A 230223-nucleotide genomic window follows, 5' to 3' on the forward strand; every position below is an offset into this window, starting at 1 on the left:
AGCGCGCGAAACCCATGCGGCCGCAATCGATTGTTTTCCGGCCGATGCCAGGCACAATCCGCCCACGGCCGCATGGGTTTCGCGCGCTGGATAGCAGTGTTCTAGCTTAAGAACTCTCGCGCTCCACCCATCCTACGCCCCCGCGTTGCGCATGAAGCGCCAGAGCTCCGGCGCTTCCGAATAGGCCACGTTGAAGCGTATCCAGGGCGTGTCGGCTTCGTCCGCCTCGAAATAGGAGCCGGGCGCCAGCCAGATGCCGTCCTTCAGCGCCAGCTCGGCCAGGCCGTTGGCGCCGCGTTCGCGCCATTGCCCGCCCACCTTGGCCCACAGGAACAGGCCGCCCTGCGGCCGCCCGTAGATCTCGAAGCCGTGCTGCGCCATCAGCCGGCCCACGCCGGCGTGGGCCTCGGCCAGCCGTTCGCGGGTGCGGGCGATGTGGGCCCGGTAGCGCCCTTCCCGGATGACCTGGTGCACGATGCGCTCCATGATCTCCGGCGAGGTCAGGCCCACCGCCATCTTGGTGCGCGCGATATCGCGGACGAGGTCGCGGTGCGCGACCACGTAGCCCACCCGCACCGACGGGCTGATGACCTTGGAATAGCCGCCCAGGTAGACCACGCGCCGCGCGCCGTCCAGCGCGGCCAGCATCGGCGTCACGCCGGGCGCCAGTTCGCGCGAGATGTCGTCCTCGATCACCCACAGCCCATGGCGCTCGGCCGCCTGCAGGATGCGGAACGCGTTGGCCATGCCGATGCTGGCGCCCGACGGATTCTGCAAGGCGGTATTGACGAACAGGGCACGAGGCCGGTGCCGGGCCACCGCGGCGTCCAGCGCGCCGCAATCCAGCCCGTCCACCGTGCGCGGCACGGCCACCGCCCGCAAGCCCGCCAACCGCAGCATCTGCAACAGGTTGGCGTAGGCCGGCTGTTCCACCACCACGGTGTCGCCCGGCCGCAGCAGCGTGCGGATCACCATGTCCAGTCCGTGGGTCACGCCCTGGGTCAGCAGCACCTGCGAGGCCTCGACCTCCATGCCCTGCGCGCCCAGGCTGGCCGCGATGGTCTCGCGCAGCGGCGCATAGCCGTAGGGATGCCCGTAGTTCGCGATGCGCATGGCCGGCACCCGCCCCATGTGGCGCAGGGCCATGTGCAGCCCTTCTTCGTTCAGCCATTCGCCCGGCAGCCAGCCGCAGCCGGATTTGATGGGAATGGAATGGTCCGCGAAGATGTCCGACAGCAGCCACCCGGCATTCAGGCGCGGCGGCTCCCAGGACAGCGGCTGGCGCGGGCGGGCCGGCGCGTCCGGCGTGGCGACGCGGTAGCCCGCGCCCGGCCGGGCCGCCAGCCAGCCCTGCGACACGAGCCGGCTGTAGGCGCTGGCCACGGTAAAGGTGCTGACGCCGTACTGGCGCGCGAACTCGCGCACCGAGGGCAGCGGCATGCCCGGGCGCAGCGTCTGCGCCTCGATGGCCTGGAGGATGGCGGCGACCAGTTGTTCGACCAGGGTCGGCCCCTGGCCCCGGGCGCGGTCGGGCTGGAAATCGATCACGGACATATCTGTACAGTTGTGCTGTTTACAACTATACAGTTAGCGGCATTTGCGTGGATCGTATATTTGCATTCCCTCCCGGACGCACCAGAATCGTCTGCATGCCGCTGGCTGCGCGATCGTCGCGCAGGCCCGGCGCCCGTCCCGACCCTGGAGCCGCCATGAACGCCCCCGCCTTGCCCGACCTGTCCCATCTCTGGATGCCTTTCACTGCCAACAAGCAGTTCAAGGCCCATCCGCGCATGCTGGCCACGGCCAAAGGCATGTACTACACCTCGGCCGACGGCCGCCAGGTGCTGGACGGCACCGCCGGCCTGTGGTGCGTCAACGCCGGCCACGGCCGCGAGGAAATCGTCGCCGCGATAGCCAACCAGGCGGGGACCATGGATTACGCGCCGGGCTTCCAACTGGGCCATCCGCTGGCCTTCGAAGCCGCCACGGCCGTGGCCGGCCTGATGCCGCAGGGGCTGGACCGCGTCTTCTTCACGAACTCGGGCTCCGAGTCCGTCGACACCTCGCTGAAGATCGCCCTGGCCTATCACCGCGCCCGCGGCGAGGGCCAGCGCACCCGCCTGATCGGCCGCGAGCGCGGCTACCACGGCGTGGGCTTCGGCGGCATCTCGGTCGGCGGCATCTCGGCCAACCGCAAGACCTTCTCCGGCGCGCTGCTGCCCGCCGTGGACCACCTGCCGCACACGCACAACCTGGAGCAGAACGCCTACTCCAAGGGCCAGCCCGCCTGGGGCGCCCAACTGGCCGACGAACTGGAGCGCATCATCGCCCTGCACGATGCCTCCACCATCGCCGCCGTGATCGTCGAGCCCATGGCCGGCTCGACCGGCGTGCTGATCCCGCCCAAGGGCTACCTGGAAAAGCTGCGCGAAATCACCTCCAAACACGGCATCCTGCTGATCTTCGACGAAGTCATCACCGCCTACGGCCGCCTGGGCGCCGCCACGGCCTCGGAATTCTTCGGCGTGACGCCGGACATCATCGCCATGGCCAAGGGCGTCAGCAACGCGGCCGTGCCCGCCGGCGCGGTCGCCGTCAAGCGCGAAGTGCACGACGCCATCGTCAACGGCCCCGCCGGCGGCATCGAATTCTTCCACGGCTACACCTATTCGGCGCACCCGCTCGCGGCCGCCGCCATCCTGGCCACCCTGGACATCTACCGCCGCGAAGACCTCTTCGGCCGCGCCCGCAAGCTGTCCGGCGCCTTCCAGGAAGCCGCCCACTCCCTGAAGGGCGCGCCCCACGTCATCGACGTGCGCAACCTGGGCCTGGTCAGCGGCATCGAGCTGGCCACGCGCGCCGGCGCGCCCGGCGCCCGCGCCGCGGAAGTCTTCCACAAGTGCTTCGACAGCGGCCTGATGGTGCGCTACACCGGCGACATCATCGCCGTCTCGCCCCCGCTGATCATCGACGAGGCCCAGATCGGACAGATTTTCGAACAGATCGGCAAGGTCCTGAAGGAAGTAGCATGAAGACGATCCCCCATTTCATCAACGGCCAGCGTTACGACGGCAGCGGCAACCGCTACGCGGAGGGCTTCAACCCCGCCACCGGCGAAGTCGCCTCCTCGATCCCGCTGGCGTCCAACGAGGACGTGGCGCTGGCCGTGGCCGCCGCCAAGGCCGCCTTTCCGGCCTGGTCCGAAACCCCCGCGCTCAAGCGCGCCCGCGTCCTGTTCAACTTCAAGGCGCTGCTGGACAAGCACCAGGACGAACTGGCCGAACTGATCACGCGCGAACACGGCAAGGTCTTCTCCGACGCCAAGGGCGAAGTCACCCGCGGCATCGAGATCGTCGAATTCGCCTGCGGCATCCCGCAGTTGCTCAAGGGTCAGTACTCCGACCAGATCGGCGGCGGCATCGACAACTGGAGCATGCGCCAGGCCCTGGGCGTCGTGGCAGGCATCACGCCGTTCAACTTCCCCATGATGGTGCCGTGCTGGATGTTCCCCGTGGCGATCGCCTGCGGCAACACCTTCGTGCTCAAGCCCTCCGAACGCGACCCGTCGGCTTCGCTGCGCCTGGCCGAACTGCTGACCGAGGCCGGCCTGCCCCCCGGCGTCTTCAACGTCGTGCACGGCGACAAGCAGGCCGTGGACGCGCTGATCGCGCACCCGGACGTCGAAGCCCTGTCCTTCGTGGGCTCGACGCCCATCGCCGAATACATCTACGCGGAAGGCACCCGCCGCGGCAAGCGCGTGCAGGCGCTGGGCGGCGCCAAGAACCACCTGGTCGTCATGCCCGACGCGGACCTCGAACAAGTCACCGACGCGCTGATGGGCGCGGCCTACGGTTCCGCGGGCGAGCGCTGCATGGCCATCTCGGTGGCCGTGGCGGTGGGCGGCGTGGCCGACAAGCTGATCGAGCGGCTGACCCCGCGCGTAAAGTCGCTGATCGTCAAGGACGGCATGCAGGCGGACGCCGAAATGGGCCCGCTGGTGACCGCGCAGCATCGCAACAAGGTCATGGGCTACATCGAGGACGGCATCGCCGCCGGGGCCGACCTGGTGGTGGACGGGCGCGGCCTGACGGTGTCCGGCAACGAGCGCGGCTTCTTCCTGGGCGGCACCTTGTTCGACAACGTCAAGCCGTCCATGAACATCTACCGCGAAGAAATCTTCGGCCCGGTGCTGTGCATCGTGCGCGTGCCGGACTTCGCCACGGCGGTGGACCTGATCAACGCCCACGAATTCGGCAACGGCGTGGCCTGCTTCACCTCCGACGGCGGCGTGGCGCGCGCCTTCGCCCGCCAGATCAAGGTGGGCATGGTCGGCATCAACGTGCCGATCCCCGTGCCCATGGCCTGGCATTCCTTCGGCGGCTGGAAGCGTTCGCTGTTCGGCGACCACCACGCCTACGGCGAAGAAGGCATCCGCTTCTATTCGCGCTACAAGAGCGTGATGCAGCGCTGGCCGGACAGCATCGCCAAGGGCGCGGAATTCACGATGCCAGTCGCTAAGTGAGGGTCCCCCCCCGAAGCGCTGCGCGCTTCCCCCCCAGGGGGGCGTCGCTGCGGACCGGCGGAGCCGGATCCGCGCGACCCGGCTGGGGGGAGGTCTTGCCGGGTTGGAGCGGTGTGCCTGCTTGTGAATGGCGGGTAGTGTGATGGGCGCGGGATGATTCCCGCGCCCTTTTACATTGGAACGACTGGGGAGGAATCCGATGCGCATCGGGATAGGCGGGTTTCAGCACGAGACCAATACGTTCGCGCCGTCGCGCGCCACGTGGGAGGACTTCGCCGAGAAAGGCGGGGGCTGGCCCAGGCTGGTCAGCGGACCGGCGATGTTCCAGGCGGTCGCGGGCGCCAACATTCCGGTGGCGGGCTTCATCGAGGCCATGGGACGGCACACGCTGCTGCCCACCACCTGGGCCGCGGCCAGCCCCTCGGGCCCGGTCACCCGGGACGCCTTCGAACGCATCAGCGCCATGATCCTGCAAGGCCTGGCCCAGGCCGCGCCGCTGGACGGCGTCTACCTGGACCTGCACGGCGCCATGGTGACCGAGCACCTGGACGACGGCGAAGGCGAATTGCTCAGGCGCGTGCGCGAACAGGTGGGCCCGGACGTGCCGGTCGTGGCCAGCCTGGACCTGCATGCCAACGTCACACGCGCCATGGTGCGCCACGCCGACGCGCTGGTCTGCTATCGGACCTATCCCCACATCGACATGGCCGAAACCGGGCAGCGCGCCGCGGAACTGCTGCAACGGCGGCTGGCGGGCATGCCGCGGCCCTGCGTGGCGCTGCGCTCCCTGCCCTATCTGATCTCCCTGTGCTGGCAGTCCACCGACATCGAACCCTCGCGCAGTCTGTACCGGCTGGTCGGCGACATCGAAGCGCGCGGCGGCGCCAGCCTGTCCTTCGCCACGGGTTTTCCCGCGGCGGACTTCCCCGAATGCGCGCCCACGGTGTGGGCCTACGGCGCCACCCAGGCCGAGGCCGACGCCGCGGCCGACGAAATGACGCGCGCCGTGATCGATGCGGAACGCGACTTCGGCGGCCGGCTCTACACGCCGGACGAAGCCGTGCAGGAAGCCCTGCGGCTGGCGCGGAACGCCAGCAAGCCCGTAGTCATCGCCGATGCGCAGGACAACCCCGGCGCGGGCGGCAGTTCGGACACCACCGGCTTGCTGCGCGCCCTGATCCGGCACGATGCGCGCGATGCCGCCATCGGCCTGATCGTCGATCCGGCGGCCGCGCTGGCCGCCCACCGCGCGGGCGCGGGCAAGAAAGTTCGAATTGCATTGGGTGGACATTCGGGTATTCCCGACGACGAACCGCTGGACACCGAATTCATTGTCGAGAAAACTTCGGATGGGCGTTTCGATACGCACGGCGCGTTCTACCGCGGATTCCACATGGACCTGGGCCCCAGCGCCTGCCTGCGCATCGGCGGAGTGCGCATCATCGTCGCCTCCAACAAGGTGCAGATGGCCGACCAGGAAATGTTCCGTTTCGCAGGCGTGGAACCGCGCCGCGCGGCGATCCTGGCGGTCAAGAGTTCCGCGCACTTCCGCGCGGATTTTTCCCCCATCGCGCAGACGATCCTGGTGTGCGCGGCCCCCGGTTCCATGCTGATGGATGCGGCAAAACAACCATGGACACGGTTGCGCCCGGGCATCAGAATGGCGCCTTGCGGACCGGTCTTTCCCGGCCGGTCGGCTACTGCCTGAACCTCGCGCGCCGCGACTCGCGGCGGGTTAACGACGCAGCGGCGCATCGCGCCGCTCACTACGCACCAAGGGGAAGATTCATGCTGAAGTTCGTCCGAGCCGCCGCGTTGGCCGGCGCCACCCTCATGATGGCCCACGGCGCCTACGCCGAGACCGTCATCAAGACGGTGATGCACTCGCCTCTGCGCCTGACCGATCCGCACGCCACCACCGCGTACATCACGACGTGGCACGGCTACATGATCTACGACACCCTTCTGGCCACCGACGCCGACAACAAGATCCAGCCGCAGATGCTCGAAAAATGGGAAGTCTCGCCCGACGGCAAGACCTACACCATGACGCTGCGCGACGGCCAGAAATGGCATGACGGCAAGCCCGTTACCTCGGAAGACTGCGTGGCCTCGATCAAGCGCTGGGCCGCCGGCGACGGCATGGGCCGCACGCTGCTGAAGTTCACCGACAAAATCGAAGTCATCGACGACAAGAACTTCCGCATCGTCATGAAAGAGCCCACCGACCTGGCGCTGCGCGCCCTGTCCAAGCCCACCGGCACCGCGCCGTTCATGATGCCCAAGCGCATCGCGGACCTGGCCATCGGCCAGCCCATCACCGACATGACCGGTTCGGGCCCGTTCAAGGTCACCGAGTTCAAGCCGGGCGTGAAGACGGTCTACGTCAAGAACGCCGACTACGTGCCGCGCAAGGAGCCCGCGAGCGGCCTGGCCGGCGGCAAGGTCGTCAATGTGGACAAGGTCGAATGGGACGTCATGCCCGACGCCCTGACCACCGCCAATGCGCTGCTGGGCGGCGAGATCGACTTCGTCGAACAGTTCCCGTACGACCTGCTGCCGATGATCGAAGGCAACAAGGACCTGAAGGAAGAGTCGCTCAGCCCGGTCGGCTACTTCACGATGTACCGCTTCAACTTCAAGTACCCGCCCTTCAACAACAAGAAGATCCGCCAGGCCGCGATGTACGCGATCGGCCAGGAGGACGTAATGAAGGCGCTGGTCGGCAATCCCAAGTACTGGAAGACGTGCGCGTCGCTGTGGGGCTGCGGCACGCCGCTGGAAACCGACATCGGCAAGGACGTGGTCGTCCCGTCCAACATCGACAAGGCGAAGGCCCTCCTGAAGGAAGCGGGCTACGACAACACGCCCATCCTGGTCATGCACGCGACCGACGTGGGCACGCTGTCGGCGCAGCCGGTCGTGATGGCGCAGGCGCTGCGCAAGGCCGGATTCAACGTCAACCTGGCGGCGATGGACTGGCAGAGCGTGGCCACGCGCCGCGCCTCGAAGGCCGCGCCCGCGGAAGGCGGCTGGAACATCCACAACACCAACTGGTACGCCACGGACGTGATGGATCCGGTCCGCTCCGCGCCGGCCGCCGCCAACGGCGACAACGCCTGGTTCGGCTGGCCCGACTTCCCGCAGATCGAGGAACTGCGCACGAAGATGGCGCTGACCTCCGACCCCGCGGAACAGAAGAAGATCGCCGAGGAAGTGCAGCGCATCGGCATCGACGAGGGCCTGTACGTGCCGCTGGGCCAGATGTCGGTGCCCACGGTCTACTCGACCAAGCTCTCGGGCCTGGTGCACGCGCCGGTCTTCGCGTTCTGGAACGTCAAGAAAGCCCCTTGACGGGCACAAGCAGTTAGGGGGAATTACATGCTGGCATTTGTCTCACGCCGGCTCCTCGCGACCATCCCCGTTCTGGTGATGGTCGCGGTGGTGGTCTTCGCGATATTGCGTTTCAGCCCGGGGGATCCGGCCATCATCATGGCGGGCGACGGCGCCACGCCCGAACGTATCGAACAGATACGGCAGACGATGGGCCTGGACCAGCCGGTCATCAAACAGTTCTTCATCTGGGGCGGCAAGCTCCTGCAAGGCGACCTGGGCACCTCGCTGATGTCCGGCGTGCCCGTCACGAAACTGATCGGCCAGCGGCTGGAGCCTTCGTTGGGCCTGGCCGTCCTGACCCTGGTCTTCACCCTGCTCGTCGCCATCCCGCTGGGCATTCTCGCGGCATGGCGCCAGGGCAGGCTGCTGGACCGCGCGGTGATGGGCTTTTCGGTGCTGGGCTTCTCGGTGCCCGTGTTCGTCACGGGCTACCTGCTCATCTGGCTATTCGCCATCAAGCTGGGCTGGTTCAACGTGCAGGGCTACGCGCCGCTGGCCAACGGCTTCTGGCCGTTCCTGCACCGGCTCATCCTGCCGTCCCTGGCCCTGTCCACGGTCTATGTCGCGCTGATCGCGCGCATCACGCGCACCAGCGTGATCGAAGTCATGGGGGAAGACTTCATCCGCACCGCCCGCTCCAAGGGCCTGGGCGAAACCGGCGTCCTGCTGGGACACGCCCTGCGCAACGCCGCCGTGCCCATCGCCACCGTCGTGGGCCTGGGCATCGCGCTGCTGATCAGCGGCGTCGTCGTGACCGAATCGGTCTTCAACATCCCCGGCCTGGGCCGGCTGGTGGTGGAAGCCGTGCTGGCCCGCGACTATCCGGTCATCCAGGGCCTGACGCTGTTCTTCGCGTTCGTCTACGTGTTCATCAATCTGGTTGTCGATTGCGCCTACACGGTGTTCGACCCGCGGATCAGATACTAGGGGCCGACCCATGCAAACGCCAACCGACGCCGCCGACCTCCCCGGAGGCGGCAACCCCCAAGTCACGGCCTGGCGGCAAATCCGCCAGGGGCTCAAGAGCTGGCCGGTCATGCTGGCGCTGGCGGTGCTGGCGGCGATCGTCGTCGTCGCGCTGTTCGCGCCCCTGCTGGGCACCGTCGATCCCACCTTCATCGATCCCGGCGCCCGCCTGAAGCAGCCCTTCACCGACTACCTGTTCGGCACGGATGCCTTCGGCCGCGACGTCTGGTCGCGCGTGGCCTACGGCGCCCGCGTGTCGCTCATCGCGGGGCTGGGCGCGGCGGTCGTCAGCGTCGCCATCGGGCTGGTCGTCGGCGTGATCGCGGGCTGGTTCCGCTCGCTGGACGGCCTGATCATGCGCACCATGGACGCCATCATGGCGATCCCCGGCATCCTGCTGGCGATCGCCCTGGTGTCCGTCACCGGCGCCAGCCTCACGACCGTGCTGGTGGCCATCACCATCCCGGAAATCCCGCGCGTGGTCCGGCTGGTGCGCGGCCAGATCCTGACCGTGCGCGGCGAGCCCTACGTCGAAGCGGCGCTGGCCCTGGGCACGCCGCTGCCGCTGCTGCTGTGGCGCCACATGGTGCCCAGCACGATCGCGCCGCTGACCGTGCAGGGCACCTATGTCTTCGCGTCCGCCATGCTGACCGAAGCCATCCTCAGCTTCCTGGGCGCGGGCATTCCTCCCGAGATCGCCTCCTGGGGCAACATCATGTCCGAAGGCCGCATGTATTTCCGCATGCTGCCCGGGCTGATTCTCTTTCCCGGCCTGTTCCTGTCGCTGACCGTGCTCAGCGTGAACATCCTGGGAGACGCCCTGCGCGACGCGCTGGACCCCAAAATGGTGCGCAGGATCTGATGCCGATGACTTACTCTCCCACTCCTCCCGCGGGCGACACCTCGTCCGCCATCCTGGCCATCCGCAACCTGTCGGTGGAAGTGGCCGGCCCGGGCAACCGCGTCGTGCGCAACCTCAGCCTGGACGTGCATGCCGGCGAAACGGTATGCGTCGTCGGGGAATCCGGCTCGGGCAAGTCCGTCACGTCCCTGGCCGTCATGGGCCTGCTGCCGCCGGGCGTGCTGGCCGTCAGCGCCGGCTCGATCCGCGTGGAAGGCGAAGACGTGGTCACCGCCACGCAGCGCCGCCTGCGCGAAATGCGGGCCACCCGCATGGCGATGGTGTTCCAGGAGCCCATGACCGCGCTGAATCCCGTGCACACGGTGGGCAAGCAGGTCGACGAAGTGCTGCGCCTGCACCGCAAGAAGATGTCGGCCGCGGAGCGCCGCGCCAAGGTGCTGGACATGTTCCGGTCCGTGCACCTGCCGGACGTCGAGCGCATCTTCGACTCCTATCCGCACCAGCTCTCGGGCGGTCAGCGCCAGCGCATCGTCATCGCGATGGCCCTGATCCTCGAACCCAAGCTGCTCATCGCCGACGAGCCCACCACCGCGCTGGACGTCACCACGCAGAAGCAGATCCTGGCGCTCATCAAGGAACTCCAGGTCAAGCACCGGACCGCGGTGCTGTTCATCACCCACGACTTCGGCGTCGTGGCCGAGATCTCCGACCGCATCGTCGTGATGAACCGCGGCGACCTGGTCGAAAGCGGCACCCGCAACGAGATCCTGGCCGAGCCCAAGCAGTCCTACACCCGGCGCCTGGTGTCTTCGGTGCCCAGCCTGGTGCCGTCGCGCCGCGAGGCGCCCGCCGGCATGCCGGTGCTGCACGTCAAGGGACTGGGCCGCACCTACGCCGGCAAGGGCTCGCTGCTGTCGCGCCAGGCCGCGCACAACATCATCGCGGCCGCCGACGTGAACCTGACCCTGCGCCGCGGCGAGATCCTGGGCATCGTGGGCGAATCCGGCTCGGGCAAGTCCACCGTGGCGCGCTGCATCGTGCGCCTGATCGAACCCACCGCTGGCCACATGATGATGGGCGGCGAAGACCTCAGCACCCTGTCCGGCTCGGCGCTGCGTCCCGTGCGCCGCCGGATCCAGATCGTGTTCCAGGACCCCTACCGCTCGCTGAACCCGCGCCGCACCGTGGGCGAATCCATTATCGAGGGCCTGCTCAACTTCGGCGTGCCGCGCGAAAAGGCCTTGAAACGCGCCGGCGAAACCCTGGCCGTGGTGGGCCTGAGCCCGGACGCGATGCGCCGCTACCCGCACCAGTTCTCCGGCGGCCAGCGCCAGCGCATCTGCATCGCGCGCGCGCTGGTCATGGATCCGGAGATCCTGGTGGCCGACGAGGCCGTGTCGGCGCTGGACGTATCGGTGCAGGCGCAGGTGCTGGAACTGCTGGAACAGGTGCGCCAGCGCACCGGCGTGGGCGTGCTGTTCATCACGCACGACCTGCGCGTGGCCGCGCAGATCTGCGACACCATCATGGTCATGCAGCGCGGCAAGGTGGTCGAAACGGGCTCCGCCGAAACCGTGCTGACCGAGCCGCGCCACGAGTACACCCGCGCCCTGATCGACGCGGCGCCCGGACGGGACTGGGATTTCCGCAACTTCCGGCCCCTCTCGGCCGGCCTGGCGTCCGCCCCCGCGCAATGACGCAACGACCTGCATACAGGAACCGAAATGCCGCAACCGCATGAACTGTCCGCCGTCGAGCTGCTTCAGGCATACCGCGACAAGACCCTGTCGCCCGTCGAAGCCACCCGCTCCGTGCTGGAGCACATCGCGCGCTGGGAACCGCAGTTGAAGGCCACCTATGCGCTGGACCCGGAAGGCGCGCTGGCGATGGCCCGCGCCTCCGAGGCCCGCTGGATGAAGGGCGAACCCCTGTCGGCCGGGGGTCACACGCTGGACGGCGTGCCGTCCACCATCAAGGAAAACATCGCCACTCGCGGCGTGCCCGTGCCGCTGGGCACGGCGGCGACCGACCTGACGCCCGCCGCCGCGGACGCGCCGCCCGCCGCCCGCATGCGCGAGGCGGGCGCCGTGCTGCTGGGCAAGACCACCATGCCCGACTACGGCATGCTGTCGTCCGGCCTGTCCAGCTTCCACGAATTGACGCGCAACCCCTGGGACCTGTCCAAGAACCCGGGCGGCTCCAGCGCCGGCGCGGGCGCCGCGGCCGCGGCGGGCTACGGCCCCCTGCACATCGGCACCGACATCGGCGGTTCGGTGCGGCTGCCGGCGGCGTGGTGCGGCATCGCCACCCTCAAGCCCAGCCTGGGCCGCATTCCCATCGACCCGCCGTTCATGGGCCGCTGCGCCGGCCCCATGACCCGCACGGTCGCCGACGCCGCGCTCATGATGGGCGTGCTGTCGCAGCCCGATGCGCGCGACCACATGAGCCTGCCCTTCCAGGACTTCGACTGGCTGGACCTGGAGCGCGACGTGCGCGGCCTGCGCATCGGCCTGTTGCTGGACGCGGGCTGCGGCCTGCCCGTGGATCCCGAGATCCTCGAAGCGGTGGAAGCCGCGGCGCGCGCCTTCGAGGCCGCGGGCGCCATCGTGACGCCCATGCAGCCCTGGATGACCCCGGACATGCTGGACGGCGTGGACCGCTTCTGGCGCACCCGCTCGGCGCTGGACCTGGCCGCCCTGCCCGAAGCGCGCCGCGCCAAGATCCTGCCCTTCATCCGGGCCTGGGCGGAAAGCGGCGGCGGCCAATCCGGCGAGGCCGTGTTCCGCAGCTACTACGAAACCGTGAACGTGCGCGCCAGGACGGTCGCGGCCTGCGCGCCGTACGACTACGTGCTGTCGCCGGTCGCCCCGGTGGTCGCCTACAACGCGGAATGGCCGTCGCCCACCAACGAGCTTGCGACCACGATGCACCACATCGGCTTCACCCTGCCTTTCAACATGAGCGAGCAGCCCGCCGCCTCCGTCAACTGCGGCTACACGAAGGCGGGCCTGCCCATCGGCCTGCAGATCGCCGGCCCGCGCTTCGACGACCTGGGCGTGCTGCGGATCGCGCGCGCCTGGGAACGGATGCGCCCCGCGCAACACCCCTGGCCCCAGCCTCCCAAGGCGGCCTGACCCTTCCACGGCAAACCCACAGGAACCCCCATGCGCTGGCTTCTGGCAATGATCAAGCACGAGACGAACACGTTTTCGCCCGTGCCGACCCCGCTCGAACGTTTCTTCCGCGGCAATCCCGAAATCCTGGCCGGCGATCGCGCCATCAAGGCCTACGAGAACACCGACAGCGGCCTGGGCGGCTACATCGAGGTGGCGCGCCGCGAGGGCGCCGAGATGGTCGTGCCCGTGGCGGCGGAGTCCTGGCCCAGCGGCCCGGCCAGCGCCGAAACGCATGAGCGGCTGTGCGGGCTGGTCCTGGACGAGGTCAAGCGCGGCGGCTTCGACGCCATCCTGCTGGACCTGCACGGCGCCATGGTGGCGCAGGGCGTGGACGACGCCGAAGGCGACCTGCTGCGCCGCCTGCGCGAGATCGACCCCGCGACACCCGTGGCGGTCACGCTGGACATGCACGCCAACATCTACGACGACATCGTCAAGAACGCCACCGTCATCAGCGGCTTCCACACCTATCCGCACGTGGACATCCGCGAATCGGGCGTGCGCGCCGCGAACGTGATCGTGCGCACCCTGAAGGGCGAGATCAAGCCCGTCATGGCCTGGGCCAACAAGCCCATGCTGCCCCACATCATGTGCCAGGGCACCCATGCCGCGCCCAACAAGCCCCTGCAGGAACGCTGCAAGGAACTGGAAGCCGGCGGCGTGCTGGCCGCCTCGGTCTTCGTGGGCTTTCCCCACGCCGACATCCGCGAAGCCGGCCTGAGCGCCGTCGTCTGTACGGACGGCAAGCTGGCCGAAGCCGAACAGTACCGCGACGAACTGCTGGACCGCGCCTGGACGGGCCGCGCCGACTGGGTGTTCCACCCGCAGCCGCTGGCGCCCACCATCGCGCGCGCCAAGGCCATCGAGCAAGGCCCCGTCGTGCTGCTGGACCACTACGACAACACGGGATCGGGCGGCACCATGGACACCACCGCCGTCCTGGCCGAAGTGCTGCGCCAGGAACTGGACAATGTCGTCTTCTATGCGATCTGCGACCCGCAGGCCGCGCAGGAAGCGGCCACCGCCGGCGTGGGCCGGACCGTCACGCTCAAGCTGGGCGGCAAGATGGCCATGCCCGCCATCAAAGAGCCGAGCGAGCCGCTGGAAGTCACCGGCCGCGTCAAGCTGGCGTTCGACGGCGTCTACCTGAACCGCGGCCCCATGTACCGCGGCGTGCGCAACGACACCGGGCTGACCGTCGTGATCGACACGGGCCGCGTCGAAATCGTGGTGGTGTCGCGCCACCAGGAACCCTTCGACGTCAATTGCCTGCTGTCGGCCGGCATTGACCCGCTGCAAAAACGCTATGTGGTACTGAAGAGCCGGGTGCATTGGCGCGCGGGCTTCTCCGGCATGGCGACGGAAGTCATCGAATGCACGGGCGTGGGAGTCACCACCTCCGATTACGGCCAGCTCGAATTCAAGAACGTTCGCCGCCCGGTCTATCCGCTGGATCCGCTGTAGGCACGCGCCCTTCTCCGGGAAAAAGCCGGCGCAAATGCGTCGGCTTTCATTTTGACATTTTCTGTAACTGCACGCACGGCCGGGGGGCCTGCCGCCTCGGTATACTCGCCGCGGGCCTTACAGGCCGATGAATGCGCGTATCCCGATGACGGCCGCCCCCAGGGCGTCCCGCGGCAGAAGCCGCCGCGGCCACCGGATATGACTCGATAATCAACGACACGAACAAAACGATGAAAAAGAGCGTAGCGATCACCCTCGGCGTGGTCATAGTGGGAGCAGGAAGCTGGGTAGGCGCCACGTGGTACACCGGCAAGCGCATCGAGGAAAGCGCGCAGCGCCACCTGGCCGAGGCCAACGAGAAACTGGCCAAGATCACGCCGCTGTTCGGCCTGCGCATCGACCAGCTCAAATACGAGCGGAGCCTGTTCTCGACCCAGGCGCGCTACGGCCTGTCCTTCGTCAAGAGCGACAACACCCCCGACGGCATGCCCGCGGGCATGGTCGAATTCGACGCCTCCATCGAGCACGGCCCCTTCCCCAAGAGCGCCCTGGCGCGCGGCGCGATCGCGCCCAAGCTGGCCTTCGTCCACACCGAGATCGCCAAGACGGACAACGTCAAGGAACTGTTCGAACTGACCAAGGACGTGGCCCCGCTATCTGGCGACGCCGTCGTCAGCTACAGCGGCTTCGCCACTTCCACCACCAGGATCGCCCCGGTGAAGGTCGCGCATGAGGGCAATGCGGTCGACTTCAGCGGCATGACGGTCAACGGCACGTTCGACCGCGGCCTGCAGGCCGTCACGGCGCACGCCCTGATGGAGACGCTGTCGGTGGACGGCGCGAAGTCGAACGACCCCATCAAGATGACGATGTCCGGCCTGACGATGGACGTCAACAGCCGGATGGGCAAGTTCGGCCTGTCCATCGGCGACTCGAACATCAAGATCAAGCGCATCGACGTCACCAAGCCGGACGCCGACGTCAAGGTCTCGCTGGACAACCTGGGCTACGGCGTCAAGCTGGGCGAAGACGACAAGACCATCAACGCCGAAGCCACCTACCAGACCGGCGACATCACCCTGAACGACGTGGCGCTGGGCAACGGCCAGGCCGTCGTCAAGCTGGCGAAGCTGGACGGCAGCGCCGTCAAGCAACTGTCCGACACCTACAACCAGATCGTGCGCCAGTACATGATGGGCGCCAGCGACGAAGGCCTGAAGGACGAACAGTTCGACGCGCTGCTGGACAACGCCGGCAAGCTGCTCAACGGCAATCCGTCGTTCAGCATCGATCCGATCAGTTGGAAGACCGCCAAGGGCGAAAGCAAGCTGACCTTCGCGCTGGACCTGGCCAATCCGCCCAACGTGAAGGATCTGACGCCCCAGGAAATCGCGGTCAAGGCCATCAAGCAGATCGACGCCACCCTGGTCATCTCCAAGCCCATGGTCCGCGACCTGATGGTGCAGTACGCCATGAAGAAGGAAGGCGTGGACGCCGAGAAGGCCGGCACCGAAGCCGACGAACAGATGCGCTCGCTGTCCGGCATGGCCGAAATGCTCAATGTCGGCAAGAACGATGGCGACAACATCGTCGGCAAGTTCCACTTCGCCGACGGCATGGGCGACCTGAACGGCACGAAGATCCCGGCCGAAGAACTGTTCGCCGGCCTGCTGGGCGCGACCGGCCTGGACAGCATGGACGGCATGGATGGCGAGGACGAACCCGAAGGCATGGACCCGGACCAGGAAGAGCCTGCCGCGACCGCGGCTTCCGCCGACCTGATGCAGGACTTCGACCTCGACACCGTCAACGCCATGCTGACGGACATGTCGTACGCCCCTCGCAAGGAAGACGGCGAAGCGGGCCCCGTGCTGATCCTGGAACCCGCCAACACGGGCGCCAGCGACCTGCGCGTCGAGCTTCTGTGCAACGACTTCACCGAAAAGTGCCATGACCTCGTGCTGACGGCCACCTACAGCGGCAAGAAGCCGATGTCGCTCAAGGCCATCAACGCCTGGAACCAGGAATACCGCTGGACGCGCGCCTACCTGGACGACAAGAACCAGGCCGTGCTGCAGATGGACATGAATTCGGAAGGCGGTATCGGCAAGGAAAACCTGCAGATCCTGCTGAACACGTTCTTCAGCATCGCGGAAGACTTCTCCGCCGCCAGCAAGGCCGCGCCGGCGAAGTAACTCCCGGCAAGGCGCAAGGCAAAAAAATCCCCCGATCTTCGCGACGGGGGATTTTTTTTGGCTGGGCCCGGCTTGCGCCGGGCCCGATGTCCAGCGCTCAGGCGTACGCTTCGACCGGCAGGCAGGCGCACACGAGATTGCGGTCGCCGTAGGCGTTGTCCACGCGCGCGACGGGCGGCCAGTACTTCGCGTCGCGCAGGGACTCGACCGGATAGGCGGCCTGCTGGCGCGGATAGTCGTGCAACCATTCTTCGGCCAGCAGCATCTGCGCCGTGTGCGGCGCGTTCTTGAGGACGTTGTCCTCGCGATCGCGCTCGCCGCGCTCGATCTGGGCGATTTCCTCGCGGATCGAGATCATCGCGTCGATGAAACGGTCCAGTTCGGCGACGCCTTCCGATTCGGTCGGCTCGACCATCAGCGTGCCGGCCACCGGGAAGCTCATGGTGGGCGCGTGGAAACCGTAGTCCATCAGGCGCTTGGCGATGTCCTCGGCGCTGATGCCGCTGGTTTCCTTCAGCGGACGCACGTCCAGGATGCACTCGTGCGCCACGCGGCCGTGGCGGCCCGCGTACAGCACCGGATAGTGGCCGCGCAGGCGCGTCGCGATGTAGTTGGCGTTCAGGATGGCCACTTCGGTGGCGCGGCGCAGGCCGTCGGCGCCCATCAGCGCGATGTACACGTACGGGATCGGCAGGATGCCGGCCGAACCGAACGGCGCGGCCGACACGGGGCCGACCTTGGCGTCGCCGGGCAGCTTGCCCTGCTCGTTCACCACGCCCGGCAGGTACGGCGCCAGGTGCGCGCGCACCGCCACGGGGCCCACGCCGGGGCCGCCGCCGCCGTGCGGGATGCAGAAGGTCTTGTGCAGGTTCAGGTGGGACACGTCGGAGCCGAACTTGCCCGGCTGCGCCACGCCGACCATGGCGTTCATGTTGGCGCCGTCCAGGTAGACCTGGCCGCCGGCCTGGTGCACCAGATCGCAGATCTCGGTCACGGCTTCCTCGAACACGCCGTGCGTGGAGGGATACGTGATCATCAGGGCGGCCAGCTTGTCGCCCACCTGCTCGATCTTGGCGCGCAGGTCGGCCAGGTCCACGTTGCCGTTGGCGTCGGAGGCCACCACCACCACGTCCATGCCGGCCAGTTGGGCCGAGGCGGGGTTGGTGCCGTGCGCCGACGACGGGATCAGGCAGATGTTGCGCTGGTGCTGGCCGTTGGCCTGGTGGTAGCCGCGGATCGCCAGCAGGCCGGCGTACTCGCCCTGCGCGCCCGAGTTGGGCTGCAGGCTGATGTTGTCGTAGCCGGTGATTTCGCACAGCGCGGCCGACAGGCGGCCGATCAGCTCGTCGTAGCCCTGGCTTTGCGAGGCGGGCGCGAACGGGTGGATCAACGCGAATTCGGGCCAGGTGATGGGGATCATCTCGGCGGTCGCGTTCAGCTTCATGGTGCACGAACCCAGCGGGATCATCGTGCGGTCCAGCGCCAGGTCCTTGTCGGCCAGCTTGCGCAGGTAGCGCAGCATGTCGGTCTCGGACTGCACGCTGGAGAACACCGGATGCGTCAGGATCGCGCTTTCGCGCGCCACGCCGGCGGGGATACCGCCAGCGGCGGCCGCGTCCAGCGCGTCGAGGTCGAGTTCGACGTCATCGCGTTCCAGGCCGGCGGCGAAGACGTTGACCAGGGCCTGCAGGTCTGCGGCGGTCACGGTCTCGTCCAGCGAGACCGCCAGGCGGGCGCCGTCGACGCGGCGCAGATTGATGCGGGCGCAGTCGGCCGCCGTCAGGATGGCCGGCGTGGCCGCGCCGGTTTCCAGCAGCAGCGTGTCGAAGAAGGTGTCGTTGACGACCTTCACGCCCAGCTTGATCAACTCGGCGCGCAGGATGGCGGTGCCGCGCTGCACGCGCTGGGCGATGCGGCGGATGCCCGCCGGGCCGTGCCAGACGGCGTACATGCCGGCCATCACGGCCAGCAGCACCTGCGCGGTGCAGATGTTGGAAGTGGCTTTCTCGCGGCGGATGTGCTGTTCGCGCGTCTGCAGCGCCAGGCGCATCGCCGGGTTGCCTTGCGCGTCCTTGGACACGCCCACCAGGCGGCCCGCCATGTTGCGCTTGAAGGCGTCCTTGCAGGCCATGAAGCCGGCATGCGGGCCGCCGAAGCCGAACGGCACGCCGAAGCGCTGGGCCGAACCGATGGCGATGTCCGCGCCCCACTCGCCCGGGGCGGCCAGGAGGGCCAGCGCCAGCAGGTCGGTGGCGACGGCCACGATCGCGCCTTGCGCGTGCGCGGCTTCGGCCAGCTTGCGGTAGTCGGACACGGAGCCGGTGCTGTGCGGGTACTGGAGCAACACGCCGAAGCACTCGGGCAGGCCTTCGGCCTCGTCGCCCACCGCGATCTCGATGTCCAGGCCTTCGGCGCGCGTGCGCACGACTTCGAGGGTCTGGGGGTGCACGTGGCGCGAGACGAAGAACACCGGGCTCTTCGACTTGGCGCTGCGGCGCGCCAGCGTCATGGCTTCGGCCGCGGCGGTGCCTTCGTCCAGCAGCGAGGCGTTGGAGATGTCCAGCCCGGTCAGGTCGGCGACCATGGTCTGGTAATTCAGCAGGGCCTCCAGGCGGCCCTGCGAGATCTCGGGCTGGTACGGCGTGTAGGCCGTGTACCAGGCGGGATTCTCGAGGATGTTGCGCAACACCACGTTGGGCGTGTGCGTGCCGTAGTACCCCTGGCCGATGTAGCTGCGGTAGACCTGGTTGCGGCCCGCGATCTGCTTCAGTTCGTCCAGCACGTCGGTTTCGCTGCGCGATTGCGGCAGCGCCAGCGGGGCCTGGCTGCGGATCTTGGGCGGCACGACTTCCTCGATCAGGGCGTCCAGGCTGGCGCTGCCGATGACGGCGAGCATGGCGGCCTGGGCGGCGTCGGAGGGGCCGATGTGGCGGGGGATGAAGTCGGTATGGGTGTCTAGGGCGCGCGACATGGGGAGATCTCGGGGTGGCGGTGCCGTCGGAGGACGGTCGGTATTGCATCTGGCGGGGCGGGCGCCGGGCCGCTATGGCCGCGCGCCCTCCCCGACCGGCTTAGCCGTTGGCGACGGCTTCGTAGCCGGCGGCGTCCAGCAGCTTGTCGGCGTCGGCCGCGTTGACCGGCTTGATCTTGAAGATCCAGGCGGTGAAGGCCGATTCGTTGATCAGGTTGGGATTGTTTTCCAGCTCTTCGTTGAAAGCGACGATCTCGCCGGCGACCGGCGCGTAGATGTCGGAGGCAGCCTTGACCGACTCGACCACGCCGGCGGTCTCGCCGGCGTTCAGCTTGGCGCCGACCTTCACGTCGCCGACGAAAACCAGGTCGCCCAACTGGTCCTGGGCGGTATCGGTGATGCCGACGACGAACACGTCGCCTTCGGCTTTGACCCATTCATGGGACTCGGTGTACTTGCGATCGGTGGGCAGACTCATGGGAACTCCTGAGGGAATGCGGGTAGATGAATGGTGTTGCGCGCCTCGCGCGGGCGGCCCTGCCGCCCCATAGGGGCCGGCGCCCGCGCGAAGCTTCGAGTTTACGAGTGTTCGACTTCTTTGCCGTTGCGGACGAACGGCAATTTGCATACCAGGGCGGGCACCCATTTGCCGCGGATATCGACCTCGGCCGTGTCGCCCGGACGCACGCCTTGCGGCAGGCGGGCAAAGCCGATGGACACGCCGAGCGTGGGCGACATGGTGCCGCTGGTGAGTTCACCCATGCCTTCCTTGGTGCGCACGGCCATGTGCGCGCGCATGACGCCGCGCTCCTGCAGCTTCAGGCCGAGGAAGGCGGCCGGCGTGGCGAACTGCTCCAGCGCTTCGCGGCCGATGAAGCGGCGCTCGGCGTCCTTCAGGGATACGGTCCAGGTCAGGCCGGCCTGGCCGGGCTGGACCAGTTCGTCCATGTCCTGGCCGTAGAGGTTCATGCCGGCTTCCAGGCGCAGCGTGTCGCGCGCGCCCAGACCGCAGGGACGCACGCCCTGGGCGGCCAGGTCGCGCCACAGTTGCACGGCCTCGGTGGCGGGCAGCACGATTTCGAAGCCGTCCTCGCCGGTGTAGCCGGTGCGGGCCACCAGGGTATCGTCGCCGACGACGGCGGCCACGAAGGGGGTCAACGATTCAGTGGCGGCCTGCCATGCCGGGCGCGCGGCCCAGACCTTGGCGCGGGCATTGGGGCCCTGCACGGCCACCATGGACAGGTCGCGGCGGGGCGCGATGACGACGTCGAAACCGCCGGCCTGCTTCACGCGCAGCATCCAGGCGATGTCCTTGTCGGCGGTGCCGGCATTGACGACCACGCGCCATTCGTCGGCGGCGAAGAAGTAGATGATCAGGTCGTCGATCACGCCGCCCTGCGGATTCAGCATGCAGCTATAGAGCGCCTTGCCGGGCACGGTCAGCTTGGCCACGTCGTTGGCGACCAGGCGCTGCAGGAACGCGAACGCGTCCGGGCCCGTCACGTCGACGTTCAGCATGTGCGACACGTCGAACATGCCCGCGTCCTGGCGCACGGCGTGGTGCTCCTCCAGTTGCGAGCCGTAGGCCAGGGGCATGTCCCAGCCGCCGAAGTCGACCATACGGGCGCCAGAGGCGATGTGTTCTTCGGCCAGCGGGGTGCGTTTGAGGGGTGCGGACATGCGCGGGAACTCCGGGACGGCATTGTTGCCAGGGTTACGGAATGCCGGTGGTACCAGGCGGGCTGCGCCTGCACAACGGCTGAATCTTCCGCCCCTCTGTCCTTTTGCCTGAGAGTTGCCCCGCTAAGCGGGTTTGCACCTTCGGCGCCTGGGCTGCTCGCTATGTCCCTTGTTCCAGGGGCGGCGCCAGGTCTCTCCAGAGTACTGTTTTGCCGCGTCCGCGCGGTGAAAAACCGGGACAGGGCAAGCATGGGCGGTATGGGTTACCTGAGCGATTCCGGGCGAATTGCGCCTTCGGCGGCGGCCGGGCATACAGGCCGCTCTCTCCCGCAACATGCGTGACAGCGCCGAAAGCATACATCGAAAAGAGGCCCCGGAAAAGGACCGGTGTCCGACACAAAAGGACCGGTGTCTGACACCCATGGCGGACGGCCTTCAGCCTGGACCGGCATTTCAGGGGTGTCAGACACCCCTTACGCGCCCCCTTACGCGCCGGCGGCCCGCCCTACCCCAGCGCGGTGTCCAGCAGCATCATCAGCACGAAGCCCAGCATCAGCCCGCAAGTGGCGTAGACCTCGTGCCCCTTGCGGTGCGACTCCGGGATGATCTCGTGGCTGATCACGAACAGCATCGCCCCCGCGGCGAAACCCAGCCCCCACGGCAGCAGCGGTTCCGACCAGCCGACCACGGCCGCGCCCAGCACGGCGCCCAGCGGCTCGACCAGCCCGGACAGCATCCCCAGCGCCACCGCGAACGCGCGCTGGTAGCCCGCGGCCAGCAGCGCCACCGCCACGACCAGCCCCTCGGGGATGTCCTGGATCGCGATGCCAGTGGCCAGCGCGGTGCCGCGCACGGGATCGTTGCCCGCGTAGCCCACGCCGATGGCCAGGCCTTCCGGCAGGTTGTGCAGGGTGATGGCGAACACGAACAGCCAGGTGCGGCGCAGGCGGTGCGCCTCGATCCCTTCCCGGCCCTTGATGAAATGCTCATGCGGCAGCGTGCGGTCCATGATCAGCAGGACGGCCGCCCCCAGCAGCACGGCGGCGCCCACCGTCAGGCCCGCCCCCCACGGCCCGTAGCCCAGCTCGCGGCCCGCGGCGATGCCCGGGGCCACCAGCGAAAAGGCGCTGGCCGCCAGCATGACGCCGGCGCCGAAGCCGAACATGCTGTCCTGCATTTTCTGGGGAATGGTGCGCGCGAAAAGGATGGGCACCGTCCCCAGCGCGGTCGCGCCCGCGGCGACCAGCCCGCCCAGCAGGGCGTCCGCGACGTGCGGCGCGCGCACGTCCAGGTACGCCCATAGCTGGTGCAGCCCCAGGCAGGACACCAGCACGGCCAGCGTCCAGACGCTGATGCTGGTGGCCGCCGGCCGCACGCGATGACGGCTGAAGGTATTCATATACCGCTGCCCTCCTTGCCAGGGACGCGCTCAGCGCTTCGCCGCGGCGTAGCGGCGCGCCACTTCCGGCCAATTCACGACATTGTAGAAGGCGGCGATGTATTCCGGTCGGCGATTCTGGTACTTCAGGTAATAGGCATGTTCCCAGACGTCCAACCCCAGGATCGGCGTATTGCCCAGCATCAGCGGGCTGTCCTGGTTGGCGCTGCTTTCCACCGTCAGCTTGCCGGCCGGCGTCACCGAGAGCCAGGCCCAGCCGCTGCCGAAACGGGTCAGCGCGGCCTTGGTGAAGGCGTCCTTGAAGGCGGCCAGGCCGCCCAGGTCGGACTCGATGGCCGCCGCCAGGGCGCCGTCGGGTTCGCCGCCGCCCTCGGGGGACATGACCGACCAGAACAGGCTGTGGTTGGCGTGGCCGCCGCCGTGGTTGCGCACGGCGCCGCGCACGGCCTCGGGCAACTGGTCCAGGCGGGACACCAGGGCCTCGACGGGCTCGTCGGTGGCGATGCCCGCCCCCTCCAGCGCCGCGTTCAGGCTGTTGACGTAGGTCTGGTGGTGCTTGCTGTAGTGGATCTCCATCGTCATCGCGTCGATGTGAGGCTCCAGGGCGTCGTAGGCGTACGGCAGGGTCGGAAGGGTATAGGCCATGCATGTCTCCGTCGGATCCGCCCTCGGATGAGGGCCGGCATCAATATCGAAAACATAAATGATATTTATTTTTATTTAATACCACAATGGCAATGCTGCAATTCCTTTCACACGGGGCGCCCGCCGCTATCGGCCCCGCCGGCCTACAGCGCCTTGCCGCAAGCCACGCCCGAGGCCCAGGCCCACTGGAAGTTGTAGCCGCCCAGCCATCCGGTGACGTCCACGGCCTCGCCGATGAAGTAAAGGCCCGGAGCGGTCTTCGCCTGCATGGATTTCTGGTCCAGGCCGCGCGTGTCCACGCCGCCGCGCATCACTTCGGCCTTTTTGTAGCCGGCCGTGCCGCTGGGCACCAGCGTCCACTGGTGGATGTCCTGCGCCAGTCCGCGCAGGGTCTTGTCCGGCGCGTCGGCCAGGCGCAATGCCGCCAGCCCGGGCTTGCCCTTCTGCTCCGCCAGGTGCAGCCAGCGGTCGGCCAGCCGCTTGGGCCAGAGGCCGCTCAGCACCGTGTGCAGTTGCTGCCGGTTGCCGGACTTCGACGCCAGCAGTTCCTCGGCCAGGTCGCGGCCCGGCGCCAGGTCCACCACGATGGGTTCGCCCGGCTTCCAGAAGCTGGATATTTGCAAGATGGCCGGCCCCGACAGGCCGCGATGCGTGAACAGCAGGTCTTCGAGGAATTCGCCGCGGGCCTTGCCCTGCCCCGTGTGCAGGCCGACCTCCAGCGCCACGCCGGACAGTTCCGACAAGGCCTGCCACTGCGCGGGGTCGAAGGTCAGGGGCACCAGCGCGGGCCGGGGCTCCACGATCTTCAGGCCGAACTGCCGCGCGATCTTCAGGCCGAAATCGGTGGCGCCCAGTTGCGGGATCGCCATGCCGCCGGTGGCCACCACCAGTTTGGCCGCGCGGATCGGGCCCTGGCCGGTGCGCAGTTCGAAGCCGGCCTCGCCGTGGGCCACCTCGGCCACCTGGCAACCCATGCGCCACTGCACGCCGCCCGCGTCGCATTCCGTGCGCAGCATGTCGATGATGGCCTCGCTGGAATCGTCGCAGAACAACTGGCCCCGGTGCTTCTCGTGCCAGCCGATGCGGTGGCGCCTCACCAGCGCCAGGAAATCCTGCGGCGTGTAGCCCGACAGCGCCGATCGGCAGAAATGCGGATTGTCGGAGAGGAAGTTGGCGGGCCCGGCCCCGATGTTGGTGAAGTTGCAGCGGCCTCCGCCGGAAATGCGGATCTTCTCCGCCAGGCGGGTGGCGTGGTCGACCAGCGCCACGCGCAGGCCGCGCTGGCCGGCAACCGCGGCGCACATCATGCCAGCGGCGCCGGCGCCGAGGACGGCAACATCGAACATCGGGACTCCGGAGCGCGTCAGTCTTCGATCAGGCAGTCGACGTAGTAGCGCTTTTCGCCGTCCGGCCCCACTTCGTCGGCCAGGCCGTGGATGTAGGTCTCGAAGCCCGGGAAGCGCTCGTTGAACTCGCGCGCGAACTGCAGGTACTGGACGATGGTGCGGTTGAAGCGCTCGCCCGGAATCAGCAGCGGGATGCCCGGCGGGTACGGGGTCAGCAGCACGCCGGTGACGCGGCCTTCCAGCTTGTCGATGTCGACGCGCTCGACCTCGCGGTGCGCCATGCGGGCGAACGCGTCCGACGGCTTCAGGGCCGGGACCATGTCGCTCAGGTACATCTCGGTGGTCAGGCGGGCCACGTCGCGCTCGCGGTAGGCTTCGTGGATCTGCTGGCACAGGTCGCGCAGGCCCATGCGCTCGTAGCGGCGATGGTCGCGGCAGAATTCCGGCAGGATGCGCCACAGCGGCTGGTTGCGGTCGTAGTCGTCCTTGAATTGCTGCAAGGCGGTCAGGAGCGTGTTCCAGCGGCCCTTGGTGATGCCGATGGTGAACAGGATGAAGAAGGAATACAGGCCCGTCTTCTCGACCACCACGCCGTGCTCGGTCAGGTACTTGGAGACCAGCGCGGCGGGAATGCCGGTTTCGCCGAAGCTGCCCGACATGTCCAGCCCCGGGGTGATGACCGTGGCCTTGATCGGGTCCAGCATGTTGAAGCCTTCGGCCATTTCGCCGAAGCCGTGCCAGTGGTCGTTGGATTCCAGGATCCATTCATCGCGGTTGCCGATGCCTTCGGACACCAGGCGGTTCGGGCCCCAGACCTTGAACCACCAGTCGTTCTTGCCGAATTCCGACTCCACCTTGCGCATGGCGCGGCGGAAGTCCAGGGCTTCGCGGATGCTTTCCTCGACCAGCGCGGTGCCGCCCGGCGGCTCCATCATGGCGGCGGCCACGTCGCAGGACGCGATGATCGCGTACTGGGGCGAGGTGGACGTGTGCATCAGGTAGGCTTCGTTGAAGACGTTGCGGTCCAGCTTGCGGGTCTCGGATTCCTGCACGATGATCTGCGAGGCCTGCGAGATGCCGGCCAGCAGCTTGTGCGTGGAGTGCGTGGCGAACACCATGGCGTCCTGGCTGCGCGGGCGGTCCTGGCCGATGGCGTGCATGTCCTGGTAGAACTCGTGGAACGACGCGTGCGGCAGCCAGGCTTCGTCGAAGTGCAGCGTATCGACGTAGCTGCCGAGCTGCTTCTTGATCATTTCGACGTTGTAGATGACGCCGTCGTACGTGCTCTGCGTCAGCGTCAGGATGCGCGGGTTCTTGTTCACCGCTTCGCGCGCGAAGGGGTTGGCCTCGATCTTCTTGCGGATGTTGTCCGGGTGGAATTCTTCCAGCGGGATCGGGCCGATGATGCCCAGGTGGTTGCGCGTGGGGCGCAGGAATACCGGGATCGCGCCCGTCATCGTGATGGCGTGCAGGATGGACTTGTGGCAGTTGCGGTCCACCACGACCACGTCGCCGGCCGCGACGTTGGCGTGCCACACCACCTTGTTCGAGGTGGAGGTGCCGTTCGTCACGAAGAAGCAGTGGTCGGCGTGGAAGATGCGCGCCGCGTTCAGTTCGGATTCGGCCACGGGGCCGGTATGGTCCAGCAACTGGCCCAGTTCGTCGACGGCGTTGCAGACGTCGGCGCGCAGCATGTTCTCGCCGAAGAACTGGTGGAACATCCGGCCCACGGGGCTCTTCAGGAACGCCACGCCGCCCGAATGCCCGGGGCAGTGCCACGAGTACGAACCGTCCTGCGCGTACTTGACCAGTTCGCGGAAGAACGGCGGCGGCAGGCTGTCGACGTAGCTGCGGGCTTCGCGGATGATGTGGCGCGCCACGAATTCGGGCGTGTCCTCGAACATGTGGATGAAGCCGTGCAGTTCGCGCAGGATGTCGTTCGGGATATGTTCCGAAGTGCGCGTCTCGCCATACAGATAGATGGGGATGTCGGCGTTGCGGAAGCGCAGTTCGCCGATGAAGGCGCGCAGGTTCTTGATCGCGCCGGCCACGTCCTCGGGCGAGTCCACGTCGAACTCTTCATCGTCGATCGACAGGATGAAGGCGCTTGCGCGGCTTTGCTGCTGGGCAAATGAACTCAGGTCGCCATAACTGGTCACCCCGATCACCTCGACGCCCTCGGCCTCGATCGCGGCAGAAAGGGCTCGGATGCCCAAACCGGACGCGTTCTCGGAACGGTAGTCCTCGTCGATGATGAAAATGGGGAAGCGGAATTTCATGCGGGCGCTCCTGGGGGCAAGGCGGAATCGGACGCGTATCGCGGCGCGAGTGTACAGCTAGTAAAAATCCGCCTGATGACAGACGGCGCGAGCACCCGCCGGGGAGGCGGGAATGGCCGAATTGTAGGGCTGTTTTTCTTACAGTCCTACGGGAAATCCCCAGAAGGGATGCGCGAGCGTTGTCAGCGCGCCAAAAGCGCGGAATTCCGGGCCGGAAACGGGCGCCGGTCCTAGCGGATGGTCCGGGCCTCGCCCGCCTGCAGGGCCGCCATGAACTGCTCGAAATAAGGCGGAATGGCCTCGGCGGCCCCATAGCGGATCCGGCGTTCGACCTTGGCGATCGCGCCGAAGCAGACCTCGGTTCCCGGTTGGCCGCAGACCAGCACCACCGGATCCTCGTCGTCGCACACTTCGTACAGGCCGCCATGCGCGCGGCGTCCGACCTCGTAGAGGTAGGCGGCGGCGCCGACGGTCTGCATGGGGGTCAGAGGCAGGGTCCCGAGGTGGGCGGCCTCCAGCGCTTCATCCAGCGCATGGACGCTGGACGGCGAGTAGTCCAGCACGGCGCCGGTCTGGCCGGCCACGTGGACAAAGTCCTGCGCGGCATCCGCCACGCGCGCCACGAACTCTTCCTGGACTTCGTCGCGCTTGGCGTCCTGGTTTATCTTGAGGAAACCGAACATCAGTGGCTCCTTTGTGAAAACCGCAAGCGGCATTGGAACCTCCATTATAGGCAAGCCGCCCCTATATACTGCCCAAACCGCCCTCGAACGTTCCCTATTCCCAACACTTGCCTCCCATGCCCTCCCCCCTGGTCCGACGCCTCGTCCCCGCTGACGCCGCGGCCCTGCGCCAGCTACGCCTGGACGCGCTGGTCGAAACCCCCGAGTCGTTCGGATCGAGTTACGAAGAGGAACATACCCTGACATTGGAGGACATCCGCGGCTGGATCGCGCCGGCCGACGATGGGGCGATGTTCGGCGTCTTCCAGGACGAGGCGCTGGCAGGCATGGTCGGCGTGGCCCGGCAGCGCAAGCTGAAGATGCGGCACAAGGCGCACGTCTGGAGCATGTACGTCGCGCCCGCCCAGCGCGGCCGGGGCCTGGCCAAGCTGCTGATGCGGGCGGCCATCGACCATGCCGGGGCCATGCGCGGCATCCGCCACGTGCAGTTGAGCGTGACCTCGAACAATGCCGCGGCCGCCGCCCTGTACCTCAGCCTGGGCTTCGCCGAATACGGACGCGAGCGCGAAGCGCTGTGCGTGAACGGCTGCTTCCACGACGAAACGCTGATGGCGCTGGCGCTGTCGGGCAAATAGCCGGGCCGCTCACGCCGCGCCGGCCCGCCGCCGCGCGCCGTACACGCACACCTGGTTGCGGCCGCCGTCCTTGGCCCGGTAGAGCGCCTGGTCGGCCGCCTTGATCACCGCTTCCGGCCCGCGCAGTGCGTCGCTGCGTTCGGCGACGCCCATGCTGACGGTCACCCGCAGCGGGCGCGCGTTGCGCCCGTCGCGCCCGCCGCGCCGGCGCATGCCGAGCTGATCGGCCTTGGGACGCGCCGGCTTGTCGCGCAGGCGCATCTGGTAGGCCTCGATGGAACGCCTGACGCTTTCGAGGTGCGGCTTGCATTCCGCCGCGGTCTTGCCCGGAAACACCAGCGTGAACTCTTCGCCGCCGAAGCGGTAGGCATGCCCGCCGCCCGGCACCCGCCGCAACTGGGCCGCCACCATGCGCAGGACCTGGTCGCCGACGTCGTGGCCGTGGGTGTCGTTGAACGCCTTGAAGTGGTCCACGTCCGCCATCGCCAATGCATAGACGCGCCCGCCCATGCGCTGCAGCCGCTCGTTCAGGGCGCGCCTGCCGGGCAGGCCGGTCAGCTCGTCGAGGAACGCCATGTGGAAGCCTTCGTGCGCCAGCGAGACGCACAGCGCCGTCAGCGCGGCGGCGGACATCAGCGCCAGTTCGACGGGATGCTGCGCCCCGCGCGGCAGGGCCCAGGCCAGGCACACGAAGCCCAGCCATTGCCCGGCCTGCTGCGGACGGCCATAGCGCAGAAGCAGCAGCGTCAGCGCCAGGCCGGTGGCCAGCAGCGCGATCAGCCCTTCGATCGGCACGTTCAGGTGGGCGAGCTTGCCTTGCACGGACAGCACGCCGAGCGCATCGGCCACGCCGTCCTTGCCCGCCAGCGCGATCGCCGCCGCGCCCAGCGCCATCATGCCCACGCGCGCCGCCGTGTCCCGCAGCATGCTGGAACGCTCGGACCACAGGGCATTGATCGCGTAGGCCAGCGACCACCATGCCATGGCGGGGCCCAGCGCCCAGGGCGCATCCCGCGCCAGCGCCGGCCAGGACGCCGTGGCGGCCAGCACGCAGAGCGTCAGCGCCAGCGTCTGCGAACGCTGGTACATGAAGCAGGTCGCCGCGCAGATCAAGGCCATGGCCCAGGGCATGAACGGCACGATCAGCGTCAGCGCCGGCGGCCACTCCCGCCACAGCAGCAGCCCCCCCGCCGCGGCCACCGGCAGCGCGGGATAGAACAACAGGGGCAGCCAGGGGATATGGGGGTAACGCACGGATGGGGCTTTGCTCACGCTTGCGGAAATGACGGCGCCAAATCGGCAAACACATCTAGAGTCCTTTACGGACGCGGCGGAGGGTTCTTTAGCAATCCGGGGTCCACACCGGGGCCCGCTCCCGTGCTATGTTTTCCGGCCGCCCCCGACGGAAGAAAACTCCCATGCGTATCCTGGTCAATATCGATGTGCCCGATCTGGAACATGCCATCGACTTCTATCGCCGCGCCTTCGGGTTGAGGCTGCGGCGCCGTCTGGGCCCCCAGGCCGCCGAAATGCGCGGCGCGCAGGCGCCCATCTATCTGCTGGAAAAGGCGGCCGGCACGCCCGCCGCCGGCGCGACGCGGCAACCGCGCGACTACGCCAGGCACTGGACGCCGGTCCATCTGGACGTGGTGGTCGAAGACGCGGACCGCGCGGTCGAGCAAGCGGTGACGGCGGCCGCGCGGCTGGAAGACCCGGCCGTCTCGCATGAATGGGGCCGCATCGCGCACCTGAGCGATCCCTACGGGCACGGCATCTGCATCCTGCAGTTCCTGGGGCGGGGCTACGACGCGCTGGCGGCGCTGGACGTCCGGTACGAACCCGTCGGCGAGGCGGACTTCGAAGCGTTGCTGGCGCTGCGCATCGAGGCCATGCGCGAAAGCCTGGAACGGCTGGGCCGTTTCGATCCGGAGCGGGCGCGCTCGCGCCTGCGCGGCACGTTCCGGCCGGAATGCACCTGGTCCATCGAGGTGGACGGGCAGCGCCTGGGCTTCTACGCGCTGCGCCCGGACGGCGACGGCCTGCGCCTGGACCACCTGTACCTGCGGCCGGGCGCGCAAGGGGAAGGCCTGGGCGGCCAGGTGTTGCGGCGGATCCTGGACGAGGCCGACCGCCTCGGGCTGCCGGTGCGCGTGGGCGCGCTGCGCGGCAGCGACTCGAACCGCTTCTATCGGCGGCATGGATTCGTCCAGACCGCCGAAAGCGAATGGGATATCGATTACCTGCGGCCGGCGCGCGCGCCGGCCCGCTGAGGCCTCAGGTGCGCGGCAAGGTCACGCCGCGCTGGCCCTGGTACTTGCCGCCGCGGTCGCGATAGGACGTTTCGCAGACCTCGTCGCTTTCCAGGAACAGCATCTGCGCGCAGCCTTCGCCGGCGTAGATCTTGGCCGGCAGCGGCGTGGTGTTCGAGAATTCCAGCGTCACGTGGCCTTCCCATTCGGGTTCCAGCGGCGTGACGTTGACGATGATGCCGCAGCGCGCGTAGGTGCTCTTGCCCAGGCAGACCGTCAGCACGCTGCGCGGAATGCGGAAGTATTCGACCGTGCGGGCCAGCGCGAACGAGTTCGGCGGGATGATGCAGACATCGCCCTTGAAATCCACGAAGGAGCCTTCGTCGAAATTCTTGGGATCGACGATGGTGGAATTGATGTTCGTGAAGATCTTGAATTCATCGGCGCAGCGCACGTCGTAGCCGTAGCTGCTGGTGCCATAGCTGACGATGCGCCCGCCATTGGCCGTGCGGACCTGCCCCGGTTCGAAGGGTTCGATCATGCCGGCTTCGGCCTGGCGGCGGATCCAGCGGTCGCTCTTGATGCTCATGGTGGGAATGGTGCAAGGGAATGGAGTGGACCCCATTTTATCCCGAGAGCGGGAGCCCCGCCGGCGGGCCGGGCGGGACAGGGCCGCCCGGCCGCGCCTCAATTCCCCCAGAAAGTGCGGTAGACCAGCGCGACGCCATTGACCGCCCCGCCCTTCAGGTCCACCGACAGGCCGCGCGCCAGGCGGTAGCTGGCCCGGCCGACGGTGTCGGTGCCGGAGAGCGCCTGCTCGACGCTGAGCGTGATGCCGTTGGCGAAGGTCTTGCTGGCCACCAGGAATTGCGTGGCAAGCTGGCTGTCGCTGTCCCGGTTTACGTCCCCCGCCACCGTGCGGTCCGGCAGGATGCTGCCCGAGCTGCCGATGTTGCCCGTCTTGATGCTGACGTCGTCCAGTCCGAACTGCTTGTAGAACGGCTGCCCGCCCCCCAGCAGCGCGGTGCCCACCGACATCAGCAGCGCGGCGTCGCCGCCGCTTTCGTCCGGACCGCGGCCCAGCAGCAGCCAGGACAGTTTTTCCACGTCGCTGACGTCCGGGTAGGACACCAGGTCGATGCGGGGCCGCTGCGCGGTGCCGACCACCTTGACGCCCGCCTCGACCTGTTCGCCCGTGCGCAGCGCCTCGATGTCCAGCAGCGGGTTGTCCAGGCGGCCCTGGAAGGTCAGCGTGCCGCGGCTCAGCCGCAGCTTCTGGCCGTAGGCCTCGATGCCTCCGCCGCGGGTGCGCAACGCGCCCACGCCGGTCAGGCGCCCGTCTTGCAGCAGGATCTGGATGGAGCCCAGCAGGCCGGCGTCCAGCCCCATGCCGGTGATGTAGAAGCGCGGCCCCATGTCGAACTTCAGGTTCATGCCGACCTGCAGCGGCGTGGAGACCGCTCCGGGGTCGTCCCCCGGCCGGCGCACCTTGACGTCGTCGTCCAGCGAAGGCACGCCCTGCAGGATCTCCAGGCTGAACCAGCCCGCGTCCGCCTTCAGGTCGCCCACGATGTCGATGCGCGGCATGGCCGCCTTCACGTCGATGACGCCGGACACCATGGCGTAGCGGTCCGAACGCTGCAGGGCCGGGAAGCGGTACAGGGTCAGCCGGATGTCGCCGCCGCCGTCGATGAAATTCCACTGCCCCTTGGCCTCGGTGTAGCCGCCCTTGGCCTCGGGGTTGGTGGTGATCCACTCCTTGGTGCGCCATTCGGCCGGCATCACCCGCAGCGAAGCCGGGAAACGCAGGCTCTCCAGCACCACCCGGTCGCCGTCCAGCCGGGCGGACAACGTGCCGTCGATCAGCCGCACGCCGTCGTCGATGCGCACCACGCGCAGCTTGTCGCCGCGGATGTTGCCGCTGGCCGACCATTTGCCCGCCAGGGTGCCCTGGGCTTCCAGATTGGCCTTGACCGTGCCGCCGACCTCCATCGAGTCGCCCACGAACAGGCCGACCCAGGCCAGGTCGGCGATGTCGGCGTCCAGCTTGGCGCGCAGCGGCTGCCGCGGGTCCAGCGCCATGCCGCCCTTGGCGTCCACCGCCAGCACGGCGGTGCCGGTGCCGTTGATCACGCCCATCTTGTCGGTCGCCAGATTGACCTTGGCATCCAGGCGGCTGGCATTGGCGGAAGTCGGCGTGGCGGTCACGTCCAGCACCAGCGCCTTCAGGCCGAGCGGAATGGGAGGATCGCCCGGTATCAGCAGGTCGCCTTCGCGGCGCGCGATGCGCGCCTTGCCGCCCAGCCGGCCATCGAACTTCAGATCCCACAGCACGTCCAGCGCGATGCGGCGCTGGCCCTCCGGAACCGTCGCGTTCACGCGGCTGGGCCGCTTGCCCAGCTTGGCCGCGGCCTCGGGATCGACCGCGCCGATCAGTTGGCGCGCCATGGCGGCGGTGATCACCAGATTGTCAGCCTGCCCGGCGGTTTCCCAGCGCTTGCCGCCGCCCCGCGACCCCTGGTGCGCCAGGATCACGCGTTCCTTGCCGGGCAGGGTCAGGCTCAGCGCCGTCTGCCCCACCTGCCACTGCCATTGCGGCTCCATGGCGGACGGCAGGTAGGCCAGCGCGACCGGCCGATCCGCCGCGACGGTGAAGCCGGCGGTCTCGGCCGTCAGCCGCGAGAACGTGCCGCGCCACCCCGGCAGGGCGGCGTCGGGCGTGCCGGCCGGCCCCTTGCCCCAGGCGCCGGCAAACGCGATGTTGGCCTTGGCGGGCGCCTCCCCCAGCACACCCGGGCGCGGCTTGGCCGGCGTGTAGCCGGCCGCCAGCTCGCCGCGGTGCGCGGCGAGGGTGCCCGTCAGTTTGCCCTTGAGTTCCGCGCCGCCCGGGATGCCGGGCCAGAATGCATCCAACTGGGGCGCCTTGGCGTCCAGCGACAGCGCGCCGTCCCGGGCGTCCAGCTCGCCCGTGGCCTGGATTTGGTTGCGGCCCAGCTTCAGGTCCACGTCCAGGCCGTGGATGCGCAGCCCGGCCAGCGGATCGGCATCGGGAGAGGCCGGCTCGTCACCGGCCGCCGCGATGTCCACCTGGGCCTTGAGCGCGCCGCTCAAGGGCTGCCTGTTCCAGCGCGTGCCCTCTTCGAAACGCAGGTCCACCGCGGCGTGGCGCAATTGGCTCAGGTTTTCGATGTCGGCCCGCACATCGCCGCGCACGGTCAGCACCGCGGGCGGAATGTCCTTGCCCAGCCAGGGCGAGAGATCCAGGCGCTGGGCGCTTATCGTGCCCGCGATGCGCTCGCGGCCCGCCGCCTGGGCGGTATCCGATTGCAGGTCGAGCTGCGCGGCCAGGGTCGATTGGTCGGGCAATTGCGCCCGCGCCCGGGCGCTGCGCAGCACCAGCGCCGTGCGCGGCGCCAGGTCGGCGGCCACGTCCAGCAGCAGGCCGGAACCTTCGCCGTCCAGCTTGGCCTGGATACCATCCAGGGAGCCGGCGGCATCCGCGCGCAGCACCACCTGGCAAGCGGGCCGGGGCGCCTCGGACGGCAAGGCGGACGCGGCGTCCGCAGCTTTGGCGTCCGCGGCCTTGGGGTCGCGCTTGCCGGCGCCGGCCTTGGGATCCGGTTTCCTGCCGGCGCCCTGCGCTTGCTCGAACACGCTGCTCAGCTTGTCGGCCTCGCACAGCGGGGAATCGGAGCCGGCGCCGCGCGCGATCACGTCCAGGCGCGCAGCGAACGGCCAGGGGTCGGCCATGCCTTGCAGTTCGGCCTGGCCGGAAATGTCCGCCTGCCCCGCCTCGTGGCCCACGCGCAGGCTGGCGATGCGCAACTGCGCTCCCTGCCTGCCCGCGGCGAACGTGGCCTCCAGATTGCCCAGGGTCACAGGCAGGGGCTGGCCGTCCTGCTCCAGCAGGAAATCGCCCAGCGCCACCCGGTCCACGGCGATGTCCACCGGCAGCGCGGGCAGCGAGAACGGCTCGCCGTCGTCTTCCTCGGGCGTCGTGCCGGGCGATGAGGCCAGAGCGACGCGCACCGTGCCCGCCGACACTTCGCGCACGTGCAGCAGGCGGTCGCCCAGCGCGCGCCAGTGCACGTTCAGGCGCAGATCGGAGATGTCGATGCGGGTGCCGCCCACGTCCAGATCCAGCTTGCCGACCGAGACGCCGCGCAACAGCGAACCCTTCACGTCCAGCGCCTGGCCGTTCAATTGCTGGGCGGCGGTGGTCAGCAGCAGCCGCGTGCCGTTCTGCGAGCCGGCCAGCCAGAACAGGAACCCGCCCGCCAGCACCGCCAGCATGGCCAGGCCCGGCAACCACCACACCAGCACCTGGCGCAGGAATTTGCGCAAGCCCTTCAAAACGCGATCCCCAAGGAGAAATGCAGGCGCAGGTCGCGGTCGCGCTGGCCGTAGGCGACGTCCAGGAACAGGGGGCCGGCCGGCGTGCGCACGCGCGCGCCGACACCGTAGCCCACCGCCATCGACATGTCGCCGAACGATTCCGCGGCGTCGCCCGCGTCCACGAACACGCCCATGCCCCAGCGCTCATTGAAATAATGGTCGTATTCGATGCTGCCGACCAGCAGCGTGGGCGCGCCCACCACGGCGTCATCGCGCTGCACGCCGATGCTCTGGTACTTGTAGCCCCGGATCGAACGCGCGCCGCCCGTGCGGAAACCGAAATCGTCCGGCACCCGCACCTTGCTGTTGGACCACACCCGGCCGACCTCGCCGCGCACGGTCAGGACGTCCAGCTTGCCGATGGGCCACCATTTCTGGGCCCGCAGCCGGGCGCGGGTGTAGGGTTCGCCCGTGTCCAGCGTCACGCCCACGCCGCCGCCCACCGCAATCAGGTTGCCTTCGCGCGGATCGTATTTGTTGTCCACGTCGCGGCGCAGCCATTCGGCCGTGGCGGTCAGGGTCGGCAAGATGTATTGGTCGCCGCCATCGATCTTCACGTGATCCTGCGCCAGCAGCATGCCCCAGCGCGTTTCGTATTCGACCCGGCTGTCGCCCGCGCCCTTGCGCTCTTGCAGGCGGGTCGCGCCCAGGGCGTAACGCGTCACGTCCAGCCCCTGGATGTCGGAATGGTCGTACAGGAGGCCGAAGGAGTCCTTGTAGCCGCGCTCATTCGGCGGCAACAGGAAGTCCGCGTAGACGCGCTGCTGCAGCCGGTCCACGCTGAAGCCCGTCTCCATGGTGAGCGGCTGGCCGAACACCACGTTCTGCCGGTACAGCGATTCCACGCGCAGGCCGGCCTCGTCGTCCACGCCTATCGACCCCGTGAACCGCTTGGGCGGCGCTTCCACCACCCGCACCTGCACCGGCAAGGTCACCTCGCCGTTCGAATCGTAGGCGGGCGGCGGCGCGGGCATGGCGCCGGACACGGAGGGATCTCCCGCCGGCGTGGCGGCGGCCAGGTCGGTCGAGCCCGGCGCGCGCGCCCGGTCGGCGTTGGGCGCGGGGGCCGGCTGCGCCTTGCCCGGCTGTTCCAGCGACACGAACGCGCCGCGGAAGAAAGCCGTGGATTGCAGATCCTGCTGCCAGGTGTCCAGCTTGTTCTGGTCATACGCGGCGCCCGGCGAATAGCGCACGTAGCGCTCGACCAGCTTCTCCGGCACCCGCTTCAGGCCGTCGGTGGTGAGTTCGCCCATGCGGACCTGGGGGCCGCTGTCTATCGTGACGCGCAAGGCGGCCGACGCCGTATCGGCCTCGATCTCGGCCTGCGACGCGGTCATGCGTGCCAGCATGAAGTCGCGCGAGGACACCTCGTCCAGCAGGGTCGATTTGGCCTTGTTCCAGTCGCTGTTGATGAAGGGCTGGCCCGCCTTCAGCAGCCAGTCTTCCCGCAGCTTGCGCACGCGATCGGCGAACTCGGGCCGGGTGATCCGGCCCGTGAAGGCCAGGTCCACCGAGCCGACGGTCGTGCGCTTGCCGGAGACGATGCCGATGTCCCAGGTTTCGCCGCCGATGTCGGTGCCGGCCTCGAGCGTCACCGTCGGCGAGAAATAGCCCTGGGTGGCCAGCGCCGCCAGCGTCGCGTCGCGCGCGCGCCGGCGCAGGCGGTTGATTTCGCCGCCGTCCTGGTCCTCGGCCAGCCGCGCGATCGCGTCAACCGCCTCGGTGATCGCCTGCAGCGCGGCCGGCGGCACGCCGCCCGGGTCCACGATGATTTCCGGGCGCTTGGCCAGCGCCTCGCCCGCCATCACACAACATCCTGCCAAGAAGGCACGGGCTGCCCACCGCATGCTTCAGGTCGGCTGCTGCACGACGATGGACGGAAACTTGCCCGCCATGTCGCGGGGAAGCGCGGCGACGCCGGCGGCCAGCTTCCTGGCGATGCCGCGATACAGCGCCGCGGCCTCGCTGCCCGCGTCCGACACCACGGTCGGCGTGCCGGCGTCGGTCTGTTCGCGGATCGCCAGGGTCAGCGGCAGGCTGCCCAGCCACGGCGTGTGGTATTGCTCGGCCATGCGCTGGCCGCCGCCCTCGCCGAAAATGTGTTCCGCGTGCCCGCACTGCGAGCAGATGTGGATGGCCATGTTCTCGACCACGCCCAGGATCGGCACGTCGACCTTCTGGAACATGCGCAAGCCCTTGCGCGCGTCCAGCAGGGCCACGTCCTGCGGCGTGGTGACGATGACGGCGCCCACGACGGGCACCTTCTGCGCCAGGGTCAGGGCCACGTCGCCCGTGCCCGGGGGCATGTCGACGATCAGGTAATCGAGATCGCGCCAGTTGGTCTGGCGCAGCAGTTGTTCCAGGGCCTGCGTCACCATCGGGCCGCGCCAGATGGCGGGCGAATCGGCGTCGATCAGGAAGCCGATGGAATTGGCCTGCAGGCCGTGGCCCGTCAGCGGCTCCATGCTCTTGTTGTCCAGGCTCTCGGGGCGGCCCGAGATGCCCAGCATGGTCGGCACGCTGGGGCCGTAGATGTCGGCGTCCAGCAGGCCGACCTTGGCGCCTTCGGCCGCCAGGGCCAGGGCCAGGTTCACCGCCGTGGTGCTCTTGCCCACGCCGCCCTTGCCGGAGGCGACCGCAATAATGTTGCGCACGTTGGGCAGGGGCTTCAGCCCCTTCTGCACCGCGTGGGCGGCCACCTTCCAGGTCACGGAGACCTGCGCGCCGGGCACCCCGGCGTCCGCGAGCGCCGCTTCGGCGATCTGGCGCACCTGATCCTTGACGGCGTCGGCGGGATAGCCCAGTTCCAGCGCCACCGCGACGCGGCCGCCGCCCAACTGGATGTCACGATCTTTTACAGAAACACCCAAATCCAGGCCGGTATTCGGGTCTTGCGCGGCGCGCAGCGCGGCGCGGATGTTTTCTATCGTTATACTCATATCACTGTGGTTCCGTAGGCAGCGCGGCTTCTGCGGGCCGCCATCCCCTAAAGGATAGCGGATACCGGGAACCTTTCGCTGCGTTTTGCATCCGATCTTCATGACCAACACACTTATCCGCTTCTTTCGTGCCGTCCTATTCGCCGCCCTGGCCTTGATCGGCATGGCGATGGCGCTGGTGTTCATGCTTTCCACGGCGATCGCCGTGGCGATCCTGTACGTGGTCGCCAAGGTGCGCGGCAGACCTTTCGGCGTCCGCGCCTATTGGAGCCAGCGCCAGGGCGCCCGCACCGGACCGTTCCAGTCCGCCGCCGCCCCCTTCGCCACGCAACCGCGCGGCGACGTGATCGACGTCGAAGCCCGCGAAATCCGCTGACGGCGGCTTTCCCGATGCCCGCGGCGCAAGCGGGCGTCGGCTTCATGCGTCCGCAAGGCGGCCTCGCCGCCCGATCCCGCCGCTTCCCCTCGCCCTGAATCCCGCCTGATCCGCCCGCCGCGACGGGCGGGCCGAGCCGTGGACGGGCCATTCCCGGCGCCCCCGCCAGGCAAGTCTTCGCCGTTGCCCTAAAATGGCCGGCCAACTCCTTTTCCCTCAACCTCTATCGACAACCATGTCTCGCACCCTTTTTGTCACCACTGCGCTGCCCTACGCCAACGGATCTTTCCACATCGGCCACATCATGGAGTACATCCAGGCCGATATCTGGGTTCGTTCGATGCGAATGGCGGGCCACACGGTGCACTTCGTGGGTGCGGATGACGCGCACGGCGCGCCCATCATGCTGAAGGCGGAAAAGGAAGGCATCACGCCGCAGGCGCTGGTGGCCCGCTACGCCGCGGAACGCCCGCAGTACCTGAACGGTTTCCACATCCGCTTCGACCACTGGCACTCCACCGATTCCGCCGAGAACGTCGCGCTGTCGCACGATATCTACCGCGCGCTGAAGGCCCAGGGCCTGATCGAGACCCGCTCCATCGAGCAGTTCTACGACCCGGTCAAGGGCATGTTCCTGGCCGACCGCTACATCAAGGGCGAATGCCCCAAGTGCCACGCCAAGGACCAGTACGGCGATTCCTGCGAGGTCTGCGGCGCGGTCTACGCGCCCACCGACCTGATCAACCCGTACTCGGCGCTGACCGGCGCCACGCCCGTGCTGAAGTCGTCGGACCACTTCTTCTTCAAGCTGTCCGATCCGCGCTGCGTGGAATTCCTGCAGCAATGGACCACCGGCTCGAACGCCGCCGGCACCAAGCACCTGCAGCCCGAAATGCTGGCCAAGACGCGCGAATGGCTGGGCGCGGACGATGGCGAAGCCAAGCTGGGCGACTGGGACATTTCCCGCGACGCCCCCTATTTCGGCATCGAGATCCCGGATGCGCCGGGCAAGTACTTCTACGTGTGGCTGGACGCGCCGGTGGGCTACCTGGCCTCGCTGAAGTCGTACTGCGCGCTCAAGGGCCTGGATTTCGACGCCCTGCTCGACCCCGCCGGCAGCACCGAACAGGTCCACTTCATCGGCAAGGACATCGTGTACTTCCACGCGCTGTTCTGGCCCGCGATGCTGAAGTTCGCCGGCCGCAAGACGCCGGACGCGGTGAACGTGCACGGTTTCATCACGGTCAGCGGCGAAAAGATGTCCAAGAGCCGCGGCACCGGCATTTCGCCGCTGCGCTACCTGGAACTCGGCATGAACGCCGAGTGGATGCGCTACTACATCGCAGCCAAGCTGAACGCGCGGGTCGAAGACATCGATTTCAATCCCGACGACTTCATCGCCCGGGTCAACAGCGACCTGGTCGGCAAGTACGTCAACATCGCCAGCCGCGCCGCCAGCTTCATCACCAAGCACTTCGACGGCGTGCTGGCCTACGCCGGCGACACCGCCGCGCTGGCCGCGGAATACGCCGAACAGGCGGAATCCATCCGCGCCGCGTTCGAGGCCCGCGAATACAACCGCGCCATCCGCGAGATCATGGCCTACGCCGACCGCATCAACCAGGCGTTCGACACCGCGCAGCCCTGGGTCCTGGCCAAGGGCATCGCCACGGCGGACGACGAACAAAAGACCAGGCTGCAGGACATCTGCTCGCGCTCGCTGGCGGGCTTCAAGGCCCTGTCGGTCATGCTGGCGCCGGTGCTGCCGGCCCTGGCCGAACGCGTGGCGCTGGAACTCTTCGGCGCGCAGGCTCCGTTCACCTGGGCCGACGCCTCGGCGCTGCCGCAGCGCGTGGCGCCGTTCAAGCACCTGATGCAGCGCGTCGAACCGCAGATGCTGGAAGACCTGTTCGAACCGCCCGCCGCCCCGGCGGTGGTGCCCGGCGGCGAACCGCTGACCGACACCATCTCCATCGACGACTTCGCCCGCGTCGACCTGCGCATCGCGCAGATCGTCAACTGCGAACACGTGGAAGGCTCGACCAAGCTGCTGCGCCTGACGCTGGACGTGGGCGAAGGCCGCCACCGCAACGTGTTCTCCGGCATCAAGTCGGCCTACCAGCCCGAAGACCTGATCGGCAAGCTGACCGTCATGGTGGCCAACCTGGCCCCGCGCAAGATGAAGTTCGGCGTATCCGAAGGCATGGTGCTGGCCGCCAGCCATGCGGACGAGTCGGTCGACGCGGGTATCTACGTGCTGGAACCGTTCCCCGGCGCCAAGCCGGGTATGCGGGTGCGGTAATCACTTCCGGGTGTCTGACACCCGGGGAGACGGTCTCAAGCCTGCGGGACTATCTCGTACGGGTGTCAGACACAGGGAGGTGTGGGGCTCGGCCGCCAGTGTCTGACACCCGTACGAGATGTCCTTCCGGGCTGGAGCAGGCCTTCCCGGGTGTCAGACACCCAAAGCGACAGACGGCTCCAACGCCGGATCCAGCGAAACCCGTTCATCGAACACGAAGCACTTGCCCTCGTAGCCCGGGCCGCCGGTTTCCTCGAAGTACTTGAGGATGCCGCCGTCGAGCTGGTAGACGTTCGGGATGCCGGCCTCGTTCATGTAGATGGCCGCCTTTTCGCAGCGGATGCCGCCGGTGCAGAAGCTGACCACGGTCTTGCCTTCGAGTTCGGCGCGGTGCGCCTGCACCGCGGCGGGAAACTGCGTGAAGCGCTCGATGCGCCAGTCGATCGCGTTCGTGAAGGTGCCTTCATCCACTTCGAAGGCGTTGCGGGTGTCCAGCATGACCACCGGGCGCCCCGCGTCGTCCACGCCCTGTTCCAGCCAGCGTGCCAGCGTATGCGCGTCCACGCCGGGCGCCCGCCCCGCCTCGGGGCGGATGGCCGGGTGGTCCATGCGGATGATCTCGCGCTTGACCTTCACCAGCAGCTTGCGGAACGGCACGGCGCCGCTGCGGCTGAACTTCACTTCGAGGTCCGCGAAGCGCGCATCGGCGCGCAGGGCCCCCAGAAAACCGTCGATGCCCTCCGCCGACCCCGCCAGGAACAAGTTGATGCCCTCTTCGGCCAGCAGGATCGTGCCCTTGAGCGCGGCCTGGGCCGCCTCGTCCAGCAGCCGCAGGCGCAGCTCCGGCAGGCAATCCAGGGAAACGAATTTGTAGGCGGCGATATTGACGACGGAAGTCATGGAAAAGCGGCGGAAGACGGACGGCGAAACCCGTAATAGTAATCGCTGGCCGGCCGCCGCCCCCGTCCCGGCTTGACCGCGCTCAACGGGGGACGATTTCCTGTTCGACCACGGCGTCCAGCACCCAGCGCACGGACGAGGCGTCGGCGGGCGGATTCGGGTCCTGCACCTCGACGACGCGCAGCCGGTAGCGGATGCCCGGCTGGAAATGGAAACCGGTTATTTCCCCGTGCCAGAACTGCCAGGGCTGCGAGGCGCTGTCCCTCACCTGATAACACATGGCGCGGCCCGCGCCCGCGCTGCACGGCACCCGTTCCGAGTTCACGTACACCAGCTTGGTCGGCCCCGGCTGGCCGCCGGCGATGGGATCGGTGCGGCGGCCGAAGTCCAGCGTGTCGCCCGAGGCCAGAATCCAGGTCATGCGCTGCGGGTTGTTGGTGCTGTCCACCGAACTGGCCGTGATGCGCGTCATGCCCGCCAGGAAATCCTGTTCCAGCGCCATGCTGTCGGGCGCGCAGGCCATCATCGTCGACACGGGATGGTCGCGCACGATCAGCAGGCCGTTGGCGACCGTGTAGGACGCGCTGTACTGGTTGCACCCCGCGAAACCCGCGATGCGCGGCGCGCCCTGGTCATGGATGAAGCTGACCGTGAGGGGACGCGAATGCGTGGACGGATGCGGCACCGGGCGCAGCGCGCCGCCCGGTTTCGTCCAGCGCGCCAGGTCCCAACTAGTCTGGGCCAGGATGTCCGACGCCGAGGCGGGCTGGAAACGGGGATCCTGTCCGTCGGCGGCGCGCCTGGGCGGCGACGAGCAGGCGGCAAGGCCGACGGCCAGCAGGCAGGGCGCCAGCCAGCGCAGGGAAGCGGAAATGGGCATGGGAATCTCCCGAAAGCAGGCGAAAACGCGTATCGGCCGCCGCGCGCCTACGGCGTCGGGGGATCCTGGCGCCGCGCGAATTCCAGCACGTCGCCGCCGCGCAGGTTGAAGGTCAGGTGCCGCGGCGCGCCGCCGCTGTCCAGCGTGAACGTGTCGATCGCGGCCAGGCCGCGCAGGTAGTCGGCCTCCAGGCGCGCGCGTTCGGGCGGCACGCAGGCCATGCGCGTGGCGGCGGGCGCGTCGATGTAGAGCTTGCCGCCCTCGAGCTTGTACGTCCCCATGTAGCGGTTGCAGCCCGAAAATCCGTTGACGCGGTACTGCTTGCCCTGCGCCAGGAAGGTCAGGCGCACGGGCTCGCCGTTGTCGCCATGGGGAATGTCGCGCAGCGACCCGCCAGGCTGTGTCCAGCGCACCAGTTCCCAACTGGTCTGCGCCAGCGAATCCGCGCTGCTGGCGGCATTGGCCGCGGCCGCGCCTTGCGGCCGCGCGCCGCCGGTCGAGCCTGCGCACCCCGCCAGTGCCGCGGCCAGAAGGCCCAGGCAAAGCAGCCGGCAAGGCGTGGACGTCAGGATAGGCATGAACGGGGCTCCAGAGAATTACATACCCCAACTGTAACCGCCCTTGGGGCATGGCGACTGTGTTCTCCGCCCAACAGCCGTATCCAAAAGCAGCACAGCGGCCATGCCGCCCACTCCGAAGGCATGGCCTGCTGCATCGTAAGCCGCATGGCGGCGGCGGAGGGCGGCGCGCAGAATCGATACGGGTCCACCTCCGGCCGGACCTGGCAGCTCCAGGAAATGGGGAGTCGGCCGCAAGTACCGCAGGCGCAGGTGTCAGGCTCCCCGCAGGACCAAAAAAAACTATTCCTGGAGACATGGCGATGGGCTTCTTGAGAACCTTGTTGGCACTATCGGTGGTGCTGGATCACCTGGGCGGCGGCAATGCGGACCACCTGGTCGGCGGCAGGCTGGCGGTGCAACTGTTCTATGTCATTTCGGGCTTCCTGATTTCCTATGTGCTGACGGCCACCGACCACTACCAGGGCGCGGTGGGCAAGTTCTACGCGAACCGCTTCCTGCGCCTGTTCCCGATCTACCTGGCGGTGGCCGCCATGACGCTCCTCGCCCACGCGGTGAGCGGCGGCGCATTCTTCCGCTTCTACGAAGCGCTGCCCTTCAGCGCCGAACTCTTCCTGATCCTTTCCAATATTTTCATCATGGGCCAGGACTGGCTGATGTTCTTCGGCATCGAACACGCTTCGCTGGCATTCACCGGCAGCTTCGCCCACAGCGAGGTGCCGCTGTACCACGGCCTGCTGGTGCCCCAGGCCTGGACCCTGGGCGTCGAAATGAGTTTCTACCTGGTGGCGCCTTTCGTGCTGGGATCGCCGCGCCGGCTGCTGGCCCTGCTGGCGGCGTCGCTCGCCCTGCGCGGAGTGCTGATCGCGACCGGCATCGGTCTGAGCGATCCCTGGACCTATCGCTTCTTTCCGACGGAACTGGCGCTGTTCCTGATCGGCTCGCTGTCGCACCAGGTCCTGCTGCCGCGCTACAGGACATGGACCCAGAAGGCGAAGCGCCTGCCCGAACTGGGCACGGCGCTGCTGGTCGCGTACTGTATCGCGCACTTCTCGGTCGGCATCAACCCCACGGTGCGCGACGGCCTGGCGGTGCTGCTCTTCGCCGCGCTGCTGCCGCTGGCCTTCCTGTTCCAGTCCCGCCATCGGCTGGACAAGGCGATCGGGGAATTGAGCTACCCGATCTACATCTGCCACTCGCTGGTGATCATGTTCTTCAGTTGGCTGCTCGACGAGGTCAACGTGCACCAGCCCATGCTGTTCTCGGCCTTGGTCATCACGGGCTGTATCGGTTTCTCGGCGCTGCTCAACGGGCTGATCGCGGACCCGGTGGAGCGCCTGCGCAGCCGCCTGCGCACGGACGCCCGCGGCGCGGACGACGGCGCGCAGGCGCCGGCGGCCGGCGGCCGGCAGCGGCCTGCGGCGGCGGCCCAGCCGCTCGGGTCTATTCGCCGCGTGCCTTGATGTAGGCGGCCAGCACCTGCTCGATCTGCCGCTTTTCCTGCGAACTCAAACGGGCATAGGTGGCGTAGGAGACGGTTTCGAAGGGCCAGGCGGCCGGCACGGGAATCCCGCCCGCGCCGCAGGCGGAATCCGCGCTCAGCATCGGCCCCTCGCCGGTGCTGAGCCACATGGGATTGACGCACAGCGCGCGGGTCAGCTTGATGAGCGCGCCGCTGGACGGTTGCCGGCGCTGCCCGCTCTCGTAATTGCCGATAGCGCTTTGGGACAGGTTGCTCGCGACCGCCAAGTCCTTTTGAGTCCATCCCTGAAGCATTCTTGCGTTGCGCAGACGATGGCTAAACGTGTCCAATCGATCAACCTGAGACATTATTAATATGGATTTATGTTTTTTATTAAAGCATCCCGATACTGACGCCAAATAAACGGATTGCGCACCAATTCCCGGGCTAATCCGCAAATCGCGCTATCGGGCCGCCGCGCGCCGTTGCCGGCCGCGCGGATGCCGGGGCGCGCCCCTGATGCGCCCCATAAAATCCATATCTATCATTGACTTGGAAGATTCCAGCTACGTCAAAGCGCAGCCGTGGCCGCATGCGCCGGCCGGCGCGGGAAATGAAAACCGGCGCAAGTTTAGGGCTTTCTTGTATCTGAAATAGAAAATAATGTATCGGCGATACTTAATACGTTGTCGTCCCCAATTTCAAAACAAACACTATTTCAAGCATTTCCCCTCCATTTGATCTTGCACGTAAGTTACCATCGGAAACTAGAGAAACGTATCTTCACAAAAAAACACGCCCGTGTTTAAATGAAACACGGACGTGACTTCCCTGCGGCATCGACGCGCGGATCCGCCGAAAGCCGGCCGCAATGACCTGGACCTGGGCACCAGGCCGGCCGCGCGCCCCTTCGACCAACCCCGCCGGACGGCTGCGTCCTGGAAGCACCCATGAACAACACGCTGGATGTCATTTTTCTTGGCTACGACGACGCCAGACATGCCAGACTCGCCGAGGCCCTGTCTCATCTGGGCTTCAACGTCCGCCGTTGCAATGACCTGGCCAAGGTCTACGAGCGGTATTTCCGCCGCCCCTGCCCCCTGATCGTGCTGGAAGCGCCGCTGCCGGACATCCACAATGCCGCGGTGCGGCTGCGCGCGGCGGACCGCGGCCTGGGCATCGTCGCCATCTCCCCGTTTCCCGATGCCGAAAGCCGCATCCGCACCCTGCTCTGCGGGGCCGACGCCTGTCTGCCCCCGGACGTCACGGGGCTGGAACTGGCCGCGGCGCTGCAGGCCCTGGTGCGCCGGGCCGCCATCCAGGAAAGCGCGGACGTCTTTCCCGAGGCGCATGCGCCCATGGAGGCCGCCCAGGAAACCTGGCGCCTGGCAAACAAGGGATGGACGCTGGTCAGCCCGGACGGCCGCACGCTCGGCCTGACCACGGGCGAACGCGACTTCCTGTCGCGGCTGGTGGATTCTCCCGACCGCAAGGTCAGCCGCGACGCATTCCACGCCGACGGGGCCGACGAAACGGACAGCGGCATCACGCGGCGCCGCTTCGTGGACGTGATGATCAGCCGCCTGCGCCGCAAGGCGGCCGCCCACCACATGGCCTTGCCGATCCGCGCCGTGCACGGCTGGGGCTATATGTTCGCCGCGGACATCGCGTTCGACCTGGAGTTTCGGGCGGTGGGGGAAGAAAGCCGGATGGAAGCGCTGGACGACTGGCGCCGGGAGATGGCGGACGCGTCTTCGTGACGGGGCCGGTCCGGCGGCGCGCCGCGGCCGGACGAAAAAAACGCGGCGCTGCCCCGAAAGGTAAGACGCCGCGCTAAAACAACACGTGAACCTGGAGTCATCAGCCGGCACTGATGCCTTCTACCTGGCCCACGCGATTCCAACATTCGTGCCTCATACTGCTCACGCACGGCCAAGCCGTGAACCCGTGCGGGGTCTCTAGTCCCTGCACAGACTGCAGCGTGATCAACGCCAGACGATGAACCCGCCCCGACAGACCGGCGAGCGCACCGCCCTTATCAGCGGCGATCCTTGCGGATAGCCGCGTGATGCAGGAAGTTTAGGACCTCGGGCAGCTTTCCAGTAATTCTTTGTTGATAGTCTTCTATACATATCCGGTATGGGACACCCTGGGTATGCGCACATCTTAAAATGCCGCCAAAGGACCCGCTCCCATGCCGATCATGCCCGTTCCCTTCATGCGCCGCGTCCGGAAACTGCTGGCGCTGTTTCCGCCCAACTGGTGCCTGGCCATCCTGGTGGCGCTGGACGGCTATGCCTTCATGCACCCGGTGCTGCGCGAAGTGCGCGCGCGGGAGTATTCGTTCTGGCTCGCCATCGACAACTGGCACGAGGTCATGCGGGTGGTCGGCCTGCTGGAGATCCCGCGCCTGGTGCTGGGAATGGGGCTGCAGGTCATCGCGCTGGGCCTGATCCTCAAGGCCCGCATCGCCTGGGCGTTTTCGCTGGTGCTGCTGATCGGCATCGGCACGTTCGCCATACTGGACGACCACGGCCGGGCCGGCCTGGGCATCTACACGCTGGTCCTCGTCATCGCGCTGATCGCCTACTGGCGGCGCTTCGACCGGGCCAGCGTCACCGCGGGCTCGCTGTTCGCCGTGGTGAGCATGCTGTCTCTGGTGATCTACGCGGTCTTCGGCACGCTCTACCTGGGCAGCGAATTCAACCCGCCGATCCGGGATGCCGGGACGGCCTTCTATTTCTCGATCGTATCCATGTCCACGGTGGGATACGGCGACATCACGCCCCACACGGGCACCGCGCGGCTGTTCACCGCGTCGATTATCATCCTGGGCATCACCATATTCGCCACCTCCATCAGCGCGATCGCCGGACCGGTGATCGGCGGCAATCTGAAACGGCTGGTCAAAGGCAAGTTTTCCACCGCCATGCGCAAGAACCACATCATCATCGCGGGCGCGACGCCCCTGGCGCTGAGCGTCTACGATGGCCTGCGCCGCCGCGGCGACGAGGTCACCGTCATCGTGCCCGCCGGCACGGCGCAGGAGTACCCGGCGGCCGCCGACCTGATCGAGGGCGACGCGTCCAGCGTGGAAGTGCTGCGCAACGCGGGCGTGGCCCGCGCGCGCTACGTGCTGGCGCTGCGCGACGACGACGCCGAGAACGCGTTCATCGTGCTGGCCGCGAAGGAAGCGACGGGCGACACCGGCGCCAAGACGGTGGCGCTGGTCAACACCAGCAAGCACCTCGAGAAAATCCGCCGCGTGCAGCCGGACCTGGTGTTCTCGGTGCAGTTGCTGGGCGCGGAATTGCTGGCGCGCGCCATCAGCGGCGAACCCATGGACAGCCAGACCATCACCGACCTGTTCTTCACCAAGGCCGCTCCGGGCGGCAAGGCGGCTTGAGCCCCTACCCCGCTTGGCCGGCGGCGCCCGCCTGCGCGTCCTCGGCGTACCAGCGCGCGAACTCGGCCGACGGCATGGGCCGCGCAAAGAAGTATCCCTGGATGAAGGCGACCCCGCGCGCCTTCAGGTAGTCGAACTGGCGCTGGGTCTCCACGCCCTCGGCCACCACCGCCAGCCCCAGGCGGCTGGACAGAGTGATGATCACGTCCAGCACCGGCGCCTCTTCGCCCGCCGATTCGATGGCCTGCACGAAACCCTTGTCGATTTTCAGGTAATCCACCGGAAACTCCTGCAAGTACGAAAGCGAGCAGTGCCCCGTGCCGAAGTCGTCGATGGCCACCCGCAAGCCCTTGGCGCGCAGGGCGTCGATATTGCGCCGGGCCTGCCCGTTGTCGGAGATCAGGCTGCGTTCCGTGATTTCGAGCACGATCAGCGGGCGGCGCGCCGCGACGCTCGCGACGAACGCCTGGATGTCGGGCACCAGCCCGGCGCTGGACAGGTGCTCGGGCGCGATGTTCACGCCGATGCGGAAGTCCGGCGGCGTGGCCCAGGTCCGCACGTCGCGCTCGATCAGCGTCAACAGGTGCCGGGTCAGCGCAACGATCATGCCTTCCGCCTCGGCCGCCGCGATGAAGATGTCCGGACGCACCGGGCCCACGCCGGGCCGCTCCCAGCGCATCAGCGCCTCGACGCCTTCGCACCGGCCCGTGGCCTGCCCGTACAACGGCTGGTAATGCACCTGGAACTCGTCGGCCCGCATGGCGCGGCGCAATTGCTCCTTGAACGACTGCCGGCTGGATTGCAGGCGATACGCGCCCAGCGCCAGGCCCGCCCCGATCAACAGCGCCGCCGGAAGATACGTCAACATGGACCGCGACCACGCCTGCACGAGCGCCTCGGGCGGCACCATCACGTCGATGGCGAGCGCCGCTCCGCCCGGCCCGCTGGCGGTTTCCCGGTACAGCGGCATGGCGGGCGCCGCCGAACGCCCCCAGGAGTCGCTGCGGATCGGCGCGCCCTTGCCCACGATGAGTTCGAGCTGCAGGTCGCCCATGGTGGCGACGGCATTCAGAAGATCCTGGACATAGCGGCCGTCCACCTCGACGATGCCGCTATACCCGTCCGGACGGGATTTGCCCACCAGGACGGCCGGGCGGTCGGGAGCCAGGGGCGTGCCGGTCACCGTGAGCGGCCAGACGTCCGGCGATATGCGGACGGGCCATCGGCTGAAATCGTCGACCGAGGCATCCACCCCGCCCAGCGCCGACGAGCAATAGACGCGGCCGTCGCGGGCCAGGACCAGGGACCGGAAATACGGATTGAGCGCGCCCCAGCGCTGCAGGTCGGGCAGCAGTTCGGCGCACGGCCCGGACGCCAGCCCCGCTACCCGCTCCACCATGTCCCAGGACTGGGAGAGAATGCTCTCGGCCTGGACGCGCACGATGCGCGCCGCCATTCCGGCTTCCTGCCGCTGGACGCTGTTCGCATGCAGCCAGGTCCATACCACGCAGACGAGGACGGGAAGCGCCAGGGCCAGCGCCACGGGAAGATAGCGCCAGGACGGCCCGCCGACCGTCATTCCCGAAGTAGGCGCATCGCCTCGTCGCATAGCTCGTCCATGGCTGCCGCAGGGCCCAGCCTGGATAGGACACTATGGCGTCCGCAACGTCAAGAAGCCTGGCCCGCGCCTGGAGGAACCGGCGCGGCGGGCGGGCGCAACAATTCGCAGATCAGCGCCACGTGCGCCTGGCGGCGCTCCGGAAGATCGATGCGTTCGCCCGGACCGAACAGCGCCGACATGACGAGCGTATGGACGATGGGCGACAGCAGCAGCCAGGGGTGGTCCCGCGCCACGCAATCGCCGCAAAGGCCGCGCGCCCGCGCGCGTTCCAGCAGCCGGGCCATGTCGGCCTGGTGCGCGTCCGCGGTGTCGCTGCGCCAGCGCGCCGCCAGGTGCGGCACCCGGCCGCTTTCGGCCAGCAGCAGGCGCAGGGTGCTGACCATGGCGGGGTTGCCCAGGCTGACGTAGAGATGATTGACGATGCGCTCGGCCAGATGGCGTGGCGTCGCGGCGCCGTCCACCACGGCGTCGACGTCCAGCCGCGATGGGCTCAGGTGCCGCGCCAGCAGGGCTTCGAAGACGGCCTCCTTGCTGTCGAAATGCGCGTATAGCCCCCCCTTGGACAGCCCCGCGCGCAGCGCGATGTCATCCATCCTGGCGCCGGCGTAGCCGGCCTGCGAGAATTCCTGCAGCGCGGCGTCGAGAATCTGCCCGACCCGCACGGCCTGCGGAAGACGACGGCGCTGCGTGTTCATCCTGCTGCTCCCTCCATGCATACAATGCATTAAAAACCGACCGGTCAGTCGCTAACTTGATCCAGGTCAAGGAATGCGCAGGCGCGGTTAGGCACAATACGGACATGACCTTGGTGTCGGGTGGTCCGTCCCGAAGGCGGCGCCACAAGCCTGCCTACCCGGGGCGGCCCCCGGCGCCCTCGCGCTGGAGAAACCTCGCATGACACGTCGCCCGTTTCCGGCCTCGATCGCCGCGCGTCTCGCGCCCGCCGCCCTGCTGGTGCTGCTGGCCGGCGGCTGCGTCTCGCTGGCGCCCGACTACCACCGCCCCGCCCTGCCCGTGCCCGCCACCTACGCGGCCGGCGATTCCGGCGCCGCGGCGGCCACGGCGGCGGCCGACATCGGCTGGCAAACCTACTTCCCCGACCCCGTGCTTCAAGGGCTGATCGCCACCGCCCTGGACAACAACCGCGACCTGCGCAACGCGCTGCTGCGCGTCGAAGAGGCGCGCGCGCTGTACGGCATCCAGCGCGCGGACCAGTTCCCCACCATCGGCGCGCAGGCCGACGGGTCCCGCTCCCGCGTGCCAGGCGACCTGAACCTCACCGGGCAACCGCAGGTGACCAGCCAATACCAGGTGGGACTTGGAATGGCCAGTTGGGAACTCGATTTCTGGGGCCGGGTGCGCAACCTGAAGGATGCCGCGCTGCAGAACTACCTGGCGTCCGACGCGGCCGCCCGGGCCGCCACGCTGAGTCTCGTCGCCGAAGTGGCGGACAGCTACCTCTCGCTGCGCGAACTGGACGAACGCCTGGCGCTGACCCGCGAAACCATCGCCTCGCGCGAAGAGTCGCTGCGCATCTTCCGCCGCCGCTACGAAGTGGGCGCCATCTCGAAGCTGGACCTCACCCAGGTCGAAACGCTGTGGCAGCAGGCCAAGGCGCTGGGCGCCGACCTGGAACAGGCCCGCGCCGAACAGGCCCATGCGCTGGAACTGCTGCTGGGCGCGCCGCTGGACCTGCCCGGGATGCCTCCCCGCCTGGACGACGGCACGGTCATGCTCGATCTGCCGCCCGGACTGCCGTCGGAGCTTCTGGTCAACCGCCCCGACATCGTCGCCGCCGAACACCGCCTGCGGGCCTCGAACGCCAATATCGGCGCGGCCCGCGCCGCCTTCCTGCCCAGCATCACCCTGACCGGCGCGTTCGGCACCGCCAGCGCCGAACTGGACGGCCTGTTCGCGGGCGGCAGCCGCGCCTGGAATTTCGCGCCCAGCATCAGCCTGCCGCTCTTCGACGCCGGCCGCCGCAGCGCTACCGTGGACCTGGCCGAAGCGCGGCGCGACCAGGCCGTGGCCAGTTACGAACAGACCATACAGACGGCGTTCAAGGACGTGTCCGACGCCCTGTCCGCCCGCCGCTGGCTGGCGGAGCAAGTGGACGTGCTGCGCGCCACCGTGGCGGCGCAAAGCGAACGCGCCCGCCTGGCGCAACTGCGCTATGACCACGGCGCGTCGCCGTACCTGGAAGTGCTGGACGCCCAGCGCGACCTGCTCGCGGCCCAGCAGAAGCTCGCGCAGACGCGCCGCGCCCTGCTGTCCAGCCGGGTCAGGCTGTACGCCGCGCTGGGCGGCGGCACGCAAGCCCCCGCCCCGGCCCAGGCCGCCGCGGTCCCGCAAGACGCCAGCCCCCGATAACTGAGAACCAAGGATCCTTCCGATGCGCCTGCCCACCCGAAAACTGGTCCCCGTCCTGGTTGTCCTGGCCGTCGCCGCTGCCGGTTATTACGGCTGGCGGATGCTTTCCGACAGCGGCCCGGGCGCCGGCTTCGTCAGCGGCAACGGCCGCATCGAAGCCACCGAGATCGACGTGGCGGCCAAGCTGGCGGGCCGCGTGCAGGAAGTGCTGGCCTCCGAAGGCGATTTCGTCACCGCGGGCCAGCCGCTGGCGCGCATGCAGATCGACACGCTGCAGGCCCAGCGCGAAGAGGCCCGCGCCCAGCACCAGCAGGCCGTCAACGCCGCGGCCAGCGCCCGCGCGCAGGTCGTCCAGCGCGAAAGCGACAAGCTGGCGGCCGAGGCCGTGGTGGTGCAGCGGGAAAGCGAACTGGACGCCGCCCGGCGCCGCCTCGCGCGCTCCGAGGCCCTGTCCAAGGAAGGCGCGTCCTCGATCCAGGAACTGGACGACGACCGCGCCCGCATGCGCAGCGCGCAGGCCGCCGTGCATGCCTCCCGCGCGCAGGTGAACGCGGCCCAGGCGGCCATCGACGCCGCGCGCGCCGCGCAGGTCGGCGCGGAATCCGCCGTCACGGCGGCGCAGGCCACCATCGCGCGCATCGAGGCCGACATCGCCGACAGCGAATTGCGCGCCCCGCGCGACGGCCGGGTGCAGTATCGGGTGGCGCAGCCGGGCGAAGTCCTGGGCGCCGGCGGCAAGGTGCTGAACATGGTGGACCTGGCCGACGTCTACATGACGTTCTTCCTGCCCGAGCAGGCGGCGGGCCGCGTGGCCATGGGCCAGGACGTGCGCATCATCCTGGACGCCGCGCCCCAGTACGTCATCCCCGCCAAGGTGTCCTTCGTGGCGAGCACCGCGCAGTTCACCCCCAAGACCGTGGAAACCGCCAGCGAACGGCAGAAGCTGATGTTCCGGGTCAAGGCCCAGATCAGCCCCGAACTGCTGCAGCGGCATCTTCAGCAGGTCAAGACCGGCCTGCCGGGCGTGGCCTGGCTCAAGCTGGACGCCGACGCCCAATGGCCCGCCAACCTTGAAGCCAAGGTGCCCTGATGGCGCCCGAGCAGACCGCCCCCGTCGTCACGCTGTCCGGCGTCAGCCTGCGCTACGGCAAGACGGTCGCGCTGGACGGCATCACGCTCGACATCCCCGCTGGCCGCATGGTGGGGCTGATCGGCCCCGACGGCGTGGGCAAGTCCAGCCTGCTGGCGCTGGCGGCCGGCGCCCGCAAGATACAGGAAGGCAAGGTCGAGGTGCTGGGCGGCGACATGGCCGGCAGCCGCCACCGCGATGCCGTGTGCCCGCGCATCGCCTACATGCCGCAGGGCCTGGGCAAGAACCTGTATCCCACCCTGTCGGTCGAAGAGAACCTGCAATTCTTCGGACGCCTGTTCGGCCACGACGAGGCCGAGCGCCGCCGCCGCATCGACAGCCTGACCCGCAGCACGGGCATGTCGGCCTTCCTGTCGCGGCCCGCCGGCAAGCTGTCCGGCGGCATGAAGCAGAAGCTGGGGCTGTGCTGCGCGCTGATCCACGACCCCGACCTGCTGATCCTGGACGAACCCACCACCGGCGTGGATCCGCTGGCGCGCGCGCAGTTCTGGGACCTGATCAACCAGATCCGCCGCGAACGCAGCGGCATGAGCGTCATCGTCGCCACGGCCTATATGGACGAAGCGCAGCGCTTCGACTGGCTGATCGCCATGGACGAAGGCCGGGTGCTGGCCACCGGCACGCCCGCCGAACTGGAACGGCGCACCGGCGCGGATTCCCTGGAGGCCGCCTTCATCGCGCTGCTGCCCGAGGCGAAGCGGCGCGGCCACAAACCCGTGGAAATCGTGCCGCTGGCGGTCGGCGACGACGCCGAGGTCGCCATCGAAGCGCGCGACCTCACCATGAAGTTCGGCGATTTCGTCGCGGTGGACCACGTCAATTTCCGCATCCGGAAAGGCGAAATATTCGGGTTCCTGGGCTCCAACGGCTGCGGCAAGTCCACCACCATGAAAATGCTGACGGGCCTCTTGCCCGCCAGCGAGGGGCAGGCCTGGCTGTTCGGCGCGGAAGTCGATCCCAGGAACATCGATACCCGCCGCCGGGTGGGCTATATGTCGCAGGCGTTTTCGCTGTACGGCGAACTGACGGTCAGGCAGAACCTGGTGCTGCACGCTCGCCTGTTCCACGTGCCCGAGGCCGATATCCCGGCCCGCGTGGACGAGATGGTGGCGCGCTTCGACCTGGGCGAGGTGCTGGACGCCCTGCCGGAGAACCTGCCGATGGGGGTGCGCCAGCGCCTGTCGCTGGCGGTGGCCATGGTGCACCGGCCCGAACTGCTGATCCTGGACGAACCCACCTCGGGCGTGGACCCCGTCGCGCGCGATGGATTCTGGCGCCTGCTCATCGCGCTGGCGCGGCAGGACCAGGTCACCATCTTCATCTCCACGCATTTCATGAACGAGGCGCAGCGCTGCGACCGCATGTCGCTGATGCACGCCGGCAAGGTGCTGGTCAGCGCCTCGCCCGACGAGATCACCCGGATGCGCGGCGCGAAGACGCTGGAAGAGGCCTTCATCGCCTATCTGATCGATGCCGGCGCGGGCACCCAGGCGGAAGCGGCCACGCCCGAAGACACCGCCGCGCCCGAATCCGCCCCCGAGCCCGAGCGCCGCGGATTCAGCCTGCAGCGCATGCTGAGCTATATGTGGCGCGAATCGCTGGAACTGCGCCGCGACCCCGTGCGCGCGACGCTGGCCCTGGCCGGGTCGCTCCTGCTGATGTTCGTGATGGGGTTCGGCATCAGCCTGGACGTGGAGGACCTGCGCTATGCGGTCATGGACCGCGACCAGACCGGGCTGAGCCAGAACTACAGCCTGAACCTGGCCGGCTCGCGCTACTTCATCGAACATCCGCCCATCTCGGATTACGCCGACATGGACGCGCGCATGCGCAGCGGCGAGCTGTCGCTGGCCATCGAGATTCCGCAAGGATTCGCCCGCGACGTGCAGCGCGGCGCCAGCGCGCAGATCGGCGTCTGGATCGACGGCGCGATGCCGCAGCGAGCCGAAACCATCCGCGGCTACGTCATGGGCATGCACCAGGGCTGGCTGATGCAGCAGGCGCGCGAGCGGCTGGGCGCCAGCGCCGCGCTGCCCGTGGACATCGAAACGCGCTTCCGCTACAACCCGGACGTGCGCAGCCTGCCCGCCATGGTGCCCGCCGTGATTCCCCTGCTGCTGCTGATGATGCCCGCGATGCTGACCGCGCTGGCGGTGGTGCGCGAAAAGGAACTGGGCTCCATCATCAACCTCTACGTCACCCCGGTGACGCGGCTGGAATTCCTGCTGGGCAAGCAGGCGCCCTACGTGGCGCTGGCCATGCTGAACTTCCTGTTGATGACCTTGCTGGCCGTGACGCTGTTCGGCGTCCCCATCACCGGGAGCTTTCCCACACTGTTGCTGGCCGCGCTGATCTACAACGTGGTCGCCACCGCCATCGGCCTGCTGGCTTCCACCTTCACCCGCAGCCAGATCGCGGCGCTGTTCTTCACCATGATCGGAACGCTGGTGCCCGCGGTGCAGTTCGCGGGGCTGCTCAACCCCGTCTCTTCGCTGGAAGGCGCCGGCCGGCTGATCGGCCAGGTCTACCCCGCCACGCACATGCTCACCATCAGCCGCGGCGTATTCAGCAAGGCCCTGGACTTCTCGAACCTGCAAAGCTCGTTCTGGCCCTTGCTGGCGGCGATTCCCATCGTCCTCGGCGCCTCGGCGCTCCTGCTGAAGAAACAGGAGACCTGACATGAGGCACCTGGCCAATATCTACCGCCTGGGCGTGAAGGAGCTGTGGAGCCTGGCGCGCGACCCGATGATGCTGATCCTGATCTTCGTGTCGTTCACGCTGATGATCTATACGGCGGCCACCGCGGTGCCCGAGACCCTGCACAACGCCCCCATCGCCGTGGTGGACGAAGACGTCTCGCCCCTGTCCGGGCGCATCGTCTCGGCCTTCTATCCTCCGCACTTCACGCCGCCGGATCTGATCACGTCGGCCGAGGCCGACGCCGGCATGGACGCGGGGCGCTACACCTTCTCGGTCGGCATCCCGCCCAATTTCCAGCGCGACGTGCTGGCGGGCAGGCCGGCGGAGATCCAGTTGAACGTGGACGCGACGCGGATGAGCCAGGCGTTCACCGGCAGCAGCTACATCCAGCAGATCATCACCGACGAGGTCAACGAATTCGTCAAGCGCTACCGAGCGCCCACCGAGCTGCCGGTCGAACTGGCCGTGCGCATGCGCTTCAACCCCAACCTGACGCAGGCCTGGTTCGGCGCGCTGATGGAGATCATCAACAACGTCACGATGCTGTCCATCATCCTGACGGGCGCCGCGCTGATCCGCGAACGCGAGCACGGCACGATCGAGCACCTGCTGGTGATGCCGGTGACGCCGACCGAGATCATGGTCGCCAAGGTCTGGTCGATGGGGCTGGTGGTCCTGGCGTCCGCCGGGCTATCGTTGACTTTCGTGGTGCGCGGCCTGCTGCAAGTCCCGATCGAAGGATCGGTGGCGCTGTTCCTGGCCGGCGCGGCGCTGCACCTGTTCGCGACGACGTCCATGGGCATTTTCATGGCCACCCTCGCGCGCAGCATGCCCCAGTTCGGCATGCTGCTGGTGCTTGTGCTGCTGCCGCTGCAGATGCTGTCGGGCGGCACCACCCCGCGTGAAAGCATGCCGCAGTTCGTGCAGGACATCATGCTGGCCGCCCCCACCACCCATTTCGTGGAACTCGGCCAGGCCATTCTCTACCGCGGCGCGGGCATCGGCGTCGTATGGCAGCCGTTCCTGGCGCTGGCGCTGATCGGCGCGGTCCTGTTCGCGTTCTCGCTGGCGCGCTTTCGCAAGACCCTCAGCCAGATGGCGTGAGGCCGTGTATTCGTTGCCCCTTACCAATCTTTTAAAAGGACGGATGATGAAGAAAACAACTGCCTCCACGCCCCTGGGCCTCGCCGGCGCCAACGCCGCCTATTGCCAGCGCATGGCCGAACTTGCGCAGGAAAGCCAGCAACGCTGGGCCGAGTTGGGCCGCCGCCTGGCCGACGAGAACGCCGCGCGGTACCTGTCCACGCTGGCGCCGCTGAAACAGTCCGGAAACTGGCAGGACATCGCCCCCGCGCTGGGCGAAGCCACCCGCAAGCAGTGGCAAAGCCAGCTCGAAGCCAGCCAGGCCATCACCCACGCGCTGCTGGAAGAACAGGCCGCGCTGGCCGCGGGCATCAGCGAAGCCATGACCGGCTGGCTGAAGCAGGCCGCCGCCGGCGGCGGCGGCCTGGATGCCACTCCCATGGCGCAGATCTGGACGACCCTGTCCAACCAGATGGCGTCCGCCTGCTCCGCGATGCGCGAGGCCAGCCAGTCCGGCACCCGCCGCGAGGGCTGAGCCCATGGGTCCGCCGCGGATCAAGCCCGCGGCGGACCCAGTTCCTCCAGCAGCGCAGAGCTGTTCCTCACCGCCCTGGCGGCGCCCCCTCGGCCGCTCCAGCCAAACCGCCGGAGCAGACGGCGCAGCCTGTCCTTCTGCGCTGCTTTTTTTGTAACGCGGCGGCGACCGCGCTAGCTGGAATGCTGCCGGCTTCCCTATGAAGCATGCGGAAAATGCGGATTCCCTCCCAAAACTGATCCGCTTTTTTATTCGCTCTCTGAATCTGTACTGATAACAGCGGAAGTCCTACCGTCATGGCGTAGGACAAACATCCGTCAGGAATACCGCCATGGATAGCGACGCGCTATTGCTAGCCCGAATACAGTTCGGCTTCACCATCTCGTTTCACATCATCTTCCCCGCCATCACCATCGGACTGGCCAGCTATCTCGCGGTGCTGGAAGGCCTGTGGCTGCGCACGCGGGACACCGTCTACCGCGATCTCTACCATTTCTGGACCAAGATCTTCGCCGTCAACTTCGGCATGGGCGTCGTGTCCGGCCTGGTGATGGCCTACCAGTTCGGCACCAACTGGAGCTTCTTCTCCGATTTCGCGGGCAGCGTGACCGGCCCCTTGCTGGCCTACGAAGTGTTGACCGCCTTTTTCCTGGAAGCCGGCTTCCTGGGCGTAATGCTGTTCGGCTGGTCGCGCGTGGGGCCCGGCCTGCATTTCTTCTCGACCGTGATGGTGGCGCTGGGCACGCTGGTGTCGGCCACCTGGATCCTGGCCTCCAATAGCTGGATGCAGACGCCCGCCGGCTACGAAATCCTGGACGGGCGCGTGGTGCCCACCGACTGGCTTGCCGTCATCTTCAACCCCTCGTTCCCCTACCGCCTGGCGCACATGGGCATCGCGGCCTTCCTGGCCACCGCCCTCATGGTGGGCGCGTCCGGGGCCTGGCACCTGCTGCGCGGCGACCGCAGCCCCGCCGTGAAGAAGATGTTCGCGATGGCGATGGGCATGCTGCTGCTGGTGGCGCCGCTGCAAGCCGTGGTGGGCGACTTCCATGGCCTGAACACGCTCAAGCACCAGCCTGCCAAGATCGCGGCCATCGAGGGCCATTGGGAAAACGAACCCGGCGCCGGCGTGCCGCTGACGCTGTTCGGCATCCCCGACATGGCGCGCGAGGAAACGCGCTACGCGCTGAACGTGCCGCGCCTGGGCAGCCTGATCCTCACGCATAGCTGGGACGGCCAGTTCCCCGGCCTCAAGTCGTATCCGCCCGAAGACCGGCCCAACGCGGCGGCCGTGTTCTGGTCGTTCCGCGTCATGGCCGGGCTGGGCATGCTGATGATCGCGCTGGCCGCCTGGGCGCTGTGGGCGCGCTGGCGCGGCCGCCTGTTCGAGTCGCGCCGGCTGCACCGCTACGCGCTATGGATGGGGCCGTCCGGGCTGATCGCCATCCTGGCCGGCTGGTACGTCACGGAGATCGGCCGCCAGCCCTGGGTGGTGTACGGTGTGATGCGCACCGCCGACGCGGCCACGCCGCACGGGCTGGGCGAACTGACCTTGACCCTGGCGCTGTTCGTGGCGGTGTACCTGCTGGTGTTCGGCGCCGGCGTGTCGTACATGCTGCGGCTGATCCGCATGGGCCCGAGCCCCGCCCCCGGCCACTCGCCGCTGTCGGGCGGCCCCGGAGAACCGCGCCAGCCGTCCCGGCCGCTGTCGGCCGCCTCCACCCTGGCGGGCCTCGAGCCCGCGCAACGCAAGCATTCGGGAGTCTGACGCCATGGGCATCGACCTTGCACTGGCATGGGCCGTCATCATCCTCTTCGGCGTGATGATGTACGTAATCATGGATGGCTTCGATCTGGGCATCGGCATCCTCTTCCCGCTGATCTCCGACCCCGACGAGCGCGACGTCATGGTCAACACGATAGCCCCCGTGTGGGACGGCAACGAGACCTGGCTGGTGCTGGGCGGGGCCGGCCTGATGGCGGCGTTTCCGCTGGCCTACTCGGTGATCCTGAGCGCGCTGCACCTGCCGCTCGTCTTCATGCTGCTGGGCCTGATCTTCCGCGGCGTGGCCTTCGAATTCCGCTTCAAGGCGGACGAGCGCCACCGGCCCCTGTGGGACCGCGCCTTCGTGCTGGGCTCCGTGTGCGCCACCTTCTTCCAGGGCGTCACGCTGGGCGCGTACATCGAAGGCATCCCGGTCGTGGACCGCGCCTACCACGGCGGCCCCTGGGACTGGGTCAGCCCCTTCGCCCTGTTTACCGGCGCCGGGCTGGTGGCGGCCTACGCCCTGCTGGGCTGCACCTGGCTCATCATGAAGACCGAAGGACGCCTGCACCGCCACATGTGCGCCATCGCCCGCCCGCTCACGCTGGCGCTGCTGGCGGTGATCGCGGCGCTCAGCATCTGGACCCCGCTTGCGCAGCCGCAGATCGCGCAGCGCTGGTTCAGCCTGCCGAACATGTTCTGGTTCCTGCCCGTTCCCCTGCTGGTGGCGGCCGCCGGATTCGAGCTGGTCCGGCGCGTGCGGGGCATGCCCGGCGCCGGCCCCTTCGTGCTGTCGCTGGCGCTGGTGTTCCTGGGCTACAGCGGCCTGGGAATCAGCATCTGGCCCGCCATCATTCCGCCCGACGTGTCCATCTGGACGGCGTCCGCGCCGCCGCAAAGCCAGGGCTTCGCGCTGGTGGGCGCGCTGGCGATCATTCCGGTCATTCTCATGTACACCGCATGGTCTTACTACGTGTTCCGTGGCAAGGTACGCACCGGAGAGGAGTTTCACTGATGGACGGCCCGCATTCCCCGCTGCCCTCGTGGCGCGGCCGCCTGCTCTGGCTGGCGATAATCTGGGCATGCAGCGTCGCGGCGCTGGGCGCGGCCGCCTATGCGCTGCGCCTGGTCATGAAAACCATCGGCATGTCGACCTGAACCCGCCCACGCGTACGGACCCGCCATGAAGCGCTATGAACGGCTGACAGAAGAAATCACCGCCTCGATCCGGTCGGGACTGCTGCGGGCGGGCGACCGCCTGCCTTCGGTACGGCAGACCAGCGCCAGCCGCGGCGTAAGCCCGTCGACGGTGTTCAAGGCCTATTACCTGCTGGAGGCCCGCGGGCTGATCCGCGCCCGCGACCGTTCCGGCTACTACGTGCTGCGCGCGCCGCAAGCCGAGCTGCCCGAACCGGACGGCCTGTCCAGCGCCAGCGCCGGCCGCCATCCGGTGGACGTCAGCGACAATGTGCTGCAGGTGCTCAACGCCACCTTGCGGCGCGACATGCTGCCGTTCGGCTCCGCGTTCCCCAGTCCCTCGCTGCTGCCCTACGGCCGGCTGGCGAAGTTCATGGCGGCCACGGTCCAGCGCCTGGACCCCTGGGGCTCCATCGACGACCTGAGCCCGGGCGACGCCGCGCTGCGCCGGGCCATCGCGCTGCGCTACCTGGCCGACGGCCTGTCCGTGCCGGTCGACGACATCATCATCACCAACGGCGCGCTGGACGCGCTGAACCTCAGCCTGGCGGCCGTGACCCAGCCCGGCGACGCGGTGATCGTGGAATCCCCCACTTTCTACGCCGCGCTGCAATCGCTGGAGCGCAACCACCTGCACGCCATCGAAGTGGCCACGCACCCGCGCGAAGGCATCGACCTGCAGGCGCTGGAGGAAGCCATCCTGCGGCATCGGCCGCGCGCTTGCTGGCTCATGACCACCTTCCAGAATCCCCTGGGCAGCCTGATGCCGGACGACAAAAAGGAAGCGCTCGTGCGCCTCCTGGCGCGGCACGGCGTGGCGCTGATCGAGGACGACGTCTACGGCGAACTGTATTTCGGCGAGAACCGGCCGCGGCCCGCCAAGGCCTTCGACCGCGACGGCATCGTGATGCACTGTTCGTCGTTCTCCAAGACCCTGGCGCCGGGCTATCGCGTGGGCTGGGTGGCCGCGGGCCGCTACACGCGCCAGATCATGCGCAACAAGCTCACCACCAGCCTGGCCACCGCCGCGCCCACGCAGGCCGCCATCGCCGCCTACCTGGAGAAAGGCGGCTTCGACCGCCACCTGCGGCAATTCCGCCAGGCGCTGGCCTTGCAGCAAGGCGAACTGCTGCAGGCCGTCGCCCGCTACTTTCCGAAGGGCACGCGGGCCACGCGGCCGGCGGGCGGCTATTTCGTGTGGGTGGAACTGCCGGCGCACATCGACACCCTGAAAGTGCACCGCGCCGCGCTGGGGCACGGCATCAGCATCGCGCCAGGTCCGCTCTTCTCGTCCTCGGGCGCGTTCGGCAACTTCCTGCGGCTGAACGGCGGACATCCCTGGAACCCGGAAATGGAACAAGGCATGGCGACGCTGGGCAAGCTGCTGGCCTAGCCATTCGTTGTCTTGGTCGGCGGTTCACGCTATAAATGAGTGTTATTCTTATTAATACCTCATCGCCGCGCTGCCATCCATGGATTCCCCCGCGTACAAGAACGTCCACCAGCTTTACGCGGAACACCACGACTGGCTGCTGGGCTGGCTGAACCGGCGCGTCAACAACCGCGCCGACGCCGCCGACCTGACGCAGGACACGTTCTGCCGCGTCCTCACCTCCCCCAGCGCCGCCCCCATCTCCGAGCCGCGGGCGTACCTGTTGACGCTGGCGCGCCGGCTCACCATCGACCTGTGGCGCGCGCGCGACGTCGAGGCGCGCTATCTGCAAGCGCTGTCGCTGGAGCAGGAGCCGGTCGCCGCGTCGCCTGAAACGCTGATCATGCTGAAGCAGGCGGTCATGGAGATCGACAGCCTGCTGGACGGCTTGCCCGTGCCGGTCAAGCACGCCTTTCTGCTGAACCGGCTGGACGGCATGACCCATCCAGCCATTGCGCAAAACCTCGGCCTGTCGCTGGCGACCGTGGAACGGCACATCAAGCGCGCCTTTCTGCACTGCATCGCATCGCGCCGCGCGGCGGACGCCGCATGAGCGCCGCCAGCGACGCGCTGACGGAACGCGCGGTCGACTGGATCGTGCTGCTGACGTCCGGCCAAGCCTCCGACCAGGACCGCCAGCGCTTTGAGCACTGGCTGGCCAGCCATCCTGACCACGCGCTCGCCTGGGCCGAGGTCGACGGCCTGATGCAACAGCCGCTATCGCGCCTGCGCAGCGCTGCCGGTGCCGCACCAGGCGCGGCGCACGCCGCCCGCGCCGCCCTGTTGCGAAGCAGCAAACTCGACCGCCGCCGCCTGCTGAAGCTGGCCATGGCGATGTCCGGCGTCACCATCGGCGGACTGATCGCCGACCGCTACATCCCGCTTGCCGGACTGTCCGCGACCTACTCCACCCGCACGGGCGAACGCCAGACCTATGCGCTGGAAGACGGCTCCATGCTGACCTTGAACGCGCGCTCGGCCGCCGACGTGCGCTATGACGGCGCCCGCCGCACCGTCGTGCTGCGCCAGGGCGGACTGTATGCCGAGGCCCGGCCCGACAGCCGGCCTTTCGTGGTGCGCACCCGATACGGCGCCGTCGTCGGCGGCGAATCGCATCTGGCCGTGGACCAGTTCGACACCTACGCCGTGGCCAGCGCCATCGAGGGCGCCCTGACCCTGCAACCGCAACGCGGCCGGCCGCTGGCCCTGCCGCAAGCCGGCACGGCCGCGTTCGATTTCGACCGCGCATGGCAACGGGACGACACCGCCCATGCCAGTTGGCGCGACGGCATCCTCAACGTGCGCGACGCCCGGCTGGCCGAAGTGGTGGAGCAACTGCGCGCCTACCAGCCCGGCGTGATCCGCGTATCGCCGCAAGCCGGCGCGCTGCGCGTGTTCGGCGTATTCCCGTTGGACGATCCTGCCCGAGCCTTGCTGGCCCTGGGCGAAACGCTGCCGATCCAGGTCAGGCGCTATGGCCCCTGGCTGACGCTGGTGGATGCGGCATAAGGACGCGGCAAAAAAAATGCGCGGGCGATGAGGGGATTCAAGGACGGTCGCCGTCATGACTAATGACGCAACCGAAATCCCTTTTTGCCGGACCCCTTGAATCATGACTTTCCTCTTGAACCGTGGCGCGGCGCTCGTCGCCGGCGCCCTCGGCGCCTGCGCGCTGACGCAGCCCGCGATCGCACAGGATGCAGCCGCAGTCCCCGCCCAGCAGGCCGCCCAGTCCTACGACCTGCCCGCCGCGCCTTTGGCCGACACCCTGAGCCGGATCTCGCGGCACAGCGGCCGCACCATCTCGGCCAGCGCGGAACTCGTGTCGGGCAAGCAAGCCGCGCCGGTACGCGGCGCGCTCAGCGCCGAAGCCGCGGCGCGGCAGGCCCTGACGGGCACGGGACTGGAGCTGGTCGTAACGCCCGGCGGCGTGCTCAGCGTGCGGCCGCAGCCCGCCGCCGGCGCGGTGACCTCGCTGGAACCCGTGCTGGTGACGGCCAGCAACGCCATTCCCCCCAGCGAAGGCACCGGTTCCTATACCGTGCCGGAATCCAGCTCGGCCACGCGCATGCGCCTGTCGCTGCGGGAAACGCCCCAGTCGGTCAGCGTCATCACCCGGCAGCAGATGGACGACCAGGGCATCACCACCGTCGCCGGCGCGCTGGAGCAGACACCGGGGATCGCAGTCTCGCGCGCCAACTCGGAAGGCTACAGTTTCTATTCGCGCGGGTTCCAACTGCAGAATTTCCAGTTCGACGGCCTGCCCAGCCTGTCGAGCGACGGCGGCAACGTGCGCGACAACTACAGCATCACCAGTTCGGTCATCTATGACCGGGTGGAAATCCTGAAAGGCGCGACGGGCCTGGTCAATGGGGCCGGATACCCCTCGGGCGTCATCAACCTGATCCGCAAGCGCCCCACCCGCGAATTCCAGGGCAGCATCACCGCCGGGGCGGGCTCGTGGGACCAGTATCGCGGCGAACTCGATCTGGGCGGCTCGCTGGCCGAGAACGGCAGAATACGCGGAAGAATGGTGGCGGCGGTCAACGACGCCAACAGCTTCATCGACTACACCAAAACGCGCGAAGACGTGCTCTATGGAATTGTCGAGGCCGACATCACCGCCCGCACAACGGCATCGTTCGGCATCGAATACCAGAAGAACAAAAACCACGCCTCGTCCAACATCCATCTACCGGCGTTCTACACCGACGGCACGCAAGCCAGCTTCCCGCGTTCGACCAATCCCGCCGATAAATGGACCTGGCGCACGCAGGAAACCACGCGCTATTTCGCGGACGTCACGCACGACTTCGGCAATGACTGGCGATTGAAACTGGCGGCCGGCCACCGCGGCTATCTGTCGCGCGAACTCATCGCGGGCATGGGCAGCTCATTCATCGACGTGGGCACGCACGGCATCAGCCACAGCCTGGGCCAGGCCAGCCTGTTCGACACGGATTCGCGCGAGAACAGCATCGACGTGCAGGTGTCGGGCATGTTCTCGCTGCTGGGCCGCAAGCACGATCTGGTCTTCGGCTACAACGCCGCCCGCACACATTCGACCTCGTCACGGGATGATGGCCTGACCGACCTGCGGATACCCGACGCCTTCAACTGGGACAACAATGCGTTCAAGCCCTCGGTCTACACGCATGTGCTGGATTTCGACGTCGAGGTGTCCCAGAAAATCCTGTATGGCGCCACGGTGTTGCGCCCCACCGACCGCTTCGCGGTCATTCTGGGCGGCCGGCTCACCGATTACGGCTGGACGCAGAAATCCGTCTTCAGCGGCGGATCGCGCGCCAGCTACGACACCGACGTGGACAACAAATTCATTCCCTATGCGGGCGTCACGTTTGACGTGGACGCCAACCATACGGTCTACGCCAGCTATACCGACGTATTCAAGCCCCAGGCCTTCAATTTCGACGCCAGCAACCGCCAACTGGATCCGCTGACGGGTAAAAGCTACGAGATCGGCGGCAAGGGCGAATACCTGGACGGCAAGCTGAACACCAGCATCGCTTTTTTCCAGCTCAAGCAGAACAATGTGGCCGAGCTGGATCCCAGCGGGGCAACACTGCCCAACGGCAGCGTGGCTTACGTGGCGGTGCCCGGCGTGACCACGCGGGGGATCGAACTGGAGATTTCGGGCGAACTGCTGCCCAATTGGCAGCTCCACGCCGGCTATACCTACAGCCGGTCGCGAAACCGCGCCGACGAACGGGTCAGCACCACCCAGCCCGAGCAGATGTTCAAACTGGCCACCACGTACCGCCTGCCCGGCGATTGGCATCGCTTGACGGTGGGCGGAAATATGCTCTGGCAAAGCGGCACCTACTTCGCGCAAAGCGTCAACGGCGCAAACCGCCGGTTCAGCCAGGACGGCTACGGCGTGCTGGGCCTGATGGCCGCCTATGACTTCAACAAGGACCTGCGGCTGACTGTGAACCTGAACAACGTGCTGGACAAGACCTACTACGCCGGCATGGGCAATTACAACTCCGTCTACTATGGGGCGCCGCGCAATGTGCTGGCGCAGTTGCGGTACAAGTTCTAGCAGGCGGCGGCCGGTATCGCGCCCCGGTCAGCGGCGCTGCCTGGCCGCGTCCGCCTCGCGGCGCAGCGAAGCGGCGTCGCCCCGCAAGGGCAGCACCAGCCTGCCCTGCCGGTCGATGGCGCCCCAGTCGCCGCCCACCACCATGGTGTGTTCGCCATCGGCGGTAGGTTGCATCCCGCATCGGGAACAGACCACGGCGATACCGTCGATAAAGGGTTCCGCCCACTGGTAGGGCGTCGCGAGCGCCACGTTGAGCTGCTTGTCGTAGTAGGCCATCGTGCCGTCGGCCAGCCTGCCCCGGGCCAGGCCGGCCTCGAATTCGTCCGGGCCGTTGTCATAGGTGAGCACGGACGCGGACGCGCCGTCGGCGCGCACCCAATGCCAGCCGCCGTCTGTCGCCACGGCAGACAGGCCGTCCTCGTAGAACGCCATTTTGCGCAGCACATCGGGATTGAACGCCAGCCCGCCGGCCTCGCGCCTGGCGCAATGCGGCGCGCGCTCCAGCATCCCGCCCGCGCCTTTCTGGTTGTAGAAGCAAGGCAGATCGAAACCCGCCGGGCCGGTCACGGCAAGCAACAGCGCGGAGAAAAGTGTCGTCAGCGGCATGAGGACGATCCTAGCATGCGCTATTCGCGGTCCCGCCTGGCAAATGGCAAGCAGCCCCGCCGGGCCGCTTTTTTTTCCTCAGTTCGCGGTGGCGCCCGAGTCCTTGACGGCCTTGGCCCAGGCCGCGATCTCGCTCTGGATGAAGGCGCCGAACGCGGCGGTGTTCAGGCTGGAGGCCTGCGCGCCCTCTTCCATCAGCCGCTGCTTGACGGCCGGCGCCGCCAGCGCGCCGCTCAGGGCCTCGTTCAACCTGGCCACGACGGCCTCCGGCGTGCCCGCGGGCGCGACGATGCCGTGCCAAGACACCGCCTGGAAGCCCGGCAGGCCCGATTCCGCCATGGTGGGGATCTCGGGCATCGCGGGCGAGCGCTGCGGCGACGTCACCGCCAGCGCGCGCAGCGTGCCGGCCTTCACGTGCGGCAGCACGCCGGGAATCGTGGTGAACATGAAGTCGATCTGGCCGCCGATGAGGTCCGTGATGGCGGGGCTGCCGCCCTTGTACGGCACATGCGTGAATTCCAGTTTGGCGGCGCTCTTGAACATCTCGCCGGCCAGGTGGCCGGGCGTGCCCGCGCCCGCCGAACCCATGTTGGTCCGGTCGCCCTGCGATCGGATGTACGCGACCAGTTCCTGCACGTTGGCCGCCTGCACCGGCTTGCCCACCACCAGCACGTTGGGAACCGTGGCCAGCAGCGTGACGGGGGTGAAGTCCTTCACCGCGTCGTACGAAATGCGCGAGTACAAGGACGGGTTGATGCCGTGCGTGCTGGCGGTGGCCAGCAGCAGCGTGTAGCCGTCGGGCGCGGAAGTGGCCACCTGCTTGGCCGCGATAGTGCCGTTGGCGCCGCCCTTGTTGTCGATCACGATGGTCTGCCCGAGCGTCTTGGCGGCCTCGGCCGCCACCGTGCGCGCCAGGATGTCCGACGTGCCGCCGGCCGAGTGCGGCACGACCAGCGTAATGGGCTTCGCGGGAAAGGACTGCGCCTGGGCCGCCGGCAGCGCCGGCAGCAGACAGGCGGCCAGCGCGGCGCGCGCCAGCATGGGGGTACGGAACATTCAAGTCTCCTGGTTTGTTATCGGGCGCGGCGCCGCCTCGAGGCGGCGTCCGGCCGGTCAATCCGAGCCCAATTGCAGCTTGTTGGGCTGGCGTTTCTCTATCGACCACTTCAATAGCGCGGCGGACCGGTAGATGCCGTGGGCGAACTTTCCGTAGGGCAAGGTCAGGAACAGCGCCATGACCACGCCCAGGTGGATCGCCAGCAGCAGCGCCATCGCGCCGCCGTCGCGGCCGGCCAGCAGGGCCAGGCCCGTGGCACTGGTCAGGAACAGCAGCACGATGAAACCGCGGTCCATCGGCTTCTGCGCGGCGTCGCCCTGCAGCGGATGGCGCCTGAGGTTCAGCCACAGCAGGCCGGCCGGCCCGATCAGCAGCCCGATGCCACCCGCGGTGCCCAGCAGGACCGGCGCGCTCAGGAACGGATACGGCGCCTCCAGCCCCAGCAGGTAGTGGTACAGCGTCGCCACGCTGGTGGCCGCGAAACACAGCATGAAGCCGTAGAACGTGAAGTGGTGGAAGCGCCGGCGCCAGAGCGTGAACGCGTCGTCCGCGTTGTTGCAGCCCTTGCCGTGGCCGCCGTCCAGGTAGCGCAGGCGCAGGGCGTCGTGCGCGGCTTCGGCGACCGCCGCGCCGGACGCCGCCCCCGGGCTGACGTTGCGCCAGAAGCGCGTCACGCCGACGCCCAGGGCCAGCACGGCGAAACCGAACACCGCCCCGAACATCAGCGCCAGCGTGTTGTGCGGGAACACCGCGTAGAAATTGCCCGCCATCGGCGCATGGAACAGCCCGCCGGCCATCAGCACCGCCAGGACCAGGAACAGCGCCAGGCCCGCGGCCGTGGCCAGGGACAGGGCCAGGCCGTTGCGCTTGTACAGCGTGCCCAGGGCGGCCGGCCAGGCGTAGTCGGTGTAGGTCTGCACGCGGACGCGGGCCATGGCCTGCGGCACGTTCACCGCGAACTCGTGCGGCGGCGCGTACTGACAGGCGTGCAGACAGGCGCCGCAGTTGTGGCACAGGTTGGCCAGGTAGTTGATGTCGGCCTTGCCGAATTCCAGCCGGCGGGTCATGGCGGGAAACACCGCGCAGAATCCTTCGCAGTACCGGCAGGCATTGCAGATCTGCATGACGCGCGCGACTTCCGCTTCGCCGTCCGTCAGCGCGGCGGACTGCGGCTTGGCGTTCCTGCCGTGCCAGTGAATGGTCTGCTCGGCCATGGCCGGCGCCGATTCCGAAAACGACTGCGCCTCGCGGGCCAGGGCTTCAAGCTGCTTCATGGAGTGCTCCGGCGGAGTGCTGGCGGCGCGCGGCGGCGGCTGCGCGGGTTCCGGCGATGCGGCCGAAGGCCGTGCCGATGGACATGCCCACGCCGGCGGTGTAGCCCTTGCCCAGCACGTTGCCCGCCATCATTTCGCCGGCGACGAACAGGTTGTCGCTCGGCATATCGTTGAAACGGACCGCGGCGGTGTCGTCCACCTTCAGGCCCAGATAGGTGAACGTGATGCCGGGACGCAAGGCGTAGCCGTAGAAGGGCGCGGTGTCTATCGGGCGAGCCCAGTGCGTCTTGGCCGGCGTCACGCCTTCGGTGTGGCAGTCGTCCAGCGCGGTGTGGTCGAACGTGCCGACCCGACAGGACGCGTTGTAACCGCCGATGGTGCGTTCGAAGGCGGCGGGGTCCAGGCCCAGCTTCTGCGCCAGTTCGGGCAGCGTGTCGGCCTGCACGCCCGGGAACACCGGCGGCATGAACCGGCCGACCGCCTTGGCGTCGATGATGGAATAGGCGATCTGGCCCGGCTGCATGGCGGTCAGGCGCCCCCAGATGGCGTAGCGCTTGGGCCAGAAATCCTCGCCCTCGTCGTAGAAGCGCTCGGCGTCCCGGTTGACCACCACGCCCAGCGACACGCAGTCGATGCGCGTGCAGATGCCGCCGTCGTAGAGCGGAGCGCGGGCGTCGATGGCCACGCAATGGGACTGGGAGGGATCGCCGATGCCGTCCGCGCCGGCGTCCAGCATGAACTTCAGCAGGACGCCCATGTTGTACCGGGTGCCCCGGATCAGGAAATTGTCGGCCGGCCATTCGCCGCGCTCGTTCTGGCCCCAGGCCTCGCGCAGCCATTCGCGGTTGGATTCGAAGCCGCCAGCGGCCAGCACACAGGCCCGCGCCTCGATGCGTTCGCCGCCGATGCGCGCCGCCACGAAGCGGCTGCCGTCCAGTTCCAGCGAGTCGACCGGGGCGTTGTAGCGGACCCGCACGCCCAGGGCTTCGGCGCTGCGGTAGTAGGCGTTCACCAGCGCCTTGCCCCCACCCATGAAAAAGGCGTTGGTGCGGGCCACGTGCAGCGCGCCGGACAGCGGCGGCTGGAAGTTCACGCCATGGCGGCGCATCCAGTCGCGGCAGGTGGAGGATTCGCGGATGACCAGGCGCGCCAGGTGCTCGTTGGTCAGCCCGCCCGTCACCTTCAGCAGGTCCTGCCAGTATTCCTCTTCGGGGTAGGCGTCGACCAGCACGTCCTGCGGCGCATCGTGCATGCAGCGCAGATTGCGCGTGTGCTGCGAATTGCCGCCGCGCCATTCGCGCGGCGCCGCTTCCAGCAGCAGCACGCTGGCGCCCGCTTCGCGCGCCATCAGGGCCGCGCACAGCGCCGCGTTGCCCCCTCCTATCACCAAGACGTCGACCATGCCATTGTTCCCAATTCAAGGAACGGACTGTATCGGGCGGGGCGACGTCCCGATATCAGCCAGGCGTCAACAGGTCTTCATGAATCGTGAAGGGCCACGACCGCCCACTTGCCCTCGCGCACCAGCGTGCGCGAGACGTCGGCCAGCACCAGGCGGGCCGCCAGCGCGGCGGGCGACAGTTCGTCCTCGGACAGGCTGGCCAGCAGATTGGGACGGAACAGGTGCGCGTCGTCGATGCGCGCCATGTGCAACTGGCCGGGCGCGATGCGCGCCATGGCCGAACTGGGCTGGATGGTGGCGACCTGGCCCGATTGCACCACGTCCATCAGCACCGGCAGGCCGTCCACCTCCACCGCCACCACGGGCGTCCGGCCCGACTGCAGGAAAGCGTTGTTCACCAGCGCGCGCAGCCCGTGCCGCCCGCTGGGCAGCACCAGGGGCAGATGCGCGATGGCGTCGATCCGCGTCGTGTCTCCGGCCGGCAGGCCCGGCATGTCCGGGCGGGCCAGCAGGAACAAGGGCTCGTCCAGCAGCGCCATGACGCTCCAGCGGCGCGCGGATTCCGCCTGGAATACGATCGCCAGGTCCAGTTGGCGGCCGTTGAGCATGTCGCTCAGGTGGCCGGACAGCGCCTCCACCAGGTGCAGGCGGATGTCCGGATAGCGCTCGTTCATGGCGCGCACGAACGGCGCGCCCAGGATCGCGGCCGTGGTGGACGGCAGGCCCACGCTGACGTGCCCGGCCAGGCGCGCCTGCTGCGCGGCCTGGACGGCGTCGTCGGCGTGGCGCAGCGCCAACTGCGCCTGCCGGAAGAAAGCCAGGCCCGCGTCGGTCGGCACCACGCCGCTGGCGCTGCGCTGCAGGAGCCGCGTCGAAAGCTCGCCCTCCAGCCGGCTGATCTGCTGGCTGAGCGCGGACGTCACCATGCCGATGGACTGCGCCGCGCGCCCGATGCTGCCGGCCTCGACGACGCGGACGAAATAGCGGAGCTGGCGGAGTTCCATGAGGGGCCCTGGCTTTCCTGAAGGAATGACAAGGCCGATTGTAGAGGCTCAGTAGCGCGCGTCCTTCGGCTTCTTGCCCTGCGGCCAGTCCTTGTCCTTGCCGGCGAAGTCCGGGCGCGGCATGTGGGTGAAGTACTCGGCCACGTCCACCGCGTCCTGGTCCGACAGCACGCCGCCCTCGCCCCAACTGCCATGCGTATTCACGCCCATCGGCATGCTGTTGCGGATGAAGGCCGCGGCCTTGTAGGTGCGCGCCAGGCCCGCGCCGATATTGAAGGACTCGTCGCCCCACAAGGGCGGAAACGCGATATCGCCCGAGCGGTCCTTCTTGCCTTCGCCATTGGCGCCGTGGCAGGACGCGCATTGCGCGGCATACAGGCTCTTGCCGCGCACCGGATCGGGCACCAGCTTGGCGTCGATGGGCCAGGCGTTCTCGATCTGTACGCGGGCGCCGTGCGGCACGTCCTGGGCCAGCCACTTCATATAGGCGATCATCGCCTTCATCTCGGCCGAATCCTTCTCCAGCGGCTTGCCGTTCATCGAACGCATGAAGCAGCCATTGATGCGGTCTTCCAGCGTCACCACGCGGTTGGCGCGCGGATTGAACTGCGGGAACGAGTTGACCGTGTTGATGTACGGCGCGCCCATGGGCTTCTTGCCGCCCTGCACGTGACAGCTATTGCAATTCATGCTGGCGCCCGTGTTCTGCGGCAGCAGGCGGCGCGTCTCGGTCAGCAGGCGCTTGCCGTAGTCGATCTGGGCGGCGTTGGGCTCCTTGGCGATCAGGGTGTCCGACGGAATCGTGTAGTCGGGCAGGCGCTTGCCATCCTTGTCCAGCACCTGAAACGTCTTGCCGGCCGCCGGCGCGTCCTGCGCCGCCAACACGGCCGCGCCGGCGCCGAGGGATGCCGCCACGGCCAGCACTGCCGCAATCTTGAATCTTTTATTCATGCTTGCCTCCCGCCACGATGTTCGGCTTCTTGCCTGCCAGGAATCCGCGGATATGCGCGACGTCCTCGCCGCCGATGGGCGGCGCCTGGTTGGTCCAGGCCGTCCTGATGAAATTGATGACGTCGGTGATGTCCCGGTCGCTCAGGTGCCTGAAGCCCGGCATCGCGAACGCCATGGCATCCGTGTCGTTGGACGGCATCCTGCCGCCTTCCAGCGTGATCTGGATGATGGATTGGGGGTTCTTGGCAAACACCGCCGAATTGCCGGCCAGCGCCGGGAAAATGCGCGGCATGCCCTGCCCGTCGGCGCGATGGCACACGACGCACTGCTCCACGTAGATGACGGCGCCGCGCGAGTCGTAGCGGCCGTCGCGCAAGGCGGCGGTGGTGCTGTCGGCCTTGGGCGGGAAGGCGGCGAGCTTGCCGCCCGCGGCGGGCAACTGCTTCAGGTAGGCGGCGATGCTGGCGATGTCGCCATCCGTGAAGTGGCGGGTGCTGTGCTCGACCACGTCGGCCATTGCGCCGAACGCCGCCACCTTGTCGGTGCGGCCCGTCTTCAAGAACATCTCGATGTCTTGCGCGCTCCAGGATTGCAGGCCCTGGGCTTCGCCGCGCAGGCTCTTGGCCCGCCAGCCGTCAATGACAGCGCCGGACAGGAAGGCGTCGCCGTCGGCCAGGGACAGCGCCCGCTCCTGGTAGGCCAGGCCGCGCGGCGTATGGCAGGCGCCGCAGTGGCCGGGGCCCTCGACCAGGTACGCGCCGCGCACCAGCTTTTCGTCGGCGCCTGCGGAGGCCGCGAACTCGCGCTTGCCCGCGAACAGCAACTGCCACCACGCCATGGGCCAGCGCATGTTCAGCGGCCACGGAATGGTGGAGTCCGCGCTGGGCTGGCTCACCGGCTCGACCTGCGACATGAAGTAGGCGTACAGCGCCTGGATGTCCGCGTCCGGCATGATGGCGTAAGAGGGATACGGCATGGCCGGATACAGCGCCGCGCCGTCCTTGCGGATGCCGTACTGGACCGCGTTCTTGAAATCCGCGTAGCTGTAGCCGCCGATGCCCGTCTGCTTGTCGGGCGTGATGTTCGACGAATAAATGGTGCCGACCGGCGTCTGCATCGCCAAGCCGCCCGCGAAGGACTTGCCATTGGGCACGCTGTGACAGGCCACGCAGTCGCCCGTGCGCGCGATATAGGCGCCGGCTTCGGCCAGCCGCCTGTCGTTGACGTCGACGGACGCCGCCGCGTCGACCTTGCGGTTTGCGGTCAGTAGCTGCGCGCCGCCGATCGCCAGGCCCGCCGCCGCCAGCAGGCCGGCTGCCGCCTTGATCCCGAACCTCTTCATTACTGCCCTCCGTAGCACGCTGGGCAGCGTGCACGTCGGGGAGTTCGTACAGCCGGTCCAGCTTATGGAGGAAGCTTACGCCTTTAGGTAATAAGTTAATTACCACAAGGTATATAACTTGCGGGCTTGTTTGATTTCCCGCAAGCCTGGGGCCGGTCCGCAACGGACGGGCCGCGGCCGCGCGGCCCGTTCGCACCTTAGGCGGGTATCGTCAGGCCCTTCGCCACGGCCGGCCGGGCGACGAACGCGTCCAGCACGCGGGCGACGTTCTTGAACTGCGAAAACTCCACCAGTTCACCCGCGCCATAGAAGCCCACCAGGTTGCGCACCCAGGGCAGGATGGCGATGTCGGCGATGGTGTATTGGTCGCCCATCACCCAGTCGCGCCCCGCCAGCCGCTGGTCCAGCACGCCCAGCAGGCGCTTGGACTCGGCCGCGTAGCGGTCGCGCGGACGCTTGTCCTCGTAGTCCTTGCCGGCGAATTTGTGGAAAAAGCCCAGTTGGCCGAACATCGGGCCGATGCCCCCCATCTGGAACATCACCCATTGCAGCGTCTCGTAGCGCCCGGCCGTGTCCGCCGGGATGAATTGCCCGGACTTGCCGGCCAGGTAGATCAGGATGGCGCCGGACTCGAACAGGCCCAGCGGCTTGCCGTCGGGTCCGTTGGGATCCAGGATGGCCGGGATCTTGTTGTTCGGGCTGAGCGACAGGAATTCCGGCGAGAACTGGTCCTTGGAATCGAAGCTGACGCGATGGGCCTCATAGGGCAGGCCCGTCTCTTCCAGCATGATGGACACCTTCACGCCGTTGGGCGTGGGCAGCGAATATAGCTGGATGCGGTCGGGATGCCGGGCGGGCCATTTCTTGGTGACGGCAAAGGAACTGAGGTCGGCCATGCGGGATTTCTCCAGAGGGAGCGGAGGGAAAAATGCTGCGGCTAATCCTAGCGCAAAACCCCGCCCGCAGGCGACCGGAAACCGGTGCTCCCCGGCGCAAGGCCGTGGCGCCTCGCACCACCCTATAATTCCTCCATACGCTACAAGCTACGCGCCTGCCGAAGGGGCAGACGCAGGAGATCGCCATGACACTCGCACTGACCCGCCTGCTTTCCGTGCTCGCCGCGGCGCTGTTCCTTGCGGGCTGCGCGCCGGGACAAGGCGGACCTCCCCATCCCGGCGCCGTGAATCCCTACAGCACCGACGGCTTCCACGACGCCGGACCGAACTACCCGGATACGGGGCGCTAGCCCGGCTGCGCCAGCAAACGCTGGATTTCCGCTTCGGTCTCGGCGTAATTGCCCTCGCCGAAATGGCGGTAGACGATCCTGCCCTGCTTGTCGATCAGGTAGACCGCCGGCCAGTATTGGTTGCGGTAGGCGTCCCAGGTTGCGTAGCGGTTGTCCTGCGCCACGGGATAGGCGATGCCGAAACGCTCCAGCGCCTTCTGGACGTTGGGCGTCGAACGCTCGAACGGAAACTCCGGCGTATGCACGCCCACGACGGTCAGGCCCTGGTCCTTGTACTTTTGGTGCCAGGCCGCGACATATGGCAGCGTGCGGATGCAGTTGATGCAGGTGTAGGTCCAGAAATCCACCAGCACGACCTTGCCGCGCTGCGACGCCAGGGTCAGCGGCGGGCTGTTGAGCCAGTTTTCGATGCCGGCGAATTCCGGCGCGGGAACGGGGTCGGCGGCGGCCTGCGCGGAACCGGCCGCGGCCGCGGAGACGGCAAACAAGGCGCCCAGCGCGATCTTCTTGAGTGAGGCAAACATGGTCGAACTCCTTGGGGTCGGTGACGTAAGTCAATTGAACAGGTTGCTGATCCAGGCGTAGGCCAGGATGTCGTACTGGAAATGGATGGCGGCCGCGGTCAGGATGAGCAGTACGCCGAAACCCTGCTGCAGGCGGTGCGTATAGCGGGACAGCCCTCGCACCCGGGCCGCGATGGCCTGCCCGCCGTAGGCGATCGCCAGCATGGGAATGCCGGCGCCGATGGCGAACACCAGCAGCAGGGTGCTGGACTGGGCCAGGTCCTGCGCCTTGGCGGCCAGCACCAGGATCGACGCCAGGACCGGGCCGGCACAGGGCGTCCACACGGCGCCCAGCGACAGGCCCAGCAGCAGGCCGCCGGCGTTCCCGCTGCCGGAGCCGCCGGCGCTGGACGCCAGCCGCTGCAACGGTCCGCCAAAGCGGCCGATTAGGCGGTCATACGGTTGCGGCCAGATGCGCGCCAGGCCGAACAACGCCAGCAGCGCGATCGAAGCGGAGCGCACCGCGTCATGCACCGACGCATTCAGGTTGGACAGCAGGCTCAGCGCGATGCCCAGGCCGGCGAATGCCAGCACGAAGCCGGACACGACGAACAAGGGACGCATCCGGCCGGGGCGCTCCAGCGAGGTGCCGAGCAGCACGGGCAGCAAGGGCAGCACGCATGGCGACGCGATGGTCAGCATGCCGGCCAGCAGGGCGATGGGGGTGTCGATCAGGTCCATGGGGTGTCCTCGGGAAAGAGGCCCCATTGCACCCTGGGCAGGTATCCGGCTTGTGCCGGATCGGCGCCGTTTTTCGTGCTTATGTATCCGCCGCCGCCGCGTATACAGTACGACACACATGCCGGAGCCTGCCGCGCTATAAACCGGCCATCCCCTCTGCCCGGAGACCTCCGATGAAACGCATTCTTGCCGTGCTGCTGCTGATGTTCGGCGGCTTCAGCGCGGAAGCCGCCAAGCCGTTCCAGTGCCAGCTCATCGCCAACACGCGTCCGCGCCGAGACCCCCAGCCGCCAGTATCATGAACGGCACGCCCCCCTACCCCAGAAAGGCATCCGCAGATGGATCACGTTGATCACGTCATGATCGTCGACGACGACCGGGAAATACGCGAACTGGCCGGCAACTTCCTGAAGAAGAACGGCATGACCGTCACGCTGGCGGCCGACGGCCGGCAGATGCGATCCCTGCTGGAAAGCCTGGCCGTAGACCTGATCGTGCTGGACATCATGATGCCCGGCGACGACGGCCTGGTGCTATGCCGCGAATTGCGCGGCGGCAAGCACCGCCGCATCCCCATCCTGCTGCTGACGGCGCGCAGCGACGACATGGACCGCGTCATCGGCCTGGAAATGGGCGCCGACGACTATCTGGTCAAGCCCTTCGTGGCGCGCGAACTGCTGGCCCGCATCAAGGCGATCCTGCGCCGCGCGCGCATGCTGCCGCCCAACTTCCAGGTGACTGAACCCGGCCGCGAGATCGCCTTCGGCGAGTGGCGCCTGGACACCACCGCGCGCCATTTGCTCGACGCCGACGGCACCGTCGTGTCGCTCAGCGGCGCCGAGTACCGGCTGCTGCGCGTCTTCCTGGACCATCCCCAACGCGTGCTGAACCGCGACCAACTGCTGAGCCTGACGCAGGGCCGCGACGCCGATTTCTTCGGCCGCTCGATCGACCTGCTGGTCAGCCGCCTGCGCCAGCGGCTGCGGGAAGACGCCCGCGAGCCCCTGTACATCAAGACCGTGCGCAGCGAAGGCTACGTATTCTCGGCCGCCGTCGACGTCTCGGAATCCGATCGGTGACTGCCTCCGCCCCTCGCCGCCACGCCTGGCCCCGCACGCTGGTCGCCCGGCTGTTCCTGATCTTCCTGGCGGGCCTGTTGCTGGCCTACGGCCTGTCGTTCGCCTCGCTGTTCTATGAACGCTACAGCGCCACCAAGAGCATGATGCTGGGCGACCTGGAACGAGACGTCGCCATCGCCATGGACATCCTGGACCGCCTGCCCGCGGACGAACGCCCCGCCTGGCTGGCGCGCCTGTCCAGCGGCAGCCGCGAGTACCGGCTGGGCAACGGCGAAGCCGACCAGCCGCTGCGGCTGGATGCCGCCCGCGGCGTTGCGCAATCCATCCAGGCCGCGCTGGGCAGCCGTCCGGTCGCCATACGCGCCATGGCCGGCGACCCTCGCCATATCCAGGCGCGGGCCGTGCTGTCCGATGGCCAGCCCGCGGTGCTGGACATCCACCTGTCGGCGATGCGTCCCGCGCCGTGGCTGGTCGTCGTGCTGGCGGTGCAGTTGATTCTGCTGGTCGGATGCGCCTGGCTTGCCGTCCGCCTGGCCGTGCGCCCGCTGACGCGGCTGGCCCGCGCCGCCGAAGAGCTGGACCCGAACGCCAAGAGCCCGCTGCTCAGCGAGCGCGGGCCCGCCGAAGTGGCGCGCGCCGCCGCCGCGTTCAACGCCATGCAGGAGCGCATTGCCGCTCACGTCGCGGAACGGATGCAGATGCTGGGCGCCATCTCCCACGACCTGCAAACGCCGCTCACCCGCATGAAGCTGCGCACGGAATTCATGGAAGAATCCGCCGACCGGGACAAGTTCGCGCAGGACTTGAACGAGGTGGAGCGGCTGGTGCGCGAGGGCATCGATTACGCGCGCAGCGCCCACGGCAACGTCGAAACGCCCGTTCGCGTGGAACTCCACGCGTTTCTGGAGAGCCTGGTCTACGACTACCAGGACACGGGCAAGGCAGTCACGCTGTCGGGCGCCGCCGCGGGGCCGCTCTTGACGCGCCCGCATGCGCTGCGCCGGGTTCTGGGCAACCTGGTCGACAACGCCCTGAAATTCGCGGGCGCGGCCGAGATACGCGTCGATGTTCAAGAAGGCGCGCCGCTATCGGTCTTCGTGCTGGACCGGGGGCCCGGTATCCCGGAGCATGAACTGGACGCCGTGCTGCAACCCTTCTACCGCCTGGAAAGCTCGCGCAACCGGGACACCGGCGGCACCGGCCTGGGCCTGGCGATCGCGCAGCAGCTTGCGGTGGTCGTCGGCGCCAAGCTGATCCTGAGCAACCGCGACGGCGGCGGCCTGTCCGCGGAACTTCGCCTCGCCCGCTAGCGCCGGGCCTTTCCGTGCGGCATCAGGCGCCCGACAGCGCGCCCGACTTCAGCAAGGGCGCCAGGATGCCCGCCGTGTAGACCCGCGCCACGTTCTCCAGAAACGCCGTGAAGTCGGCCTTCGCGGCATGGTCGGCGCGGTCTGAAATCACGCGCATCACCGCGAACGGAATGCCGAATTCATAGCAGATCTGCGCCATGGCCGCGCCTTCCATCTCAACGCAAAGCGCGTCCGGCAGGCGCTCGCGCAATGCCTGGGCCTCCTCGGCGCGGCTCACGAACACGTCGCCGGTGGCGATCAGGCCGGCATGGACCCTGGGCTGGACGCGCGGGGCGCCGTCCGCCACGCCCCGGTCGCGGACAAAGTCCGCCGCGCTGTCCTGCAACAGCTTGCTCAATCCGGCATCCGCCTCGAAGCGCACCCGGCCCAGCAGCGGGATCTCATGCTGTCCGAACAGGGGCCGCGCGTCCATATCGTGCTGCATCAAGGTATGGGCAACCACCACGTCGCCCACCTCCACATCCGCATGCAGGCCGCCCGCCAGGCCGGTGAAGATTACCCGGGAAACCCCGAATTCCCGGATGACGATGGACGCCGTGGCGGCGGCGGCCACCTTGCCGATGCGGCTCAGCGCGATCACGCACGGCGTGCCCCATAGCGTGCCCACATGGAAATCGCGCATCGCGATGCGGTGAACGGCCGCGCCGGGATCCATCGCCGCAAGCAGGTCGGCGATTTCTTCGTGCAGCGCGCCCAGGATGGCCAGACGTCCCATCGTGTCTTTTTCCGTTGAATGGCATTGAAGGCGCAACATACTCGATTGCGGCGATTTCCCGAAATGGCCCGGACCCGCCGGGCCGCCCTGTATCGCAACGTATCGGCGCCGGCAGCGGATACAGCAGCACGCGAAACGCCGATCCGGCCGACACATGACGGATACACCGGCTTGCTGCAATGCAGGCTCCAAACGCAGTTCGTTCCAACGCCGCGGCCTCGCCGCAACCTGAATCAGGAGCCATCATGGCAAAGCAACTCGAGCAAGTGCTGTACACCGCCCACACCCACACCACCAGCGGCCGCGACGGCGCCGGCCGCAGCAGCGACGGCGCCCTGGACGTGCAACTGAGCCCGCCCGGATCGGGCAGGCCCGGCACCAATCCCGAGCAACTGTTCGCGGTGGGGTATTCCGCCTGCTTCATGGGCGCGATGAGGCGCGCCGGCGCCACGCACGGCATCGCGATTCCACAGGACGTGGCGATCGACGCCAGCGTGTCGCTGGGCAAGGTCGACAACGGCGAGCACTTCGCGTTGGGGGTGGTGCTGGCGGTATCGCTGCCAGGGCTTGAAGAAGAGCAGAAGCGCCTGCTGGTGGAAGGCGCGCATGGGATGTGCCCGTACTCGCGCGCGATACGGGACAACGTGGACGTGCGGATCGAGATCGCCTGAGGGGCGATCGGCCGCTGACGGAGGCCGCGCTCGCGAGGGCCCGAGCGCGGCCGAAAAAAACCCCGGCGATCGCTCGCCGGGGTCAACCCTGCACACAGCACCGATTGCTCAGTTCGAATACACCTTGATCTGGTCGCTCTTCAGCACGTCAGGCGTCAGGCTCTTGTCGATCCATTCCATCGACGTGTCCGCCACGCCCGGAGTGACCAGCTCGGCCGGCACGATGGTGATGTCGGCCAGCACCTTGAACGGGTACTTGTCGCTCTTCTTCGTCACCCCGAACAGTTGCGCTTCCAGGCCCTGGCCGTCGGCGCGGTGCATCTTCACCTCGCGGCCGTAGCCCTTGAAGGTCACGTCGTGCATGGCGGCCGCCACCTGCTCGGGCGTGGGCCATGCGCCGCCGTTGGCCTTGATGGCCTGCTCGTAGCCCGCCTTCAGGCCCTGGATCGCCTGCACCATGTGGTAGACGGAGTAGATGGGATAGGCGCCGGTCTTGTCGTGGAATTTCTTCACGAAGGCCTGGTGCTGCGGATCGTCCTTGGTTTCAGGATGCAGAAAGTAGTGGTCGCCGCGGGCGCCGACGTAGACGCCTTCCGGCAACGCGTTGCCCAGGCGTTCCAGCGAGCTTTCAGCCAGGGACAGGACGAAGGTCGAGTTCTTGAACAGGTTGCGCTGCGAGGCCTGGCGCACGAAGTTGTCCAGGTCTCCGCCCCACGACGTGGAAACAATGACGTCCGGACGCAAGGCCTGCAGGCGGCTGATCTCGGTGGAGAAATCGGCGGCCCCGAACTTGGGGAACATTTCGGCCACGACCTTGACGTCGGGCTTGAACTTCTTCAGCGCGGCCAGGAAGATGTCTCGCGAATCGCGGCCCCAGGCGTAGTCCTGATTGACGATGGCGATGGTCTTGAAATCGGGCTTGACCTTCATCAGGTACAGCACCTGCGCCACCATTTCGGTGGTGGCGTTGGCCTGCGTGCGCACCACGTATTTGTACTTCTTGCCTTCCAGCGCCTTTTCCGTGCCGCAGTCCCACAGCACGTTCAGCACTTTCAGGTCCTCGGCCACGGGCGCGACGATATTGCAGTGGCCGCTGGAAATGGCCGACAGCATGACGCGCGTGCCGCCTTCGGCCAGGCGGCGGTATTCGGAAAGCAGCTTCTCGCCGCCGCCGCCCTCGTCGATGTAGTTGGGCACCAGTTTCACGCCGTCGATGCCGCCGCTGGCGTTGATGTCCTGGATCAGGATCTCGGCGGCGTCGCGCGCGGGCACGCCGAATACCGACGCCGAACCCGACAGGTACGTCGAGATGCCGATATTCAGTTCTTTGGGTTTGTCCGCCGCGTTCGCCAGCGCCGCGGCGCCCGCCAGCAGGGAAGCGCCCAGAAGCGCCGCCAGTCTTGAAAGTTTCATGGTCTAAGTCTCCAGTGTTGTTATCGGGTCTTTGCCCTTAGAAAACGATGGCGTCGCGCAGGCTGCCGCCGGTGGCGAGGTGATCGAACCCCTCGTTGATCTGATCCAGCGAAAACGATTTGCCCATCATCCGGTCGACGGGCAGCCGGCCGGCCTTATACAGGTCGATGTAGCGGCTGATGTCGATGGCCGGCACGCCCGAGCCCAGGTAGCTGCCCCGGATCTCGCGCTCTTCGCCCACCATCTGCGACAGCGACAGCGGAAAGCTGAACTTGGGATTGGGCAAGCCCGAGGTCACGGTCGCGCCGCCCCGGCGCGTCAGCTTGTAGGCGGTTTCGAAAGCGGGCACCGCGCCGGCCATGTCGAAGCCGTAGTCGACGCGGCCGCCGGCCAGGTCGAAGAAATCGTCGTCCGACGTCACCTGCCTGGGATTGACCGTGTGCGTGGCGCCCAATTCCTTGGCCAGCGCGAGCTTCTCGTCGCTGAGATCGACCGCGACCACTCGGCGCGCGCCGGCGGCGACAGCGGCCAGCAAGGCGCTCAGCCCCACCCCGCCCAGCCCGACGATGGCCGCCGTATCGCCCATCTTGATGCGGGCGCGGTTGATGACCGCCCCCGCGCCCGTCAGCACGGCGCAACCGAACAGCGCGGCTTCGCGATGGCTGAGCTCGACATTGACCTTTACGCAGGACCGGCGCGACACCACCGCGTACTCGGCGAAGCACGACACCCCCGTGTGGTGGTTGATGTACTCGTCGCCGATGTGCAGGCGGCGCTCGCCGCCCAGCAGGGTCCCCTTGGTATTGGCCGCGGCGCCGGGCTCGCACAGCGCTGGCCGGCCTTCCATGCACGGATTGCAGCAGCCGCAACTGGGCACGAATACCATGGCGACGTGGTCGCCCGGCCTCAGGTCCGTCACGCCGGGACCGGCCTCCACGACTTCGCCGGAGGACTCGTGCCCCAGCACGATGGGCACGCTGCGGGGCCGGTCGCCATTGATGACCGACAGGTCGGAATGGCACAGCCCCGCCGCCTTGATCCTGACCAGCACTTCGCCGAAGCCCGGCGGGTCCAGTTCGATCTCGGCAATGCTCAATGGCCGGGTCTGGGCATAGGGGCCTTCCACCCCCACTTCCCTCAACAGCGCCGCTCTGATTTTCATACGCCTACCATCCACAGAAAGAGGGGAACGCCCGGGCGTTCGGCTCGCGCTAGACCGTGCGGCCGCCGTCCACCGGGAACTCGACGCCGGTGATGAATTCCGCCGCGTCGCTGGCCAGGAACAGCGCCGCCGCCGCCACGTCCGAGGGCTGGCAGAAGCGCCCCAGCGGAATGGTCGACACGAACCTGGCGCGGTTTTCCGGCGTATCCGGCAGGCCCATGAAGAGCTCGAACATGCCCGTTATGCCCATCACCGGGCAGATGGCGTTGACGCGGATGCCGTCGGGCCCCAGTTCCACCGCCATGGACTTGGACAGCACGTTGACGGCGCCCTTGGACGCGTTGTACCAACTGAGCCCCGGGCGCGGACGGATGCCGGCGGTGGAGCCGACGTTCAGGATCACGCCGTGCTTCTGTTCGCGCATGACGGGCACCACGGCCTGCGCCATGTGATAGATCGACTTCACGTTGATGTCGAACATGCGGTCGAACATGGCCTCGTCCACGTCCAGCATGGGCTGGTTCTTGTGGGTGATGGCGGCGTTGTTGACCACGATGTCCACCGAGCCGAAGGTTTCCTTGCAGACGCGCACGACATTGTCGATGTCGGCGCGGCTGGACACGTCAGCCTTGACCGCCAGGGCGGCGGAACCGACCTCGCGCGCCACGCGGTCGGCGGCTTCCTTGTTGATGTCGGCGATGACGACCTTTGCCCCTTCCTTGGCGTACAGCTTGACGATGCCTTCGCCGAAGCCGCTGCCCCCGCCGGTGACGATGGCGACCTTGCCTTGCAACTGACTCATTTCCTGTCTCCGTACTGTGCCTGGCGATCACTCGCCATAGAATTGGATAATCGTCTTGGTCGTGCTCATTTCTTCCAGCGCGATGAAGCCCTTCTCGCGCCCGTGGCCGCTTTTCTTCACGCCGCCGAACGGCAGTTCCACGCCGCCGCCCGCGCCGAAGCCGTTGATGTAGACCTGGCCGCACTTGATGCCGCGCGCCACACGCTGCTGGCGCCCGCCGTTCTCGGTCCAGACCGCGCCCAGCAGCCCGTAGTCGGTGGCGTTGGCCAGGCGGATGGCGTCGGCCTCTGTGTCGAACGGCAGCGCCACCAGCACCGGGCCGAAGATCTCCTGGGTCAGCAAGTCGCTGTCATGGGTAGCCGCGCTGAAGAGCGTGGGCTTGACGAAGTAGCCGCCTTCCGGGACGCCGTCGGCAATGCCGCCCTCGGCCACCACCTTCAGACCGTCCGCCAGCCCCTTGGCGATGTAGCGGTTGACTCGGTCGAACTGCGCCTTGTTGACGACAGGGCCGCAGGTCAGGTCCATGTCCGGCGTGCCGGCGCGCACCTTCGAAAACTCGTCAGCCAGCGCTTTCATGAAATCCGCGTAGATGCCTTTCTGCACCAGCAGGCGGCTGCCGGCGGTGCAGGTCTGGCCGGCGTTGTGGACGATGCCCTTGACGATGGCCGGGATGGCCAGCCGGTAGCTGGCGTCGTCGAACACGATGTGCGCCGACTTGCCGCCCAGTTCCAGCACGCACTTGACCGCATTCAGCGCGGCGGCCTGCTGGATCAGCACGCCGACCTCGTTGGACCCGGTGAAAGTGATGAAGTTGATGCCCGGATGGCGCGACAGGCTGGCGCCGGCCTCTTCGCCCAGGCCCGTCACGATGTTCAGCGCGCCCGCGGGGAAACCCACTTCCAGGGCCAGCTCGGCCACGCGGACGATGGACAGGCAGGCGTCCTCGGCCGGCTTCACCACGGCGGCGTTGCCCATGGCCAGCGCCGGCGCCACGCTACGGCCGAACATCTGCGCGGGGTAGTTCCACGGAATGATGTGGGCGGTGACGCCCAGCGGCTCGCGGATCAACTGGACCGAATAGTCCTTCTGGAAGGGGATGGTCTGGCCATGAACCTTGTCGGCGGCGCCGCCGTAGAACTCGAAGTAGCGCGCCAGCACGGTGATGTCGGCGCGCGCGGTGGACATGGGCTTGCCCGTGTCGCGCGACTCCAGGCGGGCCAGTTCCTCGTGGTGCGCCAGCACGCTTTCGCCCAGGCGCTGCAGCAGCCGGCCGCGGTCCAGCGCGGTCATGCCGCCCCACTCTCCGTCCAGCGCCCCGCGCGCCGCCTGCACCGCCGCGTCCACGTCGGCCTGCTGGCCGCGCGGAATGGTGGTGAATACCTTGCCGTCTACCGGCGAAACCACCTCGATGCTGCGGCCGTCGGCCGCGTCGACCTGGCGGCCGTTGATGATCATCTGCGTCATGGAAAGTCTCCGTGGAATTCAGTTCAAGGAGATCGAGCCGCGCTCGATCGTCCAAATCTGGTCGGGGATGTCGCCAAGCAACTTCACGTTGGACTCGGTGATCACCACGCATAGGTCGGGCTGCAGCTCTTTGAGCCGCGCCAGGGCTTCGGTGTAGTCGCGCGCCAGCTTGGGCGCGAGGCCTTGGAAGGGTTCGTCCAGCATCAGCAGGCGCGTGCCCACCATGATGGCGCGCGCCAGGGCCACCATTTTTCCCTGGCCGCCGGACAGGGCCGAGCCCGAGCGCTTGAGCATCGGCTCCAACTGCGGCACCACCTTCAGGACCGCGGCGACCCGCGCCTGGATCTCATCCTTGGACTGGCCCTGGACTTCGCAGGGCAGGTGCAGGTTTTCCTCCACCGTCATCGTGGGAAAGATCACCCGGTCCTCGGGCGCGTAACCCACTTTCAGCGCCGCGCGCCGATGGCCCGGCAGCACGGTCAGGTCGGTGCCGTCGAAGGCAATCTTGCCGGACTTGATCCGCGTCAGGCCCATGATGGTGCGCAACAGCGTGGTCTTGCCCGCGCCGTTGCGGCCGACGATGCCGATGGTCTTGGCGGGTTCGAACGTGGCGCTGACGTCGCGCAGGATGCGGTTGCCCGCCAGGTCGACGTTGACGGCCGATAGATTCAACATAATTCAGGCCCCCAGCACTTCGCTTTTGATCTGCGCGTTGTTCAAGACTTCTTCGGGCGTGCCGTCGGCGGCCACCTTGCCCGCGATCCAGGCGGCGACGCGCGTGGCGTAGCGCGACACGATGTCCACGTCGTGCTCGACGAACCAGCTTGTCACGCGGCGTTCGTCCAGGGCGTGCATGACGGTTTCCATCAGGCCGAACTTGTCTTCCGAGGCCACGCCGCTGGTGGGTTCGTCCATGATCAGCAGCTTGGGCCGCAGGGCCAGCGCCATCGCCACGTCCAGCAGCTTGCGCTTGCCCTCCGGCAACCCGATGGACAGTTCGTCCGCTTCCGGCAGCAGCCCCACCAGGTCCAGCGTGGCGTCGACCTCTTTCGCGTCGATGGTGCTTTCCAGCGGACGGAACCAGCTCAGTTCCTTGTTGCGCCGCGCGGCGGCGATCTGCACGCACTGGCGCACGGTATGTTCGGTGAACAGTTGCGGCAACTGGAACGAGCGGCCCAGCCCCAGGCGCACGATCTTACGAGGCGCCATCGCCGTGACGTCGCGGCCGTCGAAATAGACCTTGCCCTTGGACGGCGCGAGATAACCCGTGCAGATGTTGATGAAGGTGGTCTTGCCCGCGCCGTTCTGCCCGATCACCGCCAGGCGCTCGCCTTCGTGCAGTTCGAAATCGATGTTGTCGGCGGCCACCACGCCGCCGAAGGCCAGGTACAGGTCTGTCGTCTTGATGAGCGGCTTCATCGTCAATTCCTCACCGGGATGCGCACCGGGGATTCCGCCCGGGCTTGCTCACGCCTTTGCGCCGCGGCGCGCTTCATGATCTGGCCGACGAAGCCGGTGGGGAACATGAAGATCACCAGGATCAGCGTCAGGCCCAGCAGGAACTGCCACAGGCCGGGGAAATAGGCGGCCGACACCAGCTTGACGGATTCGAATCCCACCGCGCCCAGGAACGCGCCGGCCGCATGGCCCGCCCCGCCCAGGATGGTGATGAAGACGAATTCGCCCGAACGCAGCCACGATCCGATCTCGGGCGTGACCAGCCCCTGCATCAGCGCCAGGATGGCGCCCGAAAAGCCCACCACGACGGCGGACAGCAGATAGCCCTTCCACATGATGAAATAGGCGGAGAAACCCAGGTATTCGAGGCGCGTTTCGTTGGTCTTGATCGCGGACAGGGCCTGGCCGCTGCCCGACCGGAAATAGCGCTGCACCCACCAGGCCAGCGCCAGCGACAGGACCAGCGTCAACACCAGCAACGCGCGCTCGAAGGATTCCCGCTCCATGGCGAAGCCCGCCATGGCCGGACGCACGATGCGCAGTCCGTCGGAGCCGCCGGTCAACGTATAGAGCTTGCCCAGCAGCGCGAACAGCACCATGCTCAGCGCCAGGTTGAGCATGCCGAAGAAAATGCCCCGGTAGCGCACCACGAACAGGCCGATCACGACCGCGGCCAGGAAACTGGCCAGCACGCCGGCCAGGATCAGCGCCAGCGCATCCGTGCCCGGCATGGCGCGGGCGAGGAAGGCCACGGTGTAGGCCGAGATGCACGAGTACATCGCATGGCCGAACGAGATCTGTCCCGCGCGGGCCATCACCGACACGCCCAGCGCGGCGATGGCGTAGGTCAGGCCGATGACGATGGGCGTGATGGTCCAGGAATAGGTGTAGCCGAGGACCAGCGTGGCCAGCGCGGCCAGCAGGCTGAGTGCGGGCACTTTCATCAGATCGTCCTCGCTTGGGCCACGGTGAACAAGCCGTGCGGCCGGATGATCAGCACCAGCACCATGATGATGTACGGCACCGCCACTTCCAGTTCGGGCGCCGCGTAGACGGCGATGGCGCGGATGACGCCGATCAGCAGCGAGGCGATGAGCGCGCCGGTGATCTGGCCCAGGCCGGCGGTGGCCACCACCGCGAACGACAGTACAGTCATGTCCGTTCCCGCGCCCGGCACCAGCGACGTGGTCGGCGCGGCCATGGCGCCGCCCAGCGCTCCCAACATCGTGGCGATGACGAAGGTGACGTAGCCGATCTTCTTGGCGTTGATGCCCAGCGACGTGGCGACCTCGCGGTTGTGCGTGGTGGCTACCGTCTGCTTGCCCAGCTTGGTATGGCGCAGGAAGAACTCCAGGCAGACGTAGGCCAGCAGCGCCGTCACCGGCACCACCACCAACTGGTACGTGGTGTAGGTGATGTCGCCGATCTCGATGTTGCCCAGACGGTTGACGACCTCGCTGGCGCTGTAGGGCTGCGCGCCCCACAGCATGCGCTGGATATCCTCCAGCATGAGGAAACCGCCGAAGGTGAGCAGCAGTTTCAGGATGGGGTCGTAGTTCTGGGCGCGCCGGATCAGCAGGAATTCCATGATGCTACCCAGCGCGAGCCCCACCGCGACGGCAGCCACGAACAGCGCGGCGAACAGCAGGACGGACGAATCCGTCTTGGGCGCCAGGAACATGACGAAGCTGGCGGCCGCATATCCCCCGAACGCATAGAAGGCGCCGTGGGCGACGTTCAGGATGCCCATCACGCCGAACACCAGGGTTAACCCCATCGATACTAGGAACAGAAGACTGGCGTATGCCACGCCGTCCACCAAGGCGAGAGGCAGTAGATCCAAGGTCAAGCGTTTTCTCCCATTACGCTGGGCACCCGCCGCGCCCGCGCAACCGTTGCCTAGGCAACGGGAATCGCGAGCCTTGCGCTGCGGGCTGTCGCCCCGGCGCGCGCGCGGCGCGCCCATGTCTCGTTGTCAACCTTGCCGCACCCGCCCGCGGCGTATCGCGGGACGGACTGGAAGGCGCTTATCCGACACGTTCCGCGGGCCGTTGAGGGACGGACGGAACCTGTCTGTTAATGGATTTGAAGTATAGGTATGCGCCTGTTCAGCGACTATTTATCTTTGCGCAAGCCAGGTTTCGCGAGCGATAGAGAGGCGCCGCATCAAGGGCCTTCCCGTCCCATCGCCGCCAGCGGCGCGCGGGTCTGGTAAGCGGGGACGATCCGGATCTGCGGCTCGCCGGGCACCTGCACATAACGGCCTAGTCCATCCGGCGCAAGCGCGCCGACGTCCAGGCTCGCCAGCGTGGCCCCGGCCGCGTCGCGCACATCGATGCGCAGCCGCGGCGGCGCCAGGCCATAGGGCTGGTCCGGCTGCGGCGCCAGCACGCGGTCGCTGCGGGCCTGCGAAAACAGCGCCACGAATTCCCCCGCGTCGAATCCCCTGCCCGCCCCGGGTGGCGTCGCCGTCCAGCCGCGGGCGTCCCGGTCCATCCGCAGGGTGGCGTCCGGCGCGGCCAGGATCACCTGGGCCGCCGCGGCCGAGTCCCACGCATAAAGCCGCGCAGGCTTGCCGGAGTCATCGTGCAGATGGGTATGGCCGCCATGGCGGCCCGGTGGCTCGGCCGCCTCGCGCCATTGCCACAGCGACAGGCCGATGCCCGCCGCCAGCAGCAGCGACCATCCGGCGCGGGCGGCGTTCACCGGCGCCTCCACCAGATCAGCAGCCCGGCCATCAGCGCCAGCAGCGGCAAGGCCACTGTGCTGGTCCAGAAGACGGCGCGCATCTGGCGGTTGGTCAGCTCCACCTTGCGGCTCTCGTAATGGCGGGGTCGGATCGCCAACAGCGCGTCCTCGCCCGCCAGCAGCGATATCGCGTTGGTGAACAGGGCGCCATTGCCCAGCGTGGCGAAATGGCGGTTGGTGGCGAAATCGCTGTCGCCCGCCACCAGCAGCGCGGGGCGCGCCGAACCGTCCGCACCGGCGGCCTGCGCGTTGCGCGTGGCCAGGACCATCAGCGCATAGCGCGCGGCGGGCCGGCCGGGCAGCAGCGCCTGGTCCGAAGTCTGCGCCAGCGGCGTCACGGCCACGCCCCGGGGCAGGCTGTCGCCTGCCGGTTCCAGGCCGGCGGCACCGGGGAAGAAGCTCTGGGGCAGGCCCCGCGTCATTTTGTGGCGCGTGTAGTCGCTGACGGCCGGACTGCCGGGATCGTTGCGGTAGTGGCTGGCGGGATCCGCCAACGCGCCCGGCGGGCGGGCAATCCCGAAATCGCCCAACAGCGCGTCCAGGCCGTGCGGCGCGTCCGGTTCGAGCAGCAGCAGGGCCTTGCCGCCCGCCAGGGTCCAGTCCCGCAGCGCCTGCGCGTCGCCATCGCCGAAGGGCGTGCGCGGGCCGGCCGCCACCACCACCGCGCATTGCGGCAGCGCCTGCGCCAGGCTGCCCGCGTTCACGCCGCGGGTAGCGAAGCCCAGGGTTTGCAGGGCGTTGCGCGCCATCGCCATGCCGTGCTGCTCATGCACCTCCACACGGGCGACGAGGTTTTCGTCGCCATCGTGCTCTTCCTGGTCGTCCAGCGAGGTCAGGCTGTCGAGCGCGGCTTCGCGATGGCCCTGCGTGAAGCACACAGTCTGCGCGCCGCGCTGGCCGATGCGGATCAGCGCGTTGGTGAAATCGGTCTCGGTGCCGCCATTGATCGTCATCCGGCGGGCCTCGGACGCCAGCACGGCGCTGCCGGCGAACTGGATGCCCGCCTCCCGCGCCTCGGCCGGACGCAGCGCGGGATCCACGCCGCGGACGCGGATCAGCGGATTGGCCCGCTCGTACTGGCGTAGCAGTTCCAGCGCGTCGACCATGCTCTTGTTGCGCAGGTCGTAGAACCAGGTCACCTCGACCGGCCGGTCGATCTGGCGCGCCACCTCGATACTCTCGGGCGCCAGGCTGTACAGGCGCTGGGCCGTGAGATCGAGCCGGCCCAGGTTGCGCGCCGCCCATAGGTTCAGCGCCAGCAGCAGCGCCGCCATGGCCATGACGGGAAGCCACAGCGCCAGGCGCTGGCCGGCGCGGCGCGCGGCATGGCGGTTCATCGCAGCCTCCAGCGCTTCAGGTTGACGGCGGCCACCATCAGCGCCAGGACCGTCAGGCTGGCGAGCGTGACCGTGGCCGGACCGGGCAGCACGCCGCGGATGAAATCCACGTGCTGCGCCGACAGCGACAGCGCCTGGAAGAACGGCGACAACGCCGGGAAAGCGTCCAGCGCCGCCGGGTAGTCGATGAACCACAGCAGCACCAGGATGCCCCAGGTGGCGCTGGCCGCCACGATCTGGTTGGCGCAGGCGCTGGAAACCGCGATGCCGATGGCCAGGAACAGGGCGCCGTAGAGAAACACGCCGATGTAGCCGCCCGCTATGGGTCCGTAGTCGGGCTGCCCGTACCAGGCCAGCGGCAGCACCGCCGACGCCGTGCCCGCGAGCATCAGCGCCAGCACGGTGAGCCCGGCCGCGTACTTGGCCGCCACCAGCGAGAAATCCGGCAGCGGCAGGGTCAGCAGCAATTCCAGCGTCCCCTGCCTCGCCTCTTCGGCGAAGGCCCGCATGCTGACCAGCGGCATCACCAAAATCAGCAGGATCGTCATATTGTGGAAGGCGGTCACCATCTGTCCCGTGCTGACGAAGAACAGGTTGAAACTGAACAGGTAGCCCGACAGGGCCCAGAACACGGCCACCACCGCGAGCGCAACGGGCGATCCGAAATCGGCGCGCAATTCCTTTCGATACAGGGCGAAGAAACCCCTCATGCGCGCCTCCGCAATGGCGCGTCGTCGGACGCCAGCGCGGCCAGGAGCCGGGCCTCGACGGCGTCCTGCATCGACAGCACCGCGCGCAGTTCCGCGTGCGCGAGCACGATGCGCAGCACCGCGTCGCAAGTCGCCCCGCCGCCCGCCGGGTTGTCCCAGCCGATGCGCCACTTGCTGTGCATGGCGTCCACGGCCTCGGCGTCGACGCCCTTGACGCCCGGGCAGGCGGACAGGGCGGCGCGCAAGTCAGCGTGGCGCGCCTGCGGCAATGCCAGGCTCAGTTGCAGGGCCGCCGGCGCCTCGCCCAGCAAGGCATCTTCGACCAGCCGGCCCTGCCGCAGGATCGCGATGCGCGTGCACAGGGCCTCCACCTCCTGCATCAGATGGCTGCTGAACACCACTGCGCGCCCTTGCGCGCAGCGCCGGATCATCGCGCGCGCCTCGACGATCTGCACGGGGTCCAGCCCGTTGGTGGCCTCGTCCAGCAGCAGGACCGGCGGATCGTTCAGCACGGCCTGCGCCAGGCCCACGCGCTGCCGCTGCCCCTTGGACAAGCGGCCGATGGCGGTGCGGGCCACGCCTTGCAGGTCGAACCCGTCGATGGCCCGTTCGATGGCCTGTCGCCGGGCCCGGGCGCCGCCGGCAACCTTCACGCCGGCGACGAATTCCAGGTACTGCGATACCGTCAGCGCGTCGTACAGCGGCGCCCGCTCGGGCAGGTAGCCGATATCTGCGTTGCCACGCCCCGCGGCCGGCGGACGGCCGCGGATCGTGATGCGGCCGCTGTCGGGCGCATGGAAGCCCGCCATCAGGCGCAAGGTGGTGGTCTTGCCGCTGCCGTTCGGGCCCAGCAGGCCCACGATCTCGCCCGGCCTCACCGAAAGGCTCAGGGAGTGCAGGACCTGGCGCGGCCCGAACGACTTGCTGACTTCATGCAAGGCGACTGCCGACTGCATGGCGCGCCCTCAGTCGAAGACTTTGGTCTTGGCGTTCTGCGCGTGCTGCTCCGCGTCGTGGCTGTACCAAAGCTGGCCCTGGCGCGCGTCGCGGATCTGCTTCAGGCGGTCGATGGCCAGCATGGACGCGGCCGTGTTCCAGGTGATGCCCGGAATGACGCCCGCCTCGTTCTCGCCCGTGTAGATGGCGTCCGCCGCCAGCAGCACCGTGCCGGTGTTCTTCAGCTTGACCTGCAGGGACTGGTGGCCTTGCGTGTGGCCCTTGGTGTCCAGCAGCACGATGCTGCCGTCGCCGAAGAGGTCGAAGTCGCCCTCCACCTGGATGAAGTCATAGTCCCGCGTGGTGTCGAAGTCCTTCATGACGTAGGCCGCGCGCTGGAACTTTTCCGGCCACCAGGCCGCGCGCAGTTCCGCCTTCTGCACGACATGGCGCGCCTTGGGGAACATCTTGATGTTGCCGGCGTGGTCCAGGTGGAAATGCGAATAGACCACATACTTCACGTCGCTCACGTCGAAGCCCGCGGCCTTGAGCTGGCGGTCGACCACTTCGTCGCGCCCCTGGATGGAGTTGAACGCCCCGCACAGGCCTTGGCCCCAGTAGTTGGCGCAGTTGCCGTCGGCCGTGGCCTGGTTCATGCCGGTGTCGAACAGCACCAGTCCGCGAGGGTGCTGGATCACGTAGGCAGGCACGGGAATCTTGATCTTCGTGCCCACGTCGACCATGGCGGTCATGAACCCCTTGTCCAACTCGATCTTGCCGACGGACAACTGCATCAACTTGATATCCGGCGGCGCATCGGCCGCGTGGGCCCAGCCTCCCGCCATGACCGCCGCCGCGCCCATCAGCGCTTTCCAACGCTTGCTCATTGTCGTCTCCTCGAACCAACAGGGAAACCGCAGCCGGGCGGCCGCGGCCGATCAGCCGGCGCCCGGTGTCTCCCGGGTTCGCCGCTGGCGTGCAAAAGGCAGGGTGGCTTCTGTGTGCGGGGCTCGCGTCGGCCGCGCTCTGCGCGCGGCCGGAAACGGCGTCTGGCGGCCGTTTTCCATGATGCGCAACTCTGACCCAAGCGCCGGAGAATGCCAATTGAGAATTGCTTAAGCAGGGTTTCATCCGGCGCAAAGTGGCGGGAATCCCTAATGACATGCCAGGCATGGCAATATGAACGTCCAGTTCCCCCGTCCTCGAACCCGCCGCCTACCGATGACCCAGACCTTCACCTCGCCCAGCTACCGCAACGCGCCCGACGTCACCTGGAGCACCGCCGATCTGTGCGACAGCCGCATGGACGATCCCGCCTGGGGGCTGCGCGTGCTGCCGCCCGTGTTCCGCCCATATGGCGGCAGGCCCTGGTATTTCGGCCAGGTGGTGGCGGTGCCCTCGCCGGACGCGGACGGCGCGTTGTCGCTGGCGGGCTTGCTGGCGGAACCCGGACAGGGCCGGGTGCTGGCTGTGGACGCGCTGGGCAACGCCGCGCATGCCGTGCTGGGCGACCGCATGGCCGCCATGGGCGTGCAGAACGGCTGGAGCGGCGTGCTGCTCAATGGCTACGCGCGCGACACCCAGGCGCTGGCGCGCATGCCGTTGGGAATCCACGCCCTGGGCACGATGCCCAACCGCCCGCGCAACATGGCGCAGGCGGCCGCGGGAACGCGCGTGCTGATCCACGGCGTCGAGATCCGCAGCGGGGACTGGCTGTACGCCGACACCGATGGCGTCGTGCTGCTGTCCCGCCGCCACACCGACGCGCCGGGCGGGCCGGCGGCGGGCTGACTCAGGGCGCGTGGCGCGCCTGCAACTCCGCGAACGAGGTCAACTCGCCCGCCAGGGCGCTGGCCATGACGGTGGGCGGACTGGCCAGCCAGACGCTGCCGGGGCCCGAGCGCCCGGGGAAATTCCGGTTGATGGCGCTGACCGTCACCTGCCCGGCATCGACGGACGATCCCGGCCCGCAATTGGCGCAGGCGCCGCAGGAAGGTTGCAGGATGCGCGCGCCGGCCGCCGCGAAGGTCCGGTCGTAGCCTCGCGCCACGCAGTAGTCCCGGACGGCGGTAGTGCCGTATTGCAGGTACAGGGCGACGCCAGGCGGAATGCTCAGCCCGCGCTCCACCGCCCAGGCCAGCACCTCGTGATAGTGGTCGAAATCTTCGCGCTTGCCGGCGGTGCAGGATCCGCCGTACGCGATGTCGACGCGGGGACGTTCCCGCAGCGCGGCCAGAGGCACGCCGTTGCCCGGATCGCCCGGCGCCGCGACCAACGGCGACAAGGCGCCGCAGTCCACCCGCAGCGTCGCGGCGTAGGCGGCGCCAGGGTCGCTGCGCATCCACGGTTCGATCGCCGCGTCCACGCCGCGCCGTTCGCGCAGGAAGCGCGCGGTCTCGGCGTCCGGCGCCACGATTCCGGTCAGCCCGCCCAGCTCGGCGGTCATGTTGGTCAGCGTCGCGCGTTCATCGATGGACAGGGCCGCCACCGCCTCCCCCGTGAACTCGAACACCTTGCCCACGCCCGCGCCCGACCGGATTTCCGGCAGCGCCAGCAAATGCAGCACGACGTCCTTGGCCGTCACGCCCGGCGGCAGCACCCCCGCCAGCTCGACCCGCAACGACGCGGGCACCGTCAAGCGCACCGCGCCGGTGACGAAGGCATTGGCCATGTCGGTCGTGCCCACGCCGAACGCCACGCAGCCCAGCGCGCCGCTGTGCGGGGTATGCGAATCCGTCCCCACCACCACCTGGCCCGGCAGCGCGTAGCGCTCCGCCATCATGGCGTGGGAAATACCGGCGACGTTGCCGCCGGCATCCCGGGCGGCCTCGGTCTCGGTCAGCGTGCGGTGCTGACGCAAGCCGTAGGCTTCGACGAAGCCGCGCTGCGCCCGGCACATGGCGAGCACGTTGGGAACGATGCCGGCCCGCACGTGATTGGGGCTTTCATCCACGTAGGAGGTATGGTCCTCGAAGACCACGATGCGCTCGCGGTCGACCAGGCGCAGCGGCCTCCCAAAGCGGGCATGCAGCATATGGGCCGCCATGCCGGTGTAGTACTCATGGATGAAGCGCCAGTCCGCGCGGATGAAGACGCCGTCTCCCGGCTCGGGCGCGGCCGGCGTCACGGCCGTGCGCAGCAGGTGGCGCAGGATTATTTTCTCGAACAGGGTGCGTGGCGCGGCGTCTTCGGCGGCGGGCTGCGGCTCGACGCCGCCGAGCCGCGCCTGGCCGAAGGCCAGCAGCCCCCCCGCCCTGACGATGGCGGCGGCAAGGGCGTCGCGGTCCGCGACGATCTCGTCCACCGTGATGGCGGCGCCCTGCCGCAGGCGTTCCGCCAGGCCCATATCGGTGCTGGTGTACAGGCCGATGTTGTCGGCGTTCTGCCGATAGATGCGCTCGAAGCTTTCCGCGATGACCAGGCGGACTCCAGCGGACTTCTCCGCCATGGGGCTGTGCTCGCGCGAAGAGCCCTTGCCATAGCGCTTTCCGCCCACGACGACGTTCACGCCCGCCCGCTTGATCGCATCCACCCCGATCGGCAGCGCATCGCCGGCCCGCAGGCCGGTGTAGGGATAGCGGCCCAATTGCTCGTCGAAATGGGTCAGGATCGGAACCGGCGTGATTTCGTCGGTGGAAATGTCGTCGCGCAGCGGTCCCGCCTGCTCCGGCGCCAGGGCCGTCCCCGCCAGTTGCGCCGTCACCCGCGCCGGATCGCGCGACAGGAACAGCAGCCGGGCCGGCCCGTCGAGTACATAGGTAGCCATATCGCCCGGCGCTATTCAGGAGTGACCGCCGCGGCCTTGACCAGGGCCTGGCTCTTGGAGATTTCATCGGCCAGCGTCCGGACCGCGACCTCGGTGCTGCTGCCCTGCGCCACGAAGCCCTGCGGGGCCAGCGTCTTCAGGACGGCCGGATCCCGCATGGTCTGCTGCGTGGCCGCCTGCAGCCGCTGGACGACGCCCGCCGGCAGCCCCGCCGGCCCGATCAGCGCGATCCAGGCGTCATACGAATAGCCTTTCACCCCGGACTCGTCCAGGGTCGGAACGCCGGGCAGCGCGGCGACGCGTTCGGGCGTGCTGACGGCCAGCGCGCGCAGCTTTCCCGCCTGCACCTGCGCAAGCACGGAAGGCACCGCCAGGAACGCCACCTGGATCTGGCCGGACATGACGTCCGTTATCAGGGCGTTGCCGCCCCGGTAGGGGATGTGCATCATGTCGACGCCGGCCCTGGATTTCAGCAGTTCGCCCGCCAGGTGCAGCACGCTGCCGCTGCCCGACGAACCGTAGTTGATCTTGCCCGGTTGCGCCCGCGCGGCTGCCAGCAGCTCGCCGATGCTGCGGTACGGCGAATCCTCCGCCGCCACCATCGCCAGCGGCGTCGTGCCGATGACCGAAATGGGCGTGACGTCCTTCACCGAATCGTACGGCATGCTCTTGTACAGACTGGGATTGATGGCGTGATTGGATGACACGATGGCCAGCGTGTAGCCGTCGGGTCTGGCCGCCACCAGTTGCCGGGTGCCGGGAATGCCCGCCGCGCCGGCCAGGTTCTCCACGATGAGCGGCTGGGCCAGCGTCTTGCCCAGGTTCTCGGCCACCACGCGCGCCACCACGTCCGCGGTGGAGCCGGGCGAGGTCGGCACGATCAGGCGGATCGGACGGTCCGGGTAGTCCGCCGCGAACGCCTGGCCGCCGGGGCCCAGGATGCTGAGCGCGAGCATACAGCCCGCGAGGAATCGATTGGGGGGATTCATGTTGTCTCCTTGTGAAGCGCAGCGGGGTCTCGTTGCCCCGTCCCGTCGCATGACGCGCTTCGACTATAAGGAGATGCCGCCGATCGCCGAAGTGTCCTCTTGGCACGGCGGCCATCGCGAACCGAGATGGCGTCAGCCTTGCTGCGCCAGGAACTTGACCAGCGTGGCGGCCGTGGCGGACAACTGGCTCTGGTCCTGGAAGACGATGCAGAGCTGGCGCTGCGCCCACTCGTCGGACAAGGGCCGCACGACCACGTCCAGCGATTGCAGGTACAGCTCGGCCACCTGTTGCGGCATGACCGCGATGCCCAGGCCCGCGTGGGTCATGCGGCATAGCGCATCCAGGCTCGCCACGCGGATCTTGATCGACAGCGTGGCGCCCAGCGCCGCCGCCTGCGCCGCCAGCAACTGCGTCAGCGCGCTGTTCTCGCGCAGGCCCACGAAGGTCTCGCCCGCGATGTCATGCAGGCTCAGTTGCCGGGCTGCCGCCTTGGGATGCCGGGCCGGCAGCATGACCGCCAGCCGGTCGCGGCGGTAGGGAAGCTGCTCCACGCCCTGCGCGCCGGGGATGCGATTGCAGATCCCGAAATCCGCGGCGCGTTCTCGGACCAGGCGCAGCACGTCCGGGCTGTGCTGCTCTTCCAGGTCGATATCCACTTCGGGAAACAGGCGCTGGAACGCCGCGACGTCCTCGGGCAGGAACTGCACGATGGCCGACAGGTTCGCCACCAGCCGCACGTGGCCCTTCACGCCGGCGTACAGCCGCGAGAGTTCCGCCCCCATGGCCTCGACGTCGCCGATGATGCGCCGCGCATGGCGCAGTACCGTCTGCCCCGCCGGCGTCACGCTCACGCCGCGGGTATGGCGTTCGATCAGCGCCAGACCCACCAGCGATTCCATCTCGGCGATCCGCCGGCTGACGGCGGAGGGCGCGATGAATTCGCGCTCGGCGGCCCGCGCGATGCTGTTCTCCTGGCACACCGCGACGAACAGCCGCAGCGAAGTCAGATCGAGTTTGCGTAGGAGGTTTTCCATGGTCGGGCAGGCCGGGGCGCGGCGGCGCCCCCTAACGCCGGGGATCGTACACCACGCCCGCGCCTCAGGCCGCCAGGGACTCCCGCGCCCGCTTCCGGTAGCGTTCCCACAACGCGGCTTCGCGCGAGCGCGCCCGTTCCACGCCCTGCTCCTTGACGTGGCCATAGCCGCGGATGTCGTCCGGCAGCGCCGCCAGCGCCAGCGCCGCGTCGCGGTTGCCGGCATCCAGTGTCCGCGAGAATTCCTCCGCCAGTGCGAGGTAATCGGAGGCCAACTGCCTTTCCATACGGCGCTCGGCGGTCTTTCCGAAGACGTCCAGCCAGGTCCCGCGCACCCGCTTCATGGGCGCAAGCAGGTGGAATACCCGCGCCATCCACGGGCCGAAGGCGCGCTTGAGCGGGCGGCCCCGCGCGTCGCGCCGCGCGATCGCGGGCGGCGCCAGGTAATAGCGCAAGCGGTAGTCGCGCCCGGGCTCGCCTTCGAATTGCTCGCGCAGCCGGGCCTTGAATGCCGGATCCACGTACAGGCGGGCCACTTCGTATTCGTCCTTGTAGGCCATGAGCCTGGCCAGGTTACGGGCGACCGAGAGCGTCACCTCGAAGCCGCCCGGGTCGGCCAGCAGGGCCTCGCGGGCGCGCACGGCCTGCACGGCGGCCACGAATCGCGCCGCGTAGGCCTCGTCCTGGTAGGCCCGCAGGTGCTCGGCCAAACGCCTGATCCTGCCGTCCAGGGATTCGGGCAGCGCCAGCACCTGGGCCCTGGGCGCTGGCCTGAGCGCGTCGGCGCCCAGGTGCGCCGCCTGGCGGCCGAGTTCGAAGGCGGCCAGGTTCTTTTCCACCGCCACGCCGTTCAATTCGATCGCGCGCCGCAGGCTGTCCCGCGATAGCGGCAGCCCGCCCTGCTGCCAGGCATAGCCCAGCAGCAGCGGATTGGCGTAGATGCTGTCGCCCAGCAGCGCCTCGGCCAGGGGCCCGGCTTCGATGAAGCCGCAATTGCCGCCCGTGCTCCGCGCCAGCGCGGCCTCGGCCTGGGCGCCGGGAAAGCGCCAGCCCGGCTGCGACAGGAACGCCGCGGTCGGCGCCGCCGTGCTGTTCACCACGGCCCGGCCGCGGTCCGGCCGCAGCCGCGAGAGGACCTCCGGCGACGCCGACACCAGCGCGTCGCAGCCGATGACCAGGTCCGCCTCGCCCAGCGCCACGCGCGTGGCGTGCAGGTCTTCGGGACGATTGGCCAACTGCACGTGACTGAGCACGGCGCCGCCCTTCTGCGCCAGACCCGCCATGTCCAGCACGGTCACCCCCTTGCCTTCGATATGCGCGGCCGCGCCCAGCAGCGCGCCGACGGTCACGACGCCCGTTCCTCCCACGCCCGCGATCACCACGCGGTACGCCGCGCCCGCGGGAATATCCGCGCGGGCGGGCAGCGGCGCCTCGGGCAGTGCCGGCGCCCCCGCGGCCGCGCCGGGCTTGCGCAGGACGGCGCCTTCGGCCGTCACGAAGCTGGGACAGAATCCCTCGACACAGGAAAAATCCTTGTTGCAGGACGACTGGTTGATGCGGCGCTTGGTGCCCATCGGCGTATCCAGCGGCTCGACGGACAGGCAGTTGGACTTCACGGAGCAATCGCCGCAACCCTCGCAGACGGCTTCGTTGATGAACGCCCGGCGTGGCGGATCGGGATAGTCGCCGCGCTTGCGGCGGCGGCGTTTCTCGGTGGCGCAGGTCTGGTCGTAGATAAGCACCGTCGTGCCCGCGATGTCGCGCAGCGCGCGCTGCACCTCGTCCAGCGCCGCGCGGTGATGCACCTCGACTGTCCCCGGCAAGGCGCCCGCGCCGGCGTACTTCTCCGGCTCGTCGGTCACCACCACGGTCTTCGCCACGCCCTCCGCCTGCATCTGCGCGGCGATCTGCGGCACGGTCAGCACGCCGTCCACCGGCTGCCCGCCGGTCATCGCGACCGCGTCGTTGTAGAGGATCTTGTACGTGATGGACGCGCGCGCCGCGACCGCCGCGCGGATCGCCAGCAGCCCCGAATGGAAATAGGTGCCGTCTCCCAGGTTGGCGAAAATGTGCCGTTCGGACGTGAAATCCTTCTGGCCCAGCCAGGCGACGCCTTCCCCGCCCATCTGGCTGAAAGTGTCGGTCTTGCGGTCCATCCACATCGCCATGTAGTGGCAGCCAATGCCGGCCACCGCGCGCGACCCCTCGGGCACGCGCGTGGACGTATTGTGCGGACAGCCCGAGCAGAACCAGGGCTTGCGCTCCTCCACCAGCGTGGGCCGGGCGGCCTCGCGCTCCTTGGCGTCGATGACCGCGAGCCGCGCCGCGATGCGCGCGCGCAGCGCCTCGGACAGGCCAGCTTTGTCCAGGCGCGCGGCGATCGCCCGCGCGATCAGCGCCGGCGACAGCTCATGGCGCGCCGGCAACAGCCAGCCGCCGCGCGGCGTAGACCATTCCCCGCCGCCGTGCTCGCGCTCGTCGAACTTGCCGTAGACGCGCGGCCGCACGTCGTCGCGCCAGTTGTAGAGTTCCTCCTTCAGCGCGTATTCCAGGATCTGGCGCTTTTCCTCGACCACCAGGATTTCCTTCAGCCCCGTCGCGAACTCGCGCGCGTCCTGGGCGTCCAGCGGCCAGATACAGCCCACCTTCAGTACGCGTATGCCCGCCTCGCGGCAGGCGGCCTCGTCCAGGCCCAGGTCGTTCAAGGCCTGGCGCACGTCGAGATAGGCCTTGCCGGCCGTCATGATGCCGAAGTGCGCGCGCGGCGAATCCAGCACGACCCGGTTCAGTTTGTTGGCCCGCACGTAGGCCAGCGCCGCGTACCATTTGTGGTCCAGCAGCCGCGCCTCCTGCGCCAGCGGCGAATCCGGCCAGCGGATGTTCAGGCCGCCTTCGGGCAACGGATCCTGCGGCAGCACGATGCGCAGCCGCTCCGGATCCACGTCCACCGACGCGCTGGATTCCACCACGTCGGTCACGCATTTCATGGCCACCCACAGACCGGTGTAGCGGCTCATGGCCCAGCCGTGCAGCCCGTAGTCCAGGTACTCCTGCACGTTGGACGGATACAGCACCGGGATGCCGCTGGCGATCAGCACGTGTTCGGACTGGTGCGCCACCGACGAGGACTTCGCGGCGTGATCGTCGCCCGCCAGCATCAGCACGCCGCCGTGCGCCGAAGTGCCGGCGGAATTGGCGTGCTTGAGCACGTCCACCGACCGGTCCACGCCGGGCCCCTTGCCGTACCACATGCCGAACACGCCGTCGCGCGTCGCCCCCGGAAACAGGTTCAGTTGCTGCGAGCCCCACACGGCCGTGGCCGCCAGGTCCTCGTTCACCCCCGGCTGGAACACGACGTCGTGCGATTGCAGATGCCGCTTGGCCTTCCACAGTGCCTGGTCCAGCCCGCCCAACGGCGATCCGCGGTAGCCCGAGATGTAGCCGCCGGTATTCAGGCCCGCCTCGCGGTCGCGCTGTTTTTGCATCAGGGGCAGCCGCACCAGGGCCTGCGTACCGCTCAGGTAGATGCGCCCGTGGGTCCGGGTGTACTTGTCGTCCAGCGTCAGGCCATGGGTATCGGCCGCGCCGGTAGAGAGTGAGGCGTTCACGCTTGTCTCCTGCGTTCCAGGTTTTGATGTTTTCCGCAGTGTAGGAATGGCGCTGGTTATCGTATATTCATATATTCGTGTATCTGGTATTCGATAAACAGATGGCTAACGATGTCACCTTGCGCCAGCTCCGCTACTTCGCGGCCGCCGCCCGCACGGGCCGGTTCTCCATGGCCGCCGCCGACGAGCACGTCTCGCAATCCGCCATCACCAATGCCGTGCTGGCGCTGGAAGCCCAGTTGGGCGTGCGCCTGTTCGACCGCCATCCGCACGGCGTCACGCTGACACCCGAAGGGCACAATTTCCACCAGCGCACCCGCGACGTGCTCGACTCCCTGGAAGATGCCCTGCGCGAGCCCGGCTTCCAGCGCTATGCGCTGCGCGGATCGGTGCGGATCGCGGCGTCCTACACGGTGCTGGGCTACTTCCTGCCCGACCTGCTGGCGCGCTTCCGCCGGCGCTATCCCGACGTGGTGCTGGACCTGGTCGACCTGGACCGCCCCGACATCGAGGCGGCCGTGGCCAGCGGCGACGTCGAACTGGGGGTCGCGCTGCTGTCCAACGTGGAGCATCGCGAGCGCTTCGGGCACCACGTGCTGGTGCGGTCCCGGCGCCAGCTATGGACGGCGTCCGGCCATCCGCTGCTGCAGGCGTCCTCTCCCCCGTCGCTGGCCGACGTCGCGCGGTATCCCTACATCCTGCTGGAAATGGACGAAGGGGAACGCTCCGCGCTGGCCTACTGGCAGGCCCATGGCCTGCGGCCCGACATCGCGTTCCGGACGCGTTCGATGGAGGCGCTGCGCGGGCTAGTCGCGCACGGCTTCGGCGTCACGATGCTGTCGGACATGGTCTACCGTCCCTGGTCGCTGGAAGGCCGGAAGATCGAAGCCGTGCCCATCGTCGACGCCGTTCCGCCCATGGAGGCGGGCCTGCTCTGGCATCCCCGCGCGGCCATCGCGAAACCGGCCGAGGCGTTCCGCCAGTTCATGATGTATGCCTGCGGCGTCTGAAACGGCCGCTACACAAGTTCCGCGCCCTTGCGGCGCGTGAACTGGGCCAGCGACCGCAGCGCCAGCGCATGCATGGCCGCCACCGACGGCAGCAGCGTTTCCTCCTTGCGGCTCAGGACGCCGACGATGCGCTCCACCGTGGGTCCGGCCAGGGGCACGAAGGCCAGGCCAGTGCTGGCCGCCGGCCGCGCCAGCACCGGCAGCACGGTCACGCCCAGGCCGCTCACCACGCTGGCCAGCAGCGACGCGCGGTTGGACACCACCATGAACGGATCGTCGATCGCGCTGCCCAATTGCCGGTTCCGCAGCGTGTCGAAGGTGGCGTTGCCGATCAGGCGCTCGCCGGCCAGCGCCGACCAGGGCACCGGCCCCCGCCGCCGCGCCAGCGGATGGCTCTTGCGGCAGACCAGGCCGAAGGCGTCGCGCGCCACGGGCGCGAAGGCGACCTCCGCCGTGCGCGGCACCTGCCCGGCCACGCCCACCTGCACTTCGCCGCTCAGCACCAGCCGGTGCACGTCCTGCGAGGGCTCGTCGATGGCGCGGATGCGGATCGCGGGATGGCTGCGCGCGTAGCGTTCCAGCAGCCGCGGCAGCCACTCGTCGGCAAGCGACGGCATGACCGCCAGCGACACCGGCCCCTGGCTGCCCAGGCCGAACTGGCGCGCCGCGTCCAGCACCCGGTCGTGGGTGGCCAGCAGTTCGCGGAACAGGGGCGCCACGGAAGCGCCCAGCGGCGTGAGCTGCGCCCGCTTGCCGGGTTCGAAGAGCGGCGCTCCAAGCTGCTGCTCCAGGTCCTGCATGGCGGCCGACACGGCCGCCTGCGAACGGAAAGTGCCTTCGGCCGCCAGCCGGAAACTGCCGTGGTCGGCGGCTAGCAGGAACTGGCGCAGGTGCTGGATCTTCAGGGGCGGCGGCATGGCAGGGACGGCATTTAAATTCGGATTTCCTGAAATTAACTTGCGTTAATTTGGATTGTCAAAATTACACCGCGCATCCAACAATGGCCCCGTCTTTCATCCAACAAGTCGTGGAGCCGCGAAAATGTCCCTGCAAGTGCGCAAGGTAGTCAGTTATGTCGAGAAAACCCTGATCGAGGGAGGCCGCGCGGCCGAGCGGCCGCTGGAGATGATCGTGGCCGCCGCCGTGATCCGCAATCCGTGGGCCGGCCTGCCTTTCCAGGAAGACCTGCGGCCGCGGATCCTGGAGGCCGCGCCCCCGCTGGGCGCGCTGCTGGTCGAGGAGATCCTGCGCCAGGCGGGGTCCGCCGACCGGATCGAAGCCTACGGCAAGGCCGCGGTGGTGGGCACGGCCGGCGAAGTGGAGCACGCGTCCGCGCTGATCCACACGCTGCGCTTCGGCAACGCCTACCGCAACGCCGTCGGCGGCACCAGCTACCTCAGTTTCACCAATATGCGCGGCGGACCGGGCTGCGTGATTTCGGTGCCCCTGATGCACAAGCACGACGAAGGCCTGCGTTCCCACTACCTGACCGTGCAGACGACCATCAACGACGCCCCCGCGCCGGACGAAATCGTGGTCGCGCTGGGCGCCGCCACCTCCGGGCGTCCGCATCACCGCATCGGCAACCGCTATTCCGACCTGCAGGAACTCGAGCGCGAGGCCCAGGCGAAATGAGCGCGAACTTCCGCCGATCCGGCCGCGGCGAGCCGCTGGTGCTGTTGCACGGCGTCGGCCTGGACCACACCTTGTGGGACGACCTGGCGCCGCTGCTGGAACCGCATTTCGACGTGCTGCGCTACGACCTGCTGGGCCACGGCAACGCCCCCGGCATAGACGAAACCGTCACGATGCAGGACTTCATCGGCCAATTGGACGCCGAGCTGGCCCGCGCCGGCTGGCACAGCGCCAACGTGCTGGGCTATTCCATGGGCGGCCTGATCGCGGGGGCCTACGCCGCCGCCCGGCCGCAGCGGGTCACCCGGCTGGCGCTGCTCAGCACGGTGTTCCGGCGCAGCCCCGACGAAGCGCGCGCCGTGCTGGCGCGCCTGGACGCCGCCGCGACCCAGGATCCCGAGGCCGCCGCCCAGGTATCGCTCGCGCGCTGGTTCACGCCCGGCTTCCAGGCGCGGCGCCCGGAGCGGGTCGCCAGCATCGGACAGCGCCTGCTGCGCAACAACCCGCCTCACTTCCTGGCCGCCTACCGCATCTTCGCGCTGGGCGACCCGGTCCTGGCGCAGGCCGCCCCCGGCATCGCCTGCCCCGCGCTGGTGATGACGGGCGAAGAAGACGTCGGATCGACCCCGCGCATGACGCGCGAGCTGGCCGCCGCCCTGCCCCGCGGCCAGGCGCGCGTGGTGCCCGGCCAGCGGCATATGCTGCCGGTGGAGGCGCCCGCGGTCGTGGCATCGGCCCTGCACGGATTTTTTCTGCCGGGGACCGCCGGATCGTCCATTTCCTAGGGACGACCGGCGGCACAGGCAACGTGGAAACGGAGACATACAACATGATGAATCGCAGAACCCTCCTGAAGCACCTGGCGGCCCTGGCCGTCGCGCCGGCCGGCGCCACGCTGGGCCGCGCCGCCGGCGCGCGCGAAGCCCCCTTGCGCGTCATCGTGCCGTTCCCGCCGGGCGGCGGCACGGACGTGCTGGGCCGGGTCATCGCGGCGACGCTGGAAGGCGCGCTGGAACGGCCGGTCGTCGTCGAGAACAAGCCCGGCGCCAGCGGCATGCTGGGCGCCGACTACACCGCCAACGGCCCCAAGGACGGCAGCCTGCTGCTGTTCGCGGGCCTGGTGCCTTCGGTGCGCTACTACGCCCGTCCGCCCGAAGACGTGCTGAAGCAACTGGCGCCGGTCTGCCCGATCGCGCGTTCGCCCTACATGGTGGCGGTCAATGCCGACCTGCCGGCCCGGACCCTGGGCGAACTCGTCGCCCAGGCCAAGCGCGACCCCAAGGGCCTGACCTTCGGCACCCCTGGCAACGCCACCCCGCAGCATCTGGCCACCGAGCAGCTCCAGGCGGCTTGCGGCGTCGAGCTGCTGCACGTGCCGTATCGCGGCACGGGACCGATGATGACGGACCTGCTGGGCGGACAGATCCAGTTGGTGCTCGCCACCGTGGCGGCGGTCGAGCCCTATTTGCAGGGCGGGCGGCTGCGCGTGCTGGCCGTGACCAGCCCGGAACGCCTGCCCAAGTACCCGGACCTCCCCACGGTGGCCGAAAGCGGCTACCCCGGCTTCTCCGCGCAGATCCAGTTCGGCACCTACTGCGCCGCGGGCACCCCGGAGGCGGCCATCGCGGCGCTGAACCGGGGCGTCAACCTCGCGCTGCAGACCGAAACCGTCCGCGCCAAGCTGGCCGAACAGGGATTCCAGCCCACGGGCGGCACCCCGGCGCAATTGCAACAGGCGCTCCTGGCCGAAATACGCAACGTGGCCGGGCTGGTGCAGGCCGGCAAGGTGAAGGTCGACCTATAGCGCCCCGTCCCGCCGGTTCTGCTGGATAACCAGCATTTACAGGCGTGTCGTCTCCTGTGCATGCTGCTTTGGGACTCGGCGCAGATCGGGCGCACCCTGGCGAATGGAGACGACATGCCGAATTCCCTGCACTCCGCCCATATCCGCGAGATCGAACAGGTCGGCCTGGGCCGCCCCACCCAGCGCGACGCGCACGTGGTGAGCAGTTGGCTGCGCTGCCTGGACCAGTACCGCCTGGATCCCGCGCATGCCTGCGAGGCCTATATCGTGCCGGACGGGCGGCTGCGGGAACACCGCCAGCAATCCGAAGCGCTGATCGCCATTGCGCGCTCCGGCCTGGACAGCCTGTTCCGCCACGTCGCCGGGCAAAACTACGTGCTGCTGCTGGCCGACCGCCAGGGCGTCACCGTGGAATTCCTGGGCGACGCGCAACAGACCGCCAGCCTGCGCAAGGCCGGGTTGTACCTGGGATCGGAATGGTCGGAGCGGCGCGCCGGCACCTGCGCCGTGGGCGCCTGCCTGGAAAGCGGCGAAGCGCTCACCATCCACCAGACCGACCACTTCGACAACACCCACACGCCGCTGTCCTGCACCGCCGCGCCCATCTACAGCGCCGACGGCGAATTGGCGGCCGTTCTGGACCTCTCGCTGCTCAGTTCCCCCATCCTGAAAACCAGCCAGAACCTGGCGCTGCACCTGGTCACCAGCACCGCGCGGCGCATCGAAATGGCCAACCTGATGGCGCGCACCCGCAACGAATGGGTGCTGCGCTTTGCGCGTTCGCCGGAATTCCTGGACGTGGACCCAGAGGCCGCCATTTCGCTGGACGGGTCCGGCCGCATCCTGGGCATGACGCACACGGGCGCCAAGCTGCTGGCCAGCGCCGCCGGCCTGGACTGGCGCCATCCCGCCGGCCTGATCGGCCAACCCGTCACCCGTTTCTTCGACGTGGAGCTGGACGACCTGCCCCGCTACACCCGCGCCCACGCGCCGCAGCAGCGCCTGATCGCCGCGCGCGACGGCAACGCCCTGTTCGCGCACGCCATCGAACCCAACCGGCACGCCCGGGGCGCGGCCGTCGCGGTGCGCGGTCTGGACGGCGGCGACGCCAGGATGGCCGCCCTGCTGGCGCGCGCCGCCAAGCTGGCCAGGCAGGGCCTGCCCATCCTGCTGCAAGGCGAAACCGGCGTGGGCAAGGAATACCTGGCCCGCGCCATCCATGACGGCAGCCGGCGCGCGGGCCGTTTCGTCGCCGTGAACTGCGCGGCGATCCCGGAATCCCTGATCGAAAGCGAACTGTTCGGCTACCTGCCGGGGGCCTACACCGGCGCGGCGGCGAAGGGCCGCAAGGGCCTGATCGAGGAATCCGACGGCGGAACCCTGTTCCTGGACGAAATCGGCGACATGCCGCTGGCGTTGCAAAGCCGGCTGCTGCGCGTCCTGGCCGAATCCGAGGTCACTCCCATCGGCGCCAACGCGCCGCGCGCGGTGCGCCTGAGCCTCGTGTCGGCCTCGCACCGCGACCTGGCGGCGCTGGTGCGCGAGGGACGCTTCCGCGAAGACCTCTACTACCGCGTCAACGCCGCGACGCTGACCGTGCCGCCGCTGCGCGAGCGCGACGACCTGGAGTGGCTGATCGCCCGCCTGCTGGCGCGCCACCAGGACGACTCGGGCGCCCCGGCGCTGGCGCCCGCCGCGCTGATGGCGCTGAAAGCCCATTCCTGGCCCGGCAACATCCGCGAGCTTGCCAATGTCATCGCGGTGGCGGCCGCGCTGTGCGAAAACGGCGTCATCGAACCCGGCGACCTGCCCGACGCGCTGGCGCCGGCGGCGGCAGCCGCCAGCCCCGGAGAAGCCGCCTTGCGCGCCATGCTGGCGCGTTGCGCCGGCAACGTGTCCGAAGCCGCCCGGCGCCTGGGCGTGGACCGCTCCACCGTCCATCGCCAGATGCGGCGCTACGGCCTCTCCTCGCGCCACTGACAGGGCGCGCCACACCCGAACGCCACACCTGTGGCGCGCCGCCACGGCGCCCGGTCCCGGCCCCTCGCCGTTCCCGGGCGTTCCGCGCCCCCGGGCGGGTGGCATGGCGATTGCTTGATCGTTATCGACGCCCACCGGCCGGCACAGGCCGGGGCCGCCGACGGACCGCCCGCCGGTCCGACACAACAACGACCGCCCGCAACGGGCAAGGAGACAAGACATGCAGACCGATCATGCCGGCGCGGCCCTGGACGCCGTGCTCGCCCGCCTGAACACCGCGCTGGGCAACAAGGACATCGATGCCGTCGCCGGACTGTTCCAGGACGAATGCTATTGGCGCGACCTGGTGCTGTTCACCTGGAACCTGCGCACCCTGGAAGGGCACGGCCAGATCCGCGACATGCTGCGGCGCCAACTGGCGCAGGTGGAGCCGGTGCGCTTCAGCCGCGACGCCAAGGAGGCCGTGTCCGACGACGGCGGCCTGCTGCAAGGCTGGATCGAGATCGAGACCAACCTGGCCCGCGGCTACGGCCACGTCCGCGTCAAGGACGGCAAGATCTGGACGCTGCTGACCACCATGTCCGAACTCAAGGGCCACGAGGAGCCGAGCGGCGTGCGCCGGCCCAAGGGCGCCGAGCACGGCAGCAGCCGGACCCGCCAGACCTGGCTGGAAAAGCGCGAGCAGGAGGCCGCCGAACTCGGCTACCAGACCCAGCCCTACGTGCTCATCATCGGCGGCGGCCAGGGCGGCATCGCGCTGGGCGCGCGCCTGCGCCAACTGGACGTGCCCACCATCATCATCGAAAAGAACGAGCGCGCCGGCGATAGCTGGAGAAAGCGCTACAAGTCGCTGTGCCTGCACGACCCGGTCTGGTACGACCACCTGCCCTACATCCCCTTCCCCGAGAACTGGCCGATCTTCGCGCCCAAGGACAAGATCGGCGACTGGCTGGAGATGTACACCAAGATCATGGAGCTCAACTACTGGACGTCCAGCGTCTGCCAATCGGCGCGCTACGACGAGCAGAAGCAGGAATGGGAAGTCACCGTGCTGCGCGAAGGCAAGCCGGTGGTGCTGCGGCCCAAGCAACTGGTGCTGGCCACGGGCATGTCCGGCAAGCCCAACATCCCCAAATTCCCCGGACAGGACGAATTCCAGGGCGAACAGCAACATTCCTCGCGCCACCCCGGCCCCGACGCGTACCGCGGCAAGAACGTCGTGGTCATCGGCGCCAACAACTCCGCGCACGACATCTGCGCGGCGCTGTGGGAAGCCGGCGCCAACGTCACCATGGTGCAGCGTTCGTCCACCCACATCGTGCGGTCCGACACGCTGATGGACATCGGCCTGGGCGGCCTGTATTCCGAGCAGGCGCTGGCCAGCGGCATGACCACCCGCAAAGCCGACCTCACCTTCGCGTCCCTGCCCTACAAAATCATGGCGCAGTTCCAGATCCCGCTGTATGACCAGATGCGAGAGCGCGACGCCGAGTTCTACGGCAAGCTGGAAGCCGCCGGCTTCATGCTGGACTGGGGCGACGACGGCTCCGGCCTGTTCATGAAATACCTGCGGCGCGGCTCGGGCTACTACATCGACGTGGGCGCCTGCGACCTGATCATCGACGGCAGCATCAAGCTGCAATCCCGCACCGACGTCAGCCACCTGACCCGCGACGCCGTCGTGCTGAAAAACGGCGTGACCCTGCCCGCCGACCTGGTGGTCTACGCCACCGGCTACGGGTCGATGAACGGCTGGGCGGCGGACCTGATCAGCCCGGAAGTCGCGGACAAGGTCGGCAAATGCTGGGGCCTGGGCTCGGACACCACCAAGGACCCCGGCCCCTGGGAGGGCGAACAGCGCAATATGTGGAAGCCCACGCAACAGGATGCGCTCTGGTTCCACGGCGGCAACCTGCACCAGTCCCGGCACTACTCGCAGTACCTGTCCCTGCAACTGAAGGCGCGGCAGGTGGGGATGCCGGTGCAGGTCTACGGCCTGCAGGAGGTGCATCACAAGCGGTAGGCCCGCGCCGGGCGCCCTGGGGCCGGCCGCTTGCGCGCGCCCCGGTCCCGGGGTAAATTGTTGACAATCCGTCGCTTAACCGCGCCTTATTCCGATTTTTTCTCCACGAAACCGGAAAATTGTCGACACAATGAGCAAAGTGCTGACGCTGCCGGGCGCCGCCCCGGGCGATAGCGAGACGCTTTCGGAACATATCTTCCGCAAGATCCAGTCCGCCATCGTCAAGGGCGAGATCGCCCCCGGCAGCAAGATTTCCGAACCCGAGCTGGCGCGCGTCCACGGCGTCAGCCGGGGCCCGCTGCGCGAGGCCCTGCACCGGCTGGAAGGCCAGCGGCTGCTGGTCCGCGTGCCGCATGCCGGCGCCCGCGTGGTGTCGCTGTCGCGGCAGGAACTCTCCGAACTGTACGAAATCCGCGAATCGCTGGAAGGCACCGCCTGCCGCCTGGCCGCCGAACGCATGCCCCCCGCCGAAATCGCGGAACTGCGCGGCGTGCTTGAAGCGCACGAGCGCGACGAGGCCTTCCAGGCTGGGCTCGGCTACTACGAACAGGAGGGCGATTACGACTTCCACTACCGCATCGTCAAGGGCAGCGGCAACCAGATGCTGTTCCGCATGCTGTGCGACGAGCTCTACCAGCTTGCGCGCATGTACCGCATCCAGTATTCGACGACGCCCAACCGCCCCCGGCAGGCCTATGCCGAACACCACCGCATTCTTGACGCCATCGCCGACCGCGATGGCGAGTTGGCTGAAATCCTGATGCGCCGCCACATCCGCGCATCCCGTCTCAACATCGAACAGCAGATCGCGCAGGGCAACCTGCAGCGCACCGAGGCATGAACCACTCCTACCGCAAGCCCCTGCCCGGCACCCGCCTGGACTACTTCGACACCCGCGCCGCCGTCGAGGCGATCTCGCCCGGGGCCTACGACCGCCTGCCCTACACGTCCCGCGTGCTGGCCGAGAACCTGGTGCGCCGCTGCGACCCGGCCATGCTGACGGATTCGCTGAAGCAATTGATCGAGCGCCGCCGCGACCTGGACTTCCCCTGGTATCCGGCGCGCGTGGTCTGTCACGACATCCTGGGCCAGACCGCGCTGGTGGACCTGGCCGGCCTGCGCGACGCCATCGCCGAAAAAGGCGGGGACCCCGCCAAGGTCAACCCGGTCGTGCCGGTGCAGTTGATCGTGGACCACTCGCTCGCCGTGGAATACGGCGGCGACGACCCCGACGCCTTCGCCAAGAACCGCGCCGTGGAAGACCGCCGCAACGAAGACCGCTTCCACTTCATCGACTGGACCAAGCAGGCCTTCCGCAACATCGAGGTCGTGCCGCCGGGCAACGGCATCATGCACCAGATCAACCTGGAACGGATGTCGCCCGTCATCTACACGCAGGACGGCGTGGCCTTCCCCGACACGCTGGTCGGCACCGACAGCCACACCCCGCACGTGGACGCGCTGGGCGTAATCGCCATCGGCGTGGGCGGCCTGGAAGCCGAGAACGTCATGCTGGGCCGCGCGTCCTGGATGCGCCTGCCCGACATCGTCGGCGTCGAACTGACCGGCCGCGCCCAGCCCGGCATCACCGCCACCGACATCGTGCTGACGCTGACCGAATTCCTGCGCAAGGAAAAGGTCGTGGGCGCCTACCTGGAGTTCTACGGCGAAGGCGCCTCCAGCCTGACGCTGGGCGACCGCGCCACCATCTCGAACATGGCGCCGGAATATGGCGCCACGGCCGCGATGTTCTCGATCGACCAGCAGACCATCGACTACCTGCGCCTGACCGGCCGCGAGGACGAACAGATCGCGCTGGTGGAAACCTACGCCAAGACCGCGGGCCTGTGGTCCGACAGCCTGAAGAACGCCGAATACGAACGCGTGCTGCGCTTCGACCTGTCCAGCGTGGTGCGCACGCTGGCCGGCCCGTCCAACCCGCACCGCCGCCTGCCGGTGGCCGACCTGGCCGAGCGCGGCATCTCCGGCGTCGTCGAGAACGAACCCGGCCGCATGCCCGACGGTGCCGTGATCATCGCGGCAATCACCAGTTGCACCAACACCAGCAACCCGCGCAACGTCATCGCCGCCGGCCTGCTGGCGCGCAACGCCAACCGCGCGGGCCTGACCCGCAAGCCCTGGGTGAAGAGTTCGCTGGCGCCCGGATCCAAGGCGGTCTCGCTGTACCTGGACGAAGCCGGCCTGACCGAAGACCTGGAAAAACTCGGCTTCGGCGTCGTGGCCTTCGCCTGTACCACCTGCAACGGCATGTCGGGCGCGCTGGACCCGAAGATCCAGCAGGAAATCATCGACCGCGACCTCTACGCCACCGCGGTGCTGTCCGGCAACCGCAACTTCGACGGCCGCATCCACCCCTACGCCAAGCAGGCGTTCCTGGCTTCGCCGCCGCTGGTCGTCGCCTACGCCATCGCCGGCACCATCCGCTTCGACATCGAGCGCGACGTGCTGGGGCAGGACGCCAGCGGCCGCGACATCCGCCTCAAGGACATCTGGCCCAGCGACGAAGAGATCGACGCCATGGTCAAGTCCGCCGTCAAGCCCGAGCAGTTCCGCAAGGTCTACGCACCCATGTTCGGCATCCAGGACCGACGCGGCGCCGCGGTCAGCCCGCTGTACGACTGGCGCCCGATGAGCACCTACATCCGCCGCCCGCCGTACTGGGAAGGCGCGCTGGCCGGCGAGCGCACCCTGCGCGGCATGCTGCCCCTGGCCGTGCTGGGCGACAACATCACGACCGACCACCTCTCGCCGTCCAACGCCATCCTGATGGACAGCGCCGCCGGCGAATACCTGCACAAGATGGGCCTGCCCGAAGAGGACTTCAATTCCTACGCCACCCACCGCGGCGACCACCTCACGGCGCAGCGCGCCACCTTCGCCAACCCCAAGCTCTTCAATGAAATGGTGAAGAACGCCGACGGCACGGTGCAACAGGGTTCGCTGGCGCGCGTGGAGCCCGAGGGCAAGGTCATGCGCATGTGGGAGGCCATCGAAACCTACATGACCCGCAAGCAGCCACTCATCATCGTGGCCGGCGCCGACTACGGCCAGGGTTCGTCGCGCGACTGGGCCGCCAAGGGCGTGCGCCTGGCCGGCGTGGAAGCCATCGTGGCCGAAGGCTTCGAACGCATCCACCGCACCAACCTGATCGGCATGGGCGTGCTGCCGCTGGAGTTCAAGCCGGGCGTCGACCGCAAGACGCTGGCCCTGGACGGCACCGAAAGCTACGACGTCATCGGCGAACGCAAGCCGCGCGCCGACCTGACGCTGGTGATCCACCGCCGCGACGGCCAGACCGTGCAGGTGCCGGTGACCTGCCGCCTGGACACCGCCGAAGAAGTGTCGATCTACGAGGCCGGCGGCGTGCTGCAGCGCTTCGCGCAGGACTTCCTGGAAGCCGAATCCGCGGCCGGCGCCGACAAAAAGGCCGGCTGACCCGCACCCCTTACACCGAAACATCAGGACTGCCCCATGGCCCATGCTCCCCAGACCAAGATTGCCGCCACCTACATGCGCGGCGGCACCAGCAAAGGCGTGTTCTTCAAGCTGGACGACCTGCCCGAATCCGCGCGCGTGGCAGGCCCCGCGCGCGACGCCCTGCTGCTGCGCGTGATCGGCAGCCCCGATCCCTACGGCAAGCAGATCGACGGCATGGGCGCCGCCACGTCCAGCACCAGCAAGACCGTCATCGTCGGCAAAAGCAGCCGCCCCGGCCATGACGTGGACTACCTGTTCGGCCAGGTCTCCATCGACCAGCCCTTCGTGGACTGGAGCGGCAACTGCGGCAACCTCTCGGCCGCGGTGGGCCCGTTCGCCATCGCCAACGGCCTGGTGGACCCGGCCCGCGTGCCCGCCAACGGCATCGCCGTCGTGCGCATCTGGCAGGCCAACATCGGCAAGACCATCGTCGCCCACGTGCCCATCACCGGCGGCGCCGTGCAGGAGACCGGCGACTTCGAACTGGACGGCGTGACCTTCCCCGCCGCCGAACTGCGCCTGGAATTCATGGACCCGGCCGAAGAAGGCGACGGCGGCTCCATGTTCCCCACCGGCAACCTGGTGGACGACCTGGAAGTGCCGGGCGTCGGCACGTTCAAGGCCACCATGATCAACTCCGGCATCCCCACCATCTTCCTGGACGCCGAGGCCCTGGGCTACACCGGCGCGGAACTGCAGGACGACATCAATGGCGACGCCCCGGCGCTGGCGCGCTTCGAGACCATCCGCGCCCGCGGCGCGCTGCGCATGGGGCTGATCAAGACGCTGGAAGAAGCCGCCGGCCGCCAGCACACGCCCAAGGTCGCCTTCGTCGCGCCTCCCAAGGAATACGTGTCCTCCAGCGGCAAGCAAATCGGCGCCGGCGACATCGACGTGCTGGTGCGCGCCCTGTCCATGGGCAAGCTGCACCACGCCATGATGGGCACGGCGTCGGTCGCCATCGCCACCGCGGCGGCGGTGCCCGGCACGCTGGTGAACCTGGCCGCCGGCGGCGGCGAACGCGACAACGTGTGCTTCGGCCATCCGTCTGGCACGCTGCGCGTCGGCGCCGAAGCCCAGCTCGTGGACGGCGAATGGAAGGTCACCAAGGCCATCATGAGCCGCAGCGCGCGCGTGCTGATGGAAGGCTGCGTGCACGTGCCGCGCGACGGGTTCTGAGTCCGACGCACGGCTTTGCGCGAAGGAACGGGGCCTCGGCCCCGTTTTTCATTTCATCGCGGCGCTAGCGACACGGCGACGCGCGCGGCGCTGAAGATCGCCAGCAGCGGCGCCACGGCCAGCACCGCGAAGAGCCACCATGCGCTCGACGTGCCCTCGATGCCGCCGGGCGCATTCAAGCCGCCCAGATTGGCGATCATGCCCGCCAGGGCCGAGCCCAGCGCCGTGGCGAACAATTGCACCGTGGTGATCGACGTGGCGGCGGCGTCCCGGTCGTCGCTGGGACCCACCTGCAGAATCCGCGTCAGCAGGTGCGGCCAGCCCAGCCCGATGCCGAAGCCCACCAGCGTCAAGCCCAAACAGATGAACCCCAGCACCGGCCAATCGCCTTGCGCATGCAGCGGCGCGCTGAACGCCAGCATCACCATGCCCGCCAGCACCAGCGCCGGGCCACTGACGATGGCGCGGCGGATGCCGCCGTCTTTCCAGCCCGAACTCCAGATTTCCGCTACCGTCCAGCCCGCCGCCATCAGCGCGGCCAGGTAGCCCGACAATAGCGGCGTCTGGGCATGCAGGGTCTGCAGGAAGTACGGCACGAAAGTTTCGCTGGTCATGCCGACCACCAGCAGACCGATGGTGGCATACAGGGCCAGCAGGGGCGATCCGCGGCGCAGCGCATTCTTGGGCAGCAGGCGCGTCTGGCTGGTGGATTCCTTGCGCGCCAGAAGCAGCATCAGAACAATGGCCAGCGCCACCCCGGCGGCGTTCCAGCGCGGATCGGGCGATACGCTGCCCGCGCTGACCGCAAGCACCGCCACCGTCAGCAGCAGCAACTGCGCAACCGGCAGCTTGCCGGCGGCCGCCGCGCCCTCGCGGCCGCGCGTGGGCAGCACCAGCCACACCAGGGCCGCGTACAGCAGCGTCACAGGCACCAGGGTGCCGAACGCGGCCCGCCAGGCATCCATCTGCGCGAACACGCCGCCTATCGCCGGCCCCAGCAGGGTCGCCACGCCCCACATGCCGGAGATCAGCGCCATCGCCCTCGGCCACAGGCGCTCGTCGAACACGGCATAGATCATGGCGTAGCACAAGGCGAACAGGAAGCCGCCGCCCAGGCCCTGCAAAGCGCGGCCGAACAGCATCGCCGGCATGCTCGGCGCCGCGGCGCAGGCCAGGCTGCCCGCGATGAAGAACGCGGCGGCTGCGGCATACGCGCCGCGCGATCCCGCGGCGGCCAGCAGCTTGGCGGTCAGCGCCGATCCGAGAATGGACGCGGCCACGAACAGCGTCGTGTTCCAGGCATAAAGCTCCAGGCCGCCGATGTCCTTGACCACCGACGGCAGCACGGTCGTGGCGATGTAGATGTTGATGGCGTGCAGCGCCACCCCGCCCGACAGCGCGATGGAAGGCGCCAGGTTCGTGCCGGAGAGCAAGTCTCCCCAGCTTCCTTCTTGTACCGACATGCAAGCTCCAGGCAAAGGACCGCCCGCGCGCGCCCATGCCCGGCGGCATGACGGCGCAACGCATCGATCGATCAGGCTATGGCTTTCGCATATTACGGAGGCGCCGTTAATTAACCAAGAAAACACTTTGATAATTAAAGGCAATGCTCACTCTTTCGCCCCCGCCGCCGCCAACAGCCGCGCGACCTCGGCCTGGCCGCGGTCGCGGGCATGCCGCAGCGGCGTCACGCCCTTGCCATCGGCCAGATTGACGTCCGCGCCGGCCTCGATGAGCCGCTGCACGATCGCCTGGTGGCGCGCGCCGCCGTCGCCCAGGATCACGGCCTCCAGCAAACCGGTCCATCCCAGGTTGTTCACATGGTCCGGGTCCACGCCGGCGCGCAGCAGCATGTCCACCACCTCGACGTGCCCGCGCTCGCAGGCGGGAATCAGGGCGGTGCCGCCATAGCGGTTGGTGCTCTTCAGGTCGGCGCCGTGCGCCAGCGTCATCGCCAGGATGTCGCGGTAGCCGCGGGCGCCGGCCAGCAGGTAGGCGCTGTCGTGGATCGCGTTCTTCGCATTGACGTCGGCGCCCGCCTCGATCAGGACCCGGGCGGCCTCGGCGTGGTTGCCCTGGGCCGCGCGCAGCAGCGGCGTATTGCCGCTGCCGTCGCGCGCCTCTATCGCCGCCCCTTCCCGCAGCAGCGACTTGACGCGGGCGGCGTCGCCCTCGCCCGCCGCCGCCAGCAATGCCGCATCCTGGCCGCCGGCGGCGGCTCCGCCTCCCAGGCCCAGCAGGAATGCCGCCAGCCAGATACGGCACGCGCCAAGAATAGGCATATCGAACGCTCCCTCAATCGATCGTCTCCGGGGTCACCCGGCCATGGCCGCTAGTATGGCAACGCCGCGAGCTATCATGAAATTAATTGGCTTGATAGCTTTCAGTGGAAATCCCGATGCTCGACCCCGTCCTGCTGCGCAGCTTCGTCACCGTCGTGGACACGGGCAATTTCACGCGCGCGGCCGAATACCTGCACCTGACGCAATCCACCGTCAGCCAGCACGTGATCCGCCTGGAAGACAGTCTCAACTGCCGGCTGCTGGACCGGACGCAGCGCCACGTCCTGCCCACCGAGGAAGGCGGGCGCCTGCTCGGCTATGCCCGCAGCATCCTCCGCCTGGCCGAGGAAGCGCGCGAAAGCGTCGCCGCCGCGCAGGCAAGCGCGTCGCTGCGCCTGGGTGCGCCCGAAGACTTCATGGGATCGACGCTGATGCCCACGCTCGCGGCCGTGCAGGCCGCGTATCCGCTCTTGCGCGTGGAGGTCGAGGGCGGGCTCAGTCATGAGCTGCTGCGGCGCTACCGCGAAGGCGAACTGGACCTGCTCCTGGTCAAACAGTGGGAAGTCGACGCGGACTGCCACGCGCAATGGCCCGAGCCGCTGTGCTGGATCGCCGCGCATGGCTCGCCGCCGCCCACGCCCGACACGGCCGTGCCGCTGGTCGCCTTTCCGGCCGGCGCGCTCTACCGCCAGGAAATGACCGCCATGCTCGAAGCTTGTGGAAAGCCCTGGCACGTGCGCTTCTCCAGCCCCAGCCTGCCCAGCCTGACGGCCGCGGTGGCGGCGGGAATGGGCATCAGCCTGCTGCCGGCCGCGTGCGTCGCCGCCGGGCACCGCGTGCTGACGGCCGAAGAGGGCTACGCCGCCCCCGGCGGCCTGCGCCTGGCGCTCTATGCGCGCTCGCGCCTCAGCGACGCCGGCCATGCCTTGCTGCGCGCCCTGACGGCCTATTGCGAGCTGCGCGCCGGCACGGTCACACCGCCGGCCGCCTGACGGCGCCGGCAGCGAACGCCGCCGCCTCGCCGACCGGCTCTCCTTTGCGGAACAGAAAACGCCGCGCGGGCGCCGCGGCGACGGCCGCCGGCGCGTTGGGCGCGGGCAGCGCCACGAAGGTAGCCTCATTGCCCGCCCGCAGCCCATAGCCTTCCAGCCCCAGCGCGGCCGCCCCCGCATGCGACGCCATGTCCAGCGCAACCGACAGATCGGCATCCGTGTAGAAACCCGAGCGGTAGCCGATCAGCATCGCCCGCTGCAGCATGTCGCCATTGCCGTAGGGCCACCAGGTGTCCTGGATATTGTCGTTGCCCGCGAACACCCGAACACCCGCCGCGCGCAGGCGCAGCACCGGCGGAAAGGCCCGGTCGCCCGGCGCGTTCGTCATGATCGCCACGCCGGCGTCCGCGAGCTTGCGCGCCACCTCGTCCAGCGCCTTCGGCCCGACGTCCCCCAGCGCATAGGCGTGGCTGACGGCGACGCGTCCCGCCAGCCCCAGGGCGCGGGTCCGCGCGGCGATGCGGGCCAGTTGCGCGACGCCCTGCATGTCCGGTTCGTGCAGATGGATGTCGATCTGCGCGCCCAGCCTGTCGGCGATGCCGAATACGCAATCGAGTTGGCCGTCGGCATCGCCGTCCAGCGTGGAGGGATCGATCCCGCCCACCACCTCCGCGCCTTCGCGCACCGCCGCCTCCAGCAGTTGCGCCGTGCCCGGACAGGACATCACCCCGGCCTGCGGAAACGCCGCCACTTGGATATCGACGATGCCGCGCCATTTCTCCCGCTCCGCCATGACGGCGTGCAGGTTCGCCAGCCCGGTGGTGGCGTCGACGTCGACGTGGCTGCGCATCGCGACGGTGCCGAAGGCGGCCGCCTGCGCAATGAGCGCGTCGGCGCGCGCTTCGATCGGCGGCGCGTCAGCCAGCTCCCGCTTCTCCATAGCCAGCCGTTCCCGCAGCGTGGCCGCCGGCCGGTGGGGATGCCAGCGGTCGCCGACGAAACTCTTGTCCAGGTGGATGTGGCCGTCGACGAAGCCCGGCAGCACCAGGTGGCCGCGCAGGTCTATCGTGTCGGCCGGACCGAAAGGCGGCGGCTCGGCGCCGATCGCGAGGATGCGCCCATCGCGGACGGCCAGGGTTAGGGGATTGCCGTCGATTCCGACGGCATTGATGAATACGCGGTCTGTCATGGTTTGCCTTCGACTTGCCTGGCCTTCCACCTTATCGGACGGCGGCGGCGGCGGCCAATTAAGTGTCGCGATAGTCTTCAATGGAAATCGCGATACCGCGTCCAGCAGGCGGCGCGCATGCCGCCCGTCCGCTGGACTCGACACGGCTATGGTCCTATACTGCGGTCCTGCTGTAGTTCACTACGCATGCCCGCCAGGCGATACACATTGCCCGGGGGCATCCGTCACAAGGCCGCGCACAGCGGCCCGGCGCGCAACGCCGAAACACCACAACCCAGCCTTACCGGCTGCGGAACAATTTTCCTGCCCACCAGGCAGGACCATCGCTCACCGCATTGGGCAACGTTTAAAGCAACTCACGTTCGACGCAATGCGGCAGCAAGACACCTACACGGTGTGCCTTGTCGCTGTTCGGCCGAGGGCGTCGCTTGCCGCGCCTTCGCCGGGCAGGCTCGCGATCGCCCTTGCGGCCGCTCGCCAGGTGTTTCGGCTGCGTCATCGGGGTTTGCCGCCCATCGCATTCCGCGGAAACGGCCTTCATGCAGCCATGACTGTCCGTCATGAATACGCTGTCAAGGAGAAAGGACGAAGACGATGCAAGAGACAGAATTCTTTCAGCTATCGGCGACAACCGCCATCCTGCTGCTCGCGGGCTTCTATGGCGCGACGTTCCTCATGTCGCTGTTCATCGGCGAGAAGAACGAGAACGTCGACGGCTACATGGTGTCGAACAACGCGGTCGGCTTCGGCCTGTCCACGGCCAGCATGATCGCCACCTGGATCTGGGCCGCGTCGTTCTACGCCAGCGCCACCTCGGGCTACAAGTACGGACTGTCCGGCCCCCTGCACTACGGTTTCTGGGGCGCGCTGATGATTCTCTTCATCTATCCCTTCGGCAGGCGGTTCCGCCAGCTCGCGCCCAAGGCCCATACGCTGGCCGAGGTCATCCACGCGCGGCACGGCACCTCCAGCCAGATGATCATGGCGGTATCCAACATCGTGGGGAGCTGTATCAGCCTCATGGTGAACTTCACCGCGGCCGGCGCGCTGGTCTCCATCCTGAGCCCGCTGACGTTCATCCAGGGCGTGCTCATCGCCGGCCTGGGCGTGTTGTCCTACACGCTGTGGTCGGGCTTCCGAACTTCGGTGATGACCGACTTCGCGCAGCTCGCCGCGATGATCATCGCGGCAGTCATCATCATTCCCCTGATCTTCTTCAACGCCGGCGGCCCCGGCGTGCTGCAGGCCAATATGTGGCGCCTGGACTCCGAGCAGGCCGACTTCTATTCCACCAAGGCGATCCTGGAACAGGGCGCTCCCTACTTCGTGGCGGTGCTCGCCTACGCCATCGGCAACCAGACAATCGCGCAGCGCCTGTTCGCCGTGCGCGAAGACCTGATCAAGCCGACCTTCCTGACCGCGACGGCCGGATACGGCGCCGTCGTGATCGGACTGGGCATGCTGGGCCTGCTGGCGCTCTTCGTCGGCCTCGAACCGGCCAATGGCGACATGAACAACATCATTCCCCAGATGGCGTCCACCTACCTGCCCCCCTTCGGCATCGCGCTGTTCTTCCTCCTGGTGGTCGGCTCGCTGTCGTCCACCGCGGACTCCGACCTGGCGGCCCTGTCGGCCATCGTCATGACCGATCTCTACGCCAAGAACCTTGCGCGCGGCCGCCCGGATCCGCGACGCATGCTCTGGTGGGGCCGCGCCACCATGATCGTCGCCACGATGGTCGGCGTCATCTTCGCCAGCCTGCGGCTGGACATCCTGGTCATGCTCGTCTTCGTCGGCGCGCTGTGGGGCGCCATCGTCTTCCCCGTGATCGCCAGTTTCTACTGGGACCGCGTGGACAACCGCGCCTTCGTCTGCTCGGTGCTCAGCGCCGTGGCGCTGTTCACGGTGGTGCGCTTCGAACTCATCCCCATCGAGGGCGCCGTCGCGGTCTTCTTCGAGATCTGCGCGGCCATCGGCGGCGGCGTGGTCCTGGGCCTCATGACGTTCGGCTTTTTCGGCCGCAAGGCGGCGATCGCCGTGGGCGCGGCCGGCGTGGCCGTCATGCTGCCCGCCTTCATCGGGGCTTTGCGCGAGTACATCGTCCTGATGGGCTCCCTGACCGCCTATGGCGTCAGCGCGGCGGTGTGCGCGGGCCTGAGCCTGCGCAACACGCAGCGGTTCGATTTCGCCCTCCTGGCCGACCGCGTGACCTCGTTCCACCGCGAGCAGGAAACGCAGGCCCGCCCCTCCGCGCAGCGCCCCGCCGCCCTGCCCGCCAAGGGCTGATCCTATCCACGCGAACAAGGAGACCGATATGTGGTTGACGTTGTACTTCCTAGTCTGGCCGGCCATCTCCGCCCTCATCCTGGCGATTCTTTGCGTAACGCTGTGGCAGGACATCCGCGCCGCGAAACGCAGCGGAAAATCCATGATCTGACCCCATGAATACCGGCCGGGCGTTCCGGCCGCTTGACCTTGACATCGTTGGAATCTTTATAGTGGGAGCCATCCACAGGAAATTCCCAGTTTTCAAGGAGCGGCAATGAGTTCCAGCCCAGCAGACAGCATCGCGGTCAGCCTGCCGATCGAAGGCATGACCTGCGCGTCCTGCGTCGGTCGCGTCGAAAAGGCCCTGAAGGCCGTCCCGGGCGTAGCCAAGGCCAGCGTGAACCTGGCGACCGAACGCGCCGACATCACCTTCGCCGGGACGCCCGACGTGGCCGCCGCGGTCCAGGCCGTGCAGAAGGCCGGCTATGCCGTGCCGGAAACCGGCATCGAACTGTCGGTCGCCGGCATGACCTGCGCGTCGTGCGTGGGCCGGGTCGAAAAGGCCCTGAAGGCGGTTCCGGGCGTGAGCGGCGCGACGGTCAACCTCGCCACCGAGCGCGCCCACGTCACGGCCGCCGGCGGCGTCGCGGCCAGCGCCCTGGTCCAGGCGGTGGCCAAGGCGGGCTACGAGGCCCGGGTCCTTTCCGGCGAATCCAGCGATACCGACGCCGTGGCCGAACGCCAGGCCGCCGAACTGAAGGCGCTCAAGCGCGCGCTGGCGGTCGCCGCGCTGTTCGCGCTGCCCGTGTTCATCCTGGAAATGGGCGCCCACATGGTGCCGGCCTTCCACCACCTGATCGCCGACACCATCGGCACGCAGAACAGTTGGTACATCCAGTTCGCGCTGTCCACCATCGTGCTGTTCGGCCCCGGGCTGCGCTTCTTCCAGAAAGGCGTTCCGGCGCTGCTGCGCGGCGCGCCCGACATGAATTCCCTGGTGGCGGTGGGCACCTCCGCCGCCTACGCCTATTCGGTCGTCGCCACGTTCGCGGCGGGCCTGCTTCCGGCCGGCACGGTCAACGTCTATTACGAGGCCGCGGCGGTCATCGTGGCGCTGATCCTGCTGGGCCGCTACCTGGAGGCCCGCGCCAAGGGCAACACCTCCGAGGCCATCAAGCGCCTGCTCGGCCTGCAGGCCAAGACGGCCCGCGTCGTCCGCGACGGCGCGGCCATGGAGATCGCCATCGAGCAAGTCATCGCCGGCGACCTGATCGAGGTCCGGCCCGGCGAACGCATCCCGGTGGACGGCGCGGTCGTGGAGGGCAGCAGCTTCATCGACGAATCCATGATCAGCGGCGAACCCGTGCCCGTCGAGAAGACGCCCGGCTCCGAAGTCGTGGGCGGCACCGTCAACCAGAACGGCGCGCTGACGTTCCGCGCCACCAAGGTCGGCAACGACACGGTGCTGGCGCAGATCATCCGCATGGTCGAACAGGCGCAAGGCTCCAAGCTGCCGATCCAGGCCCTGGTGGACCGCATCACCATGTGGTTCGTGCCCGCCGTCATGGCGGCCGCCGCGGTCACCTTCGCCATCTGGCTGGCGTTCGGGCCGACGCCCGCGCTGACCTTCGCGCTGGTCAACGCGGTGGCGGTGCTGATCATCGCCTGCCCGTGCGCGATGGGCCTGGCCACGCCGACCTCGATCATGGTGGGCACGGGCCGCGCCGCGCAGATGGGCGTGCTGTTCCGCAAGGGCGAAGCGCTGCAATCCCTGAAGGACGCCAAGGTCGTGGCCGTGGACAAGACCGGCACGCTGACCAAGGGCCGCCCCGAACTGACCGACCTGATCGTGGCGCCGGGATTCGAACGCGCCGCCGTGCTGGGCAAGGTGGCCACCGTCGAGGCGAAATCCGAACACCCCATCGCGCAGGCCATCGTGGAAGCGGCCCGCGGGCAGGGTATCGCCCTGGGCGCCATCTCGCAATTCGAATCGATCACGGGCTTCGGCGTGAAGGCCGACGTGGACGGCGCCCGGGTCGACATCGGCGCCGACCGCTACATGCGCGAACTGGGCCTGGACGTGGACATGTTCGGCGCGGACGCCGCGCGGCTGGGCGATGAAGGCAAGACGCCGCTGTACGCCGCGGTCGATGGACGGCTTGCCGCCATGATCGCCGTGGCCGACCCCATCAAGGACACCACCGCCGCCGCCATCCGCGCGCTGCACGGCCTGGGCCTGAAGGTCGCCATGATCACCGGCGACAACCGCCGCACGGGCAACGCCATCGCCCGCCAGCTCGGCATCGACGAAGTCGTCGCCGAGGTGCTGCCCGACGGCAAGGTCGAAGCCGTGCAGCGGCTGAGGAAGCAATACGGCCCGATCGCCTATGTGGGCGACGGCATCAACGACGCGCCGGCGCTGGCAGAGGCCGACGTGGGGCTGGCCATCGGCACCGGCACGGACATCGCCATCGAGGCCGCCGACGTCGTGCTGATGTCCGGCGACCTGGGCGGCGTGCCCAACGCGATCGGCCTGTCCAAGGCCACGCTGCGCAACATCAGGCAGAACCTGTTCTGGGCGTTCGCGTACAACGTCGCCCTGATCCCGGTGGCGGCGGGCCTGCTGTACCCGGTCAACGGCACCCTGCTGTCGCCCGTGTTCGCGGCGGGCGCGATGGCCCTGTCCAGCGTATTCGTGCTGAGCAACGCGCTGCGGCTGCGCCGCTACGCGCCGCCCTTCGCGGCCGCCGCCTGAGGCCGAGGCCCCGGCCCCCTTACTGGCCTTTCCCCTTCGGCGCGCTGGCCACCAGCGCGTCGAACCGCTTGTCCAGTTCGGCGAGCGAATCCTGGATGTGGGCGCGGCGCGCCTTGATCCAGGCGTCCTGCGACGCAAGCTGCTCGCGCGCCTCCTTGATCATGCGGTCCATCTCGGCCGGCTGCGGGCCGCCGGCGGTGGCGCGGTTCTTCACGATGGCCACCGGATCCAGGGTGGAACGGAATTCCGCCTCGCTCATCGGCAGTTCGGCGCCGTACTTCGAGTCCTTCATCGCATCCGCATAGATGCGGCGAGCCTGTTCGTACGGGAAGTCCAGCGGCTTGATGTTGTTGGTCTTGGCGTAGGTCACGACTTCGGACGCGAAATGGTGGCCGTCGCGAAACGGCAGCTTGTACTTGCGCATCAGCACGTCGGCCAATTCCTGCGACGCCGTCCAGTCGCTGTTCAGCTCTTCGAGCGCGCGGTCGGGGCTGATGACCATGGCCTTGAGCACCCGGTTCCAGCGCTTGAGCGCCGAAATGCCGGCGTCCACCATGGCGGAGTTCTGCTTCACGTCCTTGGGGTCGCTCATGCCCGGGGTGATGTTGTGCGTCTGGATGACCGGCCCCATGGCCAGGGTCACCGCGGTCGACGCGTCGCTGCGGGTATCGTTCAGCAGGCCGGGATTGCGCTTTTGCGGCATGGCGCTGGACACGTAGGTATTGCCGCCGCCTTCCTCGAGCAGGATCCAGGGGCGCGGCTGGGCGTACTGGGTCATCACGTCTTCCACGAAATTACCCGTGCGCAGCGCGATGCTGGTGACGATGGAGGCCACTTCGACGGGCTGGTCCATCGACGAAATCTGCGACGCGTCGTAGGCGTTGTCGACCAGCGCCTCGAAACCCAGGTACTGCGCCATGCGCTTGCGGTCCAGCGGCCAACTGGTGCCATTCAGCACCGTGGTGCCCATCGGCGAGCGGTCGATGCGCACATAGGCCTCGCGGATGCGCTGCGCGTCGCGCGCCAGGCCGGCCGCCTGCCCCAGCAGGTAGTGCCCGTAGCTGTTCGGCTGCGCGGCCACCCCGTTGGTGTAATTCGGCACGATGGTGCCGGCGTGCCGGGCGGCCAGCTCCACCAGGGTCGTGGACGTGGCGTTCAACTGGTCGGCCAGTTCCAGCAGCTTGTCGCGCAGGATCGCGCTGCGGTAGGTGGCGTGCATGTCCTGGCTGGACCGCCCCGCGTGCAGCAGCGTCACGTCCTCGCCCGCGGCCTTGATCAAGAGCGGCTCGAACGTGATGACGCTGGCCGGGCGCTTGGCGCCGGGCTGGTTGCCGTCGCCGATCACCTTGGCCACGCCCGCGGCCAGGCGCGGCGCCATGGACTTGTCCAGCAATCCCTCGTCGGTGTTGATGACCGCGGTGGCCTTGTTGATCTCGCCCAGCCAGAAGAACGGATCGCGCGGCACGGGGGCCCCGGCCTGCGCCGGCTGGGCCGACGCGGCCTGGGCGCCGAGCGACAGGGCAAGGGCCGCGCCCAGGGTGGAAAGTAGATGTCTCATGGCGTTCTCGTTATAGGGGGGGAAAACGCAGTGTATCGGCGCGGCGGCCGATGGAAAATACCGGATTTCACGGAGTGGGCGCCTTGCGCTTGCCGTCCGTGGTTCGCGCAGTGGTCTGCCCATTCTTCCAAATGTGGCATGAAACAACCGGCCGCATCGCTCCTAGACTACCCGTTCGCGTCCGGCTGCCCCGCCAGCCGGCTCCCTCCTACGAACGCGGAGCGATTCATGAAAGCACTGCCGGCCGGCCTTCGACCCGCCGATTTCTTTTCCCCCACCGTCGCGGCCCTGATCTCGGTGCTGGTGAACTATGGCGGGACCTTCGTCCTGGTCTTCCAGGCCGCGGAGCTTGCCCGGCTGTCGCCGGCCCAGACCGCGTCCTGGGTATGGGCGGTATCCATCGGCGTCGGCGTCACCGGCGCGCTGCTGAGCTGGCGCTACAAGGCGCCCATCATCACCGCGTGGTCGACGCCCGGCGCGGCCTTCCTGGCGACCGTGATGCCCTTCACTCCCTACTGCGAAGTCATCGGGGCCTACGTGGTCTCGGCGCTGGGCTTCGTCGTGCTGGGCCTGTCCGGCGCCTTCGAGAAGCTCGTCCGCATGATTCCGGGCGGCATCGCCGCGGGCCTGCTGGCCGGCATCCTGCTGCAATTCGGCGTCAATGCCTTCGGCGGCGCCGCGGCGGATCCGGTGCTGGTGATCGTGCTGGTGATCTCCTACGCGCTGCTCAAGCGCTTCACATCGCGCTTCGCGGTCGTCGGCATCCTGGTCATCGGCCTGGGCCTGCTCATCGCGCAGGACCGGATCGACTTCTCCGCCATCCATCTCAGCCTGGCCGCGCCGGTCTTCGAAATGCCCCGGTTCTCGCCGCAGGCCCTGCTGGGGGTCGCGCTGCCGCTGTTCATCATCACGCTGACGGGGCAGTACATGCCCGGCATGCTGGTGCTGCGCAACGACGGCTACCGGACCAGCGCCAATCCCATTCTTACCGTGACGGGCCTGGGATCCCTGGCCATGGCGCCGTTCGGCGCGCACGCATTCAACGTCGCGGCCATCACCGCGGCGATCTGCACGGGCAAGGACGCCCACGAGGACCCCGCCAAGCGCTACCTCGCGGGACTGGCCTGCGGGCTGTTCTACATCCTGGTGGGCACGTTCGGCGTCACGCTGGCCACGCTGTTCATGGTATTGCCCAAGGCATTCATCACGACGCTGGCCGGCCTGGCGCTGCTGGGCGCCATCGGCGGCAGCCTGGCCAACGCCATGGCCGATGCGCGCACCCGGGAAACCGCGCTCATCACCTTCCTGGCCACCGCCGCCAACGTCACGATGCTGGGCGTGGGCGGCGCGTTCTGGGGGCTGGTGGCCGGCCTGACCGCGCATGTGCTGATCCACGGCGGCCAGGCCGCGCTGGCGGACGGCACGGCCAAGCCCTAGCGGCCCGGCGGCGGCTTACCGCCCAGCGCTTGGGCCAGGCGCCGCATGGCGGCTTCGATCTCGTAGGCCGTCAACGAGGCGTAGCCCAGCAGCCAGCCCTGCTGCTTGGGGTCGCCGGCGTACAGCCGGCTGAGCCCGGGCAGCCGCAAGCCCACCGCGGCCGCCTGCCGGATGGTCTTCTCTTCGGACCATCCGCGTTCCAGCAGGCAGGGTATCTGCAAGCCGCCCGGCGGACGAACGGCCATCGCGATGCCGCCCAGGTGCCTGCCGATGGCTTCCAGCAATGCCCGCCTGCGCCCCGCGTACAGCTTGCGCATCGCCCGGACGTGGGAGTTGTAGTACCCGTCTTCCATGAAGCGCGCCAGCGTCAGTTGGAGGATCTGCGGCGTATGGCCGTCCATGATGCTGCGCGCGCAGGCGAACGCGCCGACCAGTTCCGGCGGCAGCGCCATGTACCCCATCCTGAGGCCGGGATAGAGCGTTTTGCTGAAGGTGCCGAGATAGAGGGTCCGCTGGTGCCGGTCCAGGCCCTGCACGCACGCGGTGGGCAGGCCGTCGTAGTGAAATTCGCTGTCGTAGTCGTCCTCGATGATCCACTTGCCGGTCTCCGCGGCCCAGCCGGTCAGCTCCAGGCGGCGCGCCAGCGACAGCGTGGCGCCCGTCGGATACTGATGCGACGGCGTCACGTAGACGCAGTTGGCGCCGCTTCGGTCCGCCCGCAGCAGGTCGGTGCGGATGCCGTGCGCGTCGACGTCGATGGGCACGATCCTGGCCTCGGCGGATTCGAATGCCTTTCTTGCGCCGAAGTAGCCGGGGTTCTCCATCAGGATCGGCTTGCCCGCGTCCACGAGCAACTGCGCGCACAGGAACAGGGCCTGTCTCGCGCTGCTCAGGATCAGGATCTGCCCGGGCGAGACCTTGGCCCCGCGCTCCAGGTTCAGATACGCGGCAATGGCCTTGCGCAGCGGCTCGGCGCCCTGGGGATCTCCGTGCAGCAGGACATTGGCGCGGTAGTCCTTCAGCACCTGGCGCTGCAGGCGTTCCCAGACGTCGGTGGGGAAATTCCGGGTTTCCGGCAGGCCGGTGGCGAACGCCTTGATCGATTGCTGGTCGGCGACCCCGCCGCCGTCCAGGATGGTCCGGCCGCGCCGGCTCAGGCCCGTCCCCGGCTCCGCCGGGCGGCGTACCGGGTCCGTTTTCCGGCGCCCTGCCCCGCGCAGTTGGGTGGCCACCGAATTGGACACGTAGCTGCCCGAACCTTCGCGGCGCACGATGTAGCCGTCGCGATGCAATTGCACGTAGGCGTTTTCGACGGTATCGCGGGCCATGCCCAGCGACTTCGCCAGGACGCGGGTCGCAGGCAGTTTCACGCCCGGGCCCAGCGCGGCGTCGAGTATCAGCGCGCGCAGCGCCCGCTGGACGCGCCGGTGCAGGTCCAGGCGCTTGAACTCCGCGTCGTTCAAACGAATCTTCAGCGTCTCGAGCTCGAACGTCTTCGCCATGCGGTCTGCCCGATGTAATGAAATTGGCTTTCCAGGACCGGCCATTCTATCCGCGGGCCCTCGCGGGCGCCACGCAAGCGCTGGGCCCGGCCCCGTCAGCGCAGACTCAGAGCGCGTCCAGCCAGATGCCGATCGCCAGCCGGGCGCTGCGCGCCAGCGACGGGCCATGCCTCTCGGCGTCCCGCCGGATGGCCGCGGGGTCGATGCCATGGCGGCTCAGTTCGCACGCGTGGCCGATCAGCCATTGCTCGATCCTCGACGCGTCCGCTTCCAGGTGGAATTGCAGGCCCAGTATCCTGGGCCCCAGGGAGAACGCCTGGTTGGGAAAGCCCGGCGTCTCGGCAAGCCGGCGCGCGCCCGCGGGGATGCCGAACTGATCGCCATGCCAATGCAGCACCGGCACGGACTGGACGGCCCGCAGCGGCGATGCCTGGCCGTCCGCCGTCAGCGTCAACGGTGCGTAGCCGATTTCCGCGCGTCCGGCCGGCGCGACCTCGGCGCCCAGGGCCGCGGCCATGAGCTGCGCGCCCAGGCAGATGCCCAGGGTCGGCCTGTCCCGCCGCAACCGCTCTCCGATCGCGCGCAGCTCCGCCTTCAGAAAGGGATAGCGGCCGGTCTCGTACACACCGACCGGCCCGCCCAGGATCACGGCAAGATCGGCGTCGGCCAGCGCCGCGGCGTCTATCGCATCCACGCCCGCGTCCAGGTATTGCACGGTGTAGCCCCGCTCCGCGAGGGCGGGCGCCAGGATGCCGAGGTCTTCAAAAGGAACGTGGCGGACGGCCAGGGCGAGGCGGCTCATTCCAGGACCTCCGAGCGGCGGCGAGCGTCGCGGTCCAAACCGCCCGGCAGGCGCGACGCGATGTCCCTGCTGTCGTCCAGCCCGGCGGTGGCGGCCGATTCGAAATGGCCGATCAGCCGGCCATGGCGCTTGATGACGACTCGGTAGACCGGCATGGGTCGGTTCCTGTGGGCGGTATGTCGCCGGCGGCGCTCAGGCGGCCGGACCGGAGCCGGGATCGGCCGGCCAGTAATAGGAATCGGGCGTATTGCGGGCTCCGAAAATCGCCTGCCCGACACGGACCACGGTCGCGCCTTCCTCGATGGCGATCTCGTAGTCGCCGGACATGCCCATCGACAGTTCATCCAGGCCAATGCCCTGGGGGGCCTCCTGGCGCAGCCGGTCGCGCAGCGTGCGCAACAGGACGAAGCACTGCCGCACCCGCGCCGCCTCGGCGGAAAACAGCGCCAACGTCATCAGCCCGCGCACGCGCAGCGCCGAAAAGGCCGGCATCCCGCGCAGGAACGCCGCCGTCTCGTCCGGGTGCAGGCCGTATTTGCTGGCTTCGCCCGAGGTATTGACCTGCACGAACACGTCCAGCTCACGGCCTTCGGCCTGCAGCCGGCGGTCCAGCGCCTCGGCCACCCTCAGGCTGTCCAGCGCCTGGAACTCGGCCGCGTAGCGCGCGACCAGCTTGGCCTTGTTGGTCTGAAGATGGCCGATCACCGACCACTTCAGGTCGGTCAGGTCGGCCATGGACTCCCACTTCCGCGACACTTCCTGCAGCTTGTTTTCGCCGAGGTAGCGGCAGCCCGCCGCGTAGGCCAGCCGAATGCGCGCCTCTTCCACGGTCTTGCTCACGGGCAGCAGGCGCACGCTTGCGGAATCGCGTCCGGCGCGTTGGCACGCGGCCGCGATCCGGCCGTTCACCGCGGCCAGGTTGCGGCGGAAATCCTCGACCGACTCGGCCTTCGGCCACTGGCCGTGCCGGTCGTGCTGCGTCTGCGTGCCGCCGCCCTGGTCCCGCGTGACTTCGTCCATGCCTGCACCTCGCGTGGGGACGGAACGCGCGGTGAAAGCGATTCCGCGTCCGGCCCTCAGTTTGTCATAGGTCAAATATTATCATGGCCTATCAAGATGAACGCAACCGGCCGCCCATACCGCCCTCGGCCGCAAGGCCGGCGCCAACGCCGAGGAAATGTCCGCCACTCAGGGCGGCAATGCCGCCGACCCCAAGACCGCCGCGACGCTGCGCTTCGCGCTGCAACTGGTCGAGGCCCGCGCCGGCCTCGCCCGGCCAGGCGCCCGGGCCGGCCGGAGCGAGGCATCTTGCAGTGCCATCGGGCCCTAACCCAGGCTTTGCCGGATGTCGCGGGCGAGGTCCCGGCACTGGGCGGGCTCGATGCTGGAAAGCGTGATGCGCAGCCCTCCGACCGGCTCCTGGACGCCGAAGGCATCGCCATGGCGCACCAGCCAGCCGCGATGGGCGAGGGCCAAGGCAACCGCCTGGCCGTCGGTATCCAGCGGCACCCAGAGGTTGAAACCGTCGCCCTGCCCCGCGCAGGGCACGCCCTGCATCCGCAAGGCATCCTCCAGGACCTGCCTGCGCCGGGCATAGTCCTCGCGGGCCCGCGCCATCTGCCGGGCCACTTCGGGCCGGCCGAGCGTGACCTCCACCATGTCCTGCAGCAGATGGCTGACCCAGCTCGTCCCCGACGCCAGCCGCAGCCGCAGTTGCCGGGACGTCGCGGCGTCGCTCGCGACCATGGCCATGCGAACGTCGGGCCCCAGGGCCTTGGTCAGCGAACGGACCAGCGCCCACCGCTGCGCGCCCGCCGGCAGCACCGAGTGGTATTCCGTGTTGGACAACAGGGCGAAGTGGTCGTCCACGATGACCATGACGTGGGGATATCTGGCCAGAACCCGCGCCAGCGCCCGCGCCCGCTTGGCGCTCAGGCTGCAGCCCGTCGGATTGTGCGCGCGCGGAGTCAGGATCACGGCCTGCGCGCCCTTGCCCAGCGCGGCCTCAAGGGCCTGGGCCTGCATCCCCTCGGCGTCGACCGGCACCCCGACCGCCTGCAGGCCGGCGATGCGCAGCAAATTGATGCTGCTGAGAAAGCAGGGATTCTCGACCGCCACCTTGTCGCCGGCGACCAGGTGCGAACTGAGCAGCCGTTCGATGGCGTCCACCGCGCCATGGGTCAGGTTGACCTCGAAGGGCGCGAGGCAGTCCGGCGCGAACCAGGCCCGCGCATAGTCTTCCAGCCCCGCGTTGGCGGTGGGTTCGCCGTAAAGCCGGGGCCGGTAGGGCCGCAGGGCGAGCGCGGCGGTGAGGTCCGGCAGCCAGGCCGGATTCGGGTTGCCGCTGGCCAGGTCCACGAGCGGCGAGTTCGACAACGCGCCTTCCTGCTCGCCCGGGCCGGAGGGTTCGCGGATGATGGTTCCCAGGCGCCCCTGCGTCGCGGCGATGCCGGCCGCCGCCAGCCGCTTGTAGGCCGCGGCGACGGTATTGCGGTTGATGTCCAGCTCGGCCGCCAGATCGCGCACGGGCGGCAGGACCTGGCCCGGCCGCAACTGCCCCGACTGGCGCAACGCGCGCACGCAGTCGAAGATTTCGGCGGCGGTCTTTCCTTGTATTTTCATATCGTCCCAAGACAATGCCGCCCCAGGCTGTGACAACCCCGAAGCCATGTCGAGTCAATATGCGAGTTTGACATGATTGAGCCGCCGCCGAAAGCGCGCTCACCGCAAGCGATTCCCCCTGATGGCGCGGCGGCGGAGCGGCTATGCGGCAGATTGCAAATCCGCAAAGCTTGGTTCGATTCCAGCCCGCGCCTTCAGCGTTCCCGGAGTCCGCTCGCGGGGCAGGCCGCTAGCCCAGATACTCCACGTTTCCGCACACCGAAATGCTCTGCCCGCTGATCATCGCGCCTTCGGCCGAACACAGGAAAGCCACCTGATTGGCCACGTCCTCCGGGCTGGTCATGCGGCGCAGCGAGACTTTCTCCACCAGTTGCCCGCGCATCTCGTCGTTGCTCACGCCGCCGGCGGCGGCGCGGGCTGCGATGATGCGCTCTACCCTGTCGCCCGACACCACCCCCGGCAGGACGGAATTGACGCGGATATTGGACGGGCCCAGTTCCATCGCCCAGGTCTGCGTCAGGCCGGCCAGCCCGAACTTGCTGGCGCTGTACGGGGTGCGCAAGGAGAACCCCAGGCGGCCCGCGACGGACGAGATATTGACGATGGATCCGCCTCCGGCGGCCCGCAGCAGCGGCACCGCGCTGCGGGAACACAAGAAGGTTCCGGTCAGGTTGACGTCCAGCGTGTTCCGCCAAGCGTCCAACGTCGTGTCTTCGAGCCGGCTGGTGGGGCCGGACACGCCCGCGTTATTGACGAGCGCATCGAGCCTGCCCCATTTCCGAGACAAGTCATCGAACATGGCAAGGACCTGCGCTTCATCGGAGACGTCGGTCACGCTTGCGGTCAGCGACGGGTGTTCACCCGCCACTGCCTGGCAGGCCTGCGCGTTCACATCGCAGATATGCACCTCCGCGCCCGACGCCAGGAACTTGCGCGCGATCGCCAGGCCTATGCCGTGCGCGCCCGCCGTGACCAGGACTCGTTTTCCTTTCAGGGATTCGCTCATTTTTCCGCCAATACATGAAAAAAAACACCGGCGCGGCCGCCTGGCGCGCCAGCCGGATACCGCGTCAGAGGGCGAATTCGGGCCGGATGCCGCTCTTGAGCGGCAGGCCGAGAATCTCGCGCGCTTCCGCGGGCGTCGCGGGCTCCATGTCCATTTCCCGGATGATGCGCACGATGCGCTCGGTCAACTGGACATTGGTGGCCAATTCGCCGTGGCGGTAATACAAGTTGTCCTCCAGGCCGACCCGCGCATGGCCGCCCAGCAGCAAGGCGCTGATGTTGGCCTCCAACTGCGACGGGCCGATGCCGCTGACGCAGAAGATGCTGTTCTTCGGCAGCATGTCCACCATCATTTGCAGATAGCGGGGCGAGAACGGCATGGCGTTCTGGAAGTTCCGGTGCACGTTCATGACCAGGTTGATGAAAGAGGGGCCTTCATCCAGGCCTTCGTCGATCAGCGTCGTCGTATCCTGCAAAATGTGCGTCGGGCTGAACACCTCCCACTCGGGCTTGATGCCGCGCGCCTTCATCCCGGCCGCCAGCTCGCGAGCCTTGCTCAAGGGCGTGTTCATCAAGTATTCGCGGTCGCCGAACGCAAGATTCAATGTCGTGGCGTCCAGGGTGCACATCTCGGCGCCGGCATCCATGCCCTTGAGCCGTTCCTCCCAGAGGATTTCCCAGGTCCCGGGCGACGTTTCCTTGACCATGTCGCCATGCACGCCGCCCCCCGTCGAATTGTTCAGGACAATGTCGCAGCGTTCCCGGATGAGCCGGTTCATCTGGAGGTAGATCGCGGCGTCGCAGGTGGCCTGGTCGTCGGGGCGGCGCGCGTGCAGGGCCACCACGCTGGCGCCCGCGTTATAGCAGCGGTAGACGTCTTCGGCGATTTCCGCGGGCTGGGTCGGCAGATGCGGGTTCTGGCTCTTGAACGCCATGCCCCCGGTGGGGGCTATGGTCACAATCACTTTACGTTTGGCCATGAAAATTCTCGTAAGGGGTTGGCGAACGCCGTTCACTTCCAGAGCGCGCAGCGGCTCTCCGCCTTTGTGGTGAAGGCCTGATTGCCGTCGATGGTTTGCACGACGTCGAAGTAGTCCCAGGCTTCCTTGGACTGTTCCGGCGCCTTGACCTGCAACAGGTACATATCGTGCACGACCCGGCCGTCCGGGCGGACGACGCCGTCCTTGATGTACATGTCGTTCAGCTTGTTCTCGCGCAGATAGGCAAGCACGCGGTCGGCGTCGTCGGTGCCCGTGGCCTTGACCGCGCGCAGATACTGCAGCGCCGCCGAATAGTCGGCAGCCTGCAGCGACGAGGGCATGGCCTTGCGGATCTCGAAGAACTTCCTGCTCCACGCGCGGGTCTGTTCCGACGCGTTCCAATACCAACTGTCGGTCAGGTACATGCCCTGCGTCGGCGGCAGCCCCATGGCGTGGACGTCGTTGATGAACATGATCATCCCCGCCAGCCGCATGGTCTTCGTGATGCCGAACTCGTTGGCCGCCTTGATCGCGTTCGTGGCGTCCGCCCCGGCGTTGGCCAGGGCAAGGATATCGGCCTTGCTGCTTTGCGCCTGCAGCAGGAACGAAGAAAAATCGCTGGACGACAGGGGATGCTTGACCGATCCCACGACGGTGCCGCCGGCGGCCTCGACCACGGTCGTCGTATCGGCCTGCAACGCGTTGCCGAAGGCGTAGTCGGCAGTCAGGAAGTACCACTTCTTGCCGCCCGCCTTGACGACCGCCGCTCCCGTTCCGCGCGCCTGCGCGACGGTGTCGTAGGCGTAATTCAAGGTGTACGGCGTGCACTGCTCGTTCGTGAGCGCCGGGGCCCCCGCGCCCACGACGATGATCGGCTTCTTCTTGTCGGCGGCCACCTTGGACATGGCCAGCGCCGTGCTGGAATTCGTGCCCCCGATCAGCATGTCCAGGCCCTTCTGGTCGAACCATTCGCGGGCCTTGGCCGAGGCGATGTCCGCCTTGTTCTGGTGGTCGGCCGTCAACAGTTCGATCTTCTTGCCGTCGATCTCGCCGCCCATTTCCTGGATCGCCATCTTGATGGCTTCCGCGCCGCCAGGGCCGTCCGGGCCGGAGTAAACGCCGGACATGTCCGTGATGAATCCGATTCGAATGACATCGTCCGAAATCTGCGCATGCGCTGTCGTGGCAGCCAGAAGCGAGACGGCTACGCCGCACGCCACGGCAGCACCAGACATCATGCGTTGCATTGACAACATACCTATCTCCTCTTATGGTTTTTGGCTCTGGGGGCCTCGACTATTCTGGGACCGGTCTCGAGAAGCGGACAGTCATCATGGTGACAAAGCGCCCTAGGGTTTACCTTAGCGGCATCGCAACGGCCAAGAAGGGGTAGATATGGGCGGACCGCCTGCCGGCGCCGACTACGGATCGTCAAGCGCGAAACGCCGGCCCGCGCAATGTCCTGTGGACAGAATGCTCGACGTCGTGCCCTGGTACAAGGGCTTGCCCGCGCTCGAGCGCGGCGTGGTCCGCGCCGAACTGCGCACCGTCGCGCTCGCCACGGGCGAATATCTTTTCCGCGCGGGATCGCGGTCGCTGGGTTGGTATGGGGTGGTGGAAGGCCTGGTGAAGTGGTCGTCCCGCGGCACGGACGGCAGGTCCCTGTCGCTGGCCGGTTTCAGCACCGGAAGCTGGTTCGGCGAAGCCACCATGATCCGCCGCGAACGTTTCGAATACGAAGTGGTCGCCCTGAGGCCCAGCCGGATCGTGATCCTGCCGCGAGACACCTGCGAGCGCCTGTGGAACAACAATATTGAATTCACCAAGGTGCTGATGATGCACCTGGCTCAGCGGGTGGACTGGCTGATGGCCAGCTACACCGGCAATGTGCTTCTGGACGTGGACACCACGGTGGCGCGCGCCGTCGCGGCCCAATTCGATGCCGAGCAGCATTCCGGCACCAACGGGCGCCTGAAAATCTCCCAGGAAGAGATCGCTGGTCTGTGCGGCGTTTCTCGCCAGCGCTGCAATGCCGCCCTGACGAAGCTGGCCCGCGCCGGCGTACTCCAAACGCACTATGGCGGCCTGACGATTCTCGATAGGGACGAGCTATACCGGCAGGCCAAGATCAGCCGCAAGCCGTCGGCCCGGCCGCCGGGGCAGGCTTGACGCCGCTGCCGGGAAAGCGGGGAGCCTGCGCCGCGCATTCAGTGCAGCCCGCCGACAATGGCGGGCTGCGCCATGGGCGGATTTTCAGCCGTGCAGGGAAATGCCCGTCTCCTGGATCACGCGGTCCCACACCGCCACCTCGCTCTCGATGCGCTGCTTGGCGTAGGCCGCGCTTTCCGTCACGATCTCGATACCCAGGCCGCCGAAGCGCTCCTGCACGTCCGCCCGGCCCAGCACCGCGTTCAGGTCGGCGTTCAGTTGCTCGACCGCCGCGCGCGGCGTGCCCGCTGGCGCCGCGATGCCGAAGATGGATACCACGTCGTTGCTCATCTGCACGCCCGATTCACGCAGCGTAGGGACTCCCGGCAGGGCCGCCACGCGGTCGGGACCGGCGATGCCGATCACCTTGATGCGCCCGGTCTGCAGGTTGGAAATGGCCGTGGACGTATTCACGAACATCGCCTGGATACGGTCGCCGATCAGATCCGCCATGCCCGGCGTGGACCCCTTGTAGGGCACAGGCTCGATCTCGATGCCCGTGGCGCGCTTGAACATCTCGCCCGCGATGTGCTCCAGCGAACCGTTGCCCGTGGTGGCGTACGAGAACGCGCCCGGCCTGGCCTTGGCGGCCTGGACGAACGACGCCACGTCGTTCACCTGCAGGCTGGTGGGCACGATCAGCACGTTGGGCAGATACCCGACGATGGCCACGTGCTCGAAGCTCTTGAGCACGTCATAGCCCATGGTGCTGCCCATCAGGCGGGCATTGATGGCGTACGAGGTCAGCGCCGTCATCAACAGCGTATTGCCGTTGGGGGCCGCCTTGGCGACGTACTGCGCGCCGATGTTGCCGGAGAAGCCCGGCTTGTTGTCCACCACGACCGCGTGGCCGCGCCGTTCGCCCAGGTGCTGCGCGATCATGCGCGCCATGGCGTCGAGCGATCCGCCCGGCGGATAGGCCACGATGATGCTCATGTCCCGGGATTGGGCGCGGACCAGGCCGGCGTGGGCCGCCAGGGATGCGGCGGCGCCGATCAGCAACTGGCGGCGAGAGATGGCAGGCATGTGTAGCTTCCTTCAATCAGGTTATCGAATCTTGGGAACCGACCGCGGAGAGCGCGGCGGACAGCTCGGGCACGGAACATGGCCGCGGCGCGTGCAGCAGCCGCCATAGCTTGGCAGCGCGGTCGGCCGGAAGGGCCATCGCCGCGTGGCGCATGAACTTCGCCTCGTGCTGTGCCTCCGACAGCGGCATGCTGGGATGGCCCTGCGGTTTGGCCTGCGTCTGCCGGAACACCTCCGCCCCGTCCCGCATCACGGCCAACGACGCGAAATCGCCGTTGCCGGCCGGGAAATCCGGCCCCACCGACACGCGCACCCTGCCCGCCCAATCGCGCACCTGCGGGCGCCCCAGCGCCTCGTCCGTGAAATCGCCGATATCCTGCGTTCCCAGGCAGGCCGCGACCGCCACGCAATACTCCACATGGAACTTCGCGGCCAGGCCCGTTGCCGGCCAGCCTTTGCCGCGCGCCGCCTCCAGCCGCTGGCTGATGCCGCAGTGCAGTTCCAGTTCCTCGCCGGGCGCCAGCCACCCCGCCGCCCTCGCCTGGAGCACCATGTCGATGAGCGCGTGCATCAGCGAGCAGGTCGGATACCGCTTGTAGACAATGCCGGGGCTGAGAACCTCGAAGGTCTGTCCCATCGGCCGCAGCGCGCGTCCGGCGTCCTGGCTGCCGTCATCGCAGAACAGTTGCAGAAACCCCTCCTGGCCTTCCAGCGCCACCGGGCTGGCCGTCATGCCGCCCGCCGCCAGCCGCGCCGCCAGCACGCCGTGCCGGGCGGCAAGCCCCGCATGCAGCGCCTTGGTCATGGTGCCGAAGTTCACCCGCAGCCCGCCCGCCATGGAGCTGGCAATGCCCAGGGCGTGCCGTGCGCGTTCCGCGTCCAGCCCCAGCAGCGACGAGCAGGCCGCTGCCGCCCCCACGGCGCCCAGCGTGCACGTGGTGTGCCATCCCAACTGCGAATGCCGGTCGTTCACGCTGCGCCCCAGCCGGCCCGCCACCTCGACACCCGCCACATAGGCCGTCAACAGGGCGCCGCCGTCCGAACCCAACAATTCCCCCAGCGCAACGATGGCCGGCACGATGGGCGCGGAAGGATGCCCGCGCATGGATTCATGCGTATCGTCCAGCGCATGCGCATGCGCCGCGCAACCGTTGATGAGCGCGGCATCGTCCACGGACGCGCGGTCCGCGCGCCCCCACAGTGTGCAATCGCCACGGGCCTGCCCCAAGGTCGCGGCCGCGATGCCGGTCACCCCGTCCACCGCCCCCGCCAGGCCGCCGCCCAGGCAATCGGCGATGGCGCGCTGCGCTTCCCGGCGCACCGCCGCCGGCACATCCTGCTCACGCAGCCCCGCCACGAATGCGGCGAGCGCCTGCGTCAAACCTTCCGAAAACGGCGCTGCGGCCACCGCCGGCGCAGCTTGCGCGCTCATTGCCCGGCTCCGTCCAGCCATCCGGCGATATGCCCGTCCATCTCATCGAGGAAGTGCTCGATGCCATGCCCGCCCTGGCTTGCCCGCAACGCGCGGACAACCGCCGCCACGCTGCCGCTCGGCACCACGGCCACGCCTTCGGCGCTGGCGCACACCACGTCGCCCGGCTGCACGATCACACCCGCGCAGGCCACCGGCACGTTCACCTCGGCCGGCCCGAACTTGGGTCCCGAGTGCGGCGACACGGCCAGCCCATACACCGGCAGCCCGGCCGCCTGCGCCTCCGCCACGTCGCGCCAGGCCCCGTTCACCACCAGCCCCGCCATGCCGCGCTGCTCGCACGCGTACTTCAGCAGCTCGTAGCCGCCCATGCACCACTGCGTGAAACCCTGTCCGTCCACCACCAGAACGTCCCCCGCCTCCACCTTGCGGATGGCCGCCATCACGCCCAGGTTGTCGCCCGGCGGGCACTTGACCGTGAAGGCCGGCCCGCACAGCGGCACGGCCGGCGCCACCAGCGAGCGCAAGGACGGCTGGCAGGTGTACATGCGCCCCACCAGATCGCTCACCCGCGTCACGTCGGCTTGCGCCAGCACCGCCACATCGGACGGCGCCGGCCGCTCGACGTTGTGGTTGATGACGAATGGCGGCAGCGGTTTTTTCCAACGGCGATCGGTCGGAGGGGATGACATCGGTTTCGGCTCCTGAACAGTTTTCCTGCAATTCAGTCCGAATTGTCCCGGCTCATTCCCTGTATAGAAAGCGATGCTTTGTGATCAATTAGATAGAAAATCTAATCACCCGTAATCCGCGCCAGCAGCCAGCCGCGGAACGCCGACACCGCCCTGGCGTCCTGCTTGGCCTCCGGGCAGACCAGGTAATAGCCGCGGGAACTGGGCAAGGCCTGCGGGGACAACTGCACCAGGCTGCCCAGCGCCAATCCCTGAGCCACCAGAAAGCGCGGCAGCAGCGCCGCGCCCAGATGCGTCTGCGTCGCTTCCAGGATCATCAGGAAACTATCGAAGCGCGGCCCCTGGAAGGCGTTCGCCGGCTCGATCCCCACGTGGGCAAACCAGTCCCGCCACGCCGACGGCCGCGTGAACTGCTGCAGCAGGACGGCCCTCGCCAGATCGGCCGGCTCACGCAGGCCCAGCCGCTGCCGGTACTGCGCGCTGCACACCGGCAGCATGTCCTCGTCCATCAGATGCGTGCACACGGCTCCCGACCACGACGCTTCGCCGTAGTGGATGGCCGCATCGAACGGCTCCGCCGAAAAATCGAACGGCGCGTTGCGCGACACGAGATTCAGGTTCACATCCGCATGCGCGTCGAAGAACGTCTCCAGCCGCGGCACCAGCCACTTCACCGCGAACGCCGGCACCACCGCCAGGTTCAGGATCTCCTTGTCGCCGCTGGCCATGGCCTGGTGCGTCACCTCGCCCAAAGCCCGCAGAATCCGCCGCACTTCCGCCAGATACCGCTCGCCCGCGCTGGTCAGCAATACCCGCTGCCGCACCCGCGCGAACAGCGCCACCCCCAACTGCGCCTCCAACTGCCGCACCTGCTGGCTCACCGCTCCCTGGGTCAAATGCAACTCCTGCGCCGCGCGCCGGAAATTCAAATGGCGCGCCGCGGACTCGAAGGCCGTCAGCGTGGCGGTGGAAGGCAGGCGGATGCGGTTCATCGCGAGGAGAGGAAATGCCGGAACTAGCGGGATGGACGCAGGATAACCGATGGTGACTGGCCACGAGACGGGTCAGATGCCCCGGAAAAAATCCCATATTCACGCCACCTTCTGCGCTCCTGGCGATGATAAATTTGTCGATCTGCTCAGCAAACACCCACCCGCCTGACGCGTGCAGCGAAATGGGTCGAATGCACTGAGGTCAGGATGACGGCTGTGCTCACAAGATTAATAATGGTGATTGAATGGAAGAGTTAAGCGGCAACGCTACTTGGATGCTTGAACTGCAAGCAGTTGAGTCCCTGGGCGGCAAAGCCCTCGAGAGCCAGATCGCCGACTATGTTCACAAGCATCGGCCCGACATTAAAGAAACTACGGTCCGGCTGGAGTTAACCAACCTTGCAGTAAATGCCAACGGCCGCACGTCCATGCCGGCAGGCAAGGAACCACGTCGGACCGACGGCGGGCACAAGTTTGATCGTCTGTTCAAAACCGGCACTGGCGAGCAGGCTGTCTATGAACTCTACGACCCTGCCAAGCACGGTGTGTGGGAAATTTATCGAAACGCCGATGCATCCAGTAGTCATGGCACTTTGATCCGCAAGCTCGATGACAGGGAAGACATCTGGACCATGCTTGCCAAATACCCAACCTTCAAGTCTGGCAAGGTGGGTGGCAGCCAAAGCGGACAGGGAAGCGCGGCCTTTATCTGGCGCGCAGTGGGATACCTGATTGAAAAGGGCACGATAGAACCATTTTCCACCAAGAAAAAAAATGCGGAAAACTTAGTTCTGTCATTTTGGAAAACAGTGCCCAATGCCCCTGACATAAATCGCAATTTGCAGGAGGTGGGCAATGCGCGCTCAGCATGGCGAGAATGGCTAGGTGATAGTAATAGCGTTTTACACACCGAAAATCGTCCTCTAACATTTAACTCCGCACTCCCTATGCCCACCGAACCGCTTAACCAAATCCTGTACGGCCCACCGGGCACGGGCAAGACCTACGCCACTATCGATAAAGCGCTGGCAATTTTGGAGCCCGATTTCTCTGGCAACCGTGCGGCGAAGAAGGCCAAATTCGACGAGTACGCCGCTGCTGGGCAAATCCAGTTCGTCACCTTCCACCAGAGCTTCAGCTATGAAGATTTCGTCGAAGGTATCCGCGCCGAAACCAACGAAACTACCCGTCAGCTTGAATACAACGTCGAGGATGGGGTATTCAAGCGGTTATGCAATGCTGCACGGCGTCGTGTAGTTCAGTCGGCAGATAAGAACATCGACTTGAAGGGCCGCCGCATCTGGAAGATTTCCCTAGGTGAAGCCGGCATCGAGGAAGGCGTGTATGAGGACTCCATCCAGCAAGGGCTGGCCCTGATCGGCTTCGGCGGCAATACTGATTTCAGCGGTGTGCAGTCACGCGAAGACATTTCCAAGAAATTCCGACACGCCGTGCCGAATTCTGAATCCGATTACACGGTGGCGGCCCTCAATACCTTCATCCGCCAAGTGAAGATCGGTGACATTCTCATCGCCACTCAAGGCAACCTAAAGTTCCGCGCCATTGGTGAAGTTGCCAGCGATTATGTACATGTACCGCGTGAAAACGACACCTACTCGCAAGGTCGCAAGGTCAATTGGTTGTGCGTCTACGAGCAGGCCTTGCCGTACCAGGAATTGATGGAGAACCGCTTCAGTCAGAGAACCATCTATGAGCTGCGTGCTGGCTCCATCAATCCAGACAAGCTAGCCAAATTGCTCGCTCCGGCAGAAGCCGAACAGGATAGCGTGCCGCGCGTATTGATCATTGATGAGATCAATCGGGGCAATATCTCGCGAATCTTTGGCGAACTGATCACCTTGATCGAGTCGAGCAAGCGCTCTGGCCAGCCAGAGGCGTTGGAAGTGACATTGCCGTACTCAAAGGAACCTTTCAGCGTACCGGACAACGTCTACCTGCTCGGTACCATGAACACGGCCGACCGCTCCTTGGCCGGATTGGATGTCGCATTGCGACGCCGTTTTGTTTTTGAGGAAATGCCGCCTAGACCCGAAATGCTGGAACACCGCAAGATCGACGGAATTGACTTGACCGAATTGCTAACGGTACTCAACCAACGCATCGAAGTGTTGTTGGGTCGCGATCACCTGCTTGGGCACGCCTATTTCATCGACGTGGATTCGCTGCCGAAGTTGATTGCGAAGTTTCAGCACCAAATCATCCCGCTCTTGCAGGAATACTTCTTCGAAGATTGGGAGAAAATCGCTCTGGTTCTGAATGACCCGCGCAAGGCGAAGGAGCATCAATTCCTATCGAAGCCGGAGTTCGACATGACCACCTTGTTCGGTGCGAACTCGAATGCAGGAAACGGCGCCCCCCGCTGGGCGATCAATGCAACGGCCTTCGAGCTGCCCGATAGCTATATCGGCATCTACGCCCGAGAGCCCAATCCGTGAGCGAGCAGATCACCGTCCGAGAACATGCGCGCCTAACCACGGCGGAGGTACCGGCCTCGGCGGTGAACACAGCCCGAGTTCCAGCGTCGGCCTTCGAGTGGCTTGTAGCCGAAAACGTCCGCTTGCGCGGCCTTGGCAATGGTGCACGGCTGGTGGAGTTAGAAAGCCGGCGTGAACTGCGATTGGACAATTACGTCGGCGTGCTCGAATCGCCGTGTGGCACCCGCATCGAAATCCTGCCCAAAACACTGGAATCAGATTACGACATTACCGCCGGCCGCAGTTTGCTGCAACGGATGCTCGCTCGCTGTCTTGATCTGACGTCACGCCAATCCAGCCTGACGTCGCTGCGCACCTTCGATATGCCCCTGACCGAGTGGGTCGCCGGCCAGTTCCTGCAAGTGGTCGACCATCTAGTCAAACGCGGCCTACGCTTCGACTACCACCCTGTCCAGGGGGATCTATGCTACTTGCGTGGGCGCTTGCTCGTCGCCAGGCAGATTCGTCAACCGCCAGGCCGCGCCCACTATTTCCAAGTGGAGCACGATGTGTTCGATGCCGACCGCGCCGAGAACCGGCTGCTCCGCTCGGCTCTGGATGTGATACGCAAACGTACTCGCGAGCCGAAGCATTGGCGGCTGGCCCATGAGCTGGCCCACCATCTTCGCGAAATTCCGCCCAGTCAGAACCAGCCGGAGGACTTTCGCCGCTGGCGCGATGAAAGGCTTATGGCGCATTACGCTCCGTTGCGTCCATGGGTTTCCCTCATCCTGCACGAGCAGATGCCGCTAACTGTAGCCGGAACCACACAAGGACAAAGCCTACTGTTCCCAATGGAAAGAGTGTACGAACAGTACGTCGGCATTGGTCTGAGCCAGAAATTGCCCCTCGATGCGAAGCTGACCAAGCAGGCGGCCAGCCAGTATTTGACCCGACACCGCGAGCAGAACTGGTTCCAGTTACGCCCTGACTTTCTGATCGAACTTGGCGGCCAGCGCATCGTGGCCGATGCGAAATGGAAACTGATCGACGCCAACCTATCCAGCAGCGGAGAGAAGTACGGGCTGTCACACGCCGACTTCTACCAACTGCATGCCTACGGTCAGAAATACCTGGGTGGTAAAGGCACTATGTATGTGTTCTTCCCAAGAACCTCGAAGTTCAGCGAGCCTTTGCCCCCGTTCCACTTCGACAGAGATGAACAACTGACTTTGCACGTGTTGCCATTCGATTTGGAGGCATGCGGGCCTGTGGCATTGCCGTAGTTGTGTATTTCGATCCCAGAGACAACCGTGCCACAGATTTGAAGGTCCCCAAGGGGACCAATTAGCGGAAATCTCGATGCATTTTTTCCACCACGTCCTCGAGATGGCGCTTGTACCCTGGAGACCCTTTTCCGACGGCGGCACCAGGAGTCGAAGGAGGAAAACGCCGAGTCAATAGAAACTGCCCATAGTTTCTTTCATAGTAGGCATAGATTCCATCCATCACCGCTTTTCTTGCATGAGGATTAAAGGAAGCATTCTTGCCGTCAGGAAACCAGACCCCTTGCCCTTCGGGATAGGCGGAAAAATGCCCCAGCGCAGGGTCCGAGCAAATTTTTGTCAATCGCCCATATGACCGGGTCAGCAGATCCCATGGCAGCATATCTTGCAGGACTGCCGCAATAGGGCCGCAAGTTCCTTCATCGACGTCAAGCACCGTGGTCATCATTGCCTCGCGCCAAGCATACCGCGGGCTTTCGTCGGAGATTATCAGGTGACCGATCGCCACATACGGAAAGCCCGCCGCCAGCATGGCCCTTGCCTGCGAAAAGCCAAACTCGTTCGGTGATTTTCCCTGTTTGGCAAACGAGGCACGGATAACCCTGATTTCGACGGCCAGCGCGCGGGAAAGAACCAACTCATCCCCTTCATAGGGAATGATCAAAACATCGACGTCCCCCGGAAATGTAAGCTCAGGGACAATCTCGGCACTTGGAAGGAAACTCCCGATCATTACCCCGCTTTCTAAAGGCATCGAATCGAAATAGTCAGGAAGCAAGCTCCGATAAGCATGTCCGAATAACGGCCGGTGAGAGAGCCACGTGTAGGTTACACAGCGCTCGTCGTGCTTCACCGCCGCACCTTTCGGCATAACGAAGATCGGCACACCCTCACGCAGATCGGGCGGCCTATGCAGCAAAGGCTTGCGATATGGTGCCATCATCAGTTGATCTGCCGGAGACATGGATTACTCTGACTCGTTGCCGAGGTCCTCGATAGGACGCATTTCGACCTCCTCCCGCATCCGCGCGGTCATCAGCACCGATACACGAACAGACCGTTGTAGGAGGAGGAAGCCTTCGGCGTCAAATGCAGCCAGGCTGGGGGGTGCAGGCGATTCGCGCTACGGTCAGATACACCAAACAGGCGAGAAATATAGCGACCGGCCTGCACTTCTCCCCAGCGCCCCCGAGGACGGCACGCGTTACCGCCCCCCTTTCACCCCGAATACCACTTGCGAAGAGAGTTGCGAAGCAACGCGCTCCCGGAAATCCGGCGCCTCGGTCTCGCGGGGCCGATACCAGACCGTGATCCAGTTCAGCGAGCCCAGTATTCCCTTGGCGGCCAAAGAAGGATCGATATCGGCGAACAGGCCGTCGGCCGTCCCCTGGGAAATGACCTGCCTGAACAGATCTTCATAGACGTCGCGCATGGCGACGACTTCCGCCAGCGCTTCCCGCTGCATCGGCGTGGTGCTCACCGATTGATGCAGCTCGACACCCTGTACGGTCACGCGCTGATAATACAGAGACTCCATCATCAGGCTGGCGTGCAGATAGGCCATCCGATAGAGCTTGTCCTGGGCATTCAGCGATGTATCCGTCACAACGGGAACCTGGGTCTTGAGGTTCATGACCATCGCGCGTTTGTGCACGGCAAAGAACAGGTCCGTCTTGCTGCGATAGTAGTAATAGACACTACCTTTGGTCGCGCCGATCTGATCGGCGATCACATCGATAGAGGCCGCGGCAAAACCATAAATGGTAAATGCCTTCGCGGCCGCATCCAGCAACCTGAGTTGGTTGGTTGGCAGACTGTCGTAATCGAGGTTGACCCAGTTGGAAAGTTCAGGGCTTATTGTCACGGTATATATGCATCCTGCGAGCGGCCCACAGTATAGCGGTCCGGCCAGCCTTGCCTGCCCGGCTGGACCGGCCGTTTCTGCTGGCTGATTGTCAAGGCATGAACACGGTATCGTTGGCCGCGAGCACGGTGTTTCCCAACGTTGGCGGCGCCAGCCGGATGCTTCCGGGCGTGTCCGTCAGCTTGATGGGAATGCCGGGCCCCGTGTAGTCGGGGCTGCGGACGACCATGCCGCGAAACCTGGCATGCTCCGAATTCGCGACCGCTTCAATATCGAGGATCGGAGCCGCCGGCACCCCATCCGCCAGCAAGGCCGGGCCGAGCCGCTCTCCGTCCGTGTTCTCGAATGTCTGTCGCAGCGCTTCCTCCAGTTGTTCGCGGTTCTCGACGCGCGCGCGGTTGGTGGCGAAGCGCGCGTCCGCCGGCAAGTCGGCCCTGCCCAGATGAGCGCATAGTTTCGTGAACAGCCTGTCATTTGCGACCGCGATGAACAGCGCAACAGTGCGGGTCTTGTAAACGTTGTACGGAACGATATTGGCGTGCCGATTGCCCGAGGGACGCGGAACCTTGCCGGAGTGCAGATAATTGGTAAGGAACGGATGCGCGACCGACACCGCGCTGTCGTAGAGACTGACATCCGCCATCTGGCCTCGGCCGGTCCGATGCCTGGCCTGCAACGCCAGGAGCACCGCCATGGCCGCGTTCATGCCCGTGGTCAGATCGACCACCGGCACGCCCAGCCGGACCGGTTCGGCGCCAAGATCGCCGTTGATGGACAACAGCCCGGCCATCGCCTGGACCGCCGCGTCGTAACCCGGCAGCCTGCCATACGGACCTTCGTCGCCGAAGCCGGTGATTCGACAATGAATGAGCCTGGGGAAATTGTCGACGAACCATTTCGCGTCGGGAATGCCCCAGGCGCGCAACGTGCTCAGCTTGAAATTCTCGATCAGGACGTCGGCGGTCTCCAGCATGGCGAAGAACCGTTCGCGGTCGCCCTCCTGTCCAAGATCGAGCAGGACACTGCGCTTGTTTCGATTGACGGCATTGAAATAGGCGGAACTGCCATTGACGAACGGAGGGCCGAACCCGCGGCACTCGTCGCCTTCCGGGCCCTCTACCTTCACCACGTCCGCGCCGTGATCGCCGAGGATCTGGCCAGCGTAAGGTCCTGCCAGGACCCGGGCCGCGTCGACGACCTTCAAGCCGGCCAACGCGCCAAGGGAGTGTTGCTGCATCGCCATGCTCCTGTGGATTTCTTCGTTCTACTCGCTGACCTTCCATAGCAGCGAGGGTTTCGCGCCCACGGTCTGCATGGAAAAGGCCATGCCCAGGCGCCGGTTGTGCGCCTGCAATGCGCCCTCGATAAGCCCGTTCCAGGCCGTGGAAAGGACGGGATGCCATTCTTCGATGCCCGCCATGAACGCGCAGCCATCCTGGCGGACTTCGAAGCTGCCGTCCAGATGACGCTCGACCTGGCTGGCATCGCCGTGGGCGGCGCCGAAATCGGCGATGAAGCGAGCGAAGCCCGCCGCATTCGCCTTGTAATCTCCCCCCAGGCCCCGCGCTATTTCATGATAGAACTGCATACCTATCATCTTGCCGACCATCCTCAATCGGTGGCCTGCCTCGTCGGCGCCCCACAATTGCAGCGCGGTGGGAAACGCCGATCGTACGTACTCCATGGCGTAGTTGCGATGTGCCTTGGCCAGACGGGTCGTGGGCCATTGGTCGATCGGCAACTCTGGCGCATTGGCGGCGTCGAAATCGGGCGCATCCTCTTCACGCGCGAACCTCAGCCTCTCGTGGGGAAGCAAGTCCCGCTCATACTCGTAGTAGTAGCCTTCCAGGCCGGACTGGCCATCCACCGTTTGCTTGGTGCAGACAAAGCCCAGGCGTGGATTGGCCAGCATCGTGCCGTTCTGCGCGTGCCAACCCTGCAACATGGCGCGAGAGACCTCGGGCGCAACGCCGCACAGGGCCGTCCCGGACCAGATCCAGCGCGGCGCCGCATAGCGTATCCAGGCCTTGCGGTCCGACTCGTACATGTACTCCACCGCCACGCCGCCGATGTGGTTGGACAGATAGTGGTACTGCGCGGCCGCGACCGCGTGAGGCAGGCCGGTCAGGTTCAGCTTTTCAAGACCTGGCAGGAATCGCTCGCGCCGCTGCCTGCTGAAGATCTCATATACCAGTTCGGCGGCGCATGCCGCCCCATGGCGGGTCGTCACGTACAGGACCAGGCCGGTGAAGTAGGCGTGATAACACTCCGCCACGGCCCGCCAGGCGCCTATCGGCTCATCCCCGAATTGATCGTCGTTCAAGTCTCTCCTCCCTGTACAGAATCTTCGTCGCGGGCCGCGGCTCAAGCGGCTTGTATCTCGGCCTCGCGCTTGATCGCGCGCGCGATGACCAGGCGCTGGATCTCCGAGGTTCCCTCATAGATCTCGGTGATCCGCTGGTCCCGGTAGCAACGCTCCACGACATTCGGCTTCACATAGCCGCGCCCGGCCAGGATTTGCACCGCATGGTCGCACGCGGTGTGAGAGGCCTCGCTGGCGAACAGCTTCGCCATCGCGCCCAGCGTACCGATATCGCGCCCCTCGTCATAGGCCCTGGAAGCCTCGTACATCATCATTCTTGCGGCCGACAGTTGCGTCGCCGAGTCGGCCAGCATGAACCCGATGCCTTGATGATCGATGATGGAGCGGCCGAACGTCTTGCGCGAGGCGGCGAACCGGCAGGCGGCGCGATAGCTGCATAGCGCGATGCCCAGCGCCTGGGCCGCGACGACGACCCTTCCGACGTTCAGCGTGGACAACGCCAGGCGCAAACCGTGCCCGATCTCGCCGACGACGCTCGATTGCGGAACCCGGACGTCCACCTTCAGATTGGTCGTCGTCGTGCCGCGAATGCCCATCTTGTCTTCGTAGAAATCGACCACCGCCCCCTCCGTATCGCGAGGCACCCAGAAGGCGGTTATCGCATGGCGCGAGTCGGCTTGCGCCGTACGGGCGAAGACAATGAAATGATGAGAATGGCCGCCATTGCCCAGCCAGCATTTCTCGCCGCGGATTCTCCAGCCGTCGCCTTCGCGAACGGCGGTCGTCTCGATGGCGGACGCGTCCGAGCCGGCGCCCCGCTCGCTCAGGGCGAAATTGACGGCCTCGCCCCGCTCGGCCAGCCCGCCCAGCAATGTCTGCTTCTGCGCCTCGGTTCCTCCCAGCAAGACAGGGAAGGCGCCCAAGGAGAGAGCCGCCATGATGGCCGCCGTGGAGCCGCAGCCCTCGGCGATGGCCTCCACCGCGGCCACCAGGGCGGTCAGCGACGCGCCGCCGCCGCCGTACCGGGTCGGGATGAACAACCCGGAGACCCCCGATTCCCGCAGCGGCTGCAAATGCTCGACCGGATAACGCTGCTCCTGGTCTATCGAATGCGCGGCGGGAGCGAAGTACCGGTCAGTCAGCCCCTTGGCCGCGGCTTGCCAACGCAACGCCTCGCTATCCAGCGGGGCTTCCCAAATTGCTGCCATGAACACCTCATCGGTCATTGAACATTCAAGATACTACGCAGTATCATAGCCTCAAACAAGATTGCCGACCAAGGGAAAAACAGCGCTGTTTCATAGGGGTAAATACGAATTTCACAGGAACTCTTCACCAAGAATACTACTCAGTATCTAAGCATTTTGATGTTCTCAACCTTGTCGGAGCATGGGTAGGCAACACATGAGTGGACCACTGACTGGCGTGCGGGTACTGGATATGACGACGGCCCTGTCCGGCCCCGTCTCGACGCACATTCTTGGCGACATGGGGGCCGACATCATCAAGGTGGAGCCCCCCGAGGGCGACAGCATCCGCGACCTCGGCCCCGCCCGCCATCGGGGCATGGGCGCGATGTTCATGCATACCAACCGCAGCAAGCGAAGCATCGTGCTGGACCTGAAGATCGAAGCCGGCCGCGACGCTTTTTTGCGCCTGCTGAGCCAGACCGATGTCTTTGTCTGCAACATCCGTCCCAAGGCCATGGCACGGCTGGGGCTGGCGTACGACCAGACCGTTGCGCTCAATCCCGAGCTGATATACGTGAACATCGTGGGCTACGGTTCCCATGGGCCTTATGGCGACAAACCCGCCTACGACGATCTCATCCAGGCCGCGGCCGGCATCGCGTCGCTGCGCGCCCCGGCCGACCCAGCCCGCTATACGCCGATAGCGCTGGCCGACCGGATCAGCGGCATTCTGGCGGCGAATGCCGTGCTGGGCGCGCTGTATCACCGCGCTGTGCAGGGAAAGGGCCAACACATCGAAATACCCATGTTCGAGTCGATCGCCTCCCTGGTGCTCGCCGATCACATGGCGGGAGCGACGTTCGAACCCCCTGTGGGCCCGCCCGTCTTCCATCGCTACGCCTCGATCCGCCGGCCCTTCCAGACCCAGGACGGATTTCTTTGCATGATGGTCTTGACGGACCGCCAATGGCGCGAGTTCTTCGCGACCGTGGGGCGCCCGGAAGTCATGCAGGACGAGCGGTTCAGCACCATGGCGAATCGCACCGGGCATCTGGAGGAACTCTATGCCACCGTGTCGGAGATTCTCGCGAGCCGCCCTACCGACCATTGGCTCGCCTGCCTGGAAGCGGCGGACATTCCCGTGGCCCGGATTGAAACCATGGAATCGCTGCTGGTCCATCCACACCTTCGGCAAACCGGGTTTTTCGAAATGATCGACCACCCCACCGAAGGACGGGTGCGCAGCATGGCCCGGACCAGCACCTGGTCCGTCACCCAGCCCGAGGCCACGCGGCACACCCCCAGGCTGGGGGAACACAGCCGCGAAATTCTGGCGGAGGCAGGCTTTTCCGAAGAAGAAGCCCAGTCTCTGTTCGACAACGGTGCAGTCAAAGGATGCCAAGCGTGAAAGCCGTCGTGTGCAGACAGTATGGCGGGCCGGATTCGGCTCGCCTTGAAGAGATAGCGCCGCCGGCGATACGGCCAGGCTCGGTGCGAGTACAGGTCCAGGCGTGCAGCGCGAGCTTCGCCAGCTTGCTGGTGATGGAAGGCAAGCACCAGAACAGGGCTCCCCTGCCGTTGATACCGGGAACTGAGGTGGCCGGCGTCGTGATCGAGACCGGCGAAGGCGTGACGCAGTTCCAGGCCGGCGACCGCGTCATCGCCGGTGTGCAAAGCGGCGGTTACGCGCAAGAAGTCGTCGTGCCGCAGCAGACCGTCTTTCATATGCCGGAACAGGTGTCCCACGACTCGGGCGCGCATTTCCCGACGATCTACGGCACGGCTTATGGCGCGCTGCAATGGCGCGCCGACCTGATGCCCGGAGAATTCGTTCTGGTTCACGGGGCTGCCGGCGGAAGCGGCCTTGCCGCCGTGGAAATCGCCAAGGCGCTTGGGGCCACGGTAATCGCCACGGTGGGCTCGCAGGCCAAGGAGAGCATCGTCCGGCAGCACGGGGCGGACCACGTCATCAACTACCGGGATACGGATTGGCGCGACGCGGTGCTCGGACTGACCGACGGCCGCGGCGCGGACGTCATCTACGACCCCGTCGGCGGCGACACCTTCGACACCTCGCTTCGATGCATCGCGCCGGACGGCAGGATCATCCCCATGGGGTTCGCCGGCGGCCGCATACCCACGGTTCCCGCCAACATCGTTCTGGTGAAGAACATCAGCGTCATAGGGGTCTATTGGGGCTATTACTTCGGCTGGGGCCGGCACCCCGTCGCTCCCGCCAACGATGCGCGGTTGCGGGCTGCCTATGCGCAACTGTTCGATTGGACCATCCAGGGAAAGCTGAAGCCGCGCACGCACGCAACGCTTCCCCTCTCCGAATTCAAGACCGCCTTGCGCATGATCGCGAACCGCGAAGTCATGGGCAGGGTAATCATGAAGCCGCAGGAATAGCGGACCTCATCTACATCATCCAGGAGACAACCATGTTCAAACGCATCGCCGTTCTGGGCGGACTTGTGCTTGCCAGCCTATGTCCGGTCCTTGCCGCCCAGGCCAAGTATCCCGCCCGGCCCGTCGTGCTGATCTCGCCCTATCAGGCCGGCGGCACGACCGAGACATTCGCCCGGCTGATCATCGACGACGTCGGCACCCTGCTTGGCCAGCCCATTGTCATCGAACAGAAACCCGGCGCCGCGGGGACGATCGGCGCGCGCATCGTCGCGACCAGCGCGGCCGACGGCTATACCCTGCTGGCCAATACGTCGCAGCACGTTATGTATGACGGCATGCTGACGCGCTTGCCATTCGACCCCATGAAGGATTTCCGCCCGGTGGGCGTGTTGGGCTCCGCGCCCATCATCCTGGTCACCGGCCGGGACTCGGCCTACCGGAGCTTCGAAGACGTACTGGCGGCAGGAAAGACCAAGACCGTCACGTTCGCGTCCGGCGCGCAGGGCTCCCTGCCCCACCTGACGGGCGAGCGCGTCGCCATCCAGGCCAACCTCAAGATGACGCACATCCCTTTCAGCGGCACGGCCCCCGCCCTGACGAACGTCATCGGCGGCCACGTCGATCTCCTGTACTCCACGGCCGCCAGCGTGATGCAGCAGATCCGCGGCGGCCAACTGCGGGCCTTGGCCGTTTCCACCAAGGAACGGATGAAAGAACTGCCGGACGTGCCGACCATCGCTGAAATGGGCCTGCCCGGATTCGACGTGACCGCCTGGTACGGCGTATGGGCGCCCAAGGACACGCCCGCCGAAGTCGTGGACGCCTTCAACAAAGCCATGCGGGAAGCCTCCTCCACCCCGGCCGCCCACAAACGCATGGAAGCGCTGAGCGTCACGCCGAACGACATGACCGCGGACCAATTCTCCCAATTCGCCGAGAGCGAGCGCCGCACCTGGCTCGACGTGATCAAACGCGCGAACATCCAACCGGTGAACTGACATGGCGAATGTTGGGGATATCGGCGTCCGCATCGAAGATCATGTGGCCTGGGTCACCATCGACCGCACCCACCGGATGAACGCCTTGGCAAAGTCGACGTTCCGGCGGCTGATAGACGTATCGCTGTCGCTGGATCTGGATCCCTCCGTCAGGGTGGTGGTGTACAGCGGAGCGGGAACGCGCGCCTTCTCCGCCGGCGTCGATCTGAAAGAGCTGGATGCGGAAGGCAGCATGGCGCACCCGATGGGCGGCGCAAACCGGAACCTCAATGAGGTCGTGCTGGAAATGTCCAAGCCCACGATAGCGGCAATCAACGGTGTTGCCGCCGGGGGAGGCTGCGAACTTGCCCTGGCCTGCGATATCCGCGTGGCCGCCTCGACCGCCAGGATCGGCTTGCCGGAAGCCAAGGTTGGAATGGGGGCCAACTTCGGCAGTGTCGTTCTGCCCCTTCTCATTCCCAGAGGCGCCGCGCTGGAAACGCTTTTCAGCGGAGAACTGCTTACCGCCGCGGACGCTTACCGGCTCGGCTTGATCAACCACGTCTTCGAGCCGGACGATCTCATCGGGCAGACATTACAGTTGGCCCGGAAAATCGCCGCCAATGCGCCGCTCTCGGTGCAGCGCATGAAGGCCGTGGCGTCCAAGAGCGTCGGCTTGCCCGTATCCGCCGCCCTGCGCCTTTCGGTAGGGCCGAATCCCTACGACAGCGAGGATAGAAAAGAAGGCGCGCGGGCATTCCTGGAAAAACGCCAACCCGTTTTCTTGGGAAGGTAGAAAAGCCCGCGCGGATGCGCGCCGCCGCCGGCGGCGTGCTGATTGGCCTGTCTTCCGGGACAGCGCCCGAAGGGCGGACTAACGCCGGCTTTCGGATGCGTAATGGTCCGCGTAGGCGCGGCGGAGAACGGCCTTCTGGATCTTCCCCGTCGCCGTCTTGGGCATGGCGTCGACCACGATGAACGACTTGGGACATTTGAAGGGGCTCAGGCGCTCGCGCAGTTGCTGCATCAGCGCGGCCTCGTCGAGACGCTTGCCCGGGCGCAGCAGCACGATCGCCGTCACGGCCTCGGTCCAGCGCTCATGGGGCAGGCCAACCACGACCACTTCCGCGATATCCGGATCGCTCGCATACAAAGCCTTCTCCACTTCGATGGAAGCGATGTTCTCGCCCCCGCTCTTGATCACGTCCTTGAAGCGGTCCTTGAACCAGAGCACGCCATCCGCATCGAAGTAGCCGGCATCGCCCGAATGGAACCAGCCATGCCGGAAAACGGTATCGGTGGCGTCCTGGTCATGCAGATAGCCGCTCAGCGCCTGGGGACTCCGGTAGACGATTTCGCCGGCCTCGCCCTGCGGCAGGAGCCTTCCCGCTTCGTCGATGATGCCGACCTGGACATTGATGCCCGGCGTTCCCACCGCGCCGGGATGGCTGAGCTGGTGCTCGGGCCGGAAGAAGGTGGCCACGGGACTCATTTCCGTCTGGCCAAACATGAGCGAGAAGCCGCAGCCGAACGTGTCGATGGCGGCGCGCAGCTCATGGTCCGGCATCGGCGCCATGGCATAGACGGCCAGTCGCAGGCTGCCGACATCGCGCGCGCGGGCCTGCTGGGCCTCCACCAGCGCGCGGTACATCATGGGAAGGGCAAACAATACCGTCAGCCGCTCCCGCACAACCAGATCCAGCAACGATTGCGCCTCGAAACCCTGCATGATCACGATGCACGCCCCCACCGCAACGGCCGGCGTGCAGATGGCGTTCAACTGCGCGGTGTGGAACATGGGCATCAAGGCCAGCACCCGGTCGCGGCGGCTCAGCTCGGTGTCGATGGCCGTGCCCAACGATTCCAGATAAATCGCCAGATGGCTGCCGACCACTCCCTTTGGCGCGGAGGTGGTGCCGCTGGTATACAGATAGGACAACGACGCGCGATCGGGAACGGCGACCGATGGGACGTCCGACACCTGGCCAGCCGATAGCTGCGCGAAGGAGATGCGCGCCAGCGGTTGGGGCAGATCGGCTTGCGCGTCCTCGCCCTCATCGATCACGAACACGTCGCGCAACGCCTGACCGGGCGTCAAGCCCGTAAGGAACTGCTCCAGCATTCGCGCGGTGACGACCGCGCCGCGCACGCCGGCATGCTGCAACACATAGGCCAATTCGCCGTGTCGCCACAACAGGTTGATAGGCACGCACACGACGCCGATCTTGGCGCACGCGAAATAGGTCGCCAGAAACTCGGCGCTGTTTCCCGACATGAGCGCCAGCGCATCGCCCACCTTGTAGCCGCGGGCAAGCAAGCCATGCGCAAGCTGGTTGCTCCATGCCTCCAACAAGGCATAGCTGTAGCGGCGCTCGCCGTCGATCACCGCGTCGCTCCCAGGCGCCCTGGCCGCGCTGCGCGTGAGCAGGTCCCCTACGTTGATGCGCCTTACAAAATCCCCGCCCGCGTGTTGTGTCATGCCCGCCTCCCTTTCCGTGGGAATATCCGTTCCAGGACTCAGTTCCGGGGCCTGGTCACCCTTTGAGCAGTTCGCCGCTGATAATGAGCTTGCGCACTTCGGTCGTGCCCGCACCTATTTCCAGCAGCTTGATGGCGCGGTAGAGACGGTTGATTTCCGACTCCCAGATGTAGCCTGTGCCTCCGTGCACCTGAACCGCCTCGTCCAGTACGCCATGCATGCCGTTGGCCGCGAACATCACCGCGGCGGCGGTCAGCTTGTGGATTTCGCCGCGCCCGGCATCCCCATTTTCCAGCGCGCTGGCCGCGCGCAAGGTCTGATAAGTGAACACCCGCATGGCCTCCACTTGGGTATACATAGTGGCGATCTTGTCCTGCACCATCTGAAAACTGGCTATCGGTTTGCCGAATTGCTGGCGCGCCCGCGCGTAGTCGATGCTCAGTTCAAGCGCCCGCTCGGCAATGCCCAGGCACAGCGGAGCGATCATCGCCCGCTCGAAGTCCAGGCCGCTCATGACCACCTTGACCCCCGCATTCTCCTGGCCCATCAGATTCGCCACGGGCACACGGCAACCGTCGAACACGAGCTCGCCGGTCTGGCTTCCGCGAAACCCCATCTTCACGAGCTTTTGCGCGACGCGGAAGCCTGGCATGCCCTTCTCCACAAGAAACGCGGAGATGCCCTGCGCCCCAAGATCGCGATCGGTCTTGGCATAGACCAGCAAGACATCCGCCACGGGGCCATTGGTGATGAAGATCTTTGTCCCGTCCAGCACATAGTGGTCGCCCACCCGACGCGCGGTGGTGCGCATGGAGCCCAACGCGTCCGACCCCGCGCCCGGTTCCGTCAAGCCCAAAGCGCCCACCAGCTTCCCGCTCGACAAGCCGGGCACGAACCGTGCTTTCTGCTCATCGCTCGCGTTGCGCAGAATGTTATGTAGGCACAGGTTTTCGTGCGCAACCCATGCCAGCGCCAAGGCATGATTCCAACGGGCGAAGGCCTGGAGCACCAGGCCGCTGGTGAAGAGGTTCAGGCCCGTCCCCCCCAGCGCCTCCGGCGCCGTTATGCCGAAATAGCCGTTGGCGCCGATCCGCTCGAAGATGCCGGCCGGCCACCATTCTTCGTCATCCATCCGTTGCGCCAGGGGATAAAGCTCGGCGCGCGCGAAGCGATCCGCCTGCGCGAGCACCTCCATTTCATCGTCCGACAGACCGGCGAATAGCTGAGGCGTGGAACGTTGTTCGATATGCAAGCCACTTTCGGACATGGTCACTCCACCTTTAGGCAACACGACCTAGATTGACCGTACCTACAATTTGAGTGACGCTCATATTATCTTCACGCCAGGATTTTTCCACATAGGGAAAACACTGGCTTAAAGAAAAGTGAGTGACGCTCAATAATCTGCATGATCGTCAACATGAACTGGAGCGCAGGTGCAAACCAACTGGCCTTTCCAATCGGTGCTGATCGCGAATCGAGGCGAGATCGCTGCGCGCATGGTGCGCACGGTGCAACGCCTTGGCCTGCAGGCCGTTGTGGTGCATCACGCCGTCGATGCGGACACTCCCGCGGTGCGCCTGGCGGACACCGCCATCGAAATCACCGGAGCGACTCCGGTGGCGGCCTACCTCGACGGCACGCAGATACTGGAGGCGGCGCGCCAAGCCGGGTCTGGCGCCATCCATCCGGGCTACGGCTTTCTCTCGGAAAATCCGTCGTTCGCGCGCCAGTGCCGACAGGCGGGCCTGGTGTTCGTGGGCCCCTCCGCCGAGGCGATCGAACTGATGGGGGACAAGGTGCGCGCCCGCGCATTCGTCGCCCAGGGCGGCTTTCCCGTCGCGCCTTCCGCGATCGAGGACGACGATCCTGACAGCTTCGTCGAACGCGCGGCGGCCGTCGGCTTCCCGCTGCTCATCAAACCGGCCGCCGGCGGGGGAGGAAAAGGCATGCGCATCGTGCGCGAAGCGGCGGCGCTGCGCACCGAACTGGACCGCGCGCGCAGCGAGGGGCAACGTTACTTTGGCGATGGCCGCCTGTACGTCGAGCGCTTCATCGAAAACCCCCGGCATATCGAAGTCCAGGTGTTCGGCGACGAATATGGCACTGTCGTCCATCTGTTCGAGCGCGAATGCTCGGTGCAGCGGCGCTTCCAGAAGATCGTGGAAGAGTCGCCGTCACCGGCTCTGTCGCCACAGGTGCGCGATGACATCTGCGCCACTGCCGCGGGCATCGCCCGGCGCGCGGGCTACTGCAACGCGGGGACGGTCGAGTTCATCTGTGGCAATGGCGAGTTCTACTTCCTGGAGATGAATACGCGGCTTCAGGTCGAACATCCCGTCACGGAGGAGATACTGGGCATCGACCTGGTGGAACACCAGTTGCGCGTGGCGGCAGGCGAAAAGCTGGCCTTCTCGCAGGAAACGCTGCGGCCTCGCGGCCACGCATTCGAGTTCCGCATCTATGCCGAGGATCCGTCGCGCGGCTATCTCCCCACCACCGGGCCGGTGCTGGCCCTGCGCGAGCCGCGCGCCGCGGGCATCCGGATCGATTCAGGCATCGCCGCTGGGCAAGAGATCACCGCCGCCTTCGACCCCATGCTGGCCAAACTGATCGTCAGCGCCGCCACGCGTGACGAAGCCATTGCGCTGGCCCGGCGCGCCCTGGACGACTATGCGCTGCTGGGTTGCAAGACCAACATAGGGTTCCTGAGGAGGCTGCTGTCCCACCCGGCCTTTTTGGCGGGCGAGATCCACACGGGTTTTCTGGATGCGCACCCCGAGGTCGCCGCGCAGCCGCCGCTATCCGACGAAACACTGCACCGGCTGCTGGCCGCCGCGGCGCTGGCGACGCGCCCGGTGCGCGATGCCGCCGACGCCGTGCCGGCGTTGCATGCCGGCATGGGCGACTGGAGAAACTGATGTTGCACGCATTTCTTCTGGACGGCGAAGCACACGAACTCTGGCTCGGCCGCTCTCGCGAGGGCTATTGCCTGCATGCCGGCGGCCGGCGAATTCCCGTGGATCTACTGGAGCGCGGCGGACATGCTCACGAACTTGTCATCGATGGCGACAGTTACCGCGTCCTCATCGCAAGGCGGGGCGATGAAGTGCATGTGCACCTGAATGGAGAAAGCCACCTCCTGCGCTACGTCCATAACCTCAAGCGTTTTGCCGGCGATCCCGCGGACGAGGGAGACGCCGTGACGCGGGCCCCCATGCCGGGGTCGATCATCGCCGTTTCCGTGGAAGTCGGCCAGCGGGTGCGCCGGGGCGACGCGCTGATGGTGATAGAGAGCATGAAGATGGAAACCACCATCAATGCCGCCTGCGATGGCGCGGTGCAGTGCCTGCACGTCGACGTCGGGCAGCTCATCGACAAAGACGCCTTGCTTATCACTCTGGACAGGAGCGCCTCGGAATGAACCGCATCGAATCCGCGCTGAACACGCGCTCAGCAGATTTTCTGGCCAACCGTGAACACAACCTGGGGCTGGCCGCGGCGCTGCGGCAACAGCAGGATGCCGTTCGCCACCAGCGTCCCGAGCGCGACATGCAGCGCCTGGCCCGCCAGAATAAGCTGTTCGTGCGGGATCGCCTCAGGCAATTGCTGGATCCAGGCACGCCGTTCCTCGAACTGTCCACCCTGGCAGGCAACATGGAGTATGACGGAGAGGTGCCCGGCGCCGGCGTAGTCACCGGCATCGGAATCGTCAGCGGGCGCGAGGTAATGGTCAATGCTTCCGATGCAAGCGTGAAAGGCGGGGCCTGGTACCCGCTGTCGGTCAAGAAGATCGTGCGCGCGACCGATATCGCCGTCGAGAACCGCCTGCCCATGGTCCACCTGTGCGACAGCGCCGGAGGCTTTCTGCCCCTGCAGGCTGAACTTTTTGCCGATCGCCACTTCGCCGGGCGCATCTTCCGAAACCAGTCGATCCTCTCGAAGATGGGTGTTCCCCAGGTCGCCATCGTGCTCGGGCATTGCACCGCCGGCGGCGCGTACGTGCCCGCGCTGTCGGACTACAGCGTGATTGTGCGGGGGAACGGCGCCATCTTCCTCGGCGGGCCGCCATTGGTGAAGGCCGCCACCGGCGAAGAGGTGAGCGCCGAGGATCTGGGCGGATGCGACGTGCATACGCGCCTGTCCGGGACGGCCGACTACCCCGCCGGCAACGAGTACGAGGCCATCGCCATCGCCCGGGACGTCGTGGCGCAATGGCAGCGGCCGCAGAAGGCGCAAGTGGAATGGCAGGAGCCCGAGGCGCCCTACTACGACCCCCGGGAACTGTATGGCATCGTGCCGCGGGACATCAAGGTGCAGTTCGATATGCGCGAAGTCATCGCGCGCATGGTGGACGCCAGCCGTTTCCATGAATACCAGCCCGCCTACGGCCCGACGCTGCTGTGCGGCTTCGCCCATCTGTGGGGCTACAAGGTCGGCATCCTGGCCAACAACGGCGTGCTTTTCAACGAGAGCGCCCAAAAGGGGTGCCACTTCATAGCGCTGTGCAACCAGAACCGCACGCCGCTTATCTTCCTGCAGAACATCACCGGCTTCATGGTCGGGCGCGACTATGAACGGCGCGGCATCACCAAGGACGGGGCCAAGATGATCATGGCCGTGGCGGGTTCCGAGGTGCCCAAGTTCACCGTCGTCTGCAACGGCTCGTTCGGGGCGGGCAACTACGGCATGTCGGGACGCGCCTTCGACCCCCGCTTCCTCCTCATGTGGCCGCAGAGCCAGATCTCGGTCATGGGCGCGGAGCAGGCGGCCAACGTGCTCGCCGACGTGAAGCTGCGGCAACTTGCGCGCAATGGGGAAAAACTCTCGCCGGAACAACTGGCAGCCATCCGCGATCCCGTGCTGGAAGACTACCGCCGCCAATCGAGCGCGCTGTATTCGACGTCGCGCCTATGGGACGATGGCATAATCGACCCGACAGATACACGCAACGCCCTGGGCATCGCCTTGAGCGCCGCGCTCAATCAACCTATAGCCCCCCCAAGCTACGGCGTGTTCCGCATCTGAGCGGCCGAGCCCGCCGCAGTCGATATCGGCAGGTCCTGCGCCGCCTGCGCCCGGAAGGCCTACGGAAACGGCAAGCCCATGCATCAGCCATCATGAAAACCAGTTCCAGTACAGCCGCCGACACGAAGACAACCGGCAACCATGCTCCGGCGCCTCTTTCAGAAAAGCGCCAAAAGCGTGCCGGCGAGATCCTCGCGGCGGCGCGGCAGGTTTTCATAGAAAAAGGCTTCCAAAAGGCCGCCGTAAGCGAAATCGCCCACCGCGCCGGAATTGCCGAAGGGCTGATCTTCCGCTACTTCCCGACCAAGCGCGATCTCCTGCACGAAGTGCTGAGCGAAATGTATGAACCCTTGATCCGCGACGTCGAAGAGGGATTCTCGCGCCTTCAGGGCTTGCGCGCGCGGCTGCGCTTCATCATCTGGCGGCACGTGCGCGTCTATGCGGAGACGCCCGGCCTGGCCCGCCTCGTCTTGCATGAAGTGCGCACGGGGCCTGACTATGCCGGCTCGGGCCTGCATGCGCTTCAGGTGCGCTACACCCAATTCGCCCAACTGGCGCTCATGGACGCCGTGAAAGACGGAGAGCTTGCCGCAGGCGTGGACACCGAGGCTGCCCGGGCCATGCTGTATGGCGGGCTTGAGCATCTGATGTGGCCGGTACTTTTCGGCAACCAGAGCGTCAACGTCGATGCCGTGACGGAAAGCTATACGAACCTGATGCTGCATGGCCTTCAAGCCACTACGCCGGAAACGGGAGTCGAGGCGCGCTTGTCGCGGCTGGAGTCCCTGTTCGCGGCGGCGGAAAGAGGAAAAAACGCGTAATTCTCGCCGCATGAAAGCCGCCTGCATGCCCGAATCCCATGCATGCGGGGCGCTCGCCATGACGCACGGACAACGACCGGGCCCAGCGCCTCTCGCGGCGCTGGATCCGCAGGCCTATTCCGCCTCGATCTTCGCCTCCTTCACCAGCTTGTTCCAGCTCTGGTAGCTGGAACGGACCACCGCGCTGAATTCCTGCGGCGTGCTGCTCCAGATCTCGACATACTGATCCTTGAGCTGGCGCTGCACGTCCGGCGCGGCCAGCGCTTCGCGCAGGGCGGCATTCAGGCGGTCCATGACGGGCTGGGGAATACCGGCTGGGCCGACCACGCCCCACCACAACTCGCCGCCGGCGGCCGCATAGCCGCCGATGCCGGCTTCGTCCATGGTCGGCACGTCGGGCAGGAAGGGCGAACGCCTGGGGCTGGTGACGGCCAAGGGGCGCAGGTTGCCCGCCTGGATGCGCGACATCGCGGTGTTGAATGTGTCGAACATGAAGGTGGTATTGCCGGCCAGCAGGTCCGTCAGGGCGGGCGCGCTGCCGCGATAGGGAATATGCGTCATCGCCGCGCCGGTCAGCGCGCGCAGCAGTTCGCCGGAAAGATGGTTGGACGAACCGTAGCCGGCCGAGCCGAAGGTGACGTTGGCGCCGGGCTGCCGCGCCTGCGAGACCAGGTCTGCGACGGAGACGATGGGCGATTGCGAGCCGACCAGCAGGACATTGGTGTAGCGGCCCAGCAGGCCGATGTTGGAGAAGGAGTCTATCGGGTCGTACTTGGCCGACTTGGCGACATTGGGCACGATGGTCTGCGTGCCCACGCTGCCGATACCGATGACGTAGCCGTCCGGCTTGGCGCGCGCGACGTAGTCGGCGCCCAAGGCGCCGCCGGCGCCCGTGCGGTTCTCGACGATGACCGTCTGGCCCAGGATATCTCCCATTTTCTTGGCGACCGGCCGGGACACGATATCCATAGGCCCGCCCGCGGAAAAGGGCACGATCCAGGTAATGGGCCGTTCGGGCCATTGTGCGCGCGCCGCGCCGGCATGGCAGAGCAGCGCGACCGGAAGCAGCGCCATCAGGCTTTTCTTGAACATGGCTGTCTCCCCGGCGTCACATGAATTTTTCGCGCGCCTGGCGCGCTTCCGCGCTCTGGCCGCATACCAGCGCCTGGTCCACGTCCATATAGGTGCTGACGAAGTTCAGGGCATGGGCATGGGCGTTGACGCTTTCCTTGCTCATCTTGACCACGTGCGACGGCGATTTCGCCACCTGGCCGGCCAGTGCCGTGGCGCGCTCGACGGCCGTCCCCGCCGGCGCCAGCCAGTCGGCCAGCCCCCATTCCAGGGCCGTGGCGGCAGGCATCCGCTCGCCCAGCAGCATGATCTGCTTGGCGCGCGAAGCGCCCACCATGTTCACCAGGCGCGGCACCGTATGCCATACCAGCGGAATGCCGATCTGCACTTCCGGCACGAAGAGGAAGGAGTTGTCCGCCATGACGCGCCAGTCGCAAGCCAGCGTCAGCGCAATGCCGCCGCCGACGTTGAAACCCTCGATGGCGGCGATGGTTAGCTGCGGCAGGCTCTCCCAGGCCTTGCACATGCGGGCGCCGGTCGAGGCCAGATAGCGGCGCTCGTCCAGCGACTTCTCCTCGATGGCCCAACGCTGCGGGTCTTTCAGATCGACGCCCGCGGAGAAGCCCTGGGCGCTGCCCGCCAGCACGATGGCCGTAATGTCGACGCGCGACGCATAGCGGTGCGCCACGTCGATGAGTTCATTCATGGCCTGCAGGGACAATGCGTTGCGGCGTTCGCCGCGGTCATACGTGACCACCGCCAGGCGGTCGAACTCTTCTATCTTGATCATTGCGGTCTCCTTGTCTATTTTTCTCAAGCCTGGCGCACCGCGCCGGCCTCGATCGCAGCGTGGATCTCTGCGTCGCTGAAGCCGAAGCGCTGCATGACTTCCTGGCTGTGCTGGCCGATGGCCGGCGGCGGCAGGCGCAGCGCGCCGGGCGTGCGCTCCAGCTTGATCGGGATGCCCGTGACGCGGTATTGGCCGATGGACGCCGACATCTGCCGGGTAGCGGTGTGCTCCATGGCCAGCGCCTGCTCTACGCTCAGCATGGGCGCGCAGGGCACGCCCAAGGCCATCAACTGCTGGAATAGCTGCTGACCGTCGAACCCGGCCAATTGCCCGGCCAATTCCTTGCGCAGAGCATCCCGGTTCACCACGCGGTCGCTGTTCCTGCGAAAACGTTCATCGGTGGCGAGTTCCGGCTTGCCTATCACTTCGCACAGGCGCGCGAACTGCCGATCGTTGCCCACGGCCACGAACAGTTTCTCGCTGCGGGTCGGATACAGGTCATAGGGCACGATGTTGGGATGCCCGTTGCCGGTGCGCGCCGACTTGCCGCCGTTGAGCGCGTTGGAGGTATGCGGGTGCAGCATGCCCAGCGCGGTATCGAACAGGGTCACCTCTATCGACTGCCCCTGGCCGGATTTCTCGCGCTCGTACAGGGCCAACAGCACGCCGATGACGGCGTTCATGCCGGTGGACGTATCGACCAGCGGAATGCCGATGCGCACGGGATCCAGCGCCGGATCGCCATTGATCGACATCAGGCCGGACAGTGCCTGCACGGCGGCGTCGTAGCCCGGCAAACCGCCCAGTTGCCCGGTTTCGCCGAAGCCCGAAACCCGGCAATGGATCAGCCGCGGGAAACGGCGCGTCAATGCCGCCGGATCGTCGACGCCCCATTTGCGCCAGGTGCTGAGCTTGAAGTTCTCCACCAGCACATCGACCCGTTCGAGCAGCTTGAACAGGACTTCGCGCCCGGCCGGCGCCGAGAGATCCACGGCCAGGTCCTGCTTGTTGCGGTTCAGGCCGACGTAGTAAGGCGCGTCGCCATCGACGAACGGCGGTCCGTATCCCCGCGTGTCGTCGCCGTCGTAGGATTCCAGCTTGATGACTTCGGCGCCGTGATCGCCGAGCATCTGGGCGGCGAACGGGCCGGCCAGCACGCGCGACACATCCAGGACCACGACTCCGCTCAGGGCCGACTTGCTGATTGCGCTGGACATCTTCTTTGCAGCCTCGCCGTTCATTCGTTGCTGGCGCCGGAAGCCTTGACGATGGGCGCCCAACGCTCGACTTCCGACTTCATGAACGTGCCAAAGGATTCGGGCGTGCCCGGCTGCAGGATGACGCCCAGGCCCTTCATGCGCTCCTGGAAGTCGGCGCGCGCCAGCACCTTCTGCAAGGCCTGGTCCAGCACGCGGATCACCTCCGGCGGCGTCTGGGCGGGCGCGATCAATCCGTACCAGGACGACACGTCGAAATCCGGGAAGCCCGACTCGGCCATGGTGGGCAACTGGGGCGCCGAGGCAATGCGTTCCTTGGTCGTCACCGCCAGCGCGCGCATGCGATCGGTCTGCACGAAGGGCCACACGGTCGGCACGTTGTCGAACATATAAGAGACCTGGCCCGCCATGACCGCCACGCCCGCCGGGGCGCTGCCGCGGTACGGCACGTGGGTGACGTCGATGCCGGCGGCGCGCTTGAACATCTCGCCCGCGATATGGATGGAGGTGCCGTTGCCCGACGAGCCGAAAGTCAGCGTGTCGGGATGGGCTTTTGCATAGGCCACCAGCTCCTGCACGCTGTGCACGGGCAGTTTCGGGTTCACCACCAGCACGCTGGGGATTTTCCCGACCAGGCCCACGGGTGCGAAGTCGGTGGCGAGATTGAAGCCCGGCTTGTCGTAGAGGGTCTGGTTGATGGCGCTGGTGACGGCGACCATCAGCAGGGTGTAGCCGTCCGGCTTGGCGCGGGCGACCTGCGAAGCGGCGATATTGCTGCCCGCGCCCGGCTTGTTTTCCACCACGACCGATTGCTTCAGCTCCGCGCCGATTTCCGTGGCGATCATGCGCGCCATGGCGTCGGTCGGGCCGCCGGCGGCGAAGCCCACTTGCAGCGTCACGGCGCGCTCGGGATAGGCCGCGCGGGCATGGCCGGCGAATCCGCAAACGCCCAGCGCAATCGCCAGTCCGGTGTTCAATGCTGGCCGCCGCAGCCAGTGCTTCCACGATCCCTGCATGGTTGTCTCCGTTGTCCGATCAGGTGGAATCGGATAGTACGGAAAATGCACAACATTCATATAGAATGTGTGCATATATCGCACACTAACGCCTACCCCCCCAGACATGCAGACCGCCCCGCCCTCTTCCACTCCCCGCACTTTGCTCAAGGGACTTAACGTGCTCAGCCTGCTGAGGGCCTCGGCGCCGGCCGGGCTGGGTGCGACCGAGGTCGCGGCCCGCACGGGCCTGGACCGGGTCAATGTGCAGCGCCTGTTTCTCGCGCTCGAGGCCAGCGGCTGGGTGCGCCGGAACAAGGCGGGCAAGCGCTTCTTCGCCGGCGACGACGCCGACCGCATGCAGGCCAGCCTGTGGACGCCGCCCGACGTAAGCCAGGACCTGATCGTCGCCGCCATCGAAGGCATGCGCAGGCTGGCACGGCAACTGGGCGACGCGGTGTTCCTCATCGGCCGCGACGGCACCGAATCCGTCGGCATACACCGCGAGATCGGCGACTATCCGATGCAGATCCTGGCCAGCCATGCGGGCAAGCGGCATCCGCTGGGCGTAGGGTCGGCGGGGATGGCGCTGCTATCCGCCCTGCCCGATGCCGAGGCCCGGGCGGTCGTGAAGGCCAATTCGCCGCGGCTGGAAGAGTACGGCGGCATCAGCGCTGAAATGATCGACCGCCTGCGCCTCAATACCCGCCAGCGCGGCTACGCGGTCATGCAGAACTACGCGGTGAGCGGCGCCCTGGGAGTCGGCTGCGCGCTTACGCGCGCCGACGGCACGCCGGTGCTGGCCATGAGCGTGAGCGCCATCACGGATCGCATGCCCATCGCGCGCCAGGCCGAAACCGCGCGCCTGCTGCGGCGCGAACTGGACGGCCTGAAGAGCTTTCTGGATTGAGGGCAGCAATCGCGCCGGGCCGAAACGAGATAGGCCATATTCCGCTAGAAGCCCCGAATCCGGCTATCGCATCTGCCCGGCCCGTTGGGCCAATTCGCGCAGGATCTCTTCGGTATGCTGGCCCAGCCGCGGCGCGGCCGCGCCTGCCTGTGGCGGTGTCTTGGACCAGCGCGCGGCCGGCGCCAGGCCACGGTACTCGTTGCCGTCCTGGTCCCGGTAGCGGCGCACCACGCCCTGCCCGGACGCCTCCAGCCGCGAGATCAGCGTGTCCAGGTCGGGCGACTGCGCCGCGGGAATGTCCGCATCCTTGAGCAACGCCAGCCAGGCATCGGTGGTCCGCAAGGCCATCTGCTCGTCGACGAAGGCATACACCTCGTCGATATGGCGCGTGCGACTGGCCATGCTGCGAAAGCGCGGGTCCTCTTCCCACAGGCGGCCCGCCCCCGCCAGCCTCAGAAAGGCCTCCCAATGCCGGTCGGTGTAGACGATGGTGCTGATCCAGCCATCCAGCGTCTTGTACGGCCGGCGGTAGCGCGACAGCAGGCGCGGATTGCCCGCCGGCCCGAGCGGCGGCTCGAACGAGGCCGCGCCCAGATGGTCTGCAAGCACGAACGACGCCATGGTCTCGTACATGGGAATTTCGATGTACTGCCCCGTTCCGCCGCGCTCGCGTTGCAGCATCGCGGCCAGCACGGCCTGCGCGGCGAACAGGCCCATGGTCTTGTCGGCCAGATTCAGCGGCAGGTAACTGGGCGGGCCGCCGCCGGCGCGCGCCACCAGATCGGGCAGCGCCACCATGCCCTGGATCAAATCGTCGTAGGCCGGCCGCCCCGCATCCGGCCCGTCCTCGGCGAAGCCGGACAGGAATACGTACACCAGCCCAGGGTTGCAGCCACTGAGCGCGGCCCAGTCCAGGCCCAGCTTTTTCAGCGCCCTGGCCCGCATATTGGTGATGAACACATCCGCCGATTCCACCGCCTGGCGCAGAACGGCGGCCGAGTCCGGCGCCTTCAGGTCCAGGCACAGGCTGCGCTTGCCCCGGTTCAGGTTCAGGAACACCGGCCCCATGCCCGGCTCGCGCGCCGGTCCCATTTCGCGCATGATGTCGCCCTCGGGCGACTCCAGCTTGATCACGTCGGCGCCGTACTCGGCCAGCATCTGCGTGGCGTAAGGCCCCATGATGACGCTGGTCAGGTCCAGCACCCGCACGCCGGCCAACGGAAGCTTGCCCATGCTCGCGTCTCCGCTCACTGCACCACGATATGCGCGTCGCGCACGATATCGCCCCATTTGCGGATCTCGGCGCTCACGTACTCGCGGAACGCGGCCGCGTCCATGTCGCCCGGCGTGGTGCCCTGCTCCGCCAACAGCTTGATGAAGGCCGGCTCGCTCATGGATTCGCGCGCCAGCGCGTTCAGCCGCTCGACCAGCGCCGGCGGCGTGCCGGCGGGCGCATAGAAGCCGATCCAGATTTCGGTCTCGTAGCCGGGCACGCCCTGCTCGGCGATGGTAGGCACGTCGGGCAGCATCGGGTTGCGCTCTCGCGTGGACACGGCAATGGCGCGCAGCTTGCCGCTCTGCACATATTTGATGGCGGTCAGCGCATCGACGAAGGAGGCCTGGATCTGCCCGCCCAGCAGATCGTTCAATGCCAGCGCGGTGCCCTTGTAGGGCACGTGCAGCAACGGAGCGCCGCTGCGGCTGGCCAGCAGTTCACCGGACAAGTGGGTCGTGCCGCCCACTCCCGCCGAACCGTAGCTCAGGCTGCCGGAACGCTTGGCGTAGGCCAGCAGTTCCTGCAAAGTTTTCGCGGGCACGGCGGGGTTCACCACCAGCACGTTGGGGGTGCGCGCCAGCATCGCGATCGGCGCGAAGTCCTTCTCGGTATCGTAGGGCAACTGTTTGGTGATCGCGGGATTGACCACGTGCGCGGTGGTCGTGACCAGCAGGGTGTAGCCGTCGGCGGACGCGCGCGCCACTTTTTCTCCGCCGATGACGCCGCCCGCGCCCGTGCGGTTGTCCACCACCACCGGTTGCTTGAGCTGGCCTTGCATCGTCTTGGCCAACTGCCGCGCCAGCACGTCGGTCATGCCGCCCGCCGCGAACGGCACCACCAGCGTGACCGGCTGGCTCGGATAGGGCGCGGCCGACGCCGCCGCCGCGGCCAACAGCGCGCACGCGCCCGTCAGCCAATTCTTGATGCGTGATTTCCGTTTCATTGTCTGTCTCCTCGATGACGGCGCTCTCAGGCGCGTTTGCGATGCTGCAGGAAGGCTTCCATATACCGCTTGGGTTCATCGGTGTCGTAGGCCGACACCAGCGCGTCTATCCCGATCGAGATGGCCTCGGCCAGCGGCATGCGCTCCCAATCGCGGATCAGTTTCTTCTGGATCCGCATGGCCTGCGGCCCGCCTTCCAGCAATTCTTTCTGCCAGGCCGCCGCGCGCAGCGCCAGTTCGCCCTCGGCCGCGACGTCCGTGATCAGGCCCCAGTCGCAGGCCTGCCGGGCGGGTATCATCCGCCCGCTGAGCAGCAGATCGCGGGTGCGGGTCCAGCCGATCATGCCTGGCAGCATCGCGCCATGGATCACGGACGGCACGCCCAGCTTGACCTCCGGCATACCGAACTTCGCGTCCGCGCCGGCGACCTTGATGTCGCATACCGCCGCCACCTCCATGCCCGCGCCCAGGCAATATCCGGAGATCACCGACATGGTCGGGAACGGCAGGTCGCGCAGTTGCTCGCACAGCGCGTGCACGCCGCGAATGTACGCGTCGATGTCGGCCTGGCCCGCGTCCTTCAGGAACTTGATGTCCGCGCCGCCGAGAAACGCGGCCGCCCCGCCCTGCACGATCAGCAGGCGGATGCTTTCGTCCCGCGCCAGGGCGCGCAGCGTCTCGGTGTAGACCGCCGCGGCTTCGGAGGTCAGCAAATTGAGCCGGCCGTTGTCAAAGGTGATGGCGACCACGCCGTCGGCGCGGCGGTCGATATGGCACTGGGGAGTCTGGGTCTGCATGCATGCCTCGCTGGGTAGATGCGAGGCATCATAGGTTTGGCCACATTAATGAGACAATGGAATTCTTAGACTTTACTAAGTCCATCGTGGAATGAATATCACCTTCCGCCAACTCCGCATCTTCCTGGAACTGTTCGAGACCGGCAGCTTCACGGCGGCCGCGGCAAGGCTGCACGTCACCCAGTCGGCCGCCAGCAAGATGATCGCCGAGCTGGAATCGCAGTTGAATCTGGTGCTGTTCGACCGCAGCACTCGCCGCGTTACGCCGAACGACGCGGCTCGGGAGTTTCACGCCTTCGCGGTGGACGTCGTAGCGACCATGCAGACAGCCACGCGCAGCGTCGAAGAGCTGATCTCGCTTGAGCGCGGCAAGGTCAGCATCGCGGCGTCGCCGCTGATGATCTATGGCCTGCTCGCCGACGTGATCGCCGATTACCGGACCCGCTACCCCGGCATCCAATTCGAGCTGCACGAGCTTTCCACGGACCAGACGGTCGAAAGCGTCCGGGCGGGCACCGTCGATTTCGGCCTGGGCGCGATCGACATGCGCATCCCGGGCATCCAGTCGGAAGTGGTGTTGGAAGACGGCATGCGCGTGGTGATCGACGCCGCCCATCCCCTGAACCGCCGCGCCTCGGTGGCGCTGAAGGAATTGGCGGCGTGGAACCATATCTCGCTGCGCAATTTCTATAGCGTGCGCCGCAGCCTGGACCTCATTCTGGCCAGCCAGGGCGTCACGCTGCCCAGCGCGATCGAGGCCGGCACGCTGACCGCGGCGCTGGGCCTGGTGCGCCGCGGCGCCGGCGTGCTGATCGTGCCGGGCTACGCGGCGACCATCGCCGAACAATGGGGCATGCGCACACTTGCCCTCCGCGGCGTCTCGCCCACGGTGCACCAGATCTCGCTGATCCAGCGCAGCCAGGCCCGTCCGTCGGTGTCCACGCGGCATTTCCTGGACGTGCTCCTGACGCGGCTGGCGCAGCGGGGCGCCGCCAAAACAGCGCTTTCGCGTGCGACGAGACCTGGCTGACCAGCCCTGAACGGTTCGACATATCGGCCGGCCCGCAACTGATGCCCGGCCGGCAGGCAGCTACCCCCGCGGAACACAGGCATTCGCGGCGCGGGATTAAACGGCGCCGACGCTCGTTCGTCTAGAAATAAGAGCATGAATCGCAAGGCAAGCGCCTTGCGTCCAATCATTGCCGTCGCGGCGTGGCGTCGTCACGCCAATAACAAGGGGCTCCTTCCAGTCCCGTCTACGCGCACAAACCATGAAGACTCCTCGCAATACTCCGCGCGCGCTCGCGCGCCCTCTTTGCTATCCGCTGATCGTAGGCCTGGCCATTGCCGCGCCCGTCCATGCCCAACAATCGGCCGGTGGCGCCGCCGTGCCCACGCTGCCGTCCATCAACGTCCTGGGCGACCAAACGGACGCCGCCACCGGGCCGGTCAACGGCTACGTGGCCCGCGAAACCCTGACGGGCAGCAAGACCCCGACCAACCTGCTGGAGATTCCGCAATCGGTCTCGGTGGTCGGCGCGCAGGAAATGCAGGACCGCGGCGTGCAGACGGTGTCGCAGGCCATCCAGTACGTGCCTGGCGTGCAGATCAGCAACTTCGGCGGCGCCGAAGTCCGCAACGACTGGATCGTATTGCGCGGCTTCGACGCCAAGATCACGGGGGATTACCGCGACGGCCTGAGCCAACTGCCGTACGACCAGATCCGCGCGCGCACCGATCCCTACGCGCTGGAACGCGTGGAGGTCATCCGCGGACCGTCGTCGGTGCTGTATGGCCAGGTGGCGCCGGGCGGGCTGGTCAATCGCGTGACCAAGCGCCCCACCGCCGACGCCTTCGGCGAAATCGTGCTGCAAGGCGGAAATTTCGACCGCCGCCAGGCAGCCTTCGACGTGGGCGGCCCCATCGACAATGACGGCAAGTACCTGTACCGCCTGACGGGCATCCTGCGCGACGCGGGCACGCAGGTCAAATACGACAGCGATCATCGTTACCCGGACGATCTGGGCTACATCGCGCCCGCCTTCACGTGGCGGCCCAACGCCGACACCTCGTTCACGCTGCTGACGAGCTACCAACACGACCAGACCGACGGAGAATCCCGCCCCGTGTTCCCCACCCACGTGCCGGTGGGCGACTACGGTTTCAACAAATACGACCGCAAGCAATACGCCATCGGCTACCTGCTCGAGCACCGCGTCAACAATGCGTTTACGCTGCGCCAGAACGCCCGCTACCAGCATGGCAAGCTGGATCAGCGCGACCTGTACAACCTGCGCCTGCTGGCCGACGGCCACACCATCAGCCGATACGCCCTGGTGTCCAAGGAAAGCATGGACGGCGTGGCCATCGACAATCAGGCCGAATACCGGTTCAACCTGGGCCGCGTGTCGCACACGCTGCTGGCCGGGCTGGATTACCGGTTCCAGGACGGCCAGCAGTGGTATCGCCAGGGCCTGGCGCCCAACCTGGACCTGGAAAATCCCGTCTACGACCAGGACATTCCGTATCCGCCCGCGGCCAATACCATCATCGACCAGAAGGACGTGAGCCGCCAGTTGGGCGTCTATCTGCAGGACCAGATCAAGGTGGACAAAGTCGTCGTGACGCTGGGCGCGCGCCAGGACTGGGCGCGCAGCAGCAGCGACAACCGCTTGACCAACGTCACGACCCGGCAACAGGACACGGCGTTCACGGGCCGGCTGGGCCTGGCCTATCTGTTCGACTCGGGCATCACGCCGTATGTCAGCTATTCCACGTCGTTCCTGCCGCAAATCGGAGCCGGCCTGGACAGCACGCCGTTCAAGCCCACCAAGGGCGAACAGTACGAGTTCGGCATCAAGTACCAGCCGCCCGGCTCCAACAGCATGGTGGCGCTGTCGGTGTTCGACCTTACACAGCGCAATGCGCTGACGCCCGACCCGCGCAACACCAATTTCAGCGTGCAGACCGGCGAGATCGGTTCGCGCGGGATCGAACTGGAAGGCAAGGCAAACGTCATGCGCGGCCTGGACCTGATCGCGTCCTATACGCTGAACGACGTCAAGGTGAACAAGAGCAACAACCCAGCCGAAGAAGGCAACACGCCCATCGTCACGCCACGCCACATGGCGTCCGCATGGGTGAACTACACGCTGCCCGACACCGTGCTGCAAGGCATGGGCATGGGGGTGGGCGTGCGCTACGTGGGCAAGACCTACGCGGACGTTTCCAACACCATTGAAAACGGCTCGTCGTTCATGGTGGATGCCGGTCTGCACTACCAACTGCGCAACTGGCGCTTTGCGGTCGACGCGACGAACCTGTTCAATAAGGAAACCATCGTGTGCCGCAACAACACCGTGAACTGCCGCTACGGCCTGGAACGGACCGTCATGGCCACGGTGGCCTACCGCTGGTAACTAGGGCAGCAGATACTCGCGGCATGAGCTCAGCGCCACGTCGGCATCGCGGATCATGAAATTGACGAGCGTGGCCGACACTCCGAGCTCGCGCGCCACGTCGCGCTGCGTGCACCCTTCGAAACGGTGCAATTCGAAGGCGCGGCGCGTGCGCGCCGACATGTTCTGCAGCGCGTCCGCGGCCAAGGTCAGCGCCTGATGGCTGACGGCCGCGTCTTCGGCCAGCGATGCGGACACGGCATACTGGCCGTCCTCTTGTCCCGCGAACAGGCGGGACTCCAGCGCGCGACGACGGTGGTAGTCGATCGAAAGATGGCGCACCGTCTGGAACAGGTACGCCACCGGCTCGCGCACGTCCCGCGGCGGCGGGCCTTCCAGCAGTTTCAGATAGGTGTCCTGCACCACGTCGTCAGCCAGGTCGCGGCACCCGAGTATGCGCGTCGCCGTGTGCAGCAACTTGCGCCGGTGGGCCAGGTACAGGGCCGCCAGCTCGTCCCTGATGGCAGGGGGGCTCGACATGATGTGACTCCTCTCGCACGCCGCCGCCCGGCGGGATCAATAGCGGTACGCGACGGCGGCGAGCACCGTGCGTTCGACGCCATATCGGCAATTGACGCGGTCGTTGCGGCAGACCACGGTTTCTTTATTCAGCAGGTTCATGGCGTCGACGGAAAAGCGCCACGCGCCGGTCTCGTAGGCCAGGGAGGCATCCGCCACGGCGGCGCCGCGATTCTTCATCGTGTTGGCCACGTCGACATACGTCGGGCCGATATAGCGCACGCCCACGCCGGCGTTCCAGCCGGACAGCGGACCTTGCGAGAAGCGATGGCCAAGCCAGACGGCCGCCATGTGCCGCGGCGTGACGATCGGCGTCTTGCCCGCTCCGCCATCATTGCCGGACACGTTGGTCACCGCGTTGTATGTGTAGGCGGCCACGAGGTCCCAGCCATCGCCCCGGCTGAGCTTGGCCTCGATCTCCAGCCCGCGCGAACGCAGGCGGCCCGACTGCACGCTAAAGCCGGCGTGCGCGGGGTCCGGGTCCGCCGTCAGCGCATTGCGCTGGTTCAGGTTGAATAGCGCAATGGTGTAGAGGCTGTTGGAATCCGGCGGCTGATACTTGACGCCCACCTCGACCTGGTCGGACTCGGCCGGCGTGAACGGCGACCCGTCGAAGGCCGTGCCCGCCTGCGGCACGAATGCGGTGGCATAGCTGGCATACGGCGCCACGCCCGAGGCGAACGCATACGACAGGCCGGCGCGCCAGGTCGTGGCCTGGTCCTGTCCGCGGCTGTCGGCGCCTGCGAGATGGTCGTCGGTCCGATCGGTGTAGCGGTCGTGACGAGCACCCAACGTCAGTGTCCACGGCCCCGCCTGGATCTGGTCCTGCGCATACAGTCCCCACTGCGTGCTGACCTGCCGGACGTCCAACATCGTCTTGTCCGGACCCAGCGCCGCGATGGGCTGGCCGTACACGGGATCGTAGATATCCAGCGAAGGCGCCATCGCCTGCCGATAGTCCTGCGTGCCCGACAGCCGCCGAAAATCCAGGCCGGCCAGCACCGTGTGTTTCAGGCCTGCGCCCTCCAGCACGCCTTCCATCTGCGTGTCCACGGCCGCGCCTTGGGCGCGTTCGCTGGCCTGCAATTGCAGGCGCGACAAGCTGCGGCCGTCGGCGGCCAGCGCCAGCGGATACAGATTGCGCAGCGTCATGCGGCCTTGCTGATAGCGCGCGTTCTGCCGCAACGACCACGCGTCGCTCAGCCGATGCTCCAGCAGATACCCGACGCTGTAGAAGTCGCGGTCATTGCGGTCGTAGGAATAGTCGCCCACCAGCGTGCGCGTGGGATAGTACGCGCGCGATTCGCCATCGTTGCGATCGCGCTGGTAGTGCGTCAGCAGCGTCAGCGACGTATCGGCGTTGCGCCACCGGAAGGCCGGCGCCACGTAGGCCAGGTCGTCGCGGTAGCGGTGGTCGTCGTCGTATCGATCCTGCGTACCGGCTTCGCGAGCCGTCGCGGTCAGGCGGTAGCTGACGCTGGCGACCTCGTTGACCGGGCCGCCCAGGTCCACGAACGCCTGCCGGTTGTCGAAGGATCCGGCTTGGACGGCCACCTCGCGCAGCACGGTCGCGGTGGGACGCTTGGTCACGCGGTTGACGATGCCGCCCGGCGCCACCTGCCCGTACAGCGCCGACGAAGGGCCGCGCACGGCCTCGATGCTTTCCAACGCATAGGCCGGCATGTGCGCGCGGATCTGGTCGTACGGCATCTGGCTCAGGCCGTCGCGATAGTCCCCCGTCAGCTTGGCATCGAAGCCGCGCAGCACCAGCCAGTCGTTGCGGATTTCGTTGCTGCCGAAATTATTTATCTGCACGCCTGGCGTGTACTGCAACGCCTGCGGAACAGTGCGCGCATAGCGTGCCTGCATTTCCTGGCCAGTCACGACCGACACGGATTGCGGCACTCGCACAAGGGGCGTGCTGGTCTTGGTCCCGGCCGAAGCGGACAGCGCCACGAAACCATCCCCGCCCGCGGCCGCCCCCCACACCAGCGTCGGCGGCATCCATAAGGCCGCCGGCGTCGCGCCCATGCTTCTGACCCGGAAGCTGGCCGGAGAATCCTGATAGGCCTCCAGCCCATAGCCCCCCAGCACCTGCGCGAACGCCTGCTCGACCGTGTAGCGGCCATTCAGGCCGTCGCTTTCCAGGCCGCGCGTCAGCGTGGGCTCGAACACCAGCATGACGCCCGCCTGGCTGGCAATCCGCTGCAAGACCGTCACCAGCGGCCCCGCGGGCACGTCGTAGCGCAGGCTCGCGCTGTCGCGCGGCGCCGGGCCGTCCTGCGCGCGGGCCGCCTGGCCGATCAGCGCGGCGAACGCCAACAGCAGTATGGCGGCGAGCGCCCGCCCGCCTGCCCCGGTACGGGACAGGGCGATGCGCGTGTCGCCGCCTGTATGCCTGGCCATGATGCCGTTTCGTCGCCTTGGATTTCGGTCCTGTTCAATAAAGAGGACACGCGAAAAACCAGAACCGGAAAGGTTTGCTCGAAATATTTCTGGGCGCATCGCGGCGGCAGCCGCGGCCAGCGATCAGCCCGGCGCCGAAACCACGACCCAGTACGGCGTCCGCCGGACGATCCGGATGTCGAGCAGCCGGCCCACGGCGGCCAACACGCGGTCGGTGTCGGCCAGAGGAAACAAGCCAGATATCCGCAGCCGGCCCGCGCGCTCGTCGCACGAGATGACACCCGGCCGATAACGGCTGAGTTCGGCCAGGAATTCCGCCAGCGGCATGTTGTCTGCCGCCAGTTCGCCCCGCAGCCATGCCATGTCGGCCTCGCCGACCGGCCCGGCAGCCTGGGCCCGCCCTGCGGAAACCTGCGCGGTCTGCCCCTTGGCCAGCACCAGCCCGGCGCCGCCTTGGCCCACGGGCTTGATCTCCACGGCCCCGTCGAACAGCGCGACATGCGTGGCGTCCGTCCCCTGGCGCACCGAAAAACGCGTGCCCAGCGCATGCACGCGCCCGAACTCGGTCTCGACCCGCAACGGCATGGAGGCATACTGCGCCGCGTGGCCCGTCGCAACCAGGATTTCACCGCGCCGCAGCCGGATCAGCCGTTCGCCGCCCTCGAATCGCACATCGATACCGGTATCCGTGTTCAGCGTGATGCGCGTGCCGTCCGGCAGGTCGACGTCGCGCCGCTCGCCGACAGCCGTCGTGAAATCCGGCGACAGGCGCAACCAGCGGTTTCGATCGGCAGCCCAGATCGCGGGCCCGATACAGGCGGCCAGGAATCCGGCCGAGAGCAGCACGCGGCGCCTGCCCTGCTGCCGGCGTTCGAGGGACAAGGCCTCGTAGGCCGGTTTGCCGGCCAGCTCGCGCATCCGGGCGTCGGCGCGCGCCAGATGGGCCCAGGCCCGCTCGTGGTCCGGGTCCGCCGCGCACCAATCGCGCCACGCGCGCCTGTCTTCGTCGGTGGCGGCGCCCGACATGAACAGCACGTACCAGCGCGACGCCTCTTCCGCCACGCGCGGCGCCAGCGGCAAGCCGCCCGCGTACATGGCCGTGCCGTCCGCCTTCCGAGTCAAGCGGAATGCTCCTGGGCAAAGAAGCACGCCTGCACCGCGCGCACCATGTAGTTGCCCACGGTTCGCGTGGTCACGCCCAGGCGGGCGGCGATGTCCTCGTACTTCATGCCTTCCAACTGGGCCAGCAGAAAGGCCTCGCGCGCCTTGGCCGGCAAGGTATCCAGCGCGCGGTCGATCGCGCACAGCGCTTCCAGCACCAGCTTGCGGTCTTCGGGGCTGGGCATCCGCGCCTCGGGCAAGGCCGCCAGCATTTCCAGATAGGCGCGTTCGATCGCCTCGCGCCGATAATGGTTGGCCATCAGGCGCCGGGCGATGGTGGCCAGGAACGCCCGCGGCTCCAGCAACAACGGCACCTCCCGGGACGCCAGCACCCGCAGGAACGTATCCTGCGCCAGATCGGCGGCAACGTCCTCGCCGCCCATCCGATGGCGCAGCCATCCCGCCAGCCACGAATGATGCTCGGCGTAGAGCGTCTCTGCTCGACGGTGCAAGACCGCGTCGCTGCTGGACATGGGATGGATCTCCAAAATTGCTGCTGCCGGACTTTGCCCTCAATAACGGCAATGATAACTATTATCTATTGAGTTTAGTAGTCGCTTCTTTTTGCCGGCCTGAAGCCCAGGCCCGTCCATGCGGAGGCGGATTTCAACGGCCGCCGGCAAGCACCAGCAGGAAATCTCGTGAAATTCCAGGGTATTGAGGTGCCGCGGAATCACATGTACGAGTCTTATGCGAATGCGGGCTCAAAATCCACCAGATCAGTGCCTTGCATGCCGAGCCCTTTGGCCACGACACGCCAGCTATCCACTGCCTGAGCTACCTCCGTCCAGATTGCAGCCGCTTCCTCAGCATTCAATCTGAAGTAAGGCGCTCTTTCCATCAGCATGTCCCGGCTATCGATCGGTCCGGAATCCTCCGTCAACCATGTCTTACTCTCACGGCGATCACCTGGCATCGGATTGAGGTCGAATGCTGGCGACAAACGCCAGCCATGGTTGCGCGCGTCATAGAGGAACCCGGTATTCCGCAAATGGTCATCGGTGTTGCAGATCAGAAAATTGAAGACCAGGCGGCGCCACAACTGGTGGATGTCGGCAATCGGATCGGCACCTTCCTGCAACAGGGCATCTACCAGTTCCGTATAGGCATGCACTGTGTCTCGGCCATCAGACTGCAGCATCGTCGCGGCCGATACATAGGGAATACGGCCGCCGTCATCAGTACGGTCGAACCGCCGGATGATGGCGACTGCCGTCCCACTGACCAACTCCACACGCACCGCTGCCGCCTTGATGCCTGCCTTGGCGGCAAGATGCATGGCCAGCACTTCGCCTCGGATGACGTCGCGCTTGTCCGCCTGGCTGGGAAACTTGCCCAATGCCAGGCGGCCATCCGTATCTCGGACGGTCGACTTCGGCCGAGCACCGCCCAGCGAGGTGCCTTGCCCGAGCAGATATTGCAGATCCCGCGCGGTCTCCGTGCCAGCCTCCAACGCTCGGGCCGCTTGCACGACCTTATCCAGCTCCACCAGCGGCGGCACATGCCTACGCGTTCCGCCTGTGCGTAAATAGACTTCGGCCTGGGGATCGAAAAGTCGCAGCGCGCCAACACGAGCCTCGTCATCCACCCACATTAAGAAGTCGACAGGCTCCAGCGCGGGCGTCTCGCGGTCTTGCTGCCGCAACCTCGCATGCGCACGCCGAATCACGCGTTCGCCCCACGAGTCTGGCGCAGTGTCCTCCAGCGCGCGAAAAAATACCTCTTGAGGGTGCTGCACACTCAAGACAGGCAGCAGATCAGGCGACAGCGTGAAAAACCTCGAATCCCGCAACCAACGCTCTTCGTAGCTGAACGCGCTGCGCTTGCCGCTGCCCAGATACAGCCGCCCGACAACCTGGCCAGCCGAACCCAGATGCACTTCCAGGTCCTGACGCTTTGAGGGCTTGGGCGCCATCAGAAGCCCTCCAATTCATCGGCATCATCAGACGTACCTTCTTGGGCAGCAGGGGAACGACCGACTCGCGGCTTGCTGCCGCGAACCGTACGTACTCGTTGTGGCAGTTGTTCCCGCACCAGCTCCATCCCCAGCACATCATTCTCTGTGGCCATCACCTGTAGCACGTCGTCAAGACGGCCAAGCACGTGCAAGGCGCGCAGGAAGGTATGCAAGGCGGTGCCGGGATAACCATCTTCCATGCGCCTGACTGTACTCAGCGACGTGCCGACACGCTGTGCCAGGTCTTCCTGGCTTAAGCGGCGCACACGGCGCGCGGTGGAGATGTCCTGACCAAGGCGTTGTAACGCGCGTTCCACAGGCCGCGGCATGGCAACCCGTAGGCTGGAATTTCTCTGCTCGGAAGTCGGCATGTTCGCATCTGCTCAAATATGGTGAAAAATCGCCATTAGACAGTCATATTTGACCACATCGGTGCGACACGATCAATTGGCAGATTCTCGAATAAATAATCATATATGAGCGATTAATTTGTATTAATGCTCATATTTGAATTTATAAGATGAACTTCGAACGCCCGAGGCGTTTTTCCAGTATCGGGGAGCACTCAGCGAATCGATTCCGCATCAGCCGGGCGCCCATAGGTGCTTCGACCACCCTTTCATCTACGCCGCAATGGCCTGGGCCAGCTTCTGGATGGACAGCGGCGCGCAGCCCTCGGCATCGTTGCTGATCGTCACGTAGGCCGGCTGGCCCGCGCCCGTGATCCCGCGGATCGTACGCGCCAGCACCGTGCGGGTAGCGAGATCCTCGCTGAGGATGGCATTGAACGGATCGTGCTTTTTCTGCGCGTCGGCATAACCATACGCGCCGAAAACGCGGTTCAGGTTCCACCGGCAGACCAGCGGCCCCGGCCATAGCGCGCGCAGCATCGGCAGTTGCTCTTCGATCGGCGGCATCTTGCCATGCAGGCCCAGGCAGAAAGTGGCCCCATGCGCCTTGAGCGTGTCGACCAGCGCCTGGCCCAGGAGTTCAGGGTCCCGCACTTCCACCGCGACGATCACGGCGCCATGCGCGGACAATGCCTCCCGGACAGCCGCCAGCATGCGGCCCAGCTTCTCGAACAGCGATGCGGGGCGGCTCAGCCACCCCCAAGGCAGAGGACTCAACTGGAACACCAGAACGCCGAGCTTGACGCCCAGGCCTTCGAGAGCCGGCCGCACGAATTCCTGGATGGCCAGCGACGGATCGAGGAAAACCGGATTGACCGCGCGCGCCCTGCCTTCTTCGCCACGCGCCTGAGCGTCGGTAATGCTGGCGGGACATTTGACGACGAAACGGAAGTCGTCATCGACCTGCCCCGCATAGGCGGCATACTGGCTTGCCGTCAACGGCCGCCAGAAAGTGCGGTCCACACAGACCGTGCGCAAAAGCGGATGCTGATGGTAGGCGCCAAGACCATGTTTGGACAGCGTGCTCGAATCGTATTCGCCATCCCAGACCAGCCCTTCCCAGCCCGGATATGACCAGGTAGAGACGCCAAAGCGCAACTGCGCCGGAAGCTGCTGCGCGAGCGCGCGCCACTCCTGCGCCGCGGGCGCGGGAAGCACCTTGGCCATGCTCCGGAGGAGAGAAAAATCCGAATTCGCACGAGAGGCCGCCTGGTCCGGGGAATTGGCCGGAGGCAGGGGAAGCGCCTCTCCGAAAAGATCGTCTTGCATACTTGTCATACTGGCACGGAGGTAGGCTAAAGGGTACTTGAATAACGCCGGCCTTGATTGCCGGCGCAATGCGTGCCGCACCCTGGCCGACGGACGCCCCCGCCATTGAGCAAGCCCTGCTCAAAGCCGGCCGGGATTCCCCAGCCTCAGCCTTGGTCCGTTGGCCGCCGCGTATACCCCGCAGCCAAGGCATGCGCGACCCGCTCGGCGTATCGCTGCATGACGGCCGCCAGCGTCTCGAGATTCTTGGACTTCAATCGCTGCAACGGCCCGGTCACGCCGAGGCTGTAGATCACGCCAAGGTGCTGCAGATGTACCGGAACCCCGAGCGCCGCCAGGCCCTCATCGATTTCCCCTATGCAAGTCGCATAACCCTGCCGGCGGACCTCCGCGTACTCCTCCCTGATGCGGTCGCTATCTATGCACGTATGCGCGGTAAGGCGCGGTAGCGGTTCGGCCAGCGCAGCATCTATGACTTGGGGCTCTTGAAACGCAAGTATGGCCTTGGCCGACGCAGCGGCATGCGGCGCCATGCCCTTGCCCGGCAGCACGAACCCGCGCCAAGGCGTATCGGGCGCTTCCATCAGCACAGAAGACACCCGGTGGCCGCCATGCAGCTTAGCCAGATAGCAGGTTTCGTCGGTTTCGGCCGCCAGATCCGCCAAGTGCGGCCGCACGAGGGCGCCGATCCACTCTGTGTCCGCGCTGGCATAGGCCAGCCGCTTCACCCGCGCTCCCAGCACGTAGGTGCTTGCGGCCAGATCCACCAGTTGCGAGTCCTGCATGGTGCCGAGCAGCCGATGCGCGCTGGTCTTGGGCAGCGCCAGCATGCGCGCGATCTCCGTCAGCGCCAGTCCGTCGGGAAAGGACGCAAGCAGCTCAAGGATGCGGGTGTAGCGCTCTAGCGGGGGAAGTTTGGAATCTTGGCTCATAGGCGTTCCTTGAAGGCCGCATTGTAGGGGTGGCAGAACGCTCATGTCGGGAAAACCCGGTCTTGCTGTCCATGCCGGCTATTTTTTATTATACCGAAAAAAGGAACGTTGTACCGATTTTCGGAACGACGATAAGCCATCGAAAACAACCTGGGGAAAGCCGCCCCGCCTTCAACGTCGATCGTTACAGGAGCGCAGCATCATGTCCGTCAAGCACATCCTCAACCTCGCCCGCCGTGTTTTTCCGGCAATCGCCCTGACAAGCCTGGCCTGCGCGGCCAGTGCGCAAAACGTGGTCGTGGGCGCCACAGTGCCCCTCACCGGCCCTTTGTCGCTGACCGGCAAGCAGTACTTCAACTCGCTCAAGCTGGCCGAGGACGACATCAACAAGGCGGGCGGCCTGCAGGGCAAGCCGGTCAAGTTTGTATTTGAAGATGCCCAGGCATCCAACGGCACCGCCGTCAACGCCTATGTGAAGCTGGCCCAGGAGAACAAGCCCGCGTTCACTTTCCTCACCAGCTACAGCACCCAGAACATGGCAGTCGCGCCGGAAGTGGCAAAAGCCGGCATCCCGGCGATGTATGCCGGCGGCGCCGACGCCGTCGCGGATCTGCGCAATCCCTGGCTGTTCCGCATCCGCCCGCAGGACAGCACGGCGGCCGTCGCCATGGCGCGATTCGTCAAGGACGAGCTCAAGCTGTCCAAGCCCGGCATCCTGTACATCCAGAATGATTTCGGTCAGGGCGGCGCCAACGCGGCGGCCGCCTTCCTGAAGGACCAGGGCATTGTCCCGGTCGGCACGGAAGCCTATGGCCAGAACGACAAGGACATGTCGGCGCAACTCCTGAGTCTGAAGAACAAGGGCGCCGACGTCATCCTGGCTTTCGTCTATCCGCAGGACGGCGCAATGGTGCTGCGCCAGATCAAGATGCTGGGCCTCAAGCAACCCGTGGTGGCTTCCTCGGCCGCGTTTGTCCCGGCCGCGATGCAACTGCTATCGCCGCCCGACCTGGAGAACGTCTGGGGCGTGATCGACACCTACCTGCCCGCTACCGACAAAGGAAAGAACTACGCGGAACGCTTCAAGCAGCGCTTCTCCATGGACGCCGATCCCTACGGCGCCGCTTACTACGATGGCGCCATGCTGATGGCCCAGGCCATCAACGCCGTCGGCGCCGACCCGCAAAAGCTCCAGGCTTATCTCAAGGATCTCAAGGGCTACCAGGGCGTTTCCCACGTCTACAGCTTCGATGCCAAAGGCAATGGCGTGCACGATGTCGCCATCGTGAACTTCGCCAAGGGAAGCAAGGACATGCAGTTCATCAGCACCATCAAGGTCGACTGAGCATGGCCGGCGCCACAAGGGGAACTCCATGCAGGAAATGATCCAACTGCTGGTCAACGGCGTCGCGCTTGGCAGCGTCTACGCCCTGGCCGCGCTGGGCTTCGTCATCGTGTATTCGGCCACCAGCGTGGTGAACTTCGCCGCCGGCCAGTTCGTCATGCTGGGCACCTTTTTCGGGGTGAGCACCATCATCCAGGCGCAGTGGCCCGCGGCCCTGGCCTATCCGGCGGCCATCGCGATGATGGCGGTCTTCGGCCTGCTGTTCTATGCCCTGGTGCACCTGCCGTTGCAGAACCGTCCCGTGGTGACGGTCATCATCGGCACGGTCGCCGCCGGCATCGCCATGCAGAATGGCGCGCTGCTGGTTTGGGACGCCTGGCCCTTCCGCGTGCCCTCGCCTTTCGGCGACGGCACGATCAGCCTGGCCGGCGGCGTCATCACGGTGCATGCCCTGGCCACCATCGTCATCACGCTGCTGTTGATCGCCGGACTCTACGCGCTTCTGCACCGCACCGCCCTCGGACGTTCGATGCGGGCGGTGGCGCAGGACGTCGAAACCGCAAGGCTGATGGGCTTGCCGGTGCGCCTGCTGCTGGGCTTCGCCTGGCTGCTGGCCGCCGTCTTCGCGGGCTTCGCCGGCCTGTTGGTAGGGCCCATGTGGTTCGCCGACGTCAACATGGGCGATGCCGTCGCGCTCAAGGCCTTCGCCGCCACCATCATCGGCGGATTCGGCAGCGTCCCCGGCGCGATCGCGGGCGGGCTGGTCGTGGGCCTGATCGAAATCCTCGGCGCGGCATACCTGTCTTCCACCTACAAGGACCTGCTGGCCTTTGGAATCATGATTCTTTTCCTGCTGCTGCGGCCGCAGGGCATCTTCGGCGAACGCATCGCCGATCGGGGCTGACCATGAAACGATCCCATCTGCTCTGCGGCCTGGCTGTCGTGGCGCTGGCCGCCGCCCTGCCTCTCTTCACGCAGGGCTACGGCAACCGTCTTGCCAATACCGCCGTCATATCGGCCATTGCCGTCATCGGTTTGAACTTCGTGTTCGGCTATGCCGGACTCATCTCGCTCGCGCACGCCGCCTTCATGGGCGTGGCTGCGTATCTGGTGGCCGTCCTGACCACATCCCACGGCTGGAACCCCTGGCTGGCCGCGCTGCTCGCCATTGCGGCCACCTGCCTGATCTCCTATGTCACCGGCCGCATCCTGCTGCGCTTGAAGGGGCATTACCTGGCGCTGGCGACCTTGGGATTGAACGTGAGCTTCACCATCGTCGTTTCCAACTGGATCGATATCACGGGGGGCACGAATGGCATATCCGGCATTCCACCGCTCACGCTGGGCGCCATCAAACTCGACGATGAACCCAGCTTCTACCTGTTCTCGCTGGCGGTCCTGACCTTGCTCGCGCTGCTGGCCGTCCGCATCCGACATTCCCATGCGGGCCGCACGCTGATGGCGGTGCGCGACGACGAACTGGCCTCGGCCATGACCGGCCTTCCGGTCACCGAGGTCAAGGTCGCCGCCTTCACGCTGGGCGCCGCCTACGCCGCGGTGGCCGGCTGCCTGTTCGCCTTCCACATCCGCTTCGTTTCTCCCGAGGACTTCAACTTCTCCCACTCCATCATTTACCTGGCCATGCTGGTCGTGGGCGGAGAAGGCAGCATCGTCGGAGCGATTCTGGGCGCGGTGAGCGTGACCCTGCTGCCCGAATTGCTGCGCGGCGTCGGCAACGCCTACCTGCTGGTGTTCGGCATTCTGGTTCTGGTCATCCTGATCGTGCTGCCCCGCGGCCTGATCAGCCTGATCGATCCAGCCACCTACCGCCGGCGCGCCAAACGCGGCGGCCGCCGCGGCATTGTCCATGGAGGCAGCCTGTCATGAGCCTCATGCAAGTACAGAACATCAGCAAGCATTACGGCGGCGTGCAGGCGCTTTCGAACGTCAGCCTGGACATCGGCGCCAATCAGTTCTACGCCATCATCGGCCCGAACGGCGCCGGCAAGAGCACCTTGCTCAATGTGATGACGGGCCTGGTTCCTCCCACGTCCGGTCAGGTCAGATTCGACGGCAACGTGCTGACGGGATTGCCCACGCACGCGATCATCCACGCGGGCATAGGCCGGATATTTCAAAGCGGCCGCCTGTTCACGCGCCTCAGCGTCCTGGAAAACGTCATGCTAGGCGCTGCAATGCGTGACCCGCGCTCACTGAGCGCGCTGCTGCTACGGCCCAGGTCCACCCGCGAACGCGAGCGCGCCGCCCGTGAAGCCGCCTACGAAACCCTGCGTCAGTTCGACTTGCACACGCTTGCCGACCGCAGCATAGGTTCGCTTTCTTACGGCAACCGCCGGCTCGTTGAAATGGCCAGAGTCATGGTGGCGCGGCCGCGGCTATTGCTGCTGGACGAACCCGCCGCCGGCCTGAATTCCGGCGAGGTCGAACAACTAATGGACCTATTGCGGTGCCTGCGCGAACAGCATCGGCTCTCCGTCGTGCTGATCGAGCACAACATGGGCATGGTGATGCGGCTGGCCGAAAACGTGGCGGTGCTCAACTTCGGCGCCAAGCTGGCCGAAGGCACTCCCGCCGAGGTGCAGTCCGATCCCGCGGTGCTCGAGGCCTATCTTGGAGGAGGCTACCAGCATGTTGCAGTGTAGAAACCTGGGCGCCGCCTACGGCGACATCGTGGCATTGCGCGGCATAGACCTGGAAGTACACGCCGGCGAGGCCGTGGCGCTGATAGGCGTCAATGGCGCGGGCAAGACCACGCTGCTGCGCGCGATCTCGGGGCTGCTTCCCACCACGGGAGAACTGGCCTATGACGGCCGCCCCCTGGACACCCTGCCGATCCAGCGCCGCGTAAAGGCCGGCATTGCCCATGTGCCGGAGGGCCGTCGGATTTTTCCGGGCCTTACCGTGAAGGAAAACCTGGAAGTCGGAAGCTCGGTGCGCGGCCGCGGAACGAGCGACGATTTCGAGCGTGTCTATGACCTTTTTCCACGTCTGAAGGAGCGGATCGGCCAACTGGGCTGGTCCCTGTCCGGCGGCGAACAGCAAATGCTGGCGATAGGCCGCGCCTTGATGGCGCGGCCCCGCCTGCTCCTGCTGGATGAGCCTTCGCTCGGCTTGGCGCCGCGCCTGGCCGAGGAAGTCTACGCCCGCATCGCCTGCATCAACGAAGGCGGCATGACCGTACTGCTGGTCGAGCAAAACACCGTGCTCGCGCTGGGCGTGGCCAATCGCGGCTATGTCATCGAGAACGGCAGCATCGTACTGACCGACACCGCCGAGGCATTGCGTCTTCACCCGCGGGTCCGGGACGCCTACCTGGGCCGCTAATTCCTGCTTGAGAGAACCATGTATCCCGATCCTTCCTCCCGTTCACAGGCGCTGCACACGCGCGCCAAGCGCACCCTTCCCGGCGGCAATACCCGCACGACCGTCTATCTGTCGCCCTACCCCGTCTACGCCGCGCACGGCGCCGGCTGCCGCGTCCATGACGTAGACGGCAATGAATTGATCGACTGCATCAACAACTTCACGGCGCTTATCCACGGACACGCGCATCCTGTACTGGCCGCGGCCGCGCACCGCCAAATCGACCTGGGAACCGCGTTCGGCATGCCGACCGAAAGCGAGATCGCGCTGGCCGAGCTGCTGGCCGAACGCGTGCCGGGTATCGAACACATCCGCTTCACCAACTCGGGAACCGAAGCCGTGATGATGGCGTTGAAAGCCGCCCGCGCCTATACCGGACGGCCCAGGATCGCGAAGGTCGAGGGGGCCTACCACGGTTCTTACGACTATGCTGAAACCAGCCTGGATGCGAGCCCCGCGAATTGGGGCGACGCAGCCGCGCCCGCCTCGGTGGCGCACTCCCAGGGAACGCCGCAAGGCGTGACGTCCGATGTCGTGGTGCTGCCCTTCAACGACTGCCAGGCCACCGAAGCCCTGCTGCGCGCGCACGGAGCCAGCCTGGCCGGCGTGCTGATCGACCTCCTGCCCAACCGGGTCGGATTGATTCCCGCCAGCGCCGAATACCTGCTCATGCTGCGCCGGGTAACGGCGGAACTCGGCATTCTTCTGATCATCGACGAAGTCATCACACTGCGCCTGGCTCCCGGCGGCGCGCAATCGCGGCTGGGCGTCACCCCCGACCTCACGACCGTCGGAAAAATCATGGGCGGCGGCTTTCCCGTGGGCGGTGTGGCGGGACGCGCCGACGTAATGGCAGTCTTCGACCCAAGCGGAGGCCGCCCGGCCGTGCCCCACGGCGGTACCTTCTCGGCCAATCCCGTAAGCATGGTGAGCGGACTTGCAGCCATGCAACTGCTGGATGACGCCGCCTATGCCAAGCTCGACCGCCACGGCGACATGCTGCGGCTGGGACTGAACCAGGCTTTCGCCGATGCCTGCATCGCGGGCCAGGCCACCGGCCTGGGTTCGCTGGTCAAGCTGCATCTGAAGACAGGCAGGCTGAGCAACTACCGGGATGCCTACCCCAGTCCGGAACAAGCCCGGGCCATGGCGCGCTTCAACCGCGAAATGCTGAACCGCGGCGTGCTGATGGCCAGCTATGGCCTCATCGCCCTGTCCACGCCCATGCGGGACCAGGACATCGCCCAGATCATCGAGACCGCCCATGAAGCGCTCAATGTCCTGCGCCGCGAAGAGGTGCTGGCATGACCGTTACCGTTGGCATAGATGTAGGCGGCACTTTCACCGATCTCATCCTGGTGGATGACGAGTCCGGCGCGGTGCGCATCTCCAAGGTTCCCAGCACGCTGGAGAACCAGGCCTTTGGCGTGCTCGAGGCGCTGCGCCGCACCGAGGTTCCGCTGGAACGCGTGGACACCATCGTCCATGGCACCACCACCACGACCAATGCCGTGCTTGAACGCAAGCTCGCCAAAGTCGGATTGATCACTACCGACGGATTCCGCGACGTGCTCGAACTGGGCCGGCGCACGCGGCCGCAAGCCTACGGCCTGACAGGCAGTTTCGTGCCGCTCATTCCCCGCGAATTGCGGCGCGAAGTTCCCGAACGCATGGACGCCCAGGGCAAGGTGCTGACGCCGCTGGACGAGGACGCATTCGTGGCCCGGGTGCGGGAACTCGCGGAGACCGGCGCGGAAGCGCTGGTCATCCACTTCCTGCACAGCTACGCGAATCCCGCGCACGAACTGCGCGCCCTGGAACTGGCGCGCCAGCATTGGCCCAATGACTACATCACCGCGGGCCACACCATCATTTCCGAGTTCCGCGAGTTCGAACGCGGCACCGCCGCCGCCGTCAACGCCTCGGTTCAGCCGATTCTCGACCGCTACATCGACCGCCTGCAGAACAGCCTCACGGCAGCGGGCTTTCGCAACGACTTGCTGGTGATGCAAGGCAATGGCGGGACCGTCTCGGCGCGCACCATCTCGCGCGCGGCCATCAACACCGTGATGTCCGGGCCCGCGTCGGGAGTCATGGCCGCCGCCTATTCCGGCAGGATGTCGGGTTACCCGAATCTGATCACCTACGACATGGGCGGGACATCTTCCGATGTCGCACTCATCGAAAACAGCGTGCCCAAGGTATCCAGCGAGCTGGAGCTCGAGTACGGCATGCCCCTGCACGTGCCGATGGTCGATGTCCATACCGTCGGCGCGGGCGGCGGATCCATCGCCCGCGTGCAGGCCGGCGGCCTGCTGCGCGTCGGACCCGACAGCGCGGGCGCCCGCCCCGGCCCCATTTGCTATGGGCACGGCGGCGAACTCCCCACCCTGACCGACGCCAATCTGGTGCTCGGACGCCTAGACCCCGACCGGCTGCTCGCTGTCGACCGCGCGGTCAGCGTGGATGAGGTTGCCGCGCGCATCGAAGCAAGCATCGGCCGCCCCCTGGGGCTGGACGCGGTGCAGGCCGCGGCGGCCATTCTGCAGATCGGCAACAACAACATGGCCGGCGCCGTGCGTCTGGTCAGCCTTGCGCGCGGCTACGATCCTCGCGATTTCGCGCTCTTCGCCTTCGGCGGCGCCGGGCCGCTGCATGCCGTGGCGCTGGGACGCGAGCTTGCCATACCGACCGTGCTCATTCCCGTGCGTCCCGGGCTGACCAACGCGCTGGGCTGCCTGGTGGCGGACGTGAGGCACGACTTCGTCAAGTCATTCAACAGATCGCTCAAGGACCTGACGGACGCCGATCTGCAAGCCTGCCTGCAAGACCAGATCGCCCTTGGACATGCCGCCATCGAACGCGACGGCATCGCCGTCTCCGACATCGAGATCTTCCACCACGCACAGATGCAGTTCCAGGGCCAAAGCCATCTGCTGACGGTGGCCGTCGAGGCAGGCGCCGCCACTATCACCCAACTACAGGAGGCCTTCGCCCGCGCCTACTGGCAACGTTTCCAGGTCGAACTTTCCGAACTGCGTCCCGTGTTGGTGACGCTGGACACCAGCCTCGTCGGCAAACGCCATGCCATATCGCTGGACTCGCTGCGCAGCACGGGCGCCGCAGCCATCGCGCCACGGCGCCGCCAGGTGTGGTTTTCAGAAACCGGCTGGATCGACACGCCCATCTATGCGCGCGAGCACATTCCCGCCGAAGGCCTGCGCGGTCCCGCGATCATTGAGCAACTGGACGCGACCACCGTTATCGATCCCGGCGCGCATGCCCGCGGCGACGGCTACGGCAATCTCATCATCACTCTCTAGGGCAGATGCACTCCCATGACCCACATCGATCCCGTGACGCTGACCGTCATCCAGAGCGGACTGCACCAGGTATGCAATGAAATGGACCTCGCGCATTGCCGCGCGGCCTTCTCGCCCATCATTTCCGAATCGCAGGACCGTTCCAACGGCATCTACCACCGCGACAGCGGCGAACTCATTGCCCAAGGAGAGCTGGGCCTGCCCATCTTCGTGGGCACCATGCAGTTCTCCACCCAGGCCGTGATCGCCCTGGCCAAGGACATCGCCCCCGGCGATATCTTCATGGTCAACGATCCCTATCTGGGCGGGACGCATCTGATGGACGTACGCTTCGTCAAGCCCTACTTCTATCGCGGCAAGCTCTACGCCTGGCTGGCCAACACCGGCCATTGGCCCGACATGGGCGGCATGGTTCCCGGCGGATTCTCCGCCCACGCCACCGAAATCGAACAAGAAGGGCTGCGTCTGCCGCCGGTCAAGCTGTACAAGAAGGGGGAGCTGGATCCGGAAATCCTGTCCATCCTGATGTCCAATATCCGCATCTCCGAGCAGCGCATCGGCGACATCAAGGCCCAGGCTGCCGCGCTGGCCATCGGCGAGCGCCGGCTGACTCAGTTGCTGGACCGGTACGGCCTGGACACCGTCGACGCCGCCGTTGAAGAGCTCAAGCGTCAGGCCTCCGTCCAGACACGCGCCGTGATCGCTGCCATTCCCGACGGCGAGTACCACGGCCAGGCGTTCCTGGATTCAGACGGCGTCCAGGACCAACCGCTGAAAGTGTCGGTTCGCATCCGCAAGGAGGGCGAACTGATGCACTTCGATCTGAGCGAATCCAGCCCGCCGTGCGCCGGCCCCATGAACAGCGTCATCGCCACGACCCGCTCATCCGTCTACCTGGCGATCAAGCACGTTTTCCCGGAGTTGCCCATCAACGCGGGCCTGTTCGAACCGCTACGCATCGAGGATCCCGAAGGCACCTTCCTCTATGCGAAGTATCCTCGGCCGGTATCCGGCTGCGCCGCGGAGGTCAGCCAGCGCATCGCCGAGGCGGTCTTCGACGCCTTGCAGAAGGCGATTCCGCACCGGCTGTTCGCCGCGCCCGCGGGCACGACCGCCAATCTCGCCATCGGCGGCGATGACCCCATGCACGGACGCTCCTACGTCATGTACGTCATCTCCGGCGGCGGCTATGGCGGCCATCCCGGAGGCGATGGGCTGACCAATGGCTGCTCCACCATCGGGATTTCCAAGGCGGCTCCTGTCGAAGTGCAGGAACAACTCTATCCCGTTCTCTTCGAGCGCTACGCTATCCACGAAGGCTCTGGCGGGCTCGGCGAGTTTCGTGGCGGCATGGGCATCCACTATCGCATCCGCCTGCGCGCAGGCTCGGCGCGGGCCTCCATGGTCATGGATCACGGAAAATTCGGCCCGCCCGGCGCGGCTGGCGGCAAGGACGGGGGACGCACGCGAGTCACGGTCTATCGCGATGGCACGGCCTATGTCCCCGCGCATGTCTCCAAGGACCAGGGAATCGTCATGCAGGCAGGCGACGTGATCGAGGTCTACACGCCCGGCGGGGGAGGCTATGGAGACCCCGAGCTGCGCTCACCGCTCGCCCGCGAAAACGATATCCGCCAGGGCTACTACCCTGATTGACGCGCATTCGCGAACGGGATGCGACAAACACTGCCCACACGGCGTCCGCGGGAATCGCGGGGAACCGAGAGCCCCGCGGCTGCCCGCGGCAGGTCGCATGCCCGCCCTTCCCGGGGGCTGTTCGACGCCCACTCGCGTTCCGCCTTAAAATGAGCGCGTTATCGAAAGAACCGTCATGGCCATAGCCATGAAGGGCTTTCATCCTTTACAAATAAGTGTGGTGAAGATGAACAAGCCTTTCATTTCGCTGTGCCCAGAAATCACTCGAGCACACGCGCTGACGCTGATGGATTGGTTGGAAGATGAGCGCGTTACCTGCTATCTGAGCGATTCGCGCCATGTCTCCCGCTTCATCGAGCAAGCCATCGATCGGACTCAATTGCCGATCCTGACCCATCTATTCAACCAGGGCGGCCGGTTCTTCATGGCCTATGACCGGCATGACGCCCCGGTGGGCTTTGTCCGTCTCATCAAGACCGGCCCGGACTGCGAGATAGTCCTGGTCATCGGAGAATGCGACAAATGGGGCCGAAACCTTGGCGCCAGCACGATCCGCGAAGGCATGAAACTGGCCTTCCTCGACATGCGGGCCGAGAAGCTCATCGCCAAGATCCACCCGGACAACGCGCGCTCGCTGAAAGCCTTTCTGCGCAGCGGCTTTCTGCTTGAGAGCGAAACGCCGACCTTGAAGTCCTTTTCCATGACGGCGGGGCGCTACCTCCGGTTCCTGCGGGAAGGGGCCGTTGGCGACTCCACTGAGATCTACATCACTGAAATCGACAAGGCCCGGCTCAAGAATCTGATCGAACTCGAACAAGGCCCGGTTGTCGTCGAACTCGAACACGAGCTGGAGCGAGCCATTGTCGTCAAGCCGCAGCAGGTGGCGGGCAATGTCGTCACGATGAACTCCAGGGCCTTGCTGCAACTGGACGACGAAGAAATCGAAGTGGCCCTGGTCTACCCTGAAGACGCTGACAGCAGCGCCGGGAAGTATTCCGTGTGTTCCGACATTGGCGCCGCCATCCTGGGCTATCAGGAGGGGGACGCCATCGACTGGCGGATTTCGGACCGGACCCGCCGGATTGGGATCCGGAAAGTGCTTTACCAGCCGGAAGCCGCGGGCGATTTCCACCTGTAATTTCCGTCTGTGGCTCAGCGTTCGCCCGTCAAGCGCGAACGTCCTGGAGAGGAACCGCATGAGCGCAGTGAAGACCTGGACTGCGCGCCGGGTTTGGGAGGTTACTTGGAGCGGGTGATGGGAATCGAACCCACGCTTGAGGCTTGGGAAGCCGCCGTTCTACCATTGAACTACACCCGCTCGGGTGTCGTACCCGCAGCGCAAAGCGCGGGCAGAGGCGGCGATTATAGCGCGGGTTTTTCGTTGCCGGTTTCGATGCCGGATCCGCCTTGCGCCGCCATTCCAAATACGTCCCCAATTTAGTGCATCCGGGCGACACCGGGCCGCCGGGCCAGCCACTACAATTCGGGCTATGAATACGAATACCCCTGAAAATTCCCCCGCGGCGCCCGGCGGCGATGAGCCGTCCGCCGCCGTTTCCCCGCAGACGCAGGCCGCGCTGGCCAGTACCGCGCATGCGCCCAACAGCCCGGGCGCGACGCATATCCGCAGCTTCGTGCATCGCCGCGGCCACATTACGCAAGGCCAGCAGGCGGCGCTGGAGCGCCTGATGGGCCAGTGGTCCATCCCCTACGCGGCCCGCCGCCTGGACCCGGCCGCGGCCTTCGGCCGCCAGGCGCCGACGGTGCTGGAGATCGGCTTCGGGATGGGCGAAACCACCGAGAAGATCGCGCTGGCCCGTCCCGGCGACAATTTCCTGGGCGTGGAGGTGTTCAATGCGGGCGTGGGTTCGCTACTGCGCCGCATTGAAGATTCCCATATCCAGAACCTGCGCATCATCCAGCACGACGCGGTGGAAGTGGTGCGCGACATGATCGCGCCCGATTCCCTGGCGGGCGTGCACGTCTATTTCCCCGATCCGTGGCCGAAGAAGCGGCACCACAAGCGCCGGCTGTTGCAGCCGCCCTTCGTGTCGCTGCTGGCCAGCCGCATCGCGCCGGGCGGCTACATCCACTGCGCGACGGACTGGGAGGATTACGCGGTGCAGATGCTGGAAGTGCTGAGCAACGAACCGCTGCTTGCGAATTCCGTGGACGGCTACGCGCCGCGCCCCGATTACCGCCCCCTGACCAAATTCGAGACGCGCGGCCTGCGCCTGGGCCATGGCGTCTGGGACCTGATCTTCAAGCGAGTCGCCTGATGCTCTATCCGCCTATCGAACCCTACCGCCAAGGCACGCTGGATACCGGCGACGGCCACCAGATCTATTGGGAGCTCTGCGGCAATCCGCAGGGCAAGCCGGCCGTGTTCCTGCACGGGGGACCGGGCAGCGGTTGTTCGCCCGTGCATCGCCAGTTGTTCGACCCGCAGCGCTATAACGTGCTGCTGTTCGACCAGCGCGGCTGCGGCCGTTCGCTGCCGCATGCCAGCCTGGAGAACAACACGACCTGGCACCTGGTGTCGGACATCGAGCGCCTGCGCACCGAGGTGATGGGCGCGGACAAGTGGCTGGTGTTCGGCGGATCGTGGGGGTCGACGCTGGCGCTGGCCTATGCGGAGACGCACGTGTCCCACGTGAGCGAACTCGTGTTGCGGGGCATTTTCGGATTGCGCCGCGCGGAGATCCAGTGGTTCTACCAGGAGGGCGCGTCGTGGCTCTTCCCGGACCGCTGGGAGGAATACCTGGCGCCCATTCCGGAAAGCGAGCGCGGCGACCTCGTGGCGGCCTATCACAAGCGTCTGACAGGCGACGATCCGGCCGAGCAACTGCGCGCCGCGAAGGCCTGGAGCAAGTGGGAGGACAGCACCATCACGCTGCTGCCCAGCCCGCGCCACCAGCAAAGCCATGCCGCCGACCGCGCGGCGCTGGCCTTTGCCCGCATCGAGAACCACTATTTCGTGAACGCCGGTTTCATGGAAGAAGGCCAGTTGATCCGCGACGCCCACAAGCTGCGCGGCGTCCCGGGCACCATTGTCCAGGGCCGCTACGACGTCTGCACGCCGGTGCGCACGGCCTGGGACCTGCACCGCGCCTGGCCCGAGGCCGACTTCCACCTGGTCCCGGACGCGGGCCACGCCTTCGATGAACCCGGCACGCTGGCGCGCCTGATCGCCGCCACCGACGCCTACGCGCGATAACTGGCAAGGAGACCTGCATGCACATCACCCTGAACGGAGACGCACGGGAGTTCCCCCTGGACACGACCGTGAACGAACTGCTCGATACCCTGGGCTATGCCGGCAAGCGCGTGGCGGTGGAACGCAACGGCGAGATCGTTCCCAAGAGCCAGCACGCGCAGACCGCGCTGTCCGACGGCGACCAGATCGAGATCGTGGTGGCCGTCGGCGGGGGCTGAGCGCCCGCGTCGCGCGCGTTGCCGCGCTGTCGCTTCAAACGAGGGCCGCCGACACAGCGGCCCTCGACGCATGTAGCCGCCCGTCCGATGCGGTTTAGGTCCGCGCGCGAGCCTTCCCTGCAAAGAGGCCAGCATTCTTGCGTAGTCTGACGACGAGCTAGCAACCTGTTACACGTTAACCCCTCGTCGCATGGGGAATGTGCGAGTCATAATCGTTCCTGCTGGTTTCGCACTGTTGTCTTGCTGTTGTTCTAGCGTTGCACATCGCCCCACCGGGGCAGAGGAGGCATCATGAACACCGCAGTCATCATCAACCTGATCATCCAGCTTGTCGCCGGCGCGGCCGGGGGCAATGGCCTGGCGAAAATGCTTCAGCAGTTCAATCTGGGGCCATTGGGCAACACCATCGCAGGCGCCATCGGCGGCCTGGCGGGCGGTTCCTGGCTGGCCCCCATGATCACCGCGGGAGCCGGAGCGGTTGCGGCGGGCAATGCGGGACTGGATCTTTCTTCGATCGCCGGCAGCGTGGTCGGCGGCGGCGTCGGCGGTGCCGTGCTTACCTTGATCGCCGGCATCGTGCGCAAGATGTTCGTGGGCCACAAGCCCTGATGGCACTTTGTTTTCTCACCGCAACATAGATAAAGGAAACACTATGGGTCTGCTCAATTTCATCAAGGACGTTGGGGAAAAGCTCTTCGGCGCCAGCGAGGCCAAGGCCGCGACGCCGGACGAATTGAAGAAAGAGCTGGATAAGCATGGCCTGAATGCCGACGGCCTGCAGATCTCGGTCGACGGCGACAAGGTCACGGTCGCGGGCGAGGCCCTCAGCACGGAAGCCGCCGAGAAAATCACCCTGGCCCTGGGCAACACCGTGGGCGTCGCGCAGGTGGACAACCAACTGAAGGTGAAGCAGGCCGCGCCCGAAGCCAAGATGTACACGGTGCAAAAGGGCGACAACCTGTGGAAGATCGCGGAAGCGCAGTACGGCAAGGGCCAGGGCGCGAAAAACACGCTGATCTTCGAAGCCAACAAGCCGATGCTGACCAGCCCCGACAAAATCTACCCGGGCCAGGTGCTGCGCATTCCGCCCCTGGCTTGACGCACGGAAACGAACAAGCCGGAGGGCACCCATGCGCTTTCCGGCTTGCATCGCGGCAGCGCCCCCTGCTCGCCGCGATTACTTGGCCAGACGCAATGTCTGGCCATTTTTTTTGGGCAGCAGGCCTGAGGCTTTCCGGTGTCGGACACCCGAGGTGTCAGACACGCGGAATCACCGGAAGCGGCCCAGGCCCTTCATGCCGCCCATGGCGCGCATCATCTTGGCCATGCCGCCCTTCTTCATCTGCTTCATCATGCCCTGCATCTGGTCGAACTGCGCCAGCAGGCGGTTGACCTCTTGCACGGGCACGCCGGAGCCGGCCGCGATGCGGCGCTTGCGCGACGCCTTGATGAGTTCGGGCTTGGCGCGTTCGGCCGCCGTCATGGAGTTCAGGATGCCTTCGGTGCGGCGCAACTGCTTTTCGGCCTGGCCGCCCTGCAACTGGCCGGCGGCCTGCTGGAACTGGGCGGGCAGTTTTTCCAGCAGGGAGCCCATGTCGCCCAGTTTCTTGACCTGGCCGAGCTGGTCGCGGAAGTCGTTCAGGTCGAACTTGTTGCCCGACTTGATCTTGGCGGCCAGCTTCTGGGCTTCGGCGATGTCGATGTTCTTCTGCGCCTGCTCGACGAGCGACACGATGTCGCCCATGCCCAGCACGCGCTGCGCCATGCGCTCGGGGTAGAACGGCTCCAGGCCGTCCAGCTTTTCCGATACGCCGACGAACTTCAGCGGCTTGCCCGTGACGTGGCGCACCGAGAGGGCGGCGCCCCCGCGGGCATCGCCGTCCAGCTTGGTCAGGACCACGCCGGTCAGCGGCAGCGCGTCCGCGAAGGCGCGCGCGGTGTTGACCGCGTCCTGGCCCTGCATGGCATCCACCACGAACAGCGTTTCGACCGGTTTGACCAGGTCATGGAGGGCGCGGATTTCGCGCATCATGGCCTCGTCGATACCCAGGCGGCCGGCCGTGTCCAGGATCAGCACGTCATAGTGGTGGCGGCGCGCGTGGTCCACCGCGTTGCGGGCGATGTCCTCGGGCTTCTGGCTGGGGTCGGACGGCAGGAAGTCCACGCCCACCTGCGCCGCCACGCTTTTCAACTGGTCGATAGCGGCCGGGCGGTACACGTCGGCGGACACCACCAGCACTTTCTTCTTGCCGGTCTTGCGGCCGTGCTGGGTGTGCTGGCCTTCGGTGAGCCAGCGCGCCAGCTTGCCGGTGGTGGTGGTCTTGCCGGCGCCTTGCAGGCCGGCCATCAGGATGACGGCGGGGGGCTGCACGGCCAGCGAGAGTTCGCCGGAGTCGGCGCCCAGGTCGCCGCCCATCAGGGCCGTCAATTCCTTGTGGACGACGCCCACCAGGGCCTGGCCGGGGCTGAGGCTGCCGGCGACTTCTTCGCCCAGCGCCTTTTCCTTCACCCGCGCGACGAACTCGCGCACGACGGGCAGCGCCACGTCGGCTTCCAGCAGCGCCATGCGCACTTCGCGCAGCATCTCCTGGGTGTTGGCCTCTGTCAGGCGGGCTTCCCCACGCAGCGTCTTGACGACGCGCGAAAGGCGTTGAGTTAGGTTATCGAGCATGAGAGGCGTTTCCGCTTAAACTAGTTGATTGAACGGTGGCCGCGGGCGCGGATTTCGCGCTTTCGGGTGGCACGCACCCCCAGGCCCCATCCAGACAACGGTTTCTATGTCACTAGGCATTGTATTTCACACGGCGGCTGCCTTGGCGTACGCAGTGCTCGGGGGGTCGCTTTGGATCCGCCTGGCCGGCGCCGGGGAAGTCGAACAGACGGGCAAGATCGCCCGTCTGTGCCTGCTGGGAGCCCTGGTCCTCCATGGAGTCGGGCTGCAGCAATCCATGCTGGGCGCCCAGCACCTGTTCATCGGGTGGGCGCTGGCCCTGTCCGCCGCCATCTGGCTCGGCATGGTGGTGTTCTGGCTGGAAAGCCTGCTGGTGCGCATAGACGGCCTGCAACTGCTGCTGCTGCCGGCCGCCACCATCGCCAGCGGCCTGGCCGCGCTCTTCCCCCAGGGGCAATACGTGCCCCACGCCAACGACGCCTGGCTGCGCGTGCACCTGCTGATCGCGCTGGCGGCCTACGGCCTGATCACCATCGCCGCCCTGCACGCCATGATGATGGCGCTGCTGGACCGCCACCTGCACCGCCCGCTGGACGCTCCCGCCGAACGCAGCATCGTGGGCCGCGTCCTGGACTCTCAACCGCCGCTGCTGGTGCAGGAACAACTGCTGTTCCGCATCATCTGGATCGGCTTCGTCGTGCTGACCCTGGCGGTGGGCACGGGGTCGGTGGCGTCCATGAAGCTGACGGGCAAGATCCTGCCGTTCGACCACAAGACCGTCTTCACACTGCTGTCCTGGCTGACGTTCGGCGTGCTTCTGGCGGGCCGCCACGTCTGGGGCTGGCGCGGCCGCGTGGCCCTGCGCTGGACGCTGACGGGTTTTGGTTTCCTGATTCTGGCCTACACCGGCAGCCGGTTCGTGCTGGAAATGATTCTGCACCGAGGTTGACGTGGGCAAGTTGCTGTTCTGGATTTTTCTGGTCATCGCGGTGCTGTTCGTCGCCCGCATCGCCGGCCGCATGGCGGCGGCGAAGCAGGCCGGCGCGCAGGGCGGGAAAACGGCGCGCGGCCGGGCGCCGCAGCCCAAGCCGCTGGAATCCATGGTTCGCTGCGCCCACTGCGGCATCCATTTGCCGCGCTCCGAGGCCCTGCTGCAGAACGGCCAGACCTGGTGCACCGCGGAACATGCGCGGCTGGGGCCGGGCAAGCACTGACGTGCTTCATGGGGGTGTCAGACACCCGTGAGATGGCGGAGGCTGGGTGGAGGGCATCTCCTCGGGTGTCTGACACCTGGACTTCTTCCCGGGTGTCTGGCTCGTGGACTTCGGAGACTACCGCCGGGGTCAGATAGAAGCCTGCCTTTCCACACGGCATAATGCATGTTGGATTCCACGTACATGCTTTCTTCCCATGGCCTTGCTTCTGGATCGTCATGGCTGGCTGGCGCCGGCCCCGGGTGTTTCGCTCCTGCCCTCCCCCAACCGCGACGCGCGGCCCGCGGGCGAGGAGGTTTCGCTGCTCGTGCTGCACAACATCAGCCTGCCGCCCGGACGGTTCGGCGGGCCGGAAGTCGCCGGGCTGTTCCTGAACACGCTGGACTACGGTTCGCACCCCTGGCTGGAACGCCTGCGCGGGCTGCGGGTGTCGGCCCATTTCTTCATCCGCCGCGACGGCCGCATCATCCAGTTCGTGTCCACCGACGAACGCGCCTGGCACGCGGGCGTTTCGCGCTACGCGGGCCGGGAGCGCTGCAATGACTTTTCCATCGGCATCGAACTCGAGGGCACCGACACCCTGCCCTACGCCGACGAGCAATACCTGGCGCTGCGCAAGCTGACGCCGGCCCTGCGCGCGCGCCACCCCCTGGCGGCCGTCCGGGGCCACGAACACATCGCCCCGGGACGCAAGACCGACCCCGGGCCCGCTTTCAACTGGACGCGCTTTTCGCGCGACAGCGGTTTTGCGCGGCGGCACTTGCCGCCCGCCTGACACCTAAAGGACTGGTTATGTTGAAAATCTGGGGACGCCTGACTTCCGTCAACGTTCAGAAAGTCATGCTGACCGTGCGCGAGCTGGCCCTGCCGCATACCTTCACGCAGGCGGGCGGGCCGTTCGGCGTGGTCGACACGCCGGAGTTCGCCAAGCTGAATCCCAACCGCACCGTGCCCGTCATCGACGACGGCGGCTTCGTGCTGTGGGAATCCAACGCCATCGTGCGCTACCTGGCCTCGCGCTACGGCGTGGGCACGCTGTGGCCCGAGGACGCCTGCCTGCGCGCGGACGCCGACCGCTGGATGGACTGGCAGACCACGGAATGGCAAGGCGCCATGGGCCCGGCCTTCCTGGGCCTGGTCCGCACGCCCGAAGACAAGCGCGACAAGGCCGCCATCGAGAAATCGGTGAAGCGTTCGAACGCGCGCGCCCTGATCCTGGACCAGGCACTGCAAGGCCGCGAGTTCATCGCCGGCCGGCACCTGACGATGGGCGACATCGCGCTGGTCTGCTCGGCGCACCGCTGGCTGGCCCTGCCGATCGACCGCCCGGACACGCCGGCGCTGGCCGCCTGGTACCGCCGCGTCATGATGCGCCCCGCGCCGCAGGGCGTGCTGACGCTGCCGCTGGAGTAAGGCGCCAGGGGCGCGCGGCGGATCAGGCGCGCTCCACCTTCCACCCCAATTCGGCCGAAATCCCCGCCGCCGCGCCCTGCACCACGGCGACCATTTCGCGCATGCGTTCCAGCGACATGTACGGCACCGTGCTGGACACGCTAATCGCCGCCACGATGCCGCTGGACGCGTCCCTCACCGGCGCCGCCACGCAGCGGATCGACGGTTCGTTGTCTTCGAGATCGAAGGCGTACCCCTTCGCCGCGTATTCGCGCATGCGGTCGCGGAAGGCCTCCCAGGTCTGGCGGCCGCCAGGCGCGCGCGACGATACCGGCGCGCCGATGCGGTGCAACGCCTTCCATTGCGGTTCTTCGGCATCCAGCAGTAGCGCCTTGCCCACGCCGGTGGCGGCCAGCGGCATGCGGTGCCCTACCCGCGACCGCATTTCCAACCCCTTCTTGCCGGGGATCTTCTCCAGGTACAGCACTTCGTCGTTGTCGCGCACGGCCAGGTGGATGGTGTCGCCCGTCAGTTCGGCCAGCCCATCCAGGTACGGACGCGCCAGCGTCGCCATCGGAAACGCCTCGCGCGCCTGGAATCCCAGTTCGATCAGCTTCGGCCCCAGCACGTAGCCCACGCCGGGCAAGGACCGCAGATAGCGTTCCTGCACCAGGCAACTGGCCAGCCGGTGCGTGGTGCTGCGCGCCACGCCGATGCGCGCGCAGATTTCCTTCAGGTCGCGCGCGCCGTCGGACACGGCCTGCATGACGGCCAGGCCGCGCATCAGCGTCTGCGTGCCCGCGGGCGCGGCGGCGTCGGGATCCAGGGCGGAGGAATGATCGGGGGTCTGCGTGGCGGTCATGAAAATCGAGGCTGTGCGACAGGCGGGGAAGAAGCATACCCGGCGCGGTTGGGCCGGCATGCGGGGAAAAGACGGAGTTTCCAGACGACGGGCGCAAGGCGGGTTCGCCTTGATTTCGTTCCCTGTATGTGGGATTTAATTCTATATTTTGAGATTTTTCAAGCGCTGATCTAGAATTTTTCCCATCGCCCGCCCGCGCGCCCCAACGCCGGCCGGGCATCAGACAACAAGGCCCGCGGAACCCCGCCCAAGCGGCAGCCGGATCCGCGGCCAGAGCCGAGACAGATTTCTGATGACTACCGGATCGCCCGCCCGCGCGGCGCTTATCGCGCTGGACTGGGGCACCTCGTCGTTGCGCGCCTACCGCCTGGACGCCGACGGCCGCACGCTCGACACCCGCCATTTGCCCTGGGGCATCATGCGCCTGCCGCAGCCGCTGCAGGACGGCGCGGCCACCGCGGCGCTGTCGGGTTTCGAGCTGGCGTTCGAACAGGCCTGCGGCGACTGGCTGCGGGCCGAGCCTTCGCTGCCGGTGATCGCCTGCGGCATGGTCGGCAGCGCCCAGGGCTGGAAGGAAGCCGCCTACCTGGACGTGCCGGTGGACCTGAAACGGATCGGCACGCTGCTCACGGTGGTGGAACGCAAGGGCACGCCGGTGCATATCGTGCCCGGCCTGATCCAGCGCCATGGCCTGCCCAACGTGATGCGCGGCGAAGAGACCCAGGTTTTCGGGGTGTTGTTCGACCGCGCGGACGCCGGCGCGGACAGCGTGCTGATCGGCCTGCCGGGCACCCATTCGAAGTGGGTGAACGCCCGCCGCGGCCGCGTCACGCACTTCGACACCTTCATGACCGGCGAGGTCTACGCCGCGCTGCGCGGCCACACCATCCTGGGCCGCACGATGGCCGATGCCGCCAGCGCCGACATGGCCGCTTTCGAACGCGGCCTGAAGGTGGCCGGCGCCCCCGCCGGCCGCGCCGGCGTCCTGTCCACCATTTTCAGCACCCGCGCGCTGGGCCTGACCGGCGAACTGGCGCCCGAGTCGCAGGCCGACTATCTGTCGGGCCTGCTCATCGGCCATGAAGTCGCGTCGCTGGCCGACATGCTGCGCCAGCAAGGCGAACAGCCCCGCATCGTGCTTTGCGGCGAACCCGCCCTGTGCCAGCGCTACATCCAGGCCCTGCGGCACTACGGCCTGGGCACGCCCGAGCAGGCGCAGGACGCCACCGAGCGCGGCCTGTGGCACCTGGCCGTCAGCGCCGGGCTCGTCGCCTCTCCTTCAACGGCTATCGCCTAGGAATCGAACATGAACCATCCCGGTCTGCAAACCGCCATGGCCCATTGCGGCCTGATCGCCATCCTGCGCGGCATTGCCCCCGCCGAGGCCGAATCCGTCGGCCAGGCGCTCTACGCCGCGGGCTTCCGCCTGATCGAAGTGCCGCTGAATTCGCCCGACCCGCTGGACAGCATCCGCGCCATGCGCGCCGCCCTGCCCACCGACTGCCTGATCGGCGCCGGCACCGTCCTGAACCCCGATGACTGCGCCCGCATCCAGCAGGCGGGCGGCGAACTCATCGTCATGCCGCACAGCGACCCCGCCGTGATCCGCGCCGCCAAGAAGCTGGGCATGGCGTCCTGCCCCGGCGTCGCCACGCCCACCGAAGCCTACGCGGCGCTGGCCGCCGGCGCGGACGTGCTGAAAATGTTCCCGGCCGAGCAACTGGGCCCCGCCGTGCTGAAGGCCTGGCGCGCCGTGATGCGTCCGCCGATCGCGCTGGTGCCCGTGGGCGGCATCACGCCCGACAACCTTTCCACTTATGCCCGGGCGGGCGCCAGCGGCTTCGGCCTGGGCTCCGCCTTGTACAAACCCGGCCTGTCGGCCAACGAAGTCGGCCAGAACGCGCGCGCTTTCATCGCGGCCTGGCAACGCGCCTATCCCGCCCAGGAGACCCAAGCATGAAGATCACCAAGCTCACCACCTACATCGTGCCGCCCCGGTGGTGCTTCCTGAAAATCGAAACGGACGCCGGCATCGTCGGCTGGGGCGAACCCGTCGTCGAAGGCCGCGCGCATTCGGTGGCCGCCGCCGTCGAAGAGCTGTCCGACTACCTGATCGGCAAGGATCCCCGCAACATCGAAGACCATTGGACGGTGCTGTACCGCGGCGGGTTCTACCGCGGCGGCGCCATCCACATGAGCGCGCTGGCCGGGATCGACCAGGCGCTGTGGGACATCAAGGGCAAGCACTTGGGCGTGCCGGTGTCGCAGCTTCTGGGCGGCAATGTACGCGACCGCATCCGCGTGTATTCGTGGATCGGCGGCGATCGGCCGGCCGACACCGCGGCGGCGGCCAAGAGCGCCGTGGAGCGCGGCTTCACGGCCGTGAAGATGAACGGCACCGAAGAATTGCAGTACATCGACTCCTTCGACAAGGTCGAGAAATGCCTGGAGAACGTGGCCGCGGTGCGCGACGCAGTCGGCCCCAACGTGGGCATCGGCGTGGACTTCCACGGCCGCGTGCACAAGCCCATGGCCAAGGTGCTGATGAAGGAGCTGGACCCGTTCAAGCTGATGTTCATCGAAGAGCCGGTACTGAGCGAACACTACGAAGCGCTGAAAGAGCTGGCGCCGCTGACCTCCACGCCCATCGCGCTGGGCGAACGGCTGTTCTCGCGCTGGGACTTCAAGCGCGTGCTGGCCGAAGGCTACGTGGACATCATCCAGCCGGATCCGTCGCACGCGGGCGGCATCACCGAAACCCGCAAGATCGCGGCCATGGCCGAAGCGTACGACGTGGCGCTGGCGCTGCATTGCCCGCTGGGTCCCATCGCGCTGGCGACCTGCCTGCAGATCGACGCCGGCTGCTACAACGCCTTCATCCAGGAACAGAGCCTGGGCATCCACTACAACGCCGCCAACGACCTGCTGGACTACGTCAGCAACCGCGAAGTCTTCGCCTATGAAGACGGGATGGTCGCGATCCCCCAGGGCCCGGGCCTGGGCATCGAGGTGAACGAGGAATACGTGAAAGAACGCGCCGCGGTGGGCCACCGCTGGCGCAACCCCATCTGGCGCCACGCCGACGGCAGCTTCGCCGAGTGGTAAGCCGATAAAGAGAAAGAGGAGACTCCCTTGTCCACCGCTACCCACGCCGCCCTGCAAGGCGCCCAGCGCCCCACGCGCAGCCGGTACCTCATCATGGTGATGCTGTTCATCACCGTCGTCATCAACTACCTGGACCGCAGCAACCTGTCCATCGCCGCCCCCGCCCTCAAGGACGAGTTCGGCCTGGACACGGTGCACGAAGGCCTGATCCTGTCCGCCTTCGGCTGGACCTATGCCGCCATGCAGATCCCCGGCGGCTGGCTGGTGGACCGCGTGTCCCCGCGCGTGCTGTACGCGGCCGCCCTGATCCTGTGGTCCGCGGCCACGTTCTTCATGGGCTTCGCCGGCAGCTTCGTCATCCTGTTCGTGCTGCGCCTGGCGGTGGGCGCGCTCGAGGCGCCCGCCTATCCGATCAACAACCGCGTGGTCACCACCTGGTTCCCGGAACGCGAGCGGGCGACCGCCATCGGCTTCTACACCTCGGGCCAGTTCGTCGGCCTGGCGTTCCTGACGCCGGTGCTGGCGTGGCTGCAGCACCATTACGGCTGGCACATGGTGTTCGTCAGCACCGGCCTGCTGGGCATCGTCTGGGGCGTGCTGTGGTTCATGATCTACCGCGAGCCGCGCCAGTTCAAGGGCGCGAACGCGGCCGAGATCGAGCTGATCCAGCAAGGCGGCGGCGTGGTCGACCTGGACCGCCGCACGCGGGAAAAGAAGGCGCCGTTCAGTTGGAACGACCTTGGCCTGGTGATGAGCAGGCGCAAGCTCTGGGGCGTGTACCTGGGCCAGTTCTGCCTGACTTCCACGCTGTGGTTCTTCCTGACCTGGTTTCCCACTTATCTGGTGAAGTACCGCGGCATGGACTTCATCAAGTCGGGCTTCCTGGCGTCGGTACCGTTCCTGGCGGCGTTCATCGGCGTCCTGTGCTCGGGCGTGCTGTCCGACTTCCTGATCCGCCGCGGCGCCACCGTGGGCCTGGCGCGCAAGCTGCCCATCATCCTGGGCCTGTTGATCTCCACTTCCATGATCGGCGCCAACTTCACCGATTCCACGCCCTGGGTCATTTTCTTCCTGGCCCTGGCGTTCTTCGGCAACGGACTGGCGTCGATCACCTGGTCGCTCGTGTCCACCCTGGCGCCGGTGCGGCTGCTGGGGCTGACGGGCGGCGTGTTCAACTTCGTCGGCAACCTGTCCTCGATCTGCACGCCGATCGTGATCGGCTTCCTGGTGACGAAGGACAGCTTCGCGCCGGCGATCGTCTACGTGTCGTCGCTGGCCCTGCTGGGCGCGCTGTCCTACATACTGCTGGTGGGCAAGGTGGAGCGGATCGAGGCTTGAATCCCCGCTGCAGGTGCTACTTTCGAGCGCCGATCCGGAGACTCGGATAAGACAACGGCCGGTGTCTTTTGATGCCGGCCGTTTTTTTATTGCGGTGGATGCAGGCTCAGCAGCCCTGCACCGCCAGCCTGCGGCGGCGCAGATTGCCGGCGCGCTGCAACAGCACCAGGGCCAGGCCGGCCGCGGCGATGACTGCGCCGGCGATCGGCACGGCGGCGTAGCCCAGGCCGGCGGAGATCACGGCGCCGCCGGCGGCCGCGCCCACCGCGTTGCCCAGGTTGAAGGCGCCGACGTTCACTGAGGAGGCCAGGCCGGGCGCGTCCTTGGCGGCGCGCATCACGCCCATCTGCAGCGGCGGCACCACCGCGAAAGTGGCCACGCCGAAGATCAGCAGCGACACTGCCGCGCCGGCCTGCGTGGATGCGATCCAGGGAAACGCCAGCAGATCGGCGATGACCAGCACCAGGAACGCGATCAGCGTGCCGTCCAGCGAACGGTCCGCCATGCGGCCGCCCACGCCGTTGCCCAGCGTGAAGCCCAGGCCGACCAGCACCAGCATGCCGGTGATGAAGGCCGGAGACGCGCCGGTGATGTCGGCCAGGGTCGGGGCGATGTAGGTGTAGAGCGTGAACATCGCGCCCGCGCCCAGCACCGTCGTCAGCAAGGCCGTCAGCACGACCGGGCTCTTCAGCACGGCCAATTCGTGGCGCACGTTGGGCCGGCGGCCGGCTTCGCCCGCGGGCAGCGCCCGCCACAGCGCCAGCATGGCGATCAGGCCCAGCACCGCGGTGGCGACGAACGACATGCGCCAGCCGATCGCCTGCCCCAGCCAGGTGGCGGCCGGCACCCCGCCCACATTGGCGATGGTCAGGCCCATGAACATCGTCGCCACGGCGCTCGCCTGCTTGTGGCGCGGCACCACGCTGGCGGCGACCAGCGACCCCAGCCCGAAGAACGCGCCGTGGTTCAGGCTGGTCACCAGCCGGGCCAGCAGCAGCGTCGTGTAGTTGGGCGACAGCGCGGACAGCAGGTTGCCGATGGTGAAAATGGCCATCAGCAGGATCAGCGCCTTGCGCTTGGACCAGCGCGAGAAGGCCAGCGTCATCAAGGGCGCGCCGACCATCACGCCGATCGCGTAGGCGCTGATCAGCATCCCGGCGCTGGGAATGGACACGTTTACGCCCTCGGCGATGACGGGCAAAAGGCCCATGGGCGAAAATTCGGTCACGCCGATGCCGAACGCGCCGACGGCCAGCGCCAGCAATGGCAGGCCGGCCTTGGCCGGCTGAGTGTCTTGGGGGTTCATGCGGATTTCCTCGGTTCGTAAGCGCCGACCGGGGGTTCAAGGGTGCGCCGGAAGAAGGGGATGGCGCATCGGAAGGAGCCGATCGGAAGACAGGCCGCCAGTATGCCGGGTCCATCCTTGCGGAAATAGGGGTAAACCAGCGAAACACTTTTGACTTGGAATCACGAATATCCCAACAGCCTCTCGGTCTCCCGCGCCAAGGCGACCAGCCTCGGGCCGATATCGGCCGCGCGCTCGCGATACGGGCCGTCGCTGGCGGGCACGCCGCAATTGAAGACGTACAGCAACGATTGGTGGGGCCGGCCCAGCGGCGCGGCAAAGCCGTAGGCGTCGGGCCGCCATTGCTGGTTGTTGCCGCAATAGCCCTTGCGCTCCAGGTCGCGGCGAGCCGCCGCCAGGGTGGGGAAATGCGCCTCGTAATGCGCGGGGTCGGCGATGCGCAACTGGTTCAGCACCGCCGCGCGCTCCTCGTCCGGGGCGCGCGCCAGCCAGGCTTTGCCGGCCGCGCTGGACAACAGCGGCAGCGACGCGCCGATGTCGGGGCGGGTCTGCAAGGCTTCGTTCGACCTGGCCGTTTCCACGTACACCATCTGCAGGCGGTCGCGCACCACCAGCGACACCGCCCCGCGCGCATGGTCGGCCAGTTGCTTCATCAGCGGACGCGCCATCTGGCGGATCTGCATGCTTGCCAACAAGGGGTAGCTCAGCGCCAGCACCGACGCCCCCAGACGATAGCGCGCCGGCTCGCCTTCGCGCTGCAGGAAACCCAGTTCGACCAGCGTGTGGGTCAGGCGCGCGACGGCGCTGCGCGACAGGCCGGTCTGCTGGGCGAAATCCTTGTTGGCCAGCACGGGGCGGTCCGCCCGGAAGCAGGCCAGGATATCGATGCCGCGCGCCAGGGTGGTGGTGAACTCGCGGTCCCGTTCATGCCCCATGTTCGCGCTCCAGCATTTTCTCGACGCGTCCTACCAGGGTCAAAAGGCGCGGCGCGATGCGGCCGCGGAGGTCGCCGGGACGCAGCCGAGCCACGGGCACGCCGCAATTGAACACCAGGGCCTGGCCGTCGACACGGGACCGCATGGGCACCGCGACCGCGTGCACGTCCGAGTGCCAGTCGCCCTGCCCGACGCAATATCCGTGCTGGGCATAGTCGCGCCGCGCCTGCTCCCAGTCCGGCGCGTAGCGGCGCCAGGCCGCCGGGTCCTGCCGCCGCAGCGTCTCCAGCACGGGCTCGGCCTCGCCGCTTGCGCCCTGCGCCAGCCAGGCCCGGCCCATGGCGGACGGCAGCAGCGGCAGCAAGGCGCCGATATCGGGACGGAAGGACACGGCATCGTGGCCGCGGCAGGTTTCCAGGTAGACCATGTTCAGCCCGTGATGCATTCCCAGCGACGCGGACCCGCCCGCCGCATCGGCCAGGCGCTTCATCAGCGGACGCGCCATCTGGCGCACTTTGATGCTGGCCAGCAGCGGATAGCTCAGCGACAGCACGGCGGGCCCCAGGCGATAGCGGCGCAGGCCCGCGTCGTAGCGCAGCAGGCCGCGCTGCATCAGCGTGGTGGTGAGCCGGGAGATGGTGGCCTTGGACAGGCCGGTGCGGTCCGCGAGTTCCCGGTTGCTGAGCGCGGGTTCGCCATGGCGGAAGGCCTGCAGCACGGACAGCCCATGCGCCAGCGTGGTGGCGAAGGCGGGGTCGGCATGGCGCTCGCCCGGGCTGGGAGTCATGGTCGCGGTCCTGAAGGCGGGGCCGCCCGGAAGCGCGGCCCGTTCCGCCGATGATAGAGCAGCGGCGGATGCCCGGGCGCACGCGGCGTTCAAGATAGCGAAACACTTGTCTCATATCCGCCGGCCTTTTGCTAGCCTGGATTCAACACGGCGCCGAGGCGGACAGGAACAGCGCGGCGCCCCGCCAACACGGAGACTAGCCATGATCAGGGACCCCGACGGTTTCCCTCAATTCCTCGAATCGCTGCGCCGCTACGTGCGCCAGCGGCTGGCGCCGCGCGAAGCCGAGGTCGCCCGCCTGGACGAGGTGCCGCAGGACCTGGTCGCCGACATGGCGGCCCAGGGCCTGTTCGGCTACTCGATCCCCGAGCAGTACGGCGGCGCGGGCATGACGACCGAAGAACTGGTCCTGGCCGCCATGGAACTGTCGCAGTGCTCGGTGGCGTTCCGGGCCCGGGTCGGCACCAATACCGGCATCGGTTCGGAAGCGCTGGTGGCCGACGGCACCGATGAACAGAAAGCGCGCTACCTGCCCCGCCTGGCATCCGGCGAACTGACCGGCTGCTTCGCGCTGACCGAACCGCAGGCCGGCTCCGACGCCACCGCGCTGCGCACGTCCGCCGTGCGCGACGGCGACCGCTACGTGCTGAACGGCGAAAAGTGCTTCATCACCAACGCGCCGCTGGCGGGCCTGTTCACCGTCATGGCGCGCACCGATCCGCAGGCCCCGGGCGCCAAGGGCATCACCGCGTTCATCGTGGAACGCGGCACCCCGGGCCTGTCCACCGGGCAGCCCTACGACAAAATGGGCCAGGCGGGATCGCCCGTGTCGTCCGTGCACTTCCAGGACTGCCGCGTGCCGGCCGCGAACATCATCGGCGGCCGCGAAGGCATGGGCTTCAAGACCGCCATGAAAGTCCTGAACAAGCAGCGCATCCACCTGGCCGCCCTGTGCATCGGCCCGGCCATCCGCATGCTGGGCGACACGCTGCGCTTCGTGGCCGAGCGCCAGCAATTCGGCAAGCCGCTGATGGATTTCCAGCTTATCCAGGCCATGCTGGCCGACTGCCAGACCGAGATCCAGGCGGCGCGCGCGCTGGTGCTGCAAACCGCCCGCGAACGCGACGAAGGCCGCGACGTGACGCTGAACGCCTCCATCTGCAAGTACTTCGCCTCGGAAATGTGCGGCCGCGTGGCGGACCGCTGCGTGCAGATGCACGGCGGCTACGGCTACATCGCCGACCACGGCATCGAACGCTTCTACCGCGACGTGCGCCTGTTCCGCCTGTACGAGGGCACCAGCCAGATCCACCAGTTGACCATCGCCCGCCACACGCTGACCCAGGCGGGCTACACGCCCGGCCGCTAGGCGGGGCATACCGGGACCGCAGCCGCGAGAAGCCGGCGGCCCGACAAACCAAAGGAGACTTCCATGCTGCACAAGCACCTGCCGAAATGGATCGCGGCCGCGGCCGCCGCGTTCGCCTGCGCGGCGCTGCCGCCCCAGGCCGCGGCCGCCTATCCCGACAAGCCCGTGAGGCTGATCATTCCGTTCGCCCCGGGCGGTTCCACCGACATCCTCGGACGGCTGCTGGCCGAAGCGCTGCATCCCATCCTGGGCCAGCCCGTCATCGTGGAGAACAAACCCGGCGCCGGCGGCAACATCGGCGGGGATTTCGTCGCCCGGGCCGCGCCGGACGGCTATACGCTGCTGCTGGCGGCGGCGGGCCCCACCGTCATCAACCCCAGCCTGTACGCCAACATGCCGTTCAACCCGGCCAAGGACCTGGCGCCCATCAGTTGCCTGGAACGCGAACACAACCTGATGGTGGTAACGAAGTCCATGCCGGTGAAGACGCTGCAGGAATTCCTGCAATACGCGCGCAGCCATCCCGGCAAGCTGTCGTTCGGCTCCCCGGGCAACGGTTCGCCCGCGCAACTGGCGGGCGAATTGCTCAAGCAGCAGGCCGGATTGCAGGCGGAGCACGTGCCCTACAAGGGCACCGGCCCCGCCGTCACCGACCTGGTGGCCGGCCATATCGATTTCATGATCGACAACATGCCGGCGCTGCTGCCGCAGGTCAAGGCGGGCAGCCTGCGCGCGCTGGCCGTGCCCAGCGACCAGCGCGCCACCGCCGCCCCCGATATTCCCACTTTCGACGAAGCCGGCCAGAAGGGTTTCGTGGTGATGGCCTGGAAGGGGCTGATGGCGCCCGCCGGCACCGATCCCGCGGTGATCGAACAGTTGCATGCGGCGGTGGCCAAGGCGCTGCAGGACCCGACGCTGCGCGCGCGCTTCCAGGAACTCGGCGCCGAACCGCTGGGCAGCACACCGGCCGAATTCGCCAAGCAGATCGCGGACGAAACCGCCTGGTGGGGCAAGCTGGTGCAGTCCACCGGCACCCGCATCCAATAGGCCCTTGCGGAGACACAGCCATGCATTCCTTCATCCGGACGGCGCGCGCCCTGTGCGCGGTCGCCCTCATCGGGGCGGGCGGCGCGGCCGCCGCCGCGTACCCCGACAAACCCATCCGCCTGATCGTGCCCTACGCGGCCGGCGGCGGCACCGACACCGCGGCGCGCATGATCGCCCGCAAGCTGGCGCCGCTGCTGGGCCAGCCCGTGGTGGTGGAGAACAAGCCAGGCGGCGCCACCCAGATCGGCACCGCCTATGTCGCGGCGGCCGTCCCCGACGGCTACACCCTGCTGATGGGCACCGCCAACCTGGCGACCAACAGCGTGCTGTACGCCAAGCTGCCCTACGACGTGAGCCGCGACCTGGCGCCGGTCGTGTGGGCCACGGACGTGCCGGTCTATCTGCTGTTGCCGGCCGCCAGCCCCTGGCGCAGCCTGGACGACCTGAAGCGCGCGGCCGCGCAGCAGCAGGGCCTGACGTTCGCCACGGCGGGCACGGGCAGCATTCCGCACCTGGCGGGCGAACAGTTCTCGCACCAGACCGGCATCGCGCTGCGGCACATTCCCTACAAGGGCAGCAGCGAAGCCGCCACCGCGCTGGTGGGCGGCCAGGTGCAGATGAGCTTCGACAACCTGCCGCCGGTGTATGCGCAGGTCAAGGCCGGCCGCCTCAGGCCCGTGGCCATCGCGGCGGACAAGCGCAACCCCGATCTGCCCGACGTTCCCACGCTGGCCGAACTGGGCGTGCCGCTGGCGGCGTCGTCCTGGTGGGGCGTCATGGCGCCGGCCGGCACCCCCAAGGACGTCATCGCGCAGTTGAACCGCCAGATCAACGCCGTGTTGGCCGATCCCGAGGTGCGCGGCTATTTCGCCGGCCTGGGCATGCAGCCCACGGGCGGCACGCCCGAGGCTTTCGGCCGGCACATCGCCGACGAAACCGGCCGCTGGCGCGCCGTGGTGCGGCAGGCCGGCGTGAAGATCGAGGAATAACCCATGCATCCCGAGCAAGAAAACACCGGCGGCGTGCGGGAACTCTGCGAACGCGTGCGCCGCTTCGTGGAGGAGGTCGCGATACCCGCCGAATCGCCCGCCATCGCGCGCGACGTGGCCGCGCTGGACCGCTGCGTGGCGGGCCTGCGCGCACAGGCCCGCGAAGCCGGCCTGTACGCGCCGCAGTTGCCTCCGCAATGGGGCGGGCTGGGCCTGGGCTGGCGCGCCCTGGCCCAGGTGCTGGAAGAGGCCGGGCGCGGCTTCCTGGGCCCGGCCGCGCTGAACTGCGCCGCCCCCGACCAGCCCAACATGCTGACGCTGCTGCGCCTGGCCAGTCCCGCCCAGCAGGAACGCTTCCTGGCGCCGTTGACGCGCGGCGAACGGCGCGCCTGCTTCGCCATGACCGAGCCCGCGCCCGGCGCCGGCTCCGATCCGTCCATGCTGCAAACGCGCGCCGAGCGCCGCGAAGGCCGATGGGTGCTGAACGGGCACAAGCAGTTCATCAGCGGCGGCGTGGGCGCGGATTTCGCGCTGGTGCTGGCGCGGGCGGAAGAAGGCGCCACCCTGTTCCTGGTGCCGGCGGACACGCCGGGCTACCGCGTCGTGCGCGATATCGGCATGGTCACGGGCTACCAGATCGGCGGCCACGCCGAGATCCTGCTGTCCGGCTGCGAAGTTGGAGACGACGCCGTGCTGGGCGAGCCCGGCCGGGGCCTGGAATACGCGCAGCTACGGCTGGAGCCCGCCCGGCTGTCCCATTGCATGCGCTACATCGGCCGCGCCCGGCGCGCGCTGGAAACGGCGCAGGCCTATGTCGTCGGGCGCGACTCCTTCGGCTCGCGGCTGGCCGACCTGCAGCAGATTCAGGCGATGGTGGCCGATTCCCACATCGACCTGCACGCCAGCCGCCTCATGACGCTGGACTGCGCCGGCCGCATGGACGACGGGCTGCCGGTGAAGCGGCACAGCGCCATGACCAAGGTCTTCGTTTCCGAGGCCGTGAACCGCGTCGCGGACCGGGCGGTGCAGATGATGGGCGCGTCGGGGCTGTCCGACGATACGCCCGTGGCCATGGTCTGGCAGGAAATGCGCCCCTTCCGAATCTACGACGGCGCCAACGAACTGCACCGCGCCACGCTGGCCCGGCGGCTGCTGGCCCGCGCCTGAGTCCCAAGGAGACCACGATGGAAAACCCGACTTTCCAGGCCTACCGCCTGCATGCCGGCGCGGCGGACGCGCCCCCGCAAGGCCGGTTCGAGAGCCTGTCCGCGGACCAGCTTTCCGCCGGCGACACCCTCATCAAGGTGGCCTACGCCGGCCTCAATTACAAGGATGCGCTGGCCCAGGCTGGGCGCGGCGGCATCGTCCGCGACTACCCGCGCATAGGCGGCATCGACCTCTCGGGCACCGTGGTGCATTCGGCCGATCCGGCGCTGGCGCCCGGCCGGGAAGTCGTCGTGCACGGCTTCGGCATCGGCGTGGACTGCGATGGCGGCTACGCGGAATATGCGCGAGTCCGCCACGACTGGGTGCTGCCCCTGCCCGCCGGCATCGGCCTGCGCGATGCGGCGGTATTGGGCGCGGCCGGCTATACCGCCGCGCTGTCGCTGCATTGGATGGAACATTGCGGCCTGACGCCGGAACAGGGTGAGGTGCTGGTTACCGGCGCGACCGGCGGCGTCGCGGGCATCGCCATCGACATCCTGAGCCAGCGCGGCTATCGCGTATGCGCCATGACCGGCAAGCCGGAAGCCGAAGGCTATCTGCGGTCGCTGGGCGCGCAGGACGTGATCGCCCCGCCCGACCTGTCGGCCGGTATCAAGCCGCTGATGAGCGCGCGTTGGGCCGGCGTCGTCGATTCGGTGGGCGGCAAGCTGCTGGCCCATGCGCTGGCCAGCCTGCGTCCGGATGGCGTCGCCGCCGCATTCGGCAACGCGGGCGGCGCCGAACTGCCGTCCTCCGTCATTCCTTTCATCCTGCGCGGCGTCAAGCTGCTGGGCATCAACGCCAACAGCCCCATGCCGCTGCGCCGGCTGGTGTGGAACAAACTCGCCGCCGAGTACCGCCCGGCGCGCCTGGACCTGGTTTCCCGCGTCATCGAACCCCGCGACCTGCCACAGGCGCTGGCCGCGATGCTCGACCGCGGCAGCATCGGCCGCAGCGTCGTCCGCTATTCCTGAATTCCCCTGGCCCCATCTATGACCCAGCTTCCCGATTCCTCCCTGTCCCGCCTCTTCGATCCGCAAGGCATCGCCATCGTGGGCGCCTCCGCCACGCCGGGCAAGATCGGCGCCATGCCCGTCACGCTGCTGCGCCAGCACGGCTACGCGGGCCGCATCGTTCCCGTCAACCCGCGCGCGGATGCCATCCAGGGCCTGCCCGCCGTGTCCGGCCTGGACGCCCTGGACGCGGACATCGACCTGGCCATCCTGGCCGTGCCGGCGGCCCACGCCGCGCAGGCGCTGGAACGCGCCCGCCCCGGCCAGATCGGCGCGGCCGTGGTCTTCACCTCGGGCTTCTCCGAGACCGGCGCGTCCGGCGCCGCGCAGCAGGAACGGCTGTGCGCCGCCGCCCGCGAGCGCGGCATCCGGCTGCTGGGCCCCAACTGCCTGGGCTTCATGAACGTGCGCCGCAAGGTCTACGCCACCTTTTCGCCCGCGCCTGCCAACGGCATCGTGCCTCCAGGCGGCATCGGCATGGTGTCGCAGAGCGGCGCGTTCGGCGCGTATGCCTACAGCATGGCGCGCGAGCGCGGCCTGGGCCTGTCGCACTGGATCAGCACCGGCAACGAAGCCGACATCGACGTCGCGGACTGCATCGAATGGCTGGCTAATGACGCCGACACTCGCGTCATCATGGCCTACATGGAAGGCTGCCGCAACGGCCCCAAGCTGCGCCGCGCGCTGGCCGCCGCGCGCGCGGCGGACAAGCCCGTCGTGGTCACGAAGATAGGACGCACCCAGGCCGGGGCGCAGGCGGCCGCCTCGCACACCGCCGCGCTGGCCGGGGACGATGCCGTCTATGACGCGCTGTTCCGCCAGTACGGCGCCCTGCGCGCCCGCACCATCGAGGAATTCTTCAACCTGGGCTATGCGCTGGACACCTGGAAGCGCCTGCCCGGCGGCAGGCGCCTGGGCATCTTTACCATCTCCGGCGGCGTCGGCGCCTTGATGGCCGACGAGGCCCACGACGCCGCGCTGGCGCTGCCCGAGCCCTCCGCCGCCGCCCAGGCCCGCCTGCTGGAACGCGTGCCCTTCGCCAGCGGACGCAATCCCGTCGACGTCACCGGCCAGGCCGTCTCCGAACCGGGATTGCTGCTGGCCACCGCCGACGACATCCTGGCCGATGGCCGCTACGACGCGCTGGCCGTCTTCCTGGCCGCGGCCGGTTCGTCCGAAGCCTTGTGGCCCACCTTCGAGGCGTTCGCGCGGGAAATGCAGGCCCGCCATCCCGGCGTGCCGCTGGCCATCAGCGCGCTGTTCCCGCCCGCGCGCCGCCGCGAACTGGAACGCCAGGGCTGCCTGGTGTTCCCCGACCCCAGCGCCGCCATCCGCACGATAGGCGCGGTGGCCAGTCTGGCGGACCATGCCGGCGTGGACGCCGACGCCGGCATGCCCGAGGCCGTGCCTGCCGCCGGCGCGCCCCTGCTGGAGGCCTACAACGAGGTCCAGGCCATGGAGCTGCTGCGCCAGGCCGGGCTTCCCGCCACGCCCTGCACGCTGGCCACCGACGAGGACGCCGCGGTGCGCGCCGCGGCCGCGCTGGGCGGCGCGGTGGCCATGAAAGTGGTGTCTCCGGACATCGTGCACAAGAGCGACGTGGGCGGCGTCAAACTCAATATCGCGGGCGAAGACGCGCTGCGGGCCGCGTATGCCGGCATCATGGACTCCGTGCGGCGGCACCGCCCCGAGGCCCGCATCGACGGGGTGCTGGTCGCGCCCATGGCCCCCAAGGGCGTGGAATGCATCGCCGGCGTGCACTGCGACCCCGTGTTCGGGCCGGTGGTGATGTTCGGGCTGGGCGGCGTCTTCGTCGAAGTGCTGAAGGACGTGAGCTTCCGCCTGGCGCCCTTCGGCCGCGCCGTTGCCCTGGAAATGATCCGCGAGATCAAAGGCCATGCGTTGCTGCAAGGCGCGCGTGGCGCGCCCCCCTGCGACATCGTCGCCCTGGCCGATGCGCTGGCGGCCCTGTCGCGCTTCGCCCACGCGCGGCGCGCGGACTTCAGTTCGGTGGAGATCAATCCTCTGCTGGCCTTGGCCGAAGGCCAGGGCGCGCTGGCGCTCGATGCGGTGGTGCTGCGCGCCAATGCTGCGGCCTGAAGGCCGCGCCGGCCGGCTCAGTCGAGCACCGTCCTGCCCACGTTCCAATGCAGGGGCTTCGCCCCGGCCACGGGCGCCTGCCACACCGAAATGCCGGTATTGAACAGGCTGCCCAGGTAGGCCGTGCGCAGGTCCGGTCCGCCGAACGCGATGCTGGAGAGATTGCGCAGGCCGTAATGCCTGCCCGTGCTGATTTCCTCGAAACCGAACGCATTGGCGGCAAATGCCCGTTCCGCGGCGTCGATGGCGCTGTCGTCGCAGTCTTCGATGTGCACCGCGCAGCGGCCGTTCCGGTCCACCTGCAGCACGCGGTTGCTGACCACGCTGGTCAGCCAGATACCGCCTTCCTCGTCGAATTCCAGCCCGTCCGGCCAGGTGCCGCGCCCGAACTCGCACACGAGCTCGCGCTTGCCCAGGCTCGGGCCGGGTCGGATCTCGAAGCGCGACAGGCGCCGGGCGATGGTTTCGTTCACATAGAGCCAACGGCCCGAGGGATCCACGCGCAACTCGTTGCTGAAGCCCAGCCCGCGCGCCACGATCTCGATCCGGCTGCTGCCGGCGCGCAGCACGCCTATCGTGGCATCGGCGTTTTCCGAATGGAACGCCCGGCTGCGCGGCTCCAACTGCGTGCACAGCGACAGCCAGACATTGCCGTGCTCGTCCGGGAACAGAAAGTTCAGCGGCGAACGCGGCAGGCCCTGCGCTTCGGTCAGAAAGGGTTCCAGCCGGCCCGGCGCCACCAGCTTCCAGGCGCCGCCGCGCGGACCGACGTTGGCGATCAGGAAGGTGCCGTCATCCAGCAAGGCGATGCCATTGGCCACGAACTCGTCCGCGGGCCATTGCACCGGCGGTTGATCGCCCGGATCCCGGTCCGCGCGCACCACGCCGCGCAGGCGATCGCAGGCATACAGCCGCCCGTCGGCAAGCGCGATGACCGATTCAGGACGGTTCAGGTGATTGCCGATGAGCGGCAGGGGTTGCTGCAGAACTGTCATGGCTGGGTGGACTCCTGTGAATGCGGGCGGGATCGCTGCGAACGGCAACGGCCGGCCTACTCGATCTGGACGCGGGAATTTCGCACGATGCCTCCCCACCGCTGGTATTCGCTTTGCAGGAAGGCGCGGTACTCGTCGGTCTTCATGATCTGCGGCACGATGTACTGGGTGCGCAGATTGTCCTGGACGATGGGATCGCGCATCACATTGCCGAGCTCGTCGTTCAGGCGCGCCAGGATGGGCGCGGGTATGTTGGCCGGCCCCAGCAACCCGACCGCGCTGCGCAGATCCAGGTCCATCCCCTGCTCCCTGAGCGTGGGCAGGTCGGGCAAGGTGGCGTAGCGCTCGGGCGAGCCCAGCCCCAGCATGCGGATCTTGCCGTCCTTCACATAGCCGTCGGTGATCTGCATGGGCAGGATGGCGGCGTCGACCTGTCCGGAGGCCAGGCCCAGCAATTCGGGCGCGGTGCCCTGGTAGGGCACGTGCAGGATGTCCAGGCCGTGCTCGGCCTTGAAATTCTCCATCACCAACTGCGCCGTGCTGCCCACGCCCCAGGTGCCGTAGGTGTATTTGTGCGGCGACTTGCGGACCAGCGCCAGGAACTCCTGTGCATTGCGCGCCGGGATGGACGGATGCACGGCCAATCCGAACTGGAAATAGCCGATGGGCGCCACCGGAGAAAAGTCCCGCAGCGCATCATAGGGAGACTGCTTGTACATCTGCGGAAAAATGAAATGCGAATCCGCCGTGGCGTACACCACGGTGTAGCCATCGGGCTTGCTGCGCGCCGCCTGGGCGCTGCCTATCGTGCCCGTGGCGCCGCCGCGGTTCTCCACGACGATGGGCTGGCCCACCCGGTCGCTCAGCTTGGTGGTCAGCATGCGCACCACGATGTCGCCGCCGCCGCCCGCGGCCCAGGGCACGATGAACGTCAGGGGATGGGAAGGGAAGTTGCCGGCGCCGCCACTGCTGGCCCGTGCGGCCCCGGCGGCGAGCGAACCGGCGAGGGAGCCGGCCACCCAGGGCGACAGGGCCAGGCCGCGGACGACCCGGCGCCGCGCCTCCATGAATACGCGATGTGTCATGTCTCTCTCCATGCCCCGCGTGGCCCGCGGGTTTTTTATGGCGGAAGAGGCGCGCTGCCGAACGCGAGCCGACCACTACCGTGGCAGCAATAGTCGCGCAATTCCCATCGGCGATGGCATCGTAAATTCTCGGGTCGGCATGGCAAACGACGATGGCTGGCCGGCAATCCGCCGGCAGGCTGCCGCGCCTAGCTCTTGGCTTCGCGCAGGATACCCTCGATGCGCGCGGCTTTGTCGGCATCGATGCCGCCCGCCGCGAACGCCAGCGACACGCTGCGCAGGCACAGGTCGCGATAGAGCCGCAACGTATCGTCATCCAGCTCGCCCAGCGCCGCCAGATGCTTCTCGACGGTGCCCACATCGCCCCGCGACACTGGGCCGGGCATGCCTTTGGCCAGCCCGGCGGCTTCGATGGACGCCAGCGTACCGCGCACCATGGGCAGGAGCGCCGGCAGGGCCTGCGACTCGGTCGCGCCCCAGGATTGCCAGATGCGCACCGCCTCGCCCAGCACCACATTGATGTACTGCGAGGCATAGCCCGCGGCCGCGTGATACCTGGCCCGCGCGCCCGCAGGCAACTGGTTGGCGGCGCAGCCCAGGCGCTCTACCAGCGCCAGGAGGATGCCGTTGAGTTCGCCCTGCGCTTCGATAGTGATCGTGGAGCCGGGCAGCGAACGCGCCGCCGCCGCCGGATCGGCGAACGTCTGCATCGGGTGGAACCCGCCGGTCATGGCGCCGTCGGCCGCGGCCTTGGCCAGCACCGCCACTTCCGTGGCCCCGCTGCAATGCACCACGCCCTGGCCCGCCCGCCAGCGGATCCCGTCCGCGACCGCCTGGATGGTCGCATCGGGTGTGGTGATGAACACCAGGTCGCATTCGTCGGCGAGCTGCTGCGTCGGGTATTGGGCGCAATGCGCGATGGGCGCCGCGAACTCGGCCGCCCGCTCCGCGCCGCGGCTGGCGACCGCATGCACGCGGCAGCCGGCCGTATCCAGGCTCCACGCCAAGGCGCGGCCCAGGCGGCCTGCGCCGATGAAACCGATCTTGAGTTGGGAGAGAGGGATGGAGGTGTGGGGCATTGGGGGGCTCGGCTTGGTCCGACAAGGCGTCTGCCCCGAAGGATAACGCCTGCGCCCGCCCCCGCCCTTTGCATTTTTTTCATGACGCCATCGCGCCCCGCGCAGGCCGCGCCGTCCACCGCGCGGACCGTACGATCCCTCCGCGCCCCCGGCCCCGGGGCCGGGCAGCGCGGACGAACCGCTTACTTCAGCAGCAGCGCGTTCAGCCGCTTCACGAACGCCGCCGGGTCGGCGATCTGCGCGCCTTCGGCGAGCAGGGCCTGGTCCAGCAACAGGCGGGCCCACTGGTCGAACTCGCCGTCCTCGGCCGCGCGGATGCGGGCCAGCAGCGGATGCTCGGGGTTGATCTCCAGCACGGGCTTCACGTTCGGCGCTTCCTGGCCGGCCGCCTTCAGCATGCGCAGCAGGTGCGGGCTCAGTTCGTTCTGCCCCACCACCACGCAAGCCGGCGAATCCACCAGGCGCAGCGTCACGCGCACTTCCTTGACCTGGTCTTCCAGCGTCTTCTGCAGGCGCTCGACCAGCGGCTTGAAGTCCTCGGCCACTTCGGCCTGGTGCTTCTTTTCTTCCTCGTCGGCCAGTTCGGCCAGGTCCAGGCCGCCCTTGGCCACCGACACCAGCGACTTGCCGTCGAATTCACGCAGATAGGACAGCATCCATTCGTCCACGCGGTCCGACAGCAGCAGCACTTCGATGCCCTTCTTGCGGAAGATCTCCAGGTGCGGGCTGTTGCTGGCCGCGGCGAAGGTGTCCGCCGTCACGTAGTAGATCTTGTCCTGGCCTTCCTTCATGCGCGACACGTAGTCGGCGAAGGACACGGTCTGCGCCTGGTCACCGGTATTCGTGGACGCGAAACGCATCAGCTTGGCGATGCGTTCGAGGTTGCCCGCATCCTCGCCAGCGCCTTCCTTCAGCACCTGGCCGAATTCCGACCAGAACGTGGCGTAGTCTTCCTTCTTGTTCTCGGCCAGGTCTTCCAGCAGCGACAGAATGCGCTTGGCCGAGCCTTCGCGGATCGCGCGCACGTCGCGGCTTTCCTGCAGGATCTCGCGCGACACGTTCAGCGGCAGGTCCGCCGAATCGATCACACCGCGCACGAAACGCAGATAGGACGGCAGCAACTGGTCGGCGTCGTCCATGATGAAGACGCGCTTCACGTACAGCTTCACTCCGCGGCGGCCGTCGCGGTCCCACAGGTCCATCGGCGCGTGCTTGGGGATGTACAGCAACTGCGTGTATTCGCTGCGGCCTTCGACGCGGTTGTGCGTCCAGGCCAGCGGGTCGTCGTAGTCGTGCGACACCGTCTTGTAGAACTCGCGGTACTGCTCTTCCGTCACGTCGGACTTGCTGCGGGCCCACAGCGCGTTCGCCTGGTTCACCGTTTCCAGTTCGTCCGTCTTGACCTGCTCGCCCTTTTCCTGGTCCCATTCTTCCTTGGCCATGCGGATGGGCAGGGAAATGTGGTCGGAATAGCGGCGCAGGATCTCGCGCAGCTTCCAGCCGTTGAGCAGTTCGTCTTCGTCGGCGCGCAGGTGCAGCGTCACGTCGGTGCCGCGCGAGGCCTTCTCGGCCGCGGCGATCGTGAATTCGCCCTGGCCGTCCGATTCCCACTGGATCGCATCGGCGGCGCCGGCGCGGCGGCTCACCACCGTCACCTTGTCCGCCACGATGAACGAGGAATAGAAACCCACGCCGAACTGGCCGATCAGTTGCGCATCTTTCTGCTTGTCGCCGGTCAGTTGCGAGAAGAACTCGCGCGTGCCGGAACGGGCGATGGTGCCCAGGTTGGCCACCGCCTCTTCACGCGACAGGCCGATGCCGTTGTCCGAGATCGTGATCGTGCGGGCGGCCTTGTCATAGCTGACGGTGATCGCCAGTTCGCCATTGCCTTCCAGCAGTTCGGGACGGTCGATGGCCTCGAAGCGCAGCTTGTCGCAGGCGTCCGATGCGTTCGACACCAGCTCGCGCAGGAAGATTTCCTTGTTGCTGTACAGCGAATGGATCATCAGGTGCAGCAACTGCTTCACCTCGGCCTGGAACCCCAGGGTTTCGGACGCGGAAGACGTGGCGGTTTGGCTCATGATTATGTGTAGAGGTCGAAAAAAATTAGGGACAAGACAATCCCATCCACCGGGGCGTCTCGCCCGCGCGGTTTCCGGGAAACCCTACTGATGTGGGGGCCAATGGGAGGTTTTCAAGCCCCCGGCTGGCGCTCCCGGGCGCGGCGGGGCCTTCCCCGCTAAAATCCCGCACTTTCCTTTCCGACCTGGCCGGCCATCCGCCATGCAACCCGCCTCCCTCGCCCAACCCGCTCCCCACGGCGCCTCCGACGCCGACGAACCCAGCCACGACCTGGTCTACGGCCCCGACGACCGCCCGGCGCCCCCGGTCGCCTTCATCGCCGCGCTGCAACACCTACTGGCCATCCTGGTCCCCATCGTGACCCCCGGCCTGCTCATCTGCCAGGCCCTGGGCGTGTCCAGCCGCGACACCACGCTGATCGTGTCCATGTCGCTGGTCATCTCCGGCATCGCCACCTATGTCCAGTGCAAGCGCTTCGGCCCCCTGGGCGCCGGCCTGCTCATCGTGCAGGGCACCAGCTTCAACTTCGTCGGCCCGCTGATCGCCGGCGGCTCGGTCATGGTCAAGCAGGGCACGCCGGTCGAAGCCGTCATGGCCGCGATCTTCGGCGTCGTCATCGCCGGATCCTTCGTCGAGATGGGCATCAGCCGCATCCTGCCCTTCGTCAAGCGCCTGATCACCCCGCTGGTCACCGGCATCGTCGTGCTGCTCATCGGCCTCACCCTGATCAAGGTCGGCCTCATCAGCATGGGCGGCGGCTACAGCGCCATGGGCAACGGCACCTTCGCCAGCGCCGAGAACCTGACCCTGTCCGGCCTGGTGCTGGGCACCATCATCCTGCTGAACCGCGTCCCCGTCGTTTGGGTCCGCAGCACCGCGCTCGTCCTCGCCCTGGCCGTCGGCTACATCGCCGCCGCCTACATGGGCCGCCTGGACTTCACCGGCGCCCGCGAAGCCGCCCTGTTCCAGATCCCCACCCCGCTGCACTTCGGCCTGGGCTTCTCGTGGTCGCTGTTCGTGCCCATGCTGATCATCTACCTGGTCACCTCGCTGGAAGCCATCGGCGACGTCACGGCCACCAGCAAGGTCTCCAAAGAGCCGGTCGAAGGCCCCCTCTGGATGCAGCGCATCAAGGGCGGCGTGCTGGTCAACGGCGCCAACTCCCTGCTGGCCGGCGTGTTCAACACCTTCCCCAGCTCGGTCTTCGCGCAGAACAACGGCGTCATCCAACTGACCGGCATCGCCAGCCGCCACGTGGGCGTCTGGATCGCCGGCATGCTGATCGTGCTGGGCCTGTTCCCCGCCGTGGCCGGCATCCTGCAGGCCGTGCCCGAACCCGTGCTGGGCGGCGCCGCCATGGTCATGTTCGGCGCGGTCGCCGCGTCCGGCATCAATATCCTGGCCGGCATCCAGTTGGACCGCCGCGCCCTGCTCATCATCGCCGTCTCCCTGGCCCTGGGCCTGGGCGTCTCGCAAGTGCCGGAAATCCTCTCGCACCTGCCCCACGCCGTGAAGAACGTGCTGGAATCCGGCGTGGCCACCGGCGGCATCTGCGCGCTGGTCATGAACTGGTTCCTGCCGGAGAAGAAGTAAGGGCAAGGGTCGCGCAAGGGGCGGCCCGCCCCTTGCCTGACAATTTTCTCCAGACCGCATATAATCGCCGTCTTCGCTTCTCCCGCGACCGTCGCCTGGACGTGTCCGCGACCTCCTTGCCCGGGTGGTGAAATTGGTAGACGCAGGGGACTCAAAATCCCCCGCCGCAAGGCGTGCCGGTTCGATTCCGGCCCCGGGCACCATCAAAAAATCTTCTGCTAATTCAAGCCATTAGAAGATTTCTCAGTACAAGCCCCGCACCGGGGGATTTTCCTAAAATTGTGGTCAGGTACAGTTTCGGTACAGTGATGCGGCGCTAGCCTCATACGGAGTACTCATGGCTACGATTGTTAAGACTTCCTCGGGCACTTGGAAAGCCCTCATCCGCAAGACAGGCTGGCCGGCCACGGCCAAGACGTTCCGCACCAAGCGGGACGCCGAAGACTGGGCGCGCCGTACCGAAGACGAAATGGTACGCGGCGTCTACATCCAGCGCGCACCCGCCGAACGCATGACGGTCGAAGCAGCGCTGACGCGCTACCTCAAGGAAGTCACCCCCACTAAGCGGGCTTCAACACAAACCGGCGAACACAAGAAAGCGCAGGTGCTCATCCGGCATCTAGGCAAGTACTCCCTGGCTGCCCTGAACGCGGAGATCGTCGCACAGTTTCGAGATGCGCGGCTGACTGGCGACCCAGATAAAAATGGCAAGCTACGGCCCCGCAGTAACAACACGGTACGCTTGGAACTGGCGCTGCTGGGCCACCTGTTCACCGTGGCCATCAAGGAATGGGGCATTGGCCTACCCTTCAATCCAGTGTCCAACATTCGCCGCCCGCCCCCCGGCTCGGGCCGCAACCGGCGATTGACCCAGGAAGAACAGAACCGCCTGCTACAAGCCGTGGACAAGCACTCCAACCCAATGTTCGGCTGGATTGTCCGTATTGCCATTCAGACTGGCATGCGGCTGTCTGAGATTGCGACGCTGCGCATTCGGCAAGTGGACATCGAGCGGCGCGTCGTTCGACTGGAGCACACCAAGAACTCTTCGCCCCGAACCGTCCCGCTGACTGTCGAGGCGACGCGCGTTTTCACCGAAGCACTTGCCAATCCCTTGCGCCCCGCCGAAACCGAATTGGTGTTCTTCGGCGAACCCGGCCGGGATGGCGTACGACGCCCCTACCTCTTCGACAAAGCGTGGACCGATGCCAAGCGAGCAGCGGGCCTTGAAGACTTCCGCTTTCACGACCTGCGGCACGAGGCCGTCAGCCGGTTCGTGGAAGCAGGCTTGAGTGATCAGGAGGTGTCGGCCATCAGCGGCCATAAGTCGATGCAGATGCTCAAGCGCTATACACATCTTCGCGCGGAAGACCTCGTGCAGAAGCTGGACCGCCTTACGCGGCGCGCGTCGTCAATTTCTAAGAACCGAAGTGAAGCCGACCCCCAAGCAGAGAACAACGCATAATCGCCCCATCGCGTTGCCATAATGAATAACCGATTGTCTTAACCTACAGAGGAAGCTAGTTTTGCATACCGCTATCAAGATCGTCGCCATCAGCAGCCTTGCTCTTACCCTTGCCGCGTGCGGCAGCGCCAAGGACGCCAACAAGAGCAACTTCAGCAAGGCCATACAGGCATACCTGGACACTCAGAAGGGCCTATGCGCTGCGATTCCTGCAAAGGGCTTGCCGTTCACCCTGGCGAATGAAGACATGCTGGGCGGTCAGAACAAGAAGCGCGCCGACGCGCTGGTCGATGCCGGGCTGCTGACGAAGCGAGACACCGAAGTCAAAGCCATGTTTGGCAACAAGATGGAGCCGGCCACCGAGTACCAAGTCACTGACACCGGCAAGAAATTCCTCGTCGCCAATGGTGCCAACACGCTGGCAGGGCAGGATGCGTTCTGCACCGGCAAGTACACCGTTGTGGAGGTGAACAACTTCACTGAACCCAGCGACATGATGGGCGTAAAGCTGTCGCAGGTGAACTACCGCTACAAGGTAGAGGGCGCAGATGACTGGGCCGAATCGGAAGGCATGCGTGCCAATTACAAGAATTTTGCGGAACAGACTCAGGGAGATATACAGGGTAAGGCGGCTGTCATCCTGACCAACGATGGATGGATGCACGAGCGCCTGTTCAAGCGCGGATAAACCACCCTGAGTCAGTTCTAAAACGTAAGGCCTTTCTCACCTATGAGTGAAGGGCCTTTCTTTGGTTCTACGCCGATCTGCGGGGTGGTTGGGGGTCGTAGAACGACCCAAAGCAGTCTGATCGAGGCAAATACGCAAAAAAGTTCTAAAAATCCTTGCGCTTTCTTATGGTCTCAGTGGAAAAGCAGCCCTAGGCCTGCCGAACTAGTTTGATCCGAGCATCATCATGTCATAGTGTGCCAACTGGCCGCTTTTCTCAAAAATCTGCTTGAAAATTTCCATGTAGGTTTCAATGGAGGCTTGGTCGAAGGTGTAAAAAGCATCGTCGTGCGAGAAGTGCGAGCCGTCGTTGACCCAGGCGAATAGGGACCGGCACTTGGCTTTTTGCAGCCCATCGAACTGGTCGCAAACCTTGTCGAAGTCTATTCTCCCAAGAATCTTGAAGTAGTTCTCCAAGATGCGCCGCATGGTGTTCTGCACGGTCAACGGTGACTTCTGCGGACGGCGCAACTCCTCCCAAAGCAAATCGTATGAGGTCTTTATTGGATTTGATGCGTGGCGCTCGACTGTGGTTCCGCTAGGCTCCTTCCGCACCGCCCAGTAGCTGCGCTCTCCGGCCTTGGTGTCATCGCCTCTGTCAGAGGTGTAGGTCACCTCCTTGTGGAAGTAGACATTATGGGTCAGCACGAAAATCTGCTTGATCCCGCCCGTATTCTTTCGCACTGGCTCGAAAAGCGACTTAATTAGGCTACTGACGATGAACAAGACGTCGCTGTCCATACTCGATACTGGATCGTCGAACACCACCACGCGGTCGGCAGTCATGCCGCTCTCGCTCTCGCTACCTTTGAGTAGATGGAAGAAGTAGAGGAAGGTGACGAACGAGCGCTCCCCCTCGCTCAGCGAGTCTTTGGCGTCGCTCCCATCGGCCCTCACCAGCTTGTAGAACGGGCCGTCGTCGGCCTTAGCGATGGTGAAATTCCGAAACCCGAAGGATTTCAGCAAGCCGTTGATGCCCTCGATGGTCGGCTCGATGCTCGTCGCCGCCTTTTCCAACTCCTTGATCTCCTTCGCCTTAGCCGTCCTCAAAGCGACAGCCTCTTGAATTTGGCTCTCCAGCTTGACGATGGCCGCGTTGAGGCCGTTGCGCTTGCCCGTGTAAGCAGCCAACTCGGTTTTGAGCTCGACCTCCAAAATGTGCTTCCAGACCTGCTTGGTCAAGTCCGCTCGCTCTTTGCTTATGTTCTTTGTGATCTCGTTGTGAGCTCTCACGGCCGCGTTGGCGTTCGCGATTAGCTTGGAGGCGGTGGCCAGCAGCTCGGACATCGGCTCGATGTGGACGGGCAGGCTCGGCTCCTTGGCCTTGTTCACCAGCAACAGCGCGTTGGTTGCTAGGCGCGCCTCGATGGCGGAGCGCTCGGCCTCGAACGCCTCCATGCCCATGAACCGAGAGCCGCCGTCTACAACCGCTTTCAACTTGACACGCAGGGCGTCGGCGTCGCGGGCGTATGCGCTTTGCAGCTCGGCGATGGCCTTGGTGTGTTTCGCGAAAGACTCGTCAAAGTAGCTCGACAGGCTGGCCTCGAAACGTTCCTGCACTTTTTGTTGGCAGAACGGGCAAGTAGGCCTGCTCCGCTCGTAGAACGCCTGACCCTGTTTGACCCAGTCGCTGTTGCCCAGCCGCTGGATCAACTCGGCGATGTCCACATCCTCCTTGCCGATCACCTTCTTTGCGAGTATTGGATTCGACTCATGGCTGACGACATCGGCGGAGCCTAGCTCTGGAATGGCCGTCTCGATGACGGGCGTTGCCCCAAACACTGTCTTCGCCTTGTCCCTGAGGTAGTCCAACGATTTCAACTCGGCGCTATTCGATACCAACTCTGTCAGAACGCGCTCCTTGAACCGCTCCGAGCTATTGCGTGCGCCTGTAAATGCGTCCCTGAAAGCTTCGTCATGCCTCTGTTTTTGCTCCCAGCACTTGTCCTTGATATGGCTCTCCAACTCGGCGAGCTCGCCTTTCTTTCCCGACTTCTGATCTTGCCCTTGCAGCGTGTTGGTCAATTGCTCAATGTTTCGGACAATGCCATCGAGCTCAGTCTTCTTCGCCGCAATTGCATCGAGGTTGGCGATATCCTGCTCGCCTAAAGTAAAGATTCCCTTGAGTCGGGGGGCTGCATTGAAGTTGCGATCGACGAAATCGCGGTTGTAGACCATCGGCTCTAAGCGAGTCCCTTTCTTCCACGCAATAGCGCAACTCGGATGATCCTCCGGACTGGCGATCACTCTTGTGATAGTAGTTTTGCCCGCACCATTAGTCCCGAAAATGAAATTGAATCGAGCGAGACGGTCGAGAACCTGAGGTGCGATGCCGTAGGTAGCAGTTTTCGAAATGCTCAATGATTCGATCATGGAACGCTAATTCCTTATTTCAAAGAAAGTGCTGAACTATCTTAGCTGGCTTCTGTAATGAAATGTTAACTTCGAGATGACAATCGGAAAAATATAGGGAACTTAAAAACCCGAATACTTGGCCCCGTGACAAATGCGAAGGAGCGCTCTTGGCCGAACTCGGCCGTATGTCTTCCTGAGCGAGTCATCCCCGCCTACGCGCGACAGGACAGAGTGGCGCGCAAGATCATCAGGTCCTCGGGCTGGCTGCTACAGCACAGTCTCGAAAACGTCAGGTGAGAAGCCTTTCCCGGAAATCGGTGATGAACCTATTCTTTTGCCCTATCAGATCACTTCTCTGAGCTGCCCGTTTGTCGGGCCTTTAAAGGCTGCGCCCTGTATTCAGAGGTAGGAGAATGGAATTAGCGCGGCCACGACTTAAGCGTATGCAAGTCCAGCAACGTAAACCTCCCCGCATTCTGCCATCCACCGGTATCGATGTAGTAAACGTTGCCAAGCTGCGCAGGCTTGCGCAGCGTCATATGTCCATGGACCACCGCTCGTACATTGCGGACAGGCTGGGAATATTGCATTCGATAGCGGTCTACGGACCATAGGCAGGCATCTTCATCCTCCGGGCTGAAAGTAGCGCCATGAATGGCCTGCCAATCGTCATAGGGGAAGTCGGCGTGAACCATACCGACCACACCACTCGGCGTTTCCACCTCGATAGCCAGCGGCAAGGCGCTCAAGCAAGCCACAATGCGTTCACGAACATCGCCAACGCAGGCATCCAATCATCCGCCGCCGTGGACGCGATGATCGACGTTCGGAATCGGATTGCCCATCGCCCGTCGCCACGTCATCAGGTCGTGATTCCCACAGATCGCGTGAAACCACGGGCGCTCCAACCATTTCAGAACATCGGCCGAGTCAGGGCCTCGGTCCACAAGGTCCCCTACGGAAAACAATCGATCCTTTTCTGGCGAGAACTTTACGGCAGCCAGCGAGACATCAAGCCGACCAAAATGACCATGGATGTCACCCACCGCAAAATCACGGCCGTTGGCATTCAATTGAAAGCGCCGGACTCGGACATTACCGGGCGTCATTCCAAGATTCCATATAGCTCCCTAATGACTTGTCATGCATGCCCCATGATACTTGGCCCTCCACGATAGCGTGATACGTAATTCGCTGATCCTAGTGTCAGCACTTCGAATGCGTGCCAACAGCGTGAGCATGCTCACGTCGTTGGTAATTTTCCACAAAATTTTTACCTATCCACCGACGTTTCAAACGCCAAAATCAGGGCATTTTTCTGACCGCGCATAAGCCCTTGATTCCCAGATTCATTTTGCTTGATCGCTTCATCGCAAGAAAACCAATCTGCCATATCTTGGCATTTGGCGATGCCTAATTTTGGCTTTCATTGATACCCTATTTTGGTCTTTTAAATCAATGACTTAAGTTTGACATTCATGCTCTCACGGTAAAGACTGGCATTACCTACGATGAACTTGTGAGGCATATGAATGACTACTGGAGAATACTTGTTGGGACGGTTTGGGCCGTTAATGAGCATCGTTGACGTTGCTACTTTGCTCGGTCGATCTCCCGACGGCGTCCGTCGTGGCGCTTTATACCGATACCGATTTTTCGCGCAAGCTAAAACCCGCCATGCTGCGGGTCGGTCGTCGCGTCTATTTTCGGACGTTGCAGGTCACGGAAGCACTGAATCTGGAACAACCCACCAACGATGTAATCACGTCGGCAGAGGCCGCTACGCGAGGGCCGCGCGCATGAGTCGGCAAAGAACGATCAACGATCAGATATGGCGCTCAAATCGCCTGTCCGGCTGCACGGTTGAAGACCGCTATGCACTGTTCTACTTCCTGACCTCGCCATTCAGCAACGTCATCGGCGCGTATGAAATTGTCCTTCGCGTTGCTGCCTCAGAGATGGGCTGGGATGTCGAGTCTCAACTAATGAACGTGATCCGCCGACTTGTTGATGCTGACCTGATCTATTTCGATGCCGACGCCAACCACGTCTGGGTCAAGGTCTGGTGGGACCACAACTCCGCCAAGATGGCTGTCGCATCCACACTCAGGAAGAAGACGCTCGAACAGATCGCCGCCCTTCCCGAACGCTGGCGTAACGACTACGCGGGTGATTTCATCAATCGACTGCCGGCCGACGACCCACTGCGCGATACGGTAGCTATAGCACTGGCATACCCTAGCGATAGGGTACCGACAGCCTATGCAGGCCCTAGCGATAGCCAATCGCCCGTTCAGAGTAGACAAAACAACGCGCTTATAAATCAAGGTGTTAGCCATCCAGATACCCTAGCGATACCCTATCCACAGGGCACGGATAGGCGGCCGGGTAACACTACTACAACGGGAGCCGACCACGGCCTGCAATATCCTAGCTCGCTCGTCCCTGCTGAAAGGCTGTCGATCCGGAATCTGATTGCCAACATCCCAGCCAATGACGCGCAGGCACTGCTTGACGAATTGGAAGGCGCAATCAAAAAGCCGGGAACCATCAGAACGTCGAAGGTCGCGTACTTCAAAGGACTTGTTGACCGCCATCGCTCAGGCGGCTTCGTACCGTCAGCCGGCATTCTGGTCGCAACGAGAAGGGAACGCGACGCGGCCATTGTGGAAGCGTCACGCGTATCGGAGTCAGCGTCACTCAGTAAAACGGAATGTCAAGCGAGACTGCAAGACCTCAAGTCCCAATTGGGTATGCGCACGAGGATGCCGCGACGACGAACAACAAAGCCACGCTCAGCGTACGACTCAATGGCGACCTCAAACAGCGCTGGAAGGTGTACTGCAACCAGCGAGACAGTAACCCTAGCGACGCACTGCGACAGGTCATCTTGCGGCTGCTCAACGGCGCATCAGCGGACGTTTCGACCACACCATCAGCGCATGAGCAACCGGACACCTCACGCCGCCGCATGGAAATCCGCCTGACCGAGACAGAATATGCCCGCATCGAGGCATTAGCCTTACAGCAGGGAATGTCCACCAATCGCTGGGTGATTCACCTGATACGGGCCAATCTCAGCGCCGAACCACAGTTCGGCATGACGGAGCTACGAACGCTGGGCGAATCGAATTCACGACTGTTAGCCATAGGCCGCAACCTCAACCAGATCGCCCGGCATATGAACGCAGGACGCGCGCTGGAGACGGTGGTAACCGCAGAGCGTATCGACACGCTGACCCGTCATATCAAAGCCCACACCGCGCGCGTGGCAGACATCATGCGCGCCAACATTGACCGCTGGAGGCTGGAATGAGTCGAGTCATGGATGGCATCTTGAAGGACTGGGGCGAACGCATCTATACCAAGCCAGTCAGCGGCCAAGGGCCAAAGCGCACGGTGACCAGATCACGCACCTCGCCGCCGTCCAAGCCTCTGCTATTGACAGGCAGTTCGCGAATTCGCGACAAGCTGATGCTCACCACCCGTAAAGCGCCTGAAGTCATGGTCAAAATTTCCGGTGGAGGGAAAGGCATCGCGCAGGTCAAAGCGCATCTCGAC

The 230223-nt window shown here is 66.9% G+C and carries 197 protein-coding genes, 3 tRNA genes, 1 pseudogene and 2 riboswitches (1 of these 203 only partly in view); of the genes and pseudogenes, 101 read left to right on the plus strand and 100 right to left on the minus strand.

Going from position 1 to position 230223, the window contains the following annotated elements; all coding sequences use genetic code 11:
* Positions 1–132: 132 nt before the first annotated feature.
* Positions 133–1548 (minus strand): PLP-dependent aminotransferase family protein, encoded by a 1416-nt coding sequence (locus WHX56_RS00005; protein WP_338881855.1) that lies wholly within the window; start codon positions 1546–1548, stop codon positions 133–135.
* A gap of 161 nt (positions 1549–1709) precedes the next feature.
* On the opposite strand from WHX56_RS00005, the gene WHX56_RS00010 reads away from it, so the two are divergent.
* From WHX56_RS00010 to WHX56_RS00055, 10 genes are all read left to right on the plus strand, one after another.
* Positions 1710–3032: an aspartate aminotransferase family protein gene (locus WHX56_RS00010; RefSeq protein ID WP_338879855.1), complete on the plus strand. Its 1323-nt coding sequence runs from the start codon at positions 1710–1712 to the stop codon at positions 3030–3032.
* Positions 3029–4522 carry a CoA-acylating methylmalonate-semialdehyde dehydrogenase gene (locus WHX56_RS00015; protein WP_287755813.1) on the plus strand — a complete coding sequence of 498 codons (1494 nt, stop codon included), beginning with the start codon at positions 3029–3031 and terminating at the stop codon, positions 4520–4522. The genes WHX56_RS00010 and WHX56_RS00015 overlap by 4 nt, the downstream gene beginning before the upstream one ends.
* A gap of 199 nt (positions 4523–4721) precedes the next feature.
* Positions 4722–6230, plus strand: a complete 1509-nt coding sequence (locus WHX56_RS00020; protein ID WP_338879856.1) for a M81 family metallopeptidase — start codon at positions 4722–4724, stop codon at positions 6228–6230.
* Positions 6231–6310: 80 nt separating this feature from the next.
* Positions 6311–7876 (plus strand): ABC transporter substrate-binding protein, encoded by a 1566-nt coding sequence (locus WHX56_RS00025; protein ID WP_287752795.1) that lies wholly within the window; start codon positions 6311–6313, stop codon positions 7874–7876.
* A gap of 27 nt (positions 7877–7903) precedes the next feature.
* Positions 7904–8845 carry an ABC transporter permease gene (locus WHX56_RS00030; RefSeq protein WP_129240006.1) on the plus strand — a complete coding sequence of 314 codons (942 nt, stop codon included), beginning with the start codon at positions 7904–7906 and terminating at the stop codon, positions 8843–8845.
* A 10-nt stretch (positions 8846–8855) separates the two neighbouring features.
* Positions 8856–9746 (plus strand): ABC transporter permease, encoded by an 891-nt coding sequence (locus WHX56_RS00035; protein ID WP_129240007.1) that lies wholly within the window; start codon positions 8856–8858, stop codon positions 9744–9746.
* 5 nt (positions 9747–9751) lie between these two features.
* Entirely contained in the window at positions 9752–11443 is a 1692-nt protein-coding gene (locus WHX56_RS00040) for an ABC transporter ATP-binding protein (protein WP_129240008.1), read from the plus strand.
* A gap of 27 nt (positions 11444–11470) precedes the next feature.
* Entirely contained in the window at positions 11471–12880 is a 1410-nt protein-coding gene (locus tag WHX56_RS00045) for an amidase (RefSeq protein ID WP_287752797.1), read from the plus strand.
* 30 nt (positions 12881–12910) lie between these two features.
* Positions 12911–14386, plus strand: a complete 1476-nt coding sequence (locus WHX56_RS00050) for a M81 family metallopeptidase (RefSeq protein ID WP_338879857.1) — start codon at positions 12911–12913, stop codon at positions 14384–14386.
* A 230-nt stretch (positions 14387–14616) separates the two neighbouring features.
* On the plus strand, positions 14617–16581 hold the full coding sequence (locus WHX56_RS00055) for a DUF945 family protein (RefSeq protein ID WP_338879858.1): 1965 nt from the start codon (positions 14617–14619) through the stop codon (positions 16579–16581).
* Between the two features lie 97 nt (positions 16582–16678).
* On the opposite strand, the gene gcvP is transcribed toward WHX56_RS00055, so the two are convergent.
* The 8 genes from gcvP to WHX56_RS00095 all read right to left on the minus strand — a co-directional run bounded on the left by gcvP (position 16679) and on the right by WHX56_RS00095 (position 27584).
* Positions 16679–19552, minus strand: a complete 2874-nt coding sequence (gcvP, locus tag WHX56_RS00060; RefSeq protein ID WP_338879859.1) for an aminomethyl-transferring glycine dehydrogenase — start codon at positions 19550–19552, stop codon at positions 16679–16681.
* A gap of 100 nt (positions 19553–19652) precedes the next feature.
* Positions 19653–20030, minus strand: coding sequence for a glycine cleavage system protein GcvH (gcvH, locus tag WHX56_RS00065; protein WP_042795177.1), 378 nt, complete (start codon positions 20028–20030; stop codon positions 19653–19655).
* 101 nt (positions 20031–20131) lie between these two features.
* Positions 20132–21232 (minus strand): glycine cleavage system aminomethyltransferase GcvT, encoded by a 1101-nt coding sequence (gene gcvT / locus WHX56_RS00070; protein ID WP_129240014.1) that lies wholly within the window; start codon positions 21230–21232, stop codon positions 20132–20134.
* A gap of 86 nt (positions 21233–21318) precedes the next feature.
* A riboswitch (glycine riboswitch) is annotated at positions 21319–21442 on the minus strand.
* Between the two features lie 34 nt (positions 21443–21476).
* A riboswitch (glycine riboswitch) is annotated at positions 21477–21572 on the minus strand.
* A 165-nt stretch (positions 21573–21737) separates the two neighbouring features.
* A complete protein-coding gene (locus WHX56_RS00075; protein WP_129240015.1) occupies positions 21738–22631 on the minus strand; it encodes a ZIP family metal transporter in 894 nt (297 codons plus the stop codon).
* Positions 22632–22661: 30 nt separating this feature from the next.
* Positions 22662–23276, minus strand: coding sequence for a superoxide dismutase (locus tag WHX56_RS00080; RefSeq protein ID WP_338879860.1), 615 nt, complete (start codon positions 23274–23276; stop codon positions 22662–22664).
* Positions 23277–23419: 143 nt separating this feature from the next.
* Positions 23420–24622, minus strand: a complete 1203-nt coding sequence (locus WHX56_RS00085) for an NAD(P)/FAD-dependent oxidoreductase (RefSeq protein WP_338879861.1) — start codon at positions 24620–24622, stop codon at positions 23420–23422.
* 17 nt (positions 24623–24639) lie between these two features.
* On the minus strand, positions 24640–26901 hold the full coding sequence (locus WHX56_RS00090; protein ID WP_129240018.1) for an arginine/lysine/ornithine decarboxylase: 2262 nt from the start codon (positions 26899–26901) through the stop codon (positions 24640–24642).
* A 230-nt stretch (positions 26902–27131) separates the two neighbouring features.
* On the minus strand, positions 27132–27584 hold the full coding sequence (locus WHX56_RS00095; protein WP_129240019.1) for a hypothetical protein: 453 nt from the start codon (positions 27582–27584) through the stop codon (positions 27132–27134).
* Positions 27585–27700: 116 nt separating this feature from the next.
* On the opposite strand from WHX56_RS00095, the gene WHX56_RS00100 reads away from it, so the two are divergent.
* Positions 27701–28219: a GNAT family N-acetyltransferase gene (locus tag WHX56_RS00100; protein WP_287753370.1), complete on the plus strand. Its 519-nt coding sequence runs from the start codon at positions 27701–27703 to the stop codon at positions 28217–28219.
* A 9-nt stretch (positions 28220–28228) separates the two neighbouring features.
* Here the strand turns inward: WHX56_RS00100 and WHX56_RS00105 are convergent, their stop codons facing one another.
* Positions 28229–29473 carry a GGDEF domain-containing protein gene (locus WHX56_RS00105; RefSeq protein WP_287753368.1) on the minus strand — a complete coding sequence of 415 codons (1245 nt, stop codon included), beginning with the start codon at positions 29471–29473 and terminating at the stop codon, positions 28229–28231.
* Between the two features lie 164 nt (positions 29474–29637).
* Here WHX56_RS00105 and WHX56_RS00110 point away from each other — a divergent pair, with 164 nt between their 5' ends.
* Positions 29638–30489 (plus strand): GNAT family N-acetyltransferase, encoded by an 852-nt coding sequence (locus tag WHX56_RS00110; RefSeq protein ID WP_338879862.1) that lies wholly within the window; start codon positions 29638–29640, stop codon positions 30487–30489.
* 4 nt (positions 30490–30493) lie between these two features.
* Here the strand turns inward: WHX56_RS00110 and dcd are convergent, their stop codons facing one another.
* The 4 genes from dcd to apbC form a co-directional block, all read right to left on the minus strand.
* Positions 30494–31057 carry a dCTP deaminase gene (dcd, locus tag WHX56_RS00115; RefSeq protein WP_008166733.1) on the minus strand — a complete coding sequence of 188 codons (564 nt, stop codon included), beginning with the start codon at positions 31055–31057 and terminating at the stop codon, positions 30494–30496.
* 98 nt (positions 31058–31155) lie between these two features.
* Positions 31156–34821 (minus strand): translocation/assembly module TamB domain-containing protein, encoded by a 3666-nt coding sequence (locus tag WHX56_RS00120; protein ID WP_422393631.1) that lies wholly within the window; start codon positions 34819–34821, stop codon positions 31156–31158.
* Positions 34818–36710, minus strand: coding sequence for an autotransporter assembly complex protein TamA (locus WHX56_RS00125; RefSeq protein ID WP_338879863.1), 1893 nt, complete (start codon positions 36708–36710; stop codon positions 34818–34820). The genes WHX56_RS00120 and WHX56_RS00125 overlap by 4 nt, the downstream gene beginning before the upstream one ends.
* Before the next feature lie 3 nt (positions 36711–36713).
* Positions 36714–37802 (minus strand): iron-sulfur cluster carrier protein ApbC, encoded by a 1089-nt coding sequence (gene apbC / locus WHX56_RS00130; protein WP_338879864.1) that lies wholly within the window; start codon positions 37800–37802, stop codon positions 36714–36716.
* A gap of 100 nt (positions 37803–37902) precedes the next feature.
* Between apbC and WHX56_RS00135 the strand changes: the two genes are divergently transcribed.
* Positions 37903–38178: a hypothetical protein gene (locus WHX56_RS00135; RefSeq protein ID WP_129240026.1), complete on the plus strand. Its 276-nt coding sequence runs from the start codon at positions 37903–37905 to the stop codon at positions 38176–38178.
* Positions 38179–38413: 235 nt separating this feature from the next.
* Positions 38414–40480: a methionine--tRNA ligase gene (gene metG / locus WHX56_RS00140; protein WP_338879865.1), complete on the plus strand. Its 2067-nt coding sequence runs from the start codon at positions 38414–38416 to the stop codon at positions 40478–40480.
* A gap of 153 nt (positions 40481–40633) precedes the next feature.
* Here metG and WHX56_RS00145 read toward each other — a convergent pair whose 3' ends face one another.
* The 3 genes from WHX56_RS00145 to WHX56_RS00155 form a co-directional block, all read right to left on the minus strand.
* Complete coding sequence (locus WHX56_RS00145) at positions 40634–41380, minus strand: sulfurtransferase (RefSeq protein WP_338879866.1); 747 nt, start codon at positions 41378–41380, stop codon at positions 40634–40636.
* Between the two features lie 82 nt (positions 41381–41462).
* Positions 41463–42260, minus strand: coding sequence for an META and DUF4377 domain-containing protein (locus WHX56_RS00150; RefSeq protein ID WP_338879867.1), 798 nt, complete (start codon positions 42258–42260; stop codon positions 41463–41465).
* A 47-nt stretch (positions 42261–42307) separates the two neighbouring features.
* Positions 42308–42838 carry an META domain-containing protein gene (locus tag WHX56_RS00155; protein ID WP_129240030.1) on the minus strand — a complete coding sequence of 177 codons (531 nt, stop codon included), beginning with the start codon at positions 42836–42838 and terminating at the stop codon, positions 42308–42310.
* Positions 42839–43140: 302 nt separating this feature from the next.
* Here WHX56_RS00155 and WHX56_RS00160 point away from each other — a divergent pair, with 302 nt between their 5' ends.
* Positions 43141–44301: an acyltransferase gene (locus tag WHX56_RS00160; protein WP_338879868.1), complete on the plus strand. Its 1161-nt coding sequence runs from the start codon at positions 43141–43143 to the stop codon at positions 44299–44301.
* On the opposite strand, the gene WHX56_RS00165 is transcribed toward WHX56_RS00160, so the two are convergent.
* Complete coding sequence (locus tag WHX56_RS00165; RefSeq protein ID WP_338879869.1) at positions 44282–44668, minus strand: helix-turn-helix transcriptional regulator; 387 nt, start codon at positions 44666–44668, stop codon at positions 44282–44284. The genes WHX56_RS00160 and WHX56_RS00165 overlap by 20 nt on opposite strands.
* A gap of 582 nt (positions 44669–45250) precedes the next feature.
* On the opposite strand from WHX56_RS00165, the gene WHX56_RS00170 reads away from it, so the two are divergent.
* The gene (locus tag WHX56_RS00170) at positions 45251–46060 is read left to right on the plus strand and encodes a winged helix-turn-helix domain-containing protein (RefSeq protein ID WP_129240033.1); all 810 of its coding nucleotides are present in this window, start codon (positions 45251–45253) and stop codon (positions 46058–46060) included.
* 434 nt (positions 46061–46494) lie between these two features.
* Positions 46495–47706 carry a voltage-gated potassium channel protein gene (gene kch, locus WHX56_RS00175; protein ID WP_129240034.1) on the plus strand — a complete coding sequence of 404 codons (1212 nt, stop codon included), beginning with the start codon at positions 46495–46497 and terminating at the stop codon, positions 47704–47706.
* 4 nt (positions 47707–47710) lie between these two features.
* Here the strand turns inward: kch and WHX56_RS00180 are convergent, their stop codons facing one another.
* Together WHX56_RS00180 and WHX56_RS00185 are read right to left on the minus strand one after the other, a co-directional pair.
* A complete protein-coding gene (locus tag WHX56_RS00180; protein WP_338879870.1) occupies positions 47711–49315 on the minus strand; it encodes an EAL domain-containing protein in 1605 nt (534 codons plus the stop codon).
* Positions 49316–49374: 59 nt separating this feature from the next.
* Entirely contained in the window at positions 49375–50022 is a 648-nt protein-coding gene (locus tag WHX56_RS00185) for a TetR/AcrR family transcriptional regulator (protein ID WP_129240035.1), read from the minus strand.
* Positions 50023–50221: 199 nt separating this feature from the next.
* Here WHX56_RS00185 and WHX56_RS00190 point away from each other — a divergent pair, with 199 nt between their 5' ends.
* From WHX56_RS00190 to WHX56_RS00245, 12 genes are all read left to right on the plus strand, one after another.
* A complete protein-coding gene (locus tag WHX56_RS00190; RefSeq protein ID WP_129240036.1) occupies positions 50222–51697 on the plus strand; it encodes an efflux transporter outer membrane subunit in 1476 nt (491 codons plus the stop codon).
* A gap of 22 nt (positions 51698–51719) precedes the next feature.
* A complete protein-coding gene (locus tag WHX56_RS00195; RefSeq protein ID WP_338879871.1) occupies positions 51720–52787 on the plus strand; it encodes an HlyD family secretion protein in 1068 nt (355 codons plus the stop codon).
* Positions 52787–55525, plus strand: a complete 2739-nt coding sequence (rbbA, locus tag WHX56_RS00200; protein ID WP_338879872.1) for a ribosome-associated ATPase/putative transporter RbbA — start codon at positions 52787–52789, stop codon at positions 55523–55525. Before WHX56_RS00195 ends, rbbA begins: the two co-directional genes overlap by 1 nt.
* A gap of 1 nt (position 55526) precedes the next feature.
* Positions 55527–56651, plus strand: a complete 1125-nt coding sequence (locus WHX56_RS00205; protein WP_129240039.1) for an ABC transporter permease — start codon at positions 55527–55529, stop codon at positions 56649–56651.
* 46 nt (positions 56652–56697) lie between these two features.
* Positions 56698–57165: a hypothetical protein gene (locus WHX56_RS00210; RefSeq protein WP_338879873.1), complete on the plus strand. Its 468-nt coding sequence runs from the start codon at positions 56698–56700 to the stop codon at positions 57163–57165.
* Positions 57166–57496: 331 nt separating this feature from the next.
* Positions 57497–58933 carry a cytochrome ubiquinol oxidase subunit I gene (locus WHX56_RS00215; protein ID WP_129240041.1) on the plus strand — a complete coding sequence of 479 codons (1437 nt, stop codon included), beginning with the start codon at positions 57497–57499 and terminating at the stop codon, positions 58931–58933.
* Positions 58934–58937: 4 nt separating this feature from the next.
* Positions 58938–59945, plus strand: coding sequence for a cytochrome d ubiquinol oxidase subunit II (gene cydB / locus WHX56_RS00220; RefSeq protein ID WP_338879874.1), 1008 nt, complete (start codon positions 58938–58940; stop codon positions 59943–59945).
* Positions 59945–60088, plus strand: a complete 144-nt coding sequence (locus WHX56_RS00225) for a DUF2474 family protein (protein WP_338879875.1) — start codon at positions 59945–59947, stop codon at positions 60086–60088. The genes cydB and WHX56_RS00225 overlap by 1 nt, the downstream gene beginning before the upstream one ends.
* A 25-nt stretch (positions 60089–60113) precedes the next feature.
* A complete protein-coding gene (locus WHX56_RS00230) occupies positions 60114–61520 on the plus strand; it encodes a PLP-dependent aminotransferase family protein (RefSeq protein ID WP_338879876.1) in 1407 nt (468 codons plus the stop codon).
* 79 nt (positions 61521–61599) lie between these two features.
* Positions 61600–62112, plus strand: a complete 513-nt coding sequence (locus tag WHX56_RS00235) for a sigma-70 family RNA polymerase sigma factor (protein WP_338879877.1) — start codon at positions 61600–61602, stop codon at positions 62110–62112.
* Positions 62109–63068 carry a DUF4880 domain-containing protein gene (locus WHX56_RS00240; RefSeq protein ID WP_338879878.1) on the plus strand — a complete coding sequence of 320 codons (960 nt, stop codon included), beginning with the start codon at positions 62109–62111 and terminating at the stop codon, positions 63066–63068. Before WHX56_RS00235 ends, WHX56_RS00240 begins: the two co-directional genes overlap by 4 nt.
* A 103-nt stretch (positions 63069–63171) precedes the next feature.
* Positions 63172–65622 carry a TonB-dependent siderophore receptor gene (locus WHX56_RS00245; RefSeq protein WP_338879879.1) on the plus strand — a complete coding sequence of 817 codons (2451 nt, stop codon included), beginning with the start codon at positions 63172–63174 and terminating at the stop codon, positions 65620–65622.
* Positions 65623–65649: 27 nt separating this feature from the next.
* On the opposite strand, the gene WHX56_RS00250 is transcribed toward WHX56_RS00245, so the two are convergent.
* From WHX56_RS00250 to WHX56_RS00285, 8 genes are all read right to left on the minus strand, one after another.
* The gene (locus tag WHX56_RS00250) at positions 65650–66228 is read right to left on the minus strand and encodes a WG repeat-containing protein (protein WP_338879880.1); all 579 of its coding nucleotides are present in this window, start codon (positions 66226–66228) and stop codon (positions 65650–65652) included.
* Between the two features lie 78 nt (positions 66229–66306).
* Positions 66307–67284 carry a tripartite tricarboxylate transporter substrate binding protein gene (locus tag WHX56_RS00255; protein WP_338879881.1) on the minus strand — a complete coding sequence of 326 codons (978 nt, stop codon included), beginning with the start codon at positions 67282–67284 and terminating at the stop codon, positions 66307–66309.
* Between the two features lie 57 nt (positions 67285–67341).
* Entirely contained in the window at positions 67342–68559 is a 1218-nt protein-coding gene (tcuB, locus tag WHX56_RS00260) for a tricarballylate utilization 4Fe-4S protein TcuB (protein WP_287755136.1), read from the minus strand.
* On the minus strand, positions 68546–69961 hold the full coding sequence (gene tcuA, locus WHX56_RS00265; protein WP_129240051.1) for an FAD-dependent tricarballylate dehydrogenase TcuA: 1416 nt from the start codon (positions 69959–69961) through the stop codon (positions 68546–68548). The genes tcuB and tcuA overlap by 14 nt, the downstream gene beginning before the upstream one ends.
* Before the next feature lie 77 nt (positions 69962–70038).
* Positions 70039–70965, minus strand: a complete 927-nt coding sequence (locus tag WHX56_RS00270) for a LysR family transcriptional regulator (protein ID WP_338879882.1) — start codon at positions 70963–70965, stop codon at positions 70039–70041.
* Between the two features lie 48 nt (positions 70966–71013).
* The gene (locus WHX56_RS00275) at positions 71014–71916 is read right to left on the minus strand and encodes a c-type cytochrome (protein ID WP_338879883.1); all 903 of its coding nucleotides are present in this window, start codon (positions 71914–71916) and stop codon (positions 71014–71016) included.
* Positions 71909–73258 carry a cytochrome c gene (locus tag WHX56_RS00280; protein WP_338879884.1) on the minus strand — a complete coding sequence of 450 codons (1350 nt, stop codon included), beginning with the start codon at positions 73256–73258 and terminating at the stop codon, positions 71909–71911. The genes WHX56_RS00275 and WHX56_RS00280 overlap by 8 nt, the downstream gene beginning before the upstream one ends.
* Before the next feature lie 197 nt (positions 73259–73455).
* Positions 73456–74154 carry a glutathione binding-like protein gene (locus tag WHX56_RS00285; protein ID WP_338879885.1) on the minus strand — a complete coding sequence of 233 codons (699 nt, stop codon included), beginning with the start codon at positions 74152–74154 and terminating at the stop codon, positions 73456–73458.
* 185 nt (positions 74155–74339) lie between these two features.
* Between WHX56_RS00285 and WHX56_RS00290 the strand changes: the two genes are divergently transcribed.
* Positions 74340–74504 (plus strand): hypothetical protein, encoded by a 165-nt coding sequence (locus WHX56_RS00290; RefSeq protein ID WP_129240064.1) that lies wholly within the window; start codon positions 74340–74342, stop codon positions 74502–74504.
* Here the strand turns inward: WHX56_RS00290 and WHX56_RS00295 are convergent.
* Both WHX56_RS00295 and WHX56_RS00300 read right to left on the minus strand, forming a co-directional pair.
* Positions 74501–75028: a thioredoxin family protein gene (locus WHX56_RS00295; RefSeq protein ID WP_338879886.1), complete on the minus strand. Its 528-nt coding sequence runs from the start codon at positions 75026–75028 to the stop codon at positions 74501–74503. The genes WHX56_RS00290 and WHX56_RS00295 overlap by 4 nt on opposite strands.
* A 30-nt stretch (positions 75029–75058) precedes the next feature.
* Positions 75059–75748: a cytochrome c biogenesis CcdA family protein gene (locus WHX56_RS00300; RefSeq protein WP_338879887.1), complete on the minus strand. Its 690-nt coding sequence runs from the start codon at positions 75746–75748 to the stop codon at positions 75059–75061.
* A gap of 173 nt (positions 75749–75921) precedes the next feature.
* Between WHX56_RS00300 and WHX56_RS00305 the strand changes: the two genes are divergently transcribed.
* From WHX56_RS00305 to WHX56_RS00315, 3 genes are read left to right on the plus strand one after another with little or no spacing between them, the layout of a single operon-like run.
* The gene (locus WHX56_RS00305) at positions 75922–76050 is read left to right on the plus strand and encodes a hypothetical protein (protein WP_338879888.1); all 129 of its coding nucleotides are present in this window, start codon (positions 75922–75924) and stop codon (positions 76048–76050) included.
* A gap of 36 nt (positions 76051–76086) precedes the next feature.
* The gene (locus WHX56_RS00310) at positions 76087–76827 is read left to right on the plus strand and encodes a response regulator (protein WP_129240067.1); all 741 of its coding nucleotides are present in this window, start codon (positions 76087–76089) and stop codon (positions 76825–76827) included.
* On the plus strand, positions 76824–78137 hold the full coding sequence (locus tag WHX56_RS00315; RefSeq protein WP_338879889.1) for a HAMP domain-containing sensor histidine kinase: 1314 nt from the start codon (positions 76824–76826) through the stop codon (positions 78135–78137). Before WHX56_RS00310 ends, WHX56_RS00315 begins: the two co-directional genes overlap by 4 nt.
* Before the next feature lie 22 nt (positions 78138–78159).
* On the opposite strand, the gene WHX56_RS00320 is transcribed toward WHX56_RS00315, so the two are convergent.
* Positions 78160–78912 (minus strand): 5'-methylthioadenosine/adenosylhomocysteine nucleosidase, encoded by a 753-nt coding sequence (locus tag WHX56_RS00320; protein WP_338879890.1) that lies wholly within the window; start codon positions 78910–78912, stop codon positions 78160–78162.
* Between the two features lie 245 nt (positions 78913–79157).
* On the opposite strand from WHX56_RS00320, the gene WHX56_RS00325 reads away from it, so the two are divergent.
* Positions 79158–79583 (plus strand): organic hydroperoxide resistance protein, encoded by a 426-nt coding sequence (locus tag WHX56_RS00325; RefSeq protein ID WP_338879891.1) that lies wholly within the window; start codon positions 79158–79160, stop codon positions 79581–79583.
* 108 nt (positions 79584–79691) lie between these two features.
* Here WHX56_RS00325 and WHX56_RS00330 read toward each other — a convergent pair whose 3' ends face one another.
* From WHX56_RS00330 to WHX56_RS00390, 13 genes are all read right to left on the minus strand, one after another.
* Positions 79692–80996 carry an ABC transporter substrate-binding protein gene (locus WHX56_RS00330; protein ID WP_338879892.1) on the minus strand — a complete coding sequence of 435 codons (1305 nt, stop codon included), beginning with the start codon at positions 80994–80996 and terminating at the stop codon, positions 79692–79694.
* Positions 80997–81033: 37 nt separating this feature from the next.
* Entirely contained in the window at positions 81034–82158 is a 1125-nt protein-coding gene (locus WHX56_RS00335; protein WP_338879893.1) for a zinc-dependent alcohol dehydrogenase family protein, read from the minus strand.
* A gap of 49 nt (positions 82159–82207) precedes the next feature.
* Positions 82208–82960: a glucose 1-dehydrogenase gene (locus tag WHX56_RS00340; protein WP_338879894.1), complete on the minus strand. Its 753-nt coding sequence runs from the start codon at positions 82958–82960 to the stop codon at positions 82208–82210.
* 27 nt (positions 82961–82987) lie between these two features.
* Positions 82988–84424 (minus strand): aldehyde dehydrogenase family protein, encoded by a 1437-nt coding sequence (locus WHX56_RS00345; protein WP_338879895.1) that lies wholly within the window; start codon positions 84422–84424, stop codon positions 82988–82990.
* 18 nt (positions 84425–84442) lie between these two features.
* Entirely contained in the window at positions 84443–85099 is a 657-nt protein-coding gene (locus WHX56_RS00350; protein WP_338879896.1) for an ABC transporter ATP-binding protein, read from the minus strand.
* Positions 85100–85102: 3 nt separating this feature from the next.
* Positions 85103–85843 carry an ABC transporter ATP-binding protein gene (locus WHX56_RS00355; protein ID WP_338879897.1) on the minus strand — a complete coding sequence of 247 codons (741 nt, stop codon included), beginning with the start codon at positions 85841–85843 and terminating at the stop codon, positions 85103–85105.
* Positions 85844–85845: 2 nt separating this feature from the next.
* On the minus strand, positions 85846–86826 hold the full coding sequence (locus WHX56_RS00360; RefSeq protein WP_338879898.1) for a branched-chain amino acid ABC transporter permease: 981 nt from the start codon (positions 86824–86826) through the stop codon (positions 85846–85848).
* Entirely contained in the window at positions 86826–87731 is a 906-nt protein-coding gene (locus tag WHX56_RS00365; RefSeq protein ID WP_338879899.1) for a branched-chain amino acid ABC transporter permease, read from the minus strand. Before WHX56_RS00365 ends, WHX56_RS00360 begins: the two co-directional genes overlap by 1 nt.
* A 317-nt stretch (positions 87732–88048) precedes the next feature.
* Positions 88049–88588: a DUF4340 domain-containing protein gene (locus WHX56_RS00370; protein WP_338879900.1), complete on the minus strand. Its 540-nt coding sequence runs from the start codon at positions 88586–88588 to the stop codon at positions 88049–88051.
* Entirely contained in the window at positions 88585–89967 is a 1383-nt protein-coding gene (locus WHX56_RS00375; protein ID WP_338879901.1) for a GldG family protein, read from the minus strand. Before WHX56_RS00375 ends, WHX56_RS00370 begins: the two co-directional genes overlap by 4 nt.
* On the minus strand, positions 89964–90677 hold the full coding sequence (locus WHX56_RS00380) for an ABC transporter permease (RefSeq protein ID WP_338879902.1): 714 nt from the start codon (positions 90675–90677) through the stop codon (positions 89964–89966). The genes WHX56_RS00375 and WHX56_RS00380 overlap by 4 nt, the downstream gene beginning before the upstream one ends.
* Positions 90674–91633, minus strand: coding sequence for an ABC transporter ATP-binding protein (locus tag WHX56_RS00385; RefSeq protein WP_338879903.1), 960 nt, complete (start codon positions 91631–91633; stop codon positions 90674–90676). Before WHX56_RS00385 ends, WHX56_RS00380 begins: the two co-directional genes overlap by 4 nt.
* Before the next feature lie 9 nt (positions 91634–91642).
* On the minus strand, positions 91643–92500 hold the full coding sequence (locus tag WHX56_RS00390) for an N-acyl homoserine lactonase family protein (RefSeq protein WP_338879904.1): 858 nt from the start codon (positions 92498–92500) through the stop codon (positions 91643–91645).
* 334 nt (positions 92501–92834) lie between these two features.
* Here WHX56_RS00390 and WHX56_RS00395 point away from each other — a divergent pair, with 334 nt between their 5' ends.
* Entirely contained in the window at positions 92835–93404 is a 570-nt protein-coding gene (locus WHX56_RS00395) for a ribonuclease (protein WP_338879905.1), read from the plus strand.
* A 1-nt stretch (position 93405) separates the two neighbouring features.
* On the opposite strand, the gene WHX56_RS00400 is transcribed toward WHX56_RS00395, so the two are convergent.
* The 4 genes from WHX56_RS00400 to WHX56_RS00415 form a co-directional block, all read right to left on the minus strand.
* Positions 93406–95379 carry an aconitase family protein gene (locus tag WHX56_RS00400; protein ID WP_338879906.1) on the minus strand — a complete coding sequence of 658 codons (1974 nt, stop codon included), beginning with the start codon at positions 95377–95379 and terminating at the stop codon, positions 93406–93408.
* A gap of 11 nt (positions 95380–95390) precedes the next feature.
* On the minus strand, positions 95391–96368 hold the full coding sequence (locus tag WHX56_RS00405) for a tripartite tricarboxylate transporter substrate binding protein (protein WP_338879907.1): 978 nt from the start codon (positions 96366–96368) through the stop codon (positions 95391–95393).
* Positions 96369–96500: 132 nt separating this feature from the next.
* The gene (locus WHX56_RS00410; protein WP_338879908.1) at positions 96501–97403 is read right to left on the minus strand and encodes a LysR substrate-binding domain-containing protein; all 903 of its coding nucleotides are present in this window, start codon (positions 97401–97403) and stop codon (positions 96501–96503) included.
* 64 nt (positions 97404–97467) lie between these two features.
* On the minus strand, positions 97468–101010 hold the full coding sequence (locus WHX56_RS00415; RefSeq protein ID WP_338879909.1) for an indolepyruvate ferredoxin oxidoreductase family protein: 3543 nt from the start codon (positions 101008–101010) through the stop codon (positions 97468–97470).
* Positions 101011–101111: 101 nt separating this feature from the next.
* Between WHX56_RS00415 and WHX56_RS00420 the strand changes: the two genes are divergently transcribed.
* Positions 101112–102020 carry a LysR family transcriptional regulator gene (locus WHX56_RS00420; RefSeq protein ID WP_129240076.1) on the plus strand — a complete coding sequence of 303 codons (909 nt, stop codon included), beginning with the start codon at positions 101112–101114 and terminating at the stop codon, positions 102018–102020.
* A gap of 8 nt (positions 102021–102028) precedes the next feature.
* Here WHX56_RS00420 and WHX56_RS00425 read toward each other — a convergent pair whose 3' ends face one another.
* A complete protein-coding gene (locus WHX56_RS00425; RefSeq protein ID WP_129240077.1) occupies positions 102029–102937 on the minus strand; it encodes a LysR family transcriptional regulator in 909 nt (302 codons plus the stop codon).
* Positions 102938–103061: 124 nt separating this feature from the next.
* Here WHX56_RS00425 and WHX56_RS00430 point away from each other — a divergent pair, with 124 nt between their 5' ends.
* The 8 genes from WHX56_RS00430 to prpF all read left to right on the plus strand — a co-directional run bounded on the left by WHX56_RS00430 (position 103062) and on the right by prpF (position 114139).
* A complete protein-coding gene (locus WHX56_RS00430) occupies positions 103062–103655 on the plus strand; it encodes an amino acid synthesis family protein (RefSeq protein ID WP_338879910.1) in 594 nt (197 codons plus the stop codon).
* On the plus strand, positions 103652–104440 hold the full coding sequence (locus WHX56_RS00435) for an alpha/beta fold hydrolase (RefSeq protein ID WP_338879911.1): 789 nt from the start codon (positions 103652–103654) through the stop codon (positions 104438–104440). The genes WHX56_RS00430 and WHX56_RS00435 overlap by 4 nt, the downstream gene beginning before the upstream one ends.
* Positions 104441–104484: 44 nt before the next feature.
* Positions 104485–105459: a Bug family tripartite tricarboxylate transporter substrate binding protein gene (locus WHX56_RS00440; protein ID WP_244234987.1), complete on the plus strand. Its 975-nt coding sequence runs from the start codon at positions 104485–104487 to the stop codon at positions 105457–105459.
* 114 nt (positions 105460–105573) lie between these two features.
* A complete protein-coding gene (locus tag WHX56_RS00445; protein ID WP_338879912.1) occupies positions 105574–107439 on the plus strand; it encodes a sigma-54-dependent Fis family transcriptional regulator in 1866 nt (621 codons plus the stop codon).
* Between the two features lie 220 nt (positions 107440–107659).
* Positions 107660–109462, plus strand: a complete 1803-nt coding sequence (locus WHX56_RS00450) for an NAD(P)/FAD-dependent oxidoreductase (RefSeq protein WP_338879913.1) — start codon at positions 107660–107662, stop codon at positions 109460–109462.
* A gap of 130 nt (positions 109463–109592) precedes the next feature.
* Complete coding sequence (locus WHX56_RS00455; protein ID WP_129240082.1) at positions 109593–110303, plus strand: GntR family transcriptional regulator; 711 nt, start codon at positions 109593–109595, stop codon at positions 110301–110303.
* Positions 110300–112918: a Fe/S-dependent 2-methylisocitrate dehydratase AcnD gene (acnD, locus tag WHX56_RS00460; RefSeq protein ID WP_338879914.1), complete on the plus strand. Its 2619-nt coding sequence runs from the start codon at positions 110300–110302 to the stop codon at positions 112916–112918. The genes WHX56_RS00455 and acnD overlap by 4 nt, the downstream gene beginning before the upstream one ends.
* 36 nt (positions 112919–112954) lie before the next feature.
* The gene (prpF, locus tag WHX56_RS00465) at positions 112955–114139 is read left to right on the plus strand and encodes a 2-methylaconitate cis-trans isomerase PrpF (protein WP_338879915.1); all 1185 of its coding nucleotides are present in this window, start codon (positions 112955–112957) and stop codon (positions 114137–114139) included.
* Between the two features lie 53 nt (positions 114140–114192).
* On the opposite strand, the gene WHX56_RS00470 is transcribed toward prpF, so the two are convergent.
* Complete coding sequence (locus tag WHX56_RS00470; protein ID WP_338879916.1) at positions 114193–115602, minus strand: MFS transporter; 1410 nt, start codon at positions 115600–115602, stop codon at positions 114193–114195.
* A gap of 147 nt (positions 115603–115749) precedes the next feature.
* Positions 115750–116421 carry an ankyrin repeat domain-containing protein gene (locus WHX56_RS00475; protein WP_338879917.1) on the minus strand — a complete coding sequence of 224 codons (672 nt, stop codon included), beginning with the start codon at positions 116419–116421 and terminating at the stop codon, positions 115750–115752.
* Between the two features lie 116 nt (positions 116422–116537).
* Between WHX56_RS00475 and WHX56_RS00480 the strand changes: the two genes are divergently transcribed.
* Positions 116538–117413: a LysR family transcriptional regulator gene (locus WHX56_RS00480; protein ID WP_338879918.1), complete on the plus strand. Its 876-nt coding sequence runs from the start codon at positions 116538–116540 to the stop codon at positions 117411–117413.
* On the opposite strand, the gene WHX56_RS00485 is transcribed toward WHX56_RS00480, so the two are convergent.
* On the minus strand, positions 117394–118602 hold the full coding sequence (locus WHX56_RS00485) for an amidohydrolase family protein (protein WP_338879919.1): 1209 nt from the start codon (positions 118600–118602) through the stop codon (positions 117394–117396). The two genes, WHX56_RS00480 and WHX56_RS00485, sit on opposite strands and share 20 nt — an antisense overlap.
* Before the next feature lie 594 nt (positions 118603–119196).
* Between WHX56_RS00485 and WHX56_RS00490 the strand changes: the two genes are divergently transcribed.
* The 3 genes from WHX56_RS00490 to WHX56_RS00500 all read left to right on the plus strand — a co-directional run bounded on the left by WHX56_RS00490 (position 119197) and on the right by WHX56_RS00500 (position 123625).
* Complete coding sequence (locus tag WHX56_RS00490) at positions 119197–120888, plus strand: sodium:solute symporter family protein (protein WP_287755087.1); 1692 nt, start codon at positions 119197–119199, stop codon at positions 120886–120888.
* A gap of 28 nt (positions 120889–120916) precedes the next feature.
* Positions 120917–121039, plus strand: coding sequence for a putative transporter small subunit (locus WHX56_RS00495; RefSeq protein ID WP_244234988.1), 123 nt, complete (start codon positions 120917–120919; stop codon positions 121037–121039).
* Between the two features lie 105 nt (positions 121040–121144).
* Positions 121145–123625 carry a heavy metal translocating P-type ATPase gene (locus WHX56_RS00500; protein ID WP_338879920.1) on the plus strand — a complete coding sequence of 827 codons (2481 nt, stop codon included), beginning with the start codon at positions 121145–121147 and terminating at the stop codon, positions 123623–123625.
* Positions 123626–123644: 19 nt separating this feature from the next.
* Here WHX56_RS00500 and WHX56_RS00505 read toward each other — a convergent pair whose 3' ends face one another.
* Entirely contained in the window at positions 123645–125183 is a 1539-nt protein-coding gene (locus WHX56_RS00505) for an argininosuccinate lyase (protein ID WP_129240095.1), read from the minus strand.
* A 228-nt stretch (positions 125184–125411) separates the two neighbouring features.
* Here WHX56_RS00505 and WHX56_RS00510 point away from each other — a divergent pair, with 228 nt between their 5' ends.
* Positions 125412–126620 (plus strand): benzoate/H(+) symporter BenE family transporter, encoded by a 1209-nt coding sequence (locus WHX56_RS00510; protein WP_338879921.1) that lies wholly within the window; start codon positions 125412–125414, stop codon positions 126618–126620.
* On the opposite strand, the gene WHX56_RS00515 is transcribed toward WHX56_RS00510, so the two are convergent.
* The 4 genes from WHX56_RS00515 to WHX56_RS00530 all read right to left on the minus strand — a co-directional run bounded on the left by WHX56_RS00515 (position 126617) and on the right by WHX56_RS00530 (position 129944).
* Positions 126617–128122, minus strand: coding sequence for a PLP-dependent aminotransferase family protein (locus tag WHX56_RS00515; RefSeq protein WP_338879922.1), 1506 nt, complete (start codon positions 128120–128122; stop codon positions 126617–126619). The genes WHX56_RS00510 and WHX56_RS00515 overlap by 4 nt on opposite strands.
* A gap of 106 nt (positions 128123–128228) precedes the next feature.
* Positions 128229–128924: a glutamine amidotransferase gene (locus WHX56_RS00520; protein WP_338879923.1), complete on the minus strand. Its 696-nt coding sequence runs from the start codon at positions 128922–128924 to the stop codon at positions 128229–128231.
* Positions 128921–129079 carry a hypothetical protein gene (locus WHX56_RS00525; RefSeq protein ID WP_338879924.1) on the minus strand — a complete coding sequence of 53 codons (159 nt, stop codon included), beginning with the start codon at positions 129077–129079 and terminating at the stop codon, positions 128921–128923. The genes WHX56_RS00520 and WHX56_RS00525 overlap by 4 nt, the downstream gene beginning before the upstream one ends.
* A gap of 37 nt (positions 129080–129116) precedes the next feature.
* Positions 129117–129944 (minus strand): YggS family pyridoxal phosphate-dependent enzyme, encoded by an 828-nt coding sequence (locus WHX56_RS00530; RefSeq protein ID WP_338879925.1) that lies wholly within the window; start codon positions 129942–129944, stop codon positions 129117–129119.
* 109 nt (positions 129945–130053) lie between these two features.
* Here WHX56_RS00530 and WHX56_RS00535 point away from each other — a divergent pair.
* A pseudogene (locus WHX56_RS00535) lies at positions 130054–130224 on the plus strand (carboxymuconolactone decarboxylase); the annotation flags it as partial.
* Between the two features lie 26 nt (positions 130225–130250).
* Here the strand turns inward: WHX56_RS00535 and ptsJ are convergent.
* Positions 130251–131546, minus strand: a complete 1296-nt coding sequence (gene ptsJ, locus WHX56_RS00540) for a transcriptional regulator PtsJ (protein ID WP_338879926.1) — start codon at positions 131544–131546, stop codon at positions 130251–130253.
* Positions 131547–131669: 123 nt separating this feature from the next.
* On the opposite strand from ptsJ, the gene WHX56_RS00545 reads away from it, so the two are divergent.
* A tRNA-Cys gene (locus WHX56_RS00545) sits at positions 131670–131740 on the plus strand.
* Positions 131741–131775: 35 nt separating this feature from the next.
* Here the strand turns inward: WHX56_RS00545 and WHX56_RS00550 are convergent.
* The 3 genes from WHX56_RS00550 to WHX56_RS00560 form a co-directional block, all read right to left on the minus strand.
* Complete coding sequence (locus WHX56_RS00550; protein WP_338879927.1) at positions 131776–132552, minus strand: SDR family oxidoreductase; 777 nt, start codon at positions 132550–132552, stop codon at positions 131776–131778.
* A 64-nt stretch (positions 132553–132616) separates the two neighbouring features.
* Positions 132617–133531, minus strand: a complete 915-nt coding sequence (locus tag WHX56_RS00555; protein WP_287755097.1) for a 3-keto-5-aminohexanoate cleavage protein — start codon at positions 133529–133531, stop codon at positions 132617–132619.
* 32 nt (positions 133532–133563) lie between these two features.
* Positions 133564–134769 carry an ABC transporter substrate-binding protein gene (locus WHX56_RS00560; RefSeq protein ID WP_422393649.1) on the minus strand — a complete coding sequence of 402 codons (1206 nt, stop codon included), beginning with the start codon at positions 134767–134769 and terminating at the stop codon, positions 133564–133566.
* 235 nt (positions 134770–135004) lie between these two features.
* Here WHX56_RS00560 and WHX56_RS00565 point away from each other — a divergent pair, with 235 nt between their 5' ends.
* A complete protein-coding gene (locus WHX56_RS00565; RefSeq protein WP_338881726.1) occupies positions 135005–135700 on the plus strand; it encodes a Crp/Fnr family transcriptional regulator in 696 nt (231 codons plus the stop codon).
* A gap of 84 nt (positions 135701–135784) precedes the next feature.
* Here WHX56_RS00565 and WHX56_RS00570 read toward each other — a convergent pair whose 3' ends face one another.
* The 4 genes from WHX56_RS00570 to gcvA form a co-directional block, all read right to left on the minus strand.
* Positions 135785–136765 carry a Bug family tripartite tricarboxylate transporter substrate binding protein gene (locus WHX56_RS00570; RefSeq protein WP_287755098.1) on the minus strand — a complete coding sequence of 327 codons (981 nt, stop codon included), beginning with the start codon at positions 136763–136765 and terminating at the stop codon, positions 135785–135787.
* 16 nt (positions 136766–136781) lie between these two features.
* On the minus strand, positions 136782–138197 hold the full coding sequence (locus WHX56_RS00575) for an MmgE/PrpD family protein (RefSeq protein ID WP_338879928.1): 1416 nt from the start codon (positions 138195–138197) through the stop codon (positions 136782–136784).
* Complete coding sequence (locus WHX56_RS00580; RefSeq protein WP_338879930.1) at positions 138194–138889, minus strand: RraA family protein; 696 nt, start codon at positions 138887–138889, stop codon at positions 138194–138196. The genes WHX56_RS00575 and WHX56_RS00580 overlap by 4 nt, the downstream gene beginning before the upstream one ends.
* Before the next feature lie 101 nt (positions 138890–138990).
* Positions 138991–139881, minus strand: a complete 891-nt coding sequence (gene gcvA, locus WHX56_RS00585) for a transcriptional regulator GcvA (protein ID WP_338879932.1) — start codon at positions 139879–139881, stop codon at positions 138991–138993.
* A 245-nt stretch (positions 139882–140126) separates the two neighbouring features.
* On the opposite strand from gcvA, the gene WHX56_RS00590 reads away from it, so the two are divergent.
* Both WHX56_RS00590 and WHX56_RS00595 read left to right on the plus strand, forming a co-directional pair.
* The gene (locus tag WHX56_RS00590; RefSeq protein WP_338879934.1) at positions 140127–142337 is read left to right on the plus strand and encodes an AAA family ATPase; all 2211 of its coding nucleotides are present in this window, start codon (positions 140127–140129) and stop codon (positions 142335–142337) included.
* Positions 142334–143602, plus strand: a complete 1269-nt coding sequence (locus WHX56_RS00595; protein WP_338879936.1) for an McrC family protein — start codon at positions 142334–142336, stop codon at positions 143600–143602. The genes WHX56_RS00590 and WHX56_RS00595 overlap by 4 nt, the downstream gene beginning before the upstream one ends.
* Before the next feature lie 61 nt (positions 143603–143663).
* On the opposite strand, the gene WHX56_RS00600 is transcribed toward WHX56_RS00595, so the two are convergent.
* The 5 genes from WHX56_RS00600 to WHX56_RS00620 form a co-directional block, all read right to left on the minus strand.
* On the minus strand, positions 143664–144566 hold the full coding sequence (locus tag WHX56_RS00600) for a hypothetical protein (protein ID WP_338879938.1): 903 nt from the start codon (positions 144564–144566) through the stop codon (positions 143664–143666).
* Positions 144567–144806: 240 nt separating this feature from the next.
* Positions 144807–145466, minus strand: coding sequence for a TetR/AcrR family transcriptional regulator (locus tag WHX56_RS00605; RefSeq protein WP_129240108.1), 660 nt, complete (start codon positions 145464–145466; stop codon positions 144807–144809).
* A gap of 91 nt (positions 145467–145557) precedes the next feature.
* Positions 145558–146703, minus strand: coding sequence for a CoA transferase (locus WHX56_RS00610; RefSeq protein WP_338879940.1), 1146 nt, complete (start codon positions 146701–146703; stop codon positions 145558–145560).
* Positions 146704–146730: 27 nt separating this feature from the next.
* Complete coding sequence (locus WHX56_RS00615; protein ID WP_338879942.1) at positions 146731–147789, minus strand: hypothetical protein; 1059 nt, start codon at positions 147787–147789, stop codon at positions 146731–146733.
* Positions 147790–147830: 41 nt separating this feature from the next.
* Positions 147831–148997, minus strand: a complete 1167-nt coding sequence (locus tag WHX56_RS00620) for an acyl-CoA dehydrogenase family protein (protein ID WP_338881728.1) — start codon at positions 148995–148997, stop codon at positions 147831–147833.
* 196 nt (positions 148998–149193) lie between these two features.
* Here WHX56_RS00620 and WHX56_RS00625 point away from each other — a divergent pair, with 196 nt between their 5' ends.
* The 4 genes from WHX56_RS00625 to WHX56_RS00640 are packed head-to-tail and all read left to right on the plus strand — an operon-like array spanning position 149194 to position 153161.
* Positions 149194–150387 carry a CoA transferase gene (locus WHX56_RS00625; RefSeq protein ID WP_338879944.1) on the plus strand — a complete coding sequence of 398 codons (1194 nt, stop codon included), beginning with the start codon at positions 149194–149196 and terminating at the stop codon, positions 150385–150387.
* A complete protein-coding gene (locus WHX56_RS00630; protein WP_338879946.1) occupies positions 150384–151388 on the plus strand; it encodes an NADPH:quinone oxidoreductase family protein in 1005 nt (334 codons plus the stop codon). Before WHX56_RS00625 ends, WHX56_RS00630 begins: the two co-directional genes overlap by 4 nt.
* A 32-nt stretch (positions 151389–151420) precedes the next feature.
* Positions 151421–152386 (plus strand): tripartite tricarboxylate transporter substrate binding protein, encoded by a 966-nt coding sequence (locus tag WHX56_RS00635; RefSeq protein ID WP_338879948.1) that lies wholly within the window; start codon positions 151421–151423, stop codon positions 152384–152386.
* A gap of 1 nt (position 152387) precedes the next feature.
* A complete protein-coding gene (locus WHX56_RS00640; RefSeq protein WP_338879950.1) occupies positions 152388–153161 on the plus strand; it encodes an enoyl-CoA hydratase/isomerase family protein in 774 nt (257 codons plus the stop codon).
* 78 nt (positions 153162–153239) lie between these two features.
* Here WHX56_RS00640 and WHX56_RS00645 read toward each other — a convergent pair whose 3' ends face one another.
* Both WHX56_RS00645 and WHX56_RS00650 read right to left on the minus strand, forming a co-directional pair.
* Positions 153240–154844: an AMP-binding protein gene (locus WHX56_RS00645; RefSeq protein ID WP_338879952.1), complete on the minus strand. Its 1605-nt coding sequence runs from the start codon at positions 154842–154844 to the stop codon at positions 153240–153242.
* A gap of 55 nt (positions 154845–154899) precedes the next feature.
* On the minus strand, positions 154900–156111 hold the full coding sequence (locus tag WHX56_RS00650) for an acyl-CoA dehydrogenase family protein (RefSeq protein WP_338879954.1): 1212 nt from the start codon (positions 156109–156111) through the stop codon (positions 154900–154902).
* Between the two features lie 169 nt (positions 156112–156280).
* Between WHX56_RS00650 and WHX56_RS00655 the strand changes: the two genes are divergently transcribed.
* The 4 genes from WHX56_RS00655 (at position 156281) to WHX56_RS00670 (ending at position 160693) form a co-directional block, all read left to right on the plus strand.
* A complete protein-coding gene (locus WHX56_RS00655) occupies positions 156281–157765 on the plus strand; it encodes an acetyl-CoA carboxylase biotin carboxylase subunit (protein ID WP_338879956.1) in 1485 nt (494 codons plus the stop codon).
* Positions 157765–158268 carry an acetyl-CoA carboxylase biotin carboxyl carrier protein subunit gene (locus tag WHX56_RS00660; RefSeq protein WP_338879958.1) on the plus strand — a complete coding sequence of 168 codons (504 nt, stop codon included), beginning with the start codon at positions 157765–157767 and terminating at the stop codon, positions 158266–158268. Before WHX56_RS00655 ends, WHX56_RS00660 begins: the two co-directional genes overlap by 1 nt.
* Positions 158265–159872 carry an acyl-CoA carboxylase subunit beta gene (locus WHX56_RS00665; RefSeq protein WP_338879960.1) on the plus strand — a complete coding sequence of 536 codons (1608 nt, stop codon included), beginning with the start codon at positions 158265–158267 and terminating at the stop codon, positions 159870–159872. The genes WHX56_RS00660 and WHX56_RS00665 overlap by 4 nt, the downstream gene beginning before the upstream one ends.
* A gap of 92 nt (positions 159873–159964) precedes the next feature.
* A complete protein-coding gene (locus WHX56_RS00670) occupies positions 159965–160693 on the plus strand; it encodes a TetR/AcrR family transcriptional regulator (RefSeq protein WP_338879962.1) in 729 nt (242 codons plus the stop codon).
* 114 nt (positions 160694–160807) lie between these two features.
* Here WHX56_RS00670 and WHX56_RS00675 read toward each other — a convergent pair whose 3' ends face one another.
* The 4 genes from WHX56_RS00675 to WHX56_RS00690 are packed head-to-tail and all read right to left on the minus strand — an operon-like array spanning position 160808 to position 164787.
* Positions 160808–161785 carry a tripartite tricarboxylate transporter substrate binding protein gene (locus tag WHX56_RS00675; RefSeq protein ID WP_338879964.1) on the minus strand — a complete coding sequence of 326 codons (978 nt, stop codon included), beginning with the start codon at positions 161783–161785 and terminating at the stop codon, positions 160808–160810.
* Between the two features lie 16 nt (positions 161786–161801).
* Complete coding sequence (locus WHX56_RS00680) at positions 161802–162554, minus strand: enoyl-CoA hydratase/isomerase family protein (RefSeq protein WP_338879966.1); 753 nt, start codon at positions 162552–162554, stop codon at positions 161802–161804.
* 23 nt (positions 162555–162577) lie between these two features.
* Positions 162578–163771 (minus strand): CoA transferase, encoded by a 1194-nt coding sequence (locus tag WHX56_RS00685; RefSeq protein ID WP_338879968.1) that lies wholly within the window; start codon positions 163769–163771, stop codon positions 162578–162580.
* Positions 163772–163791: 20 nt separating this feature from the next.
* Positions 163792–164787: a Bug family tripartite tricarboxylate transporter substrate binding protein gene (locus tag WHX56_RS00690; RefSeq protein WP_129240123.1), complete on the minus strand. Its 996-nt coding sequence runs from the start codon at positions 164785–164787 to the stop codon at positions 163792–163794.
* 106 nt (positions 164788–164893) lie between these two features.
* Here WHX56_RS00690 and WHX56_RS00695 point away from each other — a divergent pair, with 106 nt between their 5' ends.
* Complete coding sequence (locus WHX56_RS00695; RefSeq protein WP_338879971.1) at positions 164894–165676, plus strand: IclR family transcriptional regulator; 783 nt, start codon at positions 164894–164896, stop codon at positions 165674–165676.
* Positions 165677–165739: 63 nt separating this feature from the next.
* Here the strand turns inward: WHX56_RS00695 and WHX56_RS00700 are convergent, their stop codons facing one another.
* Genes WHX56_RS00700 through WHX56_RS00710 form a run of 3 tightly spaced genes read right to left on the minus strand, consistent with a single transcriptional unit; the run spans position 165740 to position 168692 of the window.
* Positions 165740–166909: a CaiB/BaiF CoA transferase family protein gene (locus WHX56_RS00700; RefSeq protein ID WP_287756425.1), complete on the minus strand. Its 1170-nt coding sequence runs from the start codon at positions 166907–166909 to the stop codon at positions 165740–165742.
* Positions 166910–166923: 14 nt separating this feature from the next.
* Positions 166924–167895 (minus strand): tripartite tricarboxylate transporter substrate binding protein, encoded by a 972-nt coding sequence (locus tag WHX56_RS00705; protein ID WP_338879974.1) that lies wholly within the window; start codon positions 167893–167895, stop codon positions 166924–166926.
* Positions 167896–167921: 26 nt separating this feature from the next.
* Positions 167922–168692, minus strand: coding sequence for an enoyl-CoA hydratase-related protein (locus WHX56_RS00710; protein WP_338879976.1), 771 nt, complete (start codon positions 168690–168692; stop codon positions 167922–167924).
* A 91-nt stretch (positions 168693–168783) separates the two neighbouring features.
* On the opposite strand from WHX56_RS00710, the gene WHX56_RS00715 reads away from it, so the two are divergent.
* On the plus strand, positions 168784–169722 hold the full coding sequence (locus tag WHX56_RS00715; protein WP_338879978.1) for a LysR family transcriptional regulator: 939 nt from the start codon (positions 168784–168786) through the stop codon (positions 169720–169722).
* Between the two features lie 241 nt (positions 169723–169963).
* Complete coding sequence (locus WHX56_RS00720; protein WP_338879980.1) at positions 169964–172111, plus strand: TonB-dependent siderophore receptor; 2148 nt, start codon at positions 169964–169966, stop codon at positions 172109–172111.
* Here the strand turns inward: WHX56_RS00720 and WHX56_RS00725 are convergent, their stop codons facing one another.
* The 8 genes from WHX56_RS00725 to WHX56_RS00760 all read right to left on the minus strand — a co-directional run bounded on the left by WHX56_RS00725 (position 172112) and on the right by WHX56_RS00760 (position 180804).
* Positions 172112–172630 (minus strand): sigma-70 family RNA polymerase sigma factor, encoded by a 519-nt coding sequence (locus WHX56_RS00725; RefSeq protein ID WP_287755789.1) that lies wholly within the window; start codon positions 172628–172630, stop codon positions 172112–172114.
* A gap of 36 nt (positions 172631–172666) precedes the next feature.
* Positions 172667–175075 (minus strand): TonB-dependent siderophore receptor, encoded by a 2409-nt coding sequence (locus WHX56_RS00730; RefSeq protein WP_338879981.1) that lies wholly within the window; start codon positions 175073–175075, stop codon positions 172667–172669.
* Between the two features lie 123 nt (positions 175076–175198).
* The gene (locus tag WHX56_RS00735) at positions 175199–176197 is read right to left on the minus strand and encodes a FecR domain-containing protein (protein WP_338879982.1); all 999 of its coding nucleotides are present in this window, start codon (positions 176195–176197) and stop codon (positions 175199–175201) included.
* Positions 176194–176709, minus strand: a complete 516-nt coding sequence (locus WHX56_RS00740) for a sigma-70 family RNA polymerase sigma factor (protein ID WP_129240133.1) — start codon at positions 176707–176709, stop codon at positions 176194–176196. Before WHX56_RS00740 ends, WHX56_RS00735 begins: the two co-directional genes overlap by 4 nt.
* A 215-nt stretch (positions 176710–176924) precedes the next feature.
* Positions 176925–178151: a HipA domain-containing protein gene (locus tag WHX56_RS00745; RefSeq protein WP_338879984.1), complete on the minus strand. Its 1227-nt coding sequence runs from the start codon at positions 178149–178151 to the stop codon at positions 176925–176927.
* Positions 178151–178564, minus strand: a complete 414-nt coding sequence (locus WHX56_RS00750) for a helix-turn-helix domain-containing protein (protein WP_129240135.1) — start codon at positions 178562–178564, stop codon at positions 178151–178153. Before WHX56_RS00750 ends, WHX56_RS00745 begins: the two co-directional genes overlap by 1 nt.
* 252 nt (positions 178565–178816) lie before the next feature.
* Positions 178817–179770: a DUF72 domain-containing protein gene (locus WHX56_RS00755; RefSeq protein WP_422393632.1), complete on the minus strand. Its 954-nt coding sequence runs from the start codon at positions 179768–179770 to the stop codon at positions 178817–178819.
* 248 nt (positions 179771–180018) lie between these two features.
* The gene (locus WHX56_RS00760) at positions 180019–180804 is read right to left on the minus strand and encodes an IclR family transcriptional regulator (protein ID WP_338879988.1); all 786 of its coding nucleotides are present in this window, start codon (positions 180802–180804) and stop codon (positions 180019–180021) included.
* Positions 180805–181006: 202 nt separating this feature from the next.
* On the opposite strand from WHX56_RS00760, the gene WHX56_RS00765 reads away from it, so the two are divergent.
* From WHX56_RS00765 to WHX56_RS00805, 9 genes are all read left to right on the plus strand, one after another.
* On the plus strand, positions 181007–182149 hold the full coding sequence (locus tag WHX56_RS00765) for an ABC transporter substrate-binding protein (protein ID WP_287755784.1): 1143 nt from the start codon (positions 181007–181009) through the stop codon (positions 182147–182149).
* A 28-nt stretch (positions 182150–182177) separates the two neighbouring features.
* On the plus strand, positions 182178–183053 hold the full coding sequence (locus WHX56_RS00770; protein ID WP_129240139.1) for a branched-chain amino acid ABC transporter permease: 876 nt from the start codon (positions 182178–182180) through the stop codon (positions 183051–183053).
* A gap of 2 nt (positions 183054–183055) precedes the next feature.
* Positions 183056–184036: a branched-chain amino acid ABC transporter permease gene (locus tag WHX56_RS00775; protein ID WP_287755782.1), complete on the plus strand. Its 981-nt coding sequence runs from the start codon at positions 183056–183058 to the stop codon at positions 184034–184036.
* Complete coding sequence (locus WHX56_RS00780) at positions 184033–184812, plus strand: ABC transporter ATP-binding protein (protein WP_338879992.1); 780 nt, start codon at positions 184033–184035, stop codon at positions 184810–184812. The genes WHX56_RS00775 and WHX56_RS00780 overlap by 4 nt, the downstream gene beginning before the upstream one ends.
* The gene (locus tag WHX56_RS00785; protein WP_287755780.1) at positions 184799–185494 is read left to right on the plus strand and encodes an ABC transporter ATP-binding protein; all 696 of its coding nucleotides are present in this window, start codon (positions 184799–184801) and stop codon (positions 185492–185494) included. Before WHX56_RS00780 ends, WHX56_RS00785 begins: the two co-directional genes overlap by 14 nt.
* 18 nt (positions 185495–185512) lie before the next feature.
* Positions 185513–186841 (plus strand): aspartate aminotransferase family protein, encoded by a 1329-nt coding sequence (locus tag WHX56_RS00790; protein WP_338879994.1) that lies wholly within the window; start codon positions 185513–185515, stop codon positions 186839–186841.
* Complete coding sequence (locus tag WHX56_RS00795; RefSeq protein WP_338879996.1) at positions 186838–188856, plus strand: hydantoinase/oxoprolinase family protein; 2019 nt, start codon at positions 186838–186840, stop codon at positions 188854–188856. Before WHX56_RS00790 ends, WHX56_RS00795 begins: the two co-directional genes overlap by 4 nt.
* Positions 188857–188871: 15 nt before the next feature.
* Entirely contained in the window at positions 188872–190512 is a 1641-nt protein-coding gene (locus WHX56_RS00800) for a hydantoinase B/oxoprolinase family protein (protein WP_338879998.1), read from the plus strand.
* A gap of 175 nt (positions 190513–190687) precedes the next feature.
* A complete protein-coding gene (locus WHX56_RS00805) occupies positions 190688–191650 on the plus strand; it encodes a bifunctional GNAT family N-acetyltransferase/nucleoside diphosphate kinase regulator (RefSeq protein WP_338880000.1) in 963 nt (320 codons plus the stop codon).
* A 106-nt stretch (positions 191651–191756) separates the two neighbouring features.
* Here WHX56_RS00805 and WHX56_RS00810 read toward each other — a convergent pair.
* Positions 191757–191830 (minus strand) — tRNA-Gly (locus tag WHX56_RS00810).
* A gap of 172 nt (positions 191831–192002) precedes the next feature.
* Here WHX56_RS00810 and trmB point away from each other — a divergent pair.
* The 5 genes from trmB to lysM all read left to right on the plus strand — a co-directional run bounded on the left by trmB (position 192003) and on the right by lysM (position 195046).
* Positions 192003–192791 carry a tRNA (guanosine(46)-N7)-methyltransferase TrmB gene (gene trmB / locus WHX56_RS00815; protein WP_129240148.1) on the plus strand — a complete coding sequence of 263 codons (789 nt, stop codon included), beginning with the start codon at positions 192003–192005 and terminating at the stop codon, positions 192789–192791.
* Positions 192791–193729, plus strand: coding sequence for a prolyl aminopeptidase (pip, locus tag WHX56_RS00820; RefSeq protein ID WP_338880001.1), 939 nt, complete (start codon positions 192791–192793; stop codon positions 193727–193729). The genes trmB and pip overlap by 1 nt, the downstream gene beginning before the upstream one ends.
* A 17-nt stretch (positions 193730–193746) precedes the next feature.
* Positions 193747–193947, plus strand: a complete 201-nt coding sequence (gene thiS, locus WHX56_RS00825; protein WP_129240150.1) for a sulfur carrier protein ThiS — start codon at positions 193747–193749, stop codon at positions 193945–193947.
* Positions 193948–194238: 291 nt separating this feature from the next.
* Positions 194239–194556, plus strand: a complete 318-nt coding sequence (locus tag WHX56_RS00830; protein ID WP_129240151.1) for a hypothetical protein — start codon at positions 194239–194241, stop codon at positions 194554–194556.
* Between the two features lie 43 nt (positions 194557–194599).
* Positions 194600–195046 carry a peptidoglycan-binding protein LysM gene (gene lysM, locus WHX56_RS00835; RefSeq protein WP_129240152.1) on the plus strand — a complete coding sequence of 149 codons (447 nt, stop codon included), beginning with the start codon at positions 194600–194602 and terminating at the stop codon, positions 195044–195046.
* A gap of 171 nt (positions 195047–195217) precedes the next feature.
* Here lysM and ffh read toward each other — a convergent pair whose 3' ends face one another.
* Entirely contained in the window at positions 195218–196618 is a 1401-nt protein-coding gene (ffh, locus tag WHX56_RS00840; protein ID WP_129240153.1) for a signal recognition particle protein, read from the minus strand.
* A gap of 106 nt (positions 196619–196724) precedes the next feature.
* Between ffh and WHX56_RS00845 the strand changes: the two genes are divergently transcribed.
* From WHX56_RS00845 to WHX56_RS00860, 4 genes are all read left to right on the plus strand, one after another.
* Positions 196725–197567 (plus strand): cytochrome C assembly family protein, encoded by an 843-nt coding sequence (locus WHX56_RS00845; RefSeq protein ID WP_129240154.1) that lies wholly within the window; start codon positions 196725–196727, stop codon positions 197565–197567.
* A gap of 1 nt (position 197568) precedes the next feature.
* Positions 197569–197832 (plus strand): PP0621 family protein, encoded by a 264-nt coding sequence (locus tag WHX56_RS00850; protein ID WP_338880002.1) that lies wholly within the window; start codon positions 197569–197571, stop codon positions 197830–197832.
* 196 nt (positions 197833–198028) lie between these two features.
* Positions 198029–198607 carry a 1,6-anhydro-N-acetylmuramyl-L-alanine amidase AmpD gene (gene ampD / locus WHX56_RS00855; RefSeq protein WP_338880003.1) on the plus strand — a complete coding sequence of 193 codons (579 nt, stop codon included), beginning with the start codon at positions 198029–198031 and terminating at the stop codon, positions 198605–198607.
* Between the two features lie 17 nt (positions 198608–198624).
* Complete coding sequence (locus WHX56_RS00860) at positions 198625–199245, plus strand: glutathione S-transferase family protein (RefSeq protein ID WP_129240157.1); 621 nt, start codon at positions 198625–198627, stop codon at positions 199243–199245.
* Between the two features lie 22 nt (positions 199246–199267).
* On the opposite strand, the gene WHX56_RS00865 is transcribed toward WHX56_RS00860, so the two are convergent.
* Positions 199268–200086, minus strand: a complete 819-nt coding sequence (locus WHX56_RS00865) for an IclR family transcriptional regulator (protein WP_338880004.1) — start codon at positions 200084–200086, stop codon at positions 199268–199270.
* 292 nt (positions 200087–200378) lie between these two features.
* On the opposite strand from WHX56_RS00865, the gene WHX56_RS00870 reads away from it, so the two are divergent.
* Genes WHX56_RS00870 through WHX56_RS00885 form a run of 4 tightly spaced genes read left to right on the plus strand, consistent with a single transcriptional unit; the run spans position 200379 to position 204529 of the window.
* Positions 200379–201383 carry a 2-dehydro-3-deoxygalactonokinase gene (locus WHX56_RS00870; RefSeq protein ID WP_287756209.1) on the plus strand — a complete coding sequence of 335 codons (1005 nt, stop codon included), beginning with the start codon at positions 200379–200381 and terminating at the stop codon, positions 201381–201383.
* 9 nt (positions 201384–201392) lie between these two features.
* Positions 201393–202046: a 2-dehydro-3-deoxy-6-phosphogalactonate aldolase gene (locus WHX56_RS00875; RefSeq protein ID WP_338880005.1), complete on the plus strand. Its 654-nt coding sequence runs from the start codon at positions 201393–201395 to the stop codon at positions 202044–202046.
* Positions 202043–203191, plus strand: a complete 1149-nt coding sequence (dgoD, locus tag WHX56_RS00880) for a galactonate dehydratase (protein WP_129240161.1) — start codon at positions 202043–202045, stop codon at positions 203189–203191. Before WHX56_RS00875 ends, dgoD begins: the two co-directional genes overlap by 4 nt.
* A gap of 27 nt (positions 203192–203218) precedes the next feature.
* On the plus strand, positions 203219–204529 hold the full coding sequence (locus WHX56_RS00885; RefSeq protein ID WP_338880006.1) for an MFS transporter: 1311 nt from the start codon (positions 203219–203221) through the stop codon (positions 204527–204529).
* 106 nt (positions 204530–204635) lie between these two features.
* On the opposite strand, the gene WHX56_RS00890 is transcribed toward WHX56_RS00885, so the two are convergent.
* The 3 genes from WHX56_RS00890 to WHX56_RS00900 form a co-directional block, all read right to left on the minus strand.
* Entirely contained in the window at positions 204636–205835 is a 1200-nt protein-coding gene (locus WHX56_RS00890; protein WP_287756206.1) for an MFS transporter, read from the minus strand.
* A gap of 161 nt (positions 205836–205996) precedes the next feature.
* Complete coding sequence (locus WHX56_RS00895) at positions 205997–206770, minus strand: IclR family transcriptional regulator (RefSeq protein ID WP_338880007.1); 774 nt, start codon at positions 206768–206770, stop codon at positions 205997–205999.
* Positions 206760–207557 carry an IclR family transcriptional regulator gene (locus WHX56_RS00900; protein ID WP_338880008.1) on the minus strand — a complete coding sequence of 266 codons (798 nt, stop codon included), beginning with the start codon at positions 207555–207557 and terminating at the stop codon, positions 206760–206762. The genes WHX56_RS00895 and WHX56_RS00900 overlap by 11 nt, the downstream gene beginning before the upstream one ends.
* 202 nt (positions 207558–207759) lie before the next feature.
* On the opposite strand from WHX56_RS00900, the gene WHX56_RS00905 reads away from it, so the two are divergent.
* From WHX56_RS00905 to WHX56_RS00930, 6 genes are all read left to right on the plus strand, one after another.
* Positions 207760–208926, plus strand: a complete 1167-nt coding sequence (locus WHX56_RS00905) for an acyl-CoA dehydrogenase family protein (protein ID WP_338880009.1) — start codon at positions 207760–207762, stop codon at positions 208924–208926.
* A 63-nt stretch (positions 208927–208989) separates the two neighbouring features.
* The gene (locus WHX56_RS00910) at positions 208990–209973 is read left to right on the plus strand and encodes a tripartite tricarboxylate transporter substrate binding protein (protein WP_338880010.1); all 984 of its coding nucleotides are present in this window, start codon (positions 208990–208992) and stop codon (positions 209971–209973) included.
* 20 nt (positions 209974–209993) lie between these two features.
* Positions 209994–210962 (plus strand): tripartite tricarboxylate transporter substrate binding protein, encoded by a 969-nt coding sequence (locus WHX56_RS00915; protein ID WP_338880011.1) that lies wholly within the window; start codon positions 209994–209996, stop codon positions 210960–210962.
* Between the two features lie 3 nt (positions 210963–210965).
* Positions 210966–212129 (plus strand): acyl-CoA dehydrogenase family protein, encoded by a 1164-nt coding sequence (locus tag WHX56_RS00920; RefSeq protein ID WP_338880012.1) that lies wholly within the window; start codon positions 210966–210968, stop codon positions 212127–212129.
* A gap of 17 nt (positions 212130–212146) precedes the next feature.
* Positions 212147–213142 (plus strand): acryloyl-CoA reductase, encoded by a 996-nt coding sequence (locus tag WHX56_RS00925; protein WP_338880013.1) that lies wholly within the window; start codon positions 212147–212149, stop codon positions 213140–213142.
* 18 nt (positions 213143–213160) lie between these two features.
* A complete protein-coding gene (locus WHX56_RS00930) occupies positions 213161–215281 on the plus strand; it encodes an acetate--CoA ligase family protein (protein ID WP_338880014.1) in 2121 nt (706 codons plus the stop codon).
* Positions 215282–215298: 17 nt separating this feature from the next.
* Here WHX56_RS00930 and WHX56_RS00935 read toward each other — a convergent pair whose 3' ends face one another.
* The 4 genes from WHX56_RS00935 to htpG form a co-directional block, all read right to left on the minus strand.
* Complete coding sequence (locus tag WHX56_RS00935; protein WP_338880015.1) at positions 215299–216276, minus strand: SMP-30/gluconolactonase/LRE family protein; 978 nt, start codon at positions 216274–216276, stop codon at positions 215299–215301.
* Between the two features lie 56 nt (positions 216277–216332).
* Positions 216333–217361: a tripartite tricarboxylate transporter substrate binding protein gene (locus tag WHX56_RS00940; RefSeq protein WP_338880016.1), complete on the minus strand. Its 1029-nt coding sequence runs from the start codon at positions 217359–217361 to the stop codon at positions 216333–216335.
* A 188-nt stretch (positions 217362–217549) separates the two neighbouring features.
* Entirely contained in the window at positions 217550–218440 is an 891-nt protein-coding gene (locus WHX56_RS00945; RefSeq protein ID WP_338880017.1) for a Rossmann-like and DUF2520 domain-containing protein, read from the minus strand.
* Positions 218441–218622: 182 nt separating this feature from the next.
* Positions 218623–220521 (minus strand): molecular chaperone HtpG, encoded by a 1899-nt coding sequence (gene htpG / locus WHX56_RS00950; protein ID WP_129240177.1) that lies wholly within the window; start codon positions 220519–220521, stop codon positions 218623–218625.
* 202 nt (positions 220522–220723) lie between these two features.
* Between htpG and WHX56_RS00955 the strand changes: the two genes are divergently transcribed.
* The 4 genes from WHX56_RS00955 (at position 220724) to WHX56_RS00970 (ending at position 224268) form a co-directional block, all read left to right on the plus strand.
* Positions 220724–222115 (plus strand): uracil-xanthine permease family protein, encoded by a 1392-nt coding sequence (locus tag WHX56_RS00955; protein WP_338880018.1) that lies wholly within the window; start codon positions 220724–220726, stop codon positions 222113–222115.
* A 118-nt stretch (positions 222116–222233) separates the two neighbouring features.
* Positions 222234–222318: transfer RNA gene (locus WHX56_RS00960), tRNA-Leu, on the plus strand.
* A gap of 134 nt (positions 222319–222452) precedes the next feature.
* Positions 222453–223580, plus strand: coding sequence for a site-specific integrase (locus WHX56_RS00965; protein WP_338880019.1), 1128 nt, complete (start codon positions 222453–222455; stop codon positions 223578–223580).
* 61 nt (positions 223581–223641) lie between these two features.
* Positions 223642–224268 carry a hypothetical protein gene (locus WHX56_RS00970; protein WP_338880020.1) on the plus strand — a complete coding sequence of 209 codons (627 nt, stop codon included), beginning with the start codon at positions 223642–223644 and terminating at the stop codon, positions 224266–224268.
* Between the two features lie 204 nt (positions 224269–224472).
* On the opposite strand, the gene WHX56_RS00975 is transcribed toward WHX56_RS00970, so the two are convergent.
* From WHX56_RS00975 to WHX56_RS00985, 3 genes are all read right to left on the minus strand, one after another.
* Complete coding sequence (locus tag WHX56_RS00975; RefSeq protein WP_338880021.1) at positions 224473–226680, minus strand: AAA family ATPase; 2208 nt, start codon at positions 226678–226680, stop codon at positions 224473–224475.
* A gap of 401 nt (positions 226681–227081) precedes the next feature.
* Positions 227082–227420 (minus strand): serine/threonine protein phosphatase, encoded by a 339-nt coding sequence (locus WHX56_RS00980; RefSeq protein WP_338881730.1) that lies wholly within the window; start codon positions 227418–227420, stop codon positions 227082–227084.
* Between the two features lie 36 nt (positions 227421–227456).
* The gene (locus WHX56_RS00985; RefSeq protein WP_338880022.1) at positions 227457–227771 is read right to left on the minus strand and encodes a metallophosphoesterase; all 315 of its coding nucleotides are present in this window, start codon (positions 227769–227771) and stop codon (positions 227457–227459) included.
* 475 nt (positions 227772–228246) lie between these two features.
* Between WHX56_RS00985 and WHX56_RS00990 the strand changes: the two genes are divergently transcribed.
* The 4 genes in view from WHX56_RS00990 to WHX56_RS01005 are tightly spaced (at most 8 nt apart) and all read left to right on the plus strand, a layout consistent with a single transcriptional unit that may run on beyond the window.
* Positions 228247–228465: a hypothetical protein gene (locus WHX56_RS00990; protein ID WP_338880023.1), complete on the plus strand. Its 219-nt coding sequence runs from the start codon at positions 228247–228249 to the stop codon at positions 228463–228465.
* Entirely contained in the window at positions 228462–229649 is a 1188-nt protein-coding gene (locus WHX56_RS00995) for a hypothetical protein (RefSeq protein ID WP_338880024.1), read from the plus strand. The genes WHX56_RS00990 and WHX56_RS00995 overlap by 4 nt, the downstream gene beginning before the upstream one ends.
* On the plus strand, positions 229634–229978 hold the full coding sequence (locus WHX56_RS01000; protein WP_338880025.1) for a plasmid mobilization protein: 345 nt from the start codon (positions 229634–229636) through the stop codon (positions 229976–229978). Before WHX56_RS00995 ends, WHX56_RS01000 begins: the two co-directional genes overlap by 16 nt.
* 8 nt (positions 229979–229986) lie before the next feature.
* Positions 229987–230223, plus strand: partial view of a relaxase/mobilization nuclease domain-containing protein gene (locus WHX56_RS01005; protein ID WP_338880026.1) — the 5' end (the start) only. 747 nt of this gene lie beyond the right edge of the window; 237 of the gene's 984 nt are visible here — the first part of the coding sequence; its start codon is at positions 229987–229989; the stop codon falls past the right edge of the window.

This window comes from Achromobacter veterisilvae, assembly GCF_037619525.1.
GTDB classification, from domain to species: Bacteria; Pseudomonadota; Gammaproteobacteria; order Burkholderiales; family Burkholderiaceae_B; genus Achromobacter; species Achromobacter veterisilvae.

Bases quoted from the DNA above. Each gene is read 5' to 3' on its own strand.
- ampD (WP_338880003.1), top strand. From the start codon at position 198,029: ATGGCCTTGCTTCTGGATCGTCATGGCTGGCTGGCGCCGGCCCCGGGT.
- WHX56_RS00770 (WP_129240139.1), top strand. From the start codon at position 182,178: ATGCAGGAAATGATCCAACTGCTGGTCAACGGCGTCGCGCTTGGCAGC.
- WHX56_RS00895 (WP_338880007.1), bottom strand. From the start codon at position 206,770: ATGGGGCATGAACGGGACCGCGAGTTCACCACCACCCTGGCGCGCGGC.
- WHX56_RS00565 (WP_338881726.1), top strand. From the start codon at position 135,005: ATGCTCGACGTCGTGCCCTGGTACAAGGGCTTGCCCGCGCTCGAGCGC.
- WHX56_RS00985 (WP_338880022.1), bottom strand. From the start codon at position 227,771: ATGACGCCCGGTAATGTCCGAGTCCGGCGCTTTCAATTGAATGCCAAC.
- WHX56_RS00490 (WP_287755087.1), top strand. From the start codon at position 119,197: ATGCAAGAGACAGAATTCTTTCAGCTATCGGCGACAACCGCCATCCTG.
- WHX56_RS00570 (WP_287755098.1), bottom strand. From the start codon at position 136,765: ATGCCTGCCATCTCTCGCCGCCAGTTGCTGATCGGCGCCGCCGCATCC.
- WHX56_RS00725 (WP_287755789.1), bottom strand. From the start codon at position 172,630: ATGTCGAGCCCCCCTGCCATCAGGGACGAGCTGGCGGCCCTGTACCTG.
- WHX56_RS00285 (WP_338879885.1), bottom strand. From the start codon at position 74,154: ATGGCCGACCTCAGTTCCTTTGCCGTCACCAAGAAATGGCCCGCCCGG.
- WHX56_RS00640 (WP_338879950.1), top strand. From the start codon at position 152,388: ATGGCGAATGTTGGGGATATCGGCGTCCGCATCGAAGATCATGTGGCC.
- trmB (WP_129240148.1), top strand. From the start codon at position 192,003: ATGAATACGAATACCCCTGAAAATTCCCCCGCGGCGCCCGGCGGCGAT.
- WHX56_RS00785 (WP_287755780.1), top strand. From the start codon at position 184,799: ATGTTGCAGTGTAGAAACCTGGGCGCCGCCTACGGCGACATCGTGGCA.
- WHX56_RS00425 (WP_129240077.1), bottom strand. From the start codon at position 102,937: ATGCCGCCGCCCCTGAAGATCCAGCACCTGCGCCAGTTCCTGCTAGCC.
- ffh (WP_129240153.1), bottom strand. From the start codon at position 196,618: ATGCTCGATAACCTAACTCAACGCCTTTCGCGCGTCGTCAAGACGCTG.
- WHX56_RS00310 (WP_129240067.1), top strand. From the start codon at position 76,087: ATGGATCACGTTGATCACGTCATGATCGTCGACGACGACCGGGAAATA.
- WHX56_RS00680 (WP_338879966.1), bottom strand. From the start codon at position 162,554: ATGATCAAGATAGAAGAGTTCGACCGCCTGGCGGTGGTCACGTATGAC.
- WHX56_RS01000 (WP_338880025.1), top strand. From the start codon at position 229,634: ATGGAAATCCGCCTGACCGAGACAGAATATGCCCGCATCGAGGCATTA.
- WHX56_RS00475 (WP_338879917.1), bottom strand. From the start codon at position 116,421: ATGCCTATTCTTGGCGCGTGCCGTATCTGGCTGGCGGCATTCCTGCTG.
- WHX56_RS00920 (WP_338880012.1), top strand. From the start codon at position 210,966: ATGCATCCCGAGCAAGAAAACACCGGCGGCGTGCGGGAACTCTGCGAA.
- WHX56_RS00930 (WP_338880014.1), top strand. From the start codon at position 213,161: ATGACCCAGCTTCCCGATTCCTCCCTGTCCCGCCTCTTCGATCCGCAA.
- WHX56_RS00350 (WP_338879896.1), bottom strand. From the start codon at position 85,099: ATGTTGAATCTATCGGCCGTCAACGTCGACCTGGCGGGCAACCGCATC.
- WHX56_RS00075 (WP_129240015.1), bottom strand. From the start codon at position 22,631: ATGAATACCTTCAGCCGTCATCGCGTGCGGCCGGCGGCCACCAGCATC.
- WHX56_RS00775 (WP_287755782.1), top strand. From the start codon at position 183,056: ATGAAACGATCCCATCTGCTCTGCGGCCTGGCTGTCGTGGCGCTGGCC.
- WHX56_RS00180 (WP_338879870.1), bottom strand. From the start codon at position 49,315: ATGCGACGAGGCGATGCGCCTACTTCGGGAATGACGGTCGGCGGGCCG.
- WHX56_RS00385 (WP_338879903.1), bottom strand. From the start codon at position 91,633: ATGCAGTCGGCAGTCGCCTTGCATGAAGTCAGCAAGTCGTTCGGGCCG.
- WHX56_RS00205 (WP_129240039.1), top strand. From the start codon at position 55,527: ATGAGGCACCTGGCCAATATCTACCGCCTGGGCGTGAAGGAGCTGTGG.
- htpG (WP_129240177.1), bottom strand. From the start codon at position 220,521: ATGAGCCAAACCGCCACGTCTTCCGCGTCCGAAACCCTGGGGTTCCAG.
- acnD (WP_338879914.1), top strand. From the start codon at position 110,300: ATGAACCACTCCTACCGCAAGCCCCTGCCCGGCACCCGCCTGGACTAC.
- WHX56_RS00450 (WP_338879913.1), top strand. From the start codon at position 107,660: ATGCAGACCGATCATGCCGGCGCGGCCCTGGACGCCGTGCTCGCCCGC.
- WHX56_RS00745 (WP_338879984.1), bottom strand. From the start codon at position 178,151: ATGGCGCCCAAGCCCTCAAAGCGTCAGGACCTGGAAGTGCATCTGGGT.
- WHX56_RS00660 (WP_338879958.1), top strand. From the start codon at position 157,765: ATGTTGCACGCATTTCTTCTGGACGGCGAAGCACACGAACTCTGGCTC.
- WHX56_RS00780 (WP_338879992.1), top strand. From the start codon at position 184,033: ATGAGCCTCATGCAAGTACAGAACATCAGCAAGCATTACGGCGGCGTG.
- WHX56_RS00380 (WP_338879902.1), bottom strand. From the start codon at position 90,677: ATGAGGGGTTTCTTCGCCCTGTATCGAAAGGAATTGCGCGCCGATTTC.
- WHX56_RS00935 (WP_338880015.1), bottom strand. From the start codon at position 216,276: ATGACAGTTCTGCAGCAACCCCTGCCGCTCATCGGCAATCACCTGAAC.
- WHX56_RS00255 (WP_338879881.1), bottom strand. From the start codon at position 67,284: ATGTTCCGTACCCCCATGCTGGCGCGCGCCGCGCTGGCCGCCTGTCTG.
- WHX56_RS00610 (WP_338879940.1), bottom strand. From the start codon at position 146,703: ATGCAGCAACACTCCCTTGGCGCGTTGGCCGGCTTGAAGGTCGTCGAC.
- WHX56_RS00790 (WP_338879994.1), top strand. From the start codon at position 185,513: ATGTATCCCGATCCTTCCTCCCGTTCACAGGCGCTGCACACGCGCGCC.
- apbC (WP_338879864.1), bottom strand. From the start codon at position 37,802: ATGAGTATAACGATAGAAAACATCCGCGCCGCGCTGCGCGCCGCGCAA.
- gcvT (WP_129240014.1), bottom strand. From the start codon at position 21,232: ATGTCCGCACCCCTCAAACGCACCCCGCTGGCCGAAGAACACATCGCC.
- WHX56_RS00300 (WP_338879887.1), bottom strand. From the start codon at position 75,748: ATGGACCTGATCGACACCCCCATCGCCCTGCTGGCCGGCATGCTGACC.
- WHX56_RS00270 (WP_338879882.1), bottom strand. From the start codon at position 70,965: ATGGAACTCCGCCAGCTCCGCTATTTCGTCCGCGTCGTCGAGGCCGGC.
- WHX56_RS00665 (WP_338879960.1), top strand. From the start codon at position 158,265: ATGAACCGCATCGAATCCGCGCTGAACACGCGCTCAGCAGATTTTCTG.
- WHX56_RS00190 (WP_129240036.1), top strand. From the start codon at position 50,222: ATGACACGTCGCCCGTTTCCGGCCTCGATCGCCGCGCGTCTCGCGCCC.
- WHX56_RS00435 (WP_338879911.1), top strand. From the start codon at position 103,652: ATGAGCGCGAACTTCCGCCGATCCGGCCGCGGCGAGCCGCTGGTGCTG.
- WHX56_RS00100 (WP_287753370.1), top strand. From the start codon at position 27,701: ATGCCCTCCCCCCTGGTCCGACGCCTCGTCCCCGCTGACGCCGCGGCC.
- WHX56_RS00555 (WP_287755097.1), bottom strand. From the start codon at position 133,531: ATGGCCAAACGTAAAGTGATTGTGACCATAGCCCCCACCGGGGGCATG.
- WHX56_RS00055 (WP_338879858.1), top strand. From the start codon at position 14,617: ATGAAAAAGAGCGTAGCGATCACCCTCGGCGTGGTCATAGTGGGAGCA.
- WHX56_RS00945 (WP_338880017.1), bottom strand. From the start codon at position 218,440: ATGCCCCACACCTCCATCCCTCTCTCCCAACTCAAGATCGGTTTCATC.
- WHX56_RS00795 (WP_338879996.1), top strand. From the start codon at position 186,838: ATGACCGTTACCGTTGGCATAGATGTAGGCGGCACTTTCACCGATCTC.
- prpF (WP_338879915.1), top strand. From the start codon at position 112,955: ATGGCCCATGCTCCCCAGACCAAGATTGCCGCCACCTACATGCGCGGC.
- WHX56_RS00305 (WP_338879888.1), top strand. From the start codon at position 75,922: ATGAAACGCATTCTTGCCGTGCTGCTGCTGATGTTCGGCGGCTTCAGC.
- WHX56_RS00800 (WP_338879998.1), top strand. From the start codon at position 188,872: ATGACCCACATCGATCCCGTGACGCTGACCGTCATCCAGAGCGGACTG.
- WHX56_RS00390 (WP_338879904.1), bottom strand. From the start codon at position 92,500: ATGAGCAAGCGTTGGAAAGCGCTGATGGGCGCGGCGGCGGTCATGGCG.
- WHX56_RS00700 (WP_287756425.1), bottom strand. From the start codon at position 166,909: ATGGGCAAGCTTCCGTTGGCCGGCGTGCGGGTGCTGGACCTGACCAGC.
- WHX56_RS00225 (WP_338879875.1), top strand. From the start codon at position 59,945: ATGGACGGCCCGCATTCCCCGCTGCCCTCGTGGCGCGGCCGCCTGCTC.
- WHX56_RS00335 (WP_338879893.1), bottom strand. From the start codon at position 82,158: ATGAAAATCAGAGCGGCGCTGTTGAGGGAAGTGGGGGTGGAAGGCCCC.
- WHX56_RS00210 (WP_338879873.1), top strand. From the start codon at position 56,698: ATGAAGAAAACAACTGCCTCCACGCCCCTGGGCCTCGCCGGCGCCAAC.
- WHX56_RS00940 (WP_338880016.1), bottom strand. From the start codon at position 217,361: ATGACACATCGCGTATTCATGGAGGCGCGGCGCCGGGTCGTCCGCGGC.
- WHX56_RS00805 (WP_338880000.1), top strand. From the start codon at position 190,688: ATGGCCATAGCCATGAAGGGCTTTCATCCTTTACAAATAAGTGTGGTG.
- ptsJ (WP_338879926.1), bottom strand. From the start codon at position 131,546: ATGAAAATACAAGGAAAGACCGCCGCCGAAATCTTCGACTGCGTGCGC.
- WHX56_RS00915 (WP_338880011.1), top strand. From the start codon at position 209,994: ATGCATTCCTTCATCCGGACGGCGCGCGCCCTGTGCGCGGTCGCCCTC.
- WHX56_RS00500 (WP_338879920.1), top strand. From the start codon at position 121,145: ATGAGTTCCAGCCCAGCAGACAGCATCGCGGTCAGCCTGCCGATCGAA.
- WHX56_RS00760 (WP_338879988.1), bottom strand. From the start codon at position 180,804: ATGAGCCAAGATTCCAAACTTCCCCCGCTAGAGCGCTACACCCGCATC.
- WHX56_RS00170 (WP_129240033.1), top strand. From the start codon at position 45,251: ATGAACAACACGCTGGATGTCATTTTTCTTGGCTACGACGACGCCAGA.
- WHX56_RS00705 (WP_338879974.1), bottom strand. From the start codon at position 167,895: ATGAAACGGAAATCACGCATCAAGAATTGGCTGACGGGCGCGTGCGCG.
- WHX56_RS00845 (WP_129240154.1), top strand. From the start codon at position 196,725: ATGTCACTAGGCATTGTATTTCACACGGCGGCTGCCTTGGCGTACGCA.
- WHX56_RS00085 (WP_338879861.1), bottom strand. From the start codon at position 24,622: ATGTTCGATGTTGCCGTCCTCGGCGCCGGCGCCGCTGGCATGATGTGC.
- WHX56_RS00510 (WP_338879921.1), top strand. From the start codon at position 125,412: ATGAAAGCACTGCCGGCCGGCCTTCGACCCGCCGATTTCTTTTCCCCC.
- WHX56_RS00620 (WP_338881728.1), bottom strand. From the start codon at position 148,997: ATGGCAGCAATTTGGGAAGCCCCGCTGGATAGCGAGGCGTTGCGTTGG.
- WHX56_RS00905 (WP_338880009.1), top strand. From the start codon at position 207,760: ATGATCAGGGACCCCGACGGTTTCCCTCAATTCCTCGAATCGCTGCGC.
- WHX56_RS00195 (WP_338879871.1), top strand. From the start codon at position 51,720: ATGCGCCTGCCCACCCGAAAACTGGTCCCCGTCCTGGTTGTCCTGGCC.
- WHX56_RS00320 (WP_338879890.1), bottom strand. From the start codon at position 78,912: ATGGGACGTCTGGCCATCCTGGGCGCGCTGCACGAAGAAATCGCCGAC.
- WHX56_RS00495 (WP_244234988.1), top strand. From the start codon at position 120,917: ATGTGGTTGACGTTGTACTTCCTAGTCTGGCCGGCCATCTCCGCCCTC.
- WHX56_RS00910 (WP_338880010.1), top strand. From the start codon at position 208,990: ATGCTGCACAAGCACCTGCCGAAATGGATCGCGGCCGCGGCCGCCGCG.
- rbbA (WP_338879872.1), top strand. From the start codon at position 52,787: ATGGCGCCCGAGCAGACCGCCCCCGTCGTCACGCTGTCCGGCGTCAGC.
- WHX56_RS00695 (WP_338879971.1), top strand. From the start codon at position 164,894: ATGCAGACCGCCCCGCCCTCTTCCACTCCCCGCACTTTGCTCAAGGGA.
- WHX56_RS00485 (WP_338879919.1), bottom strand. From the start codon at position 118,602: ATGACAGACCGCGTATTCATCAATGCCGTCGGAATCGACGGCAATCCC.
- WHX56_RS00480 (WP_338879918.1), top strand. From the start codon at position 116,538: ATGCTCGACCCCGTCCTGCTGCGCAGCTTCGTCACCGTCGTGGACACG.
- WHX56_RS00865 (WP_338880004.1), bottom strand. From the start codon at position 200,086: ATGACCGCCACGCAGACCCCCGATCATTCCTCCGCCCTGGATCCCGAC.
- cydB (WP_338879874.1), top strand. From the start codon at position 58,938: ATGGGCATCGACCTTGCACTGGCATGGGCCGTCATCATCCTCTTCGGC.
- tcuA (WP_129240051.1), bottom strand. From the start codon at position 69,961: ATGGTCGACGTCTTGGTGATAGGAGGGGGCAACGCGGCGCTGTGCGCG.
- dgoD (WP_129240161.1), top strand. From the start codon at position 202,043: ATGAAGATCACCAAGCTCACCACCTACATCGTGCCGCCCCGGTGGTGC.
- WHX56_RS00020 (WP_338879856.1), top strand. From the start codon at position 4,722: ATGCGCATCGGGATAGGCGGGTTTCAGCACGAGACCAATACGTTCGCG.
- WHX56_RS00355 (WP_338879897.1), bottom strand. From the start codon at position 85,843: ATGAAGCCGCTCATCAAGACGACAGACCTGTACCTGGCCTTCGGCGGC.
- WHX56_RS00890 (WP_287756206.1), bottom strand. From the start codon at position 205,835: ATGAACCCCCAAGACACTCAGCCGGCCAAGGCCGGCCTGCCATTGCTG.
- WHX56_RS00045 (WP_287752797.1), top strand. From the start codon at position 11,471: ATGCCGCAACCGCATGAACTGTCCGCCGTCGAGCTGCTTCAGGCATAC.
- WHX56_RS00870 (WP_287756209.1), top strand. From the start codon at position 200,379: ATGACTACCGGATCGCCCGCCCGCGCGGCGCTTATCGCGCTGGACTGG.
- WHX56_RS00035 (WP_129240007.1), top strand. From the start codon at position 8,856: ATGCAAACGCCAACCGACGCCGCCGACCTCCCCGGAGGCGGCAACCCC.
- WHX56_RS00625 (WP_338879944.1), top strand. From the start codon at position 149,194: ATGAGTGGACCACTGACTGGCGTGCGGGTACTGGATATGACGACGGCC.
- WHX56_RS00645 (WP_338879952.1), bottom strand. From the start codon at position 154,844: ATGACACAACACGCGGGCGGGGATTTTGTAAGGCGCATCAACGTAGGG.
- WHX56_RS00690 (WP_129240123.1), bottom strand. From the start codon at position 164,787: ATGCAGGGATCGTGGAAGCACTGGCTGCGGCGGCCAGCATTGAACACC.
- WHX56_RS00710 (WP_338879976.1), bottom strand. From the start codon at position 168,692: ATGCAGACCCAGACTCCCCAGTGCCATATCGACCGCCGCGCCGACGGC.
- WHX56_RS00505 (WP_129240095.1), bottom strand. From the start codon at position 125,183: ATGAGACATCTACTTTCCACCCTGGGCGCGGCCCTTGCCCTGTCGCTC.
- WHX56_RS00685 (WP_338879968.1), bottom strand. From the start codon at position 163,771: ATGTCCAGCGCAATCAGCAAGTCGGCCCTGAGCGGAGTCGTGGTCCTG.
- WHX56_RS00280 (WP_338879884.1), bottom strand. From the start codon at position 73,258: ATGAAGAGGTTCGGGATCAAGGCGGCAGCCGGCCTGCTGGCGGCGGCG.
- WHX56_RS00050 (WP_338879857.1), top strand. From the start codon at position 12,911: ATGCGCTGGCTTCTGGCAATGATCAAGCACGAGACGAACACGTTTTCG.
- WHX56_RS00420 (WP_129240076.1), top strand. From the start codon at position 101,112: ATGGCTAACGATGTCACCTTGCGCCAGCTCCGCTACTTCGCGGCCGCC.
- WHX56_RS00650 (WP_338879954.1), bottom strand. From the start codon at position 156,111: ATGTCCGAAAGTGGCTTGCATATCGAACAACGTTCCACGCCTCAGCTA.
- WHX56_RS00245 (WP_338879879.1), top strand. From the start codon at position 63,172: ATGACTTTCCTCTTGAACCGTGGCGCGGCGCTCGTCGCCGGCGCCCTC.
- WHX56_RS00740 (WP_129240133.1), bottom strand. From the start codon at position 176,709: ATGTCCAGCAGCGACGCGGTCTTGCACCGTCGAGCAGAGACGCTCTAC.
- WHX56_RS00145 (WP_338879866.1), bottom strand. From the start codon at position 41,380: ATGACTTCCGTCGTCAATATCGCCGCCTACAAATTCGTTTCCCTGGAT.
- WHX56_RS00165 (WP_338879869.1), bottom strand. From the start codon at position 44,668: ATGTCTCAGGTTGATCGATTGGACACGTTTAGCCATCGTCTGCGCAAC.
- WHX56_RS00550 (WP_338879927.1), bottom strand. From the start codon at position 132,552: ATGAGCGAATCCCTGAAAGGAAAACGAGTCCTGGTCACGGCGGGCGCG.
- WHX56_RS00375 (WP_338879901.1), bottom strand. From the start codon at position 89,967: ATGAACCGCCATGCCGCGCGCCGCGCCGGCCAGCGCCTGGCGCTGTGG.
- WHX56_RS00235 (WP_338879877.1), top strand. From the start codon at position 61,600: ATGGATTCCCCCGCGTACAAGAACGTCCACCAGCTTTACGCGGAACAC.
- WHX56_RS00080 (WP_338879860.1), bottom strand. From the start codon at position 23,276: ATGGCCTATACCCTTCCGACCCTGCCGTACGCCTACGACGCCCTGGAG.
- WHX56_RS00445 (WP_338879912.1), top strand. From the start codon at position 105,574: ATGCCGAATTCCCTGCACTCCGCCCATATCCGCGAGATCGAACAGGTC.
- WHX56_RS00250 (WP_338879880.1), bottom strand. From the start codon at position 66,228: ATGCCGCTGACGACACTTTTCTCCGCGCTGTTGCTTGCCGTGACCGGC.
- lysM (WP_129240152.1), top strand. From the start codon at position 194,600: ATGGGTCTGCTCAATTTCATCAAGGACGTTGGGGAAAAGCTCTTCGGC.
- WHX56_RS00400 (WP_338879906.1), bottom strand. From the start codon at position 95,379: ATGGCTACCTATGTACTCGACGGGCCGGCCCGGCTGCTGTTCCTGTCG.
- WHX56_RS00635 (WP_338879948.1), top strand. From the start codon at position 151,421: ATGTTCAAACGCATCGCCGTTCTGGGCGGACTTGTGCTTGCCAGCCTA.
- WHX56_RS00875 (WP_338880005.1), top strand. From the start codon at position 201,393: ATGAACCATCCCGGTCTGCAAACCGCCATGGCCCATTGCGGCCTGATC.
- WHX56_RS00290 (WP_129240064.1), top strand. From the start codon at position 74,340: ATGACACTCGCACTGACCCGCCTGCTTTCCGTGCTCGCCGCGGCGCTG.
- kch (WP_129240034.1), top strand. From the start codon at position 46,495: ATGCCGATCATGCCCGTTCCCTTCATGCGCCGCGTCCGGAAACTGCTG.
- dcd (WP_008166733.1), bottom strand. From the start codon at position 31,057: ATGAGCATCAAGAGCGACCGCTGGATCCGCCGCCAGGCCGAAGCCGGC.
- WHX56_RS00520 (WP_338879923.1), bottom strand. From the start codon at position 128,924: ATGAGCCGCCTCGCCCTGGCCGTCCGCCACGTTCCTTTTGAAGACCTC.
- WHX56_RS00090 (WP_129240018.1), bottom strand. From the start codon at position 26,901: ATGAAATTCCGCTTCCCCATTTTCATCATCGACGAGGACTACCGTTCC.
- WHX56_RS00955 (WP_338880018.1), top strand. From the start codon at position 220,724: ATGCAACCCGCCTCCCTCGCCCAACCCGCTCCCCACGGCGCCTCCGAC.
- WHX56_RS00830 (WP_129240151.1), top strand. From the start codon at position 194,239: ATGAACACCGCAGTCATCATCAACCTGATCATCCAGCTTGTCGCCGGC.
- WHX56_RS00675 (WP_338879964.1), bottom strand. From the start codon at position 161,785: ATGTTCAAGAAAAGCCTGATGGCGCTGCTTCCGGTCGCGCTGCTCTGC.
- WHX56_RS00295 (WP_338879886.1), bottom strand. From the start codon at position 75,028: ATGTTTGCCTCACTCAAGAAGATCGCGCTGGGCGCCTTGTTTGCCGTC.
- pip (WP_338880001.1), top strand. From the start codon at position 192,791: ATGCTCTATCCGCCTATCGAACCCTACCGCCAAGGCACGCTGGATACC.
- gcvH (WP_042795177.1), bottom strand. From the start codon at position 20,030: ATGAGTCTGCCCACCGATCGCAAGTACACCGAGTCCCATGAATGGGTC.
- WHX56_RS00965 (WP_338880019.1), top strand. From the start codon at position 222,453: ATGGCTACGATTGTTAAGACTTCCTCGGGCACTTGGAAAGCCCTCATC.
- WHX56_RS00025 (WP_287752795.1), top strand. From the start codon at position 6,311: ATGCTGAAGTTCGTCCGAGCCGCCGCGTTGGCCGGCGCCACCCTCATG.
- WHX56_RS00590 (WP_338879934.1), top strand. From the start codon at position 140,127: ATGGAAGAGTTAAGCGGCAACGCTACTTGGATGCTTGAACTGCAAGCA.
- WHX56_RS00150 (WP_338879867.1), bottom strand. From the start codon at position 42,260: ATGCCCATTTCCGCTTCCCTGCGCTGGCTGGCGCCCTGCCTGCTGGCC.
- WHX56_RS00560 (WP_422393649.1), bottom strand. From the start codon at position 134,769: ATGATGTCTGGTGCTGCCGTGGCGTGCGGCGTAGCCGTCTCGCTTCTG.
- WHX56_RS00575 (WP_338879928.1), bottom strand. From the start codon at position 138,197: ATGAGCGCGCAAGCTGCGCCGGCGGTGGCCGCAGCGCCGTTTTCGGAA.
- WHX56_RS00040 (WP_129240008.1), top strand. From the start codon at position 9,752: ATGACTTACTCTCCCACTCCTCCCGCGGGCGACACCTCGTCCGCCATC.
- WHX56_RS00325 (WP_338879891.1), top strand. From the start codon at position 79,158: ATGGCAAAGCAACTCGAGCAAGTGCTGTACACCGCCCACACCCACACC.
- WHX56_RS00470 (WP_338879916.1), bottom strand. From the start codon at position 115,602: ATGTCGGTACAAGAAGGAAGCTGGGGAGACTTGCTCTCCGGCACGAAC.
- WHX56_RS00135 (WP_129240026.1), top strand. From the start codon at position 37,903: ATGACCAACACACTTATCCGCTTCTTTCGTGCCGTCCTATTCGCCGCC.
- WHX56_RS00405 (WP_338879907.1), bottom strand. From the start codon at position 96,368: ATGAATCCCCCCAATCGATTCCTCGCGGGCTGTATGCTCGCGCTCAGC.
- WHX56_RS00670 (WP_338879962.1), top strand. From the start codon at position 159,965: ATGAAAACCAGTTCCAGTACAGCCGCCGACACGAAGACAACCGGCAAC.
- WHX56_RS00155 (WP_129240030.1), bottom strand. From the start codon at position 42,838: ATGCCTATCCTGACGTCCACGCCTTGCCGGCTGCTTTGCCTGGGCCTT.
- gcvA (WP_338879932.1), bottom strand. From the start codon at position 139,881: ATGAACCGCATCCGCCTGCCTTCCACCGCCACGCTGACGGCCTTCGAG.
- WHX56_RS00455 (WP_129240082.1), top strand. From the start codon at position 109,593: ATGAGCAAAGTGCTGACGCTGCCGGGCGCCGCCCCGGGCGATAGCGAG.
- WHX56_RS00395 (WP_338879905.1), top strand. From the start codon at position 92,835: ATGACCCAGACCTTCACCTCGCCCAGCTACCGCAACGCGCCCGACGTC.
- WHX56_RS00765 (WP_287755784.1), top strand. From the start codon at position 181,007: ATGTCCGTCAAGCACATCCTCAACCTCGCCCGCCGTGTTTTTCCGGCA.
- WHX56_RS00110 (WP_338879862.1), top strand. From the start codon at position 29,638: ATGCGTATCCTGGTCAATATCGATGTGCCCGATCTGGAACATGCCATC.
- WHX56_RS00925 (WP_338880013.1), top strand. From the start codon at position 212,147: ATGGAAAACCCGACTTTCCAGGCCTACCGCCTGCATGCCGGCGCGGCG.
- WHX56_RS00720 (WP_338879980.1), top strand. From the start codon at position 169,964: ATGAAGACTCCTCGCAATACTCCGCGCGCGCTCGCGCGCCCTCTTTGC.
- WHX56_RS00410 (WP_338879908.1), bottom strand. From the start codon at position 97,403: ATGGAAAACCTCCTACGCAAACTCGATCTGACTTCGCTGCGGCTGTTC.
- WHX56_RS00230 (WP_338879876.1), top strand. From the start codon at position 60,114: ATGAAGCGCTATGAACGGCTGACAGAAGAAATCACCGCCTCGATCCGG.
- WHX56_RS00440 (WP_244234987.1), top strand. From the start codon at position 104,485: ATGATGAATCGCAGAACCCTCCTGAAGCACCTGGCGGCCCTGGCCGTC.
- metG (WP_338879865.1), top strand. From the start codon at position 38,414: ATGTCTCGCACCCTTTTTGTCACCACTGCGCTGCCCTACGCCAACGGA.
- WHX56_RS00340 (WP_338879894.1), bottom strand. From the start codon at position 82,960: ATGAGTCAGTTGCAAGGCAAGGTCGCCATCGTCACCGGCGGGGGCAGC.
- WHX56_RS00750 (WP_129240135.1), bottom strand. From the start codon at position 178,564: ATGCCGACTTCCGAGCAGAGAAATTCCAGCCTACGGGTTGCCATGCCG.
- WHX56_RS00160 (WP_338879868.1), top strand. From the start codon at position 43,141: ATGGGCTTCTTGAGAACCTTGTTGGCACTATCGGTGGTGCTGGATCAC.
- WHX56_RS00580 (WP_338879930.1), bottom strand. From the start codon at position 138,889: ATGTCATCCCCTCCGACCGATCGCCGTTGGAAAAAACCGCTGCCGCCA.
- WHX56_RS00125 (WP_338879863.1), bottom strand. From the start codon at position 36,710: ATGCGGTGGGCAGCCCGTGCCTTCTTGGCAGGATGTTGTGTGATGGCG.
- WHX56_RS00275 (WP_338879883.1), bottom strand. From the start codon at position 71,916: ATGAATAAAAGATTCAAGATTGCGGCAGTGCTGGCCGTGGCGGCATCC.
- WHX56_RS00995 (WP_338880024.1), top strand. From the start codon at position 228,462: ATGAGTCGGCAAAGAACGATCAACGATCAGATATGGCGCTCAAATCGC.
- WHX56_RS00345 (WP_338879895.1), bottom strand. From the start codon at position 84,424: ATGACGCAGATGATCATCAACGGCCGCCAGGTCGACGCGGCCGACGGC.
- WHX56_RS00860 (WP_129240157.1), top strand. From the start codon at position 198,625: ATGTTGAAAATCTGGGGACGCCTGACTTCCGTCAACGTTCAGAAAGTC.
- thiS (WP_129240150.1), top strand. From the start codon at position 193,747: ATGCACATCACCCTGAACGGAGACGCACGGGAGTTCCCCCTGGACACG.
- WHX56_RS00600 (WP_338879938.1), bottom strand. From the start codon at position 144,566: ATGTCTCCGGCAGATCAACTGATGATGGCACCATATCGCAAGCCTTTG.
- WHX56_RS00730 (WP_338879981.1), bottom strand. From the start codon at position 175,075: ATGGCCAGGCATACAGGCGGCGACACGCGCATCGCCCTGTCCCGTACC.
- WHX56_RS00900 (WP_338880008.1), bottom strand. From the start codon at position 207,557: ATGACTCCCAGCCCGGGCGAGCGCCATGCCGACCCCGCCTTCGCCACC.
- WHX56_RS00360 (WP_338879898.1), bottom strand. From the start codon at position 86,826: ATGAAAGTGCCCGCACTCAGCCTGCTGGCCGCGCTGGCCACGCTGGTC.
- WHX56_RS00095 (WP_129240019.1), bottom strand. From the start codon at position 27,584: ATGTTCGGTTTCCTCAAGATAAACCAGGACGCCAAGCGCGACGAAGTC.
- WHX56_RS00715 (WP_338879978.1), top strand. From the start codon at position 168,784: ATGAATATCACCTTCCGCCAACTCCGCATCTTCCTGGAACTGTTCGAG.
- WHX56_RS00530 (WP_338879925.1), bottom strand. From the start codon at position 129,944: ATGGACGAAGTCACGCGGGACCAGGGCGGCGGCACGCAGACGCAGCAC.
- WHX56_RS00010 (WP_338879855.1), top strand. From the start codon at position 1,710: ATGAACGCCCCCGCCTTGCCCGACCTGTCCCATCTCTGGATGCCTTTC.
- WHX56_RS00330 (WP_338879892.1), bottom strand. From the start codon at position 80,996: ATGAAACTTTCAAGACTGGCGGCGCTTCTGGGCGCTTCCCTGCTGGCG.
- WHX56_RS00030 (WP_129240006.1), top strand. From the start codon at position 7,904: ATGCTGGCATTTGTCTCACGCCGGCTCCTCGCGACCATCCCCGTTCTG.
- WHX56_RS00525 (WP_338879924.1), bottom strand. From the start codon at position 129,079: ATGCCGGTCTACCGAGTCGTCATCAAGCGCCATGGCCGGCTGATCGGC.
- WHX56_RS00185 (WP_129240035.1), bottom strand. From the start codon at position 50,022: ATGAACACGCAGCGCCGTCGTCTTCCGCAGGCCGTGCGGGTCGGGCAG.
- WHX56_RS00430 (WP_338879910.1), top strand. From the start codon at position 103,062: ATGTCCCTGCAAGTGCGCAAGGTAGTCAGTTATGTCGAGAAAACCCTG.
- WHX56_RS00015 (WP_287755813.1), top strand. From the start codon at position 3,029: ATGAAGACGATCCCCCATTTCATCAACGGCCAGCGTTACGACGGCAGC.
- WHX56_RS00515 (WP_338879922.1), bottom strand. From the start codon at position 128,122: ATGGCGAAGACGTTCGAGCTCGAGACGCTGAAGATTCGTTTGAACGAC.
- WHX56_RS00975 (WP_338880021.1), bottom strand. From the start codon at position 226,680: ATGATCGAATCATTGAGCATTTCGAAAACTGCTACCTACGGCATCGCA.
- gcvP (WP_338879859.1), bottom strand. From the start codon at position 19,552: ATGTCGCGCGCCCTAGACACCCATACCGACTTCATCCCCCGCCACATC.
- tcuB (WP_287755136.1), bottom strand. From the start codon at position 68,559: ATGAAGCAGCTTGAAGCCCTGGCCCGCGAGGCGCAGTCGTTTTCGGAA.
- WHX56_RS00755 (WP_422393632.1), bottom strand. From the start codon at position 179,770: ATGGCCAAGGTGCTTCCCGCGCCCGCGGCGCAGGAGTGGCGCGCGCTC.
- WHX56_RS00215 (WP_129240041.1), top strand. From the start codon at position 57,497: ATGGATAGCGACGCGCTATTGCTAGCCCGAATACAGTTCGGCTTCACC.
- WHX56_RS00240 (WP_338879878.1), top strand. From the start codon at position 62,109: ATGAGCGCCGCCAGCGACGCGCTGACGGAACGCGCGGTCGACTGGATC.